Origin of the sequence: Staphylococcus arlettae, from assembly GCF_025560845.1 — a bacterium.
Taxonomy (GTDB): Bacteria; Bacillota; Bacilli; order Staphylococcales; family Staphylococcaceae; genus Staphylococcus; species Staphylococcus arlettae.
This window is the reverse complement of sequence record NZ_CP094803.1, coordinates 865,070-1,095,755: the sequence shown is the minus strand read 5'-3', so window position 1 is coordinate 1,095,755 and position 230,686 is coordinate 865,070. Positions and strand designations below refer to the sequence as shown.

Genomic DNA, 230,686 nt, shown 5'->3' with positions numbered 1-230,686 from the left:
TTTATCACCTCTTAAATAAAAAAACGCACCTGAAAAACATGAGTTTTCAGGTGCGGGATATATTTATATAACATTTGTGTAACTTAAATAATGACATACCTCTATCGTAAAATGGCATGACCAAATAAACACTATAGTAGTGTTGTGTTATATCTTCATTCTTTCTCCCATCCAGACTTTAACTGTCGGCTCTAGAATCAAACTAGATCAGCCATAAATGCTAAACATTTATGGGTCGCAGGCTTTTATACTGCCGGTTAGGAATTTCACCTTGCCCCGAAAGAATTACGTATGAAATTGTTAATGATGTTTGAGTCAAGTAACTTTATGTTAAGTTACATAAATTATAATACACTATTTATACAGTAAAAACAATCCATATTATTAAAGTCGGGTTTATTTTTTATTTTTACAAGCTATGCTTTCGATTGCTGTAGAAGCAACTTCACAACATCTACTGCTTGTTTAACTATCATATTAACGCCATTTCGTGATTGGTTAATGCCATTTGTAAGTTGGCCTAATGCAAACATATGGTGTAATGTGCCATATCTAGGACTAATTACTTGGTTAGTCTCTGGCACTATTTGAATACCACCTAAAGGATGGGCTTGTATTACTTGCCTATTTTCTAAATTTAGCACGAGTTGATCATCCCCATCTAATTCAGATAAATGTGACTTTGAGCCAGTAGCATTAATAATGACATCATAGTATTCACAATTGTTCTTGTCTTCACCATATGATATACAAAAATGTTGCCCATCATATGTAATATTTTGTAAATTAGCTTTAATCACTATGTTGTGATTCTCAATCTCAGCAATAAGTAATTCAGCTGTTCTCGGAGGCATCGGATTAGAATTTTCTTTGAGTATATGTTGATAATGATTTAAAAACTGTTCTTGATCTTGTCGATTAAAACTATTCCAAATCCAATTCATATTTTCTTTAATTCCTTCGAGTAAACTTTGTAACGTACCTAATTCCTCAGCATGCGTTAAATCAAATTGGAGTTGTTCTACGTGGGTGCGATTTTCTTTGCTCAATAGTTCAGTTAAGGAAATACCAAAATGTGCACATTCTTGTTTAAATAATGCTATCGCCTCTGTTAACGGCATATTTCCAAAATGTCGTTTTTTAATAGTATTAAAATTTTCAGGTGTAATGTATTGAAATTGCAATTCTGGCATATTGCCACGCACACGCGGTAATTTTGCACTTCTACTAGTCACTGTTAAAGGTAAATTAGGATGGTGTTCAGCTACGTAGCGTATTACATCTAAACTAGCTAAACCAGTTCCAATCACTGCAATGTTATCTGTGTCTTTCACTTCATCTAAGGTGTTATACGTTGGATACGGAGTTTGAATATAACCGCTTGTGCCTTTTAAATTATATGGATCGTGATAAGACAATGTTCCAATTGTTAAAAATACGCAATCATAAGTTCGACAACTTGTCATATCCATACTAGTACACACGCTATATGAAACTTGTGTATCTCCAATATCTGAATTAATAAATACTTCCTCAACCTTTTCTGAAATTTTATTAATATTGTCAAATTGATTTAAATAATAGTTTAAATAAGACTTCATATAATGGCCAAAAATAAATCTCGGCAAATATTCTGGATTATCAAATTTAAAAACATTTTGTTGTTGATACCAATCGAAAAATTCTCGTTGATTTTCGATATTAATAGACATTTCCTTAGCAGGTAAATTAATTAACAATTGATCACTGTCATTTTGAAATGGGACGCCCTTCCCCATATTTTTAGGTGTATCATATACATCAACGTACCAATCTTTAAACTTTTCATATTTAACCATTTCTCTTAGTACTGATACACCGGCTGTACCAGCACCAATAATTGCTACTCGCATATGACCCCTCCTGTAATTGATTACTGATAAATTTAACAATACTATATTCTATAAATAATTTCATTATACAACAATTTTTCATAGCTCTTGTTAATTATTTCTTTCAACTATGATACTCTATTTACATACAAAAAATTAATTTTAATAAAGTAATTTAAATGGGACGGTAATCAATGAAACGATTAAAGTATTTTGCAATATTAATTATATTAAGCTTTTCTATATTAGCAAGTTGTGATTTACCCGGTTTAGGTGGTGGCAATAACCAAAAAAATATCAAAATCTCTGCTTTGGCTACGAGTGAATCACAAATCATGGCATACATGTTAAAAGAACAAATTGAACATGATTCAAATGGTGAATACTCTGCTTCTATTATTAATAATTTAGGTTCAGCTACAATCCAACATAACGCAATGATCAATGATGATGCTGATATCTCTAGCACACGATATACTGGCACTGATTTAGTTGGTGTACTAGAACAGCAACCTATTAGAAACCCTCAAAAAGCAATGTCAATTACACAAACATTGTTCAATAAAAAATTTGATCAAACATTTTTTGATTCTTATGGGTTTGAAAATACTTTCGCTTTCATGGTCACTAAAGAAACAGCACAGAAATATAATTTGCGTACTGTTTCAGATCTGAAAAAGATTAAAAATAAAGTAAACGTAGGTACAGATTCAACTTGGATTAAACGTGGTGGCGATGGTTATAAACCATTTAAATCATTTTACGGTTTTGGCTTCAATAAATTAAAGCCTATGCAAATTGGTTTAGTCTATGATGCCCTTAAAAATAAAAAGTTAGATGTAGCATTAGGTTATACTACCGATGGTCGAATTTCTGCCTATGATTTAGTTGTGTTGAAAGATGACAAAAATTTCTTCCCTCCATACGATGCAAGTGCAGTTGCACCTAATGATTTTCTACAAGACAATCCGAAAATCAAAAAATCTATTGCCAAATTAAACAATAAAATTTCAACACAAGATATGCAAAAATTGAACTACCAAGCAGATGGTAAAAGTCTTGAACCTGCTGTCGTTGCCAAGAATTTTTTAGAAAAACATCATTATTTTGAAGAATAGTTATTTTGTTTTATAACATGTATAATAGGCAACGCTAGTATTTAGAGTAGGATGTGATCACATGAAGCTTATTTTCAAAGTATTTATTTCGACACTTTTATTATTATTACTTATCTCTAGAAAAAATAAAGTTTATTAACAAAAATCACGAGATCGGACATAAATCTGATTGGAAAAAGCGTCAAGTTCTATTCAAAATATATAGAATTTGATGCTTTTTTACCTTTTGAACAACAAAATATAATTTGTTCGATGATGTAACGTGCTGACACCCGATGGAATAGTAAGAAACTATATGTTTGAAACATACACCAGGCAGCCTTTGTTCAAAATAAAAGACTTAAAATATAAAGAGGGAGTGGGACAGAAATCCGATTTTGAAAAATGATTTCGTCGTCCCACCCCGTCAAGGATGACTAGCGTTGAAAAAAGCTTGGTTTGAAACGCATTTTCAATGCAGTCAGCTACTGCCAACACGAAAAAAAGGTTTCGACTAAAACATGAAGTGGGACAGAAATCTGATTTTGAAAAAAATGATTTCGTTTTCCCACCCCGGCAAGAATGACTAGCGTTGAAACAAGTTCGGTTTGAAGCGCATTTTCAATGCAGTCAGCTACTGACAATATGAAAAGAGACTGGGACGAATCAATGTTGTCCCAGTCTCCTATTATTTTGAAAACGGAGATTTATATCTCAGCTTTCTAGTTTTTATTATTGCGATTTATGTTTGTCATCATCTTTATAGACAAAATATTTGAAATACTTACCTTCAGTTTTCATATCTTTATAAAAGTTGGCCATTAAACTTGCATTACTTTCTGCCCATTTAATGTCTGTTGCATATTGATGTTTACCTGGATTTTGTGGGTTCCATCTCATACTATATAATGTATTTTGTTCTTTTTTAGATAAGAAATGATCATGGATAAATGCCGCTCCACCTTCAATGGCTTTACTTGGCGTATCCCAACCATGCTTTTTAGCGTATTTAGCGCCTGTATTAACAGGATCTTCGTCAAGTGCGCCTACACCAAAGAAATTATAGTATTTTTTGCCGTCAATTTCCACACCACTTGCTAATTCACTTTTAGCAGAGCCAGTTTCTAGCAATGCATGTGAAATTAAGTATACTTCATTTACATGTTTATGTTTTGCTGCTTTAATAAAATCGTCAGAGTGTTTTAATAAAGTAGGATTATCAATCAACATTCTCTTAATTCTATTTTCATCGATTCCTTGATAGCGATCAAGTTCTAAAAATTGATATTTTTGAGTATCGCTTTCAATTAATTTACTACTATCCATCGCAGCTTTAATTTCTCCAGATGACGCATCTCGCCAGTTTTTATTATCTTTACTAGACACTTGTTGACTAGTATAGTTATGAATTTGTTTTTTCGACGCCTTTTCTAAAGAAACTTTGAGATTTTCTACCTTTTCTACTTCTTTAACATCTTTAAAGAAGATTTGATCAGAAATCATTGAAAAGACGATACTCACAACGACAGCTAATATTACCAATAAACCAATAATTGATAATATAGAGCCTTTACTATGCTTTGTCATGTTCACACCTCTAAGGTCAAAATTATCGTATTTAATTATAAGACTTCGATAATAAAGTCTAACACTTTACTGTAAAATAGACAATTTAATACCTAAGTTGTCACAAATTCATAAAAAAAGTAATGAAATTTTAATTTCATTACTCTTGACTTCTATAATAATCCATCATAATAAAGCTAACTGCTTGAGATCTATTTTTATAATAATAGCGATTCAAATCAATCGTACCTTCAATATCTCCATCACGATATAACATTTCGTTGGTCGTATTATTTATCATTACAAAATCTGATTTATCTTTTATTATGTCTAGGTCATCATGTCTAGAGAAAAAATGCTCTAAATTTAAGTGTGCGTAATCCATTATGAAACCTCCCTATTTATACAAAAATTAAGATAAAATGTCATATCTTTGAGTTAATCATGTATTCAATCGCTATGTTGTTTATTTATTCTATCTACTACTAATATTTAACACCTATTTATCTAATTAAGCAAATGAAAATTTCTATTAATCGTAATAAAATCTCTATATCCGGAAATTCAAGTTGTAATTACAACCTTAAAGGAACTATAATGACAATTTCAATCGAATTGCAAAAGCATCAACAGTTAATACACAAACTATTAAAACGATATAAAATCACGTATAATTATGATGAATATTTTCAAATATTATTTATTCACTTATGGCAATTACTCATTAATTATAATCCTCAGCATTCCAACTCATTAGAGTCATATTTATATATCAGATTACGTTTCCATTTGATTGATCAATTTCGCTCCAAACATCTTAAATATCATTTTGTCGATATCAATCTGTGCCACTTAGAAGCTCCGAATAATTTCTCCTCTATTGAAGCCTCCATTTTGTATACACAGTTTAGCAATCAATTATCTCACAAAGAACAACAATGGTTCTTGCTATCTTTACAAGGTTATAAGCAATATGAAATTGCTAATATTATGCAACTATCATTATCTACAATTAAAAATTATAAAAAGGCTGTACAAGTGAAATATTCAAATTATTTTAAAATATGAAAGGAATACGTTCATATGCATTCTTCAGCAAATATATTATATTTACACACTCAAAAAAGTACACAAACAAAGACACTTTGTCAACATTTAAACCATTACTACATTTATCCAACCACGCCTTACAATGTAGTAAAATATTTATTAGAAATCAATAATAAATCTTTAACTGTACAACTCAAACATGCCAAAGCCATGCTTAAAATTAATAAGTTAGTACCTATCTTCATCCACGACACTTTAATTCTATTTCCACTAAAACCTAAACGCGCACCGATACAATATTATATCAATGCGCATTCGATAAGTGGAGTAAAAACAAAAGGCTCCGCTTCAATTATTCAATTTAATAACAGTCAGTTTCTGACTATTGATGAACCCTATCATCTGATTCTAAAAAAATGGCAAGAAAGTATTGTCCTTATCCATTTATTTAAACAAACTTATAATTAGCTGTCAGTTATAATTTCGAATTATGTTTATATTCCAATAACTTTTTAGTAAAGTATGCAGTAGCAACCTTAATAAAATATAAGCTCAAAATAACTAATAAAATTGAACCTATCAGTGTTAAAATAACTACCAGAGGAGATAACGACACTTCCGGTTTTATAAAATATTGGACTGCAGTCAAACTTGTAATAAAACCAAATAAAAACACACCAATTAAAATAATATAGGCAAACAAAATACCAATTAATAAAGGAAACAATGTCGTCACTGAAACGACTTTTTCTTGAAAAATAAACTCTTTTAAAAATTGGTTAGAAAACCTTACTGGGCGTTTTAAATCAACCTCTGAATCTTTTGAAGTTGCTTCCTCTAAAACTTTATGTAAAGTACGTTTTTCTTTTTTATTCAAAAACCACAGCTGTTTTTTCACTTTCTGTTGAAAAATATTCGAACTCATGTACTATACCTCGCTCTATTTCGTTCATTTCAATTTATCATTAAAGTTTATAGTAAATAACACAATGATTCAATAGTAGAACCTTTTATCTTAAAAGTACCTTATCCTTGATAACAGCTATATCATTGTCTGACATTCATTTGTTTATTTAAAAACGTTCAATTTTGACCGTGCTAGCTTGCCTGGGTTATAGTTCGAGCCTGTAGTCACTCTCACATGCTATTCCCCTGGGTGTCAACACATTACAACATCGGGCAAACTATATTTAGTCATTCAAAAAATAAAGAAAACGTCAATTTCTATATCTTTTCAATAGAAATTGACGTTTATATTAAAGTCAGAGCTATTTATATCCCGAACACAATCTATTTCATTATAAAATAGATAAGCCAGATGATTGAATATCTTTAGCGAAACCTTGAACTGTATCAACTGACAGTTCTTCGATATCTCTGCCTAAGTTAGTATTTACTTTTTTAACAACGTCTGCAGGACAAGTAATAATATCTGCACCTAATTCATCTGCTTGAATTACGTTAATTACTTCTCTACAACTTGCCCATAATAATTTAACGCCTGCTTTACTATGTGCAATTTCAACTGATTCTTTAACCATTGGTACTGGATCTACGCCAGTATCAGCGATACGTCCAGCAAATACAGAGATATATGTTGGCACACCTTCTGTTACAGCATCAGTAATTTCTTTAACTTGATCTAAAGTATAAACAGCAGTAATGTTTAAACGTACATTATCAGCTGATAATTTTTTAATTAAAGGAATTGTTGTTTCACCTTTAGTATTAACAATAGGAATTTTAACAAAAACATTGTCACCATATTGTTTTAAGATTTCAGCTTCTTTTTCCATCGTTTCTAAATCGTCACCGAATACTTCAAAAGAAATAGAAGCATCAGGAATTTCACGTACAACTTCTTCTGCGAAAGCTTTATAATCCGTTACGCCTGCTTTGGCCATTAGACTTGGGTTAGTAGTAAAACCATCAACCTCTTTATTTTTATAAGCAGCTTTCATTTGTTCAATATCTGCACCATCTGCAAACACTTCAACATTTAATTTTGTCATTACATATTCCTCCTGACTAATATAAACAATTCTCTTCGAATTGTCTTAAAGCTATTAAACCATACATTTCATTTATACCACCATTGCCATAAAATTTCTAATTTTTTGCCTATACTTTATATAATTTCATTATTTAAAACATATTAATTCCATTCTTATACCTACAATTTATAATTACTCAACTATGGTATGAGTATGTATCACAGAGAAATCACTAATACTATTAACTTTTTGTAAAAGTGTGTTATTATTATCAAATGATACGCTATAGGAGGTAAATATGGCACGCTCAAAACTTTATTTTTATTTATCTGGGCTATTAATATTAGTAAGTTTTTGTTTCAATACTTACAACCCTTTGCTAGATCAGATATTTGATTCTATGATTAAATTAATTTTTGTCTGTAGCTTTATTAATGCAATAATTTTAATTGCTGCTATCATTCTTTCAGATAAATCAATCAAGCATTCAAAAGAACGCACGGATTGGGTTAAAAAAGCAAGCAAGCTACTACCATTCATCTTATTAATCGTGATTATTATACATATTTTATCTTCACTTGCTACTTTTGGCATCATTTTTTAATTAATTATAATTGTGTAAGTAAGACTACATAAATGTATATTTCACATTAAATCAACACAAATTAAGTAACATGTATACATCCATAATAAAATGACGAAGTAAACATGTCACATCGTGAGAGCGGGTATACGAATTCCAAGTGTAATTTGTTTGGGTTCTTTCTCGCTCTATTTTTTATGTTAGGAAGGTAATATACTATGCAGTATTTATATATTTTTATAGGCGGCGCGTTTGGTGCGGCGTTACGCTATGGATTATCTTTGTTTAATAACAATTCGACAGCATTTCCTATCGGTACTTTACTAGCAAATTTAACAGGTGCTACGTTAATGGGATTATTAGGTGTACTATCGTTAAATTATTTTCGAAATAATCCACACTTAAAAAAAGCTGTTACTACTGGATTTTTAGGTGCCTTAACAACATTTTCGACCTTTCAATTTGAATTAGTTACTATGCTTAATCATCAAGCGATCGTTCATTTATTTATATACGCTATTATAAGTTATGCATTAGGCATTTTATGTTGCTACTTAGGTGTCAAAATTGGGAGTTGGTTAAATGCTTAATTTATTATGTATTATGTTTGGAGGAGGCTTGGGTGCAGTAGTTAGAGGTGCCATTACAAATTATTGTAATCGTCACTTTGTATCCCGTATACCTATTGCTACTTTATTCGTCAATCTTGTCGGGAGCTTGCTAATTGGAATTATTATGAATCAGACGTCAGATAACTTAATATTATCACTAACCACTGTTGGATTTTTGGGTGGCTTAACGACTTTTTCGACTTTGGCATCAGAACTTGTACAATTTATTGACAAAGAAAGAAATTTGTTTCATTTCACTTTATATTCTGTATTGCAATATCTTGGTGCTTTTATAGCTTGTCTTATAGGCTATACTATTAGTTAAAAAATGAAAAAATCCCTAGTGTAATTACCTACACTAGGGATTTTATTATCAGTTTATTGCCCACTAAACTCATCCGGATTAGGACCAATACGTTTATCTTCATTTAAAGCATTTAATTTTTCAATTTGAGCAGTTGTTAAACTAAAGTTAAATACATCTAAGTTTTCATCAATTCTTGATGGTGTAATTGATTTAGGGATAACAACGACATTATTTTCTATATTCCAACGAATGATGACTTGTGCAGGAGTTTTGCCTACTTCTTCTGCCACAGCTTTTACTACTTCATCATCCAAAATTTGAGCATTCATTAATGGTGACCAAGATTCAGCCACTATATTTTGAACTTCTAAATAACGGCGAAGTTCATCTTGTACTAAGTACGGGTGAAACTCAACTTGGTTAATTACAGGTTTGATAGATACTTGTGCTAATAAAGCTTCTAAATGACTAACAGTAAAGTTACTTACACCAATATTTTTAACTTTGTCATCTTTATATAAATCTTCCATACCTTGCCAAGTATCAATCATTACAGCTTCATCTAACCCTGGCCAATGCATTAAATATAAATCTAAGTAATCTAATCCAAGTTTTTTCAAACTTGTTTCGTATGCTGCTTGAACATTTTCACGACCGTAGTCAGCTAACCACAATTTAGATGTAATAAATAATTCGTTTCTTGCAATTCCAGCTTCAGCTAAGCCTTCTGCAATACCTTCTCCAACTTTTGATTCGTTATCATAAATCATTGCAGTATCGATGCTTCGATAACCATTAATGATGGCATGTTTTACAGCCTCTTTACAATCATCATTATTTTCAACACGGAATGTACCTAAACCAACTACTGGCATTTTATTACCATTATAAAATTCTACTGTTTCCAAATTAATACCCCTTCCAACTTAAGATAGTCTAATCATATAAAAATTACTAAAAATAACAAAAGATTATGCTTAAAAGTGTAAAATATACAAAAACTGAGCGTCTATTATTTTGACGCTCAGTTTTGTATATTAATTAAATGATTCAATTTTATCCATTACTTGCTGTAAATCTTCAACATTATATTGAATTCTACCGTGGAAAACAAATTTATTAAAGTACTCATCAAGTTGTTCTGGTCCAACTAATACTTTACTATTAGCAGTTTGCGCAAAGTTAGAAATAGTAACCCCACCATCATTTTTAGGATTGAAATATAAAATTGTTGTTGGTGTATATTTTAAATTCAATTCATTTTGTAAGTCACCAGCTAACTTTTCAACAGCTTCCAAATGATTAGAATAATTAACTACTGATAATGACTGTGTATCGTCATTTTGATCCAATACTAATACTTGAGGATCCTTCTTATCTAAGTCTAATGTATCAAATACTTGTGACATCATTGGCGTTTCTTCAAACTGAGCACCGCTTATACCATTATATACATGACCTTTTAATAATTGTGAATCAATAATATAAAGTCCTGTTCGTGTTAAAACTAAATGGCTAATACGTTGCAAATCACTAAACTCATTTCGAGGTAAAAAGATATTTGCCATAATATGCATGTCTTCTGGTCGAATACGTTTTTCATTCACCAAACGCTCACGAATACCAATCAACCTCATATCAGTGACATATTCACTATGATTTTTCGAGAAAAGTTTTAACGCATCAATTTCACGATTTTTGGAGTTTACAGTGTGATCGTAATCTTCCTTTTGTTTAGTTACAGTTTTCTTATTTTCAATTCTTTCTTTTTCTAATTCCTCAGCATAAGAATCCTGTAATTGCTTTTCTTTTTTTTGATAATGCTCTTCTGCTTTTTGTTGTGCTTTCTTCTTACTTTTAAGTGTAACTAAAAATAATATCAAGCAAATGACTGCTACGATCACAGCTACAATCAAACCAATTTCAATTGGTCCAAATGAATTCATAACAATTTCGCTCCTTTTTTCTTCAATACTTACATTATAATAGAAAACTGTTTATCATTCGATGGAAAACTCACATATTTTTGAAATTGTTATTATGCTTGTACCGAATCTTTCAATAAATTAACTTTATCCAGTTTTTCCCATGGTAACAATACATCTGTTCTACCAAAATGACCATAAGCTGCTGTTTGTTTATAGATTGGTTGTTTTAAATCTAACATTTTGATTATGCCTGCCGGACGTAAGTCGAAATGATTTCTTACTGCTTCAACTAATTGTGCTTCGCCTACTTTACCTGTTCCAAAAGTATCAATTGCGATAGATACAGGTTCAGCTACACCAATAGCATATGCCAATTGAACTTCACATTTGTCAGCTAATTCAGCAGCAACAATATTTTTAGCAACATATCTAGCAGCATATGCAGCAGATCTATCTACTTTGGTTGGATCCTTACCACTAAAGCATCCCCCACCATGTCGTGCATAACCACCATACGTATCAACAATAATTTTACGGCCAGTTAATCCAGCATCACCTTGTGGCCCTCCAATTACGAAACGACCTGTTGGGTTAATATAAAATTTAGTCTCTGCATCTAATAATGCTGTCGGTACAGTTGGTTCAATTACATGCTGTTTAATATCTTGTTCAATTTGTGTTAATTCAACATCTTCTGCATGTTGTGTTGATAAGACAATTGTGTCTATACGTTTTGGTTCATCTTGCTCATCATATTCCACTGTTACTTGTACTTTTCCATCTGGTCTTAAGTAATCAAGTATTTTGTCTTTTCTAACATCTGATAAGCGTTTTGCAAGTTGGTGTGATAAAAAAATTGGTAACGGCATATATGTATCCGTTTCATTCGTAGCATAACCAAACATTAAGCCTTGGTCACCTGCTCCAGTTGCTTCTATTTCTTCTTCCGAAATATCATTACGATACTCTAATGCAGTATCTACACCTTGTGCTATATCTGATGATTGTTCATCTATTGCTGTTAAAACAGCCATTGTTTGACTATCATAACCAAATTTTGCACGAGTATAGCCAATTTCTTTTATTGTTTCTCTGACAACTTTCGGAATATCGACGTAAGTAGATGTAGATATTTCTCCTGAAATAAGTGCCATTCCTGTTGTTACTGTTGTTTCACATGCCACTCTTGCATTTGGGTCATCCTTTAAAATTTCATCCAAAATTGCGTCAGAAACTTGGTCTGCAATTTTATCTGGATGTCCCTCTGTTACAGATTCTGAAGTAAAAAGTCTTCTATTGTAAGTCATAATGTGCTCCTTTAGCTTTAAATTACGAAAATTCTCTATCTGTTGAGCTTAATAAAAAAGAGCCTTCATCACTATATAAATAGAGAGAAGGCTCTGTACGTCCATTCGCTCTTATCGTTCAGACAATATAGGTCTGCAAACGGTTTGGCACCTTCCTTCAATTAAGAAGAGGTTGCTGGGCTTCATTGGGTCCATGTCCCTCCGCCACTCAGGATAAGAGAATCCGTTACTAATATAGTAACTAATCTGGCATCTTATGTCAATTTAACTTTTATTCAAATTTTATCGAAAATTGGTATGGATTAATTATGTAATTATGTTATACTCGTTAACTGTAAGGGCTTACATTAAAATAACGATGGAGGGATTAAGTATGGCGATAGACACGTATACTTACACTAATAAACTACAAAACATTTTAAGAAAAAACACTTCCTTATTTCAATTATCAACAACAGAATTAAATTATAAAATCATTGATAATAATGAAGGTGAACTAACAGAACTAGGCGCAATAAACGCAAGAACAGGTAAATATACAGGTCGATCACCAAAAGATAAATTCATCGTTTCTGAACCATCATATAAAGATGATATCGACTGGGGAGAAATCAATCAGCCCATTGATGAAACAACTTTCCTTAATTTATATGATAAAGTATTAGATTATTTAGATGAAAAAGATGAGCTATACATCTTTAATGGTTATGCAGGTAGCGATGAAGATTCACAGTTGAACTTAACGGTAATTAATGAATTAGCATGGCATAACTTATTTGCTCAAAACATGTTCATTAAACCTAGCTCAAAAGAAGAAGCAGAAGACATTAAAGCAGATTTTACAATCGTTTCTGCACCAAGGTTCAAAGCTGATCCTACCATCGATGGCACAAACTCTGAAACATTTATTATTACATCATTTAAACACAAAGTCATTTTAATCGGTGGCACTGAATATGCCGGTGAAATGAAAAAAGGTATTTTTTCTGTAATGAATTACCTATTACCAAAAAGTGACATTTTAAGTATGCACTGTTCTGCAAATGTTGGTGAAAAAGGAGATGTCGCGTTATTCTTTGGTTTATCAGGTACCGGTAAAACTACATTGTCAGCAGACCCTACAAGAAAACTTATCGGTGATGATGAGCATGGCTGGAACGAAAACGGTATTTTTAATATCGAAGGTGGTTGCTATGCTAAAGCTATCAATCTATCACAGAAAAAAGAACCACAAATATATGATGCTATAAAATATGGTACTGTATTAGAAAATGTAGTTGTTGATAATTACGGAGATGTTGATTTCGATGACAATTACTATACCGAAAATACTCGAGCTGCTTACCCTATTGATCACATAGATAATATTGTTAAACCATCAAAAGCAGCGCATCCAAATACAATTATCTTTTTGACTGCTGATGCTTTCGGTGTATTACCACCAATCGCTAAGTTAACAAAAGATCAAGCTATGTATCATTTCTTAAGTGGTTTTACAGCTAAATTAGCTGGTACAGAACGTGGTGTTACTGAACCTGAACCATCATTCTCTACATGCTTTGGTTCTCCATTCTTACCACTCAATGCTACTGTATACGCTGATATTTTAGGTGAACTTATCGACGAGCACGAAGTAGATGTGTATTTAGTTAACACTGGATGGACTGGTGGTAAATATGGTGTAGGTAGAAGAATTAGCCTAAACTATACACGCCAAATGGTAAATCAAGCTATCACAGGTCAATTGAAAGATGCTGAATTCAAGAAGGACGATACTTTCGGATTAAGTATCCCTGTTGAAGTAGATGATGTGCCACAGACAATTTTAAACCCAATTAATGCTTGGAGCGATGCTGCTGCATATAAAGAGCAAGCACAAGACTTAATTAATCGCTTTAATGAGAATTTTGAAAAATTCGGTACTGAAGCACAAGAACTCGCAATCAAAGGCGGATTTAAACAATTATAATAATATGAAAAGAGGCTGGGACATAAGTAATTTGAACTGCACCCAGTCAAGTAGACAAGTAAATAATTAAAAAATTGGTTAGTCTCGTTTTATGCGAGATTAGCCATTTTTAATGTAATTCTTTCATTATTAAAAAACTTTATATATTTATTTATAACTTGAAATGCTTCTTCTATACTTTCGAATTTAAACCGTTTAGAACCTCTATAAATCTCAGATTTAATAATTCCCCAAACACCTTCCATAGGACCATTATCAATACACTTTCCAACACGAGACATACTTTGTATCATTTTATGGTGATTTAACTTATTTTTAAATAATCGGGAAGTATACTGAAAACCACGATCGCTATGAAATATAATACCTTCGGTACTAGTTACAGTCTTGACTGCCTTATCAAATGTTTTAAATACGAGTTGATTGTTATTTGAATTTCCCAAATAATGACTTACGATTTTACCTGTTCCCAAATCATATATTGCACTAAGATATATTTTACTTCCATTTTCAAGTTGGAACTCAGTTACATCTGTTAGCAATTTTTATTAGCCTCTCTTTCTTGAAACTCACGATTTAATTCGTTTTCGGCTATCGTTTGAGGAGTACAAGGCTTATAGCGCTTGCGTTTACGGCGGATAACTGCTTTTAAATTTAGTTGATTCATTAACCGATAAACACGTTTATGATTTACTTTTTTATGCAAATATAGGCGAATATAAATATAAATTCGTCTATATCCATAAATGCCTTTATATTTTTCATAAATGTGTTTGATTTCTTTTATTAATATTTTATTTTCAAATTCTTTTTGTGTGGGCTTTCGATGTAACCATTTATAATAACTTGCGCGTGAAATATTTAAAGTTTGGCATAAATGTTTAATTGGAAATTCATTTCTTAGCGCTTCAATCGTTTCATATGCTGCGATTTTTTTGCTTGTTGATTTATCATCTCTCTTTCTATTTCTTGATATTTTTTTAAGACTTTATTTTCCATTTCTAATATTTTATTTCGATCTTTTAGTTCTTGGATTTCAGCTTCTCTCTGTTCTTCTGGTGTTAATATAGATTTAGGTTTGCCTTTGCCTCTACCGTCTTGGAGGCCATCACGGCCATGTGATTTATACTTTTGTACCCATTGGTACAACTGACCGTAACTAACATCATATTTTTTAGCACAATCTTTATAACTAATTTCATTATCTAAATAGTATTCTACAATTATAAGACGTTCTTTGAATGTTGTTGTTTTACCTTTCATCGTATACACCTCTTGTTTTGGAGAATAATTGGTATTCTCTTTTCTTCCAGTATAACGATTTACCCATTTGCGTACAGTTTCATGGGCAGGAATATTATATTTAATGGCCAATTTTTTATAAGATATATCATTATCCAAATATTCCTGAACTACATTCATTTTAAATTGAAATGAATACTTATTATTTTGTGAGTTACGTATTAAAGAATATAAGCCGTTTGTTAAATACCTATTGTACATATAACGGAGATATTCTGGAGATAGATTAACATCAACTATTTCTACAATGCTTTCGAAACTCATACCATTTTCATAATTATTAAAAACTGATTGTAATAAATCTAAGTCAATTAATTTTCTAGACATAAAAATACTCCCTTCAAAGTTTTCATTTTTTTAATGTCTACTTTGAAGGGAGCATATCAATTTGTCTCAGCCTCTTTGTAATTTATTCTATTGCATAATCATCTTGAATCGTTTGGTGTTCAACATCTGACATCCACTGTTGTATCTGATTCAAAACAGGTGACAAGGCAAACGGTCTTGGCACATGCCCTTCTTGTTGTTGGTATAAGGTGCGGTAAGTTAACGAGATATCGTTCAACGCTTGAGCTAAATAATACGCTTGATGAATACCTACTTGGTGATCTTGTGCACCATGGACTATTAATATAGGTGGGCTTGTTGGTGTAATATATTGCATGGCATCACGCAACTGGTAAGCAGCTGCTTGTTTTTTAGGGTGACCAATCATACGCCGCAACATTCCTCTCAAATCCACGCGCTCTTCATACATTAGTTTGATATCAGACACACCACCCCAAATGATAAAACTGGATACTGGTAAGTCATAGTATGTCAGGAGCCCCTGTAATCCTCCACGCGAAAATCCTATCATGTGAATTGCTGCATCTGGATATTGTGTGTGTAATAGCTTCACTAAGGTCGTCACATCTTTTAAATCTTCACCGTAGAAATCGTCTTTTCCCTCGCTACCATTATTGCCTCGATAATAAGGGCCTACTACTAACGTTTCAGCATTGGCAAATTGCAGTAATCTGCCTGTTCTCACCTTCCCTACTTGACCTTTACCACCACGTAAATAAACTACGATACGTTTAACACGCTGATACGGTAATAATAATAGCGCTTTAACTTGTAAATCATCCACTAAATATGTAATCTCATAACCACTGTGATTGCGAACATCTATAGGCATTTTCTTTGTTTTAGTAATAGCCAAGATTCATCATCCTATCTACACAACTTAATATTGCATCATCTTTTAGCAAAAAGCTTTTATCAGTGTCAGGAATTTCTTCAATTGTTGCAAATAAAACAGGTCCTGTTGTTTCTAAATAGTCCTCTTTTTCTTCGATAAAATCAACTAATACAACATAAACATCTTTATTGAAACTAGGTAAGTCACTTCGAGCAACATGGTATTGCGCTATATAATGCATTTCCTTAACTGTGGCACCTGTTTCTTCATGCAATTCCCTAATAGCAGCTTCTTGTGATGTTTCATTTACTTCCACTTTGCCCCCTGGAAACTCTATACCGCGTTTTTTATGTTGTGTAAACAACAATTTATTTGTATAAATAGGAATTGTAAGTACGTGTGTTGCATCAGCAAAATCATTTTCTTCTTTGAACTTTAATAGTACATCATTATTATCTCTATCTTTAAACTTTATACTCATCTGACACCTCTTATTTATGTTAAAATTATCATGTTTACAAATACGTTGGAGGCTATAATATGAAAAAACTGTTTTTAGGAGTTATCTATCTATATCAAAATTTTATTTCACCACTTACTCCACCAACATGCCGATTTTATCCAACTTGTTCAGCTTATACAAAAGAAGCTATAGAAGTTTATGGAGCATTCAAAGGCAGCTGGCTAGGCATTAAGAGAATTTTAAAATGTCATCCGTTACACAAAGGAGGATTCGATCCAGTTCCTCTAAAAAAGAAAAACAAAAAACATTAAAGCACTGGGGTCAATTGTGTTAAATCTATAACGGGAGGATTAAATTCCAGTCTTCCATTATTTAACAAACCTGAATCCTTCACAATATCTTGCTGAAAATAATAACCTGCTGGTGTGATGTCGCCCGGGTAAGTTGCATATTGAGCGAGCATTGCTGTAAAGTAGCGACTCAAACCATATTCATACATGCCACCGATGACCGTTTTAACATTATACTGTTCAAGTTTTTGAATAAGTGAAAGCACTCTGTCCAATCCGCCTAAACGGAATGGTTTTAAAACTACTACTTCAACATTATAATTATTTACAATATCTAAAATTGCTGTAGTTGATATAGCTTTTTCATCTATAGCTAATGGCAGATTCGGCACTTGGTTAAATGTTGTTAAATTATAAAACGGTTCTTCAATATAAAGGATATCATCAGCATACAATTGCGTTAAGCGCGCAGCATCATTTTTAGCAATACTTTCATTCCCATCTATAACGAGATTCGGCCTATGTGCCAAAGCTATTAGATGTTGTAAATCAGCTTTTATTGTATTAGACCATTTCACCTTTACTCTTTTCGGTTGTGTATCTCTAAGTTGTTGTAATCTTTCTGCAGTCAACCCACTAACGGTCGCACCGTAATCGACAGTAATATTATATAGCTTATAAAACATTTGATATGTTGCCATAATAATTGTACTACGAGTCGCTGGATACGCTTCTAGCGAAATAACCATCTGCTGGATATCTTCAAATGTTGAAAATGCTTTATACTTATTAGCCTCAAACCATTGCTGTAATTGCTGTTTTACTACCTCGATCGTTTCGTCAAAATACCAGTCTGTGTCAAACGCATTACATTCCCCAAAATAGTGTGAATTATCATCAGTAACCAATTCTAAAATAAGTGCTTGTCTTGTAGACAGTGTAATTTTCGGCGTCACAATAGGCGCTTTAAAAGGTAACTCAACAGTATATAGTTTCATATCTACTATTTTCATCATAAGTCACTCCTATTTTACAAATGTTGACGCTGTAATTTTCCAGTAGAGGTGTATGGTAACGCTGATACGCGCTTTAAATACTTTGGAACTTTATATTTTGCTAAATGATTTTGTAAATAGTCTTGTAATTGTGACTCTTTCACAGTATCTTTAGCTACATAATATAAATATGGTACTTCTCCCCAAATATCATCAAACGTACCGACACACATTGCATCTTCCACATCTTTGCATGCTTTTGCCACAGATTCAATTTCAAATGGATATATATTTTCCCCACCACTAATTATTAAATCTTTTCTCCGATCATATACCATTACAAAACCTTCATCGTCTATTTCAGCAATATCTCCAGTATTAAAATAACCTTGTTCATCAATAGCGTTCAACTCATTAGGATATAAGTACCCTTCCATAACGTTATTACCTTTGATCACTAATTCTCCATGACCTTTATTATCTGGTCGTACAATTTTCACTTGTACATTATCACTAGGTTTACCAACTGTGTCTGGACGATGCTCCAACATTGTCGGTGAAGCAGTCAAAAATTGTGAACAAGTTTCAGTCATACCAAATGAATTGTAAATTGGTAACTTATTGGACAATGCTTGGTTGATTAAAGCAGCAGATAACTTCGCACCGCCGAGTAAAATTTTTTCTATGTTATATGGCTGAGTTAACCCCGCATCCATTAACCATTTTAATGTTTGTGGTACTAATGACACATGTGTCGGTGACTCTTCAGAAATGATGTGCAATATTTGCTGTGTATTAAATTTTGGCTCTATTCTTACAGTGAATCCTGCAATTAATGCACGCAAAATCACACTAAGACCAGATATGTGATAAATAGGTAACACTGACAACCATTTTGTATTGGCATCAAAACCTAGACTTTGTTCACAACCTATAGCACTAGCATAATGATTGGCAAATGTTTGAGGTACTGCTTTTTGAGGACCCGTTGTACCAGAAGTAAACATAATTGAAGCAATACGATTAATGTCAAAAGGTGCTTCATATGATTGTTCTTCAGCACAAGTTATTAAATACGCATAAGTATAAATATCAAAGCCATCTAAAGTTAAATCTGAAGTTGTCAAAATTGCTTCGACATCGATTGAATGCATCTGATTTTGCATCTCTGTTTTTGTCAAACGTGTATTCAACATTGCAATTTCTACCCCAGCGAGCCAAGCAGCTTGAATAAGTATAATTGATTCTATACTGTTATCGATGTACATACCTACACGTTTTTGATTTAAATTATGAATACTGTAGGCAAGATGTGTTGCACGTTGATAGCAACTGTTAAAGGTTAATTTTGTCTTCCCATTGTCTATAAACACCGCATCCCCATTACGATTTGCTTGTTGTTTTAACCAAAATTCCACGTCACATTCCTCCATCTCATATTATCTATTATAACGAAAGTAGTTATTTTTTGGCACACATTTTAATTATCATTAACTGCTAATAATTTCGTCATACAAACAGCTAGGACAAATTAAACTATTTTCTCTCTTTTGCATATACCCATCATTTCGTAGTTTCTTCTTCATTCACAACACAAAAATGCACACGACTGAAATGAATCAAGTCGTGTGCACATTTTAAAACTCAGGCTAATTTTCTACACAAAATTCGCTTTTTGTTTATGTTAAATGATTGAGTGAGGCAGTTTATATGGATGCACTACCTATACTTATGTTAGTCATTACACTCTGATTGTAACTAACAAAAAGAATATTAATTAAACAAATAGTTTAGGAGAAAGCAAGTGTGTTTGAGGTAAAACACGTCTGTGGATGATGTATTAACAACAAATAAAATGTTATTAATTCTAGCTGTATGTGCCGTACCTCATTACAAATATAGTATGATATTTTGTTAATGTATAGCTTATTTTAACCATTAGTAAAAAATGCCTCTATTTAAGTAAAAAACAGTTTGTTTATAACTAATAAAAATAGGAAGAAGTAAATAATTTGCACATAATTTACCTCTTCCCATCTTATTAGGGAATATATTTTATGAAAAATTTTATGTGTTTATTTATCACACAAGTTTATTATAGCACTTCTATAATAAACTATAGTGCATTCAAAATATGTAGTAAAATTTGATAACTATATAGTAAAAATCAAAAGTGCTGTTGTTTATTAATTTGGAAATTATTTATGCTATTTCTCCAAATTCATTATTAACTAACATAAGTATATATTCACGTATATAGAATCCCCAACAATAATTATATTACTAATTAAATTTTTAATAAAAACTATCAAAGCATAAATACGAAAATTTTATCATTATTAATATTAACAAAATAATAAAGCTTAATTTTTACTTTTATTATTAGTTTTTTTACACATCCTCAAAAAATATATTATAAAAAATTTTGATTTGATATAATTTTGTTGTCTTCATTTTACTGTTTTTATGAAGACAAATGGTATATAGTACTGTGCTTTCAAAAAAAATAACTTTAGTAACTGTGTTACCGTTCATTTTCATCAATAGAATTACAAAATATAGCCTTTTGCTATTACTATTTTTCACTAGTCTCCTAGACTAGTGTTTTTATTTTACTATTCGTCTGCCATTTTTTTCTAATTCCAAAATGATAATAAAATTTATCTTTGACCTTGTTATAATATAGTTAGCTACTTCTACTAACGGAGTAGTTGTCATTTACTCTATGATATCTTATAGGGATGTTTTTATTATTCTCTTTAAACTTTTGAATATTCAATTCATATCTCCAAGCCGGCGCTAACGATCACCGTTAGCGCTTAATTAATTCCAAAAAGATTATTTTAATTTATTTATAATACTCGAAACATACAATAGTTTAATTATCATATTTTATAAAAACACGACCTTCTCACAATTGCTTTTCAACTTTAGACATATCAAATTTACTTTTAATTTTTTGACCATTATCAATAAATAATTTGCTTTTGATGGTAAATTATTTAGCAATTGTAAGTGATATGATAGGTTTGGCACAATACTATGAAGAAGGAAAGAGAGATACAATGGATTATAATTATCAAATTCACAATGCTGATATTAATATAAATGAAAGCTTTAATACAATTAGTATTTTTTTTTGTTTTAACTGGTAGTGTCACTTTATATGATAAAGCTTATTTAGGTAGTTATCATAAACATGAATTTTTTTTAATACAACCTTATTCAGCTCCAAAACTACTCATTAATTCAGGCAAAGTGATTGCCTTAAATATTAATAAGTTAAGTTTTAATCGTTTTTCATTATTCAATTGGGACAATCTAGAACTAGATCAAAGTAAAATTGATAATTTTATTAAGAAAGAGTTACTGGACACCATCATTTCAATATACGAAAAAGATTATTTTAATGCAGATATTAGTATTATTCGTTTAATTAACTTTATTAGGTTAGGTAATTATTATCGAGAACACAATTTGGAAGCATCCAATCCACTAATTAATAATGTTTTAATCTACATCAATGAACATTATAAAGAAAATCTTACATTAGCTACTATTGCTGAAAAATTTTATGTAAATTCTAGTTATTTATCTCGCGTTTTTTCTGAAACAATGAATATATCCTTAATAAAATATATTAGGAAAGTCAAAATTTATCGTTTAGCTGTAGAGATACTATCTTCTAATAACCACAAAGACATATGGAAATCATATGGTTATAAATCTTATTCAACTTACTTAAAAAACTTCCAGCGTGTTTTTTCTATTTCTCCCGAGGCGTTCATTGATAATCATAAAGGTACTACTGCTAAAAATATAGGGTTCCCTAGTGAACTTTACAGTTATTTAAAAAATCTAGCTAAACACTTTTCAAATAATTAACTACATATATAACAATAGACTGGAGCAAAATATTGTTCCAGTCTATTGCATTATTATCTTACAGAGATCTTAACCGCTTCAGCTTTTAGTTCATTTTGTTCACAACTGATGTCGCAATAACGTGTCCTGTAAAATGTTTATGACTCTATCTTGTTGTAATAACGACATATTTGAAGCAGAAGGTAAACAAATACCATGTTCAAAAATGTATCCCGCATTATCTTGCTCTAATGAAACAAAATCAAAATTTTTAAATAATGGTTGTAAATGCATAGGTTTCCAAACATGTCTTGCTTCTATATTATGTTTTTCAAACATTTGTAATAGCATTTTAACTGTAACATTGCTTTGTCGTGGATCGATTAGCAGAGCTGTTAACCAACGATTAGAAACGGTTGTTGCGATTTCTTCTTGGAAGGTTACTGCGGAAATACATTGCAATTCTTGTTGATATCGTTGAAATATCCTTCTTCGTTGTGCGACTCTTTCGTCGATGACTTCCATTTGTCCAATACCTATACCAGCACTAATATTACTCAAGCGATAATTATATCCCATTTCACTATGTTGATAATATAAAACATCCTCTTTAGCTTGTGTGGCTAAATATAAAGCATGTGCTATAGCATGTTCATTATTGGATAACAGCATACCTCCGCCACTTGTTGTTATAATTTTATTCCCATTGAAAGATAAAATACTAAAATCACCTATGTTTCCACTGTGACGATTACTATATATAGAGCCTAGTGATTCAGCTGCATCTTCAATAATTGGCACATCATAATAGTCGCATATATCTAAAATCTCATTATATTTTGCCGGCTGTCCATATAAATTCACTACGATAACAGCTTTAGGCTTTAAACCTTGACGTTCGTATTGATGAAATGCTTTTTGAAGTGCTTGAGGACACATATTCCAAGTTTCAATTTCCGAATCAATAAATACTGGCTTGGCATTTAAATATAATATAGGATTGCAAGTTGCACAAAATGTTAAAGATGGACAAAATACAAAATCATTCTGTTTTACTCCACATTCAATTAGTGCCAAATGTATCGCTGCTGTACCACTACTCACTGCTACAGCAGCATTCCTTCCAACATAATTGCGCACCTTATGTTCAAATTGATTAACGTTATCACCCAATGGTGCTATCCAATTTTGTGCAAAAGCTTTTTTTATATAATATTGCTCTCTCCCACCCATATGTGGTTGTGACAAGTAAATTCTCTCATCATTCATTTGTTATCACCTCTTTGTCGTGCAGGTGAACCTACAACCGTGAGATTACTTTGTATATCATTGATTACTGTCGAACCTGCTCCAACTGTAACTTTATTTCTAATAATGGTATTAGGTACTACTGTTGCGCTAGCTCCCAAAAGACATTCACTGCCAACATGAACATTTCCAGCTAAGGTAGCATTGGGTCCAATATGCGTAAAACTTTGAATGTTATTGTCATGTTCCACACATGCTTTAGTATTGATAATACATTGTTTAGCAATAAATGTATTTGTTTGTATAACAGCATGAGCCATTACTACGCAGCCAGCTTGTATTATTACGTTAGAGCCAATAATGGCAGTTGGGTGAATAATTGTTGCAAAGTATTGATCATCTAACCCCAGTCGATGGTACACTGCTGCTCTTTGTTGATTATCTCCAATAGCAATTACGAAATAATTATCTTTATAACGATCTATGTGTGCAATTGCATCATAAATTAAACCGTCACTTCGTATATATTCTTTTTGAACATCATCTAAATATCCCTTTATATAATAATTATTCAGAGATTTTATTACATCTGTTACTACACTGGCATGACCGCCATTACCTATAATCATTACTGGTTTCATGATGAAGACCCTTTAAATGGCTTTGTTGTTACATGGTTTTGAGCACAAATGTCTTTACGTAATAAAACTTTAATCACTGTTTTAGCAATAATATAGCAATCTAATTTCATTGATTGATGTTTGACATACCATACATCATATTTAAATTTCCGCTCCCATGATAATGAGTTTCTACCACTAATTTGAGCTAAGCCAGTTATGCCCGGCTTCACAAATAAACGTTGTTTTTGTCTGTCATTATACAGAGCTACATAGTCCATTAATAGTGGTCTAGGACCAACAATGCTAATATCTCCTTTTAACACATTTATCAGTTGTGGCAATTCATCTATGCTTGTACTACGTATAAACCTTCCTATTTTCGTCATTCTTTTTTCATCCGGTAATAAGTTATTGTGCTCATCGTACTTATTAGTCATCGTTCTAAATTTATACAATTTAAAAGGCTGTGCATCTTTTCCTGTCCGTAGTTGACAAAAAATGATTGGTCTCCCCATACTTATTTGAATTAAAATAGCCACTATTATTAACAATGGTAAAGCCATAAATAATACACATAAACTAATCACAATATCGAAGTACCTTTTTAACATGATGTGTCACTACTTTCTATAATCTTAAATATTTCTAATTGTTTTGCTACAACATCTAATTCGTTAAATTTTTTATTAACTCTTTGATAACTTGCATCTTGGAACTGTTTTAATTTATATGGATTAGTAATTAGCTCATTTATTCTTTGAGCAATCATATCACTCGACTGTGTAGGCACTAAATAACCATGTTGTCCGTCTATTATTTCTTCTCTACAACCTCTAATGTCAGTTGCAATTATTGCATTTTTCATAGCCATAGCTTCTAATATTGAGCGAGGCATCCCTTCTCTATATGATGGTAAACAAAAGATATCACTTAAATATAAATAATAATTTACATTGTGAACTAACCCGGTAAAAATAATATTATTTTCATTACGATATTTTTCTAATTGTCTAATTGTCATTTGATCACGTTCACTTTGATGTAGATCACCAATAATTATCAATTTAAGTCTATGATCATTTATTTGCCTAAAAGCAGACAATAACTCTAATATTCCTTTTTCTTTAACTAGTCTACCTATAAAAGTAATCACTATGTCAGATTGAGTGATTTTTAATTTACTTTGCAACTGGGATACGGCCGCAACATCCATTTTGTGATAATTAAACTCCTCACGTAGGTCGATACCATTACTAATATGCACATAATTGTTCTTATGCTTTTTTGATAAAAATCTGGCCTGTTTCGCAACATAGTAATCTTCTTTACTTTGAACAAACAAATAATCTGTACACCATCTGCCAATCCATTTTTCAATATTAAAATACACTTGAAATTTAAAATTTGTCATACTTTCGTGAAAATAAAAACCATGTGCTGTGTAAATTATACATGGTACTTTAGCTATTTTTGCAGCAATTCTACCTAATACTGCAACAATTGGCGTATGTACATGTACAACATCAGGCCGCAATTTTTTCATTAGCTGTATTAATTTATAGAGTGATATAAAGTTTGTCACTACATTGATATGACGTGGTAAATAAATATTATGAAAATACATATTATCTTGGAAATAGTTTTGAGGTTTTTGAGGAGTATAGCAAGCACAATGAACATCATATTGTTGCTCAATACATGTAGTATTTAGTTGCTTTAATAATTTAGTATGTGTCACTTCTAATGCTGCAATTTGTAATATTTTCACAATTACAACCTCCACAAGTATTGCGTTTTCAGTATATCTTTAACATCAAATATTGACTTGATATCGCACACAATACCTGTTGGTTTAACGAGCTCTAGATAATTAGCTTTGTTATCTATATATATATCATGTCCTACTGCAAAGACGGCAATATCAGCCGGTGTCATAACTGTTTCAGTTAACAATTCAATGTCACACAACGAAAGTGCCAAGGTTTTATCCGCCACAGGATCATGTATTTGTAATGTCATATTATAAGCTTTTAGTTCTTTAATAATTGTGAACACTTGTGAGTTTCTTAAATCTGGACAATTCTCTTTGAATGTAATACCAAATATATTAACTGTTGCACCATGAACAGGAATATTACGTTGAATCATCAATTTTACTAATTGAGCAACAATATATTTCGCCATATTCGAGTTAATACGTCGCCCCGCTAAAATAACTTCAGGATAATAGCCAATCGTCTGAGCTTTATAGGTTAAATAATAAGGATCTACACCTATACAATGTCCTCCAACGAGACCCGGAGAGAATGGTAAAAAATTCCATTTTGTTTTTGCTGCTTTTAATACTTCGACAGTATCAATATGCATTTCTTTACAAATTACGGCTAATTCATTTATTAATGCAATATTAATATCTCTTTGTGTATTTTCTATCACTTTAGCCGCTTCAGCAACTTTAATTGCTGGTGCAACATAAACACCTGCTGTTACTACTTGTTCATAAAGTTGAGCAAGTTCCTTACCAATGTCAGGATTATTTGACGACACTACTTTTTTAACGGTATCAAAAGTATGTTGTTTATCACCTGGATTAATCCTTTCCGGTGAATACCCTACATAAAAGGATTCATTATATTTTAAATTAGATTGCTGTTCTAATATAGGTATACACACTTCTTCTGTTGCACCTGGATATACCGTCGATTCATATACGATGATCATGCCAGGTTGAAGAATTTCACCAATCATTTTACTAGCATGGATTAATGGGGTTAAATCTGGTGTGTTATGATCATCTATTGGTGTAGGTACAGCTACAATTATTACATCAGCTTGTTTTAAGACATCTTTTTTAGTAGTAAAATGAATCGTTGTATCTAGTAATGCTTGTTCCGCCACTTCACAAGTTTGATCATAATTTTGTTTTAATTGTTTTATTCTGTCTTCATCAATATCAAAACCTATTACCTTAAATTTCTGTGCAAATGCAACAGCAACAGGTAATCCAACATAGCCTAAGCCAACTACTGCTATCGTTTTGTCCACGTTCAACATCCTTTACTAATATTATAATACGATAAATACCAATCAATGAATTTATTTACGCCTTCTGTAATAGTCACTGATGGTTTAAAGTTTATTTGTCGATATAAATCATCTACATTAGCAAACGTCTTCGGCACATCACCTGGTTGAAGATCTTTGAAATTTTTTATACATTTTTTTCCTAACTTAGTTTCAATAGCTTCGATAAATTCGAGTATATTAACAGGTTGATTATTACCAATATTATATATTTTATAGAGCGCAAAAGAATCACTAGGATTTGGATGGTAAGGATCCCAATTAGCATTAGGAGCAGGTTTGTGTCCTAATAAACGGTAAATGGCTTCAACAATATCAGACACATAAGTAAAATCTCGAGCCATTTTCCCATAATTATATACATCCACTTCGCCCTCTTCTAAAATACCGCGCGTAAATTTGAATAATGCCATGTCTGGCCTCCCCCATGGACCATAAACAGTAAAAAAACGGAGTCCTGTTGTCGGAATATTATATAATGCACTATAACTATGAGCCATAAGTTCATTACTTTTTTTAGTGGCCGCGTACAAACTTATCGGATGGTCAACAGGATCTGCAGTACTGAATGGCTGTGCTTTATTAGCACCATATACAGAACTCGATGAAGCATATATTAAATGCTCAACATGAAAATAGCGACAACATTCTAAAATATTCAAATAACCAACAATATTAGAATGAATGTAACTGTGTGGCACTTTAATGCTATTCCTCACACCTGCCTGTGCTGCTAAATGAATTACAACATCAGGTTTTTCTTGTAAAAATACTTTATTAACAGCTTCATAGTCTGCTATATCAATTTGATAGAAAGGAAAATTTTCTCTCCCAATATTGTCTAGGCGGGCATGTTTTAATGACACATCATAATAATTATTTAAATTGTCAATTCCTGCAATTTGAATATTCGCTTGTAGTAATTTACTAGCGACATGTGAACCAATAAAACCAGCTATGCCTGTTATTAATACTTTCATATCACCAATCCTCCAATTTCTTTTTATGTTTCATAGGTATGCCAGCTCCTAACCAACCAGATTGTAAATTTGTAGTCACAACAGTTCCAGCAGCTATTACTGATCTCTGACCAATAGTTACTTTGTATAATATTCTGACCGCACATCCAATCCATACATCATCTTCAATAACAACCTTACCTGCTATAACTTGGTTATACTTAATAGGTATAGATTGGTCTGACCAAGTATGTGTTGATGTCAATATGGAGGTATTGTGAGCAATAGATACATTATTGCCTATCTTAACACCGCCATATCCATCGATGTAACACATATCGTGAATGCTGACATTGTCGCCTATTGTGATATTTTCAATGTTTTTTAAAGTAACACGTTTACCGATATAAACGTTGTGGCCAATTGCTTTACATAAACTTCCTACAATGCAGTATCGTAATGCAATTTGCCATGTGCAATTCGTATTACTATTAAGTTCATACAATAATAAAGATAAGCGTTTAGGTAAAAGTGTTAAAATTGCTGTCATAACTTTTAATATACGTCGAATCATAGTTATCACCGCTTCCTTAATATGAACGCATAATAGCTAATAAACATCGTAAATAACATCGTTACTTTATCTCTATGTCTTAACGCAGTACCATAATTGTATGTACCTAAAGAGAAGATGATAAATACAATATAGATTGCTAATAAAACAATTAAAATATCCTTATTCCTTTCATACATATATGCTTTAAAAGCCAAATATGTGCCTAATAGTATGAATGCTATGTTAACAACACCAATAATGTCTGAAAAATTTCTAATTTCCCACGGTAGTGGTTTTACTAGAAAATAAATGATTTGCTTAGTTTTAGTCTGTATATTTTTTTCTTCATTTATATGAAGGTAATCCGCTCTAGCTTTAAAAGTTGTTGGTTCCAAGTGCTGCTCATTTTTTAAAGTTGAGGTCAGTTTTGAATCCTCATTATAAGTAATCAACACAATAAAACCTAAAATGATAGCTAACACTAAAAAAACTCTTACTATTGCTGAATGAGCTGATAAAAACATAAAATACACTGCTAATATAAGCAATAATCCTAATAAGCCAATATGAAATAAGGCACCTAAACCAATTGCGATAACGCATATAGTTAAATGCCATTTGTTATTTCGACGATGATATAACAATAATGCATAAATAAACAATAAAATAAAAAAGGTAATATAAATTTCTCTTAAAGTAATAATAGTTGAAGTAATGTGAAGTGGATATAAAATATAAATAATGGTTGAAATATTTGCTACATTGGTATTCTTAAATAAATGTACACAAATATGATATAACAGCATTACAGTAAGATTATGGACGGTTATATTTAATAAACCTGGTATCAAAATATGAGGTGTACCAAAAAGGTAAAACAGCGAAATCATTTGTGAGTAAAACGCTGAATTTTGAAAAATCTCTAAGTTCACGCTATATAAATAGTTTATATAAAAACGTTGCGCCAATTCTTCAAAACGTAAATCATCATTCCCTGACCCTGGTAATGCATAAAAATATTGATGAATAACTAATAATATGACATACATCAACCACTGGATAAGCAAGATGATAATAAATTTCCTATTATATTCCCGATAGAATAACCACAGAAATATAAGCACGTTGATACAGAGTAGCAACAATATATTGCTGTAATTTAACCACATAAAAATGATTAAACAAGCGATTGAACTAATGATGACCCCTACTTCTTTAACTGTCATATGTTACCCCTCTGTATAATCATGATAGATATTATTAATTTTGTAATACTTACCGTAATCCCAAAGATTAAAAATGCAAGTGTTGCCCCATATATTTCGAAATATGGTATTAACACTATCGATGTAATAGCAACTAAACCTACACTGAGTAGTTGAATAAATGTATTGTAAATATATTTTTGATAAGCGTTGATAAATAAATCAAATAAAATACTAGCATATACAAAAATGCTACCAACAATAACATTCATAAATTCCTTTTGTAGATGTACATATGACGAAGTAAACAGTGTTTGAAGTATAACCGATAAATTATTAGTTCCAACCAAAATTAATATTAATTGAGTGGTAAAGAGTAGTCCCAAAATTGTTAATAATACTTTCCATAAATAAGATGTGTCTGATTTTTTCTCAACAACTTTAGGTAAAAAATAATTATATATAGAAAAAAACAAAGTATTACCAGCTGAATAAATGACAAGTAAACTACTAAATATTCCGACATTTTCTATAGTCGAAACAGACTCTAATATATATTTAGGTATGTTGGTATTTAATGATGATAACGCTAGTGTAATTGATAACGGCAATCCTAATTTCAGTAATTTCAAGCTAACTGACCATGATATAGCTCTAAATAAATGTTTTATATTTAGTCGTATAAACATAATCAATATAATCACACTATATAAAAATACGGCCATTGTTAATGAATGAAAATAAACATAACAGATGATTAGTAAAATAAGTTGAATACAAGTCATTGATATTTTATAAAGGCCAATTTCCCCGTATTTTTGTAGTTTAATTAAATATGCAAAATTAATATCTAATGCAGCTTCAGCCAATTTACTAACTGCAACTACAATCAATAAAAGAAATGACGTATGTGTTAAATTCGTAAAAAAAGCTATGATAGCACTATAAAATAGTAGTGTTACGACTAGGCAATAACATCTCAACATGACCATTGTTTGTTTTTCAAGATAATTATCAGTCACTATTAATGTATTAAAGCCAAAAGACATAAACAAAATTAACGGTGCTATAACAGCGATGCCATATGTGTATACACCTAATTCTATACTCGTTCCTAGCTTTATAATTAATAAAATAATGAGCCATTGACTAACGCCAAACAAAATATTACCTAATAAATAACAAGCAAACGATTTATTCAAAATAATGTTCACTTCGCTTAGCAAAATCTATTATGTTAATTTCACCGCTTCTAATTTTAGCTAAACACGGATAGAGTTTTTCAATAGGATACACTGTAGATTTTCCTATATAAATTTGTTCATAGATTTGAGTCGGGTAAATTTCATCATCTTTTAACAATTCTTCAAACAGTTTTTCACCGGGCCTAATTCCTGAAAATTCAATGTTAATATCATTTTCTGTTTTACCACTTAATCGAATTAAGTTTTTTGCTAGTTCGACGATTTTAACTGGTTTACCCATATCCAACACAAATATTTCTCCACCTTTAGCTAATGCTCCAGCTTGTAATACTAATCTAGCTGCTTCAGGTATTGTCATAAAATAACGCGTCATATCTGGATGAGTTACAGTCACAGGTCCCCCTTCAGCTATCTGCTTTTTAAATAAGGGGATAACTGATCCTCTAGAACCCAAGACATTTCCAAATCTTACTGCTACAAATTGAGTAACATGTTGTTCATCATTGAGACTTTGAATAATCATTTCAGCTATACGCTTACTTGCTCCCATTACATTACAAGGATTTACAGCCTTATCTGTAGAAATCAAGACAAACTTCTGTACAGCATGTCGTTTAGCTAATTCCGCAACATTTTTTGTACCAATTACATTATTTTTAAATGCTTCTTCTGTATTTATTTCCATTAATGGTACATGCTTGTGTGCTGCAGCATGATAAATAGCAAAAGGTTTATATTGTTTAATAATATTGTTGATTTGCTTTCTATCTTGTACATCAGCAATTATAGGTATAATTTCAATATTGGTATATTGTTGTTTCATCAGTTCTTGATGTATTAAATATATGCTGTTTTCACCATGTCCTAAAATTAATAATTTTCGAGGTTCAAATTGACAAATTTGTCTACATATTTCAGCACCTATCGAACCACCAGCACCTGTAACAAGCACTGTTTTATCTGTAAGTCCTTGCGCGATCTGGTCCATATTTAACTCCACTGGGGAGCGCCCTAATAAATCCTCTACTTCTACACGTTTTAATTGATTCACTTCAAGTTCGCCTGTTAATACATCATTAATATTAGGCATTTTAAATAAAGAAACACCTTTGATATTACAAACTCGATTTATCTCCCTCATTTTCTTATTTTCAATTGAAGGTATTGCAATAATTATCTTTTTTATACAATATCGTTTTACAAGATCTGGTATATCCGTAGTATAACCTTGCACTTTCACTCGTTCTGTTAACACTATATTTTGCTTATTATAATCATCATCAACAGCTACTACAGGTTCCATAGCCATACTTGGACTGTTCAACATTTGCCTTATTAATAACGACGCACTTTCTCCCGCACCAACAATTAATGTTGGTTTTTTATAAACCGGTGCACCATTTACCTTCTTGCGATATATTCGCCAAAATAACCGTGACCCACCTATTAAAATAATATGTAACATCCACGTTATAAAATACAAACTATAAAAAGGTTGTGACCATGTAATTACAGAAATAATAATTAAAGTTAATAGTATAGACGTTGAAACAGATCGAACAATAAGTAGTACTTCATTAATACTCGCATATTCCCATGCCCTATGATATAAATCAAAAAAATATGCAGTTAGAAAATGACAAACCAGTAAACAGATAGATGTAATAAATAATTTATGCATAGAATTAATTTCATAAAAAGGAGTTAATATAAAGTCTCCTAAAAAGATTGAGCACGTAACAATAATAGAATCAATCATTATAAGGATGAATAATCGTTGTTTTGCATTGATGTGTGTCATTCAATTCACCTCTCTTATCTAAAATAATTTCAAGAAGCGTTTATCAATTTTTAACGGTTGTTTTTTTAATATAGATTCATCTTTAATGATGCACTGTGAGTTTTTTAGCATTTGAGTTATTTCTGAAGCATAGTGTTTTAATTTTGTATTTTGATACAACTGATTATTTTCAAACGGTCTATAACAATAATGGTGAGCGTCAGAAGCAATAAAATGTGTTAAATTATGATCAATTAATTGCAATGCAAATTTTTGTATCTTTTTTCCTAATTTTCCTAGTACAGAAGCAATAGTTAATTGGCTTAAAGCCCCATTTTTAATTAAATAATACAAAGTATCTGACTGCTTTAAAAAAACATTATTTCGTTCTGGATGCGCTATTATTGGTATAAATTGCTGAAGTTGTAATTCAAAAAATAATTGTTGTGAATAGTGAGGAATTTCATTAGACGGAAATTCAATAAGTAAGTACTTAGAATAGTTTAAACCAATAATCTGGTTATTTTTAATATCAGTTAAAATCTTATCTGAAATTCTTATTTCTTGGCCTGGATAAATTGGCAAACATATAGATATGACTTCGGGTATTTGCATCACATTATTTATTGATTCTATTACTGTTTCTATAGGGTTATTATACTTAAGGCTTAAATGGTGAGGCGTAGCTATAATACCTGTTACGCCTTGTTGTTTTGCCTGTCGTAATAATTTTAATGTACCATCAATTGATTGAGGACCATCGTCTATAGCAGGTAATATATGATTGTGCATATCAATCATCTGAATCAGTTCCATAGTAATAGTAATAACTCGATGATTTTGTCACTTTCATTTTATTTAATATGACACCTAATATTTTAGCTCCTGCAGCGTTTAGCAGTTCTTGTGCTTTTTTCACCTCATCACGATCATTTTTTTCAGTATCAATTACTAATACTGCATTTTTTGTATGTTGTACAAATAATTGAGCATCAGTAACCGTATTAACTGGTGGTGTATCAATAATGATGAAATCATAATCTTTAGATACTATGTCATAAATCTGCTTGAACTTATTAGATGCAATCAATTCTGATGGATTAGGTGGTATAGGTCCTGAAGTCAGAACACTTAAATTGTCAATATGTGTAGCTTTTATAGCATCATTAAACGTCGTTTTATTAATTATTAAATTTGATAAACCAGTCAAATTAGATAATTGAAACACATAGTGTTGCGTAGGCTTTCTCATATCACCATCTATAATTAACGTATTATACCCTGCCTGAGCATAAGAAATACCAATATTTGAAGAAACTGTGGATTTGCCTGACAATGCATGTTCCGAAGTGACAAGTATATTATTATCACTAGTATTTGCAATGGAAAACATAATATTTGATCTTATTGTTCGAAATTTCTCACTGACAATAGATTTAGGATTGTCATGTACAAACAGTGTTGATTGTTCTTTAGTATTACGTTTAAACATTAGTCTCCTCTTTTCTATTTAAAATATTGAATGCTGCCTAACACTGGTAAGTTCATCTGGTCATAAACATCTTGTTCTGACTTTATTCGTTTATCAGTTATCTCTTTAATGAAAATAATAATGCATAATATTAACAATCCACTAGCCCAACCTATAAATAAATTTAAAGGTACGTTTGGCGCAACCTGATGACCTGTTTTAGTTGCACTAGATAACAACGACACATTATCCACCTTCATGATTTTAGGAATTTCCTTTTTAAAAACATTAGCTACTGTATTTGCAAGTTGTTCTGCTACTTCTTTGTCATTATGAAAAATAGAAATATTTAAAACTTGTGTATTCGCTTGATTTGTTACATTTAAAAAGTTCTTTATTTCATCCGCTTCATACTGTCCTTTTAATTCTTTTGCAACTTTACCTAAAATTCTTGGACTTTTAACAATTTCAGAATAAGTATTGATCAATTGAATATTGCTTTGTATATCTTGAACATTTTGATGTGTATTTTCTTTTTGATTTATCAATAACTGGGTTGTTGCTACATATTTGTCTTCAATTAGAAAAAATGTAACTACTATACTTGCCACTAGAGATAATAAAGGCAAGATAATGATAAAGAGCAAATAATTTTTGAAAATTCTTGATATCTCTGTAATATTAATTGCACGCTTCATAAGTCATCCTATGTTTTAAACCTGAGTATTATTGTTTTAAAACCACTATCATTTACTTCTTATTAATCACCTTCCTTCTAATTTTGTATGGATGGCTTTATATCTTGAGTAATACAAAAGAAAAATGCCATTTAATATTTAAACATAAATAAATGTATTTATATTTAAATACAACGGCATTGTATCATTATTTTATTGTTTGAAATGCACTTCAGTAATTAAAGTAAAATTAAAAGTAAAAAATGTAAAAAATCTATAGGTTGATTAGTCTTAAAAATAATATTAGTAAGTCATGTTCCTTAGAATACTTCAAAATGATTCCCTAAATTTATAAAAAAAGACAACCGCAAACGCGATTGTCTCTAACCCTATAAGTTACTAATGGAGATAAATGGTGTTTCAACACCTATATTTATTATAGCAATATCTGTTATTTCTGTGATTGTTTATTATTTGTTGGTAAAATATGACTTTAATCTAGTAAAACATAAATCTTTTACTGATTAAATTAGAGCTTTATATCTACTTTATTGCTAACTTTGGTTTATATTTTACTAGTTATGACAAGCATAAACTTCTACCATTTCAATTTGTTAATATCTTAAATATAGTTTTTAGACACACTCTAAATAAATTTTAGTACTAACAATAAGGAGAAAATTATGTCATTTAAGAATAAACATTTATCCCCTCATATTGAAAATCAAACTATTAATCGCATGAGATTCAGTTTACTTATAATTAGACTGATGTTAGCAACTTCTTTTTTAGTCCATGGCACATTAAAATTTGTTGATTTACAAGGAACATATAACTTTTTAGGTTCTTTAGGCTTATCACCAACAATGGCCTTGTTGCTCTCATATGGTGAAGTTATCGGTGGTATAGCTTTACTTATCGGATTTTTAACGCCATATGTAAATATTTTCTATATTGGTGTCATGTTAGGCTCAATTTTCACATTAAAACTTTCACGAGGATACGTTAGTGGTTATGAATTTGAAATTATCCATATCATGATGAACATTGCTTTATTAATAGGTTATCGATGGAAAAAATGGTTCCAATTTTATTAATTTGCATATTTCAAAACTTTACCCCTTCTCGTCTGAAGTCCTTATATATTTTAAATTATTAAAAAGCGTTAAACGTATTATACGTTTAACGCCTTTTGATTATTAATTTGATTTATTTTTTCTTCTTCTTACAACCAGTAATAGTGATCCAAATAAGGCTAATACACCTGTGTAAATATAACTATTAATACCATCGTTTCCTGTTTTTGGTAACTCATTTATAGTATTGTTACTATTATTATTTAGATTTTCTGATGACATTGCTTTGCCGTCTTTACTTAATGCTTTAGGAGCAATTACTTCACTTGTTACTGTTGATGATGTTTCTTTATCATCTTTGCTTGATTCTTCTAGTGTTACTTTATTCACATCTTCAATCGCCGCTGTTGGTGTCGTTAATTTATTAATTTTGCCTGATTCTTCTGACGTCACCTCATTACCATCTTCGCTTAGTATTGTTGGTATCGTTTCTTTACTATCTTCACCTGATACTTCTGGTTTCATCACTTTACTATTTTCATTCGACGCATTTGATACTGTTATTTTATCACCTTTGCTTGATTCTTCTGGTGTCATGACTTTACCGGCTTTACTTGATGCTGTTGGTGTCGTTTCTTTACCATCTTCACCTGATACTTCCGGCTTCATTTCTTTATCGTCTTCACTTGGTGCTGTTGGTAATACATCACTATTTACATTTGGTACTTTTATACCTGTTAACTTATCTAATCTTTCTTGTAAGTTGACCTGTTTATCTTGTGGTAAGGCATTTACTTTTTCTGAGGCAACTTTTTTCGTTGCTTCAGCTTGTTGAGCTAAGTCTATTAAATCTTGATGTTCTTTTGAATTAATAACACCATCTTCGTTAGCTTTTGCTAATGCTGCTTTTGCCACCTTGTCCGCTTGTTCAGCCTCTTCTACAACTTGAGTTGCATCGGCTGTTGCTTGATCTAAGTCGTTCGCAACACCATTACTATTTTTGTCATTGATTACTGGAACATTAATTCCTGTTAATGCTTCTAATCTTTGTGGTAAGTCTCCTTTTTGACTTTCAGGTAAAGCATTTACCTTTGTCTCTGCTGTAGCTCTTGTCTCTTTTGCTTTCTTAGATGCTTCTTCTAACTCCTGATGTTCTTTTGGATTAATAGCTCCGTCTTCTACGGCTTTAGCTAACTTTTCCTTCGCCATATTATCAGCTCGTTCAGCTTCCTCAACAGCTTGCATTGCTTCAGCTTTCGCTTGATCTAAATCATCAGCGACACCATTACTATCTTTGTCATTAATTCCTGGAACATTGATTCCTGTTAATGCTTCTAATCTTTGTGGCATTTCTTCTTTTTGTTTTTCTGGTAAGGCATTTACTTTCGCCTCTGCTGTAGCTTTTGTTTCTTTTGCTTTCTTAGATGCTTCTTCTAACTCCTGATATTCTTTTGGATTAATAGCGCCATCTGCTTTGGCTTTAGTTAGTTTATCTTTCGCAACTTTGTCAGCTCGTTCAGCCTCTTCTACAACTTTCATTGCTTCGGCTTTTGCCTGATTCATGTTGTCTTGTTGTCCTGGTACTACATTACTCGTCACTGTAGGTACTACAATACCCGTTAGTTGACCTAATACTTCATTAAATTCTGCTTTCTTTTCTTTTAATTGTTTCGGTGTTTCTGGTAATTCTTCGACTAATACTTCTGCTGTCGCTTTTGTTTCTCTCGCTAGTTTAGCTAAATCTGTTAATTTGTTGACTTCTTCTTGGCTAATTTTCCCATCTGTGTTGGCTTTAACTAGTGCTTCTTTCGCTTTTGCATCAGCTTGTTTCGCAGCTTCTACTGCCTTAGTTACGTCAGCTAACGTACCATCTAACTCATCTGCCAAGCCGTTGCTGTCTTGATCATTGACATTTGGTACTTTAATACCTGTTAATTTATCTAATCTTTCTTGTAAATTGTCTTGTTTATCTTTAGGCAATTTATTTACTTTTTCTGATGCTGCCTTTTTCTTTGTTTCTGCTTGATTAGCTTCTTCAGTTAGCTCTTGATGTTCTTTTGGATTAATAGCTCCGTCTTCTACGGCTTTAGCTAACTTTTCCTTCGCCACTTTATCCGCTTTTTCGGCTTCCTCAACAGCTTTCATTGCTTCATCATTCGCTTGATCTAAGTCATCAACAACACCATTACTATCTTGGTCATTTATGTTTGGAACATCAATGCCTGTTAGTACTTCTAATCTTTGTGGTAATTCTCCCTTTTGATTTTCAGGCAATGCTTTTACCTTTACGTCAGCTGTAGCTTTTGTTTCTTTTGCTTTCTTAGATGCTTCTTCTAACTCCTGATGTTCATTCGGATTAATGACTCCATCTTCATTGGCTTTAGTTAATTTATCCTTCGCAACTTTGTCAGCTCGTTCAGCTTCTACTACTGCTTTCGTTGCTTCATCTTTTGCTTGATCTAAATCATCCGCAACACCATTGCTATCTTTGTCGTTGATTCCTGGAATATCAATGCCGGTTAACTTACTTAACCTTTGTGGTAAGTCTCCTTTTTGACTTTCAGATAAAGCATTTACCTTTGCCTCTGCTGCTGCTTTTGTCTCTTTTGCTTGTTTAGATGCTGCTACTAATTCTTGATGTTCGTTTGGATTAATAACTCCATCTTTATTGGCATTAGCTAACTTTTCTTTTGCCTCTTTGTCAGCTCGTTCAGCTTCTTCCACAGCTTTTGTTGCTTCATCTTTTGCTTGATCTAAGTCATCAGCCACACCATTACTATCTTTGTCGTTGATATTTGGGACATCAATGCCTGTTAATTTATCTAACCTTTGTGGTAAATCAACCTTTTGATTTTCGGGTAATGCTTTTACTTTATCCTCTGCTGCAACTTTAGTTTCTTTTGCTTTCTTAGACGCTGCTTCTAATTCTTGATGTTCTTTCGGATTAATAACATCATCTTCGTTAGCTTTAGTAAACGCTTCTTTGGCAACCTTGTCTGCTTGTTCAGCTTCTTCTATTGCTTTCGTTGCTTCATCTTTTGCTTTATCTATGTTATCCGCAACACCATTGCTATCTTTGTCGTTGATTCCTGGAATATCAATACCTGTTAATTTATCTAACCTTTGCGGTAAGTCTCCTTTTTGATTTTCAGATAAAGCATTTACTTTCGCCTCTGCTTCTTTTTTCTTTGTATCTGCTTGATTAGACGCAGCTTCTAATTCTTTATGTTCGTTGGGATTAATAACACCATCTTCGTTAGCTTTTGTTAACGCTTCTTTGGCAACCTTGTCTGCTTGTTCAGCTGCTTCTACAGCTTTTGTTGCTTCAGCGTTTGCTTTATCTATGTTATCCGCAATACCGTTACTGTCTTGGTCATTTATATCTGGGACAGCAATGCCTGTTAATACTTCTAATCTTTGTGGTAAGTCTCCTTTTTGACTTTCAGGCAATGCTTTTACCTTTGCCTCTGCTGCAACTTTAGTTTCTTTTGCTTTCTTAGACGCTGCTTCTAATTCTTGATGTTCTTTCGGATTAATAACATCATCTTCGTTAGCTTTAGTAAACGCTTCTTTGGCAACCTTGTCTGCTTGTTCAGCTTCTTCTATTGCTTTCGTTGCTTCATCTTTTGCTTTATCTATGTTATCCGCAACACCATTGCTATCTTTGTCGTTGATTCCTGGAATATCAATGCCTGTTAATTTATCTAACCTTTGCGGTAAATCTCCCTTTTGATTTTCAGATAAAGCATTTACCTTTGCCTCTGCTGCTGCTTTTGTCTCTTTTGCTTGTTTAGATGCTGCTACTAATTCTTGATGTTCGTTTGGATTAATAACTCCATCTTTATTGGCATTGGCTAACTTTTCTTTTGCCTCTTTGTCAGCTCGTTCAGCTTCTTCCACAGCTTTTGTTGCTTCGGATTTTGCTTGATCTAAATCATCTGAGATACCATTACTGTCTTGATCATTAATACTTGGGACTACAATACCTGTTAATTTATCTAACCTTTGTGGCAAATCTCCCTTTTGATTTTCAGATAAAGCATTTACTTTCGCTTCTGCTGCTTTTTTCTTTGTATCTGCTTGATTAGACGCTTCTTCTAATTCTTTATGTTCGTTGGGATTAATAACACCATCTTCGTTAGCTTTTGTTAATTTATCTTTCGCAGCTTGTTCTGCTTGTTCAGCTTCCACTACTGCTTTTGTTGCTTCATCTTTCGCTTGATTATCTACCGGTGGTTGCACTTGCCCCTTAGCTTCTTGTTCTTTGATTTTTTTAATATCACTGTTAACTTTTTGAGCAATAGGCTTCATATTGACAGTTTTTAATTCCAAATTAACTCCGTGCACCGGATTTGGATAGTTTGTGTCACTAATTAATTGAACACCAATTTGATCTTTTGCACTATCAATTTCAGTTGCTGATTTTAGTACTAATTTAAAAGTTGCGGAAGCTCCAGCTTTATTCTTTGGTTCTGTTGTAAAACTATAATAACCTAATTTATCACGATTTAAAGTTTTCGTTGCTTCAGCAAGTCCTTTATGTGGTATATAATCAACTAGAACTTTTTCAATTTTTGAGTTTAGTGAATCATTTACTTTTAATGAAAGTGTTTCAAATCTTTTAACCCCTGACCCAAGTTCTTTAGTCAAATCAAAACTTACAACATATTTTCCACCTCTTTTTTCAGTGCTAACATATCGTAAATCATTGGCTGTAATTTTTTTCACATTGTTGTTTGATATCTCTGTGTAAAAATTCCCTTGTCGGTTATTTATTAAATTTTTCATACTTTCCAATACTTTATTAACGTCATTAACTTGATTTTTAGCAACTTTTCGACCAATCAACTTATTATCAATACTATTTCTAAATAAATTATTCCACGTTTTTTCATTCTTTGGTAAATTTAATTTTCTTGCGATATTACGTAAATAAAATTCTCGTTCTTTTTCTGTAAGATGCTGTTTATGTTTTTCTATTATTTCAATCGCATCTCTTCTAGTAGAATTTGTTGTTATATCATTAAACCCACGCATCGAAGAAAAGTACCTTGCTTGATATGAACTACTTACTGAGCGTGGTGAAAATGTATGACTAGCTGCACGGTTTTGTAAAGGTACTACTGGTATATCCGTGTTACTTGGTGGTAGTTCAGGCAATTGTCTTTTACTTCTTTTTAGAGGTGTTGATTTAATATTGAGCTTTACTTTTTGATTAGGTGCTTCACTTATTTTTTGTGCTTCCTTCACTTCTTGTGTTACTTCTTCGATTGAATTATCGTTGTTTAGTTGTTGTTTTACTTCAGGTGTAAACTCTTGCTCATTTTTTTTACCTGACTTTTGCGTTGCTTTATTTTGTGAAGATACTTCTTTTTTGCCTTTTAACTCATCTATGTTTTGCAGTTCGTTTACTTTTTGCGTTTGCTCATTATCTGATTTTTGCACTTCTTTTTCTTCTAAAGGTGCTTTCCCTTCGTCAGTTGCTTCATCTAAGTTTTGAATTTGGTTGACCTGTGTATTTACTTCTTGCTCAAGTGCTTCATCTGCATTTTGTTCGTTACTTTTTTGTCTAGTTACTTCTTTTTTGTTTTTTGACTCATCTGTACTTTGAACTTTATTTTCTTCTGATGTTACTTCTTGCGCTTCTACTTCATCTAGCTTTTGCGTTTTTTCTTCTTGTGAACTTATTTCTTCAACGTCTGATGGTTCATCAGTTTTTTGAGAAGTATTCACTTCTGCTGTTAGTTCTTGTTCTTGTACTTCATCTGTATTTGTTACGTCATTACCTTGTGAAAGTTCTTCATTTTCTTTTGTTGTTGTTTCATTAGATTTAGGTTCTAACTCTTGTGCTTCTGCAGTACTTGGATTTAAAAATAATAATGTTCCAATTAATATTGATGCTGCGCCAACACTATATTTTCTAATAGAGTATTTCTGAACCTTTTTGTTATTATTCATTAAATAACCTCTTCTCCTTTTATATAAATATGGATTTTAAATGTATATTCATAAAGTCTCCAATAATGAAAATTTTCTTAATAACTATCTTTCTAATCACAAATTGGAAAACTTTATTATTCAAAATATTATTTCAATACAGATCATTATTAAATAGCATTTCGAATATTAGTAAAAAACATAACTTCACAAGTAAAATCTACTTAAATATTGAGAAATTTAACAATTAAAGAAAATGAAAACTAACTTGCAAATAACCTACTTTTAATTAAATGTATAAAAGGTTCAAAAATTGTACTCAATAGTTAATTGACGTAAAAAGGGAGTGGGACAGAAATCTGATTTTGAAAAAATGATTTCGTCGTCCCACCCCGGCAAGGATGACTAGTATTGAAACAAGCTTGGTTTGAAGCGCATTTTCAATGCAGTCAGCTACTGCCAATATGAAAAGAGACTAGGACGAATCAATATTGTCCCAGCTTCAATGATTTTATAAAATTGTATTTATTAATGTAAAAAAATGAAATGTTAAAATATTATAAAATTAAAAACCGCAGATAAATATCTGCGGAGAACTAAATGTTGGTATAACAAACATAGGACTATGGACTATGAGATAAGTCCTGCCCTTAAAATAACATCCATCATTTACTATATCTATGTATTCAATAGTTAAAGTAAAAATTGTATTTCCAGAAGTAAAAATTCGCTATATTTCCCGTTAAAGTGATAGATTTTATAATTTTACTAAACGTTAAATTTCCTATTTCATAGTCTTTAGATGTGCTTTAATTAAAACTTAAAATGTATAATTAAAATTAAAAACCTCCCTTATTAAAATAAGAGAGGTAAAGTAAATTATGCAATACTAAATAAACTTTAAATTATTATAATAGAAAACATAAGGTATAGGCATGAACTACCTATACCAGTATATTAAATTAGATTACAGGATTTTGTAAATGCTTTTAATTATAACAGTAAATATTATATAAATGAAAGTAAAATATTGAGTCTACAGTAATTAGTAGTATATATAAATTTGATAATTGGTACAATTTTTACTAAACGCATCGATTTTTTACTATGATTGATAAACTAGATAAATAACGCTTATTTCTTGATATAATTTAATTAGTCGCTACCAAACGACTAAAATCTTACTTACAACTATAGCAAAAGTAGTACTGCTTTACTTAGCAAGTACTACTTTTTTAATGATTAAAAATCTAATCAAACCACTACTTCCATCATAATATTTTACTTATATTAAGTTAATATTTACTATCCTATAAAAGGTAATACACAATTATATTCATACTGTTATAATGAATTTAGAGTTGCTGCAATGGTAACTTTTATGTACAAGTATAAAGCCAAACAAAGTTTAGCATTGGGCCATATGAATTGGACCGATGCTTTTTTTGATATTAAGGTTAATTTATGACATGAAGGTTTTCTTTTCAAAATAAACTTGCTTTTACATGCCACTTAGATGAACAGTATTCATAAATAAAGAGAGACAACTTCTCTCTTTATTTATGTTTGCGTATATAATATGTAAAGGTTAATTATTAATACTAGCATCGTGAAATATACCATTTTATATTTCATTAAACTTTCATGTATAATATTTAAAACCATAGCGATATGAAAAATTATTAAAAAAATACTACAATCATTAAATTTATTATATTTTATATAGATCAAAAATAATACAGAACTTAAAATTATAATTACACCAAATGTAATTCCTATTACTTTTAATGCTTTTTCAGAAACTTCTTTATTTTTCATTGTTAAAATAAATACTAATGCAAATATTACTAATATCAAAGACGATCCAAACCATGCTTTAGTTACTTCTAGTTTCATAATTACAAAATGGTTTATGGCTAATGAAATATATATTAATAGATATATTATGAACACTAGCGCGTTAATAAAGATTAAGTTAATTTTACCTTTCATTATAAAAATATCCTTCCAATTAATTTAATTTTCTCTATTAAATTAATTGTACATATTAAGCTCTGTATTTCATTTGCGTATGTCATCAAAATCTTTACTATTTTAAATTATGCTATATATAACCATTCATCGAACTCATAATACTAGTTACTTCTCTAAAAGATTCTTCAAAAGCTTTATCCATATTCTTTCTAACCCGCAACATTGTTTCTTCAAGTATCATTACCAACACCCCTTCAAAGTGAATTAATTAAATTCAATTCGATTATATACCACAACAATTGCTGTATCACTTTAAGACTAAAAAAGTTATTTATTATAAAATTAATTGTGTTATATTAAAATCATATAAACAATTTAATATATTGTTATATAAGGGATGAGACAATAATGAAATTAGCAGTGTATTCCATAAACATAATTAATTATATATTCATTTCAGCAATGTTTCTATTATCTATTACACCACCCAATTGGTATGGAGCTGACAAATTAGATGTCTTTATATCAAATAGTAGTGCGTTATTAATATTTTCTATACTTATGTTTTTTATTTCTAAAAACACTAAGACAATATGGAAAATTAGCATTTTTCTTAATTTAATCAACTTATTTATATTAACTCCACTCATAATGTTCGTGTTATTTTTTGGTATACCATTTACTTAATTACTTAGGAGGTACTAATGAAAAAATTGTTATAACTTTAATGTTAGCTGCTTTATTATTTTCTCAAATATCATTTGAAGGATTAGCTGAAACACAACAATATAAGTGATGAAGAAATTAGAGAATTAGCACAGATTAGCCATTTTCAATTCATATCTATTGTTTCTCAATCGCTATTGTTCCATCAATCATTATTTTTGAAACTCCGCCTAATTTCAATACATTTTCCTTTTTAATATAAACTCTACCATTTCTGTTTATACATTCTCCTTGAGAATTTGAAAATTCTTTTTCCTCTAATAAACCGTATAAATCATTCATTACAGCAACACAACCATTACCACTACCACAAACTGGATCTTCGTCCACACCTTCTTTCGGAGCAAATGAACGAACTTCAAAAGTCGTATCTTTATCTTCTTTGTTTTTACCGAAAATCGTTACACCAGTGGTACCTTCATAAATATATTGTTCCATCAATTTAAAATTAGGTTCAATATTTTTAACAATACTCGCATTTTTTAATTCCAAAGTTAGCCATTCAGCACCGATATTAATATTTTTAGAATGAACTACATCACTTTTTTTGATACCTAAACTATCTATTATTCCATCAAACTGTCGGTCTTGTAACTCACTAATTTTAGGCTCAGGCAAACTAAAATATGTTTTATCTTCCGTAAAATCTATTTTCACCAAACCTACTCCACATTCTTGTACGAGATAATTTTTATTTTTAGGCACTAAACCATTTTGTAAAATAGCAAAAGATGAACCTATAGTTGGGTGACCAGCAAAAGGTAACTCATTGTTGGGAGTAAAAATTCTCAATTTGTAATCTGCATTTTCATCTTCAGGTTTACAAACAAAAGTTGTTTCAGATAAATTAGTCCAACTTGCTATATCTTTCATTTGTTCTGACGTTAAATCATCAGCATCAAAAATTACTGCAACAGGATTACCTTTAAATGCTTCATTTGGAAATACATCAACTTGCTTAAAATTTAAATACTTCATAACCAAACCTCCAAAATTAAATTGAGACTAAAAAAATACATTTACTTATACTTCAATTACTTTCTTTATGTTAATTCTTATAATAATTTATTTAAATGATAACATGAAGAATAAGATAACTAACTATTAATTTCCACAGTAGTATTTAACTTATTGAACATTCATCTAATAAACCTATTAATAATATAATATTCTCGCAGTAACAGGCTTGGTTAATTGTATTACTATCAAAACAAGAAGAAACTCATTTAACAACATACAAAACAAAGGAGCAATATATGGATAATTGGATTAACTTTATTATAATGTCATTACTTATTCTTATAGCGCCTGGACCAAGTTTTTTTGCTGTTATAAAAAATAGCGCTCACGGTGGAATTAAAAGCGGTATTTTTACAACATTTGGTATAGCTAACGCTCATTTAATTTATGCTACTTTGGCAACTCTAGGTATTATATTTATATTCGTAAGTTCCCAAACCGTATTTTTAATAATTAAAATATTAGGTGCAGCGTATATTATTTTTCTTGGCCTTAAAAACATATTAAATGCCCATAAATTTGAATATAATACTATGGAAGTCACGAAAACAACAAATGCGAATTTATTCAAATCATATCAACAAGGATTTATAACTATGATTCTAAATCCAAAAGCAATTCTATTTTATATAAGTATTCTACCTCAATTTATAAATCACCAAAGTAACCAAAATGTACAAGTCGCATTACTTTCAACATTATTTATTATAACTGTAATTACATGGTTCAGTTTTTGCACTTTTGTTTTCAATTATATCAAAGCAGTTTTTGAAAAACCTAAATTTAAAATGATATTTAATTATATTGTCGGGACAACACTAATCGCTTATCAATCAAAATATTAACTACAAAGCATTAAAATTGTGATCTTACTAATTTTATTCTAATTATCTTTTTAACAATGAACTTCATAAAACTTCAACCATCTCGAAATTTATCGAAGAGTCGGCTAATAATATCATATTATGCCGACTTTTGTTCACAAGTTTACTGTAAATGTCCTTGTCTATGACTAATAAATTGTTTCCTTCCATACTATTAAATAAAGCAGCATATCAACATTTTGCTAAATGAGATATAGCGAGGAATATCGAATAAACGGAGAGTGAGGGATTGGCAAATTCATATTATTATTAAATTACATGGCTTTTATTGTCCATATTTTGCCCGCTTTAAAATTTTCTACATTAATCACTCTACTTAATTTCAATTATATCCTTCAAATTAAACTCACTTAATCCATTTCCAAAAAGTATGCGACATTGCAAATGACGTGAAAATAACACGCAAATAAAAAGACCACCTATAGCAAAGGTAGCCTATCTGTACTTATTAAAAAATCTAAATATTGTTCTATTTATAATACTTTATAAACCTCACTATATATAATATATAGGCTATAAATATAAATATATTCATTAATATTACCTGATTACTATTAATATTACCAAACTTGATACTAATCATTGTCCAAAGTGCTATTACTAAAAATAATAATAAACATACCCATATGTTAAAAACTATTTTCATAGTATCACTCCTTAAATATTAGCAGAAAGTTGCTCCTCCAGTTAATCCACCACCTACTGCCCTACCGACTGCTCCAACTACTCCCCCACCTACTGTACCTACTATTGGTAAAGTTACAGTTCCGACTCCAGCACCAGCTAATCCTAACGTAGTACCTCCTGTAACAGCTCCTCCTGCTATACCAGATATACATTTTCCAATGCCTCTATCTTGGTACATATTTTGAGCATATACACCTAAATCACCTTTATCTTCAAAATATACTAGAGAAATGTTATTACCATTTCTATCTTTTGCAATGGATGGTAATTTTTCAATATCACCCGTGTTTTCATTTCTTAAAGATGCTATACCGTTTTTATCAATGTCATAAGTAACATTTTGATTCAAATCAATTCTAGCCGTATGGTCATTTACCTTAACGATTTTGCCTGAACTATTTCCTGTGCTGTATGTCTCATTTCTTTCAGCAGCATAAGAGTAATTATCAACTAAATTAGGACTAACTGTTACTCCAGTAGTAATTGCTAATGCAATAAACCCTTTTATAAATCTTCGTTTGTAATTTAATGTTTTTGCCATTTTACTCACTCCTGATAGGTATTTGAGATATAAAAACAACTCTATAAATTTATTAAAATAAGTAGTTTAAAAACTTAATGAATTAAGCATCTCTCCAGCATTTTGGGAAACGTTTACAAAAATAATACAAGCTTATATTGTTAAAATCTATAGAAATTTATAATAAGTAAAAATATTACATATATATGTAATAGCCACTTTAAAACAAAACCCTACTTCTATTAGTAGTCAATATCTTTTTAATACTAGTGTGACGTTAAATACAAATAAAGCAGTCACAACCACTTTTAAAGAATTCTTATTGGAAAACAATACGGGGAACTAAACATTACATGCCTTACGACACACGCGTCTATGCAATTGGGTAAAGGTTTCTCTATACAATATGTTAGCAAAAGATTAGGTCATGCAGACATAACGACTACCCTATCCATATACAGTCATTTATTAGAAGAAAGTCAAAAACAAGAAGAAAATAAAACACTGGAAGTCTTACGTAGCATGTGATTCAAAGGTTTCATGTCAACAAACCTTAAATTTTGACATGAGAGTGACATTTTTTATAAAAACTAACCATAAACAAAAACACCGAAACCCTATTGTATCAAGGATTACGGTGCTTCATAAAAGCTCAAAATATGTATTGAACGGAGAGTGAGGGATTCGAACCCTCGAGACGCTTGTGGCGCCTACACACTTTCCAGGCGTGCTCCTTCGGCCAGCTCGGACAACTCTCCAAATATAAGTATAAAAAAACAGAAGCGATATTTCACTTCTGTTTGTATGACCCCGACGGGACTCGAACCCGTGTTACCGCCGTGAAAGGGCGGTGTCTTAACCGCTTGACCACGGGGCCAATGGCTCCACAGGTAGGACTCGAACCTACGACCGATCGGTTAACAGCCGATAGCTCTACCACTGAGCTACTGTGGATCAATAATTAATATGGAGCGGGTGATGGGAATCGAACCCACAACATCAGCTTGGAAGGCTGAGGTTTTGCCATTAAACTACACCCGCGTTTAACGATTATGGGGCGGTTGATGGGAATCGAACCCACGAATGTCGGAACCACAATCCGATGCGTTAACCACTTCGCCACAACCGCCAACATTAAAAGTAATGGTTCAGGACAGAATCGAACTGCCGACACATGGAGCTTCAATCCATTGCTCTACCAACTGAGCTACTGAACCATAATGGCGGTCTCGACGGGAATCGAACCCGCGATCTCCTGCGTGACAGGCAGGCGTGTTAACCGCTACACTACGAGACCATTATGTAATTGCGGGAGGCGGATTTGAACCACCGACCTTCGGGTTATGAGCCCGACGAGCTACCGAACTGCTCCATCCCGCGGTAATAATATTAATTGGCTTTTATTAGCTTACTTATCTAATATAACATTTCTTTAACTTTGTGTCAACAATTAATTAATTGTTTTTAACATTTAATTAACATGAATTTAAAATTTATATGTCAAAATTAAAAGTTATATGTGGTTTTCTTAAGTACTTAATTAGTATATTAAGTTTTGCTTATATAGTCAATAACCTTTCAAAAAAAATTGGTGTAAAAAAGGATTATAACGATAATTTTCTATTTTTAGTGTGTAATTTATGTAATAATTTTGTTATTTATTATAACTTTGTAAAATACGTGCATGTAGCTTTATAATTTTAAGTTGTAAAACGCTAGAATAAGTAGCTTTTTACTCTAGCGTTAAGTTATTGAATTTTTATAAAGTTAACTACTCATCACTGCTTGCATTTTACTTTGTAACTTAATAAACGTAGAAAAGCCATCTTCTTCTGTAAAGTGGCCACCACTTTCAGTAACTTTACATGTCCCATCTAACGTTTCAATAAGACGCTGAGTTTCTTTATACGAGACTTGTTGATCGTTTTTTGCACATAAACCATAGAACTCACATACTTTACCTTTAATAATGTCATAATTTAAAGTAAGATCTTGGATATTCAAATCTTCTGATATAGCTTGTGCATCATCTTTAAAACCAGCTATGGAGAATAACCCTTCCACTACTGGCATGTCAGCTAATTCAATATATTTTAATGCTGCTAACGTTCCAAAACCATGTGTCACAAAATATGTATCTTCTTTCTTAACTGATATTTGTCGTTTCATCTCTTCTATCCACTGTGCTAAATTGTCATTACTTTCTATAGCAATATTAAACAATGTAACGTCGTATCCTTCTAATATCAAATTGTTTTCTAACCATTCATACCAATGATTACTTGAATCACCATGTTTAGAATGTACTATTATTATATCCGTCATGATTTTACCTCCTAATCTAAAATTGAAACCGATTATACATACAATATAAATATATTAATATTACAGAACGTGGACAAACCCTTCGCAAGTTAATGCGAAGGGTTTATTTATTTTCTTTTTTTATAGTTTTTTTCAAAATTGCAGTGGTCTTTCAGACCATTACTGGGCCTTTTATTAGCCACATTGCGATTTTTTTAAGATTCATGGCAGCACAAATTAGCGTGGTATCCATGGAAACTTTGTCATGTCCTCTATATCTCGTCCATCTCATACCATGCTGTTCTTTTGCATCGCCAAATTTTCTCTCTATTGTTTGACTTCGCATTTTATATTGTTTTTTAATTGTATCCACAAACCTTAAATCTTCAACTATATCTAAATCATCTTGCCAAACATGTCTTCTAATTTGTTTTATGGCATCTTTACTTTCAGTACATTTATTTAGTAGTGGACAGTCTCGACATATTGAAGCATCTGATACATATAATCTGTGTCCTGTTGGCATTGTTCTTTTATATAGTAAAGTTTCATCATTAGGACAAATATAAGTATCATAATGTTCATCGTAGATGAAATCTTTTGTTCTGAAAAAACCAGGTTTTCCTTTAGGTCTCGTATATGGCATTGCTGGTACAATTGCTTTTTCAAGCAAAAAGTGTGCATTAAAAGGTGTTTTATAACCTGAATCAATTGCTAATGTGATAGGCAACATCTGCTTGGTTTCCAATCTTTCAATCATTGGTTTGAGTTGTGTACTGTCGTGAATATTACCAGGTGTCACGTGCTTATCAATAATATAACCATTTTTATCTACACATGCGTGTAAACTATAAGCAAATTGCTTTTCTCGTTCACCTTTAACGTAGTACCCAGCTTCTGGATCAGTCGTACTTACTTTTTTGGTTTTATATTCCTCCTTGCTTTTATTTTTTATTGGCTTTTTTCCTTGTGCTCGCCTTTGTTCATTTATTTCATTATCCAATTCTTCTTGGAAGTGAAGTGTATCTTTTTTTACAATTTTTTTGATGTATTTATTCTTATTTGCATTTGCTTTAATATGTGTAGAATCAATGAATAAAGATGAGTGATCTATTAAGTTATTTTTGATAGCTATTTCTAGTATTTTCTCAAATATTTGTTCAAATAAATCTGTATCATGAAAACGACGTGTATAGTTCTTACTAAAAGTTCCGTAATGAGGTACTTTATCTAAAAAGCTATATCCTAAATACCAACGGTAAGCTACATTTGTTTCTATTTCTTTAATTGTTTGTCTCATTGATTTAATGCCAAACAACCTTTGTATGAGTAATATTTTTACTAAAATAACAGGATCTATAGATGGTCTACCATTATCAAGGCAATATTTGTCTTCGACAAGTTCATACACAAAATTTAAATCTAATATCGCATCGACTTTACGTAATAAATGATTATTAGGGACTAATTCAGAGATAGAAATCATTTCATATTGATCTCTTTTATCAATTGATTTATTCAACATAATAAACACCACCACTGTTTAATTTACATATATTATAATGTTTTTGTGTAATATTGGCAGTAATTTATGCCGACTCCTGCGGGAATATCACTAGCCGAAGACTACAGGCTAAGGCAGTGCCCGCGGAAAGCGTGCATAAAAAAACTGCCAACAAAGTCGGAGACTTTGTCGACAGTCTGAAATATATTAATATTATACTTATTATTCAAGTTTAGCTACTTCTATAAATATAAAACTGGAACATTAATAATGTTCCAGTTAAAATCAGCTCGTTAAATATTCTCTTAAAAATCTTCATTTCACCTTTAAATTGTTCAGTTAAGGTTTTAAAAATGATTTATAGTTCTGATAAAATGTCATCTACTGCTTTTTGGGCTTGCATTACACAATCTGGAAGACCGACAGCTTCAAAAGGTGCACCCGTGATAGCTAGTTTTGGATACGTAGCACGTATATGTTCTTGTATGGTCTTAATTTGTCCGATATGACCGACATGATATTGTGGCATACTATGCGGTAATCTATTAACAATGCTAAACTCAGGATCACCTTTTATAGTCATCATATTACTTAAATCTTTACGCACAATATTCACTATCTCTTCGTCTGAATGTTCATTAACAACATTATCCCCTGGTTTCCCTACATAAGCACGTAATAATACTTTTCCTTGAGGTGTCGTAAATGGCCATTTTTTACTAGTCCAAGTACAAGCAGTAATATTTGTGTTACTTGTTCTAGCGATAACAAAACCAGTACCTTCATAAGTATTTTCAATATCCGCTTCATCAAAAGCGAGGACAACCGTTGCTACTGTCGTTGATTGCATCGTTTTAAAATAATCAAATCCAGGGTCATGGTCAAAACATTTCATAAATGCTTCGTGCGCTGTTGCTACAATAAGTCCATCATATTCTTGCACTTCATTATCTAGGTGTAAATGATAGCTTTGTTGAGATACTTCAATATCTTTTACTGGTGTATTGTATTTAAAGTTAACGCCTGCTTGACGTAGATGAGTTTCTAAAGCTTCTATAAATGAACTCAAACCATGTTGAAATTGTTTGAATTGGCCTTTAGGCGCACCAGGATATAATTTGTTCTGTTTTTGACGTTGTTCTTTCTCATAGCGCATGCCTTTAATTAAACTACCAAACTGGGCTTCTCGTTCTTTAAATTGAGGAAAGGTACTTAAAAGACTTAAATCATCTATATTTGTACCATAGATGCCACCCATTAACGGTTCAATTAAATTCTCTAATACTTCATTCCCTAACCTATATCTGAAAAATGCGCCTACTGAAATATCATTTTCAATTGGCATAGTCTTTTTAAATAAATCTAGTCCCGCTCGTAATTTACCTTTAGGTGAAATTAGTTTTGTTTTTAAAAATGGCTTGATATCAGTTGGAATTCCCATGATTGAGCCACCGGGAATTGGATACAGTTTATTTTTAGCATAGATATATGATTGACCGGTTTGATTTGTTATCAAATCATCTGCTAGACCAATATCTTCAGCTACTTCTGTCATAATTGTTTTACGACCTAAATAGGATTCTGGACCTAGTTCAATCGTATAACCATCCCGGCGATATGTTTGAATTTTTCCTCCCGGTCGATTAGTCGCTTCGTAAATTGTGACATTGACATCGGGTTGTTGCTTTTTTATAAAATATGCACTCGACAGTCCTGTAATGCCAGCACCAATAATTGCAATATTTTTAGCCAATTTGGATCACACTACCTTTAATAAAGATTTCTTATTTCGTCAACAATCGCATTTATAAATAATGGATCAGTATTAGGCATTTCTGGACGATAATATTTTGCTCCAACTTCATCACAAACTACCTTACATTCGTAATCATTATCGTATAACACTTCTAAATGCTCACAAACAAAACCAACTGGTGTATAAATGAAGTTTTTATATCCATGTTCTTGTGCAAGTTTTCTAGTTAAATCTTGCACATCAGGTCCTAACCATGGTGTTCCTGTGTTACCTTCTGATTGCCAACCTTCTGCAACGTGTATAATATTAGACTTTTCTTTTAATAATTCTGCTGTATCATGCAGTTCATCTGGATATGGGTCATTACTTTGTTCTATCATACCTTTTGGCAAACTATGTGCAGATACAACCAATACAGTATCATCATGTTCTTCCGGTGAAATTGTTGCTAATGTTTCATTAATTTTTTCAGTCCAATATTGAATGAATTTTGGTTGATGGTAATAATGTGAAACGTGTGTCAATGAGATTCCATAATCATCTGCTGCTAATTTAGCTCTTTTATTATATGACCCCACGGAGAAATTTGAAAAGTGTGGTGCTAACACTACAGTTATTGCTTCTGTAATACCATCTTTGTTCATGTCTTCAACTGCATCTTCAATAAATGGATGAATATGTTTTAAACCTATATATAATTTAAATTCTACATCACTATATGCATCATTTAAGGTACTACACAGTGCTTCAGCTTGATTTTGTGTCGTACTTGCTAAAGGTGATAAGCCTCCTATAAATTCATATCTATCTTTTAAATCTTGTAGTTCTTCTTCTGATGGACGTTTACCATGTCTAATATCTGTATAATAAGCTTCTATATCGCTTTCGCTATATGGTGTACCATATGCCATAACTAATAGTCCTACTGTTTTTTTCATTGTGTTATCATCCTTTTTATCAATCATTTCTGTGCATTTTAATAATCAATGCAAATTCAAACCCTTATCGCTTAGTGTAATTGTGCACAAATGTTGTTATTTTCTCCAATGTTTGTGGTTGTACTTCTGGGAAAACGCCGTGCCCTAAATTAAATATATGTTTACCATGTGCCATACCTTGATCTAAAATTGGTTTTAATTTTCGTTCTATGACATCCCACGGAGCTAATAATAATGAAGGATCTAAATTCCCTTGTAATGTCTTGGTGATATGCAAATCTTGAGCTTGTTGAATAGAGCAACGCCAATCTAATCCTAAAACATCAATTGGTAAACTATCCCATTGTTTGATTAAATGACTTGCACCTACACCAAATAAAATTACAGGGACATCGTATTGTTGTTTAATTCCTGTAATGAGTTTATCCATGGCAGGCTTAATATAATAAGCATAATCTTCTTCATTTAATGCTCCGCCCCATGAATCAAATACTTGGATTAATTCAGCCCCTGCTTCTACTTGTGCTGAGACATAAGTAATAGACATTTCTACTAAATGATTCATCAATGCAAACCACGTTTCTTCGTCGGAATACATCATGGCTTTAGTATTGTTATAATTTTTCGAAGGACCTCCTTCGATCATATAACTTGCCAAAGTAAATGGTGCTCCAGTAAAACCTATTAATGGCACATTTAATTTCTCTTCAGTTAGTAATTTAATAGTATCTAATACATATGGTACATCGCGCTTAGGATCTATCTTCCCTAATTTTTCAACATCTTGTAGAGATTTTATTGGATTGTGAATTACAGGTCCTATACCCGACTTGATCTCTACATCAATGCCAATTGGTTGTAAAGGGGTCATAATGTCTTTGTATAGCACGGCAGCATCTGTATTATAATTATCAACAGGTAAGTGTGTTACGTATGCACATAATTCAGGTTGGTGCGTGATTTCAAATAATGAGTACTTTTCTTTTAGTTTTCTGTATTCAGGTTGAGAGCGCCCTGCTTGTCGCATAAACCACACAGGTGTATGGTCAACTGGTTCACCTTTTATCATGTGTAGTATTGTGTTATTTTTATTAAGCACCTGCGATTCCTCCTAGATTATAATCATTCTCATCTATATTATCATACTGTACTACCCTGCGTATTTTAAAGTGCATAAATGTCATAAAAATGCCATAGAGTGTACTTTATTGCTTTCTAATCATTTGACTATTGTATTCTAATGTAAATCTATTATAATATTACCAAAGCATAATTTTTTATTACATGTTTATTTAACTAAGGGGGACCAACGATATGAAAATCTATGCATCCTATGGAACATTTGGTTATTTAAATCAAATCCGATTGAATAATCCTAATCACAACTTACTACAATTTTCGACATCAGATTCTTCAGTAATTCTAGAAGAAACAGATAATGATACTGTCTTAAAAGAACCACTGATTTATGAAGTTATAAAATCTGAAGGTGATTTAAAAGAAGATTACTTTTATTCGGTCATATTCATACCTGCATCCGAAGATCATGCCTATCAATTAGAAAAAACACTCCAAGGGGTTACGGCAGATTTCAAACAGTTTGCTGGATTTAGAGCTTATCGTTTCTTGAAACCAGATCAAGGTTTAACTTATAAAATTTACTTTGGTTTTGAATCACGTAGTGCTTATGAAGACTTTAAAGCATCTTCTGTTTTTAAAAATCACTTCGATAAGCTTGCATTAAGTCAATTCTTTGGACTAAGCGGGCAACATTCAAGTTACTTCGAAAGATTTTTATATCCAATTGATGATAATTAAATAGCAATGTTAATACACTAAAATAGGAGTGAGACAGAAATCTGATTTTAATAAAAATGATTTCATCGTTTCACTCCTGCTTGTAAAACTAGAATTGAAAGCTTGATTAACGAGCATTTTCAGTCATCTACTGACAATATAAATTGAGGCTGGGTCATATCAATTATGACCCAGCCTTTTTGTTTAATCTCGTAATAAAGCTTCTTGATATTTAAGTTTTTTTGTCACATTTCTAATTGTGATAGCACCCACTACAAAAAAGATTAAAGCGTAATAGAAAAACAATGGTTGCACACTTGTATAAGTGATAAATAATATTACACCTACAATAGTCATTAACCGATATAAAAATTGTTCGTATCCTTTAATCACTTTAGCATCAGACACTGGCCATACTTGTGGCCACAAACCATAGGCTTGTTGCGTATAAAATTGTGCCATTTGCAAAATAATAATATACATAAATAAACTTCCGATTATTAATGATATTATCATTTGGTCAAGCCATACCATTAAGACGATTGCTATCAAAATCAACCTTAAGATAATGTTAAATGCATCTTTACCTCTAACAAAACTGCGGATAAATAAATATAAATACATATTATTTTCATTAAATCGTTTCCCCTTAGGTGTAGGTAAAAGAGGATCTAAATAACTTCTTCTTACTGCAGTTGTTTTGATATGTTTTACATCTGTAAACATATTTACAAATTTATAATAGTTCATATGATGTTGTTCTTCAGCATTAATCATTCGTTCCCACGGAAACAATTGCTTTTGGTTTAAATAACGTAGCAATACAATTAACGCTATTAATATTATTACGATAGGTAGGCCAGATAAATTTTTAATTTCTAACGTTACATAATACATAGCCGTGTATAGAATAAACAATAACGTATGTACTGACCAACCTTCTAATTTATACTTGTACCATTGCCATTTTAACAGCAAACCTAACATTGGATTTATGAGTGCAACAATAGCAAATACAATATAAAAACTAAAGGTCTGATTATTCAGCACATAAAATAGTGGAAAGAATATGAGAACAATAACAATTTGCATCCCAACTCTCAACATATAACTATAAACAAGACTTTTCTTCATATAAGTACTCATATGTTGTTCAAACGGTAATAAAAAGAGTTTATCTGCTTCTTTCAGCAATGTTCTTATTGGAAACAGTGATGTAATAGCTACAATTATACTGACAATCAACGCATAATTAATATTTTTAGGCATCGTTTGTAACCATTCACCATAACCCAAAATAAAAGCACCTAATAATATAACTAAAAAGACTGAAAAATGACCGTTAAAAATAAATTTATTATAATATTGCTTTTCTTTTGTGATTGCTTGCTTTCTTCTATTAAATAAAGCTTTTGCACTTTGACTCATGATTGTTGTCCACCTTGAGTAACATGGATATAAATTTCGTCTAGTGTTTTATCTGTCATTCCAGTTTGCGACTGTAAGCTTGCTAAATCACCTATTGCTACGATTTCACCTTTATCTAGTATAATAAAACGGTCGCAGTATTTCTCTGCAGTTGCCAAAATATGGGTACTCATTAATACTGTTCTACCCTCTTCTTTCTTTTCTACCATTAAATCTAACATTGATTGTATACCTAATGGATCTAAACCAAGAAAAGGTTCGTCAATAATATATAATTCAGGATTAACGATAAAAGCGCATATTATCATGACTTTTTGTTTCATCCCTTTAGAGAAGTGACTAGGAAATATACCTAATTCTTGTTTAAGGCGAAAAGTTTGTAGTAATGGTTCTGCACGTTCCATAGCAGTCTCTCTATCTATACCATAAGCCATTGCTGTCATATAAATATGTTCTTGTAATGTTAGTTCGTCATATATGACTGGTGATTCTGGTATATAAGACAATTTTTTTCTATAATTTTCAACATCTTCATTAATATCAACATTCGAAATAGAAAGCTTACCTTGCATTGGGTTAAGTAGTCCTAACATATGCTTAATAGTCGTACTTTTCCCTGCGCCATTCAGTCCAATCAGCCCTACTATTTCTCCTGATTTCAATTCAAAATTTATATTGTTAATTACAGGTGTTTTACCATACCCACCTGTTAGATTTTCTACTTTTACTGTCATTTCGCACCTCCATAAAATACATTGTATCAAAAAAATAATTTCAGTGATAAATATATAGTTGAAATATTACGAATCATAACAAGGAATGCTATAATAGTCCATAACAATGATACAAGGAGTGTAGTTTATATGACTGAAACAATCTTTAGTAAAATCATCGCAGGTGACATCCCAAGTTTCAAAGTTTATGAAGATGACTACGTTTATGCCTTTTTAGATATTTCTCAAGTAACTAAAGGTCATACGTTATTAGTACCTAAAAAAGTATCAGCTAATATTTTCGAAACCGATGAAGAAACAATGAAACATATCGGTGCAGCTTTGCCAAAAGTAGCAAATGCTATCAAATCAGCATTTAATCCAGATGGTTTAAATATAATTCAAAATAATGGTGAATTTGCAGACCAATCTGTATTCCATCTACATTTCCATTTACTACCAAGATATGAAAATGATACTGATGGTTTCGGTTATAAATGGGAAACGCATGAAGATATAATTGACGATGCACAAAAAGAAACTATTGCTAAACAGATCGCTGCACAATTTGAATAATAATGCTTAATTATTCTTTAAAATGGGTAATAGTGTAATATTAATTATTGAGATATTTTAGAAATGAGGAGAGTATTTATGAAAGTAGCTCAAGTATTATTAGGATTAGGTGCAGGTGTTGCTACTGGTGTTGGTGTCGTGTTAATGAATCGTGAAAATAAAACACAAAACCAATTAACTGGTAATCAAGTAAAACCAACAGGCGCTGATTCTGAATTAAGTCGTGAAGTAGATTCAATCAAACAAAATATTAACGACATTACAAACTATGTCGCTCAAATCAAATCAGAAAGTACTGAATTCGGTAGTTCAATAGGTGATGAAGTTAAAGAAATGATTGGTTCGTTTAAAGCAGATATCACCCCAAATATTGAACGTATCCAATCACATGTAGAAAATCTACAAAACCGTGGAGAAGAAATAAGTAAAACATTTGAAAAAGATAAATAATCTATAGTTAAATTAATAGTATTTAATAGAGACATTGACGTTAGTTATGCGTGTAATGTCTCTATTTTTTATAAAACTATCTTGACGATTAATTCAATACGGTAGATAATACTTAGATATATTACACTTATCATTTAAAGGAGAATTGGTGTATGTTTTTATGCTCACGTCATATTGATATTAATGCACGCTTTGGTCTGCCAAGAATTGCTTTTTTAAGCTTTGTTGCAACCATTATTTCCTATTTAGTTTGTTTTGAAATTATGCATTATTTTTCAAACACTGCCTTAACAGATAGATATTTTTTGTTATTTCTTGTTATCGTTATTTTGCTTTATCCAGTGCATAAAGCTATACATTTAATTTTTCTGTTCCCTTATTATAAATCTTTTAAAAAATATAAACTCATACGCCAAAAGCGTGTACCTTTTTATAATACTTACGTAAATACACCTATCAATAAAATATACTTTTGCATTGATTTGGTTATGCCATTTATCATCATTTCGTCAATTTGCATTTATCTTTGCATACTTTTTCCATTCATAGGTCACTATTTGATGTTTTTATTAGCACTCAATATTGGTTATTCTATTATGGATTTCCTCTATTTAAAAATCATCGTATTTTCTAATGAAGGGACGCATATCGAAGAACACCAAACAGGTATAAATATTTTAAATTGGGTTGAACGCAGACAACTAAAATCCAATCGCGTATAAACGTTAACTCGAATAAAGCTATTCATATATGACAAAAGTACCTACAATCTTGTTAAAAACATCGATTGTAGGTTTTATCATTTCACAACCATTTACAGAAAAAATTTGATAATATGCTAATAGGTCTTTTGTATAGCGTAGTTACTCTATAGGCTATAACAACTAATACTATAGTCTTATATCATTAGTTTATAATTGGTCAAATCTTGAGTTTATGTTATATTTACCTTGTTATTATTACAAAAGGAGTTTCCAACATATGAAATCATTTAAGAAAGTCTTAATACCAGTCACTGCAAGTGCCCTTTTATTAAACGCATGCGGCAATAATACTACAGATTCTAAAGAAGATACGCTAATTTCTTCAAAAGCTGGAGATGTTAAAGTAGAAGATGTTATGAATAAAATGGGTGATGAACAAATTGCTAATAGTTCATTCCAAATTCTATTGAACAAATTGCTAGCTGATAAATATAAAGATAAAGTTGATACAGAAAAAATTGACAAAGAAATTGAAAAAGAACAAAAACAATACGGTGGTAAAGATCAATTTGAAAGCATGTTAAAACAACAAAGTATGACTTTAGATGATTACAAAGAGCAAAAAAAATTACAAACTTATCAAAAACAATTATTAAATGAAAAAGTTGATATATCTGATAAAGAGATTAAAGAAGATACTAAAAAAGGTTCTCATATTTTAATTAAAGTCAAAGAAAATAAAGACGATAAAGAAGGTTTATCAGATAAAAAAGCAAAAGAAAAAGCTGAAAAAATACAAAAAGAAGTAGATAAAAACCCTGATAAATTTAGTGATATTGCTAAAGAAGAATCTAAAGACACAGCTTCTGCTAAAAAAGGTGGTAGCTTAGGTTACGTCATTAAAGCACAAATGGATGACAAGTTTGAAAAAGCCTTATTTAAACTTAAAGAAGGTGAAGTATCTGATATTGTGAAAACAGATTACGGTTATCACATCATAAAAGCAGATAAAGAATCTGATTTCGATGATGAAAAAGGTAAACTTAAATCACAAATTATACAACAAAAAGTTCAAAAAGAACCTAAACTACTAACAGATGCATACAAATCATTACTTGAAGAATATAAAGTAGACTATAAAGATAGAGATATCAAAAATGCAATTGAAGATTCAATTTTAGATCCCGAGAAAATCAAGCAACAACAGCAACAACAGCAACAACAACAAGGTGCTAGCCCTGCTATGTCATCTGGACAATAGAAATAAAAACGACACGTATGAACTTTATCATACGTGTCGTTTTTTATTTAGTCTAACGCTGTAGGTTTATAAAATTGTCTGCCATCTAAGCCAAAGATACGTTCTGTAAACTGACCTTTTTCAGTTTTATTATATGCTTTTTCAAACATATTCATTTTCGCATCAATATTATCAATAAAGAATAAGATTTCAGCTTCTTTAATATGAGGTAACTTAGGTGAGCCAAATTCCATTTTTCCATGGTGGGCTAAAATCATATGTTTAAGCAACATGATTTCTTCACCTTCAATATTCAATTCTTTCGCTGCTTCTGATACTTCTTCACTTGCGATGGAAATGTGTCCTAATAAATTTCCTTCGACCGTGTATGTGGTAGCAACCGGTCCACTTAACTCTCTAACTTTTCCTAAATCATGTAAAATAATTGAACTATATAATAAGCTACGATTTAACAACGGATAAATATCACATATTGATTTGGCAACTTGTAACATTGTCAAAACGTGATAACTTAACCCACTGGCAAAGTTATGGTGGTGCGAACTAGCTGCTGGAAACGTAAAGAATGCATCTTGATACTTACGAATCAAATGACGTGTGATACGTTGCAAATTAGCATTTTCAATTTCTAACATATAGTGTGAAATTTCTTCTTGGATTTGGTCTGGTGTTAATGGTGCTCCACCTACAAAATCTTGCGTTTTCATATTATCTTCAGGAGTTGCTAATCTAAATTTATTAATTTTCATCTGCTTACGTCCACGGTAGTTTATAACATCACCAAGCACGTGAATAATTTTTTCAGGTTCTAATAATTTCATATCTTCTTTAGTAACTGTCCATAACTTAGCTTCTATATCTCCACTTTTATCTTGTAAATATAAAGTCATATAGTCTTTGCCTTGTGCTGTAACACCTTGTGTCGCTTTATGAATTAGGAAGAAATGATCTACTGAATCTCCTGCATTAAGTTTCTCAACATTTCGCATTATTTACCGCCTTCCTCAGGTTTATTTAAAGTGACGATTTGTTTTGTTGGTATAGATGAATCTCTCATACATGTGAAGTATAAAATCTGGTAATCATGTGGTAATGTTCTTAAATAATTTAACATCAATTCTTTACGTTTTTTATCAAAATGAACAAATGCATCATCAATAATAATTGGAAACGGATAATACGGTTTTAATGTCATAATCAAGCTCAAACGTAATGCAATGTATAGCAATTCTTTTGTTGATTGACTTAATTCAACAGGAAAATACATTTGACCATTGCTATGTTTAACCATTAAATCATTGTTAGCATAAGTTACTTGAACATAATTCCCACTTGTTAAATGATTAAAGATACTCGTTGCTTCATTAATAACTTGAGGCAATCTTTTATCTTTAATTTGTTGTATGTGACCGTCAACAAGTGCTTGCAGATAACTTAAACTTGCCCAATCTTTCGCTTCATCATTCAAGCGATTTTTCAATATATGATATTGATGTCGTAGATTTGCCAGTGTCGTATCTGTTTCCATATGTGTAATCTTAGAGTTTAAGTCACTAACTTCAGATTGTAGTTCAAGAAATTGATCATTATAGTCATCGACTTGTTTTGATAGAACTGAATCTTCTTGTGCAAGCTGTGCATACGTTTTACTACTTAATTTTGAATTATCATCATAGGAATAATTTTGATTTTCTAGATATTTAGATAAATCATTAAACCTGTTTAGTTGTTGATGATACTTTTGATAGCGTTCATGTTGTTGATAATACGATTCTTCATCTTCAACATTAACATGTTCAAACAATTGAGATACAACGTCTTGATTTTCTTGTAATCTTAATGACAATTGTTTGATTTCATTTTTTATTAATTTAATTTGATCACTATTACGTGTGAATTGCTCTAAATTACTTCTAGACTCATTTAACCATTGTTTAACATCATGGAAAAACGCGAGTGCATTAAATTGTGTAAACTGATTTTTAGTTACTTCTTGTGCATGATTATAAAAGTTGTCAATATCGTCTTTTAAGTTATTTCTTTGTTGAATTAATTCGTTAATATGTGTATCAAACTCTTTGGCTTTATTGATAGTACTTATAATATCTATAATTAATTCGTCTGATATTTTATCAGATAAATTTAATTCTGTCTTTGCATTAGAAATATTAGTTTCAGCATTATTAAATAATTTTTGCGCATGACTATAGCTATTATTCAAATATTGCTCTTTTTTATCTAAAGCTTCTTGTGTTTTCAGAGCATTATTCCATTGTTCTCTAATGCGATATTGTTCATCTAAATCAAAATCTAAATCATAATTTTGTTCCAAGTCAGCAACTTGTGATTCTAAATCTTCTATCTCTTTAGAGAAAGTTTCGCTGTGACCAACTTGTTTCGTTTTGACAAAGAACACGCCTACAATAAAGACCACTGTCAAGATTGCAAAGACGATAGCGAAAATAAGGTTCGCAGACATAAAAGCAAAAATCGTTAATCCCAAACCAATAATAGATAAAACGATAAGGCTCATTCTTAATAAATTTTGTTTACGTTCTTTTTCTTTTTGCTCGTTATCAAATGCTTCTTTCATTTTATGATAAAGATTATTTTTTTCTTTTAACTCAAATTGTTGACGGCTATGTTGCTTTTTCTTTTCAAATGTTTCTTCTGGAACGATATCTGCTTCTAAAGCATCTAGCTCGCCATCGTTTGTTTCATTATCAATTTTGTTTTCTTCTATATCTCGCTCTAATCGTTGTATATAGGCTGCTTGCTCTTGCTTCACCTTGATCTGTTCATTGACATGACTCTTCATAGCTTCCGAACTGTCTACGTCATGATAAATCTCTTGCCAGCCTATATGTGTTTGCAGACCAGCTTTTTCACGTTGTTTGTCTTGTATCTCTTTATCTAATGATTTAAGTTCAAATTCTTGTTGTTTTATTTTGTTCTCTTGCTGATACAACGCATTAATTGCTTCTATATCTTGTTTTTCAGCGACATTAATTCTATTATTTTCATTTTCTAATTGCGCTAATTTCTCTTCACGTAAGCTAATGTCTGTTTTTAAAGTGTCGATTTGACTTTTTGAAGTTTCATAACGATCAATACCTTGTTCTGGAAAATGTACTGGTTCAATATTGAGTGAACCTTCCAATGATTTCCATTCTTGTGTTTGTTCATGAAGTGCAAGCTCTTTTTGTTTTTCGTTATGCATTTTCGATAATTGTGCCAAATTTTGCTTCAAATTATTTAAACGTCGCTCTGCTTTGTCTTTATCATCTACATATCTTTGGTACGTTGTTAGTTTAGCTTCTTCGTCACGAATTTGAGCTTCTAACTGATTTAATTGTTCCAGTTGTTGATTAATTGTAGGATTCCGTCCAGATTTTTTATAAATTTCATCTTTACGTTCATGTAATTGCGCACGCATACTAGTAAATTCGGTAGAACCTAATGCGCCTGCTTGTAACAAATAATCTTGTAACTGAGTTTCATTCATATTTTTATGAATATCTTGCAGTCCTAAAACATCAAATGAAAATATGCCTTGATATGTACGTTTAGTAATATAATTTAAGTATTGTTTCAACCAGTCTTCGTCTTTAATAGCACCATTAGGTAAATATACTTTAACATCACCTGTAGCACTACCTTTAACTCGTTCAACTTGGATTTCTGAACCATCGTCCGTAATTAACGTTAACTTTCCACCGTATTGATTTCCCAATCTAGGTTCAAGCCTTGGCTCGTTTTCTTTTTTAGTTGGAAAGCCGAACAATATAGAATGGATAAAAGCTTGTATTGTAGATTTACCCGTTTCATTTTCTCCATATATTTCAGTAAAAGTATCATTGAATTCAATTTTACTTTCAATGAATTGACCGTAACCATAAATATCCAAAGATTTTATTTTCAATTTACTCACCTCCCATGTCTTCTTTTAACAAGTTTTCCGCATGTTGTATTAATGTTCTTCTATCAAACTCTGAAAAATTATCTAAATACTTCGATGCTTTGGGATTCAAGTATAAATCGTTCATCGCTCGTTCAAATAGATTATCATCATTTATTAAATCTTGAGAAAATTCATTCACGAGCGGGTGTCTACTTTCTACATTTGGTACGATATTTAAATCTTCTATAAACACAAAATTATGCTCATTTTTTTCATAATCACTAATCATCTCTTGGACTTGCAATTTGTCTTGTTGTGATATAGCCTGGTCAGAATTAACTAATACATCAAGTCGATAAATTGCCTTACCTTGTTCTCTAACACTTGCTTTAAAGCTTTGAATTTCTTCAAACAATCCTTGTTTAGTAGTTTTATCTGAAGTAATTTGAGCTTGTTCGAAACGAATGTGTTGTGTAGCTATAAATTGAGCTGTTAATTTTAAGTGATCTCCTTCTACTAATAGACACCCTTTTTCTCCTTGTTCTTTAAAGTGTCTACCTTGAATATTACCTGGATATTGAATTTGTGGCATTTCACTTAACGTTTGTCTCTCATGTATATGACCTAATGCCCAATAATGATACAGCTTTTTATTTAAATCTTCGAGTATAAATTCTGTATAACGGTCTTTAGCATTTGATTTACTATAAGTACCATGCAAGATTCCGATATGTATGCCTTTTTGACCTTGACTAGATGGGTATGCATCTATTTTATTTTCATAACTGGCATCATTTTGATAACTAAAACCATGTAAATAAATTTCTTCTCCGTTTTTAGTTATTGTTTGATATGTTTCAACATTCTCTGAAAATACAGAAACATTTTCTGGCCATTCAGTTCCAACTTTATTTGACAGTGGATCATGATTACCATGACAAATATATACAAATATTTGTTCTTTATTCAATCTCTCAAATTGTTCTTTTAGAAATACTTCAGCACGCAATGTTCTGTTTTGTTGATCAAACAAATCACCTGCAATAATTAAAAAATCTACTTCTTCAGTTAAGGCTAAATCGACAATTCTTGTAAAACTTTCATAAGCACTATTTTGCATATCTTCAAATATTGATTGACTTAAATAACTTCTAGATTTGAATGGACTATCTAAATGTAAGTCAGCACAATGAATAAATTTAACCATATCCAATAGATCTCCTTTGTACAAGGGTATTTTTAAAGATGACGTGATAATGATTCATGTAACATTGAAATGTTCCTATGGTGAGATTAACACGCACTTTTACATTTATATTTTATCACACTCTTTTCATTTCAGTCGACAAACAAAAAGCCACAACACAAATATTTGTGTTGTGGCTATAATCTATCCGATTAATCAAGTTGATTAGTCAGCATAAATTTCATCTAAAGGTTTTACAATGATTTGATTGATTTCTTGGAATACTTGGCTCATTTTTTGTTCAGCAGCCATTAATTCAGAAATGTTAGAATCATTTTCGATTTGTTGAGCTTGCTCTTGCGCTTTTTGTAGCTCTTCTTCACCGATTTCTTCACCTTGCATTTGTTTTTGTTGGAAACTTAATTGAGTTTCACGGAATTCTTCAAATAATTTTTTTGATTCTTCATTAGCTTTAACATTTTCATAAGCGTTTTGAATAGCTTGGTACTCATCACTTTCTCTTAAAGCTTGTTCTAGTTGGTTTGCATGATCGTATAAATTTACTGCCATAACTTATTCACTCCTTCTGTGTATGTGTGTCTTTTAACCACATCGATAATACAATAACATACTTTTATTTGTTATACAAAGATAGCAATTACACCTTGTAATGCGCCTATAATACCACCTAATAAAAATCCTAAAGACATGATTAATTTTAATTCTTTATTAGCAATATCGATAATTAATTTTTCTATATAATCTAACTCAAATGAATTTACCTGTTCTTCAACAAGACCACGTAAGTTTATTTTTTTCATAATTGGTGATAACTTTTGTGAAACATTATCAATGATTATATGCGTTAATTTAGTAGTGAATGTCGACTCTAAATAAGTAATAAAATTCGGCATTAATTGATTAAATGGTTTATTTACGTTTTTATCTATTTGCATATAACCAATAACTAAATCTTTAAATGCACCTTTTAAAGTCACAAATTGTTCTTCATTTACTACCACATGTAGTGATTTTTGTTTTAGATTGCTATATTCATCTTTAATGATTTCTTGAGCAATGCTTTTGGCTTTTGGATGACTTGTCATTCGTATTAATTCACTTTGAATACGATCTGCGATACTTTCTTTGGACATAAACATTTGTAATAAACCAATAATTTTGCCCTTTTCAGCAAAAAATGTATCTAACATTGAGGCAATGTCGTGCGTACCTTTTGCCGATCGTAAGTATGCATTTGCTCTATCAAAAAGCATTTCATGTAAATTTTCGACTTTAGCGTCTACGAGTGTTGTCATTTCAGTTGGTACTATTGATTCAATCGAATCTGTATGGTGATTGTCATAGTATGCTTGAAGTTTATCTGAAATAAAATGATCTGTTTTATCTTCAACTAATGTCGCAATTTCAATATTAAATTTCTGAGCAAATTGGTGTATTGTAGCATTGTCATGTTTTAATTTCCCAATTTGTTCTGTAATCATATCATGTATCGCTTGCTGTGATGTCGCAGTATTTAACTTTGCTTTTATTAAACTTTCTGTTAATAAGTGTTCTTCGATAACTTGTCCGATTTTTGTAGCAATTTCACCTCTACGTTTCGGAATCAGTCCCGGTGTAAATGGGACACGTTTGTTAAAGATATAATACGTTTTAAATGGATGAAATAACATTCTAACTGCAATGATATTTGTAACTCCACCTATAATTGCACCTATAATAACCATAAATAATATTATTAGCAATGCATGCATGCTGTAGCACTCCTTTAAATTGAACTTCGTCACACAAACATTATATATTGAAAAACCAGTATTTTATAATTATTGTACTTACATCATTAAATCTATATGATACTTTGAACAAATAAAAAAGACCTAATGATATAGGTCTATTCTATACAGTGATTAAATCATTAAATATCATATTATATTAATAATCCTACTATCACTTCGAATTACTTATTATACATGCATTAATTCTTCTTTTGAAATTCTACCAAAGTACGTTTCTGCTTCTCTTAATTTTGAAGTACCAAAAATTGGTTGCGTTTCTTGATTTAACACTCTGTAAATATCGCTTACTTTATTACTTTGTAATATGTAACCATTACGAGTATCTACAGTATTCCAATATATATCACTTGTAGTTGAGTGATTTGGATACGCACAATGATTTCTTGAAATAGTTTGTACCATTTCTAATGGATCACATCCGAATGTACTGTTAAGTACATCTGAATCTCTAAATAATGCACAAATCGATACACAAGTTGTCCAATTTGGTAATACTCTTTCTTTTTCTATTTGAACTAAAGTTTTCTTTGATAGTCCTATTGTTTGAGCCATAGTATCTTGTGTATACCCTGCCTCAATACGCACCATTTTGAACTTTGTTTGAATTAAATCTGTAAAACTTTGTCTATCCATTACTTTAATCTACCTTTCATAAAAGAAATATTTTATCCGGACACAAGAAATTGCAATAATACACGCTTCTTGAAACACAAATTACATCTTAATACAATTTTAACTAAAATAAAAGAGTGAAATTCATTTTTCGTAATATTTTATTATTGGCACAATTGTCAAAATAATCTAACGGTTTCCAACCATACTCGTACATTTCAGACTTGTGCAGAATCTTGTATTCGGAATCTTACATATGTAATCGCTTCTTTTTTTTAACTTTTTACTCTTTTTTACTAAAATCACTACATTATATTATAACCTACTTTTAGTTACTATTCATCGTTAATTTTAAAGTTCATTAATTTTTCATATTTGGAATAATATAATTTTACAGTTATCAGAATTTTCATTATAATCAAAGTTACTTTTAAAAATTAGGAGTGGAAAGCAATGCATGATAAATATATGTTACTCGCAACATGTAAGGATAAAGTAGGTATTACTTCTTTAATTACTAGCACCATAGCTCAATATAATTCTAATATTTTACATTTAGATCATTTTACTGAGTATGATAATAAAAATGATACTGAAGGTAATTTATACTTACGTTTTGAGTTTGAAAAGGTAGATGGTGTTAAGGCAGCATTAGAAACGGAATTAGCAAGCCACAATATTACATATGAACTATTTGATAGTTCTGTCAAAACGAAAATTGCGTTATTTGTCTCAAAAGAAGATCATGCTTTTAACGAAGTATTATTACGTGTACAACGTGAAGAAATCCCAGCCGAAATCGTTTGTGTTGTTAGTAACCATGAAAACAATCGCCATTTTGCCGAAAGTTTCAATATTCCTTTTTATTACGTACCAAGTAATGAAGAAAAACCAGTAGTTGAACAAAAAATCTTAGATATTTGTGCCAAACATGACACTGAACTTATCGTTTTAGCTAAATATATGCAAATACTATCAGATAATTTCGTTAATCATTATGAACATAAAATCATCAATATTCACCACTCGTTCTTACCTTCATTCATTGGAGCAAACCCATACAAACAAGCATGGGAACGAGGCGTCAAACTTGTAGGAGCTACGGGGCATTATGTTACGTCTGATTTAGATGAAGGACCCATCATCGATCAAGACGTTATACGTATCAACCATCGTTATAATGTCCAAGATTTACGCAAAGCAGGCCGACACGTAGAATCACAAGTACTCGCACAAGCTGTAGAATATCACGTATTGCATAAAGTAATAGTCACAGCAGGTAATAAAACTATAGTTTTTGCATAAACTTAAAGGGAGTGGGACAGAAATCTGATTTTGAAAAAATGATTTCGTCGTCCCACCCCAGCAAGGATGACTAGCGTTGAAAAAGCTTGGTTTTTGAAGCGCATTTTCAATACAGTCAGCTACTGCCAATATGCAAAGAGGCTAGGACAATATTGTCCCAGCCTTTTATTATGTTTAAACTGGTTCGTTAGCCCCAGATTGATTGCGTTGTAATTTTTTCTCTTCATTTTTTGAAATAATAAGTGCACATGTTGCATCACCAGTAATGTTTACAGATGTTCTTGTCATATCTAGTAGTCTATCTATACCAAGAATAATACCTATGGCTGCAGGATTTAATCCTATTGCATTTAGTACCATGGCAAGCATGATCAAGCCTACACCTGGCACTCCTGCCGTACCAATCGATGCCACTACTGCAATGACTACGACTGTAATTAATTGCATGAGTGATAGATCAACACCTGATATTTGCGCAATAAATATTGTAGCGACCCCTTGCATTATTGCAGTTCCATCCATGTTGATTGTTGCACCTAGAGGTTGAACAAATGACGCAATTTCTGGTCGCACCCCCATTTTCTTCGAACAGTTCATTGATACAGGTAAAGTTGCGGTTGAACTTGAAGCACTAAAGCCTAATGTAATGGCTGGTAAAAAGCCTTTATAAAATGCCAATGGGTTGGTTTTTCCTAATAATTTCAAAGCAGACCCATAGACGACAAAGAAATGAATAAACAATGCGAGTAAAACAATAAAGAAATACATCCCCAATTGTTTGATAGCACCGAACCCTGCCCCTGTAAATGCATGAGCTACCAAACCAAATGTACCAATTGGTGCAAATAGATTCATTATCATCGTTATAATATACATCAAGACTTCATTAGTTTGTTCAAAAAACTTGTGCACTATTTGTGCTTTTGAACCTATCATGATAATACCTACACCTATAAAAATAGCAAAGGTGATAATTTGTAGCATATTTCCTTCAGACATTGCCTGAAGTGGATTTTTTGGAAATAGATTTATAAGTGTCTGATCAAACGTTTGTTCTGCAGCGTTATCACTGCCTTGACTTTGTTTATCTAATGTTTTTTGATAACTAGAAACATCTTCACTTTTTAATAAATCAGAATGACCATCACCAGGTTTAAATATTAATGCAAGCGCAATACCAATACATATTGCAATAGCAGTAGTTGATAAGAAAAATCCTAGTGTTTTTAATCCAATACCCCCTAATAATTTTGGATCTCCAACACCCACTACCCCTAGCACAATTGATACAAATACTACTGGCACAACTAACATAAATATAAGATTTAAGAAAATTTGTCCAATAACATTAAAGACATATTTATCAATGCCTTCTACAAATTGTGCTTGTGCAAACATATTACAGATTGAACCTACAGCAATACCTAAAATTAAAGCAATAACAATTTTGATACTTAAGTTTTTTGTTTTCATATCCATCCCTCCTTGTTATTATTCTTTATTATATAGAAAAACAATAATATTTAAAGGAAAAATACAATTTCATAATAAAATACCATGTATATAGTAATAAACATGGTATTTTTACACTATTTTATTTTCCATGGCGTAGATTGCAGCTTGTGTTCTATCTGAAACTTGTAGCTTATTTAATATATGACTGACATGAGTTTTTATTGTTTTTTCTGAAACAAATAATGTTTCTGCAATATCTTTATTGGTCTTACCTTTAACCATTTCGGATAAGACTTCAATTTCTCGTTTTGATAATTTGTTCGTCATATGAGGTTTATTACGTACCGCTTCAATTACACTTTGAGCTTGCGGGTGTATAATTTTTTCGCCATTCAACACACTTTTAATAGTATTAATTAACTGTTCAGGTTCAACATCTTTCATTTCATAGCCATCTGCACCTTTATCAACGGCTGAAATAACATGCTCATCATCTATGTAACTCGTTAATACTAGAATTTTGATATCTGGATACTTGGTTTTCAATATTTCAGTTATTTCAATACCATTCATTTCAGGCATAACTAAATCGAGTAATACTATGTCTGGCATATTATCTTGATGCTCTGCTAAATGCGTTAAAAAGGTTTTACCATCTGAGAATCCCATTACAACTTCTAAGTCATCAACTGTTGATAATAAAAATTCTAAACCTTGTCTTACAATATGATGATCATCTACTAACATTATTCGATACATTAATAATCTTCCTCCCTTAGGCTTTAACGGGAATCAGTAACGCGATTGTCGTACCTACTCCCTCTGTTGAGTTAACTTGTAAATTTCCATCTATCATCTTCGTTCGTTGTTTCATATTATTAAGACCATGTGCATTGTCCACTGCTTTTTGACCACTATCAAAACCGTTGCCGTCATCGCTTATTTCAATAAATATATGGCTAGCTGTTTGATTTAAAGTTAAGTGTACATTTGAAGTACCTGCATGTTTACGTGTATTATTTAATGCTTCTTGCATTATTCTATATACATTTTCTTCTATTAAGCTAGGTAATTTAATTAAACCCTCAACATCGACAGTCAATGATAGATTTACCATTTCACTATATTTAGTTATCGCAGAGATTAACCCCTGTTCCAGTCCTATAGGTTTTAATTGCCAAATTAACGCTCGCATTTCATTAACTGCTTGTTGGCTCGTCTCTTCAATCACAGTGAATGCTTGTTGTGACACACTTTCTTTAGACATTACTTTTGCTGCGTGTGCAGTTAATTTTACTGAAAATAACATTTGATTCACTGAATCATGCAAATCTCTCGCCAGTCTATTTCGTTCATTTATACGTGCTGCTTCTTTTTCTTGATCGGTCAACATAATACGTTTAATCGCTGAACCGATTTGAAAAGCTACTGATTCTAGTAATTCTAAATCTTCTTCACTGTAGCGCTTTGTATGCGGTGTGGCAACATTTAACAAACCAAATTGTTCAGAACCTGAGCGAAGTGGTACGGTTGCGTGGTGTGTCACACCATCTGTTTCTTCATGATAAGCATGATTTGCCAAATTAATACGCGAACAATTTATAATATTTGAAGCTTTCGTTAGTTTTTCATTATGATATGCTTGGACACACCAACAAGTGCCATCTTTCATATATTTACAATCATGTTTTGACAGTGCTCCCGGCAAATCGACATCAGATACTAATTCATGATGTCCTTCATCATCTATAAAAAATATCCAACCTGTTGTAAATTCAGTGCCATCGATTAAAAATCTCAACGCACCTTGCATCATATTGTAAGTTTCGGTTTCTTCATTTAAATATTCGGCTATTTCTTTTAATAAAGCCAAACGGGTAGGCTTTTCCATATATTGTCCCCCCTTTTCACTTGTTGCTCACTTTATATTATACAGCTTCATTACTATAAACGAAATATAAGTAAAACTTTTAACTGCAAAGCTACTGAGACTTTAAATGCGTATAGTAACTCTATGTTTACCTAATAAATAGCAAGGACTATATTATTTTATAGGAATACACTATATTCAGATTTTTTTAGTGTAAGTGATATGGTATGATAGTTAGGAATGATTGAGGAGGATACCATGAAATTTAAAATCCCAGAAAAGTTTGATCAATATACTATTAGAGAAATTTTTCAACACTTAAACTTACCAAAAAAAGATTTACACACTTTAAATATGTCCAATGAAATTACTGTCAATGATCAGCCTGCTAAGTTAATTAATCAAGTAAATGCAGGTGATGACGTTTACCTACCAAACCCAGCAGAAGAAAGTAATTATTTACCTAGTTATCGATATGCTCAAATTTACTATGAAGATGATGATTTGGCTATTGTAATGAAGCCTAAAGGTGTTAAAACACATCCAAATGATTTAAAAGAAAGTAATACTTTAATGAATCACGTCATATATACTCTAAATAATGACTATGTTGAACCGATTCATCGTCTCGATCAAGAAACTGTAGGATTACTTATTGTTGCTAAAAATCCTTTAATGAAAAAAATTTTAGACCGCATGTTAGAAGATAATCAAATTGACCGCATTTATCGAGCTGAAGTAAAGAGTTTATTACCTATTAAGCCACAAACAATAGACATGCCTATAGGTAAAGATAAATTCCATCCAAATAGACGCCGAATCTCTCAAACAGGTCAACGTGCGATAACACACATTTTAAGTTCGCAAATGGTTGATGAAAATAGATGCCAAATTGAACTAAAATTAGACACAGGACGTACACATCAAATTCGTGTACATTTAGCTGAAATTGGCCATCCTGTTATCGGTGATCCATTGTATGGTAATTCTACTTTGCGCCAACTAAAATTACAAAGTTATAAAATTGAATTTACCCATCCGCTGACACAAAACCAAATAAGCGTATCATTAGATGATGATGTGAAACAGTAATTTCCTGAAAGTTGTCACTGTATTACATGTCAAAAAGAGGCTGGTGCATTTATACAATGTACCAGCCTCTTTATATGTTATTTATTGTTCTTTTATTTAGGCTCTACCATGTCTTCAGGTTTGATCCATTCATCAAATTGTTCTGCAGTTAAATATCCGGATTGAATTGCAGAATCTTTTAAAGTCAGTCCTTCTTTATGTGCTTTTTTAGCAATGTGTGCTGCTTTTTCATAACCAATATGTGGGTTTAATGCTGTAACTAACATTAATGATTGATTTAAATAATTATCAATATTTTCCTGAATTGGCTCAATACCTACAGCACAATTATCATTAAATGTTTGCATTCCATCTGCAAGTAAATAAATAGATTGTAATGTGTTATGCAAAATTACTGGTTTGTAGACATTTAATTCAAAATTACCTTGTGAACTTGCAAAGCCAACAGCTGCATCGTTACCCATTACTTGTGTAGCAACCATTGTTAACATTTCACATTGTGTTGGATTTACTTTTCCTGGCATAATTGAAGATCCTGGTTCATTTTCAGGAATAGCAATTTCTGCCAACCCAGCACGAGGGCCCGATGCTAACCAACGAACATCATTTGCAATTTTAGTTAAATCTCCAGCAAGAGCTTTCAATGTACCATGCAATTGTACAACTTCATCGTGCGCAGTTAACGCATGGAACTTATTGTCAGAAGATACAAATGCATAACCAGTATTTTCTGCGATAAATTTCGCCACTTTATCTCCAAACTCTGGATGAGCATTAATACCAGTACCGACTGCCGTACCACCAATAGCTAAGTTTAAGATGTGAGCTTTCGATTCAGCTAACAGTGTTTCACACTTATCTAACATATATCTCCAACCACTAATTTCTTGGCCTAAACGAATTGGTGTTGCGTCTTGTAAGTGTGTACGTCCTATTTTGATAATATCATAAAATTGCTCTTCTTTTTCTTTAAACGTATCTCTTAAATGTTGTAGTGCTGGTTCTAATTTAGTTTCAATTTCACTATATAGAGCTACATGCATAGCCGTTGGGAATGTATCATTAGAACTTTGTGATTTATTTACATCATCGTTCGGATGAATTTGTTCATTCGAATTATTGTCTTGTAAATATTGATTGGCTACGAAGCTTACAACTTCATTGACGTTCATATTACTTTGTGTACCGCTACCAGTTTGCCATACAACAAGTGGAAAATGTTCGTCTAATTCTTTGTTTAAAATACGATCACATGCATATACAATCGCATTTTTTTTATCATCTGATAGTTTACCTAATTCATGATTGGCTAATGCTGCAGCACGTTTCAATTGAGCAAACCCATATACTACTTCAATTGGCATACGCTCTTTACCGACTGGAAAATTACGTTTACTTCTTTCTGTCTGCGCACCCCAATATTTATCTGCTGGTACTTCAATTTCACCAAATGTATCGTGTTCAATTCTTACTGACATATGTATACTCCCCTTCGATATTCTTAGTTCGTTTTTAGTATAGCATTAAACAATTTATCGGGGCAATTGTATATTGTAGCGTTTTCAAAAAACTACTGTTTCATTTTAAAAAAAGAGTGAAACACCTCACCTTTTTTAATATAAAGGTGGCTATTTCACTCAATATGCTTCAATTATTGCAAATTAGAAACACCATCTATAGCATTTTAACAGATAAAAACAATTAAGCTTGTTCTTTATTTAATACTTCTTGTGCATAGTGTGCTTTGGCTGCTTGGATAATGGCCATAGCAGTCAATATAAGCAGTATTGCACCTATAATCATAGTGATAGGACTAATCGTTATTAAAGTGGCTAAAAATCCTCCTAAACTGTTATAAAAATCATTTAATGGCTTCAACAATAGTATTGAAATCACTATACAACAAACAACACTTACAATAATGCCTGTTTGGTTACTTTTGATAAATGTTTTAGGATTTACTTGATCCACCAATCCTTTAGATAAATTCATTTGCATTTTAATTATTTTAAATAAAATTGGTAAATAAACTGCTCCAATCGCCATAGGAAATCCTTTTATTGAAATCAAATTTATGATAAATGCACTAATCATAATCTTTTTCCAGTTTTTACTTAGCATTGTCTTAAATTCTCCTTAATACTTAGAATGCTCTAATCATAACATATTCAAGTAACCGATAGCGTTTCAAAATAGATAAATATATTCTAAAAAAGGACAAAACAGTAATCAAAAAGTCTATGTTTTGATTACTAATTTTGTCCATTAAAGTTCTTGTTATTGCTACTCATCTAAATCTGAACGTGTTTCAGCATCATGAGATTTATTTAATTTTTCTTCATCATTTTCTTCAGAAATCTGTTCCATCTCTTTACCTAAATCAACTACATCATCAAAACTATCTACCATCTCATTTTCAATTTCTTCATCTTGATGATTATTATGTTTTTCATTAGACACAACAATTCCCTCACTTTATAAATGATTTAAGCAAATCTAGCAGTAAAATATTGGCGTACATCTTCAGGTAAGCCTTCTGCAGCCGCTTCATCTAAAATGACATTAACCATTCTATGTGCTTTTAAGTCAGCAGGCTCGAAATTTGTTTTACCATTTTCTTCATATAATTTTTTAACTGCATCTTTTTTATCAGTACCTGTAATTACCAACAATACTTCACGAGAACTCAATAAACCTTGTCTTAAAGCAACATCTAAATTACCTGAAGCATCTAATGATACTACTTGTACAATAAGTTTTCCTTTGTTTTCTTTTGTTTTAATTTTATCTTTAATAAATGACTCTGTATCTTCACTAAATGACACATTATAAATTTGACCATTAGGTACACCAAGTGCTTCATAATAAGATTTATTGTCATCATAATCTAAAATATTAATTTGACTAAAATCAACTGCGTGTGAATCTACATTCTTCTTTAATTCGTCCAATACTGGTGCATTTTCTTTAGCTAGATGTAGTCCAGCGATAGTTGTTGGATTATTATTAAATTGTTTACGTAAAATATCAGCGACATATTCTGCCACAACGTGTTCGTTTTCTAATACTTTAAAGTTCATTGCCATTGTTATTACACTCCTCGTATTCTATTAGTACAGACATTAATATTCTTTTATAATTACCCTTGTGTTGAGAAGATTAAACGCATAATCCTTGAAGTTAATCTTCAGTATACATGCAATTTAATACTTATTACCTATATTATACAAATCTTGACAAGATTTTTCACTGATATTCAAATAAATTAAGTTAAATCAGGATAATTTTGTTGTCTTAACGCTTCATAAATTAAAATAGATGCTGTGTTAGACAAATTTAATGATCTTATATTATTATTCATCGGCATTCTTAATGCAGTATCTTTATATTTTTCTTTGACCCAGTCAGGTAACCCTGTCGTTTCTCTGCCAAAAACAAAATAATGGTCTTCTTCAGTATTTGAAAAATCAAATGTTGAATAAGTTTGTTGACCAAATTTAGTCAGTAAATAATAATGACCCTCTGTAGACTCAAAAAACGCTTCAATACTTTCATGATACGTTATATTTACGCTATCCCAGTAATCTAAACCTGCGCGTTTTAACATCTTATCATCCGTACTAAAGCCTAATGGTTTAATTAGATGTAAGTGGGTATATGTTCCTGCACAAGTACGTGCAATACTTCCAGTGTTTCCTGGGATTTCTGGTTGAAATAATACAATATGGTTTGTCATCTTAATGTTCTCTCCTCTGTTCCAATCCTTTTAACATTTCTTGTTGAACTTCTTCTATTTCAGTATCGTAATAAGCATCAATAAATGGACGCGCTTCTTCGCCAAGTATTTGACCAATAGCCCAATATGCTGTAGCTCTAATCATTGGTCTAGGATCAGTTAAAGCCACATCTTTAAGATCAGGAGTGGCTGCTTCTTCCTTAAAATGAGCTAAGGCTAAAATTGCGTTACGTTGAATAGGTTTTTTGCCACGCCATGCACCTGCTAAATGTCCATAAGTATTTTTAAACTCCTTATTAGACATTTTTAATAATGGCACTAATCTAGGTTTTAATATTTCCGGTTCTAAGACAATATCATCATGTTGTGTATTAATGCCTCTGTTTTTCGGACAAACTTGCTGACACGTATCACAGCCATATAAACGATTACCTATTTTATAACGATATTCGTCTGCCATATAGCCTTTCGTTTGAGTTAAGAAACTTATACATTTTTGACTATTTAATTGTCCATCTCCTACAAGCGCACCTGTAGGGCAACGATCAACACATATTGTACAATCTCCACAGCTATCTAACAGCGGGTCATCTGGTGCAAATGGCACACTAACAAGCATTTCTCCTAAATAGGTCCAAGTGCCTAAATCAGGATTAATGACGAAACCATTTCTACCAGTAAAGCCTAAACCTGCTCTTTCAGCTACAGCTCTATCTGATAATACGCCTGTATCAACCATCGATTTAACTTCAATATCTGCAACTTTCGAACGCAAAAATTGTTCTAATTTATCTAGTCTATTACGCATAATCGTGTGATAATCTTGCCCCCAAGATGCACGAGCAAATAGACCTCGACGATCGCCTCTTACACTTTTCGGTGCACCTTTCAACTTATTGGGATAGCCTACTGCTATTGCAATAATTGAACGTGCTGTTGGCAAAGATAGTTTGGGTTCTGTTCTTAAATTAATATCAGGTTCTTCAAATCCTGAAGCATATCCCTTACTATGATAATCTTCAAGCTTTTGTTTTAATTCATCAAATGGATCTGCAGTCGTAAAACCGATATGATCTATACCAATGGAATGTGCATAATCGATAACTTCTTGTTTCAATTGATTTATATCCATTTTTTCACCCCACTTTTAAGCATACAAGTCATAGTTTAACATAAAATACTAACGCTACGTATGTTGAATTATTGTTGTTAACTAAAAAAATTAAGCGACCAACGCATTTCATCTATCATACGTGATCACTTAATTTAATTATGCTATAACACTCTGGCTAAAAAGCTTTTCGTTCTATCATGCTGTGGTGTTTCAAATATATCTTGTGGTGAACCTGACTCAACAACATAGCCATCTGCCATAAATACCACTTTATTGCTGACGTCTTTAGCAAAATTCATCTCATGCGTAACGACTACCATTGTCATACCTTCTTTGGCTAAATTTTGCATAACTTCTAATACGTCACCAACAACTTCTGGATCTAATGCAGATGTTGGTTCGTCAAATAACAATACTTCTGGATTCATTGCTAATGCTCTGGCTATGGCAACTCTTTGTTTTTGTCCTCCAGATAGTTGTGATGGATAGGCGTCAGCTTTATCAGCTAAACCTACCTTGTCTAATAAAGTCATTGCAGTTTGTTGCAAATCACTGTTATTTCCTTTTTTTAATAGTGTCGGAGCTAATAATATGTTATCTATTACCTTTTTATGTGGAAATAAATTAAAATTTTGAAAAACCATACCCATATTTTGTCTCAATTGTTCAAGTTTGGTATCTTTTGCAGTTAAACTATTGCCATTAAATATCACTTCACCACTCGTTGGTGTTTCTAATAAATTCATGCATCGTAAAAAAGTACTTTTCCCGCTTCCTGAAGGTCCGATAATAGCAACAACTTCTCCGCGTTCAATCGATAAGTCAATACCCTTTAATACTTCATTTTGTCCAAAGGACTTAGTTAAATTTTTAATATCAATCACTGACTTTCAATCTCCCTTCAAAGAAATACATAATACGTGACAATGTAAATGTAAGAATAAAGTATAGTACTGCTGCTACTAATAGTGGCGTAAACGGATCAAAAGAAGCACCTTGTACTACTTGAGCATTAAACATAATTTCACTGACACCAATTACAGAGACAATAGATGATTCTTTAATCACTGTAACAAATTCGTTACCTAAAGCTGGTAAAATATTTTTAATGGCTTGCGGTAATATGACACTTTTCATTGTTTGACCATAAGACAAACCTAAACTTCTAGCTGCCTCCATTTGCCCTTTATCAACTGCATTAATACCTGCTCTAATAATTTCCGCAATATAAGCTGAACAATTAATAACAAGTGCTATCATACCGCAAATTAATGCAGAAATATTCCAACCTAAGACTGCTGTTGAACCAAAATAAACTAAAAAGACTTGTACTAAAAGCGGTGTACCTCTTAAAAATTCAATATAAGCCGATGCTAACCATCTCAACGGTTTAACTTTACTTAATTTAAATAATGCTAACACTGAACCTAAAATCGCACCTAAAACTACTCCTACAATAGAAATTAAGATCGTGTTTTGTATTCCTTTTAAGAAAAAGTTACCATATTTTGTAAAGAAATTACCGTCATCTTTTTTCATTGCTTCTGCTGCATTGTCTTTATAATCCGCAATTAAATTATTATCTTTCACATCTTTAATCGTCGCATTTAAATGTTTCATTAGTTCCGGTGAATTTTTGGGCACTGCAATTGCTGTATTTTTTTCCCCTTCTTCAAATTTAACTCCTTCAGCAAATTTTAAATCTGGGTTTTGCTTTAAATATGCTTCTGCCACTGGTCCTTCGATAACCATGCCACTGACCTTACCACTTTTCAAGGACATTATCACTTCCGGTACTCTCGTTAAAGACTGGATATTAGCATTGTCAATTTCATTTTTTGCTATCGTTTCTTGTTGAGTTTGTTTTTGTACGCCAATTTTTTTATTAGCAAAATCATCTAACTTTTGTAATTTATCGTCTTCTGATTTTTTAATAATCATTTTTTGCGTTACTGTCATATATGGATTGGAAAAATCAACTTCTTTTTCTCGTTCAGGTGTTGGTGTCATACCTGAGATAATAATATCAATTTTCCCTGTTTTTATTGCACCTAATAAACTATCAAATTGCATATTTACAATTTTTAATTTTAAATTATTATCTTTAGCAATCTTTTTCGCTAAATCTATATCTATACCATCATACTTACGTTTACCATCTACGTTGTGTTCAAATTCATATGGTGCATAATCGGCTGATAATCCAACACGTAATTCACCACGTTCTTTTATTTTTTCCCATTGCTCATCTTGTGCTGCATAAGTTGTTGGTTGAACATACATAAGCAATGAGCTAAACATTATGATTACTACTAATATTAATTTCCCAGATTGTGCCATTCATCAGTACCCCTTTCAATATATTTTATTATTATACACAATTACGCAATGTTATTCAATATCATTTTAAAGAATTTGCTATTATTAAGGTCTGAAATCGAATGACCAATAATATTATTGTATATTATATGTATAAAAATAAAGCAGTATTAATTCACATGCTGTGAATCAATACTGCTCATTTTTACTTTAACCTAAATAATTATTGTTTGGGTATTTCAAATTGATAAATATCATCAGAATAGCCCGCCATTAACCTTTTACATAGTCCATGAACAAAGAATGCTGCAACGAATGGAATAATAAAGTAAGCAAATACTAACAGCATAATATTCATCATTGCATCTCCTTCCATTCTATTAAAGGCATTAATAGGACCTACTAAACCAGTATAACCAAATCCTGCCGACATCGGTGTTCCTTTAATGCCCACAAAATATGTCAACAAACCACCAATAGTACCATTAATAATAAGTGGAATCATGATGATAGGATTACGTAGATAGACTGGAATCATCATTTTGGCTGCGCCAATGATTAATACTAAATTAACACCTGCTGAATTGATGCGTATGGATCCAAATAAAAACGTCACACAAGCAGCAACAATGCCCATATTAGCAGCACCACTACCTAAACCAGTTAAGCCAATTGCTGTGGCAATAGCTACTACTGAAATTGGTGTAACCATTAATAATGCATATGTAATACATATTAAGATTGACATCAATAAAGGATTAAAATCAGTAAATGAATTTACGATTTGACCTATTGTTTTTGTAACATTTGTGACATAAGGCAAAGTATATAACCCAAGTCCCCCACCAATTACTGGAATCAACACCGGTAAAATAATCATCTCTAATGAACCTAATTTATTTTGTAACAGCATATATAATGCACACGTAATTATTACTACCACGATAACGTTAATGATGTCACCGACACCACTCATATTGAAACTAGTGCCTGTTACTTTGATTACACCACTCCCGATCATTGCAGAAGTTCCAATCATTGTGGCACCTGCACCACTAAATTTAAATTGGTGTGCAGCTAACACACCTATAATAAATGGCATAAATGATTGGATAACCACGACAATTTCATAAATCGTTTGTAATGTCGGATAACCATCTTTAAAAAGCTTTAACAATTCACCCAATAACGCATTAGGTAGTAAAGCGATAACTACACCAGCACCTACAGCATTTAATATATTCATTAAAAAGATTTTAGGTGTCATACTTCCTTTACTCATATTTATTGTCCTCCAAATCACATTAAAGACTTCTTTATCTTATATACTAGTTAAAACCTTAATGTTGATTATAATTGAAAGTGACAAAAAAAGGGAGTACCTAAATACTTATTGTTTTAAATTTTTACCGTAATTAATAATAAAGTATGCAATTATCTATGCTAAAAAAGAGCAAGAAAGTAACTTGTTTTAACAAATCATTTTACTTGCTCTGTATGTGTTATTAATAGTCAACTTTTAACAAAGTATATATTAGTTAAATTTCACTAATTGTTGTTTATTAAGCATTGTTAGTTATAACAACTACTGGAATTATACTTGTACAGGAAATACATTTACTCCCAGTATTTTAAATTCTTCTGAACCTTGACGATTATCTATACGTAACGCTAATGTTTTGGCATTTTCTGGAACTGTAATATTATCTGATACAAAATTACCTTGTGCATCTTTTTGTACACTTATAATCGGTAGTTTTTCATTATTTTCGCCTTTAGTAAATCGATATTCTACTTTTGACTTATCAGCATTGTGTGCTGTAATTACTTGAATCTTGAATTGTTTGCCTGGAGCTAAATCGTTAATTGTATTTAAGTTATAGAAGAAATAACCAGACGGTGCAATTGTTAATGAGCCGTCTTTATCAAACGAATTGTTCGGTGAGCTGTTTTTCGCTTGATAAGATGAAAAATAACTATCTTTGATTGATTTCGCAAAATTTGCGATATGTTGCTGACTTGGAGGCACAACGATTAAATTATTTCTACTTGCTTCATTCGTTAATGCTTCGTGTGCAATTAGAGATATATTTTGAATTGCTACATCACTATTACCATTTCTATTGTCTAAACGTAACATGATAGCATTTGTACCTTTTGGAACCAATATATTGTTTAATTGGTATAAGCCATCCTCGACTTTTGGTATCATAAGATTTTTACTTATATATTTATTATCAGCACCTATAAATGCATACTCAAAGCGTGTTTGTTCCGCAACTGACTTAGTTTTAATTTGTAAGTTAAATTTATTACCAGTCGCTAATTTATCTGTCGCTTTTAGCTTATAGAAGAAATAGCCTTTAGGTTGGATAACTAAAGAACTATCTGCATTAAGCGAAATTTTTGGATTTGTATTTAAACTTTGTACACTACTAAAATATTTATCTTTCAATCCTTTAGCATAACTTCCAATATGTTGTTTATTAGTTGGAATGACAATAAGATTGTTGTTAAGTAACGAATTATCAATTGCTGTGTTAATTTCTCTGTTCAATTGTGATAATTGGGTAATGATTTCCTCTTGATTTGCACTTGAGTTAATCGCTTTTAGTTTTTCAGCAAAATGCTCTGTATTACCTTCATTATCTAATAAAAAACCTTGATGCTTAGTTATATGCTTGTTTAATTCCTCTTTAACAATTTGAACTGCATTATTATTGAAATTTGTAGCTACATCATTAGAGTTAAAATCAAATTTACCAAATCCAATATTGGCACCAACATCAGTTACTTTATTTTTTGAATCGCTAATCACATAACCCCATGCCATGTCATTATTATGGTCTAATACTTGTCCATGGTTAAATGTCATAACTAACTTCACACTACCACCGGAATGATATTTAACATTGTTATGATTTTGTCGTTCATCGAACCAATAGAATCCATCTTTATTTCGTACTAATTCTTCTTCATAATCTTGTCCATTCCAACGATATTGAACTTTCACAGAAGCGAGTTTAGCATTTAATGCTTCATTCGTACGTAACCCCCAATTTTCAAACCGTTCAATTCTTTTTTTATTAGTAGAAACTAGAGAAACAACTTGTTCTTTATTAATAGCTAACTTAATTTGTTGTCTGTTCAATTCATCCTTAGTAATATTTGAATCCACTGAGTAGCTATTTGTACGGTATTTATTTTGATTATCGTTACTATAATCTTTGAAGTAATTTTCACCGTTACGCATTTGAATTAATTCTTTCATATTAGTCAAAATTTTATTAATCTGACTTACTTGATTTCCTAACACTCTCGTATTTACATTATTTGAAATTTGCTCATATTTACCTTCGTACATTAAGTTCCAATCACGTTCTAAGAAACTACTAAAACGAGACACCATACGTAATAAAAATTTATGCTCTTCACTAGTCAATTTGTCTTTATGAGAGTCAATATATTTAAATACATCTACAAATTTACTTTGAGCATTAACATCAAGACTATTAATTGTTGATGTTTTAAGCTCTTTTACTGCTCTTTCTACACTTGTATTTATTTGTGCTAATGTATTGTGTACTTGTGCAAATTCTTTGACTGTAGTTATATTTCCAAGTGCCTGATTCACTTGTTGTAAATATTTCTGTTTAAGACTATCTTTATTATTAAAGTTATCTGCATTGTCCTTAATCTTTTGAATTAATTGGTTCTTTTGCAATGTCAGCAGTTTTTCATTAAACTTTTTATCAAAATTTTGCTCTGCAAAATCGAACTTTTTAAAACTAAATGTAGCACCAACTATAGTTACTTTATGATTTGAATCGGCAATAATATAGCCCCAAAGCTTATCATTTATCTTATCTATAAATTGGCCTTGTCTCAGTTTTAGTGCAAAATCCATTGCCCCACCAGCACGGTCGTATTTTGCAGGCAAGTCGATCTCCCCTCTAACCCAATAAAAGCCATTAATATCTTTATTAATTACTTTTTCAATAGTTTCATTATTCCATCTATATTTTACTTTGACTTCTTCAATTTTATTAGCTAAGTTTTCATTTAATCTTAATCCCCAAGATTCATAACGTCCAACATTATTGGGTTGTGAGATTGCAATAATATCTTTTGATAAATGAATACCAATTGTTGGATTTTGTGCATTAATATTTTGTTTTAATTTGTATTTGTGCTTTTTAATATATCTTTCAGTATCAGTGGATAATTCTGTATGAAATTCGTCATTATTTCTCTGTTCAATTAAATCATACATTGCTTTCAGTACTTTTTCATTTTTTACTTTACCTACTTCACCTATTTTACGTTCAAAAACATTTTTGGAGATATCTTTATAATTACGGTTATAGATCAATGGCCAATCGTTAGGTAAAAAAGAAGTATTACGTGATGCCATTTTTAAAAAGAATTTACGTTCTTCCTCATTAAGATACTTTTATTTTTTTCTATAATTTTTAATACACTAACATCATAAGTCGACTTATTAATCTCTTGTCTTTTAACTTTTTTGTCATTTAATGGTTGATAAACAGAAGCTACATTATTTTCTTTTGCTTGTGGAGCATGATTTGTAACATCGTTAGTTTGAGAGGTGCTATTTCGAGGTTCATTTACCACGTTTACTTGTGTAACTTGTTGTTGTTCATAAGAAACTTGATTTGGTGATGCTTCACGCTTACTAGTAGCTGATTGGGCAATGTTCCGATTGCCTGTACCCTCTTTCACGGGTTGCTGAGATGATTTTGTATCAACTGTCACGCCAGATTTCGCTTCTCTATCACCATTTTGTGAAGGTAACTTAACCGGCTGTGCATTCTCAACAGACTTTGTACTACTTTGGACAGTTTGTTTTACAGCCACTGACACATTAGTTTGTTCAGAATTGTTACTAACCTTTAATGTGTCTTGACCAGATTTTTGATTATTTTGAGTTTCACTTGCTTGTGCAGTCATGGTATGCCCTAAAAATATAAAACTTCCTACCATAATTGAGGCAAGGCCAACACTAAATTTCCTAATAGCGTATTTGTTGTATTTACTAGCTGTATATTCTTTATAGGTTTTCACTATGTTAATTCTCCTCTACGAGTAATATAAAATGTAAGAAGATAAATATTAATGGTTATATTAATTTTATACCTTTACATTCAACAATTATTATACAAAGGGTAATTTATTAGAGAAAGAAGATTAATCATTATAGTAAAATGTGAATAGTTATTAAGTAAAAATAAAACACAAAAATTAAATTTATATGTAAAACTATATGCAATTTAAATGTAAGATATTAACTATTGTCTTACACTAAGTTATAGAAATTTAAAAAATTAAATAAGCGTAACTAAATATATAAGTGGAACAAAAAAAGAAACCCCGAAGATACGGGATTTCTATACTAGGTTAATACTTTATGATGTTATTATTATACCGGTGGTCGGGATCGAACCGACACTCCTCTAAAGGAACGGGATTTTGAGTCCCGCGCGTCTGCCAATTCCGCCACACCGGCTCAATGTTATAAATAAAAAACTTCCTACCTGGAAGTAATAATTGGAGCGGAAGATAGGATTTGCACCTATACCTTGTTCCGGGAAGGAACCTGTTCTAAGAATTGAACTACTCCCGCATATACATGGAGGCGGCAACCGGATTTGAACCGGTGATAAAGGTTTTGCAGACCTCTGCCTTACCACTTGGCTATGCCGCCAATCTAACTGGGCTAGCTGGATTCGAACCAGCGCGTGACGGAGTCAAAGTCCGTTGCCTTACCGCTTGGCTATAGCCCATTAATATTAAGGGCGGCTGATGGGAATCGAACCCACGAATGTCGGAACCACAATCCGATGCGTTAACCACTTCGCCACAGCCGCCATGGCAGGGGTAGTAGGAATCGAACCCACATCAAAGGTTTTGGAGACCTCTATTCTACCGTTGAACTATACCCCTATACTATTAAATAAAAACAATGGTGGAGGGGGGCAGATTCGAACTGCCGAACCCGAAGGAGCGGATTTACAGTCCGCCGCGTTTAGCCACTTCGCTACCCCTCCATCATGTGATGCCGGCCAGAGGACTTGAACCCCCAACCTACTGATTACAAGTCAGTTGCTCTACCAGTTGAGCTAGGCCGGCTTGCATAAAAATGGTTCAGGACAGAATCGAACTGCCGACACATGGAGCTTCAATCCATTGCTCTACCAACTGAGCTACTGAACCATAATGGCGGTCTCGACGGGAATCGAACCCGCGATCTCCTGCGTGACAGGCAGGCGTGTTAACCGCTACACTACGAGACCATTATGTAATTGCGGGAGGCGGATTTGAACCACCGACCTTCGGGTTATGAGCCCGACGAGCTACCGAACTGCTCCATCCCGCGGTAATAATATTAATGGCGGAGGAAGAGGGATTCGAACCCCCGCGGGCCGTTAAGCCCCTGTCGGTTTTCAAGACCGATCCCTTCAGCCGGACTTGGGTATTCCTCCACATTAAAAATTAAAGTACATTATTATTGAATTATATTTTGAAAAAATGGCGGAGGAAGAGGGATTCGAACCCCCGCGAGCCGTTAAGCCCCTGTCGGTTTTCAAGACCGATCCCTTCAGCCGGACTTGGGTATTCCTCCTTAATTATATGGACCTTGCAGGATTCGAACCTGCGACCGAACGGTTATGAGCCGTTAGCTCTGACCAACTGAGCTAAAGGTCCTAAATATAATTCACAATAATAATAGTGGCGGTGGAGGGGATCGAACCCCCGACCTCACGGGTATGAACCGTACGCTCTAGCCAGCTGAGCTACACCGCCTTATTTATTTGTTTATATGGTGGAGACTAGCGGGATCGAACCGCTGACCTCCTGCGTGCAAAGCAGGCGCTCTCCCATCTGAGCTAAGCCCCCATATAGTATTAGTAAGTTATCGGGAAGACAGGATTCGAACCTACGACCCCTTGGTCCCAAACCAAGTGCTCTACCAAGCTGAGCTACTTCCCGTATAAATGTTAAGCGCGCCCGATAGGAGTCGAACCCATAACCTCTTGATCCGTAGTCAAACGCTCTATCCAGTTGAGCTACGGGCGCATATATAATTTAGATGGTGCCGAGGACCGGAATCGAACCGGTACGATAATCACTTATCGCAGGATTTTAAGTCCTGTGCGTCTGCCAGTTCCGCCACCCCGGCACTATCAATAAAAAATGGAGCAGAAGACGGGATTCGAACCCGCGACCCCAACCTTGGCAAGGTTGTATTCTACCGCTGAACTACTTCTGCAAATGCGGGTGAAGGGAGTCGAACCCCCACGCCGTAAGGCGCTAGATCCTAAGTCTAGTGCGTCTGCCAATTCCGCCACACCCGCGATCTAATGGTGAGCCATAGAGGATTCGAACCTCTGACCCTCTGATTAAAAGTCAGATGCTCTACCAACTGAGCTAATGGCTCTTAGATGGTGCCGGCCAGAGGACTTGAACCCCCAACCTACTGATTACAAGTCAGTTGCTCTACCAGTTGAGCTAGGCCGGCATAATGCTATCTAAAATGGTGGAGAATGACGGGTTCGAACCGCCGACCCTCTGCTTGTAAGGCAGATGCTCTCCCAGCTGAGCTAATTCTCCTTTTATAATTTGCCTGGCAACGTCCTACTCTAGCGGGATGTAAATCCAACTACCATCGGCGCTAAGGAGCTTAACTTCTGTGTTCGGCATGGGAACAGGTGTGACCTCCTTGCCATTGTCACCAGACAATGTATGTGAATGTAGTTATACATTCAAAACTAGATAGTAAGTAAAATAACTAAACCAAGTAAAACCTATTAAAATTGATTAAGTCTTCGATCGATTAGTATTCGTCAGCTCCACATATCACTATGCTTCCACCTCGAACCTATTAACCTCATCATCTTTGAGGGATCTTATAACCGAAGTTGGGAAATCTCATCTTGAGGGGGGCTTCATGCTTAGATGCTTTCAGCACTTATCCCGTCCATACATAGCTACCCAGCGATGCCGTTGGCACGACAACTGGTACACCAGAGGTATGTCCATCCCGGTCCTCTCGTACTAAGGACAGCTCCTCTCAAATTTCCTACGCCCACGACGGATAGGGACCGAACTGTCTCACGACGTTCTGAACCCAGCTCGCGTACCGCTTTAATGGGCGAACAGCCCAACCCTTGGGACCGACTACAGCCCCAGGATGCGATGAGCCGACATCGAGGTGCCAAACCTCCCCGTCGATGTGAACTCTTGGGGGAGATAAGCCTGTTATCCCCGGGGTAGCTTTTATCCGTTGAGCGATGGCCCTTCCATGCGGAACCACCGGATCACTAAGTCCGTCTTTCGACCCTGCTCGACTTGTAAGTCTCGCAGTCAAGCTCCCTTATGCCTTTACACTCTGTGAATGATTTCCAACCATTCTGAGGGAACCTTTGAGCGCCTCCGTTACTCTTTAGGAGGCGACCGCCCCAGTCAAACTGTCCATCTGACACTGTCTCCCACCATGATCAATGGTGCGGGTTAGAAATCCAACACAGCGAGGGTAGTATCCCACCAACGCCTCCACGTAAGCTAGCGCTCACGTATCTAAGGCTCCTACCTATCCTGTACAAGCTGTGCCGAATTTCAATATCAGACTACAGTAAAGCTCCACGGGGTCTTTCCGTCCTGTCGCGGGTAACCTGCATCTTCACAGGTACTATGATTTCACCGAGTCTCTCGTTGAGACAGTGCCCAAATCGTTACGCCTTTCGTGCGGGTCGGAACTTACCCGACAAGGAATTTCGCTACCTTAGGACCGTTATAGTTACGGCCGCCGTTTACTGGGGCTTCGATTCGTAGCTTCGCAGAAGCTAACCACTCCTCTTAACCTTCCAGCACCGGGCAGGCGTCAGCCCCTATACATCACCTTACGGTTTAGCAGAGACCTGTGTTTTTGATAAACAGTCGCTTGGGCCTATTCACTGCGGCTTTCCTGGGCGTGAACCCTAGAAAGCACCCCTTCTCCCGAAGTTACGGGGTCATTTTGCCGAGTTCCTTAACGAGAGTTCGCTCGCTCACCTTAGAATTCTCATCTTGACTACCTGTGTCGGTTTGCGGTACGGGCACCATAATTCTAGCTAGAGGATTTTCTTGGCAGTGTGAAATCAACGACTCGAGGAATAAATTCCTCTCCCCATCACAGCTTGACCTTATGAGTACCGGATTTGCCTAATACTCAGTCTTACTGCTTGGACGTACAATCCAATCGTACGCTTCGCCTATCCTACTGCGTCCCCCCATCGCTTAAAACGAATTGAGGTGGTACAGGAATATCAACCTGTTGTCCATCGCCTACGCCTTTCGGCCTCAGCTTAGGTCCCGACTAACCCAGAGCGGACGAGCCTTCCTCTGGAAACCTTAGTCAATCGGTGGACGGGATTCTCACCCGTCTTTCGCTACTCACACCGGCATTCTCACTTCTAAGCGCTCCACATGTCCTTGCGATCATGCTTCAACGCCCTTAGAACGCTCTCCTACCATTGTCCTACGGACAATCCACAGCTTCGGTAATATGTTTAGCCCCGGTACATTTTCGGCGCAGTGTCACTCGACTAGTGAGCTATTACGCACTCTTTAAATGATGGCTGCTTCTAAGCCAACATCCTAGTTGTCTGGGCAACGCCACATCCTTTTCCACTTAACATATATTTTGGGACCTTAGCTGGTGGTCTGGGCTGTTTCCCTTTCGAACACGGACCTTATCACCCATGTTCTGACTCCCAAGTTAAATTGATTGGCATTCGGAGTTTGTCTGAATTCGGTAACCCGAGAAGGGCCCCTCGTCCAAACAGTGCTCTACCTCCAATAATCATCACTTGAGGCTAGCCCTAAAGCTATTTCGGAGAGAACCAGCTATCTCCAGGTTCGATTGGAATTTCTCCGCTACCCACAACTCATCCGCTCACTTTTCAACGTAAGTCGGTTCGGCCCTCCATTCAGTGTTACCTGAACTTCAGCCTGGTCATGGGTAGATCACCTGGTTTCGGGTCTACGACCAAATACTCAACGCCCTATTCAGACTCGCTTTCGCTGCGGCTCCACATTTGCTGCTTAACCTTGCATCAGATCGTAACTCGCCGGTTCATTCTACAAAAGGCACGCCATCACCCATTAACGGGCTCTGACTACTTGTAAGCACACGGTTTCAAGTTCTCTTTCACTCCCCTTCCGGGGTACTTTTCACCTTTCCCTCACGGTACTGGTTCACTATCGGTCACTAGAGAGTATTTAGCCTTGGGAGATGGTCCTCCCGGATTCCGACGGAATTCCACGTGCTCCGTCGTACTCAGGATCCACTCAAGAGTGTATAAATTTTCGACTACAGGATTATTACCTTCTTTGATTTATCTTTCCAGATAATTCGTCTAATTTATACATTTGTAACTCCGTATAGAGTGTCCTACAACCCCAATAAGCAAGCTTATTGGTTTGGGCTCTTCCCGTTTCGCTCGCCGCTACTCAGGGAATCGATTTTTCTTTCTCTTCCTCCGGGTACTAAGATGTTTCAGTTCTCCGGGTATGCCTTCAGACATGATATATATTCACATGTCGATAACACGACATAACTCGTGCTGGGTTTCCCCATTCGGAAATCTCTGGATCACAGCTTACTTACAGCTCCCCAAAGCATATCGTCGTTAGTAACGTCCTTCATCGGCTTCTAGTGCCAAGGCATCCACCGTGCGCCCTTAATAACTTAATCGTTTGTTTAAATCAAACATCGTTTCATTTAAACCCAAAATGTTATTAATCTGTGAGTGTTCTTTCGAACACTAGCGATTATTTGTTTTGAATTCAAGCTTTTTCAAACTTTAATTCACTCGGTTTTGCTTGGTAAAATCTATATTTTACTTACTTATCTAGTTTTCAATGTACAATTTATTAAATAATGGTGGAGACTAGCGGGATCGAACCGCTGACCTCCTGCGTGCAAAGCAGGCGCTCTCCCATCTGAGCTAAGCCCCCATAAGGCTATATAATATAAAATTGAATGGTGGGCCTAAGTGGACTCGAACCACCGACCTCACGCTTATCAGGCGTGCGCTCTAACCAGCTGAGCTATAGGCCCATTCTAGGTGATTTGTAATGCTAAATGAGCATTCAAAACTGAATACAATATGTCAATGTTATTCCTTATTTCAACTTCGTAGAAGTTGTTCCGAATATATCCTTAGAAAGGAGGTGATCCAGCCGCACCTTCCGATACGGCTACCTTGTTACGACTTCACCCCAATCATTTGTCCCACCTTCGACGGCTAGCTCCATAAATGGTTACTCCACCGGCTTCGGGTGTTACAAACTCTCGTGGTGTGACGGGCGGTGTGTACAAGACCCGGGAACGTATTCACCGTAGCATGCTGATCTACGATTACTAGCGATTCCAGCTTCATGTAGTCGAGTTGCAGACTACAATCCGAACTGAGAACAACTTTATGGGATTTGCATGACCTCGCGGTTTAGCTGCCCTTTGTATTGTCCATTGTAGCACGTGTGTAGCCCAAATCATAAGGGGCATGATGATTTGACGTCATCCCCACCTTCCTCCGGTTTGTCACCGGCAGTCAACCTAGAGTGCCCAACTAAATGCTGGCAACTAAGTTTAAGGGTTGCGCTCGTTGCGGGACTTAACCCAACATCTCACGACACGAGCTGACGACAACCATGCACCACCTGTCACTTTGTCCCCCGAAGGGGAAAGCTCTATCTCTAGAGTGGTCAAAGGATGTCAAGATTTGGTAAGGTTCTTCGCGTTGCTTCGAATTAAACCACATGCTCCACCGCTTGTGCGGGTCCCCGTCAATTCCTTTGAGTTTCAACCTTGCGGTCGTACTCCCCAGGCGGAGTGCTTAATGCGTTAGCTGCAGCACTAAGGGGCGGAAACCCCCTAACACTTAGCACTCATCGTTTACGGCGTGGACTACCAGGGTATCTAATCCTGTTTGATCCCCACGCTTTCGCACATCAGCGTCAGTTACAGACCAGAAAGTCGCCTTCGCCACTGGTGTTCCTCCATATCTCTGCGCATTTCACCGCTACACATGGAATTCCACTTTCCTCTTCTGCACTCAAGTCTCCCAGTTTCCAATGACCCTCCACGGTTGAGCCGTGGGCTTTCACATCAGACTTAAGAAACCGCCTACGCGCGCTTTACGCCCAATAATTCCGGATAACGCCTGCCACCTACGTATTACCGCGGCTGCTGGCACGTAGTTAGCCGTGGCTTTCTGATTAGGTACCGTCAAGACGTGCACAGTTACTTACACGTTTGTTCTTCCCTAATAACAGAGTTTTACGAGCCGAAACCCTTCATCACTCACGCGGCGTTGCTCCGTCAGGCTTTCGCCCATTGCGGAAGATTCCCTACTGCTGCCTCCCGTAGGAGTCTGGACCGTGTCTCAGTTCCAGTGTGGCCGATCACCCTCTCAGGTCGGCTACGTATCGTTGCCTTGGTAAGCCGTTACCTTACCAACTAGCTAATACGGCGCGGGTCCATCTATAAGTGATAGCAAAACCATCTTTCACTTTAGAACCATGCGGTTCTAAATGTTATCCGGCATTAGCCCCGGTTTCCCGGAGTTATTCCAGTCTTATAGGTAGGTTACCCACGTGTTACTCACCCGTCCGCCGCTAACGTCAAAGGAGCAAGCTCCTTATCTGTTCGCTCGACTTGCATGTATTAGGCACGCCGCCAGCGTTCATCCTGAGCCAGGATCAAACTCTCCATAAAAAATTATGATGTTTGATTAGCTCATAAAATACTAATTTGTGTGTTATCTCTAACACGTTTAAACCAACGATCTTGTCGTTGCGTTTGGAATTAACGTTGACATATTGCGATTCAGTTTTCAATGTTCATTTATTGCGTTACAAGAATTTATTTTAACATTAAGTTTTTGTTAAGTCAACAATAAATTTATTTTTTATTTTTTAAATTTTTGTTTGTTTCTTAACTCAACATTTAATATTTTATAACGTTCAGTTCGTTTTCACAAGTACCAAATTTACACTTTGTAAATTTATTTAATGTTTTGAACTGTTCGTCGGTGCGTCTTGTTTTGACGACTTTTATATAATATCAAGATTACAATAGAACGTCAATCGATTTCCTTATTAAATTATGTTTAATATTACTATAACTATTACGTATTATTTTTAAAATGTATATATTTGTATTATTGTGTAAATTTCACAGCCTACTGTTTATTACATTTCACATCTATTGTTACTATTGTAGTATTTAGCTATAAGCAACAAAAAAAGAGAAGTGATTTTATCACCTCTCTTTTATTATTTATTTTTCTTCTTCATTTTGACATGCTTTGCATACACCATAAATTTCCATGCGATGATGCGATACATTAAATTCAGTTACGTGTTGGGCTAATTGTTCAACTTCATCTAGTTGAGGATAGTGAAAGTCCACAATCTTACCACACTTTTCGCAAATCACATGGTAATGATTATGTGTACTAAAATCAAACCTACTTGATGAATCTCCATAAGTTAATTCTTTTACTATACCGATATCTTTAAAAACACGTAAGTTATTATATATTGTAGCAACACTTATATTAGGAAAATCAGGTGAAAGTGCTTGGTATATTTCGTCGGCTGTCGGATGTGTTTCTGCTGAAATTAAAAATTTCAGTATTGCTTGTCTTTGTGGCGTAATTCTGATGCCTGCTGTTCTCAACGAAGCAATCGAATCTTCTAGCTGATGTTCGATAGTTTCCATTTCTGCACTCATTTTCCTCACCATCTTTCTATTTAATAATTATTATTACTTAATATTAATATAACTGTTAGGCACGCACAATGTCAATATTATTCCTTTATTCCTTATTAATATCCTTTTTTCAGATCTACTTGATTCTCAATTATTTTTCCATAATTGAGAAAATATTGTAAATTCTTTTTAAATATCTCTGTTATATCTTCAGCATTCTCTGTACCGTTACCAGTAATATGTGCTGTAAGTGTTACATTATCTAATTCATATAATTTATCATTTGCTGATAATGGCTCTTGCTCAAAAACGTCAAGGTAGGCATGTCTAATTAGTTTTTGCTCTAAGACATCAATTAATACCTCATGTTTTACAATTGTTCCTCGTCCAACATTCATAAACAGCGTATGGTCATTCATTATTTCAAAGTGTTCTTTTGTTAATAGATGTATTGTCTCTGAAGTTTCTGGTAGACAGTTAACGACGATGTCAGCTGTAGTTAATGCTTGTTCCAATTCCGTTATTGGATAGACATAGTCAATGTAATCTTCTGTCTTGCCTGTAGTATTAACCCCTAAAACTTTCATATCTAATGCCTGAGCTACTTTGGCTGTTTTTTGAGCAATGCTACCCGTTCCGATGAAGAGTATACTTTCTCCATTTAATCGTTTACCGGTTAACTTAGAATCGTATTTATGCTGTTGTTGATTAATATAGGAAGTTCTCATTTTTTTATAGTCTGCCAATAAGTAACCTATAATAAACTCTGACATTTGTTTAGCATGTACACCTTTACCGTTTGTCACTACTATTTCATTCTTACTTAAATAGTCTAGTGGTAATTTATTCACTCCAGTTGAGTACCATGCCAACCATTTAAGGTTTGGACATTCTTGTAAGAAAGTTTCATCCAAGCTACTATCATGACCAAATAATATATCTAATGTTTTCCTATCATTGATAGAAATTGCAGATACACCTTCTGTAAAGACAAAGTCCACGGTCGGAAAAGTATCAATAAGTACTTCTTCCATTTGCCCTAACCGCTTCAAACTCACTGCCTTCATATTGACTCACCCCAAAATTGTTTTAAGCTCTTCCATTTGTGTTTTAACTTTTACTTTTTCAATAACATCTATAATGATACCTTCTTCGTCTATTATAAATGTAGTTCTGACAATTCCCATTGATTCTTTACCAAATGAATTTTTAAGTTGATAAACACCAACGGCATTCGCAAGTTGATAATCTTCGTCTACGAGTAAATCAAAATTTAAATGATGTTTATTGATAAAATTTTGGTGTTTCTTTTTAGAATCCGCACTTATGCCGTACACTTTGACATCAAGATCATTGAAATCTTCAATATTATCTCTAAAATCACATGCTTCTGTTGTACATGTAGGCGTATTATCTCGAGGATAGAAATATAATATTGCCTTACTTCCTTTTAATGTTTCATTAGAAACGAGTTCTCCATCTTGATTTTCTAATTCAAATTGTGGAAATTGATCTCCTTTTTGTAACATAGACTCACCTATTTCTTCATATTATTAATTTTATGATACGATAATAGACGAAAATATTAAATTAAAAGAGGTTGATATTAATGAAATTCACTGAAAGTGAAAAACTTCAGCAGTTTTCTAATGATTATATTTTAGGTGGTGTTAACTCACCTTCTCGTTCTTACAAAGCTGTGGGTGGCGGTGCACCTGTAGTAATGCAAGAAGGACAAGGTGCTTATTTAATCGATGAGGACGGCAATAAATATATTGACTATTTACAAGCATATGGTCCCATTATTACTGGTCATGCGCATCCTCACATCACAAAAGCTATTCAAGAACAAGCTGCTAAAGGGGTACTATATGGTACACCAACTAGATTAGAAATTGATTTTGCAAAAAAACTACGTGAAGCTATCCCTTCTTTAGAAAAAATCCGCTTTGTGAACTCTGGAACGGAAGCTGTAATGACAACTATTCGTGTCGCACGTGCCTATACTAAGCGTAATAAAATTATTAAATTTGCTGGACAATACCATGGTCATTCAGATCTTGTGTTAGTCGCAGCTGGTAGCGGCCCTTCACAACTTGGCTCTCCAGATTCAGCTGGTGTACCAGAAAGTGTAGCAAAAGAAGTAATAACAGTACCATATAATGATCTTGATGCATATAAAGAAGCAATTGATTATTGGGGTGATGAGGTAGCATGTGTATTAGTAGAACCAATAGTCGGTAACTTCGGTATGGTCGAACCTCAACCAGGATTTTTAGAAGAAGTAAATAAAATTTCTCATGATAATGGCACACTCGTAATATATGATGAAGTTATTACCGCTTTTCGTTTCCATTACGGTGCAGCACAAGATTTATATCAAGTATATCCAGATTTAACTGCTTTTGGAAAAATTGTCGGTGGTGGCTTGCCAATCGGTGGTTATGGTGGCAGACAAGATATTATGGAACAAGTAGCGCCATTAGGTCCAGCTTACCAGGCAGGAACTATGGCCGGTAACCCTCTATCAATGAAAGCCGGTATAGCCTTATTAGAAGTTTTAGAACAAGATGGTGTTTATGATAAACTATCCCAATTAGGACAACGTCTAGAAAACGGGTTAAATGAACTTATTACTAAACATGGTATAACTGCTACGGTAAATAGAGTATATGGTGCACTAACACTCTATTTCACAGACGAAAAGGTTACCCATTACGATCAAGCCGAAAACTCAGACGGTGAAGCATTTGCACAATTTTTCAAATTGATGTTACACCAAGGCATTAATTTAGCTCCTTCTAAATTTGAAGCATGGTTCTTAACTACAGAACATACTGAAGATGATATAGATACAACGTTAAAAGCTGTCGATAATGCATTTAGTCAAATGAAATAAACTTGAATTTTCTTGCTAATCATTGTATAAATAGTGTAATTAAATATTTTTTAAAGGAGCGGTAATTCTTGAAATTAGGAGCTCGTATTATAAAAACAGGTATATCAATTATACTTGCTTTGGCTATCGCTTCTTTATTACCTGATGAAGCTGGTTTAAAAGCAGTCGCCGGTGTCAGTGCTGTAGTCGCTATGCAGCCTAGCGTATATCGCTCTATCAAAACGGTATCTGAACAAGCTATCGGTAATGTGATTGGCGCTATTTTATCCGTAGCCATGGTCACGGTATTTGGCAATAACTTTATCATTATGGGTGTAACTGTCATTTTACTTATCGCTATTTTATTTAGATTTAATTTAGCTCATGTTGCAACATTAGCAAGTGTAACCGCACTTATTATTATGGGACAGCACACTGGTGACTTCTATGTATCTGCTTTTTTCAGATTTGTTCTTGTTATGATTGGTGTACTTAGTTCTTCTTTAGTAAATTTTGTATTCTTACCACCAAAATTCGAATCAAAAATTTATTACAATGCACTAAATATTTCGACAGATATTTTTGTATGGTTAAAATTGGTCTTAAATGATACGTCTGAATATCATCACATTAAAGAAGATAGAAGCCTAATCAGTAACCGCATTAGCAAACTGGAGCAAACTTTCGGGTATTATGAAGAAGAGAAACCATTAATGAAAAAACATGCATTCGCGCAAAACCGCAAAAAAATACTCTTTAAAGAAGTAGTTCGAAGCACCAAACAAGCCTATGAAGTTTTAAAACGTATGAATCGCTATGAAAATGATCTTTATAATTTAAGTAATGATTTGCTGTTACAAATAAAGTTAGAAATAGATAGTTTAACATCATTTCATGAACAAATATTTATCAGTTTATCTAAAAAAGCACGTTATGATGCGAGTATTAGTGATACACAAATTGAAAATCCTCAAAAGAAAAACTTAATGGATGCTTTTCAAAAAGAAATCATTAAAAACCCATATCAAACTGCATATTCGTTTGCTAATATTATGCAAATTGTTTCCGCTATCGAAGAATATCGATATAGCTTAGAGCATTTAGATAGATTACGTATAAGTTTCTTTTCATATCATCGAAGTGACGATGAAATAGAGCTTATCGATGAAGACTTTGATTTATAATAAAAAGACCTCTGATAATTCAGAGGTCTCAGACTGTCGACAAAGTCTCCGACTTTGTTGGCAGTTTTTTTATGCACGCTTTCCGCGGGCACTGCCTTAGCCTGTAGTCTTCGGCTAGTGATATTCCCGCAGGAGTCGGCATAAATTACTGCCAATATTACACAAAAACATTATAATATATGTAAATTAAACAGTGGTGGTGTTTATTATGTTGAATAAATCAATTGATAAAAGAGATCAATATGAAATGATTTCTATCTCTGAATTAGTCCCTAATAATCATTTATTACGTAAAGTCGATGCGATATTAGATTTAAATTTTGTGTATGAACTTGTCGAAGACAAATATTGCCTTGATAATGGTAGACCATCTATAGATCCTGTTATTTTAGTAAAAATATTACTCATACAAAGGTTGTTTGGCATTAAATCAATGAGACAAACAATTAAAGAAATAGAAACAAATGTAGCTTACCGTTGGTATTTAGGATATAGCTTTTTAGATAAAGTACCTCATTACGGAACTTTTAGTAAGAACTATACACGTCGTTTTCATGATACAGATTTATTTGAACAAATATTTGAGAAAATACTAGAAATAGCTATCAAAAATAACTTAATAGATCACTCATCTTTATTCATTGATTCTACACATATTAAAGCAAATGCAAATAAGAATAAATACATCAAAAAAATTGTAAAAAAAGATACACTTCACTTCCAAGAAGAATTGGATAATGAAATAAATGAACAAAGGCGAGCACAAGGAAAAAAGCCAATAAAAAATAAAAGCAAGGAGGAATATAAAACCAAAAAAGTAAGTACGACTGATCCAGAAGCTGGGTACTACGTTAAAGGTGAACGAGAAAAGCAATTTGCTTATAGTTTACACGCATGTGTAGATAAAAATGGTTATATTATTGATAAGCACGTGACACCTGGTAATATTCACGACAGTACACAACTCAAACCAATGATTGAAAGATTGGAAACCAAGCAGATGTTGCCTATCACATTAGCAATTGATTCAGGTTATAAAACACCTTTTAATGCACACTTTTTGCTTGAAAAAGCAATTGTACCAGCAATGCCATATACGAGACCTAAAGGAAAACCTGGTTTTTTCAGAACAAAAGATTTCATCTACGATGAACATTATGATACTTATATTTGTCCTAATGATGAAACTTTACTATATAAAAGAACAATGCCAACAGGACACAGATTATATGTATCAGATGCTTCAATATGTCGAGACTGTCCACTACTAAATAAATGTACTGAAAGTAAAGATGCCATAAAACAAATTAGAAGACATGTTTGGCAAGATGATTTAGATATAGTTGAAGATTTAAGGTTTGTGGATACAATTAAAAAACAATATAAAATGCGAAGTCAAACAATAGAGAGAAAATTTGGCGATGCAAAAGAACAGCATGGTATGAGATGGACGAGATATAGAGGACATGACAAAGTTTCCATGGATACCACGCTAATTTGTGCTGCCATGAATCTTAAAAAAATCGCAATGTGGCTAATAAAAGGCCCAGTAATGGTCTGAAAGACCACTGCAATTTTGAAAAAAACTATAAAAAAAGAAAATAAATAAACCCTTCGCATTAACTTGCGAAGGGTTTGTCCACGTTCTGAGACCTCTGATAATTCAGAGGTCTTTTTATTATCTGTTATAAATTTTGGATACTAAATAAGTGTTCATAAGCACCTTGTTTAGCCAATAATTCTTGATGCGTACCTGTTTCAACAATATGACCATTTTGCATAACTACAATTTTATCTGCATGGGTAATAGTAGATAAGCGATGCGCTACAATAAGCGTTGTCCGATTTTCACTTAATACATTCAATGCATCTTGTATAATCGCTTCACTTTCCAAGTCTAAAGCACTAGTCGCTTCGTCTAAAATAATAATAGGTGGATTATTTAAAAAGATTCTCGCAATAGATACACGTTGTTTTTGACCACCTGAAAGTTTTACTCCTCTTTCACCAACTTCTGTATCGTAACCTTTAGGCAGATTCATTATAAAATCATGCGCGTTAGCCATTTTAGCCGCTTCAATCACATCTTCCTCAGAAGCATCAGGTTTCCCTAATAGTATATTTTCTTTAATAGTATCTGAGAATAAAATATTGTCTTGTTGCACTAATCCAATTTGATGTCTTAAGCTACCTGTTAAATAAGATTTAATATTCACACCATCAATGTCAATACTACCTGATGTTGTATCATAAAAACGTGGTATTAAATTAATCAATGTTGATTTGCCGCCACCACTCATACCTACGAAAGCGATGGTTTCACCTTGTTTGATGTCTAAGTTAATATTTTCCAACACCATAGCTTCATCATGATTATATTTGAAACTTACATTATTAAGTTGAATATTACCATGTTTAATTTCTAATGGTTGTGCACCCTTTTTATTTTTAATATCGTAATCTTCATCAATAAGTTGGAATACACGGTCCATAGATGCAAAACTTTGCGTCAATGTCGTAAATGATGATACCAATCTACGTAAAGGACCAAAAAGTTGTTCTAGGTAACCAACAAATGCTGCCAATGTTCCGACAGTAATCGAACCTGTAATTGCTAAATAAGCACCCACACCAATTACAATAAGCGGTCCAATATCAGTTACAGTATTAATAGCTGAAAAAGAATAAGCATTCCATCGTGTATGTTTAAAAGCTCGATCTAAAAAATGCACATTTCGTTTATCAAAGTTTTGAGCTTCATTATCTTCGATAGCAAAACTTTTAATAACTGGCATTCCTTGTACACGTTCATGTAAAAATCCTTGAACTTCAGCTAATGCTTGTGATCTTTTACGTGTTAATTTTCTTAAACGACCAAAGAAGTAATAGACCGTCAGAATGTAAAATGGGAAAATAACTATCGCTGCTAACGTCAATTTCACATCAAGCACAAACATAATGGATAACGCGATTAAAATCGTTATACAATCTAACCAAATATTCATTAGCCCAGTTAATATGAAATCTTTAGTTTGCTCTACGTCATTTATCACACGAGAGATAACTTGTCCTACTTGATTATTAGCATAAAATCTAGAACTCAGTGCTTGTAAGTGATCGTATAATTTTTTACGAATATCATATAAGATTTTGTTACTTGTCCATTGTGCTAAATATTGTCTTAAATATTCTATTGGTGGTCTGACAATAACAAAAATGAAAATCGCAATGCCCATTGCAATTCCAAGTCTTATAAATTTCTCATCATTGGTAATAGCATTATTGTTAATAACATCATCAATCACAAATTTAATTAACAATGGTATTAACATCGGTATACCAAATTTAATAATACCAATAAGAATAGTTGCAATGATTCGCCATTTATATGGTTTCACAAATTCTAAATATCTGCGAATCATGATGCGTTTCCCCCCTCTAGTAAAAGTAACAAACGAAACAGCCAAGTTGAATATTTCCAACTAGGCTGCCTCTAATATGTCATAAGTATAAAAGCATTGTTGTTACACCTAATATTACTTATCTATTTCAAATAATAATTAATATTATTGTACAAAGTATATGAATACTTATAACACTATAAATGATTTTCACTTTAAATACACTATTTATGCTTAATAGTTTCTTACTTTTTTGTAACGCTCTCTCCAAACTTTAATAAAGTCTGGTGCAAAAGGACCTTTCTTCTGTTCTATCCATTGTTGTAGAATATCTACATTTCTTCTTAATATCTTATCAATATCAGATGAATAGTTCATTTGGTTCATATGTTGTTCATACTCATCTTCATCTAGCAAATGATATTTACCGTTTGGATACACTTTAATATCTAAATCATAATCTATATATTTCAATGCCTCTTCATCACAAACAAATGGTGATGATAAATTACAATAATAATAAATACCATCTTCTCTAAACATACAAATAACATTAAACCAAAATTCTGAATGAAAATATACAATTGCTGGTTCACGTGTAATCCAGGTTCTCCCATCACTTTCTGTAACAAGTGTATGGTCATTCCCTCCAATAATTACATGATCCGTACCTTTTAATATAGTAGTTTCAGACCATACACGATGTATATTGCCATCGTGTTTATAACTTTGAATCTTTATAGTCTGACCTTCTTTAGGTATGGACTCTTTTACCATGCTCCACACCACCTTAACTTAATTTCACAATTCAGATTATAACATAAGTATCATTAAGTCAGCGAAATAATCGCTATTCTCTCAAAAACTGATAAATTTTAGTCATACTAACAGGAAAGTTATAATTATCTTTTTGGTTTAAATCTAGCCATTCCATATCTTCCGTTAATGTTATATCTTGTTTACGGACAATGTCTGTTGCTTCAAAAACTTTAATATCCCAAGTTAAATGTGTGAATTGATGCTTTAATTGATAACTTGATTGCTTGTAGAAATTAATATTTACGCCTATGTCACTCTCTAAACTGTGCTCATCTTCTATATCATACATCGGAAATTGCCACATATTATTTAATAAGTTTGCTTTACGTTTAGTAATTAAGTATTCGTTGAATTCATTTTTTACTAAATATACATGTTGTTTGATAACTTTCTTTTTAACTTTCGTTGTTTTAACTGGTAAATCCGCTACAGTTCCTTGTTCAAAAGCTTCGCAATGTTCTTGTACTGGACAAAATAAACATAAAGGTGCTTTAGGTGTACATATCATAGCTCCTAATTCCATCATTGCTTGGTTAAAATCACCTGCGCTTTGTTGTACGTAAGGTGCTAATTCCGCTTCATAGGCTTTTCTTGTCGTTTGTAATTTTGTATCACGTGTATCGTTATTCAATCGTGACCAAACTCTAAACACATTGCCATCCACAGTTGCGAGTGGCTGATCAAAGGCAATACTCATAACTGCTGCTTGTGTATATGGCCCAACACCTTTTAATGCTCCAAACGTTTTAGGATCCATTGGCACCTCACTATTATGATTTTGGTGTACATCTCGTATTGCGGTATGGAAATTACGCGCTCTACTATAGTAACCTAGTCCTTCCCATAATTTTAGCACTTCATCTTCATGTGCTTCGCTTAAATCACGAATTGTAGGAAAACGAGCTATAAATCTTAAATAATAATCGATTACCGTTTTAACTTGTGTTTGCTGTAGCATAACTTCGCTCAGCCAAATATAGTACGGATTTTTAGTTTCTCTCCAAGGCATAGCTCGTTGTTCTGTATCAAACCATTGCAATAGATTGTTTTTGAATCGTTTTTCGTTATACATAAAACACAACTCTTTCTCTAGTTTAAAATTAATTAAAATCAATAGTTTAGCTTTTTGTTATTCATTACGATGAATTATAATATATAATAGTAAGAAATATGTATGAAATGAGTGACTTATATGGATACAGGTACACATATCGTCATGGGGATTGGCTTAACAGCACTAGCAACTCAAGACCCAGCCATGGCAGGGTCATTTGCAGCTACTGCCACAACACTAGTCGCTGGATCCCTAATACCAGATAGCGATACCGTTTTTAAATTGAAAGATAATGCCACTTATATATCAAACCATAGAGGCATTACACATTCAATACCTTTCACTATTTTATGGCCTCTACTTATCACATTACTTGTTTTTACATTTTCTAGTAATGTTGATGCTACTCATGTTTGGTTATGGGCACAACTCGCGGTATTTTTACATGTTTTTGTAGATATTTTTAATTCATATGGTACTCAGGCACTACGGCCAATAACCAATAAATGGATTCAACTAAGCGTGATAAATACATTTGATCCAATTATATTTATCTTATGGTGTCTTGGTATCGTAGTATGGGGAATGGGAGTACATCCATATTGGGCTTTTTTCCCAATCTTTTTAATTTTGGTGATTTATTATATCATTCGTTTTAAAATGCAAAAAGCTATTAGACAAACTGCGTTACGCCAAATCAAACAAGAACACAATTTAGTAAAAGTTTTTGTGGCTCCTACAATCAGATTTATGGAGTGGCGAGTTGCTATTCAAACAGATGTGTATGATTATGTAGGAAGAAGTTATGGTAGAAACGTAGTATTTAGCGAAAAAGTAAAACGCCATTCATTACCAAGTAATAATTTAATGGATTACGTTAAACATGATAAAAATGTTAAAACTTTCCTTAATTTTTCTTCAATTTACCGCTGGGAAACTAAACATTTAGCTGATGGTAGCATGGAAATTCGATTAATAGATTTACGATATTTAAAAAATGGCCACTATTCCTTTGTTGCGATTGTCCTTCTCGATAAAGAAATGACAATTCAGCATTCTTATATAGGTTGGGTCTTTAGTGAAGATAAACTACAACGTAAATTATTTGCAAAATAAAAAGGTTATGCGTCTATATTGACGCATAGCCTTTTTAATCTGTTGATGTTTCTGAAGTCGTTACTTTGTCGTTTGAACTAACATCTTCTTTTGTTGTGTTTTGTTCAACTTTATATCGAAAATTATATTTCACATGCGCCACCTTACGCTTTAATGCATAAGCCAACACACATAATATGCCGATTACAAAGTAAAAGTAAAAATGATATGGCACATTGTTTAAACTTATTGCCCCAAACACTACAGATTGAGCCACACCTTCTACAACATAAAATACCGGGTTTAACATTAAAATATGCATTAAAATCGAAGGCTTTGTAGTCGGTATAAAAATAATTGGAACTATAAAAAATGTAATTGCAGTACAAATATAAAACAACGTATCTAATTTGAACATTAAAACAGTAATAAGTCCCATAATAATTGATATTACGCTAATTAAAATTCCTGCCATAATTACAAAATATAAAGTCGTTATAAATGAACTTTCTATATTTATTGGCGTACTAAATATAAATATAACTAGTAAAATTAATAATAATATACACCACACTATCGTATTAATAATTATTTCTACTATAGGAGAAATGTTGAACATTTTACCAGTGTAATAAACTCTAACGTAGCGTTTATAATTCAAATAAATGGCTACTCCTACATATCCAAATGTCACAAATGCAGATAGCCTAAAGAACCATCTTGCTTGTAGTAAATCCTCGGTATTATTAATGTTAAAAATTACCATTAATACTAACAATAAGAGCAAACTACATATAAAAGGAACCACTAACCATTTCCATTGTCTCTTTTGATACGAGAGTGCACTGTTGATTAAATTAGGAATTTTTTTATTATAATTTATTAATTTATCTATCATCCTTTGCACCTACAATTCAATATAAATCCATTTATTATTTGTTAAATCTGCCATAAAATATCCGTCGCCTGATTTTACGATCCATAATTTAGTATCAATATCAAATTTATCCTTTAATTTTTCTTCATTTTTTATCGGATAAACGAAACCAGTTAAATTATTATTGTCATTAAACACCATTGAAATTGGCTGAGACACTATAGGTACAACAAAACGGTTATCTTTATTATTTTCAGGCACCAATGTATCTGTGACTTTACTATGTTTTTTATGTAAGTGGCTATTAAAATATTCATAGTAATTAATATAGTTTTTTTGCATATATGGTGCTAACTCTTTCGCATCATGAGATTCAAATAAACCTGCTGGGTCAAAATATCTGACATTACCTTTTTTTAATTTGTAGTTTTTATTATCAATCACAATGCGATATGCTTTAGAACTTTCCCCTGTAATTGTCAAAAAACTATACGGCTTTAATTTAACTTCGTCTTTATGTCCAATTCCTGTTGCTGTAACTGATTGCTCTAAGACAATACCATATGCAAGTTTTTCTTCAATTGGATCCTTTTTTTGGTTTTGAATAGTTTCTTGATTAATACTTTGAGCAAATTGGAGTCTACCAACGTCATTAAACATTAATAATGCCATAAAGACAGCAGCTACAATAAAACTAATTAATAATGTCCAAAAACGAGTTATGGCTAGTGGCGGTTTAGCATGTTTATAACGTTCGACCCTTTTGAAATTATAAGTAAGTTCAGGCATCTTCGTACGATTCTTTTTCCAATCGACATCAAAATTGGCAATTTCTTCATCTGTTTGTAACGATAACCTATCTTTCTCGTGATCCCTAAATGCTGGAATAACCTGGTTTACTGATCCTTCCATGCGCAATTGTCCGTGGGAAATCCATGCAATATAATTACTAGTTTGTGCAATTTTATCGACATCATCATCAATCATAATAATAGTTTGATTATTTTTTATGTATTCATCTGTTAATGCAATGGCTTTCTCTACAAAATCATCTTTTAAATGTGTTAAAACTTGATTGAAAATAATAACATCAGCCTGCGATGTACGCGCTAAAGTAAAGAGGAGTTGTGCATATTCACCTTTAGTTAAGGTTTGAATAGTTTCTTCAGCATGTGTAGCAACACCTGCATATTGCATAATTTGATCTGCTTTATGATTGGAGATTTTATATGGGAAAAGCTGAAGTGTTTCAGCTACAAACTCTGATACTGTAATGTGCTGTAATTTACGGTCTTCAACATCTGCAAAAAAGATTGGTTTTTTACTATTAATCTTTCCTTTATCAGGTTTTATTTCACCACTTAAAATACGACCTATCAACGATTTTGATGCACCTGGCTCACCAATTATTCCTAATGCTTCACCTTGATAAATATGTAGTGAGATATTATTTAATTCAATGTCATCAGCACCATATCCAAAAGGTTTATACCACTTCTTAGACTTCTTATTTCTATAGTAATGTGTTACATTCAGTAACTTTAAAATAATTGAGCTGCCCATCTATCTTCATCCTTCTACAATTTTAATAATGCTACAGGTAATCCTTCTTCCGGTTCGCTACTATTGATTCTAAAGCCCCACGCAAAGACTCCTTTTAAACGTTCAACTTTAAAATAATTGTTGCTTCCATCGTTTAATTTATATATTTTGCCGAGTTCAATTTTAGTTCTGTCTACTAAGTAACTTTCTGCTATAATCACTTTACTTTGGTAAACATCATACTCATTGTATATACCGTTCATTTCGGCTTTTCTCATCTTTTCTTTATACCCTTGGATTTCATGACGTAACTCAGGTTCACTCATTTCACTCAATTTCTTCTGTTCCATCTGTGATACCACTCTCTTCTAGTTTACTTTTAATTTTATCATATTTATAGCCTTTTCTCATAAGAGCTTCTATAGTTTTCATAATGACTTTTTGACCATCATATTTTCTTCGATTTTTATTATAGACCTTCTCTAATTCACCTTGCAATAAATTGTCTAGCGTTTCTTCAGTTGTGTTAAAATCAAGTTCATTCAATATTGTTGAAATCGTATCGAATGTATAGCCTTTTTGTAACATCGATTGAGTTAATTTCTCTTTCTGTTTTACGATAGGTCCTTTTTTCTGGTTAATAATCTTTTGAGCCGTTTTGACAATGTTCTCTATAGGTTGTTGCTGCGTATATAAATCTGTATAGCTATCAATTATCGATGTTTCAATGCCTGCCTGATATAATTTTTGTTTATATACTTCTGGACCTTTATCAGTTGTTTGAATCATCGTATTTTTTAAGCTCTCTGCATAATCTTCATGATCAATTAAGCGTTCGTCATAACAATATGCTATAACTTGCGCTACGACGCTTTCAGCAATTTCTTGCTTTATTAAATATTGACTTACTTCTTTTTCAGTTCGTTTACGATAGGAAATATATTGAATTGCTAAATTAACACCTTGCCTGTATTGCTCATATTGTTGAATTTGTTGCATCGTAGCAGCATCAACATCATCATCCTTTTTCAAATTAAAATAGACCAACGTATTAATATCAATACCCATTTCGAAAGTATCGTCTAAAAATAAATTAAAGCGTTCTTTGTTTTTCTTTTGTACTTCTATTTTCGTAATTTTCGGCATTATTCTCACTCCACTTTCTTAGCATAACGCATATATCTTGCTTTTGGAATTATAGTGATATCAAAAAAGCGGCACAGTAATCAAATCTTTATCAATTTGACTGCTATACCGCTCAAATACAAAATCGTTTATGTTAATTTAATCAAAAGCTACTCGATTATTTGATACATTGTCATATCTATATTTTTAATGTTGTTTGTCATAGATATTCCTTTATACTCCTAATTGTTGGATAGCCTCTTGATATTGTGAATCTGTAATAAAATCTTGTTGCTTCATTTTTTCTAAGGTTACCTTCACCCTATTGGTGAAATTATCGGACATATCATTTATGTCATATACACTTGGTGCATTAATTTTACTAGCTAATATCGCACTTTGCAAAACTGATATTTGAGGCAAGTTAACGTTATTTTCATCTGTTGTAGTGCCGAAATAATGGTTAGCTGCACCTTCAATAGTATATTGATTACTACCAAAGTAAATGTTATTAACATAGAAGCTTAAAATTTCATCTTTACTATATTGTTTTTCAACACGATGTGCTACAAATAATTCTTTTATTTTCCTCGTGAGTGTTTGTTCATTATCATAGTAATAATTTTTTACTACTTGCTGTGTAATCGTACTACCGCCTTGCACATTACGATCACTAATTGTCGTGAACAATGCTCTAGAAGTACCTTTTACATCAAATCCACTATGTTTGAAAAAGCGTTCATCTTCAAGAGCCACAAATGCTCCTTTTGTATAATCAGGCATATTGTCTACTGGCACATAAGTAGATTTATCTTCAATTGCAGTTAAATCTTCGACATCTGCGCGCAAAGACAACATATACATTGCCCCTACAAACAGCCCTAATAAAATAATTAGTGTAAGCAATATCGTTGTAACTAAACTTTTGCTTTTTTTCTTTTTCTTGTTTTTTTTAATCGGTTCAAAATATGTGTTATGGTAAGGCATATTAGAAACTGGTTTATCTTTTGACTTGTTCTTAACGCGTTCGCTTCTTTTCATGCACTGACTCCTTTACTAAACTCACCTTATTATATGTGAGTTTACCAATACTTTGTAGTATTATCTACATATTCTTTGAAAAATCAGACCAAGGGTGTATAACCGAGTCATCAATCAGACGCATTGTTAACAAAAGGGAGTGGGACAGAAATCTGATTTTGAAAAATGATTTCGTCGTCCCACCCCGGCAAGGATGACTAGCGTTGAAAAAAGCTCGGTTTAAAGCGCATTTTCAATGCAGTCAGCTACTGCCCATATGAAAAGAGATTTCGAATAAAATATGGAGTGGGACAGAAATCTGATTTTGAAAAATGATTTCGTCGTCCCACCCCGGCAAGGATGACTAGCGTTGAAAAAAGCTCGGTTTAAAGCGCATTTTCAATGCAGTCAGCTACTGCCCATATGAAAAGAGATTTCGAATAAAACATGGAGTGGGACAGAAATCTGATTTTGAAAAATGATTTCGTCGTCCCACCCCGGCAAGGATGACTAGCGTTGAAACAAGCTTGGTTTGAAGCGCATTTTCAATGCAGTCAGCTACTGCCCATATGAAAAGAGACTAGGACGTATCAATATTGTCCTAGCCTCTTAAATCCATAATGAATATTTAAATTAAATTTTGTTAACGATTGTTATTTTAATTGCTCAACAATTGCTTTATTAAAGTCATCTAAGTCGTTAGGTGTACGACTTGTAACGATATTGTTATCTACAACTACTGATTCATCTACAACTTGTGCCCCAGCGTTTGAAAGATCTTTTCTCACATTTAACACTGCAGTTAACGTTCTTCCTTTTAAATCATCAGTATCTATGAGTATTTGAGGTCCATGGCAAATCGCAAATGCTGGCACGTCATTTTTCGTGAAATATTTAGCAAATGTGCCATATCTTCCTTCTTCGTCACCTCTTAAATGGTCAGGTGCAAATCCTCCAGGAATTAATAAACCATCATAGTCTTCAGGTTTAGCATCAGCAATGCTTACATCAATCGTTACTTTTTCGCCATGTTTACCTACTACTTCATGGTTAGCAACATCGCCAATTATCACTGTTTCATGGCCAGCTTCTTCGATTGCTTCTTTTGGACTTGTTAATTCAATATCTTCAAATTCATTTGCAAGTATAATTGCTACTTTTTTTGCCATTTAAAATCACCTTTCTCTTTGCCGTTATATAATATGATATAACCAAAAAAGACAATTTTTAAACATTATCGGTATTACTTCTTTACTTAGATACTGATTTAACTTTTTCTTCTAGTTGATCTAATAAACCAATCCACTCATCTATATCTTCAACTTTAACTTCGTTAGGATTTACGTGATCAATGTCATCAATAAATTGCTCTAATCTATTTTTGATTTGATTCATAGTTTGATTTTCATCCATTGAATGTTAACTCCTTTATATATGATAATTACATATTAACATGTTCTGAACTAATAATGATAGCCGATATATTATATTACAGTTTAATTTTTACAACTTTTTGACGTTATGTGGTATACAGTCGCATTGGATTTTGTTTACAATAGAACAGATAAAATGAATATGAAGGAAAGAAGGATTAGTAATGACGATACACCAAATCCGTACTAAACAGCCCATTAGCATAAACAATGACCCTTGGGAAGCCTATACAGATATCGATATGCATAATCAACTCACTTTAAGTAATATAGAGTTTACCACTACAAACCTATGTAATATGCGTTGTAGTCACTGTGCTGTTGGTTATACACTACAAACGCAAGATCCTGACCCCTTACCTATGGACATTATTTATCGTCGTTTAGATGAAATCCCACATTTAAAAACGATGTCGATTACTGGTGGAGAACCTATGTTTTCAAAAAAATCTATCAAGCAAGTAGTTAAACCTTTATTGAAATATGCCTATGATCGAGGTATATACGTACAAATGAATTCAAATCTCACCCTACCTCAAGATCGTTATTTAGACATTGCAGAATATATCGACGTGATGCATATCTCTCATAATTGGGGTACATTAGATGAATTTGCCACTGTAGGATTTGGAGCAATGGAAAAACAACCACCTTTAAAAGCCAAGCTCAAACTTTATGACCAAATGCTCAATAACGCTCAAACATTGTCGGATCAAGGCATGTTTATTTCAGCAGAAACAATGTTAAATCAAAGTACTTTACCCTATTTAACAAAGATACATAACGAAATTGTGAAAGATATGAAATGTAGTAGACATGAAATCCATCCGATGTATCCCGCGGATTTTGCCAGTGAATTAAATGTATTGTCATTACAAGAGATGAAACAAGCCATACATCAGTTATTGGATATTCGCGACGACAACATTTGGATGTTATTTGGTACATTACCTATTTATCCGTGTATTAATGATGATGACGACCAAGCTTTATTAGAGCGTTTACGCCAAAGTAAAAATGTTACTATGCGTAATGATCCAGATGGTCGTAATCGATTAAACGTAAATGTTTTTACTGGAAATGTGATTGTAACGGATTTTGGTGATGAGACAGGTACAATATCTAACATCAAACATGATAAATTGCCTACTGTCTTCGAAAAATGGTTAAATTCTCCATTAGCTCAAAGTTTAAATTGTCATTGTCCTGCATTTAAATGTTTAGGACCTAATGTTTTAGTTAAAAATATGTATTATCCAACTGCGAATTTTAAAGAAAATGAAAAGCACATGCATCAATTATATAATTAACTATAAAAAAGCCAATTCAATTGCTTGAATTGGCTTTTTATATTGTTATTACTTTAAATTTCAACTTATCTCATTATTCTATATGTTGTACTTTCTCTAAAAATTCAATTGTTTCTTTACTTTCAATTCTACGCTCTTTTCTTCTTTTAACACGAACACTAGCAGAGTCGTAAAACCATTTTTCTGTTTGTGTTTCCGGGTACACTTCTGGAATTGTTGTTGGCTTACCTTCATCATCCAAAGCAACAAAAGTTAAAAAACTTAATGCTCCTAACTGGCGCTCACCTTTTATTAAATCTTCAACAATGATTTGTACACATATTTCCATAGATGTAGAACCAGCGTGACTTACCATTGCTTCATAAGATAATATTGCGCCTGTTTTAATTGGCATTAAAAAGTCTACTGAATCCGTTGATGCTGTTACAACTTGTGCATTCGCATGTTTCATTGCAGTAATCGCAGCAATTTCATCAATATTGGCCATCAACATACCACCAAACATCGTATGATGATGGTTAGTGTCCTGCGGAAATACTTGTCGAGCTTTTACACTTCTAGCTTCAGACATTGGCTTACTTGTTCTTTTTTTCATATTCATTTCCCTTCCCCATACTCGAATTAACTATAATCCTTACTTAGCCCAATTACCTTGTTCAAAAACAAGTTCTTCTGTACCATCTTGTGTGATGCCATAGATAGTTAAATCGTCACTTCCAATCATAAAATCAACATGAATAAGTGAGTCATTCAATCCACTTGCAACTTTTTCTTCGGTAGTCATTTCTGTACCATTTTCAATATTAAAACCGTATGCTGAACCTAATGCTATATGACAAGAAGCATTTTCATCAAACAACGTATTGAAAAATACTGTATTACGATTAGAAATAGGAGAATCATCCGGTACTAATGCTACCTCACCTAAACGCTTAGCCCCATCATCAGTAGATAACAATGTTTTTAGAGCCTCTTCACCTTGTTCTGCAGAAACATCGACAACTTCTCCATCTTTAAAAGTTAACTTAAAGCCGTCTATAATATTACCATTGTGACTTAATGGTAATTTATTAGTAACATACCCATTTACACGTTCACGATGTGGCGCTGTGAACACTTCTTCAGTTGGTATATTAGCTACAAATGCTTGTCCCTTGCTTGTGTAACTAGTGGCATCCTCCCAAATATGACCTGTAGGCAAGCCGATAGTTAAATCTGTTCCTTCTGATTCATATCTTAAAGCAGAATAATTTTTATCTTGTAATCTTTGAGCATGCTTACTTAAATTAGCTACGTGTTGTTGCCAATTTTCAGTAGGATCATTACCATCAACTCTGACAATATCTAGTACTTCATCAATAAATTTATAGTATGCCTCTTCTTCAGACAATTCGGGATATACTTTTTTAGCCCATGCTTTAGATGGGTATGCAGCGACACACCACGGGAATTCATTTTTCTGGCTTGCTTCCATATATCCTTTATAGGCAAGACTATATTCTTTTTGATACGTTGCTAATTTGTCAGCTTCAATGCCATTTAATAATTCCGGATCTTGCGTTATAAGTGCTAAATTTGCAGCACCACGTTGTGCATAATCCATTCTTTTATCTACTTCATAAGATTTAACTTCATTATGTTCAAAATGTTCAGTTGTTTCATGTTCAAATTTTAAACGTGTCAAACGATCATCACTGTATTCGACTTTGACATCTGAAGCACCTCTTTTATAAGCTGCTTCAACTATGTAATGCGTTAATTCTAATGCATCAACACTAGAGCGAATATATACTGGTTGATTTTGTTGTACATTCATTCCTACATCAACTAATAGTTGAGCGTATTGTTGTAATTTATATTGTAAGTCAGACATGCTAACACTCCTTATTTACGTATTTGGCCTAATGCATCCGCAATAGCAGTCGCTTCACTTGGTGTAAATGAAGATTTCGTTGTTACATAACTATGAATTTCCTGTATTTCTTTTTCATCTGCACCTTCAAATTTAGCTGGGTCAATGACGCTTTGATTAACTAAATTTAGACGCTCTCTAATTTCTATTATCATTTGTTCATTTTTATTAGTCATTTATATCACCTCTTTATCAATTTATTTTATCAAATAATGCAATCATGTAAAATTTTTATGACGATTCACCTTTAGAAATACATCAAAAACCGGTAAAATAAGTGTATGTAGTAATTAATATGGAGGTAATCAGTTATGGTAACAGTTGCATTTGTCTGTTTAGGCAATATTTGCCGTTCTCCGATGGCAGAAGGTATTATGAAGCAACGCTTACAAGATAGAAACATCACGGGGATACGTGTAAAATCTCGTGGAACGGGTAAATGGAATTTAGGTCAACCACCACACGAAGGTACGCAACAAATATTGCAAAGTCAAAATATTCCAACTGATGGAATGATTAGTGAATTGTTTGAACCGAATGATGATTTCGACTATATTATAGCGATGGACCAAAGTAATGTCGAAAATATTAAAAAAATTAATCCATCTATCAAAGGAAAGTTGTTCAAATTACTAGAATTTAGTAGTATGGAAGAAAGTGATGTACCAGATCCTTATTACACTAATAACTTTGAAGGTGTTTTTGAAATGGTGCAATCAGCTTGTGATAACTTAATTGATTATATTGTAAAAGACGCTAACTTAAGAGAGGGGTAACACACAATGAAAAATAAATTAGTTCCAGGTATATTATTAGGTGCAGTTATTGGCGGTGCAGCTACTTTAGCTGACAAATCAACACGTGAATCATTAAAACAATCTATTCAAGATGCTAAAAATGGTAACCGTCAAAGCAAACCATCTGCAATTAGCAATATTAAAGATGAAGTTCTATATTGGAAAGATGCGATTGAAGAAATCAGACGTAATAATCCTGAATTAGAAAAATCTTTAAAAGATGCTAAAGATACATTTGTAGAAAAGAAAAATAACCGTCTTAATGGTTAAGTTTCTCTATAGCATGAGCTATGCAATGACTTGATCACGTATTTAACAAGCTCGTGCTTTAATCTTGAGCATAGAATTTATATTCAATACATTCATTAAGGCTGGAACATTTATAATGTCCCAGCCTTTTACTAAACAATTATCGCACTGTTATTATTTACATTGTCTTAAAATTTTATATGGTTAACAATTATTTTTTAATATCATAATAATGTATTTACCTATTTTAATTTATACAGTATATTATTAGTAGTCATTAAAAAGTTAAGGAGATCAGATATGTCAAAGAACAAACCTACAACTTCTAAATTTTTAAATTCTATTAAAAATAAGGAACATAATAAAAATAACAAGTCTAACAAGGTTGAAACTGATCGTACATACGTTACACCTAATGAATTTCACTCCAAAGATACTAAAAAAGACAACCAAGCATTCTTTGTCTCACGTATAAATAAGCCAGCCAAATATACAAAAGATTCGAACTTTTTGTCGTATTTAGTTTATCGAATTGGTAAAGACGATGCATCTGGTTTAGCGGCACAATTATCATATTACTTTATGCTTTCTCTTTTCCCAATGTTAATCTTTCTATTAACAATCGTACCTGTAGTTGGCGTAAAGCAAGAAACAATTCAAAATATGATAAGCCAAAACATGCCACCCGACTATGCTGAACAAGTATCTCATTTAATATCAGACATAATGGATAATGCCAGTGGCGGCTTACTATCTGTTGGTTTAATTTTATCTCTGTGGTCTGCATCTAACGGTATGACAGCATTAATGAATTCATTTAATGTTGCCTATGATGTTGAAGATAGTCGTAATTTTGTCGTTGCTAAATTATTAAGCGTCGTTTTCACATTAGCCATGATTATTATTTTACCAATTGCCATGATTTTACCAGCATTTGGCGAACAAATTGGTTCATTATTATTTGGACCTCTAGGTCTAGGAGAACAAATCAGTTGGCTCTTTAGTATTGTTCGTATTGTGTTACCATTTATTATCGTCTTATTGGCATTTATGGTGCTATATACATTAGCCCCTAATGTCAAAATTAAAATATCTTCTGTTATTCCAGGAGCTGTATTTGCGACGATTGTCTTTATAGTAGGGTCATTTTTATTCGGCTATTACGTTTCTAATTTCTCGAATTATTCTAAAACATACGGTAGTATTGCAGGGATTATCATTTTAATGCTTTGGTTATATATTACTGGTTTTATTATTATTATCGGCGCTGAAATTAATGCAATTATTCACCAACGTAAAATTATCTCAGGACCAACACCTGAAGAACGCACAATGCAAGCTATTGAACAAAATAAAGATGACGAAGCTAATTTTTCTTAAGCTATATAATAAAAAAGCAAGTCACCTCGCATTTATCTAAAATGCCGGTGACTTGCTTTTTTATTGAATTAAATTATGTTGGAATGCATAGATTACTGCTTGTGTACGGTCTTGTACTTCTAATTTACTTAATATATTACTTACGTGTGTTTTAACTGTTTTAATAGTAATGTGTGATGCGCTAGCAATTTCTTGGTTAGAATAACCTTTAGCAATTAACAATAATATTTCCATCTCTCGCTCTGTCAACATCTCATAAAGCTCAGCACGTTGTTTCATACGATTACGCATTTTCACTAATACTTCTGCTTCAAACACAGCCTCACCATGATATGTCTTACGCACCGCTTCGGCAATATCACTTGCACTTGTAGTTTTTAAAATATAGCTATCTACACCTGAATCTAACGCACGATATACTTCATTATCTTCTATATAACTTGTTAACATAACTACTTTAATTTGCGGTAAGTCTTTTTTTACTTGCGCAGTTGCATCTACCCCATCCATATCATCCATAACTAAATCCATTAATATTAAATCGGGTTGTAACTTATGTGCTAATTCAATTGCTTCATTACCTGACTTACCTTCGCCTACTACTTCTATATCTTGTTGTGTTGATAAATAACTAGAAATTCCAATACGAACCATTTCATGGTCATCTACAAATAATACTTTAATTGGCATCTATATCCTCCTTATCTAATGGTGCTTTCACTTCTATTCTAGTACCTGAATCAGGCAGCGATACAATATGGAATGTGGCACCTATTTCTAATGCACGCTCCCGCATATTTTTCAATCCATAACTTTGTTCAGCTTTATCATCTACGTTAAAACCAATACCGTTATCTTGAATACGTAATAATAAATATGCTTCTTGATTAAATAATTCAATTGTTACTTTTGTACCGTTGGAATGACGTAATGTATTGGATATCGCTTCTTGCGTAATACGAAACAAATGATCTTCAATACCTTTAGGTACAGTAAAATCTTCAATATCATGTATGACCTTCATTGGTACTTTTTTCTGTAAATCGACAACTAAATCTTTAATACCTTCGCCGAGAGACTTATCTTTTAAACCAATTGGTCTTAAATGTAGTAATAATGCTCTCATTTCTAGTTGAGAATCTTGTACCATTTTTTCTAATGTAGGGATTTGTTGATCTAACGGTGGTGTTAATTGGGATTCTTTGATAGCTGATAACATCATGCTAGCTGCAAAAAGTTGCTGACTCACTGAATCATGTAATTCCCTAGCCAATCTTTGTCGTTCATCTTCGATTATTTTTTTAACTTTGACATCGTTTAAATTATAAGATTCATTTGTTAAATTTTGGGTCTTCATTCGCAGTTTATGTACTTCTTGATTGAGTGGAACTAACGTTTGATAGAGCTCTATAGTTTCATTATAAAGTTCTATATCTTGGTCATTAATCCCTACTGTTTCTCCTTCAATTGAACGTTCAATTTGTGTTTGTAGCCAATGGTTTTGCTGGTTTATTTTATAAGCTAAAACCGATCCTACAATGATACATAATAAAATTATGAGCAAATTTAAAAATAAAAATACTGGAATACCAAATATTTGGGTATAAAACATACCTTGAAAATACATAATATTTACAAATATTTTATCTATAAAGAAAAAAGCAATTAATGTACTATATACTAATATTAGCATAGAGCCTATTGCTCTAATGTAGTGATTCATCTATAAATCACCTCAACATCTCCTATTAAACTAGATACGTATATATTTACATTGTAATTTTCTTCTTTGGTTTCTTCATTAATTTTAATGTTATTATTTTCAATTTTATATGATTTATCATTGAGATAAGCATTGCCATACAAAGCACTAAAATGGAAATTCAAATTGTAATTAAGTGGTACGATAATTTGAATGCGACCAATGAGTTGTCTTACTACAATAGTATTATTTTCTTTAATGTTGGCTGCTTTTGTCATATCAATGTGTATATCGCCAATACCATGTTGTATTTGTAAATCTTCCCATTTGTATACATACACAGGTGTACGTTGTTCACCAAACCATTTTTGTTTTATAAATTCTGGATTGTCCACTTCAGATTCAGCTGCAACAACTTTTAAAGGTTTGAATTTGTAAATAAGATACTTTACAATCAAAGCTACTAAAAAGATAAATAAAATAATGATCGTATATTTATTTGATAGCAATGTAAAAGCAATTAATAACACACCTATCCAAAAAGATAACAACCCTCTTATCTTATGGAAATATACATAGCCTACATAAACTAAGATACATCCTAATAACAACACTAATAAAAAGCCAATTTTCTCAAAAAAGATATAGTAAAAATTGGCTATAATCATCAATGCTGTAAAGATAATCAACATCTCTGTCGATATATACTTATGTGTCATGGTTCGCCACCTTTCTTTAAGCGACTAAACTTATGCGTTCGATTAAATCACATTCTGTTTCTGTGTTGATTTTTTCTTTTGCTTGTAGTGATAAATCTGTCTCAATACGTGCATAGTCAGCTTCCATTACATTTAACTTTTGTTTTATTGCTTCAATATCATCATGTTCAATTTCTTCTGCACAGTCAATATATTCTTCTTCAATCATATCGATATATTTATTTTCTAATCTTAATGCGAGACTGTCAATCATCTTACCTATGTAGTCCCTTTTTTGCACTAAATAGTTAATATAGCGTTCGATACTTTTAAGTTTTTGATCTAAATGTTCACGGTATGTGTTTAAACTAACTTCCATTGTTTGTTGACACACACGATTTAAATAAGTTGTAATATAATTCATGAAACCACCTCATCATTGATTAGATTTCATTATAAAAAATTACCGGAACCAATCCTATAGGCTCCGGAACCATATTACATTAAGACTTTAGACCGAACATTATTAATCAATTTTAGTTGTTAATAATGGGCCATCCTTCGTGACAATTACAGTATGTTCTATTTGGGCAACATAACTTTTATTTTTTGTTTCAAATGCCCATTCATTTTTGCCTTCTGTAACAAATGTTGCATTAGATGAAATGAATGGTTCAACAGCAATAACTGTGCCTTCTTTTAATAATGTTTTATCTTTTGGATCATAGTAATTCATCACGTGACTTGGTGCTTCATGTAATGATTGCCCTACGCCATGACCAGTTAAATTTTTAATAACTGTAACATCATTTTTACGTGCTGTAGCATGTACTGCCTTACCTATTTGACTTAATTTTGTTCCAGGTTTAACTTTCGTCATAGCCGCATCGAATGCTTCTAATGCCACATCACATACTTTTTGTTTCATTGGATTGTCTGCTTCACCTACTACAAATGAAATACCTGTATCTGCATAGTAACCATTTTTTAAAGCTGAAACATCAATATTTACTAAGTCTCCTTCACGAATGACACGTTTGCCAGGAATACCATGTGCGACTTCTTCATTTACGCTAATGCATGTTTGTCCTGGAAAGTTTTCGTCATGTATAGGTGCAGATAATGCTCCATGTTGTTCAAATAATTCTTTTGCGATATCATCTAATTCTTTTGTTGTAATACCAGGTACTGTTGCTTCTTGCATTTTATCTCTTATTAAAGCACAAATATACCCAATATCTTTCAAGGCTTGTAATTCTTCATTTGTTTTTACAATCATTTTATCCCGATCCTTTTTATAAAATTATATTACTTATTATTATAGCAGAAAAATTTTGATATAATAACTTACAGTATTAGAATACATACTAGTTTAACATTTTAACTTTTCAAATTACATAAACAGTTTTACACATCTGGTTATTACGATTAGGAGTTTTGAACTATGAACGATAAATGGTATAAAAATATTATTGGTGCACGTACACTTAAAACAGGACTAGCAACATTCTTAACAGCGCTCTTCTGTATGCTGCTAAATTTAAATCCTATTTTTGCTATATTGACAGCAGTCGTAACAATTGAACCTACTGCAAAAGCGTCAATAAAAAAAGGATACAAAAGACTACCTGCCACTGTTATTGGTGCACTTTTAGCTGTTATATTTACTTACCTATTCGGTGATCAATCTCCATTATCCTATGCGTTAAGTACTATGTTTACCATTTTAATTTGTACCCGCTTAAATTTACATGCAGGTACTACTGTTGCTACTTTGACAGCAGTTGCAATGATACCTGGTATACATGACGCATATATTTTTAATTTCTTTTCTAGATTACTAACTGCCTTTATTGGTTTAAGTACTGCGGCATTAGTCAATTTTATTATCTTGCCCCCAAAATATTATAATCAACTTGATCAACTAATTAAAGAGACTGAGTCTAAAATGTACAGTTTATATAGTAATCGCATGCAACAATTATTACTCAGTCAATTTAAATCCGAACAGTCAAACCAACAACTTAACCAATTATTAGATGCGAGCAAAAAAATAGAAACTTTAATTAATTATCAAAACGATGAATTAGCATATCATAAAAACGATAAGCAAGAATGGATAAAATTAAAAAAACTTCAAACTTTAGCACAAACAGATCGCCTTTTTATTTCTCATTTATCGAACATTATATATCTACCTAAACGCACAGCAATTGGCTTTGATATTGAAGAAAAATACGCAATCTTATCCATTGCAAATAGTATTAACCAAATAATAGCAACAGGTCATTTCAAAAGAGAAAAGCAAAGTGCTTCTATATTAAAAAATTCAGTTAAAGGACTGGATGAATTCGATGAACATCAACTTAAAAGTCACATCATTTACGAAATTTTATTGATTTATCGTATTTTAGATGAACGCTATGCGTAATCATAATACATATGAAAAACCACTAAGTATGCTTACTTAGACTTTCAAAACATAAACACCTCCTTCACATTAATTTGCAAAGGGGGTATTTGTTTATTTTATCTATATAGTTTTTTCATAAAAGTAGTGTCTATCAGGCGTTCATCATTTATTTTACTAACTACATTGCTAATTTTTTAAGGTTCATGGCAGGACAAATTAGTGTGTTATTTATGAAAACTTTGGAATCCATATATCGTCCATCGAGCAAACTATACTGTTCTTTTGCATCGCCCAATCTTCTCTCAAATCACTCTTTTTTATCTTTTAATTTATATATTATTATATTGGCAGTGCTTTGGGCCGACTCCTGCGGGAAGAGCACCAGCCGAAGACTACAGGATGAGGCAGTGCCCGCGGAAAGCGTGCACAAAAACTGCCAACAAAGCCATAAACTTAGTAGACAATCTAAAAACCACTAAGTAAGTAAACTTAGTGGTTTTATTAATAGCTACTTTTTATTATTTTTCACGCGCTTAACTATAACTTGTTTTGCCGCTTCTTCTACTGTATTGTCTAATTGTTTTGGTTCGAAAGTAATACCTTTTCTCTCACATGCTTTTTCTAATAAGTAATCTGTTAATTCGTGATTTTTAGGCAATATTGGTCCATGTAAATATGTACCTAATAAGTTTTTATAATGAATACCTTCTTTGCCGTCTGTATCATTATTGCCGAATCCATGTGTGACTTTACCTAAAGTGCCAAACGAATGATATGTTCGACCACCATGATTTTCAAACCCTACAATAGTACCGAATGTGTCACTCTCTATTACAATATCACCAGTTAAACGCTCTTCTTTAGATTGTGTGTAAAAATCCAAAATATTTAAACCTTCTAATTCTGTACCGTCTGGTGTTATATATTTACTACCTAAAAATTGATAACCGCCACAAATTGTTAAGCCTGGCATACCATCTTCAATAGCTTCTTTTAAAGTGTTTTTAATTTTACTTAATTCTTGGGTTGCTAGCGCTTGTTCTCTGTCGCTTCCACCACCAATGAAGAATAAATCACAATTTTCTAAAGTTACACCTTTAGTTTGGTTTATATCTTCGACATGAATTGTTATATTGCGTTGTTTTGCCCGTTGTTTTAATGCGATAATGTTGCCAATATCACTATATAAATTTAATTTATCTGGCATGAAATGATAAATGGTCAGTTCTTTCATTTAGTTTGCCTCCCCAAAAGAACGATTTAACTGATCTAACATAGGTGCTAATGAAGTATAATTTGGAATTGCTACTGTAAAACTAGCATAATTCATTGTTAGTGCTGACGCTTTGTGAATATCTTTTTCTACGATAATTGGAGCCGTTATTTCAGCTAGCTTTAATCGTAAATGTAATTCTTCTGCTCTATTCCCAGTTACAATTATTGCTTCGATAGTTTGACGTGATAACTTTTCAAAATCTGCATCATAAATCCATGATGTATCTCGACCGTCTGCTGGATTGTCATTTAAACCTAAAACATATACTTTGCTACCTTCTATTTTTTCACCTACTGACAGACTGGCATTCATACCTGCAGGGTTTTTAGCTAAGTTAATCATGGCCTCTTTTTCCCCATGTTTAAAATACTGCATGCGTCCATTTTGTGATGTATATGTTTCAAAGCCTTTACGAATAAGGTCATCTTCTAAACCTAATTCTCGTAAAACTGTGTAAGCAGCTAATGAGTTATATGCGTTAAAATCTCCTGCTATTTTCATGTTCATAGTGGTTTCATTCACTACCATATTTATAAATGGTGATAATGTAAATTCAGAAATCTCATATTTAGGTTGTTCACGCTTGAACCCACACGCACAGTGATAATGTCCAATTTGATTATAATGTATATAGTCATAATATAATAATTTTCCACAGTTTGGACAATATTTACTTTCATTCATTGTACTTTGCTCAAATTGATGGGCATTTTTTTCGATACCATAATATAAAACTGTATCGCTCGCTATTTTTAATCTACTAACAAAAGGATCGTCTGCATTTAACAATAATTTTATTCCCTTATTTTCAATTGCTTTAGCAATATTATTAACCATTATATCAATTTCACCAAAACGGTCCATTTGATCTCTGAAAAAGTTAGTAAATACCATCATTGTCGGAGTCATCTCTTTTAATACTCTTGGAATACTACCCTCGTCTATCTCAATAACAGCTATTTTTGTATTAGCCGTATTTTGTAATATGAATGCTGAAGTGATACCAGCAGCCATGTTAGCTCCTTCATTATTATGTATAATGTCAATATCATTTTTCTTTAAAGTGTGACCAATTAAATTAGATGTAGTTGTTTTCCCATTTGTACCACTAATAAATACAATTTCATCTACTTTTGAAGCTAAATTTTTCAATATATTTTTATCCACTTTTCGCGCAATTTGGCCAGGTAAGTCTGTTCCTTTCTTACCGACAGCTCTACTAGCTGACCTTGCCAATTTGGCTAATCGAGTTGCAGTCCAATGTCTCATAAGTTTCCTCCCTTAATTATTCGCTAAAATATTATAACACGATTTAAATGCTTTCCAAACCATTCTCAATTAAAAAGGTTTGACAATACACAGATTGTAACTATTATTATTTACTAAAAACAATGGTTTTGCTATACTTGTACCAATTACATCAATAGGAGGCTGTTATTTATGTTAAATAAAGAATTGTTAAATGCTTTAAATGAACAAATGAACCATGAATTTTTTGCAGCACATGCTTATATGGCAATGGCTGCATACTGTGATAAAGAGTCCTATGAAGGTTTTGCAAATTTTTATATCCAACAAGCAAAAGAAGAACGTTTCCATGGTAAGAAAATTTATGATTATATCAATGATCGTGGTGAGCATGCCGTATTTTCTGCTATATCAGCTCCTAAATCAGAATTCAAAAGTATCTTAGAAACTTTTGAAGATGGACTAACTCAAGAGCAAGATGTTACTCGTAGATTTTACAACTTATCAGATATCGCGAACAAAGATAAAGATTATGCTACTATTTCATTTTTAAACTGGTTCTTAGATGAACAAGTAGAAGAAGAATCAATGTTTGAAACTCATATTGATTACTTAAAACGCATTGGCGATGACCACAATACGTTATATCTATATGAAAAAGAGCTTGCTGCACGTTCTTTTGATGAAGAGGAATAATAAGTTTCATCTAATAAATTAATACGATACATTACCATGAGGTTGGGACGTGTGATTATTGTTTGAAGTACCTATAATGAGGACTCAGATTTTAAGCACTGCTGTCACAATCTCATGTTTATTATATAATAAATATTATCTATTGTATGTTAAAATACCTCGTGAACTATTTTTTTATAGTAATATGTCTAAAACTCATTTTCACACAGAAAGGATTTAAAGCTAATGAACGATAATGCCTTCGTAGCACTTGATTTTGAAACTGCAAATGGAAAACGTACTAGTATTTGTTCTATAGGTATGGTCAAAGTTGTGAACCATGAAATCGTAGAAACTTTTTATACGCTCGTCAATCCTCATGATTACTTTTCACAACAAAACATAGCAGTTCATGGTATACAAAGTAGTGATGTCAAATCAGCTCCAACTTTCGCAGAAGTATATCCTTATATGATGCAATTTATCAATCAATTACCAGTGGTAGCTCATAATGCTTCTTTTGATATGACTGTACTACATGAAAGTATCAAGTATATTCACTGTGATACACCAGCTATGACGTATTTTTGCTCATTGCAATTAGCACGACGTACTGTCAGTAACTCGCGTTATGGGTTAAACCATATGATGAAATTTTATAATTTAGATTTTCATGGACATCATGATGCGCTTAACGATGCTAAAGCTTGTGCTATGATTACGTTTCGCCTATTAAAACACTATGATAACTTACAAGCCATGTTAAACGTCTATGGTAAACAATTACAAGATAAGGATTAATTTAAATAATCATATATCGTCATATTTTCAAATGTCGTTTTTTCTAAATTTCCAACAGTTACTCCTACTAACCGAATCGGTACATCCGCTTCTTTTAATTCTGTAAACAAAGCATACGCAATATTGTATATATCTGTTTCAGACCTCACTGGCTCTCTCAAACTTCGTTGCTTAGAGTATGTTTCAAATTTATATGTCTTGATTTTTACGGTTACTGTTTTGGCTGACTTTTGTAATTTTGCTAATCTTTCAGCTGTTTTAGTGCTCAGTTCCCATACCTTTTGCAGTATTGCCTCATCATCATTCATATCTGTAGCAAAAGTACGTTCAGTACCTACTGATTTACGAATTCGCGTAGGCTTTACTAAATTATGATCGATACCTCGGGCTTTATTATATAAGCCGTGACCTCGCTTCCCAAACAACCGCACTAAATTATATTCACTTTGTTCATATAAATCTCGGCCACAAAAAATTTCATGGTCGTGCATTTTCTGTTTAGTTGCTTTTCCAATACCGGGAAAGTCTCCAATATCTAGCCCCATTAAAATGTCATGCACATTATGATAATCAATAATTGTTAAGCCATTAGGTTTATTCATACCACTCGCTAATTTTGCTAGAAATTTATTGTATGAAACACCTGCAGATGCTGTGAGCTGTGTTTGCTCCCATATATCACGTCTGATAAATTGTGCAATCGTTGATGCTGGTAAGTCAGGTCTCACTAAATGTGTTATATCTAAATATGCTTCATCCAATGATAGTGGCTCAACAATTTCAGTATAACTTTTAAAAATGCTCATAATAATTTTTGAGGCCGCTCTATATGCTTCAAAACGATGCGTTACATAATAACCATTGGGACATAATTTATGCGCTTGAGCCATAGGCATTGCTGAGTGAACACCATATTTCCTTGCTTCATATGAAGCCGTAGACACTACACCTCGTCCACTTGCTTTACCACCTACTATGACTGGTTTCCCTTTTAAAGATGGATTATCTCTCGTTTCAACTTGTGCAAAAAAGTAATCCATGTCAATATGAATTATTCGTCTTTCATGCATAACTTTTCCCTCCTGCACAATAATTTGTTCATCCATGTATCATCAACCAGTTAAATTATAATACAATCAAACAAAAAACACTCCAAAAGCTTGTCCTACTGACATGTTGGAGTGAATCATTTGTACTATTATTTTGTTTCTGATTGTACTTCTTGTAATGGTGATTCTGTGTAATAAATTAGACCTTCTTCAGTGTCTTCAATGTATTTCACTTTATTATTTAATACTCCCATTACAAAATATAAATCAAGAAGACAATAACCTATATGAAAACTTCCAATAAATATTAATGATGAATAAGAAAAGAATAAGAATAATATTGAAAGTACTGTTGTTATAACAACTAACGGTGTAAGTATGATTATGGCATATTGCCATTTTTTAAAGTAAACGTTAGGCATATGTGTTGATATTATGCCAAAGTGGAAGCGATGAATAGGCTTATTTCCTTTGGAAAAACCTCGGAATAACAAGTTATGAATAAATTCATGTATAACTGCTACAACTACAAATCCAATCACACCGAAAAGTATATTCAATATTAAATTTTGTTCTATGATATGCGTATACGCATAAGCAATTTTATATGAACACAAAATGGTAATCATAATAACCGCAAGTTGAAACAATGCAAAGCGCTCTAGCGCCTTTTTATTTGAAAACAAACTAACTTTAAACACTATTCACCCTCCTCACTCAATCACATTAATATTAATTTCAATTTTGATTATAAATGCCTATATTATAAAATTCAATAAAATAAATTGTCTGTAATATAGTTTTAATAAACTTTTCCATATTGAAACATTTTACACTGCATCATTCGTTAGATGTCAAGCGTTCAAAAAGCGCCACTGTTTCTACATGAGTTGTTTGTGGAAACATATCGACTGGTGTAATTTGGGTAAGATTATATTTTGTTGCAAGTATTTGTGCATCACGTTGTTGTGTAGAAGGATTACAAGATATATAGACTATTTTTTTGGGTTCTAAGGCTAATAATGTATTTAAAAATGTTTCATCACAGCCTTTTCTTGGAGGGTCTACCATCACAACATCTGGGTGTACTCCTTCTTGTTTCCATTGTAAGATAACATCTTCAGCTTTACCACAGACGAAAGTTGTATTTTCAAATTCATTAAGTTGAGCATTTTGCTTAGCATCCTCGATTGCTTCTTTGACTACTTCGACACCATAAACATGTTTTGCTTTAGGAGCCATATATAACCCGATTGTACCAATACCACAATACGTATCTAGTACTATTTCATTTCCTGCTAAATTAGCATAATCAATAGCTTTTTGATAAAGTTTTTCAGTCTGAGCAGAATTGATTTGATAAAAGGATTGATCACTGATTTTAAATGTAATTTCACTTAAAGTATCAATGATTTTATCTTCACCATATAATGTATATGACTGATCACCCATAATGACATTAGAATGTGTCGTATTAATATTTTGCTTAATACTCGTCACTTGGGGAAAGTTCTGTATTAAACGTGAAATAAGTTGTTGAGCTTGCGGGAATTGTTTTCCATTAGTGACTAAAATCACCATTAAATCGTTTGTATGATGACCAGTACGAACTACTAAATGACGCAACAAACCTTTTTTTGTTTTTTCATTATAAATACTAATATTTAATTCATTACAACATTGTTTAATAAAATTCATCATGTGTTGATGTTGTTCATCTTGTATTAGACACTCGTCCATATTAATAATATCGTGACTTCTCTGACGGTAAAAGCCCATTATTGCTTGGTCATCACTATTTTTCCCAATAGGAATTTGTGATTTATTTCTATATCGCCATGGATTAGTCATCCCAATAGTATCGCCTATAATTGTTGAGTTAAAATTAGCTTTTCTATGAAATAATGTGATAACTTGTTCTTTTTTCATCGCTAATTGTGCTTCATAACTCATATGTTGTAACTGACAGCCACCGCATTTATAGTAATACACACAAGGTGGTTCCACTCGCTCAGGGCTTGTTGTCGCTATTGTTAGTAATTTACCTATGGCAAAATTCTTTTTTACCTTGATAATTTTAAATTCAATCGTTTCATCAATTAAAGAATTAGGCACAAAAATAGGATAACGATCAATTTTTACTACACCATGTCCTTCATGTGTTAGGTCCACTACTTTTCCAGTTCTTACTTCGTTTTTTTGAATAGTATTCACAGTCATTCACTCCATACTAAAAGAGGCTAGGATGTTTTTAGATATTTACCTAACCTCTTATTATTAAACTACGTGCTCGTATATTACATTTATTATTGCTCTGTTAACTCACTGATTGTTACATCACTAGGTGTGAATACTTCGATGTGTTGCTTTAAGTTTAAAAAGTTACCAGGTAATTTGCCTCCATATTCTCCATCAACATTTAGCTGCATATCTGTATATGAAGAAATATTAATTGCTTTTGCTTTTTTATAATGAACTTTCGGATGTTTAGTATGTTCTCCTCTAGAAGCCAAAGTCATAATATGTCCTAATTCTGCTAGGTTTGCTTTCTCAACTATAATAAGTGAAAAATAGCCATCATCTAACTTAGCGTCAGGTACTAACTTTTCAAAGCCAGCCATAGAATTAGTTAACCCAAGCAAGAATAGTAAAGCTTCACCTTGGAAAACTTCATCGTCATATTGGATTCTTAAATCAACTGCCTTCATCTGAGGTAACATTTCAAAGCCTTTGATATAGTAAGCAAATGGTCCAACAATTGTTTTCAACTTACTAGGTGTCTCATAAGATACTTGTGTTAATTGGCCACCTGCAGCTAAGTTTATAAAATATCTGTTATTCATTTTTCCTATATCGACCTTAGTTATGTGATTATCGATAATAACATCAATAGCACTCATGATATCATTAGGCAAATGTAAAGCTCGTCCAAAGTCATTGACTGTCCCCATAGGTATAATACCTAATTTAGGTCTGTTGGGTTGTTCAGCAATCCCATTAACGACCTCATTTAAAGTGCCATCTCCACCTGCAGCTATTAATACATCATAATTTCCTTGCAAAGCTCTTTGGGCTTCTTCAGTTGCGTCTCCACTTTTCTCGGTAGCATAAGCGCTTGTTTCAAATCCTGCTTTTTCTAGTTTAATTAAAACGTCTGGCAATGTTCTTTTAAAAAGCTCTTTGCCTGACGTTGGATTATAAATAATTCTAGCTTTTTTTCTCATAATTTATCCCTCAACTTAGTATACTCATCTTATATATTAAAGGATTTAGAAACGAGTTGAAAGCATTTCAATTATATATTTTTGTCTCAACTCAAATTTTTCACACAATAAGTTACCTGCGAGTAATTTATTGTGCTCGCAGGTAACTGAAAATAACTATAGATTTAACTTACAATTAACGTTTATCCAATTCTTGTTTTAATAATTGATTAACTAATTGTGGGTTTGCTTGTCCTTTAGAAGCTTTCATGATTTGGCCAACTAAATATCCCATAGCTTTGCCTTTACCATTTTTATAATCTTCAACAGATTGTTCATTATTATCCAACGCTTCATTGACGAATTTTAATAATGTTGCTTCATCAGAGATTTGTACTAATCCTTTGTCTTCCATAATTTGTTTTGCATCGCCACCATTTTCTGCTAGCTCTGGGAAGACTTTTTTAGCAATCTTACTACTCATTGTGCCATCTTCTATTAAATTAATCATGCCAGCTAAGTTCTCTGGTGTTAATTGAGTGTCTTGTAATTCTACTTGATTTTTATTCAAATATTCATTTACCCCACCCATTAACCAGTTTGATGTTAATTTAATATCTGCTCCAGCTTTTACTGCACCTTCAAAGAAATCTGACATTTCTTTTGTCAGTGTTAAGACGTGGGCATCATATGCTGGTAAACCATAATCGGAAACATATTTTGCTTTACGTGCATCTGGTAATTCTGGAATAGTTTGACGTACACGTTCTTTCCACGCTTCATCAACGTATAGCGGTACGATATCTGGTTCTGGGAAGTAACGATAGTCATCTGAACCTTCTTTAACACGCATTAAAATTGTTTTGCCATTTGATTCATCAAATCTGCGTGTTTCTTGTAAGATTTCTCCACCGTTTAATAATTCTTCTTCTTGGCGTTTTTCTTCATATTCTAAACCTTTACGCACATAGTTAAAGGAGTTTAAGTTTTTTAATTCAGCTTTTGTACCGAATTCCATTTGCCCGTATGGACGTAATGATATATTAGCGTCACAACGTAATGAACCTTCTTCCATTTTACAATCAGAAACACCTGTATATTGAATAATAGAACGTAGTTTTTCTAAGTATGCATATGCTTCTTTAGGAGAACGAATATCTGGCTCTGATACAATTTCAACTAATGGTGTACCTTGTCTATTTAAATCAACAAGTGAGTAACCATCTTTATGTGAGGATTTCCCAGCATCTTCTTCCATATGCAAACGTGTAATACCAATACGTTTTGTTTCACCATCTACTTCAATATCAATATAACCATTTTCACCTATTGGTTGGTCAAATTGAGAAATTTGATATGCTTTTGGATTATCAGGATAAAAATAGTTTTTACGATCAAATTTAGATTCAGTTGCAATATCCATATTTAAAGCCATTGCAGCTCTCATAGCCCAATCGACTGCACGTTTGTTAACAACTGGTAATACACCTGGATATGCAAGGTCAATTACGTTAGTATTTGAGTTTGGTTCAGCTCCAAAATGTGCAGGGGCTGGTGAAAACATTTTTGATTCGGTTTTTAACTCAACGTGGACTTCAAGTCCGATAACAGTTTCAAAATGCATTATTTCCACTCCTTATAAGTTTTCGTATTCATCATGAAGATTAAATTTAGTTTCATATTGATAAGCGACACGATATAACGTTTTTTCATCGAACGGTTTACCAATGAATTGTAAGCCAATTGGGCGACCATTTGATTGACCACAAGGAACAGAAATACCTGGTAACCCAGCTAAGTTAACTGGTGTAGTTAATAGGTCATTTGCATACATTGTTAAAGGATCGTCAATTTCATCTCCAATGTTGAAAGCAGTTGTAGGTGTTGTTGGTCCTACTACTACATCATAATCTTCAAAGATATTATCGAAGTCGTTTTTAATTAATGTTCTAACTTTTTGTGATTTTTTATAAAATGCATCATAGTATCCAGAACTTAGAGCGAATGTTCCTAAGAAAATACGACGTTTTACTTCTTCGCCGAAGCCTTCACTTCTTGACATTTTATATAATTCTTCAAGTGAGTTTGCTTCTGGTGAATGATAACCATAACGAATACCATCAAAACGAGATAAGTTTGATGATGCTTCTGATGATGCAATTACATAATATGATGGAATACCGTATTTCGTATTTGGTAATGATACTTCTTCAACAGTGGCACCTAATGATTTTAAAGTGTCTACTGCAGTTTTAACTGATGCCTTAACTTCTTCATCAATTCCTTCACCTAAATACTCTTTAGGTAACGCAATTTTTAATCCTTGAATATCTTGACCAATAGTAGAAGTGAAATCCACATTTTCAACTGGTGCACTTGTTGAATCATTTTCATCAACACCAGCAATAGCTTCAAGAACTAATGCATTATCTTTAACGTTGCGCGTTAATGGTCCAATTTGGTCTAATGAAGAGGCAAATGCTACAAGTCCAAAACGTGATACTCTTCCATATGTAGGTTTCATCCCAACTATGCCGCAATATGCTGCAGGTTGACGAATGGAACCTCCTGTATCAGTACCTAATGTAAATGGAACTAAACCAGCTGCTACTGCTGCTGCAGAGCCACCAGAAGAACCACCAGGTACAGCTGTATGATCGAATGGGTTTACTGTTTTCTTGAAATAAGAAGTTTCTGTAGAACCACCCATTGCAAATTCATCTAAATTTACTTTCCCGACTAATACAGCATTTTCAGCTTTCAATTTATTCATCACTGTTGATTCATATATCGGTACAAAGCCTTCTAACATTTTACTAGCACATGTCGTTTCGACACCTTCAGTAATAATGTTATCTTTGATTCCCATTGGAATACCAAAAAGTTTACCTTCCATTTGATCCTTAGCTTGTAAGTCATCTAATTCTTTAGCTTTTTGTAATGCATTTTCTTTATCTAAAGCTAAAAATGATTTTATTGTAGGATCTGTTTCTTCAATTGCATCATATATATCACTTACAATTTGTGATGGTGTTACTTCTTTATTTTTAATTAAAGTTATTAGGTTTTCCACAGATTCGTAACGGATGGTCATTTTAAGCGTCCTCCTCATTCATGATAGATGGTACTTTAAATTGTCCATCTTCCGTTTCTTTTGCATTTTTTAATGCTTGCTCTTGAGGAATACCCTCTATCGCTTTGTCTTCTCTTAATACATTTTGTAAATCAAGGACATGATATGTTGGTTCAATATCGCTTGTCTTTGCAGAATCTATTTGATTGGCAAAATTTAAAATTGTTTCTAACGTTTCTTGCATTTCTGTAGTTTCTTCTTCTGAAATTTGAAGTCTAGCTAAATTTGCTATATGTTCAACTTCTTCACGTGTAACTTTAGCCATTAAATAAAAAGCCTCCTTTTACTCATTCATTACAAAATTGTACCAAAATTCGCCTTAAAAATCTAAGTATTTTAATAAATATTCAATTTATTACTAACTTCATCTCCATTATTTAGTAATTGTTACTTATTTTTACAAATAAATATTACTCTGTCCGATGTGCCTTTCATATTCAATTCAAAATAGGAGTAAGATTGAAGTCTACGCGTTCATTGTTGACTTCAATCTTACTCCCTTAAATATAAACTCACATATTTAACTTACAATTTTCTTTTGTTTACAATCATAGACATTACTATCTTCTAGAAATGATACATACTACATGCGCTTTCGTTTTTGTATGCATATTGTGAATATATGCTAATTACTATTTTTGTAAATATGAACTTGTGGTTCATCATCATCTTTAGATTTACTAATTAAAGCTTTCGAACTGTTGCCATCTTTTATATGAATTTCATATTCATCTATATCTTTGAAATATTTATCTGCTTGTTCTGTTACATATTGCGTAATACCTATTGTCTCAGCTCTACCATAATAATCTATTGGTAAATCGACAACAAGTTCTTTGATTTTTTTATTTTCAAACTTAGCTGTACCTACAGCTTGTGTGAAATTACTAAAGTATGACTGTAAATTATCATTAAATTGTTTAAAGTTCTCATTCAAATTGTCGTCTAATTCACCTGCTTCATCAGAAGGTAATAATACCGTTTCTTGGTTAATATCATTCCACTCGTTAATTTTCGTTTTACTTTTTTCTACAGTTGTCCCTGCAATGAATTCACCTGGTATGATCGCATCTTTTCCAGATTGTTTATAAATGGCAAAATGAATTGGAATATCTTTTAAATCTTTGTTTTCACGTAATCTTGTTAATATTTCACTAGCCATTTGTTTTCCTTGTTTCTTGATTTCTTTATCATCTAGATTTTTACTGAATGTTTCCCCATCTTTTTCTTTTTGATAATAGTATGTACCATTCATCGCTAAACCAATTGTCATACCTTTGATGTTTTTACCTTTTGTATCACCGCTACCATAATAATCTTGTTCTAAAATATTAGATAAATATGCTGGAGCTTGTTCTGCAATTTTCTCAGGGTCCGTCTCACCTTTATGCGATGGATTTAACCCTAAATTTTCATTAGCATTTTTTTCTTCACGTTCATCTTTATCCATTTTGTCTATTTCATCTTTAGTATATTTCGGCTGTAAGTAGGCGTTAGTAGTATCTTTATCTAGGTATTGGCCATCTTGATATAAGTAGTCATCTGTCGGAAAAACTTGTTTACTTAACTCTAATAAGCCTGTTTCGAAATCCTCACCGTTGTAACTATTCGCCATATTGTCTTGAAGCAAACCACGACCTTGACTTTCTTTAAATGGCAAAATTGTTCTATAATTATTACCTTGTACATTTTTATCTGTCGCTATTTCCTTCACAGAGCCTTTTTTATTTTCTGTTGCTTGCTCATTGGATTTATCTGACTCTTTTTTGTTTTCTTCCGAATTGCCACATGCTGATAATACGATAATTGCTGAGATGATTAGTAATAATGTCCGTTTCATGCACTATCTCCTCTAATTCATAATTTCTTTTTGTTTTGCGATAAAGTCATTTTCACTCCATACCGTAGTACCGAATTTTTCCGCTTTCGCTAATTTAGATCCTGCATCATCACCGGCAATAACGACATCTGTTTTTTTAGTTACACTGTTAGTTACTTTGGCACCTTGTAACTCTAGCCATTGTGCAGCTTCATTTCTAGTCATTTGATGTAATTTGCCAGTTAACACAATTGTCTTATCTTTAAAGTCAGGATGTCCTTCTATATTAGTTGTACGGACCCCTTTAAAATCCATATTAACATGTTTTTCTTTTAATTTATTAATGAGTGCACGAATATCTTCGTTGTCTAAATACGTTACAACAGATTGCGCTAGCTTGTGACCTACGTCATGAATTTCAATAAGTTCTTCTTCCGTAACTTCAAATAATTTATCAATCGTACCGTATTTCTCTGCAATCACTTGACTGGCTTTTACACCTAAATGTCTAATACCTAGTCCAAACAATAACTGTTCGAGTGAATTTTCTTTTGAGGCTTCAATAGCTGATAATAAGTTACTTACTTTTTTAGTCCCCATTCTCTCTAATGGCAACAAATCTTCCTCAGTTAAATAATAAATATCCGCTACATCTTTAATTTTATTATTTTCATAAAGCTGTTGAATAATTTTTGTGCCTAGACCATCAATATTCATAGCTTGGCGAGATACAAAATGTATTAGTCCTTCAACTAATTGTGCCTGACACTTAGGATTAATGCATCTTAACGCAACTTCTCCTTCAATACGAACTAATTCGTGGTTACAGCTAGGACAATGTGTCGGCATATGATATGTTTCAACACCTTCAGGACGCCTTTCAACAATACTGTATACGACCTCTGGTATAATATCGCCTGCTTTTTTGATTACTACGCTATCACCAATTCGAATATCTTTTTCATGAATTAAATCTTCGTTATGTAATGAAGCTCTTGATACTGTTGTGCCAGCGACTCTAACTGGCTCTAAAATCGCCGTTGGTGTTACTACTCCTGTACGTCCAATACTCAATTCAATATCATGTAATTGAGTAACTACTTCTTCAGCAGGAAACTTATATGCAATTGCCCACCGTGGTGATTTTTGTGTATATCCCATTTCTTCTTGTTGTTCAATATCATTCACTTTAATGACTATGCCATCTATATCGTAAGACAGTGATTCACGTTGCTCAGTCCAATAAGATATAAATTCCAATACTTCGTCAATAGTTCCAACTTTTTTACGTTTTTGATTCGTTTTAAAACCAAGTTCATCTAATTCATCTAAAGCGCCACTTTGTGTAGTTGCATCAAATTCCGTAAAATTATTTACACTATATAAAAACACACTGAGCTTTCTTTTGGCAGCTAAACGTGCATCCAATTGTCTTAGTGAGCCTGCTGCAGCATTACGAGGGTTAGCAAATGGCTGTTCCTCGTTTTGAGCCTTTTCTTCATTTAATTTTAAAAATGAGGATCTAGGCATATATGCTTCACCGCGAACTTCAAATGTAAGTGGCTTCTTGATTTTTAATGGAATGGCATGAATGGTTTTTAAATTCTCTGTAATATCTTCACCCGTTGTGCCATCGCCACGAGTTAGACCTTTTACAAATACACCATTTTCATATTTTAATGACACTGCTAACCCATCAATTTTCAATTCACACATATACTCTACTGTGCCTATTTGATCATGTATTCGCTGGTCAAATTTCCTTAAATCTTCTTCATTAAAAGCATTTCCCAAACTTAACATAGGGGTATCGTGTTTTACTTTTTCAAACGTTGATTGTGCAGTTCCTCCCACCCTAACGGTCGGAGAATCTGCAGTTTTCATTTCAGGATGTGCTACTTCTATATCAATCAACTCGTGTAATAACTTATCATATTCACTATCTGGTACTGAAGGTTGATCTTTTACATAGTATTCATAACTATATTGATTCAATAATTGTCGTAACGTTTCAACACGTTGTTCAATTTGTTGACTCATGAAGTTATTCCCCCTTCTTCTCAATAGGTGCGAATTGCGCTAATAATCTTTTAGGACCTTCGGATTTAAATATAATGTCTAATTCAACTGAACCATTTTTCTCAGTTACATTACTAACCATGCCTTCTCCCCAAGACTTATGCGTCACTTTGTCACCTACATGCCATTCATTTGTACTTACCTGTTTTTTAGAAGGACGAACACTTTTACTAAATCCTCGTTTTTCAGGTTTTTTAGTTGCAGCATTAATTTTATGACTTTGTGCAGACGTTCTTGAAGTGTTATTTAATAATTCTTCTGGGATTTCTCTTAAGAAACGAGAAGGTAAGTTTGACTGTGATCGTCCAAACAACATTCTAGACGTTGCATGGGTAATAAATAATTCTTCTTCTGCACGAGTAATCGCTACATAACAAATTCTGCGCTCTTCTTCCATTTCGTGCTCATCATCACTTTTAATTGCTCTAATGTGTGGAAAGATAGATTCTTCCATTCCCATTATAAAGACTATCGGGAATTCTAAACCTTTCGCAGAGTGCATTGTCATTAAAGTAACACCATCTTCAATTTGCGCTTCATCAATATCAGCTACTAATGATAAATCAGTTAAAAAATTAATTAACGATTGTTCTTCTAAAGGGGTATTTTTTTCATAATCTTTAGGAACTGACATAAATTCATCGATGTTTTCTAAGCGACTACGAGATTCAAGTGTTTGTTCTTTTTCTAACATCATTCTATACCCTGATTTTTGTAAAATTTCTTCTACAATTTCACTTATTTCTAAAAATTCTTGTTCTTTAATGAGGTTCTGCATTAATTCATAAAAAGTAATACATTCTTGAGTTACTTTTTTGGATAAGCCGATAAAATCGACTTCACCTAATGCATCAAACATACTAATGTCATTTTGACGTGCATAATTAGCAATTTTATCTACTGAGGATGGACCGATACCTCTTTTAGGTACATTAATAATGCGTTGTAAACTAATATCATCATTACTATTTGCTACAATTCGTAAATAACTTAATAAGTCTTTAATTTCTTTACGGTCATAGAACTTTTGACCGCCTACCATCGTATATGGAATGTTCGATTTCATAAATGTTTCTTCAAGCACACGTGATTGCGCATTTGTACGATACAATATCGCCATGTCTTTGTACTTTTTATTCTTTTTTTGCTGTTTCATTATTTCACGTACAACATATTCCGCTTCATCACGTTCAGTTGTCGCTTCATAGTATTGAATTTTTTCACCTTCAGTGTTGCCAGTCCATAGACCCTTAGGTTTACGCTCAGAGTTGTTTTTTATTACTTCATTCGCAGCTGTTAAGATGGTTTTAGTTGAACGATAATTTTGTTCTAAAAATATTGTTGTTGCTTGTGGGTAATCTTCTTCGAAAGATAGAATGTTTTGGATATCAGCACCACGCCATCCATAAATAGATTGATCTGAGTCCCCTACAACACATAAGTTTTCAAATTTACTCGCTAATTGTTGTACTAAAGTATACTGTGCTTTATTAGTATCTTGATACTCATCCACATGTATATATTGAAATTTATTTTGATAATATTCTAATACTTCTGGAACACGTTCAAACAATTTAATTGTTGTCATGATTAAGTCATCAAAATCCAACGCTTCATTACGTGACAATTGACGTTGATAACCACTGTAAACAGTTGCGACCATTTGTGAATGATAGTCTGTTGCTTCATTTTGTGCATCTTCAGGTGTTTTTAATTCGTTTTTTAAATTGCTAATAGCTCCAATAAACATGCGTGGTTCGAATTTTTTACTATCAATATTTTCTTGTTTTAACACATCTTTAATTACTGACTTTTGATCAGTAGGATCAATAATTGTAAAATTGCGTTCTATACCAAGTCTATCAATATCTCTACGTAATATACGTACACACATCGAGTGAAACGTTGACATCCATATCACTTCAGCTTGTTCCCCGACAAGTGATTCCACACGCTCTTTCATCTCTCTGGCAGCCTTATTAGTAAATGTAATTGCTAAAATGTTATACGGTGATACATCCTTCTCATCTAATAAATAAGCAATTCGGTGTGTTAACACACGTGTTTTTCCTGAACCTGCACCTGCCATGATTAATAATGGACCTTCTGTGGTTCTCACCGCTAAACTTTGTTCATCATTCATTTTCTCTACTAACGAATTCATTTATGTAACTCCTTTATTTTCACTGTTTTTAACGCTTTTTTTATGTCTTGATAGATGATGTCTCCAACTATAATTGTATCTGCATACGTTGCCATTTCAGTTGCAGTATCTAAATCAACTATCCCACCACCATAAAACAACTGAGTTTCAGTAAGCATTTCTGCGGCACTGCGTACAATCTCGACATCTCCATATTGTCCACTATATTCTAAATACATGATTGGTAATTTATACATGTTGTTAATCATTTGTGCATACGCTTCAACATCTTCAATTGTTAAATCCGTAGTTGCTTGTGTTTTTCGAGCCACTTTACTGTCTGAATTTAACACCACATATCCTTCAAAAACCATTTCATTAAAATCAATCATATGTCCATAGGTTTTTAACGCTTCATGTAATATCCCATTATGATATGTGACATCGTTACTATTTAGCACTGTCGGCACAAAATAAAAGTCAAAACCAGGCATTACACTTTCTATATTAGAAATTTCTAATACTAAAGGTAATGGGTAACGCCTAACGCGACTCATTAAATGAATAACATTATCTTCAGTAACATTATCAGTACCACCAATTATTATAGCATCTGTATTGGACTCACAAATGGACTCTAAGTCCGCATCACTTATATCTTTTGCTGGGTCTAATTTAAAAATATGTTGCCATTCTTTAATGTTATACATTGCATGTTACTCCTTCTTATAGCATACATCTGATTATAGCATTTTTATGATTTGAGTTCTAAAATTGCAACAAAAAATCACCTTAAATTTTAAGATGATTTTGTAGCTGCATTTAATAAAAAATCGTCGTTAAATGCCATATTATTTTAAATTATAATATTTTTCTAAGCTAGTCTGCTCTTCATGTATTGTATGAGCTAAACTGTCGCCCACATATCTTAAATGCCACGGTTCATATTCATAACCTGTCCAATCTTCTTCCCCTTTAGGATAACGTATAATAAATCCATATTGTTTAGCATGTTTCGCTAGCCAGCGCCCTTCTTTAGAGTGACCAAATTCTTTCTTAAAATTGGATAAAGGGGCATCTGTTCCAACATCAAAAGCAAGTCCTGTTTGATGTTCAGAATGACCAGGTTTCGCAGTATAATCATATGCTTTCTGTCGGCCATCTTGTTTAATCGCTTGCTTGATGAGTTTTTGTTGTTCTTCGTAGCTTCTAAAACCGCTTCTATATTTTAAATCAATTTCTTCTTTTTCAGCTTGTGCTAACAATTTATTTAACTGACGACGTGCATGTTTACTTTCACCTGGGTTATAAGTTTTCGGCAAACTATATTGTTCATTAACTAAAACGTGTCCATTTACTTTAGTTACTCCGTCTTCAGTTGTTAAGATTGGCAATGCATTTTCTGGCTTAACATAAGCAGTATATTGATTACTCTTATTACTACTAACAGTAATAAATAATTGCACAATAAACACTGTGAAACTAACTATCAAAATAACTAACACGAGACTAAAAGTTTTTTTCTTCACTTATTATCCCCCTTGCACGATCTAGTTCATTTATGCTTTTTATTCAGCTACAGATTATATTATGCCACTACAAAAAGAGTCAACATTTCGTTGTTGACTCTTTGAGGTTGCATTAGTAACTGTCTGTATACTATTAAAGTGACCAAACAGAAACATCTTCACATAATTCAGTTATACTAATCTGCAGTTTCAATATTCATTCTATCTAAAATCATAGTGTAGGCGTCATTGCCCCATTGTAATGATCGTTTTACTCTTGAAATTGTCGCTGTCGATGCGCCGGATTCTTGTTCAATCGTAGCATAAGTAAATCCTTGTTTAATCATTTTTGCCACTTGTAATCTTTGAGACAATGATTGCAACTCGTTAACTGTGCATAAATCATCAAAAAATTGATAACATTCTTCGCGTGTTTCAAGCGTTAATATTGCATCAAATAATTCGTCTAACGCTTGTCCTCTTAATTTTTCAATTTGCATATAAAACAACCCCTGTACATTTCAATTTAATCTCATTTTAACGTACTAACGCATTAAAATGTAGTAATTTCCCTTAAAAAATTGAAATTCTTTATAAGACGCTGTAATCACGCTATTTTAAACTAATCCTGCACGTTCAAAAATTGTATCAACTTGGTTTAAATGATGTTCCGGATTAAAACACTCATCAAGTTCTTCAGTAGATAAAAGTGACGTGATTGCATCATCTTGTTCAACTAATGTTCTAAATGGTGTTTTCGTTTCCCATGATTCCATAGCTTTAGGTTGAACTTTATCATAGGCTTCTTCACGTACCATACCTTTATTTATCAACGATAATAGCACACGTTGTGAGAAAATTAAACCGTACGTTTTATCTATATTTGCTTTCATATTATCTTCATAAATTGTCAGACGATCTACGATATTAGTAAATCTATTTAAAGCATAATCTAATGCAATCGTTACATCTGGTAACATAATACGTTCTGCAGAAGAATGTGAAATATCTCTTTCGTGCCATAATGGGATATTTTCATATGCTGTAGTAATGTAGCCTCTAATAACACGAGATAAACCTGTAATATTTTCAGAACCGATTGGGTTACGTTTGTGTGGCATTGCTGATGAACCTTTCTGACCTTTTGCAAATGCTTCTTCCACTTCACGTGTTTCAGTTTTTTGTAAATTACGAATTTCTACTGCAAATTTTTCCATTGAACTTGCTATTAATGCTAGTGTAGCAATATAATATGCATGTCTATCACGTTGTAACGTTTGTGTTGAAACTGGTGCTGCACCAATGCCAAGACGTTCACAAACATGTGCTTCAATTTCTGGTGGAATATTCGCAAAAGTACCAACTGCACCACTCATTTTACCGACTTCAATTTCTTCTCTTACACGCTTAAATCTTTCAAGATTACGTTGCATTTCTGTATACCACAATGCCATTTTCACACCGAATGTTGTCGGTTCAGCATGTACGCCGTGTGTACGACCCATCATTAAAGTATATTTATAGTCTTTTGCTTTACGTGCTAAAACTTCAATAAAACGTTCTAAATCTTGTTCGATGATATCATTTGCTTGTTTGATGACATAACTTAATGCAGTATCTACTACATCTGTAGATGTTAAACCATAGTGTACCCATTTACGTTCTTCACCAAGTGTTTCAGAAACTTGTCTTGTAAAAGCAACAACATCGTGACGTGTCTCTTGTTCTATTTCTTGTGCACGTTCGACATTTACTTGTGCATTGTCACGAATTTTTTTAACATCTTCTTCTGGTATATGACCTAGTTTACTCCAAGCTTCACAAGCTAAAATTTCAACCTCTAACCAAGCCTCATAACGATTTTGGTCTGTCCAAATATTTGACATCTCTTCTCTTGAATAACGTTCTATCATTTCATTAAACTCCTATCATCTATAAGATTTTATGTAACAAACTCCAAAACATGTACATTATCAAAATGTTTTCGTATAAAGTTCGTGTTTAGTACCTTCAACTATAGTTTAACAGAATCACCTTAAAAAGTATAAGGTTTTTAAGTGTACATTTAAAAACAAAATGGTTGAGTAGCTTTTCTATAACTTTAACTCAACCATTGCTTAATTATTCTATTTTTTTACCTACAAATTCGATGTTTTGCTTTAATACTTCTACACTGCCATCTTTATTTTCTTTGTAGACAGGTTTTTCTATACGTTTAACAGGCATATAGCCTGCTTCTCTTATACGTTGCAAACATTGTTCTATTGTTTCATGTTCTTCAACTGTAAATTTTTGTTGTTTTTTCATATACTTTCCACTTCATCTGTATCATATTGTTTAAGTTTTTTAGTTTTAAGACCTTTAGCCCAAAAACCACCGTGAATCGTTCTTGGTTCATAAGCTACAATAAAGGCTTTGTCATCAATTTGTTTAATGGTCTCTATTAACTTAAATTCAAATCTTCGCGGTGTTAAAATTTGCATAATCAGTCTATTACCATCACGACCATATGCAGTATAGTGTGTAACACCATAACCTAAATCTCTTAATTGTTTTGGTAAATCTAATTCATATGCAGATGATGTAACGTTAATAACTGTATAACCTAACGCTAATTTTTCTTCTATTTTCATACCTACAATAATACCGATAGAGAAACCAAAGGCATAAGCAACAATATTTTGTATTTGATCTAGACTAGACATCACTAGTCCTAAACCAACAACATAAACAAGTACTTCGACAAAACTTACTATTGCCGCGACATATCGATAGCCTTTTAACGTTAATATCGTTCGCATTGTTAGACATGTTACATACGCTACGTTAATTATAAATATCGCTAATACCATGAGCCACGGATTTGATGCAATAACTGACATGACTTACTCCTTCTTTCAATACTTTAAATCTAAATTAGTGTATCAGTAGCATTAAAATTTGTCACTATAAAATTGTGGGTTTTTAGGCCAACTATAACGCGTATAGGCTAATTCCCTTTTATGTGCATTGTTTATATAGTGATTTTCAATTATATTTTGGGCTTCATCTGGCACTTTTTTGTTTTCTAAATAATCATCGATGTGCTCATACGTAACACCTAATGCCGCTTCATCTGGTAATTGTGGTTTGTCGTCTTCTAAATCAGCGGTAGGGATTTTATTGTAGAGATGTTCAGGTGTATTTAAATAGACTAATAATTGCTTTCCTTGTCTTTTATTCAAACCAAATATAGGTGCTATATCTGCTGCTCCATCACCATATTTCGTATAAAAACCTGTGACATTCTCTGCAGAATGATCAGTTCCTACAACAATGCCTGATTGATTTGAAGCTATAGAAAACTGTACTTTCATTCGTTCACGTGCTTTTTCGTTTCCTTTTTGAAAATCTGTTAACTGAATGCCGGCCTCTTCTAATGACGCAATACTTTGATCAACAGCCGGTTTAATATTTACTGTTACGATTTCATCAGGTGCTATAAACTTCAAAGCATCTTCAACTTCAGCAGCATCTTGTTGTTGCCCATATGGTAATTTTACAGCTATAAATTTACATTCTCTGTTTTCATTTCTTAACTCTTCTACAGCTATTTGTACTAATTTTCCAGTTAAGGTTGAATCTTGTCCACCAGAAATCCCTAATACAAGTGATTTAATGAATCCATGTGATTGTACGTAATTTTTAATAAATTGAATGATATTTCGTGTTTCCAGTTCACTATCAATTTCTGGTTTCACTTTCATTTCGTTAACGACAATATCTTGTAAATTACTCATTTTCTTCCTCCATCTCCTTCACATGTTCTGCAACTTCAAATATACGCTTATGTTTATTTTCCCAACATGCAGTGCTTAAATCTACAGGATATTCTTGTGGATTTAAATAACGTTTATTTTCTTCCCATAAATGAGATAAACAATCTTTCAAATAGAGCTGTGCTTCTCTTTCTGTAGGTACATCATAAACCAACTTCCCGTTTTCAAAAATATCATGATGTAAATCTTTAGCAACAAAGGACTTTATAAATTTCATTTTGTACGTATGAACAGGATGGAATAATTTCAACGGTGATTCTGCATTAGGATCTTCATGAGACAAGGTAATATAATCACCTTCAGCTTTATTCGTCTTTTTATTAATAATACGGTACACATTCTTTTTACCCGGTGTGGTTACTTTTTCAGCATTATTTGATAATTTGATACGATCTACGTAATTACCATCTGCATCTTCTATAGCCACTAATTTATATACAGCACCTAAGGCAGGTTGATCATAACCAGTAATTAATTTCGTCCCTACTCCCCACGAATCAACTTTAGCACCTTGTGATTTTAAACTTGTTATCGTTTGTTCATCTAGGTCGTTAGAGACTATGATTTTAGCATCTGTAAAGCCAGCTTCATCTAACATTCTACGTGCTTCTTTTGATAAATATGCTATATCACCAGAATCCAATCGGATACCTACAAAATTAATTTGATCACCTAATTCTTTTGCAACTTTGATTGCATTTGGTACCCCTGATTTTAAAGTGTGGAACGTATCCACTAAAAATACGCAGTCTTTATGGCGTTCAGCATACTTTTTAAAAGCAATATATTCGTCTCCGTATGTTTGCACCATTGCATGTGCATGTGTTCCTGACACTGGAATATCAAATAATTTTCCTGAACGTACGTTACTTGTTGAATTAAAGCCACCAATATATGCAGCACGAGCTCCCCAAACTGCTGCATCTGCTTCCTGTGCTCTGCGCGTACCAAATTCCATTAATACATCATCATTTGCAACTTGACGAATACGACTTGCTTTAGTCGCAATTAAAGTATGGAAATTAACTATATTCAAGAGCATTGTTTCTATTAATTGCGCTTGAATCAATGGCGCTTCTACTCGCATTAATGGTTCATTACCAAAACATAATTCTCCCTCTTGCATTGAACGGATGTTACCAGTAAATTTAAGTTCTTGTAAATATGCTAAAAAATCTTCTTGGTAGCCTATAGATTTTAAGTATTCAATATCAGACTCGGAAAATTTAAAATTTTTAATATATTCTATAGCTCGTTTTAAACCATTGAATACTGCATATCCACTATTAAAAGGCATACTTCTAAAATACAAATCAAACACTGCTTTACGTTCATGAATACCATCATGCCAATATGTTTCTGCCATATTTATTTGGTATAAATCATTATGTAATGTAAGCGTATCATCCTCAAATTGCTGCACAGATTATCTCTCCAATCAACCTTTTTTCTTAGTTTATCATAAATCATTGATATATAGCATTTTTAAAATTTGTGTGTTTTATGACCATTCAATCGACAAATTAGTGACATTTTTTAATTTATCTCAATACCTTTTAGCAAAATCAATTATACTTAATTTTGAGGTGTTAAAAAATGTTAACAGAAGCCAAGAATTTTATTACTCAGATGTACTCAGAGTTAAATTATGATAATCAAAGCTTAAACGAACGTTTAACAGCAATCTCCGCAGAAATAACTGCCACAGGCTCCTATACACATACGTATGAGGAATTAAGTTACGGCGCAAAAATGGCTTGGCGTAATTCTAACCGTTGTATTGGACGTTTTTTCTGGAATACTTTGACAGTTCAAGATGCTAGAGATGTCGATGATGAAGAAACTTTTATCGCTTCTATCAATCATCATATTAATGAAGCTACAAATAACGGTAAAATCAAACCTTTTATTACAATCTATCATCCTGAGCACCCACCTAAAATTTTCAACAATCAACTTATTCGCTATGCTGGTTACGATGATTATGGTGATCCAGCAGAAAAGCAAGTGACCGCTTTAGCTCAGCAATTGGGATGGCAAGGCAATAATACAAATTTTGATGTCTTACCTCTAATTTATGCAATGCCAAATCAACCAGTAACTTATTATGAATATCCGTCTGAAATTATTAAAGAAGTTGCAATAACTCATGATCAGTATCCGAAACTCAAGTCATTAGCATTAAAATGGTATGCAGTACCTATCATTTCAAACATGGATTTGAAGATTGGTGGAATTACGTATCCAACTGCACCATTCAACGGCTGGTATATGGTTAATGAAATTGCAGTCCGTAATTTTACTGATAGTTATCGCTATAATTTATTAGAATCTGTTGCAGAAGCGCTTGAATTTGATACACTTAAAAATAATTCGTTCAATAAAGATCGTACTTTAGTCGAATTGAATCACGCAGTATATCATTCATTTAAGCAAGCTGGTGTATCTATTGTGGATCATCATACTGCTTCTAAACAATTCTCCTTGTTTGAACAAAACGAATATCAAAACAAGCGAGATGTAACTGGAAAATGGTCATGGCTAGTGCCGTCATTATCGCCTACATTAGTATCAAACTATCACCATGGCTATCCAAACATTATGAATGATCCAAATTTTCATTATAAGCAGCAAGAAAAACGGGGCTGTCCGTTCCACTAAAGTATGCATAAAGTTAAGGAGATCAAACTATGAAATTATATTATTTAGGGCCTAAAGGGACATTTTCATATTTAGCAGCTCTACAATACAAATCAGAACAAGAAATGACTTATATTCCTAAAACAAACCTCTATGAAGTTGTAAATGCTGTCTCTCTCGATAGTAATAGCGTCGCAGTAGTTCCTATTGAAAATTCAATTGAAGGTACTATTAATATAGTTGCCGATGCACTGACACAACAAAACATTTATGCCCAAGGTGAAATTCACTTAGACATTCAATTCGCATTATACGGTGACCAAGAGAGCTCTGTTACAAATATCGAAAAGGTTTATTCCATAGCGCCAGCTATTAGTCAAACGAGTCAATTTATTCAAAAACAGGGCTATCAATACGATTATGTGGATAGTACTGTCAAAAGTTTAGAAAAAATCACTCCTACCGTAGGAGCGATTGCTCCTTTAGGCAGTGGCGAAGCACATGGATATTCACCATTAATGCAAAATATCCAAGATTACCCACATAACGTTACACGCTTTTTAGTCGTAAGTAACCAAGCACAACATACAACTAATGCTTCAGATACCATATTATTAATAACTCCAAAGCATGATAAGCCTGGTTTATTAGCTAGCATCTTAAATACTTTTGCTCTATTTGACATCAACTTATCGTGGATCGAATCAAGACCTTTAAAAACACAACTAGGTATGTATCACTTCTTCGTTCAAGCTGATAGTTCGATGAATGAAAATTTAAACAAAGTGATTACCATATTAAACACTTTAGATTTCCATACTAAACTTATCGGTTCTTTCAATAAAATCAATTAAACAAAGAGTCCAGTACATAAAAAGCTCTGACTAAAAAATAAACGTCAATTTCTATTGATACGATATAGAAATTGACGTTTTATTAGTTTTATAAAATATTCACATCTATAATTCTTTATTACTATTTGTTGGTTTTCGAAGAGCCCTATTTTGACTAATAAAATATAATTTGTATCGGTTTTGTAACGTGCTGACGCCCGCAGAAAGCGTGCACAAAAAAACTGCCAACAAAGTCGGAAGCTTTATCGACAGTCTAAGAGGACAAATCCATGTTTAGGATTAATCCTCTTATTTTCTGTTGCTTAATGCTATTACTAGCTAAATATAATAATATTTCTAAACTTTTGTACTATGCATTACTATTAATCTTTTAGTGGCATTGGTTGCGTGAGATCTACACCAAGCACATATGGCATCACAAAATACACTACTAAAATAATAATTAATGCACTGATTAAATTGACCCAAAAACCTACGGATGCCATTCTTTTAATTGATATCTTTCCAGTACCAAAGACAATCGCATTCGGTGGTGTTCCTACAGGTAACATATAAGCACAGTTCGCTGCCATTGCTGCAGGTACCATTAACAATAATGGGTTAACTTCAACCGCTACCGACAACGTAGCTAATATAGGTAATATCATCGTTGCTGTTGCAGTATTAGAAGTAATTTCAGTTAAGAATAGTACAAACAATGTTATTACGATAACGATAATGAGTGGACTCACTCCTTGGATTAACTTCAACTGATCACCTAACCATGCAGCTAAACCACTTGAGGCAATACCTTTTGCGAGTGCTAAACCACCACCAAATAGTATTAATACGCCCCAAGGTAAGTCCTTTGCCACATTCCAATCAATGATACGTTTATGTTGTTCTTTATTTTTAGCAGGAATTAGGAATAATAACACCGCAATAAAAATCGCAATCGTACCATCAGCAATCTCTGAAGTTACAGACCAATTTTTTAATAAAAACTCTCTCGTAATCCATAAAAAACTCGCCAACATAAACACAATTTGCACAACTTTTTCTTCGTACTTCATTTTCCCTAGCTCATCTAACTTTTGTTTAATAATTTCATGTCCGCCAGGTAATTCTTTCATATCATGTTTGAAAGCTAAATTTTTTAAATAAAACCATGCAATAAATAATAATATAAAAACTGTTGGCACTCCAATAATCATCCATTTAGCAAAACTAATTTCTTCACCAAATGCAGATTGATACTGCCCCTTTAAAATGATTAATGGCGGTGTTCCTATAAGTGTACCTAAACCACCTATAGTACCTGCATATCCAATTGCTAATACTAAAGATTGCTCAAATTTATTTAAACTCTCTGTACTCATTTTACTACTTTTTAGTTCATGCGCTTCTTTAATAATAGCTAAACCAATTGGTATCATAATCATCACTGCTGCGGTGTTAGATACAAACATGGATAAAAAACCAGTTGCTATCATAAAACCTAATAAAATTCGTCCCGTACTTGTTCCTAGATAATTAATGATATTTAATGCTACACGAGTATGTAAATTCCAACGCTCCATAGCTATCGCCAATATAAAACCACCTAAAAACAAGAAGATAATATCATTACCATATTGTGCTGACACTTCTTCAGGTGATAAGACATGACCCAGAGGTAGTAAAATTAACGGCAACAAACTCGTTGCTGCTATTGGAATTGCTTCAGTAATCCACCATACAGCAATCCATAGCGTAATACCTAACACAAAAGTACCTTGTGTAGATAATGAGTCTGAATGGAAAAATAGTAGTGTTAGCACAAATAATAACGGCCCTACTATTAAGCCAACTAATTGCCCCGTATTATAAGACTGATTTTTATCCTTTTTTGAAAAGAACGTTAAATAATACGAGGATCTCACATTACTAGTATTATTTTGTTTCATTTTATAATCCCCCTTGTTATTATCTGAATATTCTTAATAATAACAATTGGATTGTATCACATTATAATCTACTTATATATATAAATTCTAAAAACATTTTTATAGTTTATGCTTTTACTTAATAACATTTATTGTTTTTAATTTGACCTTATCATATTGTGTTAATATTAAATGCTCAATATCCTCAAGATGTAATGATTGTGAATCATGGGTGAAGTTATTGTTAGCAATGACAACATTAGAATGTCTTATGTTATCGTAACTTCTAATATGCACTGCATCATATGCCATTAGACCTTCAAAACGATTACGATAAATGTTTAAGTTATGTCCAGCTTGTGTTTTACGCATACGTCCTTGTAAGTCTTGGGCATGTATATTGCCTTCCTTAACACCTAGATAACGAATCCCACCTGCACACTGTTGAAATAAATTATCATAAATATAAATGTTGTATGATTTTAACGGCGTTAAAGCATAATAGTGCATGTTATTGAAAGTATTTCGTCTAATATGAATATTTGTATAGTATTGGTCAAAACGACTTGCATGCGAACCAATAGCACGATTCCACGCTTTCATGCCTGGCGTGTCAGACGGACCAAAATAACAATTTTCAATAATCATATTTTGCGTCGTAGTTCCATCTGTTGCTCCAAATTTCGGAAATGCACCCTTCACTTGCATATCAATTTGCACCGCTTCAGAAAATTGGCGTTTATTTTTAGGGTCATTAAACCCTAAAAAGTTGCATTTATTAATATGCACACCATTTAAACCGCATGCATCAATACAATGCCCTCCTACCACGTCTTTAAATGTCACTTCTTCAATTAAAATTTCACGTGCGTGTCCTATACATAGCGCTGTATTATAATACGGGTACTGTATACCATTCATATCTAGGACACCACCACGAATAGTAATATGACTGTTGCCATTATATCCATAATACACTCGAGGTTTTTTCCCATTTTTAATTAAAGCATCTCTGCCACATCGTTTTAACACACATTGGTTATCCATTATAACTGTAGTATTGCCATAGATGACCAATGCTTTTCTTATATGATATTCACCTTTAGGTATGAACACTGTAGTATGGGGATATTTTTTAGCGACGTTTAATGCTTGTTGAATCGCTCGTGTGTCTTTACGTTTATTGCGTCCCACTAAGCCAAAATCTTGTGCGTTTATTTGCATAATTTTTTTCCTTTCCACTATGTACGTTGATAGTTAGTAATTAACAAAATATAAAATATTTAAACTCGATTAATTTGCTTTTTTAAGTTATGCTAACACATATACTTTTGGTATAACTTATTAATAAAGTTGGAGTGTGGAGAGATTTATGAAAAATAGTGCCTTAATTGTTGTAGATTATTCTAATGATTTTGTTGCTGACAATGGGAAACTTACATGTGGAAAACCTGGACAAAGGATTGAATCTTACATCGTACGACGTATCGATGATTACAATAGTCATAAATGCCCTATTTTTTTTATGATGGATTTGCATCACGAAGACGATTATAACCATCCAGAAAACAAACTCTTCCCCCCACATAACATATTGGGAACGTCAGGAAGACAATTATACGGTAAAGTCAATGATATATATCAAAACATTCAATACAATGATCATGTCCATTTTATTGATAAAACACGTTATGATTCTTTTTGTGGCACACCATTAGAGTTACTGTTACGCGAACGTGGTGTTAAACGTTTAGAAATCGTTGGCGTATGTACTGACATTTGTGTATTACATACTGCAATATCAGCATATAATTTAGGTTACAAAATATCAATTTCAGCACGAGGTGTTGCTTCATTCAACCAAACAGGTCATAGTTGGGCTTTAGAACATTTTAAAAATTCGTTAGGTGCTGAAGTAGAACATCAAGCATAAATCATGCTAGAATAATATTAAATATTTATTTAAGGAGAATTGAATTATGGCTAAAACTTATATTTTCGGACACAAAAATCCAGATACGGATGCAATTTCATCAGCAATCATCATGGCAGACTTTGAAAAACAAACTGGTAATACAGATGCTCAAGCCTTCCGCTTAGGCGAAGTCGGACCAGAAACACAACATGCTTTAGATTATTTCAACATTACGGCACCAGACCTTTTAAATGATGATTTAACAGATCAAAATGTAATATTGGTTGACCATAACGAATTCCAACAAAGCGCGGATTCGATAGCAAACGCTACGGTACAACATGTTATTGATCATCACAGAATTGCAAACTTCGAAACTGCTGCGCCACTTTATTATCGCGCTGAACCAGTAGGTTGTACAGCAACTATTTTATACAAAATGTATAAAGAAAGAGGTTTCGAAATCAAACCTGAAATTGCTGGTTTAATGATTTCTGCAATTATTTCAGATAGCTTACTATTCAAATCACCTACATGTACTGAAGAAGACGTTGCTGCTGCTGAAGCTTTAAAAGCAATTGCAAATGTTGATTTAGAAGTATATGGCCTTGAAATGTTAAAAGCTGGTGCATCTACAGTAGATAAAAGTGCAGTGGACTTATTATCATTAGATGCTAAATCATTCAACATGGGTGACTATGTAACTCGTATTGGACAAGTAAACACGGTTGATATTGACGAAGTTTTTGAACGTCACGATGAATTAGCTACAGCAATGTTAGCAGCAAACACAGAACAAAATTATGATTTATTTGTTTTATTAGTGACAGATATTATCAACAGTAATTCAAAAATCTTAGTTATCGGTGACAACAAAGATAAAGTTGGCGAAGCATTTAATGTACAATTAGAAAACGGTACAGCATTCTTACCAGGTGTTGTTTCTAGAAAGAAACAAGTTGTACCTCAAATTACTGAAGTATTAAGCTAATATCCTTTACTATTTAATTTTATATACATTAAACTGGAACATAAATATGTTCCAGTTTTTTCTCACATGATACTGTTATACATTTACACACTTAAAGGAGGAATTAGTTTGAATCAGTTCGACACTGTTTTCAACCAAAGTAAACAATACTTTAAGTCACATGTTACAAAAGATCTTAAATTCAGAAAAAGACAATTAAAGGCGCTTAGTAAAAGTATTAAAGCGCACGAAGATGACTTGTTACACGCTTTTCAACAAGATTTAGGAAAGAATAAAGTCGAAGCTTATGCGTCTGAAATCGGTTTTGTCCTAAAAAATTTAAAATTAGCACGAAAAGAACTTAAAAATTGGGCTAAACGTAAACAAGTAAATACTCCGCTTCACATGTTTCCAACTAAAAGCTATATAATGAAAGAACCATACGGTACGGTACTCATTATCGGACCTTTCAATTACCCATTTCAGTTATTGATAGAGCCATTGATTGGTGCTATAGCTGCTGGTAATACGGTTATTTTGAAGCCTTCAGAACTCACACCTAATGTCTCACACGTCGTCAAAAATATTATTGAATCTACATTTGATTCAGCTTACATTAGCATTATTGAAGGTGATGCAGAAGTAACAAAACAACTAGTAGCATTACATTTCGACTATATATTCTTCACTGGTAGTGAACACGTTGGTCGTTCCATTTATCAAGCGGCGAGCAAAAATTTAACACCAGTAACGTTAGAATTAGGAGGAAAATCTCCAGTTATAGTTGACGACACAGCCAATATTAAAGTTGCCAGCGAACGTATTTGTTTTGGTAAATTTATTAATGCTGGCCAAACTTGCGTTGCACCAGACTTTATTTTAGTCAATCAAAAGGTAAAAACAGATCTTATTAAAGCTATTAAAACTACAATCAAAGAGTTTTATGGTACACAAATCCAATCATCGCCTGATTTCGGTAGAATTGTTAGCGCTAAACATTTTACGCGATTACAACAATTACTTGAATCACACCAAAATGAAATTGTTTTCGGTGGTGATACCGATCAAAATGAGAACTACATTAGCCCTACTATTTTAGATAATATTACATTTGATTCTACAATTATGAAAGACGAAATTTTTGGGCCTATCTTACCTATTATTGCTTACGATGATTTTGATGAAATTATTAACACTTTACAAAGTAAACCTAAACCATTGAGTTTATATCTATTTAGTGAAGATGAAAATACTACAGAACGTATTTTAAATGAATTATCTTTCGGTGGTGGTGCCATCAATGATACTATTATGCATTTAGCCAATCCTAATTTACCATTCGGCGGTGTAGGACTTTCGGGTATTGGTCAATACCACGGTAAATACAGTTTTGATACTTTCAGTCATGCAAAATCTTATATTTTCAAAACAACTCGTTTAGAATCAAGTCTTGTCTTCCCACCTTATAAAGGTAAATTCAAATATATCAAAACATTTTTCAATAACTAACGATTAAAAAGAGGTTGGGATAATATTAATTTGTTCCAACCTCTTTTCATTTTGGCAGTAGCTGACTGCATTGAAAATGCGCTTCAAACCGAGCTTTTTTCAACGCTAGTCATCCTTGCCGGGGTGGGACAACGAAATCATTTTCTCAAAATCAGATTTCTGTCCCACTCCATATTTTATTCGAAACCTTTTTCATATGGGCAGTAGTTGACTGCATTGAAAATGCGCTTCAAACCGAGCTTTTTTCAACGCTAGTCATCCTTGCCGGGGTGAGACAACGAAATCATTTTCTCAAAATCAGATTTCTGTCCCACTCCCTTTTAGCGTTATTATTATTTTAAAAATTGAACACATACACCTTCAGGCGCCGTTGCTCTATTATCTGTTTGAGTTAATGTTCCTGTTGCTTTATCTCGTTTAAAGACAACTAATGGTGAACTGCCTTCTTGATGCGCACAAACTAAGTAGTCGTCAGATGCTACAATATTAAAGTCCCTAGGAAACTCTCCGCCACTCGGCGTAATATCTACTAATTCTAATGATGCACCATCTTCTACTATTTTAAAAATCGCTATACTATCATGACCTCTATTACTAATATATAAAAATTGTTGGTCCTGAGATAACCTAACAGCTGCTAACTTAGTATCACCATTAAATGATTCGGGAATTGTCAAATGTTTTTCTATTTCTTCGAATTTACCATCTTCATATTCTACTACGGATACTTTATTGGATAGTTCATGTACGATATAAGCATATTTACTATTATTTTGATTAAAAGTAATATGTCTAGGGCCGTCTCCCGGCTCAAATTTAGTAACAGCGTATTCTGTTAAACCATCTTGACCATAAGTATATGTCACTACATTGTCTGTTCCTAAATCCATTGCTACTACATACTTGTTATCCGGTGTGACATCTAAGAAATGAACATGAGGACCGTCTTGACGTTCATTAGAACCTACCTCATAAGTATGTTGCAATTCATGAATCAACTGCACTACTTCCCCAGTTTCAGCATTTAATTCGTATAGTCGTGCAACACCAGCACCGTAAACTGACTCAAATAAATATTGTCCATCAGGAGATACTGCTATATAACATCCTGTACCAGCTGTAGAAGCTAAACATTTATTAATTAATGTCAAACGCCCTTCTGCATCAATTTTAAGGCTTGCTACGCCACAATCATCACCTTCACGCGTAATTGCGTATAAATAAGAATTATATTGGGTAATATACGTTGACGCTTCTAGTTCGAATCCAGTTTCTACGGTATCTATGTCACCAGTAGCTTCATTCAATTCAAAACGATAAATCCCTTTGCCCTCTTTTTTAGTATATGTACCAACATATCCTACTGTTGTCATGTAAACCCCTCCATTATTGATATAGTACTAGTTTATAGAATATATACCAGAATAACAATCAATTAAATTTTGATGCATAACCATGAACTGATGTAGTCATTTGAAAAATTATATATACAAGCTTCTATATAGATGTTAATCTATATACTGTTTAGGAGGTATATTGATGTCTTATAAAAATCTTTCTTCAATATTAAAAGTTTTATCAGATCCAAGTAGATTAGAAATAATAGATTTACTTTCTTGTGGTGAGCTGTGTGCCTGTGACTTGTTAGAACACTTTCAATTTTCTCAACCAACACTAAGCCACCATATGAAGTCATTAGTAGATAATAAGTTAGTTACTACGCGAAAAGATGGTAACAAACGTATGTATCAACTTAATCACGAGATTTTAGATGATCTCAATCAAAACTTAAATACCATTACAACACCTAACACACGCTGTGTCTGTAAAAATATGAAATCAGGTGAATGCTGATGATGACGACTTTAGCAATTATAATTTTTCTTATAACTTTATTTTTTGTCATTTGGCAACCTAAAGGCCTAGATATTGGTATTACAGCTTTAATTGGAGCTGTAGTTGCTATCATTACAGGCGTGGTTAGCTTTTCCGATGTCTTAGAAGTAACCGGTATTGTCTGGAATGCTACTTTAACATTTGTTGCTGTCATTCTTATTTCATTAATATTAGATGAAATTGGATTTTTTGAATGGTCTGCGATACATATGGTCAAAGCTTCAAACGGTAATGGGTTAAAAATGTTTATTTTTATCATGCTATTAGGGTCAATTGTAGCTGCATTTTTCGCAAATGATGGCGCTGCTTTAATCTTAACGCCTATTGTATTAGCGATGGTCAGAAATTTAGGCTTTAATAAAAAAATGATATTCCCATTTATTATTGCTAGTGGATTTATTGCTGATACTACATCTCTACCCTTAATTGTCAGTAACCTAGTTAATATTGTTTCTGCTGATTACTTTGACATCGGATTTATTGAGTACTTTAATCGAATGATTATACCTAACATATTCTCTTTGATTGCTAGTATTCTCGTACTATGGCTATATTTCAGAAAATCTATACCCAAAACTTTCGAAACTGAAAATCTTATGAATCCAAATGATGCTATAAAAGATCCAAAATTATTTAAGATTTCATGGATTGTGTTAGCTATTTTACTTGTGGGTTATCTTGTTAGTGAATTTATTCATATTCCAGTATCAATTATTGCTGGTATAGTTGCTGTTATCTTTGTACTCTTAGCTCGTAAGTCTCATGCAGTTCATACGAAACAAGTGATTAAAGGGGCACCATGGAATATTGTCCTATTTTCAATTGGTATGTACCTAGTCGTGTTTGGCTTAAAAAATGTAGGTATCACTACAATTTTGGCCGATGTATTATCTAATATTTCAAGTTATGGCTTATTCAGCAGTATTATGGGCATGGGCTTTATATCAGCCTTTTTATCATCAATAATGAATAATATGCCTACAGTTTTAATAGATGCTATTGCTATCGGACAATCAAATGTAGTTGGGTCTATTAAAGAAGGTATGATTTATGCAAATGTAATAGGCTCCGATTTAGGACCGAAAATTACTCCAATCGGTTCTTTAGCAACATTATTGTGGCTACATGTTTTAACACAAAAAGGTGTAAAAATCGCATGGGGCACATACTTTAAAACTGGAATCATTATTACTATTCCGGTACTCTTTGTAACATTATTAGGTTTATTCCTAACATTAATTATATTTTAAGAAAAGAGGCTTTAATAATGCGTAAAAAAACAATTTATTTTATTTGTACTGGAAACTCTTGTCGTAGCCAAATGGCAGAAGGTTGGGGTAAGAAAATACTTGGCGAACATTGGAATGTCTATTCAGCTGGTATTGAAACACACGGTGTGAATCCTAAAGCAATTGAAGCAATGCAAGAAGTAGATATTGATATATCCAACCATACGTCAGACTCAATTGATAATAATATTCTTAAGCAATCGGATTTGGTGGTTACATTATGTAGCGATGCAGATGCTAATTGTCCTGTCCTCCCACCAAATGTAAAAAAAGAACATTGGTGTTTTGACGACCCAGCAGGAAAAGATTGGTCAGAATTTCAACGCGTCCGAGATGAAATTGGTCGCACGATACAGCAATTTCATAAAACAAACTAAACACTAAGACGACATAATTTATGTCGTCTTTTATTTAGCTAGTGACAGCTCGTTGATACTGTTACGCCAAAAACTGCATCTATACGTGCAATATTTCATTGTTAGATTATTAATAAAGCACTTCACTTATACGAACATATGTTCTATAATATTGATGAGGTGATTTTATGATTCCGGATAAATATAAAAATGAAACTGACTATCGCAAGATCCCTAGAGAATATTTAACTCAAAGCATACCTAAGGGACGCGGCATGGTAAAATGGGCACCTTTTGCCACTTTGCCCGAACAGTTCACTAGAATACAGCAGTATATTATAGACCAAAATAAAATTGACCGCCCTATATTATCAGACGACCAACTCAATAATCTCAACTTTCAATTACATCAATCTTTACACAATAATACACCTATTCATATTGAATATTATTGTGACGGCTGGTTAGAACACAAATCAATCTATATCAAAAAAATTGATATGCTACAGATGACTTTAATTGGCGAATCCAAAACAGATTCCCAAATTGTTCAATTATCATTAGTAGACATTACTAATATTCAACAAATCACTACTAATTAACAATTTAGTCCAACATGCAACTACAAATATTCATCGACATCATAGCCCCTAACTACTAAAGTAGTATGTTTTTATAGTTCGCAGATGCCTCATCTGCATCATAGCCCCTAACTACTGAAGTAGTATGTTTTTATGGTTCGCAGATGCTTCATCTGCATCATAGCCCCTAACTACTAAAGTAGTATGTTTTTATGGTTCGCAGATGCTTCATCTGCATCATAGCCCCTAACTACTGAAGTAGTATGTTTTTATGGTTCGCAGATGCTTCATCTGCATAATAGACCCTAACTACTAAAGTAGTAAGGGTCTATAAAAAAAATAGAACACTATCGTGTTCTATTGTAGTATTAATTATTTGATTCGATGTCTGATACGATTTCTTTTGTTTTGCTTTCGATGTCTTCAAAATCTTTTTTGAAGATGTATGCAAATACAACTGCACCGATTCCAGCAACTAGTGATACAGTTAAAATTGTACCAAATACAAATTTAAATAAACCTTTAATAAAATTACACATTCTGTTCACCTCAATAATTTAATAGCATGTCTATATTCAATAATAGCACACTTAAAAGCATCAATAAATATATACCTATTATTCATTTTTTTATTCCAGTAATATCACAGGAAATTTTATGATACGATATTGTAAGAAGTAAAAAGCGTTAATATAGGTAAATTACATTGACTATATTATTTATTAATAACATATCTATATTATCATAATTAAGATTAAACTGTGAAATGTTTACATGCAAGAATCACAAAAAACGACTATGATAATCATAGTCGTTACTCGATAACTCAGAAAACAATTATTAGTTTCTCCACCATGCGGACATAGCTGATTTTGCTGCTTGATAGTACTCATTCATAGTATCACCTCAATAAACTAATAAAGATTTTTCTATGTTGTATGTTTATAATAACCACTACATTATTCAATAGCAATTAATAACAAATTACAATAAAGTTACAATCATGTTATATATAATATTCATAGGAGTGTATAAAAAATGCAATTTGTCCAATCAGATATAATGACTCATCGCGGATCACATTTTGACTTAGGCGTTAAAACTGCTCAATGGATGCAACAAACACCTTTACTAAAAAATAGAGAAAAAGAATGGCGCAAACGTATGCCTCGTTTTGATATACATATTAAAGAGACTTATGATATCTTCCAAACCTATGCACCACATATTTGGGAAGAAATAAAAGGTATGCAAGAAGTTTTAAATTTACCATCTAACCAAATGGTATTGAATTTTGCTCATTATCGTTTTACGCCGTTAAAAAATAGTGGCTGTACGGTTTATTTAGGCAACGATTACATGGTACGTAATTACGATTACCACCCTGCTACTTATGATGGTAGATATTTATTATTTCAACCTACTGATGGCGGACTAGCTCAAATTGGCCCCACTTCAAGAGTTACAGGAAGAATGGATGGTATGAACGAAGCCGGATTAGTAATGGGTTATAATTTCATGCACCGTAAAAAACCCGGTGATGGTTTCGTCTGTTATATGATAGGTCGATTAATTTTGCAATACTGCAAAGATGTCGAAGATGCCATAAAATTATTGAAAACCATACCACACCGTAGTTCATTCAGTTATATCGTTATGGATAAAGCTTTAAATCATGCCACTATTGAAGTATCACCACGTTCGATTGACGTCAGATATGATAATACATGCACGAATCATTTTCAGCTCTTAACTCACGAAAATAGAAATTATACTAAAGAGTCCAAAGCACGTTTAGATCGTTTGAATCAAAGTACACAGCACCAATTAAATAAATTTGACGCTTTTGAATTATTTAATAACCCTGATTTTGATATTTACAGTAAACTATTTAATAGCTGGTCTGGAACGATACATACTAGTATGTATGAACCTCAGCAATTAGCCGCTTGGATAAGTCTAGGAGAAAAAAGCAAACCAACATACTTTGATTTTCAACAATGGCTCAATGGCACATCACTTGATGTTTCAACATTTAAAGGCTACATTGATACCGACCTTACATTTGCTACTTATTAATAACTAAAGGGACAAACACCAATAGTGATTCAACTTGGTGAAGCTTCACTATAATGGTCGTTTGTCCCTTTATTTAGTCGATATAAATATCGCCCTGATTTGTATATAATTCAATTATATTTTGCCCATTACCTACTTTATTATGTTGAAAGTAAGGATTGTTGACATGTGATTTCCCTTTTAATGGATTTAATTTTAACAGTGTATCTTGAGGTTTCTGTGCATAGGAAATATTAATATTTCCTTCGTTCGTAGAAGCTTTCACATCTGTATTGGATTTCATATCAGCTAACATAATATTACTATCCTCAGTTAATAAGATCGTATCTTTTAATAAACTACGTGTCACTTCAATTTTATTTTGCGTTTTAAGATTGCCTTGTTTAATCTTACTATCAGATATAGCTACTGATGAAAAGTCAGACTGATACGTTAAATTTTTTATTGTAGAATTTTTCACTTTAAACCCTTCACTATTACCGTGTTCAGTATATACTTTAACATCACCCAAACGCAGTTGATCTAATTGAATAAATTGCGAATGTAATTCCATATCAAGATTAGCTGAGGCTTGTTTAGGAACTGTAATATATACTGTACTATGAATATTTTTAAATGGATTAAAGTTCAAACCGTAATGATCTTCATTGTTATTTTTTTCCGTTACATTAACTTTATCAGCATGACGTTTAATATTTACATCTTTCGATCCTTTATATGTAATGTTAAACTTCTCACCTTGCCGTACTTTAACTGCTGCATTCTTCGTCGCCACATTAATATCTTCAATCTCATCATCATGGTAATTTTGTGATACTTCATTCGTTTTATTATCTTGTTGTTCAAATGAAAACCAAAATAAACAAGCTAACACGAAGCAAACGACGAATATGGTTAGACCACAAATGAACAACTTCTTCATTCTACAGCACTTCCCTTAATCGTTTTAATATTCCATCTTAAATATTTTAAAATTGCACGATAAACTAACTCAGCAAGTTTTAAAATTAATACAAACAGTACAATTCCTAAACCACTGTAGGAAAATGCAAAAAGGTAATTACTAATTGCTAAACTGATATTATGGTTAATCACACCATGAACAATTAACAATAACGGTGAAATAAACAGCATAAAAGACACGAGCAATAGTACAAACATAATACATGCTATAAACACCATAGGAATTAAAATTAAAAATAAAGAAAAGATACCCATACCTAATGAAGCAATAATTGCTCTAATTATAGTTTTAGCATTCGTTTTATATTCTGCATAACTAATTGCATTTTTAGCTTTAATTTCTTTTCCAATAACTTTAGGGGATTCAAGCTCTCCCATAATTTGATATTCATTTTTCCCATTTTTCTCTAAGTCAAAAAAGTAACTCTCATATTCAAACATGATTTTATCACGTTCTTGTCTTGGTAAACGTTCCAGTTCTTGTTCGAGCTCATTTAAAAATGTAATTTTGTCCAAAATTATCTCCGCCAATTATCATTAATTATGACTATCATCTTGCTATAGTTCTATTATTTACGGTTTTTAACTACAAACACATACTTTACTCTATACGTTTCACACTAAAAAGTTGACGAAATTCACTTTTTACACCTGTTTCAACCGTATTCATTTCATTATTTAAATATAGCATAGCTATTTTACAGTTGCATCTCTCACCTACAACTCCTATAAAAAATAATGTAAATTTAAGAGTTAATAATTTTCCCAATTATAAGTTAATTTGCTATAATTACATCAATAGATTGAAGGGGGAATACAAATGACAAGTCTAAAGACTTATTTTAACGACAGTCAGCTACTTAATGAATACATCGAAAATATGACTGTTAATAAAGATGGTGTGGAAACAATTTATAATTCTTTTTCTGTGCCAAATACAGAAAATGATAACATCGAAAAAATTAAAGCAGCTAATTATGATAAAGTACTTGTTATCACAGAGGATTGGTGTGGGGACGCTATGATGAACCTTCCAATCTTAAAACATATTAGTGAACTATTAAATTTAGAAGTTAGAGTCTTCCATCGTGATGACGATACTAATTTAATTGATCAATACTTAACAAATGGCACTGCCCGTTCTATTCCTATATTCGTCTTTTTAAATGATGAATATCAACAGGAAACTGTATGGGGACCACGTGCACGCCAAGTTCAAAAATTTGTAGATGAAGCTCGTGCCAATCTACCAGCGAAAGATGACCCAACATTTGAAGAAAAATCAAATGAAGTTCATGCGATTATCTCCAATCGTTATAAAACAGATTCACAAATGTGGAAAGCAGTGTTTGAATCTATCATTGAACAATTACGCCACAAATAATAATAAAAAGGTATATACACTTCGAGCGAAGTGCATATACCTTTTTTACTTTATATATCTTTTTTAGTTACATAGAATAAATTAACGATAAATAAAATTATGATTGAAGCTGCTGATATAAACCATTGCCAATTCGTAAAAGTAAAATCATCTGATGTAGTTTTGTTTGGTAAGTAGCTAAATGGTATATATTTTAATGAATCTTGAATATTATCACCAATTTTAGGAATCATTGGGATAAATGGTTCTGCAAATGGTACAAGGAATATTAAAATAATTCCTACAGTATAAATTAAAGCTGTCTTTGGAATAACTAATGCAAATAAATATAATAACAAACCGAAAAACAGATGGAATATAAGATAAAATACTAATAATTCCCAGCACTTTTCAGCAGTGACATTTTTACCATCTACTATATTTTGAACAATAATAACAAATGCCACTAAAAATCCTGACATAAGTAAAGCGATGATTATCATTGAACATACTTTCGCAATAAAGTATCCAACTCTATTTTTAGTTTTATTCATAAACAATTGTAACGTACCTTGAGAAATATCTCGCGTAATCGTTTTAATTACAAAAAGTAAACCTACAATTGAGAAGAACCAACTGCCGACTGCCAGTATAATATTGCCGTCTACTTTATCTAACTGCTGTACAAATAATACAGTCATTCCAGCCATTGCACCATATGTTAGAAGTAAAGCTAAATAAGTCAATGGGCTTCTAAAAATACTGTACACATCATATTTGATTAATTGAAAGCTATTCATTATTGGTCACCTCTCTGATTAATATTAAAGTAAGTATCACGTAATGAACTTTTTCGTGTTTCAATAAATTTCGGATATACTTCAATACTTGCCAAGCCTTTAAGTAAACCTTGATAACTTTGTTGTGCCCGTATAACAACTTCTTTATTCGCACGTTGTGACTCAATAATTTCATAATGTTCTTTCAAATACGTATGTGCTTGTTCAAAGTCTTCATCCTCAAATATTATAACTGTTGAGTCTGTAGGTGCACCCTCGTCCATATTAACATCCTGAACAAAATTGCCATCTCGTAAAAATACCGCTCTATCGCAAATTAATTCAATGTCTTCCAACTTATGACTAGAAATGAGAATTTTCATATCAAGCTCTTTTACAAGTTGTTTAATAGTCGTTAACACATCAATAGAACCATCTGGATCCATGCCATTTGTAGGTTCATCCAAAATTAAATACTTAGGTTTGTTCATTAATGATACAGCAATAGCTAATTTTTGCTTCATACCCATTGAGTATTTTTTTACTTTCTTTTTAATATAAGGTTCCATGCCGAAAGTTTGGATAATATGATTAGCATATTTTTTGTCAAAACCTTTTCCTAAAACTTGGGCGAATAGTTTTAAATTATATAAGCCAGATTTATTATCGTATAATTTCGGATGTTCTATTAAATAACCAATATTTTCATTATTAGCTAATTCTACTTTTCCTTGAAAGTTAATAATATTACCATTCATAACCTTCATAAGTGTTGTTTTACCTACACCATTTTTCCCGATAAGTCCCACAATACGACTATCATTAAAATCAAAGTCAATATGATCAAGTACATTGTTACTACCATACTTCTTTGTAATATCTTGTAACTGCATAAATACCTCCTATTAATTTACGAAATACGATAAATCAACAAACTAAATTTAACATAGTAAAAAAACATTTAAATAATAAAATATAACGGTAACAACCTCATTTTTATATGTACAAAATATATAGTTATTATAGTTCTAAACACAACATATTATACACAACTCAATCGGAAATTCAATCAAGGCCAAAAAAATTGCTACTAAAAATAATATAATTTACTTTTAGTAGCATGCGATTGTTATTTCTTTTTGTTTTTCAATCGATCGTTTCTTCTATTAATAAATGCACATATCATAAACAAAATTGCTGCTAGCAATAGCTTTATTCCTGAGCCTTCGTTGCCAGTAGCTTGTAAATAATATCCTACGATAAATAAAATTATCGCAATCGTCACAAATATTTTTGTTAAATGCTTCAAATTTTTTCACCTCGAACACGTTTATTCTACCAAACATCTAGTAAAATTAACAATCTTATTATTAAAGTACTTAAATAATACTGTTAATGATTATATAAATATATTCTTAAATATATTGTTTGCAGTTCATTATAAGTAATGCTAAACTATAAGTGTATCCACAGAATATACTACACAAACCCCCAGTCTGGTACCAGCAGACATGGGGGTTTTTTTGTGTAAGGCCACTACTTATCTTTCCATTTGTTTTCTAACCAAACGCGAAAAATAACAAGTAAGCTACCTGACAATAAAGTTGTTACGGCATCTTGCCACCACATAATATACTACACCTCCCACAATCAGTTTGGCATGTAGGAATTGATGGCCTATCCATATTCTAACATAAATACAGAACGTATGTTCGCTATTTTATCTGTGAATTTTAAAAATTTAAAATATAATATAAAGAACACTTTATCTTTATTTCATTTCAAGATAATATAAGAATGTACAAAGAAATGAAAAGTAAAGAGAGGTTGAATTAAATATGAACCCTTTAGCCTTAGATTTGAATGAAAAATTATCTAACGCAAAACCAGAAGTTGCTGACATGCTTTCCGATTTAGGAAAACTAATGTACTATCCAAAAGGTATACTGTCACAATCTGCTGAAGCTAAAACAACACAATATAATGCTACTATTGGTATGGCTACATATAAAGACAGTAAAATGTACGCTGATACATTAAATGAAGTATTTAATCATCTTGAACCTGATGATATCTTCCCTTATGCACCACCTCAAGGAATCGAATCATTACGTCAATTATGGACTCAAAAAATCTTAAAAGACAATCCAGACCTAGCTGAAAAAGATATTTCACGTCCAATCGTGACAAATGCATTAACACATGGTTTATCATTAGTAGGAGACTTATTTGTGAACAGTCAAGATACTATTTTATTACCTGAACACAATTGGGGAAATTATAAATTAGTCTATTCTACGCGTCATAACGCAGAAATTCAAACATATTCAATCTTTGATGAAGACGGTCATTATACAACAGAAGCACTTGTTCGCACTTTAGAAAGCTATGACAAAGATAAAGTTATCTTAATCTTAAACTACCCTAATAACCCAACTGGCTACACTCCTACAAAAGAAGAAGTCGCTCAAATTGTTGAAGCAATTAAAGGGTTAGCTGAACGTGGAACAAACGTTATAGCAGTAGTAGATGATGCATATTATGGTTTATTTTATGAAGATGTTTATACACAATCAATATTTACAGCATTAACAAACTTACACTTGAATAACTTATTACCTATCCGTTTAGATGGTGCTACAAAAGAATTTTTCGCTTGGGGCTTACGTGTAGGATTCCTCACATTTGGTATTAATGACGATGCAACTAAAAATGTGTTAGAAGCAAAGGTTAAAGGTCTTATCCGTAGTAATATTTCTAGTGGACCTCTGCCATCACAAAGTGCGATTAAATATGTCTTAGAAAACCACGAAACTTTTGATAAAGAAATTCAACATAACATGGAAACATTACAAGCACGTTATGAAGTTACTAAAGAAGTGGTTTATGCTGATAAATATACAAAATTCTGGCAACCATACGATTTCAATTCAGGTTACTTTATGGCCTTACAAGTCAAAGGTGTAGATCCTGAAGCATTAAGAATCCATTTAATTGATAATTACTCTATAGGTATTATTGCATTAAATGATACAGATATTCGTATTGCATTCAGTTGTGTAGAAAAAGATGATATTCCACACGTTTTTGATTCTATTGCGCAAGGTATTGATGATTTACAAGAATAAAAAAAGCATTTGGTGAATACACTGTTCACCAAATGCTTTTTATTTATCTATGCGTCTTTAACACTCGTGTCATTTCTTCAATTTTACCTGCATGCAGTGGAATATGTACTGCATTTAAAGTTAACAATTCGTCTAGTGTATCACAGCCCGCAATAGTTTCTGTTAATTCTTGTGATAATTGTACGTCCGTTAACGTACGAGCACGTTCTGGCAATGTTTTGATATGTGAAAAAATTTCATCTAAACTTGGAATTTCTTGGTCACCCCAATTTTCTGGGCTAGACCCATAACCAAATATACTTGAATAATAAGGAACGTCAACAACATTTTGTTCACAAAGTGATAAGGCTGATTCAAATACAGATAAAACATGACCATACTGCCAAAGTATTGTGTTTGGAAATACTTCAGCTTTATTATCAATGACTTCATCAACCCCCCACTTCTCGTAGCCTGAGAGTAAATAATTGACCCCTAAGTCAATGACATCGAATACTGTTTTATTTGTCATAGAATCCATCCTTTCTTTTATTTCTATCACAACACAAAACCATGATAAATTTGTGTCTGTGTCAATTCTACATTAATTCTCCTTTTTTTACTCTTATAAAGAATTATAATAAGCGAAAAGTTAACATTTTAAATTAATAATTATTAACAAATAACACGCTCCATATATTTAAATAATATGAAAAATAATCCCAAAGCAACGTTCAAATTAAATAAATATTGCGTATCAAAACTACATTTAAAAATCATGCTATAATCAAAAGAAAAAAGGAGCACTATATGATGAAAAAAGAAAAACAATGTCAAAGTTGCGGAATCCCTCTAGATAAAAATACGCCACAGGGTACTGAAGAAGATGGCAGTTTATCACTCAAATACTGTATACACTGTTATCAAAATGGTCAATGGACATTGGATTTAAGTTTTGATGAGATGTATGATTACAACTTGAAAAGATTTCAAGAGTCAGACATGAATAAATTTCAAAAAATGATTCTATCTAAAATGTATACAAAAAAATTCATGCGTAAGTTAGACCGTTGGAAATAACACATAATATTCTAATTTGACTCGCACCATGACTAACGACACAAAGGTCACAAAATAGTATAAAAAAGATGATTCTAACACTGATGAATCACAACAAACACCAAATGTAGAGCAACCTGTACAACAAGAATCTACCGACCAAGAAAAAATGGAATCTTATGCTAAGTTGGCAAAGAACATGGTTATACTGGCATACCTAATGATGATGCTATGAGTGATATTCCAATCGGTCAAATTGAATTACCATCAGATGAAGTAGTAAGAGAAGAAACTAAACTACAATATCATGATGTAATTGAAGCAGAAGAAACAACAGATGCAAGAATGAGGTTAAATAAATAAAATAACCCACCTAAGCAAGGTGGGCTTTTGTGTTTTCTTATATTTTTCAGTAGTACCAAGTTTAAATGATCAACATCACGTTTTACCTGTTCTCAATGTAGACATTACCGTTGGGCTTAATCTAATATCGTTTGTTTGTATTCACTTATATTATCTCAACCATTCGTACCATTTATATTTCTTATTACCTATTTCTTCATATTTACCGTTACCTATGTGTTTAATTCCTAAGTGTTTCAAATGTAAAATTCTAGCTATTCTAATGAATTCGGGTATTAAAACTATAAATGCAATTAATCCTATAATTATATAGATATTCATGTTTGCATTACCTCCCAAATTGTAATATTATAATAGTTGAAAAGGGTAGCCCGAATTAACAGGCTTTGAAAAGTGAATTACTTATCTTCTTTGTTGTTCCGCTTTCGGTCTAGGACGCCGAAATGCCACAATCTAAGTTGTTTTAAAATTCTTGGCGTTCGCATTATAGTTGCGATTGCTAGGAATTTTTCTATATCATCCACTAATAACACCCCCTTTTCAAGAGTGTTAGTAAGGTGTATCTCAACCTTACATATATAATTACACTACACAAAACGTAAGTAATTAACTACTTTATTTAATCTTTTTAATTATTTTTATCTCCACACTGCCTCAAATCCAACTTAGTTATTCTCTTGTTTTCATATAAATATAAATCTCGTGTATATCGCTCAACTTTATGAATAAATCCTAACATTGTTAAACTACTGAAAATTACAAAACCATAAAAAAGACGCTTTCCAAAAGGCTAAGTAACCTTTTGGAAAACGTCTTGCATTAATTATTTTAATATTGCTATTGCCACGCCATTAGAATAACCAAGTCATTTCTTTTATGTCTGCTGCATTTAAATTAAACATCTCTGGATAGCTCTTAATTTGTGCTTTATAATAATCCGTTTCTTGTTTATCATGTAACAAAATATCCATTCCTGAAGATGTTAACAATGAAGCATTGAAACGAATAACTAATATGTTTGAGTCTAAATACACAACTTGCCACTTACTCTTTATTAGTTTTAATACGCCTTTACAGTCCAAACAAATTGTGTACCTTTTAATTTATCATAGCCTTCAATTGATTTCATTTTATTATTTTTTCGAAATCGAACCTGATCTAACAATGTAAGGGGTTGGTTATTAACAATTGAGTACGTAATTGATGGTTCTGTTCTATCCCCTTTCAACCACAAATTGAATGTAGTCCCAATAATTTGCCAAGACCCAGTCAAATATTTTTGATAATTCATACAAAAACTCCTATTCCTTAAAACAAATTAAAGTTCCTAATTATTATGTATACACTACTATGAAATATTAGTGGTTGAAAATAGATATTTTCTTAAATGTGATATATCTATAATTTTTGATATATATACCATGAATAAAAAAATGGAAATAATACAAGAATAACAACCAACGAAATTGTTATAACCGAATTTATAACACTTAATAGGCCTAAAATAAACAAAAGTAAACCTACTATAATATAAACATATGCAGCTAATCTATGCGTCTTTTTCCACACAAATTCATTGTCTTTAGTCCATTTATTTATTATTCCTAAAGTATTATTTTTAGGGACTTTTGGCAAATAATTACCAATAACTATTAATAATAAACCTATCATTGTCGGGATAATAAAATTAACCGAGATACTAAAACCCAAAGCATTAAAAATAATAATAAGAAAGATGAAATACAAAAATGCCAGTACTAATGGATTTAATATATTATTTAAAGATTTCATATTCGAAAATTTATTCTGACTTTTGTCTGTAGCTAATTTAATATTAGTAATAATATAACAAAATAGCATTATAGCTATGCTGATAATAAAGGCAAAATATTTATTCGCGCTCCAATTGACATCCCCACTATCATTATATTGCATAGGTATTGCATCAGGTAAAAATGGTAACACAATTAACCATGTCATAATAGCGACACCAATGATCAATAAACTAAACCAAGTTTGTTGTAATAAATATTTCATAAATCTTCTCCTCACTTAATCATTTTTGAATTGTATTATCCATTTAATAACACCATCAAATACAGATAAATTCAAATGGTAAAAAATATACTTACCTTGTCTTTCTGTATAAACTAACTCATTGAATCTTAAAATTTTTAAATGTTGAGAAACGCTTGCTTGACTCATATTAAAATGGTTAGCAATATCACTTGCAGTCATTTTTTGGTCTTTCAACATTTCTAAAATTTCCCTTCTTGTTTCATCTGACAGAGCTTTAAATATATCTTTCATGAACCACACCTTTTCCTTTTCATTTAATCATTTAAGTAATTACTTAAATGTTATCTTTTATTTAATTGTTTGTCAACCAACATCATATTCAAGCATATTCTTAAGAGTTTTCAAAGGTAGTTGTAAAACTACAAAATGTTCTGTATAAAAATATCATTAGTATTATCAAATGAATATATATCTATAACGACCTTCTAATAATCACACCATAAAAAAGACGCTTTCCAAAAGGCTAAGTAACCTCTTGGAAAACGTCTTGCATTAATTATTTTATTATTGCTATGACCGATGAACAGTTGATTTACTATAAAATCAATGTTTAGTGGTCATTTTACATCATACCTGGCATGCCGCCCATACCTGGTTGTGGTTCATTATCTTCTTTTTCTGGTAGGTTAGCTACAACCGCTTCAGTTGTTAAGAACATTGCTGCAACACTTGCTGCGTGTTGTAATGATGAACGTGTTACTTTTGTAGGGTCTACAATACCAGCATCAAGCATATTTACCCATTCATTTGTAGCTGCATTAAAACCTACACCTACTTCTGCATTTTTAAGACGTTCAACGATAATTGAACCTTCTAAACCAGCATTTTCAGCAATTTGACGTACTGGAGATTCTAACGCTTTAAGTACAATATTAACACCAGTTGCTACGTCGCCTTCAGCTTCGATAGCATTTACTTTGTCGTAAATGTTCATTAATGCTGTACCACCACCAGCAACAATACCTTCTTCAACTGCTGCACGTGTTGAGTTTAATGCATCTTCAATACGTAATTTACGTTCTTTTAATTCTGTTTCACTTGCTGCACCTACTTTAATTACTGCAACGCCACCTGCTAATTTTGCTAAGCGTTCTTGTAATTTTTCTCTGTCAAAGTCAGAATCTGTTTCTTCTACTTGTGCTTTAATTTGACTAACGCGTGCATCAATACTATTTTGGTCGCCATCACCATCAACAACAGTAGTATTATCTTTTGTTACTTCTGCTTTGTTCGCAGTACCTAACATATCTAAAGATGCATCTTTTAATTCTAAGCCTAAATCATCTGTAATAACTTGTGCACCAGTTAAGATAGCTAAATCTTCTAACATTGCTTTACGACGATCACCAAAACCAGGTGCTTTCACAGCTACTGCTGTAAATGTTCCACGCATACGGTTTAAGACGATATTTGTTAATGCATCGCCTTCTACTTCATCCGCTACGATTAAAATTGGTCGATTAGATTGAACCACTTGCTCTAATAGCGGTAAAATATCTTGGAATGAAGAAATCTTTTTATCTGTAATTAAGATATAAGGTTTTTCTAGTTCTGCAACCATTTTGTCAGAATCAGTAACCATATATGGTGATTGATATCCTCTATCAAATTGCATACCTTCAACTACTTCTAATTCTGTATTGAAACCACTTGATTCTTCTATTGTAATTACACCATCATTACCAACTTTTTCCATCGCTTCAGAAATATATTTACCAATTTCTTCATCCGCTGCTGAAATAGAACCAACTTGTGCAATTTCATTTTTATTTTCAACTTTTTGTGAAATATCATGTAATGCTGTAATCGCAACATCTACAGCTTTGTCTATACCTTGTCGAATACCAACAGGGTTAGCACCACTCGTTACGTTTTTCAATCCTTCTTGAATCATTGCTTGTGCTAATACAGTTGCAGTAGTCGTACCATCACCAGCAATTTCATTTGTTTTATTTGCTACCTCTTGTACTAATTTTGCACCCATATTTTCATATGGATCTTCTAGTTCGATTTCTTTTGCAATCGTAACACCATCATTAGTAATTAAAGGTGATGTATATTCTTTATCTAAAACAACGTTACGTCCTTTTGGTCCGATTGTAACTTTAACAGCATTTGCTAATTTATCTACACCACGTAACATTGATTGACGCGCATCTTCTGAGAATCTTAAATCTTTTGCCATAATTAATTAACCTCCATGTTGTTTAATTATTTTACCGTTACTTTTATTATTGAATGACTGCTAAAATGTCATCTTCATTTAAAATTAAATATGTTTCTTCACCGTGTTTAATTTCAGTTCCAGCATATTGTTGGAAAACCACACTATCGCCTTCTTTGACCTCAGGAGCAACACGAGTACCATCATCTAACAGACGTCCTGCACCAACTGCAATTATTTTACCTTCATTTGATTTTTCTTTAGCACTATCCGTTAACACGATACCACTTTTAGTTGTTTGTTCTTGCTCTACTTTTTCAATAATTACTCGGTTACCTAATGGTTTTAACATGTATTGTTCCTCCTTAAAAATTCAAAAACTTTTAGCACTTATATATATAGAGTGCTAATACAATTTTAATAATAATCAAAGTTGGTCAATAATTCAAGCAAAAACTATCGGGGGTTTATTTTGTAGTAATCTCAGTTTTACGATAAAATAAAGTATATTATTATTTTTGGAGGTAGAAAATGTCACGTTTATGGGTGTCCATACTTACATTATTGATTTATGGACTTGCACAATTTGGTCCAGCGCTTATCTTATCAACTGGTATACTCGGTAACTTAAGCGGGGAAAATCTTAGAATTACTGGAATTGCTACTCAAGTGGTGCTATTTTTCATTGCTTTCATTATTATAGCAGTGTTACATCTTAAAATATCAAATCCCACAGAGTTAGAGCGTCAACCTAAAGAAAAAAAACGCTATATTATTTTATGGGCATTCGTCGGCTATTTTATTGTTATGATTTATCAAATCATTGCAAGTTTGATAAATATACATATTCTAGGTGCCCCTCAAAAGAGCCCTAATACAGAACGTATACTACAAATTGCCAATGCGTTTCCAATATTTATAGTTTTAATCGCTGTTATTGGCCCTATATTAGAAGAATATATATTCCGTAAAGTTATTTTCGGTGAACTGTACAATATCTTGAAAGGTAACAAGTTAGTTAAGTTTTTAATTGCTAGTATAGTCAGCTCGATATTGTTTAGTGTCGCACATGGCGATCCTTCTTTCTTCATTATTTATTTTGGTATGGGCATGATTTTTTCAGCTTTCTATGTATATACTAAACGGATTTGGGTTCCAATACTGATTCATGTATTTCAAAATGGATTTGTTGTTGTAGTACAAATTTTAATTGGTCCAGATAAAATTAAAGAACTTCAACAATCTACATCATTTATTATAAATTTCTTTATTTAAAATAAGCATCTTATCAATTACTAAGAGTAAAATAAAACCACCTCCAAGTAACTTCTCATTACAAATGAATTTATTTGGAGGTGGTTTTCTATGACTAAAGCATATTCAATTGAATACTATAATAAAGTTAAAATGTAAAAAATTAGAAGCCTAGAAAATAGTAAAAAACATTTCACTTACAATCTAGTTTTCACCACTTTACTTATATTGTTTAACCAGTGAAAACTATCTAGTGTGTTATAATTTAAATTATTAAAAAAGGTGGTCAACATTATGGAAAATGATTTAACCAATCCTATAATATCAGTATATGCATCTATGAAAATATTTCGATCACAAGCAGTACCAGGAACTTTGACTCTTTTAAGAGATAGAATTCAATTTCAAGCAACAGGAGTCATAGAAGGTTCTGAAATTAAGGATACATTTTTATTTAGCGACATTAAAAATATTAAATCAGGTATTTCTTTTAGTCCTTTTAGAATAGTTATTACTGAAAAAAGTGAGGAGATTTGGATTTTCGATCAAGTCCCTCGTCAAGATGCGAAGAAATTTGTTGACCTTTTTAATACCATAAAATGAAAAATGTTGTTCTAATACCTTGTCACGTACATTTAAACCAACCCACATCACACTTAAGTTAACTACATAATAAGAACAATCTCTAAATTAACTTAGAACTAAATAAAAAATAGGCTACTTATACCCAGATGAATTCTAGGAATGAGTAGCCTATTTTTGATAACATGCATTTATTTTTTTCTTCTATGAATGAAATAGGTAGTAACAACACCGATAAATATCACTATTATACCAGCTATTAAAGTAAATAATACACGTTCAAATTTCAAGCCTTTATCTGCTTTTTCAGCTTCTTGGCGTGTTTGAGTCGTTTCTGTATCATCACTTTCTTCATATTCATATGCACCTTGAGTCTTTTTAGTTTTTGGCGCTTTTAAATCAGGCATTGAACCGATTTCTCCTGTAATTAATGACAATACTTGATTATCTAAATTTTTATAGTAATCATCAAATTTAATAGGATTAAAATACTGAAACTTAAAATAGTTTGTACTTTTTTGTAACTCTCTTAAATAAGAATTATCGGTAAATTTCTGTTTTGAAAAAATAGCATTTATATCACTATCCGAAACATTACTGTCATCATTATTCAATGCTTTAACTTGTTTTAAAACATAAGGATTATATTTAAATGAACCCGGAGCAAGTTGACGGAAGCGATTCATCACATTACTATCGGAATCTTCATTTGAATCTTTCTGTTGATTCGCCAAATCACCAAATGTTTGTGCTGAAGCTGGCTTAGCACCTGAACTAGTAGCATTTTTATTTTGCTCATAATTATAGGATAAACTATCATTTTGATAATTTGATGGATTACTATCTCTACCACTATTAGAATTTACATCAGTTGAATTATTTATGCTGTTGCTATTTTGTTTAACCTTATTAGAAGACTGAGATAAATCACCATAATTACTATCGTCGGAAGTTGCCACTCTATTATCATTTACGTTTGATGCATTGCCTGATGTTTGTGAAGATGGACCACCAGTTGGATAAGTTGTGTTTCCACCATTCACCCCATCGTTATGGGTCGGGTTTGATTGTCCACTTCCTCCAGTTTGCGGTGGTTCTGTTTGTCCACCTCCACTTCCTGGTGCATCGTTTGGATACTCAGTTCCTGCTGTGCCTCCATCTTGCGGCGGTTCTGGCTCTACATTGTCATCGGGTTGCGTATTGTTTGACTGGTCTCCATCTGTATCACCTGTTTGCGGTGGTTCTGTTTGTCCACCTCCATTTCCTGGTGCATCGTTTGGATACTCAGTTCCTGTGGTACCTCCATCTTGTGGCGGCTGAGGCTCTACACTGTCATCGGGTTGTGTGCTTGGTTGTTCTCCCATCGTATCACCTGTTTGTGGTGGCTCTGTTTGTCCTGTCCCATCTCCTGTTGTATCGCTTGGATACTCAGTTCCTGTTGTGTCTCCATCTTGTGGCGGCTGAGGCTCTACATTGTCATCGGGTTGTGTGCTTGGTTGTTCTCCCATCGTATCACCTGTTTGTGGTAGTTCTGTTTGTCCTGTCCCATCTCCTGTTGTATCGCTTGGATACTCAGTTCCTGTTGTGCCTCCATCTTGTGGCGGCTGAGGCTCTACATTGTCATCGGGTTGTGTGCTTGGTTGTTCTCCCATCGTATCACCTGTTTGTGGTAGTTCTGTTTGTCCTGTCCCATCTCCTGTTGCATCACCCGGATATTCACTCCCTGTTGAGTCTCCAGTTTGTGATGGCTCTGTTTGGGTATTGTTATCTAGCTGTGAACTCGGTTCTTCATTGGATACATTTCCAGAAGTATCTGTTGTATTTTCACCTTCTGTTGACTTCCCATCTTGTAATGTTGTGTCATCTTGTAATGTCGATTCACTGTCATTCATACCAGTATTCTGTGTTGACTGCTCTACTGCATCATTATCAGTTGTATATTCAGTTGAAACTGGCAATTGATTCTCATCTATGTCAGACGATGATATTGGAGCTGTTCTTATATTAGGTACTTCTGAAGATCCTGTCTTACTATTGTCAGGTTGAGCTAAAGCCGTACCTTCACTATATGGTTGTGAACTATTATCATTTATTGCCTTATCCACTTGATTATTATCATTATTATTTAAAGTAATAGTATCTGATATAGCTTGCTTGTCAGTGTAATCAGTTGTGTAGCCTGTCTCGGCATTTATAGGTGATGCTACTATAAAAGGGACACTTAACGATACTACCGCACTAGAAAGTGTATATTTTAATATAGTTTTATTTTGCACTAAGGCCACCTCCTAAATTACTAAAAGTTATTATACTTAGTATATTAGAAAACTGTTTATTTTTCATTAAAATTAAGACAATGAAAAGGAATATTAATATCTTTGAAAATAAATGTAAATTATAGTTTACAAACAAAAGTATATTTATTATACTAGGTATATATTATAAATTAACTGAGAGGTGCATTAAGATCATGGGTATCTTTAAAAGTAAAAAAAGTGAATTAGAAACATTCCAACAAATATTAGAAAACAGACGTACAATTTATAGTTTAGAAAAGGAAATTTCAATTTCTGATGATAAATTAGAAGCGATTATCGAGCATGCAGTTAAACATGTTCCATCATCTTTCAATTCTCAATCTACACGTATTGTTTTATTACTAAATGACAATCACGATAAATTCTGGGATATCACGAAAGATGAATTGAAAAAAGCTATGGGTGAAGATCGTGATTTCCAACCAACATCTGATAAAATAGACAACTTCAAACATTCTTACGGTACTATTTTGTACTTTGAAGATGAAACTGTCGTTGAAGGTTTACAAAATCAAATGCCAAATTATGCTGAAAACTTTGCAATTTGGTCATCACAAACAAATGCAATGCATCAATTTGCAATTTGGACTGCTTTAAGTACTGAAGGTATTGGTGCTTCATTACAACACTATAACCCACTAGTTGACGCAGCTGTAACTGAAACATTCGACATTCCAAAAACATGGAAATTGATGGCACAAATGCCATTTGGTAATATTCGTGAAGAAGCTGGCGATAAAGCATTTAATTCAATTGAAGATAGATTTTTAATTAAAAAATAAAATTGAAATTTAACTAAAGTCAAGTACCTACATAACTTGACCTAACAAAAATGACAAGTTCTATTGCAAAAATAGTTCTTGTCATTTTTGTTTTTCTTAAATTTTGTCAGTTTTTAACGCACGATTTAAATTTAATGAACATGATTTACTAAGTCACAATCTTATTTAACTTGTATTTTACCTAGTCATAGTAAACTTTGAAATTTGTCGGAATATTTAGTACATTTAATAAAACTAGATTACTAGAGGTGAAACTATGAATATCCAAATTTTTCAATTACAAATAGAACCTGCCAATGTGTCAACCAACGAAAAAAAAATTCAACATTGGTTTGAACAAAACCTAAATAGTGAAACAGATGTCGTAGTCTTACCTGAGATGTGGAATCAAGGCTATGCATTATCACAGCTAGATATTCTTGCAGATAATGATTTACAGCGCAGCTATAACTTTATTGCTCAACTTGCAAAAATGTATCAAGTAGATATTGTCGCTGGTTCTGTAGCTAATAAAAAAGATGGCAAAATCTTTAATACAGCTTTTACTGTGTTAAAAGACCAAACCTTAATCAACAGTTACGACAAAACACACTTAGTTCCGATGTTAGATGAACCTACTTATCTAACTGCAGGTTCAACAGTGCCTGAAAATTTCCAATTATCATCAGGTGTTGCTGTTACACAAATAATTTGCTATGACTTAAGATTTCCAGAACTATTACGTTATCCTGCACGTACAGGAGCTAAAATTGCATTTTATGTAGCACAATGGCCAGCAGTACGCTTAGATCATTGGCGTGCCCTACTCCAAGCACGTGCCATTGAAAATGATATTTTTATTGTTGCTTGTAATTCTTGTGGAGACGATGGAAACACTGAATACGCAGGACATTCTATGGTTATAAGTCCTAATGGAGAAATTATTGCAGAAGCGAGTAATTTAGAAAAACGAGTAAGTGTTACATTAAATATTTCTGAAGTTAACCAGCAACGTCAAAATATCCCAGTCTTTGATAATCTTAGACTAGATTTATATAAATAAAATAAAACCGTGAGCTTGGGAGGGACTCACGGTTTTGTAACTTATTATTAAGGGAATGTTTTTACAGTTATTTCTCTATCTATTTTTGGGGATGTTATTAATTATGAAAAAATTTAGTGAATTTACCGATTATTAAAATGATAAATTGAATGATGTTTACGATAGCTTACATGTTAATACTTAAATTACCTCTGTTATAGGTAATTTATTAATGACACTAGTATAGATTGAATCAAACTCAAATTATGAATACAGTTCTAATAGGGAAAGCTTAATAATTAAGCGAATTTCAAACTGTCTTCAAAATTAGTTCACTAAACCACCAAGAGTGTTAGTGATGTCTTTTGTCACAACAACAACCTCCTTTGTTTATATTACAAAGAAATGATTACTCTCTAATATAAGTATTGTTATAACTATACGAAGAAACAATTACGTATTTAGATTTCAACATTTATTAATCTTCTGCTCATTAAGAAAAATAAATGACTAAGACACTAGTAGTCTTGCTATTGAGTACTCAAATCACTTCTTTGTGATACAAATACATTTAACCATGTTTTTTTGAAAAAATGTTTAATAATGCCCAAGTCGTTCATTTTAGTGCTTAACTGTAGTGCAAATATGTTAAAATTAAATATATAGTAAACAGCAAACAGTTAAGGACTCAAATTATACAGATAGGCAATAAGACGCCTAAAATTTAATTTAAATTGTATAATGTCAGTAAGGAGCGAAACACATGTTAAATGCAATAGAAAAACGTATTGACCATTTAGCTAAATATTTACAGCAACGTAACAATTTAGATCACATTTCTTACTTGAAAATACGTTTAGGTATGCAAGTTTTTGTGGGCAATATTTTTAAGACTGTTGTAGCTTATGGTGTTTCAATCCTGTGCCACTTATTTTTTTACACACTGACTGTTCATCTAACTTACGTAATTATTCGAACATTTGCGCATGGTGCACATGCAAAATCGTCACTACTGTGTCATGTTCAAAACTTATTATTATTTGTTTTTTTACCTTGGATTATTGTTTATACTAAAGTTGATATTGGGCTTATGTATATACTAGCAATATTAGGTTTTATAATATTAAGTATATATGCCCCTTCTGCAACTAAAAAACAACCTATTCCAAAAAGATTACACAAGAAGAAAAAAGTGAAAACTATAGTTGTAACTTTGTTATTAATTATAGGCTCATTATTGTTCAATGCACCTTATCAACAATTGATTTTATTAGGCATTATTATTATCGCTGTAACACAATTACCTATATTTTTCCCTAAGGAGGATGTTTCTACATGAACTTATTAAATTCATTTTTCAGTTTTTTCGCCAAGTTTTTCGAGTTAATCGGTACAGTCGCAGGTATCAACCCATGTAGTGGTTGGTTTGATGAACCTGAAGTACCAGAAGAATTAACAAAATTATACGAATAATATTTAGATTAGAGAGTGTGTAAAAAAATGGAATTATATAACTCAGTGATTATACCTATTTTTCAAGTGATTATATTATTTTGTGTAATAAAAATTATAAGTGATTTAAAATACAACAAATGGGATTATATTTCAATTTTTGGGATTATAATCCCTGTTTCTTCTTTATTTTATATATTTATTGGTCCTGAAACGATTCCCATTTTATTAGTTTCAACACTTATCTTGATATACATAAGAAGTAAATTTCTTGGTTTAGTTGTTGCAATTCTTAGTTTCTTATTAATGTACATTTCTAATTTCTTTACGCTTTGGATTTCTGCAATGGTAGAGAGAGTTATACATAATGAATATATTTTGTTTATTAGTTACTCATTATTTTTCACTTTAATTTCTCTGTTACTAGCATTTTTAACTAGATTTTTTGTAAAAAAATTAACTAGTTCTATCCTTTCATTGAATAAAGCGTATTTAACATTAATCGGTATCATTTTATTAAGCACATTTATTACCCTATACATGTACATGCCGAAAAACATAATTTCTTATGGTGACTTTAAATATTTAGCTGTCATCTATGTGATTTTTATTATTACGATAGCGATATTAATAGTCACAGTTTCTTTCAGCATTATACGAGAAATTCAATATAAACGTAATATGAAAGAAATAGAAAACTATTATAAATATACGCTACAAATTGAAAAAATTAATAATGAAATGCGTAAGTTCCGACATGATTATGTTAATATCTTAACTACCATGTCAGATTATATTAGGGAAAACGACATGGCAGGTTTACGCAGTTATTTTAATGATGAAATATTACCAATGCAAGATAGCATGCAAATGAACACTGTTAAGATTAATGGGACTGAAAACTTACGCGTAAGAGAAATCAAAGGCTTATTAACTACAAAGATTTTACAAGCGCAAGAAAAAAATATTAGTATCAGTATTGAAGTACCCGAGCCTATCGAAAAAATAAATATGCCTATTATAGATTTAAGTAGAGTTATAGGTATCATATTAGATAATGCAATTGAAGCATCTGAAAGTATTACGGAGGATGCATTAATACGAGTTGCTTTTATTAAAAACTCTGATATCTCAGTTACTTTTATCGTTATGAATAAGTGTGAGGATGATATCCCACGTGTACATACATTATTTCAAGAAAACTTTTCGACAAAGCGCGGTAATCGTGGTTTAGGCTTATTTACTTTAAAAGAAATCACAGACTCAAATGCCAATGTTTTATTAGACACTACAATTGAAAATGGTTACTTTGTTCAAAAAGTAGAAATACTAAATTCTCAGTCATAAGGATGTGATAACTTGAAAATTTTCATATGCGAAGATGATGTGAGGCAGCGAGACAGTATGGTGTCTATTATTGATAACTATATTATGATTGAAGAAAAGCCAATGGAAATTGCATTGGCCACTGGAGATCCTTACGCAATTTTAGAGGAAACCAAAAATCAGCAGGGCGTTGGTTGTTACTTTTTAGATATCCAGCTTGATGCAGATATCAATGGCATTAAATTAGCAAGTGAGATTCGAAAACATGACCCAGTGGGCAACATCATTTTTGTTACAAGCCATAGTGAACTTACATATTTAACATTTGTTTATAAAATAGCTGCAATGGATTTTATCTTTAAAGATGATCCTGAGGAATTAAAATCTCGCATTATCGATTGTATAGAAACGTCTGAAACACGCTTAAATCTTTTATCGAAAGACAGTAGCGTTGAAACTATAGAACTTAAACGCGGTAGTAATTCTGTATATGTACGTTACGATGATATTATGTTTTTTGAATCTTCATCAAAATCACACCGTTTAATTGCGCATTTAGACAATCGACAAATTGAATTTTATGGTAACTTAAAAGAACTCAGTCAATTAGATGAGCGGTTTTTCAGGTGTCACAATAGCTTTGTGGTTAATCGACATAATATTGAATCCATTGATTCTAAAGAACGGATCGTTTATTTCAATAATCAAGAATATTGCTATGCATCAGTTCGAAATATAAAAAAAATATAAAAAATGCTGGAACATCAATGAAGTTCCAGCATTTTTTTAATTAAAGTTGATTAAATTGCCAATAACAACTATTGAAGTCCTTTTTCCACTTCTGTTAAAGTTGGAATACTCTCAATAGCACCATATTTAGTAGTTACTTGTGCTGCTACAAAATTACTGAATTTCAAAATACTCGCTCCATGTTGTTGTAAAGTATCTGCTAGATTTTTAGCATCATATGTTAATAACTTACTAATTGCTGCACCAATAAATGCATCTCCTGCACCTGTTGTATCGATTGGTGTGACTTCAAATCCTTCATGACTTTGTACTGAACCATCTTTTAAATGTATTTCAGAACCAGCTGCACCTTTAGTATAGATAACCGCTTCTACATTACCTTGAAATAGCCACTTAAGTGCAGCTTGTTCATCAGTATATCCCGTAATAAAAGTTAACTCTTCATCTGAAATTTTTACAATGTGTGCACGTGGTATAAATTGACGAATAGCTTGTTGACATTCTTCTGCACTATCCCACAATGGCAAGCGAACATTAGGGTCAAAAACTATTGTCCCCCCTGCTTGATGAAATTGGTTAATCAATGTTTCATGTGCGATTTTCATATCACTTTGTACTAAATCAACAGAGCAAAAATGTAATATATCTTCCTCAGTTACTGTAAGATCTGTTAAATATTCAGATTTGTATAACATATCTGCTGAAGGTTTACGATAAAAAGAAAATTCTCTTTCTCCGTCTTGAGTTAAGCTCACAAATGCTAATGCTGTATTCGCTTCATCTGTTCGTCGTATAAATGAAGTCCCTACACCTATGTCATCTAATGTTTCAACAATGATATCACCAAAAGCATCATTGCCTAATTGTGTTACCATTTCAGCATGTCCGCCCAACTTCTGTACTGTACTTGCAACATTACAAGGTGCACCTCCCACTTGACGTGAAAAGGTTTCAACATCTTTTAATTTTGTATCTGTTGTGCCCGGTATAAAGTCGATTAACGCTTCTCCAATAGCATATAATTTTCTCATTGTTCCCCTACTTTCAAATCATATTTTGTAAGTTGCAGATAAACTTGACCCGATTCTGTCGATACTTTAATGCCATCTGCTTGTTCTGTTGGAAATATACGTGATGTTAATACTCGTTCACCATCATTACAAAAAATTTCAATACTAGAAGTATCTACAAAAATTTGTAGTTGACGCAAAGGCGTATCTAACGAAGTACTGCGCGTAGTACCCATAACTGGCTCTGGTAATAAACCACTGTCAGTACGATCTAAAGTAAGTTTGTGCGTTTTCGTATTATAACTGATTAAAGTACTACAATTTTTGTTTTTGCGTAATTCAAAATATATTTCTGTTGCTTCATTTTCTAAAATATCAATTATTAACTCGTATTGAGTCCCATCATATGGTTGCAATTGTCTTGTGAATTTGTTGGCATAACCTAATGCCGTTTCTTTATTAAATCTTAATTGCTGTAAAGCTTTAATTGGTCGTTGCTTAAGTTCACCTTGTTCAATTGTCAATTCACGAGGTAGTGTAAAACAATGTGCCCAACCGTCTTCATCAGTTGGATAATTGATCTCTGGTAAGCCCATCCAACCTATTAAAATACGTTGACCGTGTTCATCTATAAATGTTTGTGGTGCATAAAAATCAAATCCGTGATCTAATTCAATAAAATCACCATGATTCATCGTCATAGTAGTCAAATCTAATTGACCCATTATATAGCCTGATTGATAGATGTTGTTAAATTTTTCTCCTTGTGCTTCAATACCTTGTGGGCAAAAAAGTAACATGTCAAAACCGTCTAAATTAAAATAGTCGGGACATTCCCACATATAACCAAACTCAGTTAATTGTGTAGTTAAGTCACCTAAAAGTTCCCAATTGACGATATCATTAGATTTATAGATTAATGCTCTACCATTTAATACTTCATTTTGTGCACCTATAATCGCATAATAACTTTCATTGTGTTTAAACACTTTAGGATCTCTGAAGTGTTGAGTATAACCCTGTGGTGGCTGACTTATAACTGGTTTTGGAAATTTTGTTATAGTACCATCTTCATTCATTTTGGCAATCATTTGGCTTGAATGACGATTCCACTCATCATCACGATGGTTTCCGGTATACATGTAATAAAGTTGTTGGTTGTATTCAAAGGCACTACCACTATACACACCATGGCTATCCGCGATAGTATCTGGTTTTAATATCGGACCTTGAGGTTCAAAATGTACTAAATCTTTACTTGTAAAGTTGAACCAATATTTTAATCCATGTACAGCACCTAATGGAAACCATTGATGAGATAAGTAGTACATCCCATTAAAGTAAATTAAACCATTGGGATCATTCAATAAACCTGTTTGGGGTTGAATATGGAATATTTGTCTATATTTAGAAGCACTGACTTGCTCTTGTAATTGATGTAATTCTTCATGTGAAACATCTTCATATCGCTGATAACGGTCTTCTCGACTCCACTCACTCATTGTTAATATTCCTCCTCATCATAATACATATTCATTTTAGCACGTTTACCACCTTTTGTGGTATCGGTTCCATTTAATAACTTTATTTAAAACTAAGTTCTACATCTATAAGAATTTTTTCTTCAACTGATTGTTGTTTTATGAGTTTATCTAATTGAGACATCGCTACTTCACCAGCGGCTTCAAAATGATAAATTACAGTATTAATCACCGGTGATACTAATTGGGTCATTGGATCGCCCCCAAAACCAACTATCATACGCTGATCAAATGATAATTGATGTTCAGTGCAAAATTTATGAACTGCAAGGCCAATAGCATCTGTGGCGCCAATAATAACATCGTAAGAATGATCTTTATGTAATTCAGATTGCACGTCAATCATGGCTTCATTAAAATTAAATGATGTCGTTGTAACATCAGGCGTTACATGGTATTGCTTCAAACCATCAATTAATCCACTTTTTCTTTTTATTCCCACAGCAGTATCGTGTTCAGTAACACTAAAATACTTAATGTGACGATAACCTCGTTGACCAATTAAATCACCAACAAGATATCCTGCATGGTAATCATCGTGTACAATGCAATGGAATGATTCAAAATGTTGGCCTACAATAACGACAGGGACATTAATTTTATTAATGACCTCTAAATGTTTATCGGTTAAATCAGTAGCCATAAAGATAATGCCATCAACCTTACTGCGATAAAATGTTTCTAATGCATCGATTTCTAATGCTGGATCTAAATTAGTATAATTAAGTAATAATCTATAATTCAAACTATCACATAAATTTTTCACACCTTTAATGGTCTCATCTACTGCATATGAATTCATTCTCGGTATAATAGCACCTATCATGTTTGTTTTATGTGCTCTTAAACTTTGAGCAAATTGATTGGGTTGATAATCATATTGTCGAATAATAGCATCTAATTTCTCTTTAGTTTTTCTACTCACAGAACCATTGTTTAAATATCTAGATACTGTACTTTTAGATACACCTGCAATTTTTGCAATATCTGCTATGTTCTTCATATTTACTCACTTTCATTTATGTACTGTATTTGCACTTTAAACTATATTTTATCATATTGTAATCGCTTAAAATATAAAAATACATCGATTTATAAATAGAACAGAACCTTTAAAGTATTTATGTAGACTCTCTTCAACTTCATTACCTTGGAGAACTATTTTAAATATAATTGCTTCAAGCTAGCAATGCACTAATGCCAATAAAAAGAGAGTGGGACAGAAATTTGATTTTGAAAAAAATGATTTCGTCATCCCACCCTGGCAAGGATGACTAGCATTGAAACAAGCTTGGTTTGAAGCGCATTTTCAATGCAGTCAGCTACTGCCAATATGAAAAGAGACTAGGACGAATCAATTTTGTCCTAGTCTCTTATATTATTATGCTTTTTGAACTGTAATTGTCCAAGAAGCATCATCTAATTGTTCATAGTTTGTTACTGGATAACCTTGTTCAGCAGCCCAGTTTGGCAATGCTTCTGTTGCTTGTGTACAATCAAAATCAATTTTCAATTCATCACCAGTTGTTAATGTTTCCATTTTCTTTTGAGCTTCAATTAATGGAAATGGACAAACCATTCCTACTGTTCCAAGTTCATGTACCATAAAACAATCCTCCTTAATAATTATGTTGTTTGAGTTTGAGTCGTTACTTGAGCATTACTTTGTGTTGTTGCTCGCTGTGCTTTTTTCATTGGTCTGATAAAGATGAAATAACTCATAAACCATGCACCTAAAATCATAGAAGCTAGTGCTATCCAGCCCTTCCATGACATAGTCGCAGTTTCTACTAAGCCATTCCCTATTGAACAGCCACCGGCTACTGACGCACCAAATCCCATACAAGCGCCCCCAATGACACTATTTCTAATGGTTTTTTTATCTGGTAGTCTCCATTTAAACTCTCTTGAACCTTTAGCTGCGATATACGAACCAAAGAAAATACCTAATACTAGGAACACTCCCCAGTCTAACAGGTTTACATCACCAGTCATAAAAAATTGCACAATGTTAGCTGATGGTGTTGTTATACCTAAACCATACATACGTCCTGTAGATTCACTGACAGGCCATGCTAGCAATGCAATCAATCCGACAACAATTGCTGCAATAAATGGATGGTATTTCTTTTCAAATAGATAGTAACGTACACCTGTAAATTTTTGTTTTAATTTTGGTACTGCTACTTTTGATTTAGGTTTACGCAATGTTTTCACTACAAAAAAGATAGTAATTGCAACTAATAAAACTACCCAAACCCAAGTTGGAATACCTGTTGTTTGAGACATACTTGTACTAACCGTAGTTGGTTTGTTAATGCCATTCATTACAGGTAATAACAAACCAAATTTAGTTACTGCTGCCGTTACAGCGTATAATGCTAAGGCAATCCAACTGCCTATCAATCCTTCACCTGCACGATACCAAGTACCTGTAGCACAGCCACCTGACAATACCATGCCAATTCCAAATATAAATGAACCAATAATTGTTCCTATAATTGGATAACTTGATTCAGGTATTTGGACTACTCCTGTAGATGTCAAAATAAGTAGCCCAATACTTTGTATTGAAATAGCAATTAGTAATGCATAAAACATCTTATTACTTTTTTGTATATACATATCTCTAAAGCCACCGGCTAGACAAAAGCGTGTTCTTTGCATTACAAATCCTAATAATGCTCCTACTATTAGTCCACTAACAATTAACCAAATCACTTTATCTCCTCTTTTCCGATTAAGTCAATAAGATTAATAATATAAAATTTCACTATAAATTTCAATAGTTTGCGCAAATTGTAATAATTTTGTAACTCTAAAATATAAAGGGAGTGGGACAGAAATCTGATTTTGAAAAAAATGATTTCGTCGTCCCACCCCGGCAAGGATGACTAGCGTTGAAAAAAGCTCGGTTTGAAGCGCATTTTCAATGCAGTCAGCTACTGCCCATATGAAAAAGGTTTCGACTAAAACATGGAGTGGGACAGAAATCCGATTTTGAAAAAATGATTTCGTCGTCCCACCCTGGCAAGGATGACTAGCGTTGAAAAAAGCTTGATTTAAAGCGCATTTTCAATGCAGTCAGCTACTACCAAAATGAAAAGAGACTAGGACAATCAATATTGTCCCAGTCTCTTAAAACAGTTATTTATTACCATAATTTTTCATAAAGAATAGTAATGATTGTAGTTCAATACCTAAATCAATATGATGAACTTGCACATCATTCGGAGTGCTAACGCGATTTGGCGTGAAGTTTAAAATACCTTTAACACCTGCTTCTACAAGTTGATCAGCGACTCGTTGGGCTACTGTTTCAGGTGTCGTTAAAATCACTACATCGATAGCTTCATTTTGTAATGTCTCTTGCATCTCATCAAAATGTTTAACAACAATATTACCTACTTGTTGACCCACTATTTCATCACGAATATCAAAAGCTTCTGTAATGGTCATTTCATCATGTATAGAAAAATTATACGTCAATAACGCTTTACCTAAATTACCTACACCTACAATGGCAATTTTAATTTCATTATTTTTACTTATCTCATTTTTAAAGAAATGCAACAGGCTGTCTATATTATAACCATATCCTTTTTTACCCAATTCTCCAAAATACGAAAAGTCTCTACGAATCGTCGCTGAATCGATATTTAATCCTTCGCTAATTGTTTTAGAGTTCACCCTGTCTATACCTTTTGACTTTAATGTATTAACAAATCTATAGTATAACGGTAAACGTTTTAACGTCGCTCGAGGAATTCTATCGCTATGATTAGCCAAAACCTTGTCCCCCTAATAATACTTGGATTATATCCTTAATTTTGTATGTACAATTACTACAATATTATACATGATAAATATTTAAAAATAAACAATCCTTGTTTTCTCAATAGCCGTTATACGGTAGAATATAAAGTATTAGAGAGGTGCGAATCAAATGATATTATTACAATTAAACAATGTGTCAAAATCATTCGATGGAAAAGATATTTTCAATGATGTAAATTTCGCAGTAAAAACAGGTGAACGTATTGGTATTGTTGGACGAAATGGTGCGGGAAAATCTACATTAATGAAAATAATTGCTGGTGTTGATGGTTATGATTCTGGACATATTTCCAAAATCAAAAATTTAAAACTAGGCTATTTGACACAACAAATGACACTAGACACAAATGAGACAGTTTTTGAGGAAATGTCAAAACCATTTAAACAGGTAATGGAAATTGAACAACAAATGCAACAAGAAACGCATTGGTTGGCACAACATGCAACTGAATATGAGAGTGATGACTATAAAGCACATATTGAAAAATATGAAAATTTATCAAATAGATTTGAACAATTAGAAGGTTATCAATATGAAAGTAAAATCAAAACAGTGCTACATGGTTTACATTTTACTGATGAGGATTTTAATCGTCCTATCAATGATTTTAGTGGTGGTCAAAAAACACGTCTTTCTTTAGCTCAAATGCTTCTTGAAGATCCTGATTTATTATTACTTGATGAGCCTACTAACCATCTAGATATGGAAACAACACAATGGCTAGAAAGTTATTTGAATTATTTTAAAGGCGCCATCATTATAATTAGTCATGATCGTTACTTTTTAGATAAAATCGTAACACAAATATACGATGTAGCGTTAGGCGACGTGCAACATTACGTCGGAAATTATGGTCAATTTATCACTCAACGTGATAAATATTATGAAAAACGCATGCAAGAGTATGAAAATCAACAAGCTGAAATTAAAAAGCTCGAAACTTTTGTAGATAAAAATATTGCTCGTGCCTCTACTTCAGGAATGGCCAAAAGTCGTCGTAAAATGTTAGAAAAAATCGAACGTATTGATAAACCCTTACTTGATGCACGTAGTGCTAACATTCAATTTGATTTTGACCGTAATACAGGCAATGATGTTTTCCATATTAAGCATTTAACCATTGGCTATGAACAACCCATTACGCAACCTATTGATTTGGAAGTAACTAAAGGAGACCATGTAGCAATTATTGGTCCTAATGGTATCGGTAAATCAACATTAATTAAAACGATTGCCGAACGACAACCTGCATTAGGAGGAAAGATAACAACTGGTGCAAACCTTAAAATAGGTTACTATGATCAAAAGCAAGCTGAATTCAAATCAACTGCTACTATTCTCGACTACGTGTGGGATCAATATCCTTCTATGAATGAAAAAGATATACGAGCAGTGCTTGGGCGATTTTTATTCGTACAAGAAGATGTCAAAAAAATCATTAATGATTTATCTGGTGGAGAAAAAGCGCGTCTTCAACTTGCTCTTCTAATGTTAGAAAGAAACAATGTTTTAATACTCGACGAACCTACTAACCACTTAGATATAGATTCAAAAGAAATGTTAGAACAAGCCTTAAGTCAATTCCAAGGCACTATACTCTTTGTTTCACATGACCGTTATTTCATCAATCAACTTGCCAATAAAGTTTTGAATATTGATGAATCAGGTGGGCAATTGTATTTAGGTGACTATCAATACTTTTTAGATAAAGTTGAAGAACAACAAGCTTTAGCACAACATCAAGCAACCAATGACAGTGCTACTGAACAACACGATACTACAACAAATAACTATACGTCACAAAAAGAACAAAAAAAGTTACAACGTCAAATCACACGTCAAATTGAACAATGCGAACAAGATATTGAAACCTATGAGGCGCAAATTGACGACATTGATGTACAGTTAACACAACCAGAAGTATATAGCGATCCTGAAAAAGCAAATGCTCTTGCAATTGAAAAACAACAAACCGAACAGCAATTAGAACAGGCTTTAGAGTTATGGGAAGAATTACAAGAAAAGTGATTTGTTTCTATATCGTTTTATTTTCTGAGGAAGTAATCCACATTACTTCCTCTATTTTTTTATTCACATTTAAAACCTTATAACAAAAGCTATCCACAGAGTTATCCTAGTTATCCACAAGTAAAATGTAAATTCTACTTAGGATTATCCCATACATTTTTTAACAATGCACAGCTTTAACCACTAGTTATACACAACTTATACACTGATTGTTGATAAGTACGCACGTTCTCTATTGACAAAAACGGTCAATGCATACCTAAATTCACTATGATAAACTTCAATTAATGCATTATCATAACGCTGGAGGAGTTTCTTTATGCCATCATTTTTATGGGCCGCTTTAGCGGTTGTTTGTTTTAGTATTATCGTTATTATTATGAGTGATATCATTTACAGATATAAGCTGAAACAACAAATCTCACTATTATGGAAATTACAAAAATCTTTAGAAACATTTATTCGTCCATATCATCGATATGCATATTACTTTGAAACGTACCAAACATCACAGCTTCAAGATAGGATTATCGATGATAAAACATGGTTCGATTTAGATCTACCTAAATTATTTAAACGTATGAATTTTAATTTTACTGCTATTGGCGAAATGCGGTTGTATAGTACATTAAGAAATATGACAACTGTTGATAATGAGTCATTAATCCAATTGTTTAAGTCCAATTCATATATTAGAGAAACTGTAAGTTACCATCTTGCTTTAATTGGAAAGTCAATCTATCCTATTTACCCAGACCAATTAGCGCCGGTTAAACGTCAAACTGTCTTTATGTATTGTACTTATCTACCCTTTGTTGGTTTGTTATTACTCTTTATTGATTTTAAAATTGGCACGATTGTTACATTGATGTTTATTGTACTCAATTTTGTATTAAGTGGTTCATTACGCAAAACATTCGAACAAAATTTAAATTCTATGTATTATACAGCATCGGTAATTCAAAAAGCCTATAAACTACATAAATTAGAAGGCTTGCCACCTCTCGATGTTAACTTCAAACATTTTACAGCATCACGTAAGCTTAGTTGGTTGTTAGGCCGTGCAAATTCTAATAATGACGCATTTTCTATTATGTTATTATTTAAACTCGCCTTTATGGTGGATTATCATATTTTCCACTTAATTCAACATAGTTATAAACGATATGAAGCTGAAGTTTTAGCTTGCTATGACTATATTGCAACTTTAGATAATCATTATTCAGTCGCATTGTGGCGTGAGACATTAGATTATTATGCAACACCTGAAATTACTGATAACTTTATGATCGAGTCTAAAGATGTAACCCATCCATTACTGACCAATGCCGTACCTAATACGTTAACGATTGATTTTCAAATGCTATTAACAGGTTCCAATGCTTCTGGCAAATCAACCTATATGAAGGCAATTGCATTAAATTTAATACTTGCTCAAACAGTGCAAACCGTTACAGCTAATAAATTTAAGTACAAACCTGGTTCGGTATTTACTTCAATGGCTAACCAAGATGACGTTATTTCTGGAGAAAGTTATTTTATGACTGAATTAAAAGCAATTCGTCGTCTTTTTAATGGTCAAAATAACAATTATCGATATTATTTTATTGATGAAATTTTCAAAGGTACAAATACTTCTGAACGTATTGCCGCTTCAGAATCAGTATTACGTTATTTAAATCAACAACCTAATACTCGGATAATGGCAGCAACACATGATATTGAATTAGCGTCATTATTACAACCCGATTATAAAAATTATCATTTTAACGAAACTATTAGTGATAATGAAATACACTTTGATTTTATTATTAAGTCAGGTAAAGCTAATACTCGTAACGCGATAGAACTTTTACGTATCACCGACTTCCCTACTCCAATTTATGAACGCGCTAAAAACAACGTTGAGCATCGCTAACAACCCCAAATTAAAAGAACCGTTTCTGATAAAATAAAGATCAGAAGCGGTTCTTTTAATTTATTATTCTTCTGCACTAATCATCCAAGTGACACCAAATGGATCATTAAACATCCCATATAGTGGTGACCACTCTGTTTGTCCCAATTCCATTGTAGCCACGCAACCACCGTTAATTGCATTTTCGAAAAATGTTACTGCTTGTTGACGTTCATCTTCATTATTATAGTCAAAGGTAAATGTTACTATCGCACCACTGTTATCAATTTTTTTATTCTTCCAAGTATCACTGCAATAAAATGTTTGTCCTAAGATTTCAAAAGTTGCATGCATAGTAAAATCTCCATCAACTTGATATTCTTCTGGCATATCTTTAAACATTTCATCATCGCCACCTACACGATGAATATTAGCCGCGCCTAAATGTTGCTCATAAAAGTTCAATGCTGCTAAACTATTTTTAAAATTAAAATATTGTATTGTTTTCATTTTACATTTCCCCTTATATTATTAGTAGTATATCTAGTACTATAAATACCCAAATTTTATCTATTCATTTATAAAAAACCTTGTAAGTCATATATCAATGACATTACAAGGTTTGTTGACGCTATTCTATTGAAAACATTTCGATATCTAAACTACTATTACCATTAAGTGTCATATCAGCATATTTATTTTCAAGATATAAATAATGGCCAGCCGCACCTATCATTGCGGCATTATCTGTACATAGCTTAGCGCTTGGAATAGATAATTTAATGTCTTGTTGTTCACATTGCTCAGTCAACGCAGTTCTGAGACCTTTATTACTGGCAACGCCTCCTGCAACAATTAAATCCGAGACATTATAATCTACACATGCTTGAAGTGCTTTACCTACTAATACTTCTACAACACTATTTTGAAAACTTGTAGCAACATCGGCAATATTAATTTCTTGTTGTTTTTGACGTTGATTATGCAATTTATTAATCACTGCACTCTTCAAGCCACTAAAGCTAAAATCATAACTTTCTTTATCTAACCATACGCGTGGAAAATCATACGTATCGTTACCTGTTGCAGCCAATTTATCAACTTGCGGGCCGCCTGGATAACTTAAACCTATCGTTCGTGCTACTTTATCATAGGCTTCACCTACTGCATCATCACGTGTTTCTCCAATAATTTCAAAATTCAAATGGTCTTTCATATATATTAATTCTGTGTGGCCACCTGATACAATAAGTGCTATTAAAGGAAATTGTAATGGTTCTTCAAGATGATTGGCATAAATATGTCCTGCAATATGATGCACTGGTATCAATGGTTTGTCATATGCAAATGCTAACGCTTTTGCCGCATTGATACCTACAAGTAATGCGCCTATCAAGCCAGGTCCTTGTGTCACAGCAACTGCATGAATATCTTCCATTGTTACATCAGCGTCCTTCAATGCTTCATCAATAGTAGTAGTTATTCCTTCTACATGATGCCTGCTAGCAACTTCTGGAACAACCCCACCAAATCGTTTATGACTGTCTATTTGACTCAATACAATATTACTTAAAATAGTAGTACCATTTTGAATGACGCTAATACTTGTTTCGTCACAACTAGATTCTACTGCTAATATTAACGTTTCATTATTCATTTAAATTCACCCACATGACTAATGCATCCTCACCTTCACCATAATAATTTTTCCGCTTGCCACCGTACTGAAAACCTAATTTTTGATAAACATGCTGTGCCACTGCATTTTCGACCCTGACTTCTAAACTCAATGTGTCACATTTGTTGCGTGAAAATTGAATGACATAATTTAATAACAATTGTCCAAACCCATAACCACGATAGTCACTTGTTATGGCAATTGTTGTAATTTGTGCTTGATCTATCACAATCCAACTTCCAACATAACCTAATATATGTTGGTTGTATTCAATTACAAAATAATGAGCGAATTCATTTGCTTCAAGTTCATGATAAAAAGCATCAATCGTCCATGAGCTATCATTAAAACTATGTCGTTCAATATCGAACACTTGAGGTACGTCAGCTTTGACCATAGGTCTGATTGTTAATTCTTGTTTTGTTGGTTTAGCCAATTACGTTCAGCCTCTGATATTTTTAAGTAATTAGGTTTAAATGTATATACATCATTAGGTACGGTATCTATTAATGAATACATTGTTTTAGCTTGCGGTAAATTCGCGATAAATTCTGCATCTAGTAAATCTTGTAATTTTTCGCTATCTTCTCCGACAAAAATATATGATTGCTGCAGATCATGTAAATGGTTTAATAACGCTTCAATCGTTATATATTGATCATTCATAGCACAATGTAACTGATTATCATCATAATAGTATACTCCAGCATAAACTGCTTCGCGTCGAGCATCAAAAATAGGAACTATCAATTGATTTGTCTTTGAAACTGTTGCGGCTAAAGCTTTTAGAGATGATACTCCATAGAGCTTTATATTTAAGGCATAAGCTAATGTTTTAGCTACTGTAACACCTATACGTAATCCAGTATATGAACCTGGACCTTCAGCGACGACAATAGCATCTAAGTCTTTTTTATCTACATGTGCACTTTGTAATACTTTGATAATAGCTGGCATTAATTGCACCGAATGATTCTTTTTTTCATTAGAATTAAGTTCACTTAATACTTGATCATCTTGCATAACCGCTACAGAAAGTGGTTGATTTGAAGTATCAATCAACAGATAATTCATGTTCTACCTCCTCCTTAATTTGAATATAATGTTTTCCTGTACCAACGAGTTGAATTGTACGTTCATATTCATTGTCTACATCTATATTGATTGTTAAATGTTGTTCAGGTAAATACGGCTTTATAAACTGGCTCCACTCAATTAGTATTACTGCTTCATCTTCAAAATACTCATCGAAACCTAAGTCTTCTTCAGCGTTTTCTAGTCTATAACAATCCATATGATGAAAGTTTAAGTCCTTGCCTTTGTACGACTTGATAATATTAAAAGTCGGTGAATTAATAGTGCGTTTAACGCCTAATGCCCTACCAATAAATTGACTCAAAGTAGTTTTCCCTGCTCCTAAATCGCCATTTAACAATACAACATCTCCTGCAATGAGATGTTTAGCTACAGCATTACCAAAAGCTTCCATTGCTTCCAAATTTGTTATTTTAATCATTCACTTACACCTACTATTTGTCAGAATATAAAATACATGTTTAGCTGTATCATATCTTATATTTGCTATTTTGATAATTAACTCTTATATTCTAACAAATTTTTACTACTTTTACTTTAATGTAAACCGTTTAATTAAAAAAAGATAATTGTAAGAATTGAAAGAAAATTCAAAATAATCATTGACATCATTCCGGCGATGTAGTAAATTTAATTTATCAAATTTTTAGATAATTCAAACAACTAATATATTAACCATTCAAACGGAAAGGAGCATAATAAGATGACCTATAATACAACAGTAAATAAACCAACAACTTCAAATATTTTAGTCATTTTATTATGCTTATAGGACTGGAGCTTTAGTATCAATTTACTAAAAGTTTAAGTCCTATTTCTAGTTGAATGGGACTTGAAAGCGTCCCAATAATTTATTGGGACGCTTTTTTTATTTTCAATTTTATGGGGGAATTCACAATGAGAAGTGACATGATTAAAAAAGGAGATCACCAAGCTCCAGCACGAAGTCTTTTACATGCAACAGGTGCTTTACAACAACCAACAGATATGAACAAGCCTTTCGTGGCGATTTGTAATTCATATATCGATATTGTTCCAGGGCATGTACACCTTAGAGAACTTGGCGACATAGCCAAAGAAGCCATTAGAGAAGCCGGTGCTATACCATTTGAATTTAATACAATCGGTGTCGATGATGGTATTGCTATGGGACATATTGGAATGAGATATTCCCTACCATCACGTGAAGTCATTGCTGATGCTGCAGAAACAGTCATAAATGCACATTGGTTTGACGGCGTCTTTTACATACCAAACTGTGACAAAATCACGCCTGGTATGTTACTCGCATCAGTTAGAACGAATGTACCAGCTGTATTTTGTTCAGGTGGACCTATGAAAGCAGGTTTATCATCACAAGGTAAAGCTCTTACATTATCATCAATGTTTGAAGCGGTTGGCGCATTTAAAGATGGTTCAATTACAAAGGATGAGTTTTTAGATATGGAACAAAATGCTTGTCCTACATGCGGATCTTGTTCCGGCATGTTTACAGCAAATTCGATGAATTGCTTAATGGAAGTTCTCGGTTTAGCTCTCCCATATAACGGAACTGCATTAGCAGTAAGTGATCAACGTAAAGAAATGATTAGAGAAGCAGCATTTAAACTTGTAGACAATATAAAAAATGATATTAAACCTCGTGACATTGTTACTAAAGAAGCAATTGATGATGCTTTCGCCTTAGATATGGCAATGGGTGGTTCAACAAACACTGTACTTCACACATTAGCAATTGCTAATGAAGCAGGTATTGATTACGATTTAACACGTATTAATGAAATAGCAAAACAAACACCTTATTTATCTAAAATCGCACCAAGCTCATCTTATTCAATGCATGATGTACACGAAGCTGGTGGCGTTCCAGCCATCATCAATGAATTATTTAAAAAAGAAGGTACATTACATCCAGATCGTATTACCGTAACTGGTCAGACATTACGTGAAAATAATGAAGGAAAAGAAATAACAAACGCTGATGTTATTAGACGCTTAGACAATCCTTATGATAAACAAGGTGGTTTATCAATACTTTACGGTAACTTAGCACCAAATGGAGCAGTCATCAAAGTTGGTGGCGTCGACCCTTCTATTAAAGTATTTAAAGGGAAAGCGATTTGTTTCAATTCACATGACGAAGCTGTAGAAGCTATTGATAACCACACAGTTCGCGAAGGTCATGTCGTAGTTATAAGATATGAAGGTCCAAAAGGCGGTCCAGGAATGCCAGAAATGTTAGCACCAACCTCTTCTATAGTAGGTCGTGGATTAGGTAAAGATGTAGCACTAATTACAGATGGTCGCTTTTCAGGTGCAACACGAGGCATTGCTGTTGGTCATATTTCACCAGAAGCAGCTTCAGGTGGACCTATTGGGTTAATTAGAGATGGCGACGACATCGTTATCGATTTAACCGAAAGAACATTAGACGTCGATGTCTCAACAGAAATTTTAGAAGCACGTAAGCAAGATGTCCCACAATTCAAAGCAAAAGTAAAAACAGGTTATTTAGCACGATATACAGCTTTAGTAACTAGTGCAAATACAGGTGGCGTAATGCAAGTGCCCGAAAATCTCATTTAAGGAGTGGATGAAAATGGCTAAAAATGTTGAAACGATGTATAAAGACCAACCTGAAGCAATAGAACAATATGAACCCAATGAAGAATATGAACAAACAGAACTGGAAACAGAAACACTTGATGAAATGAAAACAGGTTCTGAACTGTTAGTTGACTCACTTGTACATGAAGATGTAGATTTTATCTTTGGTTATCCAGGTGGTGCCGTTCTACCTTTATACGACACATTTTATGATGGAAAAATCCAACATATTTTGGCACGACATGAGCAAGGTGCAACACATGCAGCTGAAGGTTATGCTCGTGTGTCCGGTAAAACTGGCGTAGTAGTAGTAACAAGTGGACCTGGAGCAACTAATGCAATTACTGGTATAGCTGATGCTTACAGTGACTCATTACCATTAGTAGTCTTTACTGGACAAGTAGCAACAGCTGGTATTGGTAAAGATGCATTCCAAGAAGCAGATTTATTATCTATGACTACACCTATAACTAAACATAACTATCAAGTAAAAAATGTTAATGATATTCCTACCATTATTCATGAAGCATTCCATATTGCTAATACAGGTAGAAAAGGACCAGTTGTTATAGACTTCCCTAAAGATATGGGTATCCTTTCTACTAATGCTCAAGTCAGCGAAAACTTAGACTTGCCAGGTTATAAGGTAGCTAATGAACCTAAATTTGATGAAATTCAAAAATTACGTGATTACCTTAAAACAGCTAAAAAACCACTAGTTTTAGGTGGTGCTGGTATTAATCATGCACAAGCTAATGACGTATTCACAGAATTTGTTAACCGACATCAGTTACCAGTCGTAACAACATTATTAGGTCTTGGTTCAATACCATATGAACACCCCCTATTTTTAGGTATGGGAGGCATGCATGGCTCATACGCCAGTAATATAGCATTAACAGAATGTGATTTATTGATAAACTTCGGTAGTCGTTTTGACGACCGACTCGCAAGTAAGCCAGATGAATTCGCACCTAATGCCAAAATCGTGCATATCGATATTGATCCATCAGAGATCAATAAAATCATTAAAACAGACTTAGGTATTGTTGCTGATTGTAAAGCAACAATCGAAGCTTTACTTGCATTTGAGAGTTATTCAATTAAACATGATGAGTGGCTTACTACATGTTCTAATAATAAGGCTCAATATCCTTTCAGCTATAAAAATGATCAAGATAATTTCTCTAAGCCACAACGTACAATTCAGTATATCGGTGAGATCACAAATGGTGATGCCATAGTAACTACAGATGTTGGTCAACATCAAATGTGGGTTGCTCAATATTATCCATTTAAAACACATGGCCAATTGGTAACGAGTGGTGGCTTAGGTACGATGGGCTTTGGCATTCCAGCTGCTATCGGGGCTAAGTTAGCTGAACCACAAAAACCAGTAGTAGCTTTTGTGGGCGATGGTGGATTCCAAATGACAAATCAAGAAATGGCCATTCTTGAAGAATATGGTCTAGATATAAAAATTGTTATTATCAATAACGGTACTTTAGGTATGGTTAAACAATGGCAAGATAAGTTCTTTAATAAACGTTTTTCTCATTCGGTATTTAATGGCCAACCTGACTTTATAAAAATGGCTGAAGCCTATAATGTTAAAGGGTTTATGATAGATGATCCTACAAAATTGGAATCTCAATTAGATGAAGCCTTTGCACATGAAGGTCCAGCATTAATTGAAGTTAGAATTTCACCTATTGAACCTGTAACACCAATGGTTCCTTCTGGTAAACCGAATCATGAAATGGAGGGCTTAGAATGAGAAGAACATTTCGCACAAGAGTAAGAGACAAAGCTGGTACATTAAACCGCTTAACTAGTATTTTTGTAAGACGTCAATTCAATATCGTCAACCTATCTGCAACACCAACCTTACAAGAAGGTATATCAGATATTACATTTGTAGCAGAAGTGCCAGACAGAGACGTTTTAAGAAACTTACTAACACAACTCGAAAAACAAATTAACATCATTAGTGTGGAAGACATTACAGATACTAACACCTACAATAGAGAATTAGTATTAGTAAAGTTACAAACCCCTTCTGATCAGTCAGAATTATACAAAGTAATTCAACCATATGATGCGCTAGTATCTATATTGAAGCAAGAAGCGGATTATACTTACCTTCAAGCTTCAGGTCCTCAATATACGATGGACAATTTATTAGATGATCTATCATCATATAGTATTGAACAGATTGCAAGAACAGGTTCAGCAGGAATCATTTAATTTTCGGAAAATTTCGAATTTATTTTAATTACACATGGAGGATTTTATTATGACAACAGTTTATTATGATCAATCAGTAACAAAAGATGCACTACAAGGTAAAAGAATTGCAGTTATCGGCTACGGTTCACAAGGTCATGCACATGCACAAAATTTAAAAGATAATGGTTATGACGTGATCATTGGAATTCGCCCAGGTAACTCATTTAATAAAGCGAAAGATGATGGTTTTGAAGTATTTCCTGTAGCTGAAGCAGCAAAACAAGCTGAAGTCATTATGATTTTATTACCTGATGAAATTCAAGGTAAAGTCTATGAGGAAGAAATCGCACCTAACTTGGAACCAAATAATGCACTAGTATTTGCACATGGCTTCAATATTCATTTTAATGTAATTCAACCACCTGCAGATGTTGACGTATTTTTAGTTGCACCTAAAGGTCCTGGTCATTTAGTACGACGTACATTTGCTGAAGGCAGTGCAGTCCCTGCCCTAATCGGAATCGAACAAGATGCTAGTGGTGAAGCTAAAGATATTGCTTTAAGTTATGCTAAAGGAATTGGCGCTACACGTGCAGGTGTATTAGAAACTACATTTAAAGAAGAAACTGAAACAGATTTATTTGGTGAACAAGCTGTACTATGTGGTGGTGTAACTAAATTAATTCAATCAGGTTTCGAAACATTAGTAGAAGCTGGTTATCAACCTGAAATTGCTTATTTCGAAGTATTACATGAAATGAAATTAATCGTTGATTTAATGTATGAAGGTGGTATGGAAAACATGCGTTATTCAATTTCCAATACAGCTGAATTTGGAGATTACGTATCTGGACCACGTGTTATTACACCAGATGTTAAAGATAATATGAAAGCAGTATTAACTGATATTCAAGCAGGAAACTTCAGTGACCGCTTCATCAAAGATAACGAAAATAACTTTAATGAATTCCATAAATTAAGAGAAGAACAACACGGTCATCAAATTGAAAAAGTTGGTAAAGATTTACGTGAAATGATGCCTTTCATTAAATCTAAAAGCATTCAAAAATAAATGACTAATTAACTTCATAGCATCTGAGATATCAATTCTTATCTCAGATGTTACGAATTAGTTAGATTAACGGGATAATATATTGTTAGGAGATGTTGAAAATGAGTAACCATATTCAAATTTTTGATACTACACTTAGAGATGGAGAACAAACGCCGGGGGTTAGTTTTTCATTCGATGAGAGGTTAAAGATAGCAAAGCAATTAGAAAAATGGGGAGTCGATATAATTGAAGCAGGGTTCCCTGCCTCAAGCACAGGTAGTTTTCAATCAGTTGAAGCAATATCTGAAGCATTATCAACTACTGCTGTATGTGGTTTAGCGCGTTGTGTAAAATCAGATATTGATGCTGTATATGAAGCAACCAAAAAAGCTGCGTTACCACGTATTCATGTATTTGTTGCAACAAGTCAAATACATTTAGAATCAAAATTAAAAATGACACAAGATGAAGTATTAGCTTCAATTAAAGAGCATGTTGCATATGCCAAAGACTTTTTCGATGTAGTTCAATTTTCACCAGAAGATGCAACACGAACAGAATTACCATTTTTAATTGATTGTGTTCAAACAGCTGTAGATGCCGGTGCTAGTGTTATTAACATTCCTGATACTGTAGGTTTTAGCTATCCATCAGAATATGGAAAAATTTTCAAAACACTTCTTGAAACAATTAAAACAGATCATGAAGTCATTTACAGTGCACATTGTCATGATGATTTAGGATTAGCCGTTGCCAACAGTATGGCTGCAATTGAAAATGGCGCCAAGCGTATCGAAGGTACTATTAATGGTATTGGAGAACGTGCAGGTAATACAGCTCTTGAAGAAGTTGCTCTTGGCCTTTACGTTCGCCAAGATCATTATAACAATCAATCCAAAATTAATTTAGCAGAGACCAAACAAACATCCGATTTGATTTCTCGTTATGCTGGTATTAGAGTTCCAAAAAATAAAGCAATTGTTGGTCAAAATGCGTTTAGTCACGAATCAGGTATCCATCAAGATGGCGTGTTAAAAAACCCTGAAACATATGAAATTATGACACCACAACTCGTTGGTGTTAAAACAACTGAATTACCACTAGGTAAATTATCTGGTAAACATGCATTTGCTGAAAAACTTGTAAACCTTGGCTACGATATCGATGTAGATGAACAAAAAATATTATTTAAGCAATTTAAAGAAATCGCTGATAAAAAGAAAGCAGTAACTGACAGAGATATTCACGCTTTAATTCAAGGTACATCACATGAACAAAGTGCTATTTATCAAGTAGAAACATTACAACTACAATTTGTTTCTAATGGTTTACAAAGCGCCGTCGTCGTCATTAAAGATAAAGATGGCAATATTTACCAAGATTCAAGTATCGGTACAGGTTCTATCTTAGCTGTTTATAATGCCGTTGATCGCATCTTCGACAGAGAAACTGAACTACTAGATTATTCTATTGATTCAGTTACTGAAGGTTCTGATGCTCAAGCTGAAGTACATGTACAATTAAAAATCGGTAATCAAATTGTATCTGGCGTTGGTATCGATCATGATATTTTATTAGCATCATGTAAATCATACGTCGAAGCACAAGCCAAATATATTGCAGATATTTCCAAGGAAGAAGGTATTCATTCATGAGTTATAAAATCATAGCATTGCCTGGTGATGGTATTGGTCCAGAAATTATGTCAGGTTCATTAGAAATCTTATCACAGTTAAGTCAACAATTTAATTTTAGTTATGAACTTGAAAGTCATGACTTTGGTGGAATTGCTATCGATAATCATGGTACACCCCTTCCAGATAATACATTATCTGCGTGCCAACAAGCTGATGCTGTATTATTAGGTGCAGTTGGTGGTCCTAAGTGGACAGATCCAGCTAATAGACCTGAACAAGGTTTATTAGGTATCCGTAAAGCATTAGGCTTATTTGCTAATATTCGCCCTACTACAGTGACAAGTGGGACTAGCCATTTATCACCACTTAAAGAAAGTAAAGTAGCAGGTACAGACTTTGTAATTGTGCGTGAATTAACTGGCGGTATTTATTTTGGCGAACCTAAACATTGGGATAACAATCAAGCCGTCGATTCACTAACATACACTAAAGCCGAAATTGTACGTATCGCTCGTGTTGGTTTTGAGTTAGCTCAAAAAAGAAACAAAAAGTTAACTTCAGTCGATAAAGAAAATGTTTTATCATCTAGTAAATTATGGCGCCAAGTCGTTAATGAAGTAGCAGCAGACTATCCTGATGTTGAAGTAAACCATTTACTCGTTGATGCTTGCGCTATGCACCTAATAGTAAATCCGTCACAATTCGATGTCATCGTTACTGAAAACTTATTTGGTGATATTTTAAGTGATGAAGCATCTGTTATTCCTGGCTCTTTAGGATTATCACCATCAGCTAGTTTTAGTGAACAAGGCACACGTCTTTATGAACCTATCCATGGTTCAGCACCTGATATTGCAGGTCAAGATAAAGCCAATCCATTCGGTATGTTACTTTCAGTAGCTATGTGTTTACGTGAAAGTTTAAAACAAGATGATGCAGCAACACACTTAGAAAATATCATTTATACTTTGATTAAAACTGGTAAAACAACAACAGACCTTGGAGGTCAGTATACTACTTCTGACATATTTAATTTTGTAAAAGAAAATCTTTAAAGGAGGAGATGTCGTATGGGTAAAACACTTTTTGATAAAGTATGGAATAAACATGTGTTAACGGGTAAAGAAGGTGAACCTCAATTATTATATATTGATTTGCATCTTATTCACGAAGTTACATCTCCTCAAGCATTTGAAGGTTTGAGGCTACAAAATAGAACACTACGTCGCCCTGATTTAACATATGCTACTTTGGATCATAACGTACCTACAATTGATATTTTTAATATTAAAGATGAGATTGCGAATAAACAAATAACTACATTGCAAAAGAATGCTAAAGAATTTGGTGTTCACATCTTTGATATGGGTTCAGATGAACAAGGTATAGTGCATATGGTAGGACCAGAAACAGGATTAACTCAACCAGGAAAAACAATTGTGTGTGGCGACTCCCACACTGCCACTCACGGCGCTTTTGGTGCCATTGCATTCGGTATTGGTACAAGTGAGGTTGAACATGTCTTTGCAACTCAAAGTTTGTGGCAAACAAAACCGAAAAATTTAAAAATTGATGTAAATGGTACATTGCCTCCTGGTGTCTATGCTAAAGATATTATTCTACATCTAATTAATCAACATGGTGTAGATTTTGGTACAGGTTACGCTTTAGAATTTACAGGTGAAGCCATTCGCGCACTCTCAATGGAAGCACGTATGACTATTTGTAATATGGCTATAGAAGCCGGTGCAAAATACGGCATGATGCAACCAGATGACACAACATTTGAATATGTTAAAGGACGCCCTTACGCAACGAATTATAAGTATGATATAGATGCATGGCGTGAACTTTATACTGATGAAGATGCTGAATTTGATAAAGTCATTGAATTAAATGTTTCTGACTTAGAGCCACAAGTTACTTGGGGTACAAGTCCTGAAATGGGTGTCAATTTTAACACACCATTCCCTGAAATAACTGATGTTAATGATGAACGTGCCTATAACTATATGGGACTTAAACCCGGCCAAAAAGCTGAAGATATTGACTTAGGATATGTCTTTTTAGGCTCATGTACCAATGCCAGACTTTCCGATTTAATTGAAGCAAGTCAAATCGTGAAAGGCAATAAAGTACATCCTAAAATTACAGCAATTGTTGTTCCAGGTTCACGTTCTGTAAAAAATGAAGCTGAAAAATTAGGCATTGATCAAATCTTTAAAGAGGCTGGTTTTGATTGGAGAGAGCCTGGTTGTTCAATGTGCTTAGGCATGAATCCTGACCAAGTTCCTAATGGTGTTCATTGTGCTTCTACAAGTAATAGAAATTTTGAAGGTCGCCAAGGTAAAGGTGCACGTACACATTTAGTATCACCAGCAATGGCCGCAGCGGCAGCAATTAATGGTAGATTTGTAGATGTAAGAAAGGTGGTTGTTTAAGATGGAAGTAAAACCAATTACAACATATAGTGGTAAAATTGTACCACTCTTTCACGATAATATAGATACAGATCAAATCATTCCAAAAGTTCATTTGAAACGTATTTCCAAAACGGGATTTGGTCCGTTTGCTTTCGATGAATGGCGTTATTTAGAAGATGGTTCAGACAATCCAGATTTTAACCCCAATAAACCAGAATATCGTGACGCTTCCATTCTGATTACTGGAGATAACTTTGGTTGTGGCTCTAGTAGAGAGCATGCAGCGTGGGCGATAAAAGATTATGGCTTTGATATTATTATTGCAGGAAGTTATAGTGATATTTTCTATATGAATTGTACAAAAAATGGTATGCTCCCTATTACGTTAGATGAAGCAGCACGTAAACATTTAGCTCAATTCCAAGAAATTACTATAGATTTACCAAACCAAACAGTTACATCACCAGAACAAACCTTCCACTTTGACATTGATTCAACATGGAAAAACAAATTGGTTAAAGGATTAGATGACATTGCAGTAACATTGCAATATGAGCAACAAATCAAATCATATGAAGAATCAAAAGCTTATTAAGCAGCTACTAATTTTAAATCAAAGGTGTGAAAATTATGACAGTAAAAACTACAGTGTTATCAAAGGATATAGATGAAGCATTTTTACAATTGAAAGATATCGCTAAAGAAACCCCTCTTCAAAAAGATCATTATTTATCTCTTAAATATGATTGTAACGTTTATTTAAAACGTGAAGATTTGCAGTGGGTACGTTCATTTAAATTGCGAGGCGCATATAATGCAATTGCTGCGTTAAGTGATCAAGAACGACAAAACGGTATAACTTGTGCTAGTGCTGGTAACCATGCACAAGGCGTAGCCTATACCGCGAGTAAATTAAATCTTAAAGCAGTTATCTTTATGCCAGTCACAACACCACTTCAAAAAATTAACCAAGTTAAATTTTTTGGTGCTTCAAATGTTGAAGTCGTATTAACTGGTGATACATTTGATGATTGTCTTAAAGAAGCTTTAACTTATACTCAAGACAACAAAATGAATTTTATTGATCCTTTTAATAATATTTACACAATTGCCGGTCAAGGCACTTTGGCAAAAGAGATTATCAATCAAGCACAACAAGATGATGTCGAATTTGATTATTTATTTGCTGCAATTGGTGGTGGCGGTTTAATTTCAGGTGTAGGCACATATTTTAAAGATCACTCACCTAATACTTCTATTGTAGGTGTAGAACCTGCTGGTGCCAGTAGTATGTATGCTTCAGTAGTATTAGAAAACCAAATTGTTACATTACCTGAAATTGACAAGTTTGTTGATGGTGCATCAGTCGCTCGTGTCGGTGAAATCACATATGACATTTCTAAAAATGTAGTCGACGATTACGTCCAAGTACATGAAGGTGCAGTATGTTCAACTATTTTAGATATGTATTCCAAACAAGCAATTATTGCTGAACCTGCTGGTGCCCTTAGTGTCACAGCATTAGAACAATATAAATCACACATTAAAGGAAAAAATGTCGTTTGTATCGTGAGTGGCGGTAATAATGATATTAATAGAATGAAAGAAATTGAAGAACGTTCTTTACTGTTCGAAGAAATGAAACATTACTTTATCCTAAATTTCCCACAACGCCCAGGAGCATTACGTGAATTTGTAAATGATGTTTTAGGAGCAAAAGATGATATTACAAAATTTGAGTATTTGAAAAAATCATCACAAAATACAGGAACAGTTATTATCGGTATTCAATTATATCATCATAGTGATCTAGAACAATTAAAAGAAAATGTAACAGAATTTGATCCATCAAACATTTATATTAATGAAAATAAAATGTTATATTCCTTACTGATATAACATTAAAAATTTCAAAATAAATATCTTTGATAAACATAGAAGAAAATGGTACTACTATTATTCAAAATAGTAGTACCATTTTCTTTTTCATATAAAGAAGTACTTTGCATGTAATACATTAGTACTTCTAAGCGGGATGTTAACCACTACCTTCGGCGCTAAGGGCTTTCGGCTTGTGACAAGCGTTCGCATCTAAAGTAGTACTTTGCATGCAATGCATTAGTACTACTTATGCAATTGCTCCAGCAATTGTACACCTTTTGTCCTGACTTGCTTACCTCTCGTAAGCGCGTTGCGTCACAAGTTTCATTCGTCAGCTTCAATCGCTTTCACTTTGCCTTGTTTCTACTTTTATAATAAAGACCTTGCGGTCTAGATAGTATATTTTTCATATAAAAAAAGAGACCTCTCGGTCTCGGCTCATCGCATCCTATAATTGCCTGGCAACGTCCTACTCTAGCGGGATGTTAACCACTACCATCGGCGCTAAGGGCTTTCGGCTTGTGGCAAGCGTTCGCATCTAAAGTAGTACTTTGCATGCAATGCATTAGTACTACTTATGCAATTGCTCCAGCAATTGTACACCTTTTGTCCTGACTTGCTTACCTCTCGTAAGCGCGTTGCGTCACAAGTTTCATTCGTCAGCTTCAATCGCTTTCACTTTGCCTTGTTTCTACTTTTATAATAAAGACCTTGCGGTCTAGATAGTATATTTTTCATATAAAAAAAGAGACCTCTCGGTCTCGGCTCATCGCATCCTATAATTGCCTGGCAACGTCCTACTCTAGCGGGATGTTAACCACTACCTTCGGCGCTAAGGGCTTTCGGCTTGTGGCAAACGTTCGCATCTATCCTCTTTCAACTTGCTCCTGACTTGCTTACCTCTCGTAAGCGCGTTGCGTCACAAGTTTCATTCGTCAGCTTCAATCGCTTTCACTTCGCCTCGTTTCTACTTTTATAATAAAGACCTTGCGGTCTAGATAGTATATTTTTCATATAAAAAAAGAGACCTCTCGGTCTCGGCTCATCGCATCCTATAATTACCTGGCAACGTCCTACTCTAGCGGGATGTAAATCCAACTACCATCGGCGCTAAGGAGCTTAACTTCTGTGTTCGGCATGGGAACAGGTGTGACCTCCTTGCCATTGTCACCAGACAATGTATGTGAATGTAGTTATACATTCAAAACTAGATAGTAAATAAAATAAGTGAACCAAGTAAAACCTATTTAAAATTGATTAAGTCTTCGATCGATTAGTATTCGTCAGCTCCACATATCACTATGCTTCCACCTCGAACCTATTAACCTCATCATCTTTGAGGGATCTTATAACCGAAGTTGGGAAATCTCATCTTGAGGGGGGCTTCATGCTTAGATGCTTTCAGCACTTATCCCGTCCATACATAGCTACCCAGCGATGCCGTTGGCACGACAACTGGTACACCAGAGGTATGTCCATCCCGGTCCTCTCGTACTAAGGACAGCTCCTCTCAAATTTCCTACGCCCACGACGGATAGGGACCGAACTGTCTCACGACGTTCTGAACCCAGCTCGCGTACCGCTTTAATGGGCGAACAGCCCAACCCTTGGGACCGACTACAGCCCCAGGATGCGATGAGCCGACATCGAGGTGCCAAACCTCCCCGTCGATGTGAACTCTTGGGGGAGATAAGCCTGTTATCCCCGGGGTAGCTTTTATCCGTTGAGCGATGGCCCTTCCATGCGGAACCACCGGATCACTAAGTCCGTCTTTCGACCCTGCTCGACTTGTAAGTCTCGCAGTCAAGCTCCCTTATGCCTTTACACTCTGTGAATGATTTCCAACCATTCTGAGGGAACCTTTGAGCGCCTCCGTTACTCTTTAGGAGGCGACCGCCCCAGTCAAACTGTCCATCTGACACTGTCTCCCACCATGATCAATGGTGCGGGTTAGAAATCCAACACAGCGAGGGTAGTATCCCACCAACGCCTCCACGTAAGCTAGCGCTCACGTATCTAAGGCTCCTACCTATCCTGTACAAGCTGTGCCGAATTTCAATATCAGACTACAGTAAAGCTCCACGGGGTCTTTCCGTCCTGTCGCGGGTAACCTGCATCTTCACAGGTACTATGATTTCACCGAGTCTCTCGTTGAGACAGTGCCCAAATCGTTACGCCTTTCGTGCGGGTCGGAACTTACCCGACAAGGAATTTCGCTACCTTAGGACCGTTATAGTTACGGCCGCCGTTTACTGGGGCTTCGATTCGTAGCTTCGCAGAAGCTAACCACTCCTCTTAACCTTCCAGCACCGGGCAGGCGTCAGCCCCTATACATCACCTTACGGTTTAGCAGAGACCTGTGTTTTTGATAAACAGTCGCTTGGGCCTATTCACTGCGGCTTTCCTGGGCGTGAACCCTAGAAAGCACCCCTTCTCCCGAAGTTACGGGGTCATTTTGCCGAGTTCCTTAACGAGAGTTCGCTCGCTCACCTTAGAATTCTCATCTTGACTACCTGTGTCGGTTTGCGGTACGGGCACCATAATTCTAGCTAGAGGATTTTCTTGGCAGTGTGAAATCAACGACTCGAGGAATAAATTCCTCTCCCCATCACAGCTTGACCTTAATGAGTACCGGATTTGCCTAATACTCAGTCTTACTGCTTGGACGTACAATCCAATCGTACGCTTCGCCTATCCTACTGCGTCCCCCCATCGCTTAAAACGAATTGAGGTGGTACAGGAATATCAACCTGTTGTCCATCGCCTACGCCTTTCGGCCTCAGCTTAGGTCCCGACTAACCCAGAGCGGACGAGCCTTCCTCTGGAAACCTTAGTCAATCGGTGGACGGGATTCTCACCCGTCTTTCGCTACTCACACCGGCATTCTCACTTCTAAGCGCTCCACATGTCCTTGCGATCATGCTTCAACGCCCTTAGAACGCTCTCCTACCATTGTCCTACGGACAATCCACAGCTTCGGTAATATGTTTAGCCCCGGTACATTTTCGGCGCAGTGTCACTCGACTAGTGAGCTATTACGCACTCTTTAAATGATGGCTGCTTCTAAGCCAACATCCTAGTTGTCTGGGCAACGCCACATCCTTTTCCACTTAACATATATTTTGGGACCTTAGCTGGTGGTCTGGGCTGTTTCCCTTTCGAACACGGACCTTATCACCCATGTTCTGACTCCCAAGTTAAATTGATTGGCATTCGGAGTTTGTCTGAATTCGGTAACCCGAGAAGGGCCCCTCGTCCAAACAGTGCTCTACCTCCAATAATCATCACTTGAGGCTAGCCCTAAAGCTATTTCGGAGAGAACCAGCTATCTCCAGGTTCGATTGGAATTTCTCCGCTACCCACAACTCATCCGCTCACTTTTCAACGTAAGTCGGTTCGGCCCTCCATTCAGTGTTACCTGAACTTCAGCCTGGTCATGGGTAGATCACCTGGTTTCGGGTCTACGACCAAATACTCAACGCCCTATTCAGACTCGCTTTCGCTGCGGCTCCACATTTGCTGCTTAACCTTGCATCAGATCGTAACTCGCCGGTTCATTCTACAAAAGGCACGCCATCACCCATTAACGGGCTCTGACTACTTGTAAGCACACGGTTTCAAGTTCTCTTTCACTCCCCTTCCGGGGTACTTTTCACCTTTCCCTCACGGTACTGGTTCACTATCGGTCACTAGAGAGTATTTAGCCTTGGGAGATGGTCCTCCCGGATTCCGACGGAATTCCACGTGCTCCGTCGTACTCAGGATCCACTCAAGAGTGTATAAATTTTCGACTACAGGATTATTACCTTCTTTGATTTATCTTTCCAGATAATTCGTCTAATTTATACATTTGTAACTCCGTATAGAGTGTCCTACAACCCCAATAAGCAAGCTTATTGGTTTGGGCTCTTCCCGTTTCGCTCGCCGCTACTCAGGGAATCGATTTTTCTTTCTCTTCCTCCGGGTACTAAGATGTTTCAGTTCTCCGGGTATGCCTTCAGACATGATATATATTCACATGTCGATAACACGACATAACTCGTGCTGGGTTTCCCCATTCGGAAATCTCTGGATCACAGCTTACTTACAGCTCCCCAAAGCATATCGTCGTTAGTAACGTCCTTCATCGGCTTCTAGTGCCAAGGCATCCACCGTGCGCCCTTAATAACTTAATCGTTTGTTTAAATCAAACATTGTTTCATTTAAACCCAAAATGTTATTAATCTGTGAGTGTTCTTTCGAACACTAGCGATTATTTGTTTTGAATTCAAGCTTTTTCAAACTTTAATTCACTCGGTTTTGCTTGGTAAAATCTATATTTTACTTACTTATCTAGTTTTCAATGTACAATTTATGTTGAATCCTCAAATTATGAGCATTCAAAACTGAATACAATATGTCAATGTTATTCCTTTTCAACTTCGTAGAAGTTGTTCCGAATATATCCTTAGAAAGGAGGTGATCCAGCCGCACCTTCCGATACGGCTACCTTGTTACGACTTCACCCCAATCATTTGTCCCACCTTCGACGGCTAGCTCCATAAATGGTTACTCCACCGGCTTCGGGTGTTACAAACTCTCGTGGTGTGACGGGCGGTGTGTACAAGACCCGGGAACGTATTCACCGTAGCATGCTGATCTACGATTACTAGCGATTCCAGCTTCATGTAGTCGAGTTGCAGACTACAATCCGAACTGAGAACAACTTTATGGGATTTGCATGACCTCGCGGTTTAGCTGCCCTTTGTATTGTCCATTGTAGCACGTGTGTAGCCCAAATCATAAGGGGCATGATGATTTGACGTCATCCCCACCTTCCTCCGGTTTGTCACCGGCAGTCAACCTAGAGTGCCCAACTAAATGCTGGCAACTAAGTTTAAGGGTTGCGCTCGTTGCGGGACTTAACCCAACATCTCACGACACGAGCTGACGACAACCATGCACCACCTGTCACTTTGTCCCCCGAAGGGGAAAGCTCTATCTCTAGAGTGGTCAAAGGATGTCAAGATTTGGTAAGGTTCTTCGCGTTGCTTCGAATTAAACCACATGCTCCACCGCTTGTGCGGGTCCCCGTCAATTCCTTTGAGTTTCAACCTTGCGGTCGTACTCCCCAGGCGGAGTGCTTAATGCGTTAGCTGCAGCACTAAGGGGCGGAAACCCCCTAACACTTAGCACTCATCGTTTACGGCGTGGACTACCAGGGTATCTAATCCTGTTTGATCCCCACGCTTTCGCACATCAGCGTCAGTTACAGACCAGAAAGTCGCCTTCGCCACTGGTGTTCCTCCATATCTCTGCGCATTTCACCGCTACACATGGAATTCCACTTTCCTCTTCTGCACTCAAGTCTCCCAGTTTCCAATGACCCTCCACGGTTGAGCCGTGGGCTTTCACATCAGACTTAAGAAACCGCCTACGCGCGCTTTACGCCCAATAATTCCGGATAACGCTTGCCACCTACGTATTACCGCGGCTGCTGGCACGTAGTTAGCCGTGGCTTTCTGATTAGGTACCGTCAAGACGTGCACAGTTACTTACACGTTTGTTCTTCCCTAATAACAGAGTTTTACGAGCCGAAACCCTTCATCACTCACGCGGCGTTGCTCCGTCAGGCTTTCGCCCATTGCGGAAGATTCCCTACTGCTGCCTCCCGTAGGAGTCTGGACCGTGTCTCAGTTCCAGTGTGGCCGATCACCCTCTCAGGTCGGCTACGTATCGTTGCCTTGGTAAGCCATTACCTTACCAACTAGCTAATACGGCGCGGGTCCATCTATAAGTGATAGCAAAACCATCTTTCACTTTAGAACCATGCGGTTCTAAATGTTATCCGGCATTAGCCCCGGTTTCCCGGAGTTATTCCAGTCTTATAGGTAGGTTACCCACGTGTTACTCACCCGTCCGCCGCTAACGTCAAAGGAGCAAGCTCCTTATCTGTTCGCTCGACTTGCATGTATTAGGCACGCCGCCAGCGTTCATCCTGAGCCAGGATCAAACTCTCCATAAAAAATTATGATGTTTGATTAGCTCATAAATACTAATTTGTGTGTTATCTCTAACACGTTTAAACCAACGATCTTGTCGTTGCGTTTGGAATTAACGTTGACATATTGCGATTCAGTTTTCAATGTTCATTTAAGATTTGATTGGAGCGGGTGATGGGAATCGAACCCACAACATCAGCTTGGAAGGCTGAGGTTTTGCCATTAAACTACACCCGCTTATTATAATTGATTTTTGGTGCGGCCGAGAGGATTTGAACCTCCACGGGATTACTCCCACTAGGCCCTCAACCTAGCGCGTCTGCCATTCCGCCACGACCGCTAGGCAAAACGGTTAGTACTTCATCAGAACATTAACTATTGTAACGTAATGTTAACGTGATGTCAACACTTTTGTTATTTGGTTTTAACATACTTAACATGTACTCAATAATTGCAGTTATTATTTTTGCAACGTTTATTATCATATACCATGATTCTTACATCGTCAATTGTTTTTAATGAATTTTTTAATTTTATAATCTAAAATAAGTTACGATTTACCTTTAAATATCAATTTTATTCAAAACATCACTTTTATATGCTAATAAAACAAATGGAGAGCTGTAACATTTGTTACAACTCTCTGTTTGTTATTTCTTTTCTATTAATGTTAATTTTTGATGGCACAGACTGCAGACCATTTTACGAGTATTAACTTTACGAATTCTCATGAACTTAGTTTTACAATTAGTGCACTCATAAATATAATTTGCACGTGATTCATAACTTTCAAGTGGTTCACAATATCTTGGTGCATTTACTTGTTTGCTTAATTTTTTGAAATCATAATCTTTATGTTTGTAACCTTTGCCTTCTAAATGTAAATGATAGTGACATAACTCGTGCTTTATAATATTCGTCAATGCCTCCATGCCATACATAGTATATTGTTTGTAATTTATTTCAATATTATGTGAATGTAACAAGTATCTTCCGCCTGTAGTTCTTAATCTGTTGTTAAAATAGGCTCGATGCTTAAAAGGCTTGTTAAAATTTTCTAAGGATACCTTTTCAACACAACTTTGTAATTCATTATTTTGCATATGGATCAACCATAGTTAATGCTACCTTGCCTTTTTGCTCATCTATATCGACAATCCATACATCTACTATATCGCCTACACTAACGATATCCATAGGATTTTTCACAAATTTCTTGGCAAGTTTTGAAATATGCACTAAGCCATCTTGTTTTACCCCGATATCAACAAATGCACCAAAATCTACTACATTACGTACTGTTCCGCTTAATTTCATACCTTCAGTTAAATCTTCTATAGATAACACATCAGATTTTAAAATAGGTGTTTCATAGTTGTCTCTTGGATCTCTATTAGGTGCAATCAATGCTGCTATAATATCTTCTAAAGTAGGTAATCCAACATTTAGTTGTTCTGCAATTTGTTGCTGGTCTATCTTTGTGAGTTTATCTTTTAGCAGTTGAGAGCCTAAATCGCTTTTAGTTAAGCCAATATCATTAAGTAAGTTATTTGTTATATCATAACTTTCAGGATGTATTGCTGTATTATCTAATGGTTCTTCACCATCAACAATACGTAAAAATCCAATACTTTGTTCAAAAGTTTTAGCTCCTAAACGTTTTACTTTAGCGATTTCTTTATAATGTTTAATTCCACCGTGTTCTTCTCTATATTGAATTAAATTATCTGCAATTGTACGTGACAACCCTGCCACATGTTGTAATAAAGAATGTGATGCAGTATTTACATCTACTCCTACTTGGTTTACAGCTGTTTCCACGACAAACGTTAATGCTTTTTCTAACTCTTTTTGGTTTACATCATGTTGGTATTGCCCCACACCAATGGATTTTGGATCTATTTTAACGAGTTCGCTCAATGGATCTTGTACTCTTCTACCAATTGACACTGCACTTCGTTCTTCTACTTGAAAATCTGGAAACTCTGCTCTTGCAATTTCAGATGCTGAATAGACAGATGCACCTGCTTCGTTAACAATGATAAATTGTACATTGAGGTTATGTTGTTGAATCATATTTGCAACAAATTGTTCTGTCTCTCTACTTGCAGTTCCATTACCAATTGCTATTAAATCTATGTTATAGTCTTTAACACATTTTAAGAAAATACTTTCTGCTTCTTTTCTTTTATTAATTGGCGGATGCGGATACATAACACTTTTAGCTATAAATGTACCGAATGGATTAATTATTGCTAACTTACATCCCGTTCTAAAAGCTGGATCCACACCTAAAATCTGTTTTCCTTTTAATGGAGGTTGTAACAATAAGTTTTTAAGATTTTCGCTAAAGACATCAATTGCATGATTTTCTGCTTTTGTAGTTAAATCACTTCGTATTTCACGCTCAATTGAAGGCATGATTAGTCGTTTCAAACTATCTTGAATTGCTATAATTATCAAATCACTATTCGGATTGTTTTCTGTTATTTCTTGTTTGCGGATAAAGTTTTCAAGTCCTGTAGAATCCATTGCTATTTTAACAGTTAAGACTTTTTCATTTTCGCCTCTATTTATCGCTAAAATTCGGTGATTAGCAATGCTCTTAATGGGCTCACTAAAATCATAATACATTTCGAAAATTGATTTTTCATCTTCAGCATTCTTTTTCTTCTGAGTGATTATTTTTCCTTGTTGATATGTATCTTTTAAAATTTTCGTTCTGTATTTTGGATTATCTGAGATTTGTTCTGCCAAAATATCTTGTGCACCTTTTATGGCTTCATCCACAGTTTGGACTTCCTCTGAGATATATGTTGGAGCAAGTTGTTGTATTGGTGTTGTATTATCACCTTTCTTGATGATATCCGCTAGCGGTTGTAATCCTTTTCTTTTAGCCTCAGTCGCTCTAGTTTTTTTCTTTTGTTTAAATGGTCGATATAGATCTTCAACACGTTGTAATTTTGTTTGTTTTAAAATATCTTGTTTTAATTCATTCGTTAATAATCCTTGCTCTTCAATATTATGAATTACTTCTTCTTTTCTTTTAAGCAAGTTAACCATATATTGATATTCATCATTAATTAATTTAATTTCAACTTCATCTAGCCCACCAGTTTGTTCTTTTCTATATCTGGCGATAAATGGTACAGTATTTTTATCTTCTAATAATTCAAGTACAGAGTTTATCTGTTTTTCAGAAAAACTATACTTCTCTCGAATTGATGTAATTAAATTTTTATTCATATTATCCTCCGTACGTTGCTATTGTAATTCATTAGTTATTTTAACATATTCTTTGTATTCTACTTTTATAATCACTACACATTAGTCTCCAATAATTATAAATGTATATAAAATAAGACAGAAACTTTGTACTCGTTTCTGTCCAATCATTATTTTTTTGCAGCTTCTTGTAATTTTTTAATTGCGGTACGTTGAAGGCGAGATACGTGCATTTGGCTTAAACCAATACGTTCTCCTGTTTCTTTCTGACTCAAACCCTCAATGAATGTACATTGAATGATTTGTCTTTCTCTTTCTGATAATATAGGTAGAATTTTTTCTAAAATCATGCGCTTTTCTGTTAAGTCATAATTATCATCTTGTTGGCCCATAATATCTAATAAAGTTACAGTTGACCCATCTTTATCCGCTTCAATAGAATGATCGACACTCAACGCATTATAACTTTGACTCATTTCCATAGCTTCTAATACGTCCTCATCGCTCACTTCTAGCCTATTGGCAATTTCAGAAATTGATGGTGAACGTTCTAACTCGTTAGTCAATTCATCACTAACCTTTTTAATACGTGGACCTATTTCTTTAATTCTTCTCGGTACATGGACACTCCATGTTTTATCACGAAGGTAGCGTTTAATTTCTCCTATAACTGTAGGAACTAAAAATGCTTCGAACTTTCTATCAAAAGATAAGTCGAATCTGTTTATCGCACCAATTAAACCAACCATACCGACCTGAACTAAATCTTCATGATGAGATTGCCCCTTTGAGTACTTATAAGCTAATGACTCAATGAGTTTACGATAATGTTGAACTAAATGATCTTGCGCATTTGTCGCTTCATTATTTTGATGTTCTTTTATCCATTTATTAATTTGTTCAGGTGATACATCATTAACTGATTTCGACTCTTTCGCCATTATTTCGCACCTGCTCTTTTTTAATATACTTTATCATACTGATCGTTACACCAGATTTTTTATCTACTGTAACTTCATCCATTAATGACTCAATTAAAAACAGACCTAATCCACCTTCTCTTAAGAAGTCAATATTTTCATTTTCTTGGTAAGGTCCTAATTGTGCTTTTGTTTCTTCGTAATCAAAGCTTTCACCTTGATCTGATATTATAATTTTAATTTTATCTTCAAAAATTTCAAAACAAAGGTTAATCATACCTACTACAGCGCCATCTTTATATGCATGTTTTACGGCGTTTGTTACTGCTTCGCTCACTGCTATTTTAGCATCTTCAATATCGTCATATGTTGCGCCAGCTCTTGAGAATACGCCAGATAAAGTTAATCTAATTAAACTCACATATTCCGCAGAGGCTGGTAAGCGCATTTCAATATAGTCCTGTTTAGTTTGCATGTTATTCAACCTCCGTTCCTTCATTAACATGCATCAAATCTTTTAACCCTGTAATATCAAAAAGACGGCTAATTCGATCAGAAGCACCTAATATATATAATTCCTTATTATTTTGATTTAATGCTTTTAATGTTCCTACAAAAAGACCTAATCCAGTTGAATCCATGTAACTCACGTTTTCTAAGTTCACGTGCACATTATGAGTGCCTTCCTGACGCATTGGTACTAGTACCTCTTCTAATTCTGGTACAGTGTATACATCAAGTTCACCGCCAACTTTTACTTCATAATATTCATCATGAGTTATCGTTTCAATGTTAAGATTCATTTTACTACACTCCTAATTATAGTCTTATTTCTTCATGCTATACCCCTAATAAACAAAAATATTCTATTAAAAAATAAACAAATTAATTTACACGTTTAATGATTAAAATCGTTAAATCATCTCTTTTTTTAGGATTTTGTATTTTCAAGATGGCTTCGTATAACAGCTGCACAATGTCTTGCGGATGCATATGTTTATACTTGTGTATCATATCAAGTAATTGGTCTTTATTTATAAATTCGCCTTCTTCATTTCGAACCTCTGTAACACCATCAGTAAATATAATTACTAAATCATCTAAAAAAATCGGTATTTCTTGTTGTTGATATCTCGTTTGTTGGCTTACACCTAACACTCTACCACGTACATCTATTTCTTCGAATGTTTGAGTTTCAGCTCTATATATATAACCAGGCTCATGTCCTGCTGAACTACAATATAATAAATGGTTCATCTCTTCATATAACCCATAAAACATAGTTACAAACATATTTTGGTTAACATTTTTTTCTACAACACGATTTAATCGCTTTAACCCATCACTTGGTAACTGTGAATGACCATATGAATCCATTCCGAATTTAATCATGCTCATTGCTAGTGCAGCCGGAATACCTTTACCAATAACATCTGCTACTGCAAAACTCATAGTACCGTCTTTGTGGTCAATCAAATTAAAATAGTCTCCACTTACTTTTTGTGCCGCAACTGAAATGACACCTATTTGGATACTATCAAACTGTGGAATATCTGTTTTTAGCATTGTTTGTTGTAACCTCGAAGCTAAATCCATTTCTTTATCATGGTATTGGAGGCGATCGACCATCTGCTGGTAATCTCTATAACTATAACCAAAACCTTTCACAATTTCTTCAAGTACCACTAAGCTTTCTAAAATTTGACTTTGTTCTAAATCAAGTAAAGTTATATAGTCTTTGTGTATTTCCACAATATGTTCTGGCAAAATATCTCGTTTAATAACTTCATCAGTAAAAGCTTCGCATTTTTTTAATAACGCATCTTTGCCAACAGAGGTCAAACTTAAATCTATCAGTGCTCTATATTGCTTTTTAAATTCTTCCACGCTGTTAAACCTCCTATATCAATACAATTACCATTTACACAGCATTGATTGAGTGCTACTTAATATTAATATATCACTTATTAATATTAATCAAAAATAGTGCTAGATGTAAACTAAAAGTTAAAAAAGCCTTAGGGTTTCCTAAAGCTTTTCGAAGTGTATTACTTATTTTACAACGTATTCGAACCCTATATTATTCTAAACGGTGTGACGTGCTAATTTAATTTAATATGTTTGTTAAACTTTTATATTATAACATCCAACTGTGCCTTTACTTATGATGCCTATTATTATGTAATCCTAAACTTATGTCAATTGCTATGTTGACTTCTTTCATTTTATCTTCTGATAAGTATGTTAACTTTTCTTTTAATCTTTTTTTATCTAACGTTCGAATCTGCTCAAGTAATATAACTGAATCCTTATCCAATTTATACTTTTTCTTTTCAATTTCAACATGTGTTGGTATTTTAGCTTTATTTATCCTACCAGTGATTGCAGCTACAATCACGGTAGGACTATATTTATTACCAGTATCATTTTGAATAATTACAACTGGTCTTACTCCCCCTTGTTCAGACCCTTGTACTGGTGATAAGTCAGCTAAGTAGACGTCTCCTCGTCTCATTAGTCATTAGTGTTACTAGCACTAATATATGATTCGTTGCAATCACAAGCTTCACATTCGAATGGAAAAGCTTCTGCTGCAAGGGAGAGATTCAAATCAGCCATTTGGGAATAGCCTTCTTTTAAAGATTGTTCTATGTTATGATTTCTACTTTGGTTAAAACTTGGCATGAATAAAACCTCCGTGTGAGTCAAGAAATAGTTTACTATGTGTATCTAATTACATTCATAATAACAAATTTTAAAATCAGTGACTATACTATTTTAATAATTCATTGTGAATTTCTAAGTCTTTAGTACCATAATAAACTCTTGGCAAACGTCTTCCGAGGTTACAAAGCACTTCATAATTTATTGAATGTTGTTGTAATGCCAAGGCTTCAGCAGCTTGTGGTGAATCTGCATGATGATCCATTAAAATGACTTTATCACCAACTTGAATATCTTCAGAGATTTTAATTATTATTTGATCCATACACACTTTGCCAATGATTTCACACTGTTGTCCATTAACATTGACATTAAATCCAGTCATTAATCGAGGAAAACCATCAGCATAACCAACTGGTAATATTGCAATTCTCGTAGGCTCTGTCGCAGTGTAAATACTACCGTAACTGACTGATTCTCCAACAGCTAGTGTTTTAGTTTGTACTACCTCTGTAACCCACTGTGCGGCAGGCTTTAAATGTACTTTGACATTTTCTTTAACATACGCCGATGGATAGTAGCCGTACAATGAGATACCAATGCGCACTGCATTGCAAAATTGACTATCTTTCATTAATGCGCCAGCTGAATTTTGCGAATGAATATAGCGCGGCTTTATGGCAGAAGATACTATTGTTTCAAAGCGCTGTTGTTGTTTGTTCATTGAATCACCAGGTTCATCAGCACAAGCAAAATGAGTGTATACACCTTCAAATATTAAATGATCATAGTCATTAATTAAGTCAATCGTTGATTGGTATTCATCTGCAGTAGTCATCCCTAATCTGCCCATACCAGTATCTATTTTAATATGTAACCATAAATCTTTAGCGTTGTTTTCTGGTATTTCACCTACAGCTGTTTGTAACCACTCTAATGATGGTACAGTCACTGCTACTCTATGTTGAATTGCTTTACTAATATGAGCAGTAGGTATTACTCCTAGTACTAATATTTGAGCGTGAACACCATGCATACGTAGTTCGATTGCTTCATCTAATGTTGCTACTGCAAAAAAATCTACACTTTGCTCTACTAATTTTTTGGCAATTGGAATACTTCCTAGTCCGTAACCATTTGCTTTAACTACAGGAATAACTGTTTTATTAGGGTGTAACTTTTTAAATACTTGATAATTCGATGCTATTTCATTTAAATCAACATTTATATAGGTCGATCTGTAATATTTATCGGTCATTAAATATTTCCTCCTATTTTCACTCACATCACCAAAAGATAATTTATTAATAATTTAATTTTATAATAAATAGTTTGCCTATCCAACGAAAAGGTATCTTAAATTGATAATTTATTGATATTCTAAGGTTACTTGACTCATTGCATAATGTTCGGTATGTGTAATACTTACATGCACATTAAAGCCATCGTAGATAATACAAGGCTTTCCTAAGTCATCATTAAAGCAATCTATGTCACTAAAGGCTATAGTTTTTCCTAAACCTGTCCCCAAGGCTTTACTAAAAGCTTCTTTACATGCAAAACGGCCTGCTAAAAATTCTATTTTTCGTTGATTATTATTAAAACTATGAAACTGTTGTTGTTCATTTGTAGATAAGATTCTGCTTAATAACTTTTCTTGTCTTTCATATAAAGTTTGAATACGTTGTATTTCAATTAAATCTATTCCAATACCATGTATCATAGTATCCACTTCTTTCATCTAATAATTTACTCACTTACAGCATCATTTCATCGGTGCTTTAATATGTTGCTTTAACAACTCTGCTTGGTCTTTTGTTATTAACATAATTTGTGCATTACCACCTGCTGTAGACAAAATAATATTAGCTAAGTGATATTTACGCATAATAATACCTTCATATGTATCAACATTTTGAATTCTAAATAATGGGATACTTTGAGTCGTTATAAACCATAATCCACTTTGAATTTTTAATTCATCATCAATGAGTTGATATTTAAAATTTTTAAAACGATATCGTGGTATGACCACACCATTAATTATAAAGTTCAAAATGCCCAAAATACATACACTAAATACTATCCAAAATATGACTGGAAAACTAAAAAAATCAAGCCATAAAACTTCGATTATTAAAAAAATTAATGCAGCAGTAATGAAAGACACTGAAAATATTAATGACTTTATACCCATGACACGCATGCTTTTTTCATCCATTCGTTTATAGTTATTCATGGCCGTCACCTCTTAAATACCAAGCTTTCAAATCTAACGCTTGTTGCTTCTCTACAAATCGTAATCCTATTTTCGTATTAGCGATTCCTTTTGCTACGATACACTTAAAGCTACGTAATTTACTTTTATCCATAAATGGATTACTAGTAAGTTCCATACCTAATATTTTATCTTTCTTTAAATAAAATTGCTTAATTCCAATTAACGAAACGTTTCTTATTACTAATTGATCATCGAAATAATATAAACCAGAGCTTTTAACTGTAATGACAGCATTTATAATTAACAATATTATAATCATACAGATAATTACCATTACCCAAATCGTCCAAAAATAACTAAGTGCCGCTCCAATAATTAATAGTATCGCCGCTTCTTTAATAAAATAACGATGGAATGCTCTGTTAGGCATAATTTTTGCTGCAGGTTTAAATTCAAATGAAGGTACTAATTCTTGTAGCATGCGATAAGCAGAATTACGTTTAATAAATGGTAGTATCAAAACATTACCATCAGCCATAGTTGTATCATCGCTTTCAACTTTTGTATCACTTGTAGTAACAAACGTTATTGATGTTACACCAAATAATTTTCTTACAAACGATTGTTTTTCTAATATAGCTTGAACCCTGTTTGTAGGTACTGTAATATTTTTCACATTAAATAAGCCATATCTAATAGTCAGCTGATCATTGTGTGCAGATAAAGTATAGTTATAGTATCTAATAAAGACAATTAATGTTCCAATCACATAACTTATGATTAGGATTATTGCTACAAGTAGTGACACTATAACAAATATAGCTTGTGAGATATTTGCTACTTTCTCTGATAGCCGCTCCCAAGGAATAACTTCTGAAAAACTACCTATTATCGGTGCTATAGTAGCCAATGCGATGCCTATTGCACCACTTGTCATAGCCATGAATAGTAATTGTTTCTTTGATAATTTAAATAAAACTTTATGTGGTGTACTAGCACTATTATAGTCTTGTCCTTCTTGTGTCACATTTTCTACGCTATCTGTCACTTCTTGCTGTTCTTCATTTTGCATTTGTTTTATCGTGTTACGAATATGCTCACTTTGTAATTTAGACACAGTATCTAATTCCACACCATCACTAGGTGTTTTGATTTGTAGTTTCACACCACCGACGATTTGATGTATAACACCTTGTGATGTATCTACGGTTTGAATACGTCTAATATTTAATTCTTTGCGTTTTTTGGTCACAATACCATAGTCCATAATGAAATGGTCATTTTCTATCCAATATTTTGTCTTATAAACTACCAAGGCGTGATATATAAAAGTTATTATGAAGATCGTTAAAATAATACCAGGATATATATATGATTTAGGATTAGCGAAATCAAAGCTATCCAAATTAAAGATAATAAAAATAAAGATTAACACAATGTTTTGCTTAATTGCTTCAATAACACCAGAAAGATACGATATTGGATGCAGTTTTTGAGGCTTATACATCAAAATCAGCCCCCTTTAATTGCTTAAGTGTGTCATTTTCAAATTGAATAGCTATGTTTTCATCTAACAGCGGACAGTCAATATTATGTCCAGCTGATACAGCAGATATTTTGCATAATCTCAATTTTTGTAATAAGGGATTACTTTTTCTTATTAAAAATTGTGTTCTTTCAATTTTGAAAACCTCATTTGCTTTAAATATAAATGCTTTATGTATTTCAATATGATTACCGTCGAATCGATAATACGTATATTGATATTTCAACCAAGGCCATATCAAATTGTAGCATGTAACAATTATAAACAATCCAATCCAAAGGTAAATAAGCCCATCTGACCAGTGCGCAAAATACCCAGTGACCCCTAACATTAGGATAATAATAAGCTGTATTACATAGTACATAGACGCCAACAAATAATAATATTGCAATGTCCTTTTCGGGCTTTTAACAAAATGTGGTGTCATAGATTATAATTCTCCTCTATCGCCAAATTTTTCATTTAGTATATCATATATGTATAGGACAATAAATTAGCTTCACAACATCACAAATCACTCTTCACCAATTATCCACTAGATCAAAATTAATTACCATTATGCGTTAAAACATATGCTCGTAACTATAAATTTCAAAAACATAAGAAAAGGTTGGAACAAATTAATGTTCCAACCTCGTAACTTAAACTCATATATGATGATTAATTTTATTTTTTATGGTCTGCGAATGTGCGACCTTTCATTGTTTTCTTATTGTCTTTACGGTCAGAAGGTCTATCCTTCTTTCCTTTTTTGTTATTGTAACCACCTTTGGCACGACGGTTTTTGTTATCAAATTTATTGCCACGTTTGTTGTTGTTATTATTTCTGCGTGGACCTTTTGATTGTCTACCTTTTCGTGCTAATGGTTTTTCAAATGTCAATTGTACTTCTACTTCATCATTTGCTTCAACAAGTTCTTGTAATAATGATGCAACTAATTCTACGTCATTGTATTCTTCAAGTAACTCAGTAGAGATACGTTGTAATCTAGGCTCATTTTCTTTAGCCATCCAGTTTTGAACTTTTTCTTTAATGTCATTTTCACGCGCTTTTAAAACTTCTTTTCTATGAGGTGGGCGTAATGCATTCATTTGACGATTGTTCGCTTGTTCAATTTGACGGATGTAATCCATTTCAATTGGATTGACGAATGTTACCGCAATACCCTCTTTACCAGCACGTCCTGTACGTCCAATTCTGTGCGTATAACTTTCTGTATCTTGAGGTATATCAAAATTGTATACGTGACTTACTCCAGAAATATCTAAACCACGCGCTGCTACATCAGTAGCTACTAAAATATCAATTTGGTCGTTTTTAAATTTCTTCAATACTTCTAAACGTTTTGCTTGTGTTATATCTCCGTGTAAACCTTCAGCTTTATACCCTTTAGTTAATAAAGCACTCGTTAACTCATCAACACGTCGTTTAGTACGTCCAAATACAATTGCTAATTCTGGTTGATGTACATCTAGGAAGTTCGTGAAAGTATCAAATTTTTCTAATTCTTTAACTATTGTATAGAATTCTTCAATTTGTGGATTTGATGTTTTATCATTCATCGTTTTAACGATTTCTGGATTATTCATAAATTGTTGTACTAATGTTTGAATTGCTTTAGGCATTGTAGCTGAGAATAACATCGTTTGACGTTGTTCTGCTGGGATTTTATCCATAATAAATCTCATATCATCAATGAATCCCATATTCATCATTTCATCAGCTTCATCTAATATCAATGTATGAATGTCAGCCGTTTTTAAAGTACGACGATTTAAATGGTCAATAACACGTCCAGGTGTACCTACCACGATTTGAGGTCCTTTTTTCAAGGCTTTAATTTGGCGATCTATTGGCATACCACCAAAAACAGTTACCACTTGTACTTTTTGATTTTTACTAAATGCTTTAAGTTGTTCTGCAACTTGCATAGCCAATTCTCTTGTTGGAGCTAAAATTAGTGCTTGTACCCCTTCACGTCCTACAACTTTTTCTATTAATGGGATACCAAATGCACCTGTTTTACCTGTACCTGTCTGTGCCTGACCTAGGACATCTTTACCAGCTAATGCAAAAGGGATGCTATCTTTTTGAATTGGTGTAGCTTCACTAAACCCCATTGCTTCTAAGGTTTCTACTGTTTTTTCTGAAACCCCTAGTTCTTTAAAATTTTGCAATATAATTCTCCTTTATTATCCTTAATTTCTATACATATATGTTCATTTAAGTTTCTTCAACTTCTTAATAGTACCACCTCAACAATATTATCGCAATAAAGCAAAATTACATAACTGCAATTAATCCGATACTTTTCAACTTTAATAAATCAAATAAATATTGCAATATATAGGCTGTAAGCGGTTAATTTGTTTTTCTACATTCATTTTTATTAGTCTAATTAATTTTTAAATTTATCAATATAGCGAATTCAAACTTCTTTTATATTTATAAATCATAAAAAAGGAGTGGAACAGAAATCTAATTTTTAAAAGATTGCGTCGTCCAACCCCGAAAATAATAACTAGAACTGAAAAAACATCATTTAAAGGACATTTTCAATTCAGTCACCTACTGACAATATAAAATGAGGCTGGGATGCATCAATATGATGTCCCAGCCTCTTCAAATGTTAAATAAGTTTATTAACAACTTCTTCCAATTGCATTCCTCTGGAACCTTTAACCAATACTTTATCTTGTGGTTCGATTTCCTTCGAAATTGTTTCGATAAGTTGTGATTTGTCGGTAAAGTGTTGGGCAATTGACACATGTTGTTGTGCTTTATTATATATATATTGTGCTTCGTGACCAAATGTATACAAAACATCTATTGCCTTTTCTGCTAAATATGTGCCTACGCTTTCATGCATTGATTGACTATTCGGTCCTAATTCCAATACATCACCTAAAATCAAAATTTTTCTACCTGACATAGCTGATAATGTATCTATAGCTGCTCTCATACTTGTTGGACTGGCATTATATGCATCATTTATAACAATGGCACCGTCTTCAGTGATATGTTGCTCCATGCGCATTCCCGTTAACTTGAGTTGTGTTAAATTACGATAGATTGTATCGTAATCTAATCCTAAGTGCTTACCAATCGCAATAGCGATGGCAGCATTTTTCATATTATGCGTCCCTAATATTGGTAAATCATATTGTTCTTCACTGTTGATGTTAAAAGAAATACCTTCAGTTTCTATATCTTGCACATTACAAACATATGTATTTCCATCTTTTATGCCAATACTAGCAAGCTGCACATCTTGTAAATTAGCTACATGTGGTGTTAATAAAGGTTCATCACCATCATAGATAAACAAACCATTTGATTGTAATCCTGTCGTAATTTCAAATTTAGCTTGTGCAATCCCTTCCCGTGATCCTAAATCTTGCATATGGGATTCCCCAATATTTGTAATTACTGCGATATCGGGTTGAGCAATGTTTGATAGAAGTTCAATTTCGTGAAACCCAGACATACCCATTTCTAAAATAGATATTTCAGTATCTTGATCTAATTGTAAAATTGTTAATGGCATGCCAATTTCATTATTATAATTACCTAGAGTTTTTTTCACTTTAAATTGAGGCTTCAGTACACTTTCAATCATATCTTTAGTCGTAGTCTTACCATTAGAACCTGTTACTGCAATCACTTGTGGATTGACATGTTTTAAATACGCTTGTGCTAATTGTTGTAAAGCTATTAATGTATCATCTACCCAAATAATTGGTCCTGTTGGAACTTCAGATAAATCACTATCTTTTTGGTAGAAACATGCACCTGCGCCATCTGCTAAAGCTTGTGATACGAATTTATGTCCATCTACATGTTCACCTTTAAAAGGCACAAATAACATATCTTGTTTAATTTGGCGAGAATCTATCTCCACACCTCTTATAATGTTATCTAAATATTGTGTGTCGATGTCACAATCAATCCAAGACTTTATTTGTTTTAACTTTACTTCAATCATTTTCAACCGCCTCAATCAATACTGTATTTATTTTTCTTCTTATCTTCATGCTTCTGTTTTGCTAATTCAATTAACTTTTTAACTAACTCTGAATAGCTTAGCCCCATGTTTTCCCATAAACTTGGATACATACTATAGGCTGTAAAACCTGGCATTGCATTTGTTTCATTAATAAAAATTTGATTATCTTCAGTTACAAAAAAGTCTGCACGGAGTAATCCAGAACAATCCGTTGCTTTAAATGCTTCTATAGCCATGTTGCGTAATGTAAGTTGCACTTCTTTATCTAAATCTGCTGGAATTTCCAAGCTGATTTTGCCATCTTTATATTTTGATTTATAATCATAAAATGCTACATCTTTAACAACTTCACCTGGCCAAGTCGTTTCAGGATAATCATTGCCCAACACCGCTACTTCAATTTCACGAGCATCGATACCTTGTTCAATGACAAGTTTACGGTCAAATTGGAATGCTTCTTCAATACCAGTTTTAAGTTCTTCTTCATTATTACATTTGCTTATACCAACACTAGAACCTAAGTTAGCTGGTTTTACAAAGACTGGGTATTCTAGTTTATCATGTACTAATTTCAAGATATTACTTTCATATTTTTGATATTCACTTCTTAAAAAGCTCACGTATGGTAATTGAGGCAAACCTCTATGTGCAAACAACTGTTTCATGACAAGTTTATCCATTGAGCTTGAAGCTGCTAATACACCATTGCCAACGTATGGTAAATCTAATACTTCAAATAAGCCTTGAATCGTACCATCTTCACCATTTGGTCCGTGTAATAATGGGAATACTGCACTATATGGCTTACTATTATTGCTTGTTGTCAGTAGCTGTGAAATTTCACCCGCTTCAACATCATTTAATCGTAATGTTTCAATATCAGAGATTTCTTTTGTGATATCTGATTTTTTCTTCCAGTCACCATCATTAGTAATATAAATAATATCTATTTTATATTCATCTTTATCAATCGCATTAATGACGTTTTGTGCTGTTAAAATCGATACATCATGCTCTGCACTTTTACCTCCATATACGATACATATATTTTCTTTAGCCATCTTTTTTGCCTCCATATACAATTCTTAAACTACATCATATCACGATTATACTAATCTTTGCATTTGTAAACTAACTTGAATTCAATTAAATTTTGCACTGAAGATTAGAAATAGCTTTTATACTTCATATTAATAATAAATTTCCCTTAACGCTAGTCTCATTCTGGCAATATAATTAAAAGTTCGGTAAAATTAATATATATTATTAATGAAAGAATATGGTTTAAAGGAGTATGCAATGCTTAGTTCACGTCGTTTAAAAGATAATCATTGGATTAGACGCGTCGACTGGATATTAGTTGGCGTTATTGTGTTATTAGCAATTATAAGTGTAAGCACTATCAATTCTGCTATGGGCGGCGGACAATATAGTACAAACTTTAGTATTAGACAAATAATGTATTACGTACTTGGTGCTATTATCGCATTTTCAATAATGCTTATCTCACCAAAAAAATTAATGAAGTATACATACTTTTTATATTTTATACTTTGTATAGGGTTATTTATATTAATTGTTATACCTGAAACCCCGTTCACGCCGATTATAAATGGTGCTAAAAGTTGGTATAAACTAGGACCTATAAGTGTACAACCTTCAGAGTTTATGAAAATTGTCTTGATTATGGCACTAGCAAAATTAGTAACAAGACATAATAAATTCACCTTTAACAAATCAGTGGAATCAGACTTCAAACTACTATTAAAAATAATTGCCATGTCTGCGTTACCAATGGCGCTAATTTTATTACAAAATGACTTAGGTACAACGCTCGTTTTATGCGCTATTATTGTTGGGGTTATTGTTGTTAGTGGCATTACATGGAAAATTATCGGTCCATTATTTATAGCAGGTATTGTTATTGGTGGTTCAATTATTTTATCAATAATTTATAAACCTTCTCTCATTGAAAATGTGTTGGGCGTTAAAACGTATCAGCTTGGACGTATCAATTCTTGGTTAGATCCTTATTCATATAGTAGTGGCGATGGCTATCATTTAACAGAATCATTAAAAGCGATAGGTTCTGGTCAATTATTTGGTAAAGGATTCAATCATGGTGAAGTTTATATTCCTGAAAATCACACTGATTTTATCTTTTCAGTTATTGGAGAAGAATTTGGCTTTATCGGATCAGTATTTGTATTGTTAGTCTTTTTAGCTTTGATGTTCCATTTCGTGCGACTTGCCACTAATGTTGAACATCCATTTAACAAAACTTTCCTTATAGGCTATACAGCATTAATTTTATTCCATGTTTTACAAAACATAGGAATGACGGTGCAATTACTTCCTATTACAGGTATTCCATTACCGTTTATTAGTTATGGCGGTAGTTCATTATGGAGCTTAATGTGTGGAATTGGAATTATTTTTTCTATATCTTATCACCAGCCTAAACAATACACTACACAGTCCGTTACATCTGAATAATTGCAATAAAAAAAGGATTTTAGCTTTACGCTAAGATCCTTTTTCTTTATTTCAAACGATTCGTTGCTTTCGCAGTGCTTGGCAA

The 230,686-nt window shown here is 33.1% G+C and carries 207 protein-coding genes, 36 tRNA genes, 6 rRNA genes, 1 pseudogene and 2 riboswitches (1 of these 252 only partly in view); of the genes and pseudogenes, 63 read left to right on the top strand and 187 right to left on the bottom strand.

Features of this window, described 5'->3' with window-relative positions:
- Positions 1-155 precede the first annotated feature (155 nt).
- Positions 156-288, bottom strand: a riboswitch (FMN riboswitch).
- 128 nt (positions 289-416) lie between these two features.
- The gene (locus MUA37_RS05355; RefSeq protein ID WP_021459818.1) at positions 417-1,892 is read right to left on the bottom strand and encodes an FAD/NAD(P)-binding protein; all 1,476 of its coding nucleotides are present in this window, start codon (positions 1,890-1,892) and stop codon (positions 417-419) included.
- A 173-nt stretch (positions 1,893-2,065) separates the two neighbouring features.
- Here MUA37_RS05355 and MUA37_RS05350 point away from each other — a divergent pair, with 173 nt between their 5' ends.
- Positions 2,066-2,989, top strand: a complete 924-nt coding sequence (locus MUA37_RS05350) for an osmoprotectant ABC transporter substrate-binding protein (protein ID WP_002510575.1) — start codon at positions 2,066-2,068, stop codon at positions 2,987-2,989.
- Between the two features lie 711 nt (positions 2,990-3,700).
- On the opposite strand, the gene MUA37_RS05345 is transcribed toward MUA37_RS05350, so the two are convergent.
- Positions 3,701-4,555, bottom strand: coding sequence for a peptidoglycan release complex glucosaminidase SagB (locus MUA37_RS05345; RefSeq protein WP_262615916.1), 855 nt, complete (start codon positions 4,553-4,555; stop codon positions 3,701-3,703).
- A 139-nt stretch (positions 4,556-4,694) separates the two neighbouring features.
- A complete protein-coding gene (locus MUA37_RS05340; RefSeq protein WP_002510573.1) occupies positions 4,695-4,919 on the bottom strand; it encodes a hypothetical protein in 225 nt (74 codons plus the stop codon).
- Between the two features lie 212 nt (positions 4,920-5,131).
- Here MUA37_RS05340 and MUA37_RS05335 point away from each other — a divergent pair, with 212 nt between their 5' ends.
- Both MUA37_RS05335 and MUA37_RS05330 read left to right on the top strand, forming a co-directional pair.
- A complete protein-coding gene (locus tag MUA37_RS05335; RefSeq protein ID WP_037580146.1) occupies positions 5,132-5,602 on the top strand; it encodes a sigma-70 family RNA polymerase sigma factor in 471 nt (156 codons plus the stop codon).
- A gap of 15 nt (positions 5,603-5,617) precedes the next feature.
- Entirely contained in the window at positions 5,618-6,052 is a 435-nt protein-coding gene (locus MUA37_RS05330) for a competence protein ComK (protein ID WP_002510571.1), read from the top strand.
- Between the two features lie 7 nt (positions 6,053-6,059).
- Here the strand turns inward: MUA37_RS05330 and MUA37_RS05325 are convergent, their stop codons facing one another.
- Together MUA37_RS05325 and MUA37_RS05320 are read right to left on the bottom strand one after the other, a co-directional pair.
- Positions 6,060-6,509: a hypothetical protein gene (locus MUA37_RS05325; RefSeq protein WP_002510570.1), complete on the bottom strand. Its 450-nt coding sequence runs from the start codon at positions 6,507-6,509 to the stop codon at positions 6,060-6,062.
- A 373-nt stretch (positions 6,510-6,882) separates the two neighbouring features.
- Complete coding sequence (locus tag MUA37_RS05320; protein WP_002510569.1) at positions 6,883-7,596, bottom strand: transaldolase; 714 nt, start codon at positions 7,594-7,596, stop codon at positions 6,883-6,885.
- Between the two features lie 280 nt (positions 7,597-7,876).
- Here MUA37_RS05320 and MUA37_RS05315 point away from each other — a divergent pair, with 280 nt between their 5' ends.
- The 3 genes from MUA37_RS05315 (at position 7,877) to MUA37_RS05305 (ending at position 9,097) form a co-directional block, all read left to right on the top strand.
- Positions 7,877-8,182, top strand: a complete 306-nt coding sequence (locus tag MUA37_RS05315; RefSeq protein ID WP_002510568.1) for a hypothetical protein — start codon at positions 7,877-7,879, stop codon at positions 8,180-8,182.
- Positions 8,183-8,379: 197 nt separating this feature from the next.
- Positions 8,380-8,751 carry a fluoride efflux transporter CrcB gene (crcB, locus tag MUA37_RS05310; RefSeq protein ID WP_002510567.1) on the top strand — a complete coding sequence of 124 codons (372 nt, stop codon included), beginning with the start codon at positions 8,380-8,382 and terminating at the stop codon, positions 8,749-8,751.
- The gene (locus MUA37_RS05305) at positions 8,744-9,097 is read left to right on the top strand and encodes a fluoride efflux transporter FluC (RefSeq protein ID WP_002510566.1); all 354 of its coding nucleotides are present in this window, start codon (positions 8,744-8,746) and stop codon (positions 9,095-9,097) included. Before crcB ends, MUA37_RS05305 begins: the two co-directional genes overlap by 8 nt.
- A gap of 53 nt (positions 9,098-9,150) precedes the next feature.
- On the opposite strand, the gene MUA37_RS05300 is transcribed toward MUA37_RS05305, so the two are convergent.
- The 3 genes from MUA37_RS05300 to metK form a co-directional block, all read right to left on the bottom strand.
- Positions 9,151-9,987: an aldo/keto reductase gene (locus MUA37_RS05300; protein ID WP_002510565.1), complete on the bottom strand. Its 837-nt coding sequence runs from the start codon at positions 9,985-9,987 to the stop codon at positions 9,151-9,153.
- A 129-nt stretch (positions 9,988-10,116) separates the two neighbouring features.
- Positions 10,117-11,025 (bottom strand): nuclease-related domain-containing protein, encoded by a 909-nt coding sequence (locus tag MUA37_RS05295; RefSeq protein ID WP_262624880.1) that lies wholly within the window; start codon positions 11,023-11,025, stop codon positions 10,117-10,119.
- Between the two features lie 92 nt (positions 11,026-11,117).
- The gene (gene metK / locus MUA37_RS05290; protein ID WP_002510563.1) at positions 11,118-12,314 is read right to left on the bottom strand and encodes a methionine adenosyltransferase; all 1,197 of its coding nucleotides are present in this window, start codon (positions 12,312-12,314) and stop codon (positions 11,118-11,120) included.
- Between the two features lie 108 nt (positions 12,315-12,422).
- A riboswitch (SAM riboswitch) is annotated at positions 12,423-12,534 on the bottom strand.
- Positions 12,535-12,687: 153 nt separating this feature from the next.
- Between metK and pckA the strand changes: the two genes are divergently transcribed.
- Positions 12,688-14,283: a phosphoenolpyruvate carboxykinase (ATP) gene (gene pckA / locus MUA37_RS05285; RefSeq protein WP_002510562.1), complete on the top strand. Its 1,596-nt coding sequence runs from the start codon at positions 12,688-12,690 to the stop codon at positions 14,281-14,283.
- 89 nt (positions 14,284-14,372) lie between these two features.
- Here the strand turns inward: pckA and MUA37_RS05280 are convergent.
- From MUA37_RS05280 to ytkD, 3 genes and pseudogenes are all read right to left on the bottom strand, one after another.
- Positions 14,373-15,938 (bottom strand): annotated as a pseudogene (locus tag MUA37_RS05280) (IS3 family transposase).
- Positions 15,939-15,994: 56 nt separating this feature from the next.
- On the bottom strand, positions 15,995-16,789 hold the full coding sequence (locus tag MUA37_RS05275) for an alpha/beta hydrolase family protein (protein WP_232197920.1): 795 nt from the start codon (positions 16,787-16,789) through the stop codon (positions 15,995-15,997).
- Complete coding sequence (gene ytkD, locus MUA37_RS05270) at positions 16,776-17,249, bottom strand: RNA deprotection pyrophosphohydrolase (RefSeq protein WP_021459079.1); 474 nt, start codon at positions 17,247-17,249, stop codon at positions 16,776-16,778. The genes MUA37_RS05275 and ytkD overlap by 14 nt, the downstream gene beginning before the upstream one ends.
- Before the next feature lie 59 nt (positions 17,250-17,308).
- Between ytkD and yidD the strand changes: the two genes are divergently transcribed.
- A complete protein-coding gene (gene yidD / locus MUA37_RS05265; RefSeq protein ID WP_021459078.1) occupies positions 17,309-17,542 on the top strand; it encodes a membrane protein insertion efficiency factor YidD in 234 nt (77 codons plus the stop codon).
- Here yidD and menC read toward each other — a convergent pair.
- Positions 17,539-18,534 carry an o-succinylbenzoate synthase gene (gene menC, locus MUA37_RS05260; RefSeq protein WP_103387794.1) on the bottom strand — a complete coding sequence of 332 codons (996 nt, stop codon included), beginning with the start codon at positions 18,532-18,534 and terminating at the stop codon, positions 17,539-17,541. The genes yidD and menC overlap by 4 nt on opposite strands.
- Positions 18,535-18,551: 17 nt before the next feature.
- Entirely contained in the window at positions 18,552-19,934 is a 1,383-nt protein-coding gene (menE, locus tag MUA37_RS05255; RefSeq protein WP_204176987.1) for an o-succinylbenzoate--CoA ligase, read from the bottom strand.
- 1,690 nt (positions 19,935-21,624) lie between these two features.
- On the opposite strand from menE, the gene MUA37_RS05250 reads away from it, so the two are divergent.
- Positions 21,625-22,401: an AraC family transcriptional regulator gene (locus MUA37_RS05250; RefSeq protein WP_262624878.1), complete on the top strand. Its 777-nt coding sequence runs from the start codon at positions 21,625-21,627 to the stop codon at positions 22,399-22,401.
- A gap of 99 nt (positions 22,402-22,500) precedes the next feature.
- On the opposite strand, the gene MUA37_RS05245 is transcribed toward MUA37_RS05250, so the two are convergent.
- From MUA37_RS05245 to MUA37_RS05185, 13 genes are read right to left on the bottom strand one after another with little or no spacing between them, the layout of a single operon-like run.
- Positions 22,501-23,649, bottom strand: coding sequence for a DegT/DnrJ/EryC1/StrS family aminotransferase (locus tag MUA37_RS05245; protein WP_142019568.1), 1,149 nt, complete (start codon positions 23,647-23,649; stop codon positions 22,501-22,503).
- Positions 23,646-24,269: an acetyltransferase gene (locus tag MUA37_RS05240; RefSeq protein WP_021459074.1), complete on the bottom strand. Its 624-nt coding sequence runs from the start codon at positions 24,267-24,269 to the stop codon at positions 23,646-23,648. Before MUA37_RS05240 ends, MUA37_RS05245 begins: the two co-directional genes overlap by 4 nt.
- Positions 24,266-24,862 carry a sugar transferase gene (locus MUA37_RS05235; protein WP_002509454.1) on the bottom strand — a complete coding sequence of 199 codons (597 nt, stop codon included), beginning with the start codon at positions 24,860-24,862 and terminating at the stop codon, positions 24,266-24,268. The genes MUA37_RS05240 and MUA37_RS05235 overlap by 4 nt, the downstream gene beginning before the upstream one ends.
- The gene (locus MUA37_RS05230; RefSeq protein ID WP_262624877.1) at positions 24,856-26,019 is read right to left on the bottom strand and encodes a glycosyltransferase family 4 protein; all 1,164 of its coding nucleotides are present in this window, start codon (positions 26,017-26,019) and stop codon (positions 24,856-24,858) included. Before MUA37_RS05230 ends, MUA37_RS05235 begins: the two co-directional genes overlap by 7 nt.
- A 2-nt stretch (positions 26,020-26,021) precedes the next feature.
- Positions 26,022-27,296, bottom strand: a complete 1,275-nt coding sequence (locus MUA37_RS05225) for a nucleotide sugar dehydrogenase (protein WP_142019565.1) — start codon at positions 27,294-27,296, stop codon at positions 26,022-26,024.
- 2 nt (positions 27,297-27,298) lie between these two features.
- Positions 27,299-28,315 carry an NAD-dependent epimerase gene (locus MUA37_RS05220; RefSeq protein ID WP_262624876.1) on the bottom strand — a complete coding sequence of 339 codons (1,017 nt, stop codon included), beginning with the start codon at positions 28,313-28,315 and terminating at the stop codon, positions 27,299-27,301.
- Position 28,316: 1 nt separating this feature from the next.
- On the bottom strand, positions 28,317-28,868 hold the full coding sequence (locus MUA37_RS05215; protein WP_142019564.1) for an acyltransferase: 552 nt from the start codon (positions 28,866-28,868) through the stop codon (positions 28,317-28,319).
- A gap of 5 nt (positions 28,869-28,873) precedes the next feature.
- Positions 28,874-30,076, bottom strand: coding sequence for a phospholipid carrier-dependent glycosyltransferase (locus MUA37_RS05210; RefSeq protein ID WP_262624875.1), 1,203 nt, complete (start codon positions 30,074-30,076; stop codon positions 28,874-28,876).
- Positions 30,073-31,257 (bottom strand): lipopolysaccharide biosynthesis protein, encoded by a 1,185-nt coding sequence (locus tag MUA37_RS05205; RefSeq protein WP_238126046.1) that lies wholly within the window; start codon positions 31,255-31,257, stop codon positions 30,073-30,075. The genes MUA37_RS05210 and MUA37_RS05205 overlap by 4 nt, the downstream gene beginning before the upstream one ends.
- On the bottom strand, positions 31,250-33,061 hold the full coding sequence (locus MUA37_RS05200) for a polysaccharide biosynthesis protein (protein ID WP_204171871.1): 1,812 nt from the start codon (positions 33,059-33,061) through the stop codon (positions 31,250-31,252). Before MUA37_RS05200 ends, MUA37_RS05205 begins: the two co-directional genes overlap by 8 nt.
- An 18-nt stretch (positions 33,062-33,079) precedes the next feature.
- Positions 33,080-33,841 (bottom strand): tyrosine-protein phosphatase, encoded by a 762-nt coding sequence (locus tag MUA37_RS05195; RefSeq protein WP_107377029.1) that lies wholly within the window; start codon positions 33,839-33,841, stop codon positions 33,080-33,082.
- The gene (locus MUA37_RS05190; RefSeq protein ID WP_142019561.1) at positions 33,834-34,532 is read right to left on the bottom strand and encodes a polysaccharide biosynthesis tyrosine autokinase; all 699 of its coding nucleotides are present in this window, start codon (positions 34,530-34,532) and stop codon (positions 33,834-33,836) included. Before MUA37_RS05190 ends, MUA37_RS05195 begins: the two co-directional genes overlap by 8 nt.
- Positions 34,533-34,546: 14 nt before the next feature.
- Positions 34,547-35,209, bottom strand: a complete 663-nt coding sequence (locus MUA37_RS05185) for a YveK family protein (protein ID WP_002509444.1) — start codon at positions 35,207-35,209, stop codon at positions 34,547-34,549.
- Positions 35,210-35,928: 719 nt separating this feature from the next.
- Here MUA37_RS05185 and MUA37_RS05180 point away from each other — a divergent pair.
- Complete coding sequence (locus MUA37_RS05180) at positions 35,929-36,285, top strand: DoxX family protein (protein ID WP_002509443.1); 357 nt, start codon at positions 35,929-35,931, stop codon at positions 36,283-36,285.
- 102 nt (positions 36,286-36,387) lie between these two features.
- Here MUA37_RS05180 and MUA37_RS05175 read toward each other — a convergent pair whose 3' ends face one another.
- From MUA37_RS05175 to MUA37_RS05165, 3 genes are all read right to left on the bottom strand, one after another.
- The gene (locus MUA37_RS05175) at positions 36,388-42,222 is read right to left on the bottom strand and encodes a GA-like domain-containing protein (protein ID WP_262624874.1); all 5,835 of its coding nucleotides are present in this window, start codon (positions 42,220-42,222) and stop codon (positions 36,388-36,390) included.
- A 1,539-nt stretch (positions 42,223-43,761) separates the two neighbouring features.
- Complete coding sequence (locus MUA37_RS05170; RefSeq protein ID WP_142019560.1) at positions 43,762-44,193, bottom strand: hypothetical protein; 432 nt, start codon at positions 44,191-44,193, stop codon at positions 43,762-43,764.
- A gap of 825 nt (positions 44,194-45,018) precedes the next feature.
- Complete coding sequence (locus tag MUA37_RS05165; RefSeq protein ID WP_002510539.1) at positions 45,019-45,879, bottom strand: PhzF family phenazine biosynthesis protein; 861 nt, start codon at positions 45,877-45,879, stop codon at positions 45,019-45,021.
- Between the two features lie 278 nt (positions 45,880-46,157).
- Between MUA37_RS05165 and MUA37_RS05160 the strand changes: the two genes are divergently transcribed.
- Positions 46,158-46,766 carry a LysE family translocator gene (locus MUA37_RS05160; protein ID WP_002510540.1) on the top strand — a complete coding sequence of 203 codons (609 nt, stop codon included), beginning with the start codon at positions 46,158-46,160 and terminating at the stop codon, positions 46,764-46,766.
- Between the two features lie 703 nt (positions 46,767-47,469).
- Here the strand turns inward: MUA37_RS05160 and MUA37_RS05155 are convergent.
- The 14 genes from MUA37_RS05155 to hemE all read right to left on the bottom strand — a co-directional run bounded on the left by MUA37_RS05155 (position 47,470) and on the right by hemE (position 55,613).
- Positions 47,470-48,033: a hypothetical protein gene (locus tag MUA37_RS05155; protein ID WP_262624873.1), complete on the bottom strand. Its 564-nt coding sequence runs from the start codon at positions 48,031-48,033 to the stop codon at positions 47,470-47,472.
- 648 nt (positions 48,034-48,681) lie between these two features.
- A tRNA-Ser gene (locus MUA37_RS05150) sits at positions 48,682-48,770 on the bottom strand.
- A 47-nt stretch (positions 48,771-48,817) separates the two neighbouring features.
- Positions 48,818-48,889, bottom strand: a tRNA-Glu gene (locus tag MUA37_RS05145).
- 2 nt (positions 48,890-48,891) lie between these two features.
- Positions 48,892-48,966: transfer RNA gene (locus tag MUA37_RS05140), tRNA-Asn, on the bottom strand.
- A gap of 13 nt (positions 48,967-48,979) precedes the next feature.
- Positions 48,980-49,053: transfer RNA gene (locus MUA37_RS05135), tRNA-Gly, on the bottom strand.
- A gap of 12 nt (positions 49,054-49,065) precedes the next feature.
- A tRNA-His gene (locus tag MUA37_RS05130) sits at positions 49,066-49,141 on the bottom strand.
- A 15-nt stretch (positions 49,142-49,156) separates the two neighbouring features.
- Positions 49,157-49,229, bottom strand: a tRNA-Phe gene (locus MUA37_RS05125).
- A 4-nt stretch (positions 49,230-49,233) separates the two neighbouring features.
- A tRNA-Asp gene (locus tag MUA37_RS05120) sits at positions 49,234-49,309 on the bottom strand.
- A 9-nt stretch (positions 49,310-49,318) separates the two neighbouring features.
- Positions 49,319-49,392, bottom strand: a tRNA-Met gene (locus MUA37_RS05115).
- Positions 49,393-49,779: 387 nt separating this feature from the next.
- On the bottom strand, positions 49,780-50,337 hold the full coding sequence (locus MUA37_RS05110) for an RBBP9/YdeN family alpha/beta hydrolase (protein WP_142019558.1): 558 nt from the start codon (positions 50,335-50,337) through the stop codon (positions 49,780-49,782).
- A gap of 151 nt (positions 50,338-50,488) precedes the next feature.
- Positions 50,489-51,841: an IS1182 family transposase gene (locus tag MUA37_RS05105; RefSeq protein ID WP_021459431.1), complete on the bottom strand. Its 1,353-nt coding sequence runs from the start codon at positions 51,839-51,841 to the stop codon at positions 50,489-50,491.
- Positions 51,842-52,178: 337 nt separating this feature from the next.
- Positions 52,179-53,573, bottom strand: a complete 1,395-nt coding sequence (gene hemY / locus MUA37_RS05100; protein WP_142019557.1) for a protoporphyrinogen oxidase — start codon at positions 53,571-53,573, stop codon at positions 52,179-52,181.
- A gap of 17 nt (positions 53,574-53,590) precedes the next feature.
- A complete protein-coding gene (gene hemH / locus MUA37_RS05095; RefSeq protein WP_262624872.1) occupies positions 53,591-54,514 on the bottom strand; it encodes a ferrochelatase in 924 nt (307 codons plus the stop codon).
- Positions 54,515-54,578: 64 nt separating this feature from the next.
- A complete protein-coding gene (gene hemE, locus MUA37_RS05090; RefSeq protein ID WP_002510546.1) occupies positions 54,579-55,613 on the bottom strand; it encodes a uroporphyrinogen decarboxylase in 1,035 nt (344 codons plus the stop codon).
- A gap of 215 nt (positions 55,614-55,828) precedes the next feature.
- Here hemE and MUA37_RS05085 point away from each other — a divergent pair, with 215 nt between their 5' ends.
- Positions 55,829-56,332, top strand: a complete 504-nt coding sequence (locus MUA37_RS05085; protein ID WP_002510547.1) for an antibiotic biosynthesis monooxygenase — start codon at positions 55,829-55,831, stop codon at positions 56,330-56,332.
- Positions 56,333-56,515: 183 nt separating this feature from the next.
- On the opposite strand, the gene ecsB is transcribed toward MUA37_RS05085, so the two are convergent.
- Both ecsB and ecsA read right to left on the bottom strand, forming a co-directional pair.
- On the bottom strand, positions 56,516-57,739 hold the full coding sequence (gene ecsB, locus MUA37_RS05080; protein WP_262624871.1) for an ABC transporter permease EcsB: 1,224 nt from the start codon (positions 57,737-57,739) through the stop codon (positions 56,516-56,518).
- On the bottom strand, positions 57,736-58,473 hold the full coding sequence (gene ecsA, locus MUA37_RS05075) for an ABC transporter ATP-binding protein EcsA (protein WP_002510549.1): 738 nt from the start codon (positions 58,471-58,473) through the stop codon (positions 57,736-57,738). Before ecsA ends, ecsB begins: the two co-directional genes overlap by 4 nt.
- Before the next feature lie 129 nt (positions 58,474-58,602).
- On the opposite strand from ecsA, the gene MUA37_RS05070 reads away from it, so the two are divergent.
- The 4 genes from MUA37_RS05070 to prsA all read left to right on the top strand — a co-directional run bounded on the left by MUA37_RS05070 (position 58,603) and on the right by prsA (position 61,443).
- The gene (locus MUA37_RS05070) at positions 58,603-59,028 is read left to right on the top strand and encodes an HIT family protein (protein WP_002510550.1); all 426 of its coding nucleotides are present in this window, start codon (positions 58,603-58,605) and stop codon (positions 59,026-59,028) included.
- A gap of 78 nt (positions 59,029-59,106) precedes the next feature.
- On the top strand, positions 59,107-59,478 hold the full coding sequence (locus tag MUA37_RS05065) for a YtxH domain-containing protein (RefSeq protein ID WP_262624870.1): 372 nt from the start codon (positions 59,107-59,109) through the stop codon (positions 59,476-59,478).
- A 152-nt stretch (positions 59,479-59,630) separates the two neighbouring features.
- The gene (locus MUA37_RS05060) at positions 59,631-60,200 is read left to right on the top strand and encodes a DUF3267 domain-containing protein (RefSeq protein WP_002510552.1); all 570 of its coding nucleotides are present in this window, start codon (positions 59,631-59,633) and stop codon (positions 60,198-60,200) included.
- Positions 60,201-60,459: 259 nt separating this feature from the next.
- Positions 60,460-61,443 (top strand): peptidylprolyl isomerase PrsA, encoded by a 984-nt coding sequence (gene prsA, locus MUA37_RS05055; RefSeq protein ID WP_262624869.1) that lies wholly within the window; start codon positions 60,460-60,462, stop codon positions 61,441-61,443.
- Between the two features lie 47 nt (positions 61,444-61,490).
- On the opposite strand, the gene yhaM is transcribed toward prsA, so the two are convergent.
- The 6 genes from yhaM to xdrA all read right to left on the bottom strand — a co-directional run bounded on the left by yhaM (position 61,491) and on the right by xdrA (position 68,977).
- Positions 61,491-62,432, bottom strand: a complete 942-nt coding sequence (yhaM, locus tag MUA37_RS05050) for a 3'-5' exoribonuclease YhaM (protein WP_002509206.1) — start codon at positions 62,430-62,432, stop codon at positions 61,491-61,493.
- Positions 62,432-65,365 (bottom strand): ATP-binding protein, encoded by a 2,934-nt coding sequence (locus tag MUA37_RS05045; RefSeq protein ID WP_262624868.1) that lies wholly within the window; start codon positions 65,363-65,365, stop codon positions 62,432-62,434. The genes yhaM and MUA37_RS05045 overlap by 1 nt, the downstream gene beginning before the upstream one ends.
- A 1-nt stretch (position 65,366) precedes the next feature.
- Positions 65,367-66,551: a metallophosphoesterase family protein gene (locus tag MUA37_RS05040; protein ID WP_002509208.1), complete on the bottom strand. Its 1,185-nt coding sequence runs from the start codon at positions 66,549-66,551 to the stop codon at positions 65,367-65,369.
- Between the two features lie 204 nt (positions 66,552-66,755).
- Positions 66,756-67,100, bottom strand: coding sequence for a YlbF/YmcA family competence regulator (locus MUA37_RS05035; protein WP_002509209.1), 345 nt, complete (start codon positions 67,098-67,100; stop codon positions 66,756-66,758).
- 71 nt (positions 67,101-67,171) lie between these two features.
- Positions 67,172-68,302, bottom strand: coding sequence for a DUF445 domain-containing protein (locus MUA37_RS05030; protein WP_262624867.1), 1,131 nt, complete (start codon positions 68,300-68,302; stop codon positions 67,172-67,174).
- A 210-nt stretch (positions 68,303-68,512) separates the two neighbouring features.
- Complete coding sequence (gene xdrA / locus MUA37_RS05025; RefSeq protein ID WP_002509211.1) at positions 68,513-68,977, bottom strand: XRE family transcriptional regulator XdrA; 465 nt, start codon at positions 68,975-68,977, stop codon at positions 68,513-68,515.
- 432 nt (positions 68,978-69,409) lie between these two features.
- Here xdrA and purU point away from each other — a divergent pair, with 432 nt between their 5' ends.
- Positions 69,410-70,261 (top strand): formyltetrahydrofolate deformylase, encoded by an 852-nt coding sequence (gene purU / locus MUA37_RS05020; protein WP_002509212.1) that lies wholly within the window; start codon positions 69,410-69,412, stop codon positions 70,259-70,261.
- Between the two features lie 174 nt (positions 70,262-70,435).
- On the opposite strand, the gene MUA37_RS05015 is transcribed toward purU, so the two are convergent.
- From MUA37_RS05015 to MUA37_RS05005, 3 genes are all read right to left on the bottom strand, one after another.
- On the bottom strand, positions 70,436-71,734 hold the full coding sequence (locus tag MUA37_RS05015; RefSeq protein ID WP_002509213.1) for a dicarboxylate/amino acid:cation symporter: 1,299 nt from the start codon (positions 71,732-71,734) through the stop codon (positions 70,436-70,438).
- Between the two features lie 111 nt (positions 71,735-71,845).
- Positions 71,846-72,475 carry a response regulator gene (locus MUA37_RS05010; RefSeq protein ID WP_002509214.1) on the bottom strand — a complete coding sequence of 210 codons (630 nt, stop codon included), beginning with the start codon at positions 72,473-72,475 and terminating at the stop codon, positions 71,846-71,848.
- 16 nt (positions 72,476-72,491) lie between these two features.
- A complete protein-coding gene (locus MUA37_RS05005; RefSeq protein ID WP_142019551.1) occupies positions 72,492-73,607 on the bottom strand; it encodes a GAF domain-containing sensor histidine kinase in 1,116 nt (371 codons plus the stop codon).
- A gap of 237 nt (positions 73,608-73,844) precedes the next feature.
- Between MUA37_RS05005 and MUA37_RS05000 the strand changes: the two genes are divergently transcribed.
- Entirely contained in the window at positions 73,845-74,678 is an 834-nt protein-coding gene (locus tag MUA37_RS05000; protein ID WP_103388781.1) for an RluA family pseudouridine synthase, read from the top strand.
- 92 nt (positions 74,679-74,770) lie between these two features.
- On the opposite strand, the gene fumC is transcribed toward MUA37_RS05000, so the two are convergent.
- From fumC to bcp, 43 genes are all read right to left on the bottom strand, one after another.
- Entirely contained in the window at positions 74,771-76,156 is a 1,386-nt protein-coding gene (gene fumC, locus MUA37_RS04995) for a class II fumarate hydratase (protein WP_135024694.1), read from the bottom strand.
- Between the two features lie 223 nt (positions 76,157-76,379).
- Positions 76,380-76,799 carry a hypothetical protein gene (locus MUA37_RS04990; RefSeq protein ID WP_002509218.1) on the bottom strand — a complete coding sequence of 140 codons (420 nt, stop codon included), beginning with the start codon at positions 76,797-76,799 and terminating at the stop codon, positions 76,380-76,382.
- A gap of 162 nt (positions 76,800-76,961) precedes the next feature.
- Positions 76,962-77,138 (bottom strand): SAS053 family DNA gyrase inhibitor, encoded by a 177-nt coding sequence (locus tag MUA37_RS04985; RefSeq protein ID WP_002509219.1) that lies wholly within the window; start codon positions 77,136-77,138, stop codon positions 76,962-76,964.
- Positions 77,139-77,164: 26 nt separating this feature from the next.
- A complete protein-coding gene (locus MUA37_RS04980) occupies positions 77,165-77,764 on the bottom strand; it encodes a sugar phosphate isomerase family (RefSeq protein WP_002509220.1) in 600 nt (199 codons plus the stop codon).
- 179 nt (positions 77,765-77,943) lie between these two features.
- Positions 77,944-78,414, bottom strand: a complete 471-nt coding sequence (gene trmL, locus MUA37_RS04975; protein WP_103388779.1) for a tRNA (uridine(34)/cytosine(34)/5-carboxymethylaminomethyluridine(34)-2'-O)-methyltransferase TrmL — start codon at positions 78,412-78,414, stop codon at positions 77,944-77,946.
- A 1-nt stretch (position 78,415) separates the two neighbouring features.
- Positions 78,416-79,546 (bottom strand): tRNA epoxyqueuosine(34) reductase QueG, encoded by a 1,131-nt coding sequence (gene queG, locus MUA37_RS04970; RefSeq protein ID WP_142019549.1) that lies wholly within the window; start codon positions 79,544-79,546, stop codon positions 78,416-78,418.
- A gap of 143 nt (positions 79,547-79,689) precedes the next feature.
- On the bottom strand, positions 79,690-80,412 hold the full coding sequence (locus tag MUA37_RS04965; protein WP_002509223.1) for an amino acid ABC transporter ATP-binding protein: 723 nt from the start codon (positions 80,410-80,412) through the stop codon (positions 79,690-79,692).
- Positions 80,405-81,829 (bottom strand): ABC transporter substrate-binding protein/permease, encoded by a 1,425-nt coding sequence (locus MUA37_RS04960; protein WP_394371095.1) that lies wholly within the window; start codon positions 81,827-81,829, stop codon positions 80,405-80,407. The genes MUA37_RS04965 and MUA37_RS04960 overlap by 8 nt, the downstream gene beginning before the upstream one ends.
- Before the next feature lie 241 nt (positions 81,830-82,070).
- Positions 82,071-83,129 carry a PTS sugar transporter subunit IIC gene (locus MUA37_RS04955; RefSeq protein WP_262615892.1) on the bottom strand — a complete coding sequence of 353 codons (1,059 nt, stop codon included), beginning with the start codon at positions 83,127-83,129 and terminating at the stop codon, positions 82,071-82,073.
- A 312-nt stretch (positions 83,130-83,441) separates the two neighbouring features.
- Positions 83,442-86,261, bottom strand: a complete 2,820-nt coding sequence (locus MUA37_RS04950) for a hypothetical protein (RefSeq protein WP_262624866.1) — start codon at positions 86,259-86,261, stop codon at positions 83,442-83,444.
- 2 nt (positions 86,262-86,263) lie between these two features.
- Positions 86,264-86,932 carry a YSIRK-type signal peptide-containing protein gene (locus MUA37_RS04945; protein ID WP_262624865.1) on the bottom strand — a complete coding sequence of 223 codons (669 nt, stop codon included), beginning with the start codon at positions 86,930-86,932 and terminating at the stop codon, positions 86,264-86,266.
- 358 nt (positions 86,933-87,290) lie between these two features.
- A tRNA-Leu gene (locus MUA37_RS04940) sits at positions 87,291-87,374 on the bottom strand.
- 42 nt (positions 87,375-87,416) lie between these two features.
- Positions 87,417-87,491: transfer RNA gene (locus MUA37_RS04935), tRNA-Gly, on the bottom strand.
- A 7-nt stretch (positions 87,492-87,498) separates the two neighbouring features.
- Positions 87,499-87,572, bottom strand: a tRNA-Cys gene (locus MUA37_RS04930).
- 7 nt (positions 87,573-87,579) lie between these two features.
- Positions 87,580-87,651, bottom strand: a tRNA-Gln gene (locus MUA37_RS04925).
- An 11-nt stretch (positions 87,652-87,662) separates the two neighbouring features.
- Positions 87,663-87,735, bottom strand: a tRNA-His gene (locus MUA37_RS04920).
- 2 nt (positions 87,736-87,737) lie between these two features.
- A tRNA-Trp gene (locus MUA37_RS04915) sits at positions 87,738-87,811 on the bottom strand.
- Between the two features lie 20 nt (positions 87,812-87,831).
- A tRNA-Tyr gene (locus tag MUA37_RS04910) sits at positions 87,832-87,915 on the bottom strand.
- Between the two features lie 9 nt (positions 87,916-87,924).
- Positions 87,925-87,997, bottom strand: a tRNA-Thr gene (locus MUA37_RS04905).
- An 11-nt stretch (positions 87,998-88,008) separates the two neighbouring features.
- A tRNA-Phe gene (locus tag MUA37_RS04900) sits at positions 88,009-88,081 on the bottom strand.
- A 4-nt stretch (positions 88,082-88,085) separates the two neighbouring features.
- Positions 88,086-88,161, bottom strand: a tRNA-Asp gene (locus tag MUA37_RS04895).
- A gap of 9 nt (positions 88,162-88,170) precedes the next feature.
- Positions 88,171-88,244 (bottom strand) — tRNA-Met (locus tag MUA37_RS04890).
- A 13-nt stretch (positions 88,245-88,257) separates the two neighbouring features.
- A tRNA-Ser gene (locus tag MUA37_RS04885) sits at positions 88,258-88,350 on the bottom strand.
- Positions 88,351-88,397: 47 nt separating this feature from the next.
- A tRNA-Ser gene (locus MUA37_RS04880) sits at positions 88,398-88,490 on the bottom strand.
- Positions 88,491-88,499: 9 nt separating this feature from the next.
- Positions 88,500-88,573 (bottom strand) — tRNA-Ile (locus MUA37_RS04875).
- A gap of 25 nt (positions 88,574-88,598) precedes the next feature.
- Positions 88,599-88,672 (bottom strand) — tRNA-Met (locus MUA37_RS04870).
- Between the two features lie 17 nt (positions 88,673-88,689).
- Positions 88,690-88,765 (bottom strand) — tRNA-Ala (locus MUA37_RS04865).
- Between the two features lie 19 nt (positions 88,766-88,784).
- A tRNA-Pro gene (locus tag MUA37_RS04860) sits at positions 88,785-88,858 on the bottom strand.
- Between the two features lie 13 nt (positions 88,859-88,871).
- A tRNA-Arg gene (locus tag MUA37_RS04855) sits at positions 88,872-88,945 on the bottom strand.
- A gap of 14 nt (positions 88,946-88,959) precedes the next feature.
- Positions 88,960-89,048: transfer RNA gene (locus tag MUA37_RS04850), tRNA-Leu, on the bottom strand.
- Between the two features lie 15 nt (positions 89,049-89,063).
- Positions 89,064-89,138, bottom strand: a tRNA-Gly gene (locus tag MUA37_RS04845).
- Between the two features lie 3 nt (positions 89,139-89,141).
- A tRNA-Leu gene (locus MUA37_RS04840) sits at positions 89,142-89,223 on the bottom strand.
- Positions 89,224-89,230: 7 nt separating this feature from the next.
- Positions 89,231-89,306, bottom strand: a tRNA-Lys gene (locus MUA37_RS04835).
- A gap of 5 nt (positions 89,307-89,311) precedes the next feature.
- Positions 89,312-89,387, bottom strand: a tRNA-Thr gene (locus MUA37_RS04830).
- A 16-nt stretch (positions 89,388-89,403) separates the two neighbouring features.
- Positions 89,404-89,479 (bottom strand) — tRNA-Val (locus MUA37_RS04825).
- Between the two features lie 11 nt (positions 89,480-89,490).
- Positions 89,491-89,605, bottom strand: a 5S ribosomal RNA gene (gene rrf, locus MUA37_RS04820).
- A gap of 77 nt (positions 89,606-89,682) precedes the next feature.
- A 23S ribosomal RNA gene (locus tag MUA37_RS04815) occupies positions 89,683-92,603 on the bottom strand.
- A gap of 187 nt (positions 92,604-92,790) precedes the next feature.
- A tRNA-Ala gene (locus MUA37_RS04810) sits at positions 92,791-92,866 on the bottom strand.
- Positions 92,867-92,892: 26 nt separating this feature from the next.
- Positions 92,893-92,969 (bottom strand) — tRNA-Ile (locus MUA37_RS04805).
- 106 nt (positions 92,970-93,075) lie between these two features.
- Positions 93,076-94,628 (bottom strand): 16S ribosomal RNA (locus MUA37_RS04800).
- Together the 16S, 23S and 5S rRNA genes with 26 tRNA genes alongside form the textbook arrangement of a ribosomal RNA operon.
- Before the next feature lie 564 nt (positions 94,629-95,192).
- Positions 95,193-95,648 carry a peroxide-responsive transcriptional repressor PerR gene (gene perR / locus MUA37_RS04795; RefSeq protein WP_002509717.1) on the bottom strand — a complete coding sequence of 152 codons (456 nt, stop codon included), beginning with the start codon at positions 95,646-95,648 and terminating at the stop codon, positions 95,193-95,195.
- Between the two features lie 95 nt (positions 95,649-95,743).
- On the bottom strand, positions 95,744-96,694 hold the full coding sequence (locus MUA37_RS04790) for a phosphoglycerate dehydrogenase (RefSeq protein ID WP_142019545.1): 951 nt from the start codon (positions 96,692-96,694) through the stop codon (positions 95,744-95,746).
- 6 nt (positions 96,695-96,700) lie between these two features.
- Positions 96,701-97,156 carry a thioredoxin-dependent thiol peroxidase gene (gene bcp, locus MUA37_RS04785; protein WP_142019544.1) on the bottom strand — a complete coding sequence of 152 codons (456 nt, stop codon included), beginning with the start codon at positions 97,154-97,156 and terminating at the stop codon, positions 96,701-96,703.
- 80 nt (positions 97,157-97,236) lie between these two features.
- On the opposite strand from bcp, the gene MUA37_RS04780 reads away from it, so the two are divergent.
- From MUA37_RS04780 to MUA37_RS04770, 3 genes are all read left to right on the top strand, one after another.
- Positions 97,237-98,526 carry a glutamate-1-semialdehyde 2,1-aminomutase gene (locus tag MUA37_RS04780; RefSeq protein ID WP_142019543.1) on the top strand — a complete coding sequence of 430 codons (1,290 nt, stop codon included), beginning with the start codon at positions 97,237-97,239 and terminating at the stop codon, positions 98,524-98,526.
- 68 nt (positions 98,527-98,594) lie between these two features.
- A complete protein-coding gene (locus MUA37_RS04775) occupies positions 98,595-99,689 on the top strand; it encodes an FUSC family protein (RefSeq protein WP_204171887.1) in 1,095 nt (364 codons plus the stop codon).
- 208 nt (positions 99,690-99,897) lie between these two features.
- Entirely contained in the window at positions 99,898-101,250 is a 1,353-nt protein-coding gene (locus tag MUA37_RS04770; protein ID WP_021459431.1) for an IS1182 family transposase, read from the top strand.
- Between the two features lie 124 nt (positions 101,251-101,374).
- Here the strand turns inward: MUA37_RS04770 and MUA37_RS04765 are convergent, their stop codons facing one another.
- The 3 genes from MUA37_RS04765 to mutY form a co-directional block, all read right to left on the bottom strand.
- The gene (locus MUA37_RS04765; RefSeq protein ID WP_002509982.1) at positions 101,375-103,111 is read right to left on the bottom strand and encodes an ABC transporter ATP-binding protein; all 1,737 of its coding nucleotides are present in this window, start codon (positions 103,109-103,111) and stop codon (positions 101,375-101,377) included.
- A gap of 213 nt (positions 103,112-103,324) precedes the next feature.
- The gene (gene ntdP / locus MUA37_RS04760; protein WP_002509981.1) at positions 103,325-103,867 is read right to left on the bottom strand and encodes a nucleoside tri-diphosphate phosphatase; all 543 of its coding nucleotides are present in this window, start codon (positions 103,865-103,867) and stop codon (positions 103,325-103,327) included.
- Between the two features lie 73 nt (positions 103,868-103,940).
- Entirely contained in the window at positions 103,941-104,981 is a 1,041-nt protein-coding gene (gene mutY / locus MUA37_RS04755; RefSeq protein WP_204171888.1) for an A/G-specific adenine glycosylase, read from the bottom strand.
- Between the two features lie 120 nt (positions 104,982-105,101).
- On the opposite strand from mutY, the gene MUA37_RS04750 reads away from it, so the two are divergent.
- A complete protein-coding gene (locus tag MUA37_RS04750; protein WP_002509979.1) occupies positions 105,102-106,079 on the top strand; it encodes a metal-dependent hydrolase in 978 nt (325 codons plus the stop codon).
- A 34-nt stretch (positions 106,080-106,113) separates the two neighbouring features.
- On the opposite strand, the gene MUA37_RS04745 is transcribed toward MUA37_RS04750, so the two are convergent.
- The 7 genes from MUA37_RS04745 to MUA37_RS04715 form a co-directional block, all read right to left on the bottom strand.
- A complete protein-coding gene (locus MUA37_RS04745) occupies positions 106,114-106,956 on the bottom strand; it encodes a sugar ABC transporter permease (protein ID WP_204171889.1) in 843 nt (280 codons plus the stop codon).
- Positions 106,957-106,965: 9 nt separating this feature from the next.
- Entirely contained in the window at positions 106,966-108,498 is a 1,533-nt protein-coding gene (locus MUA37_RS04740; protein WP_262624863.1) for an ATP-binding cassette domain-containing protein, read from the bottom strand.
- A 14-nt stretch (positions 108,499-108,512) separates the two neighbouring features.
- Entirely contained in the window at positions 108,513-108,827 is a 315-nt protein-coding gene (locus MUA37_RS04735; protein WP_002509976.1) for a YfhH family protein, read from the bottom strand.
- Entirely contained in the window at positions 108,805-109,623 is an 819-nt protein-coding gene (gene recX, locus MUA37_RS04730) for a recombination regulator RecX (RefSeq protein ID WP_002509975.1), read from the bottom strand. Before recX ends, MUA37_RS04735 begins: the two co-directional genes overlap by 23 nt.
- A gap of 213 nt (positions 109,624-109,836) precedes the next feature.
- A complete protein-coding gene (gene sgtB / locus MUA37_RS04725) occupies positions 109,837-110,643 on the bottom strand; it encodes a monofunctional peptidoglycan glycosyltransferase SgtB (RefSeq protein WP_002509974.1) in 807 nt (268 codons plus the stop codon).
- 632 nt (positions 110,644-111,275) lie between these two features.
- Positions 111,276-111,791, bottom strand: a complete 516-nt coding sequence (locus MUA37_RS04720; RefSeq protein ID WP_262624862.1) for a type 1 glutamine amidotransferase domain-containing protein — start codon at positions 111,789-111,791, stop codon at positions 111,276-111,278.
- Positions 111,792-111,873: 82 nt separating this feature from the next.
- On the bottom strand, positions 111,874-112,035 hold the full coding sequence (locus tag MUA37_RS04715) for an SE1561 family protein (protein ID WP_002509189.1): 162 nt from the start codon (positions 112,033-112,035) through the stop codon (positions 111,874-111,876).
- Positions 112,036-112,219: 184 nt separating this feature from the next.
- Between MUA37_RS04715 and yfkAB the strand changes: the two genes are divergently transcribed.
- Positions 112,220-113,365, top strand: coding sequence for a radical SAM/CxCxxxxC motif protein YfkAB (yfkAB, locus tag MUA37_RS04710; protein ID WP_002509188.1), 1,146 nt, complete (start codon positions 112,220-112,222; stop codon positions 113,363-113,365).
- 73 nt (positions 113,366-113,438) lie between these two features.
- Here the strand turns inward: yfkAB and MUA37_RS04705 are convergent, their stop codons facing one another.
- From MUA37_RS04705 to MUA37_RS04695, 3 genes are read right to left on the bottom strand one after another with little or no spacing between them, the layout of a single operon-like run.
- On the bottom strand, positions 113,439-113,960 hold the full coding sequence (locus MUA37_RS04705; protein WP_002509187.1) for an acyl-CoA thioesterase: 522 nt from the start codon (positions 113,958-113,960) through the stop codon (positions 113,439-113,441).
- Positions 113,961-113,999: 39 nt separating this feature from the next.
- The gene (locus tag MUA37_RS04700) at positions 114,000-115,238 is read right to left on the bottom strand and encodes an aminopeptidase (RefSeq protein ID WP_112369296.1); all 1,239 of its coding nucleotides are present in this window, start codon (positions 115,236-115,238) and stop codon (positions 114,000-114,002) included.
- Positions 115,239-115,249: 11 nt separating this feature from the next.
- The gene (locus tag MUA37_RS04695; RefSeq protein ID WP_142019535.1) at positions 115,250-115,453 is read right to left on the bottom strand and encodes a DUF1128 family protein; all 204 of its coding nucleotides are present in this window, start codon (positions 115,451-115,453) and stop codon (positions 115,250-115,252) included.
- A gap of 135 nt (positions 115,454-115,588) precedes the next feature.
- Between MUA37_RS04695 and MUA37_RS04690 the strand changes: the two genes are divergently transcribed.
- The 3 genes from MUA37_RS04690 (at position 115,589) to MUA37_RS04680 (ending at position 117,703) form a co-directional block, all read left to right on the top strand.
- Positions 115,589-116,053: a low molecular weight protein-tyrosine-phosphatase gene (locus MUA37_RS04690; RefSeq protein WP_002509184.1), complete on the top strand. Its 465-nt coding sequence runs from the start codon at positions 115,589-115,591 to the stop codon at positions 116,051-116,053.
- Positions 116,054-116,059: 6 nt separating this feature from the next.
- Positions 116,060-116,344 carry a hypothetical protein gene (locus MUA37_RS04685; RefSeq protein ID WP_002509183.1) on the top strand — a complete coding sequence of 95 codons (285 nt, stop codon included), beginning with the start codon at positions 116,060-116,062 and terminating at the stop codon, positions 116,342-116,344.
- A 279-nt stretch (positions 116,345-116,623) separates the two neighbouring features.
- Positions 116,624-117,703 carry a YihY/virulence factor BrkB family protein gene (locus tag MUA37_RS04680; RefSeq protein WP_142019533.1) on the top strand — a complete coding sequence of 360 codons (1,080 nt, stop codon included), beginning with the start codon at positions 116,624-116,626 and terminating at the stop codon, positions 117,701-117,703.
- Positions 117,704-117,763: 60 nt separating this feature from the next.
- Here MUA37_RS04680 and vraR read toward each other — a convergent pair whose 3' ends face one another.
- The 5 genes from vraR to map form a co-directional block, all read right to left on the bottom strand.
- On the bottom strand, positions 117,764-118,393 hold the full coding sequence (vraR, locus tag MUA37_RS04675; RefSeq protein ID WP_002509181.1) for a response regulator transcription factor VraR: 630 nt from the start codon (positions 118,391-118,393) through the stop codon (positions 117,764-117,766).
- Positions 118,383-119,426, bottom strand: coding sequence for a sensor histidine kinase VraS (gene vraS / locus MUA37_RS04670; protein ID WP_002509180.1), 1,044 nt, complete (start codon positions 119,424-119,426; stop codon positions 118,383-118,385). Before vraS ends, vraR begins: the two co-directional genes overlap by 11 nt.
- Entirely contained in the window at positions 119,423-120,124 is a 702-nt protein-coding gene (gene vraT / locus MUA37_RS04665) for a cell wall-active antibiotics response protein VraT (RefSeq protein ID WP_002509179.1), read from the bottom strand. The genes vraS and vraT overlap by 4 nt, the downstream gene beginning before the upstream one ends.
- Before the next feature lie 16 nt (positions 120,125-120,140).
- Positions 120,141-120,527, bottom strand: a complete 387-nt coding sequence (locus tag MUA37_RS04660; protein WP_002509178.1) for a hypothetical protein — start codon at positions 120,525-120,527, stop codon at positions 120,141-120,143.
- 102 nt (positions 120,528-120,629) lie between these two features.
- Positions 120,630-121,382 carry a type I methionyl aminopeptidase gene (map, locus tag MUA37_RS04655; protein WP_262624861.1) on the bottom strand — a complete coding sequence of 251 codons (753 nt, stop codon included), beginning with the start codon at positions 121,380-121,382 and terminating at the stop codon, positions 120,630-120,632.
- 165 nt (positions 121,383-121,547) lie between these two features.
- Here map and MUA37_RS04650 point away from each other — a divergent pair, with 165 nt between their 5' ends.
- Positions 121,548-122,534: an FUSC family protein gene (locus tag MUA37_RS04650; protein ID WP_135024393.1), complete on the top strand. Its 987-nt coding sequence runs from the start codon at positions 121,548-121,550 to the stop codon at positions 122,532-122,534.
- Positions 122,535-123,024: 490 nt separating this feature from the next.
- Here the strand turns inward: MUA37_RS04650 and gatD are convergent, their stop codons facing one another.
- Together gatD and murT are read right to left on the bottom strand one after the other, a co-directional pair.
- The gene (gatD, locus tag MUA37_RS04645) at positions 123,025-123,750 is read right to left on the bottom strand and encodes a lipid II isoglutaminyl synthase subunit GatD (RefSeq protein ID WP_002509175.1); all 726 of its coding nucleotides are present in this window, start codon (positions 123,748-123,750) and stop codon (positions 123,025-123,027) included.
- On the bottom strand, positions 123,751-125,061 hold the full coding sequence (gene murT, locus MUA37_RS04640) for a lipid II isoglutaminyl synthase subunit MurT (protein ID WP_262624860.1): 1,311 nt from the start codon (positions 125,059-125,061) through the stop codon (positions 123,751-123,753). It lies immediately after the preceding gene.
- A gap of 171 nt (positions 125,062-125,232) precedes the next feature.
- Here murT and ftnA point away from each other — a divergent pair, with 171 nt between their 5' ends.
- Together ftnA and MUA37_RS04630 are read left to right on the top strand one after the other, a co-directional pair.
- Positions 125,233-125,736 carry an H-type ferritin FtnA gene (gene ftnA, locus MUA37_RS04635; RefSeq protein WP_002509173.1) on the top strand — a complete coding sequence of 168 codons (504 nt, stop codon included), beginning with the start codon at positions 125,233-125,235 and terminating at the stop codon, positions 125,734-125,736.
- A gap of 225 nt (positions 125,737-125,961) precedes the next feature.
- Positions 125,962-126,516, top strand: a complete 555-nt coding sequence (locus MUA37_RS04630; protein WP_002509172.1) for a 3'-5' exonuclease — start codon at positions 125,962-125,964, stop codon at positions 126,514-126,516.
- Here MUA37_RS04630 and dinB read toward each other — a convergent pair.
- The 18 genes from dinB to MUA37_RS04540 all read right to left on the bottom strand — a co-directional run bounded on the left by dinB (position 126,513) and on the right by MUA37_RS04540 (position 146,691).
- Complete coding sequence (gene dinB, locus MUA37_RS04625; RefSeq protein WP_002509171.1) at positions 126,513-127,586, bottom strand: DNA polymerase IV; 1,074 nt, start codon at positions 127,584-127,586, stop codon at positions 126,513-126,515. The two genes, MUA37_RS04630 and dinB, sit on opposite strands and share 4 nt — an antisense overlap.
- A gap of 128 nt (positions 127,587-127,714) precedes the next feature.
- Entirely contained in the window at positions 127,715-128,266 is a 552-nt protein-coding gene (locus tag MUA37_RS04620; protein ID WP_262624859.1) for a DUF3267 domain-containing protein, read from the bottom strand.
- A gap of 139 nt (positions 128,267-128,405) precedes the next feature.
- The gene (rlmD, locus tag MUA37_RS04615; RefSeq protein ID WP_021459033.1) at positions 128,406-129,779 is read right to left on the bottom strand and encodes a 23S rRNA (uracil(1939)-C(5))-methyltransferase RlmD; all 1,374 of its coding nucleotides are present in this window, start codon (positions 129,777-129,779) and stop codon (positions 128,406-128,408) included.
- Positions 129,780-129,871: 92 nt separating this feature from the next.
- Positions 129,872-130,789, bottom strand: a complete 918-nt coding sequence (locus MUA37_RS04610) for a diacylglycerol kinase (RefSeq protein WP_002509168.1) — start codon at positions 130,787-130,789, stop codon at positions 129,872-129,874.
- A 175-nt stretch (positions 130,790-130,964) separates the two neighbouring features.
- On the bottom strand, positions 130,965-132,392 hold the full coding sequence (gene gatB, locus MUA37_RS04605) for an Asp-tRNA(Asn)/Glu-tRNA(Gln) amidotransferase subunit GatB (RefSeq protein WP_002509167.1): 1,428 nt from the start codon (positions 132,390-132,392) through the stop codon (positions 130,965-130,967).
- 12 nt (positions 132,393-132,404) lie between these two features.
- Positions 132,405-133,862, bottom strand: a complete 1,458-nt coding sequence (gene gatA / locus MUA37_RS04600) for an Asp-tRNA(Asn)/Glu-tRNA(Gln) amidotransferase subunit GatA (RefSeq protein ID WP_107373921.1) — start codon at positions 133,860-133,862, stop codon at positions 132,405-132,407.
- Position 133,863: 1 nt separating this feature from the next.
- Positions 133,864-134,166, bottom strand: coding sequence for an Asp-tRNA(Asn)/Glu-tRNA(Gln) amidotransferase subunit GatC (gene gatC, locus MUA37_RS04595; protein WP_002509165.1), 303 nt, complete (start codon positions 134,164-134,166; stop codon positions 133,864-133,866).
- A 360-nt stretch (positions 134,167-134,526) separates the two neighbouring features.
- Entirely contained in the window at positions 134,527-135,741 is a 1,215-nt protein-coding gene (locus MUA37_RS04590; RefSeq protein ID WP_262624858.1) for a CamS family sex pheromone protein, read from the bottom strand.
- Positions 135,742-135,753: 12 nt separating this feature from the next.
- Positions 135,754-137,760 carry an NAD-dependent DNA ligase LigA gene (gene ligA, locus MUA37_RS04585; RefSeq protein WP_135024403.1) on the bottom strand — a complete coding sequence of 669 codons (2,007 nt, stop codon included), beginning with the start codon at positions 137,758-137,760 and terminating at the stop codon, positions 135,754-135,756.
- Positions 137,761-137,764: 4 nt separating this feature from the next.
- On the bottom strand, positions 137,765-139,963 hold the full coding sequence (gene pcrA / locus MUA37_RS04580) for a DNA helicase PcrA (protein ID WP_142019527.1): 2,199 nt from the start codon (positions 139,961-139,963) through the stop codon (positions 137,765-137,767).
- Positions 139,960-140,652 (bottom strand): heptaprenylglyceryl phosphate synthase, encoded by a 693-nt coding sequence (gene pcrB, locus MUA37_RS04575; protein ID WP_002509161.1) that lies wholly within the window; start codon positions 140,650-140,652, stop codon positions 139,960-139,962. Before pcrB ends, pcrA begins: the two co-directional genes overlap by 4 nt.
- Before the next feature lie 141 nt (positions 140,653-140,793).
- Positions 140,794-141,471 carry a M15 family metallopeptidase gene (locus tag MUA37_RS04570; protein ID WP_107379957.1) on the bottom strand — a complete coding sequence of 226 codons (678 nt, stop codon included), beginning with the start codon at positions 141,469-141,471 and terminating at the stop codon, positions 140,794-140,796.
- 176 nt (positions 141,472-141,647) lie between these two features.
- Positions 141,648-141,950, bottom strand: coding sequence for a YerC/YecD family TrpR-related protein (locus tag MUA37_RS04565; protein WP_002509159.1), 303 nt, complete (start codon positions 141,948-141,950; stop codon positions 141,648-141,650).
- A 117-nt stretch (positions 141,951-142,067) separates the two neighbouring features.
- Positions 142,068-143,363 (bottom strand): adenylosuccinate lyase, encoded by a 1,296-nt coding sequence (gene purB / locus MUA37_RS04560; RefSeq protein WP_002509158.1) that lies wholly within the window; start codon positions 143,361-143,363, stop codon positions 142,068-142,070.
- A 208-nt stretch (positions 143,364-143,571) separates the two neighbouring features.
- Positions 143,572-143,757, bottom strand: a complete 186-nt coding sequence (locus MUA37_RS04555; protein WP_002509157.1) for an NETI motif-containing protein — start codon at positions 143,755-143,757, stop codon at positions 143,572-143,574.
- Positions 143,754-144,332 (bottom strand): DUF2179 domain-containing protein, encoded by a 579-nt coding sequence (locus MUA37_RS04550; RefSeq protein ID WP_103388393.1) that lies wholly within the window; start codon positions 144,330-144,332, stop codon positions 143,754-143,756. Before MUA37_RS04550 ends, MUA37_RS04555 begins: the two co-directional genes overlap by 4 nt.
- Before the next feature lie 51 nt (positions 144,333-144,383).
- Positions 144,384-145,229 carry an NAD(+) synthase gene (gene nadE, locus MUA37_RS04545; protein ID WP_002509155.1) on the bottom strand — a complete coding sequence of 282 codons (846 nt, stop codon included), beginning with the start codon at positions 145,227-145,229 and terminating at the stop codon, positions 144,384-144,386.
- The gene (locus MUA37_RS04540) at positions 145,222-146,691 is read right to left on the bottom strand and encodes a nicotinate phosphoribosyltransferase (RefSeq protein WP_002509154.1); all 1,470 of its coding nucleotides are present in this window, start codon (positions 146,689-146,691) and stop codon (positions 145,222-145,224) included. The genes nadE and MUA37_RS04540 overlap by 8 nt, the downstream gene beginning before the upstream one ends.
- Before the next feature lie 173 nt (positions 146,692-146,864).
- Between MUA37_RS04540 and MUA37_RS04535 the strand changes: the two genes are divergently transcribed.
- The gene (locus tag MUA37_RS04535) at positions 146,865-147,929 is read left to right on the top strand and encodes a nitric oxide synthase oxygenase (RefSeq protein ID WP_262624857.1); all 1,065 of its coding nucleotides are present in this window, start codon (positions 146,865-146,867) and stop codon (positions 147,927-147,929) included.
- Positions 147,930-147,958: 29 nt separating this feature from the next.
- Positions 147,959-148,762 carry a prephenate dehydratase gene (locus MUA37_RS04530; RefSeq protein WP_002509152.1) on the top strand — a complete coding sequence of 268 codons (804 nt, stop codon included), beginning with the start codon at positions 147,959-147,961 and terminating at the stop codon, positions 148,760-148,762.
- 362 nt (positions 148,763-149,124) lie between these two features.
- Here MUA37_RS04530 and MUA37_RS04525 read toward each other — a convergent pair whose 3' ends face one another.
- Complete coding sequence (locus MUA37_RS04525) at positions 149,125-150,687, bottom strand: SLC13 family permease (RefSeq protein WP_142019526.1); 1,563 nt, start codon at positions 150,685-150,687, stop codon at positions 149,125-149,127.
- A gap of 114 nt (positions 150,688-150,801) precedes the next feature.
- A complete protein-coding gene (locus MUA37_RS04520) occupies positions 150,802-151,890 on the bottom strand; it encodes a glycosyl hydrolase family 28-related protein (protein ID WP_112369309.1) in 1,089 nt (362 codons plus the stop codon).
- 148 nt (positions 151,891-152,038) lie between these two features.
- Here MUA37_RS04520 and MUA37_RS04515 point away from each other — a divergent pair, with 148 nt between their 5' ends.
- From MUA37_RS04515 to MUA37_RS04505, 3 genes are all read left to right on the top strand, one after another.
- Complete coding sequence (locus MUA37_RS04515) at positions 152,039-152,599, top strand: cysteine hydrolase family protein (protein WP_142019525.1); 561 nt, start codon at positions 152,039-152,041, stop codon at positions 152,597-152,599.
- Positions 152,600-152,645: 46 nt separating this feature from the next.
- Complete coding sequence (locus tag MUA37_RS04510) at positions 152,646-153,572, top strand: manganese-dependent inorganic pyrophosphatase (protein WP_002509148.1); 927 nt, start codon at positions 152,646-152,648, stop codon at positions 153,570-153,572.
- 108 nt (positions 153,573-153,680) lie between these two features.
- The gene (locus tag MUA37_RS04505; RefSeq protein WP_262624856.1) at positions 153,681-155,060 is read left to right on the top strand and encodes an aldehyde dehydrogenase; all 1,380 of its coding nucleotides are present in this window, start codon (positions 153,681-153,683) and stop codon (positions 155,058-155,060) included.
- 332 nt (positions 155,061-155,392) lie between these two features.
- Here MUA37_RS04505 and pglS read toward each other — a convergent pair whose 3' ends face one another.
- Positions 155,393-156,433 carry a 6-phosphogluconolactonase gene (gene pglS / locus MUA37_RS04500; RefSeq protein WP_262624855.1) on the bottom strand — a complete coding sequence of 347 codons (1,041 nt, stop codon included), beginning with the start codon at positions 156,431-156,433 and terminating at the stop codon, positions 155,393-155,395.
- A gap of 166 nt (positions 156,434-156,599) precedes the next feature.
- Between pglS and MUA37_RS04495 the strand changes: the two genes are divergently transcribed.
- The 4 genes from MUA37_RS04495 to MUA37_RS04480 all read left to right on the top strand — a co-directional run bounded on the left by MUA37_RS04495 (position 156,600) and on the right by MUA37_RS04480 (position 159,203).
- Entirely contained in the window at positions 156,600-156,914 is a 315-nt protein-coding gene (locus MUA37_RS04495; RefSeq protein ID WP_142019523.1) for an ArsR/SmtB family transcription factor, read from the top strand.
- Positions 156,914-158,206, top strand: coding sequence for an arsenite efflux transporter membrane subunit ArsB (gene arsB / locus MUA37_RS04490; protein ID WP_172604816.1), 1,293 nt, complete (start codon positions 156,914-156,916; stop codon positions 158,204-158,206). The genes MUA37_RS04495 and arsB overlap by 1 nt, the downstream gene beginning before the upstream one ends.
- Before the next feature lie 17 nt (positions 158,207-158,223).
- Positions 158,224-158,622, top strand: a complete 399-nt coding sequence (gene arsC / locus MUA37_RS04485; RefSeq protein WP_142019522.1) for an arsenate reductase (thioredoxin) — start codon at positions 158,224-158,226, stop codon at positions 158,620-158,622.
- A gap of 167 nt (positions 158,623-158,789) precedes the next feature.
- On the top strand, positions 158,790-159,203 hold the full coding sequence (locus MUA37_RS04480; RefSeq protein ID WP_002509142.1) for a YolD-like family protein: 414 nt from the start codon (positions 158,790-158,792) through the stop codon (positions 159,201-159,203).
- A gap of 347 nt (positions 159,204-159,550) precedes the next feature.
- Here the strand turns inward: MUA37_RS04480 and MUA37_RS04475 are convergent, their stop codons facing one another.
- A complete protein-coding gene (locus tag MUA37_RS04475; protein ID WP_002509141.1) occupies positions 159,551-159,721 on the bottom strand; it encodes a hypothetical protein in 171 nt (56 codons plus the stop codon).
- A 499-nt stretch (positions 159,722-160,220) separates the two neighbouring features.
- Here MUA37_RS04475 and MUA37_RS04470 point away from each other — a divergent pair, with 499 nt between their 5' ends.
- Positions 160,221-161,261 (top strand): C45 family autoproteolytic acyltransferase/hydrolase, encoded by a 1,041-nt coding sequence (locus MUA37_RS04470; RefSeq protein WP_262624854.1) that lies wholly within the window; start codon positions 160,221-160,223, stop codon positions 161,259-161,261.
- Positions 161,262-161,334: 73 nt separating this feature from the next.
- On the opposite strand, the gene MUA37_RS04465 is transcribed toward MUA37_RS04470, so the two are convergent.
- Both MUA37_RS04465 and MUA37_RS04460 read right to left on the bottom strand, forming a co-directional pair.
- Positions 161,335-162,183: a DUF4097 family beta strand repeat-containing protein gene (locus MUA37_RS04465; protein ID WP_002509139.1), complete on the bottom strand. Its 849-nt coding sequence runs from the start codon at positions 162,181-162,183 to the stop codon at positions 161,335-161,337.
- The gene (locus MUA37_RS04460; RefSeq protein WP_262624853.1) at positions 162,180-162,740 is read right to left on the bottom strand and encodes an HAAS signaling domain-containing protein; all 561 of its coding nucleotides are present in this window, start codon (positions 162,738-162,740) and stop codon (positions 162,180-162,182) included. The genes MUA37_RS04465 and MUA37_RS04460 overlap by 4 nt, the downstream gene beginning before the upstream one ends.
- A gap of 304 nt (positions 162,741-163,044) precedes the next feature.
- Between MUA37_RS04460 and MUA37_RS04455 the strand changes: the two genes are divergently transcribed.
- A complete protein-coding gene (locus MUA37_RS04455; RefSeq protein WP_002509137.1) occupies positions 163,045-163,608 on the top strand; it encodes a thioredoxin family protein in 564 nt (187 codons plus the stop codon).
- A 50-nt stretch (positions 163,609-163,658) separates the two neighbouring features.
- Here MUA37_RS04455 and pmtD read toward each other — a convergent pair whose 3' ends face one another.
- From pmtD to MUA37_RS04435, 4 genes are all read right to left on the bottom strand, one after another.
- Positions 163,659-164,387, bottom strand: a complete 729-nt coding sequence (gene pmtD / locus MUA37_RS04450) for a phenol-soluble modulin export ABC transporter permease subunit PmtD (protein ID WP_002509136.1) — start codon at positions 164,385-164,387, stop codon at positions 163,659-163,661.
- Positions 164,387-165,259 (bottom strand): phenol-soluble modulin export ABC transporter ATP-binding protein PmtC, encoded by an 873-nt coding sequence (pmtC, locus tag MUA37_RS04445; RefSeq protein ID WP_002509135.1) that lies wholly within the window; start codon positions 165,257-165,259, stop codon positions 164,387-164,389. Before pmtC ends, pmtD begins: the two co-directional genes overlap by 1 nt.
- Before the next feature lie 236 nt (positions 165,260-165,495).
- Positions 165,496-165,675, bottom strand: coding sequence for an SE1626 family protein (locus MUA37_RS04440; protein WP_002509134.1), 180 nt, complete (start codon positions 165,673-165,675; stop codon positions 165,496-165,498).
- 227 nt (positions 165,676-165,902) lie between these two features.
- The gene (locus tag MUA37_RS04435) at positions 165,903-165,995 is read right to left on the bottom strand and encodes a Trp-rich small protein (protein WP_002509133.1); all 93 of its coding nucleotides are present in this window, start codon (positions 165,993-165,995) and stop codon (positions 165,903-165,905) included.
- A 209-nt stretch (positions 165,996-166,204) separates the two neighbouring features.
- Between MUA37_RS04435 and MUA37_RS04430 the strand changes: the two genes are divergently transcribed.
- The gene (locus MUA37_RS04430; protein WP_002509132.1) at positions 166,205-167,494 is read left to right on the top strand and encodes an aminotransferase class I/II-fold pyridoxal phosphate-dependent enzyme; all 1,290 of its coding nucleotides are present in this window, start codon (positions 166,205-166,207) and stop codon (positions 167,492-167,494) included.
- A gap of 43 nt (positions 167,495-167,537) precedes the next feature.
- Here the strand turns inward: MUA37_RS04430 and MUA37_RS04425 are convergent, their stop codons facing one another.
- Positions 167,538-168,005 (bottom strand): bacillithiol transferase BstA, encoded by a 468-nt coding sequence (locus MUA37_RS04425; RefSeq protein ID WP_262624852.1) that lies wholly within the window; start codon positions 168,003-168,005, stop codon positions 167,538-167,540.
- Positions 168,006-168,286: 281 nt separating this feature from the next.
- Here MUA37_RS04425 and MUA37_RS04420 point away from each other — a divergent pair, with 281 nt between their 5' ends.
- Both MUA37_RS04420 and MUA37_RS04415 read left to right on the top strand, forming a co-directional pair.
- Positions 168,287-168,553, top strand: a complete 267-nt coding sequence (locus tag MUA37_RS04420) for a zinc ribbon domain-containing protein (RefSeq protein ID WP_002509130.1) — start codon at positions 168,287-168,289, stop codon at positions 168,551-168,553.
- A 210-nt stretch (positions 168,554-168,763) separates the two neighbouring features.
- Entirely contained in the window at positions 168,764-168,895 is a 132-nt protein-coding gene (locus MUA37_RS04415) for a hypothetical protein (protein ID WP_021459232.1), read from the top strand.
- A gap of 150 nt (positions 168,896-169,045) precedes the next feature.
- Here the strand turns inward: MUA37_RS04415 and MUA37_RS04410 are convergent, their stop codons facing one another.
- The 7 genes from MUA37_RS04410 to groES all read right to left on the bottom strand — a co-directional run bounded on the left by MUA37_RS04410 (position 169,046) and on the right by groES (position 173,490).
- On the bottom strand, positions 169,046-169,216 hold the full coding sequence (locus MUA37_RS04410) for a hypothetical protein (RefSeq protein WP_021459233.1): 171 nt from the start codon (positions 169,214-169,216) through the stop codon (positions 169,046-169,048).
- A gap of 530 nt (positions 169,217-169,746) precedes the next feature.
- Positions 169,747-169,929: a hypothetical protein gene (locus MUA37_RS04405; protein WP_002509129.1), complete on the bottom strand. Its 183-nt coding sequence runs from the start codon at positions 169,927-169,929 to the stop codon at positions 169,747-169,749.
- 26 nt (positions 169,930-169,955) lie between these two features.
- Positions 169,956-170,186 carry a hypothetical protein gene (locus MUA37_RS04400; protein WP_002509128.1) on the bottom strand — a complete coding sequence of 77 codons (231 nt, stop codon included), beginning with the start codon at positions 170,184-170,186 and terminating at the stop codon, positions 169,956-169,958.
- A gap of 107 nt (positions 170,187-170,293) precedes the next feature.
- Positions 170,294-170,932: an SdpI family protein gene (locus MUA37_RS04395; RefSeq protein WP_002509127.1), complete on the bottom strand. Its 639-nt coding sequence runs from the start codon at positions 170,930-170,932 to the stop codon at positions 170,294-170,296.
- Between the two features lie 15 nt (positions 170,933-170,947).
- A complete protein-coding gene (locus MUA37_RS04390; protein WP_002509126.1) occupies positions 170,948-171,205 on the bottom strand; it encodes an autorepressor SdpR family transcription factor in 258 nt (85 codons plus the stop codon).
- Between the two features lie 331 nt (positions 171,206-171,536).
- Complete coding sequence (gene groL / locus MUA37_RS04385; protein ID WP_021459238.1) at positions 171,537-173,159, bottom strand: chaperonin GroEL; 1,623 nt, start codon at positions 173,157-173,159, stop codon at positions 171,537-171,539.
- A gap of 46 nt (positions 173,160-173,205) precedes the next feature.
- Positions 173,206-173,490 carry a co-chaperone GroES gene (groES, locus tag MUA37_RS04380; protein ID WP_002509124.1) on the bottom strand — a complete coding sequence of 95 codons (285 nt, stop codon included), beginning with the start codon at positions 173,488-173,490 and terminating at the stop codon, positions 173,206-173,208.
- Between the two features lie 179 nt (positions 173,491-173,669).
- Here groES and mroQ point away from each other — a divergent pair, with 179 nt between their 5' ends.
- Together mroQ and MUA37_RS04370 are read left to right on the top strand one after the other, a co-directional pair.
- A complete protein-coding gene (mroQ, locus tag MUA37_RS04375; protein WP_002509123.1) occupies positions 173,670-174,413 on the top strand; it encodes an intramembrane glutamic endopeptidase MroQ in 744 nt (247 codons plus the stop codon).
- A 273-nt stretch (positions 174,414-174,686) separates the two neighbouring features.
- Positions 174,687-174,995 (top strand): hypothetical protein, encoded by a 309-nt coding sequence (locus MUA37_RS04370; protein WP_262624851.1) that lies wholly within the window; start codon positions 174,687-174,689, stop codon positions 174,993-174,995.
- Positions 174,996-175,165: 170 nt separating this feature from the next.
- On the opposite strand, the gene MUA37_RS04365 is transcribed toward MUA37_RS04370, so the two are convergent.
- Positions 175,166-177,250 (bottom strand): SdrH family protein, encoded by a 2,085-nt coding sequence (locus MUA37_RS04365; RefSeq protein ID WP_262624850.1) that lies wholly within the window; start codon positions 177,248-177,250, stop codon positions 175,166-175,168.
- Between the two features lie 194 nt (positions 177,251-177,444).
- Here MUA37_RS04365 and MUA37_RS04360 point away from each other — a divergent pair, with 194 nt between their 5' ends.
- The 6 genes from MUA37_RS04360 to agrA all read left to right on the top strand — a co-directional run bounded on the left by MUA37_RS04360 (position 177,445) and on the right by agrA (position 182,623).
- Positions 177,445-178,074 carry a nitroreductase family protein gene (locus MUA37_RS04360; protein ID WP_021459259.1) on the top strand — a complete coding sequence of 210 codons (630 nt, stop codon included), beginning with the start codon at positions 177,445-177,447 and terminating at the stop codon, positions 178,072-178,074.
- 256 nt (positions 178,075-178,330) lie between these two features.
- Positions 178,331-179,116, top strand: a complete 786-nt coding sequence (locus MUA37_RS04355; protein WP_002509119.1) for a carbon-nitrogen family hydrolase — start codon at positions 178,331-178,333, stop codon at positions 179,114-179,116.
- Positions 179,117-179,858: 742 nt separating this feature from the next.
- On the top strand, positions 179,859-180,434 hold the full coding sequence (locus tag MUA37_RS04350) for an accessory gene regulator AgrB (RefSeq protein WP_002509118.1): 576 nt from the start codon (positions 179,859-179,861) through the stop codon (positions 180,432-180,434).
- Positions 180,431-180,568: a cyclic lactone autoinducer peptide AgrD gene (gene agrD / locus MUA37_RS04345; protein ID WP_002509117.1), complete on the top strand. Its 138-nt coding sequence runs from the start codon at positions 180,431-180,433 to the stop codon at positions 180,566-180,568. The genes MUA37_RS04350 and agrD overlap by 4 nt, the downstream gene beginning before the upstream one ends.
- A 27-nt stretch (positions 180,569-180,595) precedes the next feature.
- Entirely contained in the window at positions 180,596-181,894 is a 1,299-nt protein-coding gene (gene agrC / locus MUA37_RS04340) for a quorum-sensing sensor histidine kinase AgrC (RefSeq protein WP_002509116.1), read from the top strand.
- A 12-nt stretch (positions 181,895-181,906) separates the two neighbouring features.
- Entirely contained in the window at positions 181,907-182,623 is a 717-nt protein-coding gene (gene agrA / locus MUA37_RS04335) for a quorum-sensing response regulator AgrA (RefSeq protein WP_142019518.1), read from the top strand.
- 68 nt (positions 182,624-182,691) lie between these two features.
- Here agrA and MUA37_RS04330 read toward each other — a convergent pair whose 3' ends face one another.
- The 6 genes from MUA37_RS04330 to MUA37_RS04305 all read right to left on the bottom strand — a co-directional run bounded on the left by MUA37_RS04330 (position 182,692) and on the right by MUA37_RS04305 (position 188,963).
- Positions 182,692-183,654 (bottom strand): carbohydrate kinase family protein, encoded by a 963-nt coding sequence (locus tag MUA37_RS04330; RefSeq protein WP_112369522.1) that lies wholly within the window; start codon positions 183,652-183,654, stop codon positions 182,692-182,694.
- Complete coding sequence (locus MUA37_RS04325) at positions 183,651-185,135, bottom strand: sucrose-6-phosphate hydrolase (RefSeq protein ID WP_238126166.1); 1,485 nt, start codon at positions 185,133-185,135, stop codon at positions 183,651-183,653. The genes MUA37_RS04330 and MUA37_RS04325 overlap by 4 nt, the downstream gene beginning before the upstream one ends.
- Before the next feature lie 82 nt (positions 185,136-185,217).
- The gene (locus MUA37_RS04320) at positions 185,218-186,177 is read right to left on the bottom strand and encodes a LacI family DNA-binding transcriptional regulator (protein ID WP_262624849.1); all 960 of its coding nucleotides are present in this window, start codon (positions 186,175-186,177) and stop codon (positions 185,218-185,220) included.
- Between the two features lie 378 nt (positions 186,178-186,555).
- On the bottom strand, positions 186,556-186,780 hold the full coding sequence (locus MUA37_RS04315) for a sulfurtransferase TusA family protein (RefSeq protein ID WP_002509111.1): 225 nt from the start codon (positions 186,778-186,780) through the stop codon (positions 186,556-186,558).
- Positions 186,781-186,800: 20 nt separating this feature from the next.
- The gene (locus MUA37_RS04310; protein ID WP_002509110.1) at positions 186,801-187,895 is read right to left on the bottom strand and encodes a YeeE/YedE family protein; all 1,095 of its coding nucleotides are present in this window, start codon (positions 187,893-187,895) and stop codon (positions 186,801-186,803) included.
- Positions 187,896-188,321: 426 nt separating this feature from the next.
- Positions 188,322-188,963, bottom strand: coding sequence for a redox-sensing transcriptional repressor Rex (locus MUA37_RS04305; RefSeq protein ID WP_021459247.1), 642 nt, complete (start codon positions 188,961-188,963; stop codon positions 188,322-188,324).
- 157 nt (positions 188,964-189,120) lie between these two features.
- On the opposite strand from MUA37_RS04305, the gene MUA37_RS04300 reads away from it, so the two are divergent.
- Positions 189,121-191,040, top strand: a complete 1,920-nt coding sequence (locus MUA37_RS04300) for an ABC-F family ATP-binding cassette domain-containing protein (RefSeq protein ID WP_002509108.1) — start codon at positions 189,121-189,123, stop codon at positions 191,038-191,040.
- Between the two features lie 319 nt (positions 191,041-191,359).
- Positions 191,360-192,958 (top strand): MutS-related protein, encoded by a 1,599-nt coding sequence (locus tag MUA37_RS04295; protein WP_002509107.1) that lies wholly within the window; start codon positions 191,360-191,362, stop codon positions 192,956-192,958.
- A 63-nt stretch (positions 192,959-193,021) separates the two neighbouring features.
- On the opposite strand, the gene MUA37_RS04290 is transcribed toward MUA37_RS04295, so the two are convergent.
- From MUA37_RS04290 to tsaE, 5 genes are all read right to left on the bottom strand, one after another.
- Positions 193,022-193,447: a VOC family protein gene (locus MUA37_RS04290; RefSeq protein WP_002509106.1), complete on the bottom strand. Its 426-nt coding sequence runs from the start codon at positions 193,445-193,447 to the stop codon at positions 193,022-193,024.
- Between the two features lie 121 nt (positions 193,448-193,568).
- The gene (gene tsaD / locus MUA37_RS04285) at positions 193,569-194,594 is read right to left on the bottom strand and encodes a tRNA (adenosine(37)-N6)-threonylcarbamoyltransferase complex transferase subunit TsaD (RefSeq protein ID WP_002509105.1); all 1,026 of its coding nucleotides are present in this window, start codon (positions 194,592-194,594) and stop codon (positions 193,569-193,571) included.
- Complete coding sequence (gene rimI / locus MUA37_RS04280; RefSeq protein WP_002509104.1) at positions 194,587-195,051, bottom strand: ribosomal protein S18-alanine N-acetyltransferase; 465 nt, start codon at positions 195,049-195,051, stop codon at positions 194,587-194,589. The genes tsaD and rimI overlap by 8 nt, the downstream gene beginning before the upstream one ends.
- A complete protein-coding gene (gene tsaB / locus MUA37_RS04275; protein ID WP_021459242.1) occupies positions 195,024-195,689 on the bottom strand; it encodes a tRNA (adenosine(37)-N6)-threonylcarbamoyltransferase complex dimerization subunit type 1 TsaB in 666 nt (221 codons plus the stop codon). Before tsaB ends, rimI begins: the two co-directional genes overlap by 28 nt.
- Positions 195,670-196,131, bottom strand: coding sequence for a tRNA (adenosine(37)-N6)-threonylcarbamoyltransferase complex ATPase subunit type 1 TsaE (tsaE, locus tag MUA37_RS04270; RefSeq protein WP_002509102.1), 462 nt, complete (start codon positions 196,129-196,131; stop codon positions 195,670-195,672). The genes tsaB and tsaE overlap by 20 nt, the downstream gene beginning before the upstream one ends.
- A 476-nt stretch (positions 196,132-196,607) precedes the next feature.
- Between tsaE and ilvD the strand changes: the two genes are divergently transcribed.
- The 9 genes from ilvD to ilvA all read left to right on the top strand — a co-directional run bounded on the left by ilvD (position 196,608) and on the right by ilvA (position 207,559).
- Positions 196,608-198,296 (top strand): dihydroxy-acid dehydratase, encoded by a 1,689-nt coding sequence (gene ilvD, locus MUA37_RS04265; protein ID WP_238126172.1) that lies wholly within the window; start codon positions 196,608-196,610, stop codon positions 198,294-198,296.
- Positions 198,297-198,330: 34 nt separating this feature from the next.
- Positions 198,331-200,094: a biosynthetic-type acetolactate synthase large subunit gene (gene ilvB / locus MUA37_RS04260; protein ID WP_002509100.1), complete on the top strand. Its 1,764-nt coding sequence runs from the start codon at positions 198,331-198,333 to the stop codon at positions 200,092-200,094.
- Complete coding sequence (ilvN, locus tag MUA37_RS04255) at positions 200,091-200,564, top strand: acetolactate synthase small subunit (RefSeq protein WP_002509099.1); 474 nt, start codon at positions 200,091-200,093, stop codon at positions 200,562-200,564. The genes ilvB and ilvN overlap by 4 nt, the downstream gene beginning before the upstream one ends.
- 49 nt (positions 200,565-200,613) lie before the next feature.
- On the top strand, positions 200,614-201,618 hold the full coding sequence (ilvC, locus tag MUA37_RS04250; RefSeq protein WP_002509098.1) for a ketol-acid reductoisomerase: 1,005 nt from the start codon (positions 200,614-200,616) through the stop codon (positions 201,616-201,618).
- Positions 201,619-201,719: 101 nt separating this feature from the next.
- The gene (locus tag MUA37_RS04245; protein WP_142019513.1) at positions 201,720-203,255 is read left to right on the top strand and encodes a 2-isopropylmalate synthase; all 1,536 of its coding nucleotides are present in this window, start codon (positions 201,720-201,722) and stop codon (positions 203,253-203,255) included.
- Positions 203,252-204,292 (top strand): 3-isopropylmalate dehydrogenase, encoded by a 1,041-nt coding sequence (gene leuB / locus MUA37_RS04240; RefSeq protein ID WP_262624848.1) that lies wholly within the window; start codon positions 203,252-203,254, stop codon positions 204,290-204,292. Before MUA37_RS04245 ends, leuB begins: the two co-directional genes overlap by 4 nt.
- 15 nt (positions 204,293-204,307) lie before the next feature.
- Entirely contained in the window at positions 204,308-205,678 is a 1,371-nt protein-coding gene (leuC, locus tag MUA37_RS04235; RefSeq protein WP_103388373.1) for a 3-isopropylmalate dehydratase large subunit, read from the top strand.
- A 1-nt stretch (position 205,679) separates the two neighbouring features.
- Positions 205,680-206,255: a 3-isopropylmalate dehydratase small subunit gene (gene leuD / locus MUA37_RS04230; protein WP_002509094.1), complete on the top strand. Its 576-nt coding sequence runs from the start codon at positions 205,680-205,682 to the stop codon at positions 206,253-206,255.
- 35 nt (positions 206,256-206,290) lie between these two features.
- On the top strand, positions 206,291-207,559 hold the full coding sequence (gene ilvA, locus MUA37_RS04225; RefSeq protein ID WP_262624847.1) for a threonine ammonia-lyase IlvA: 1,269 nt from the start codon (positions 206,291-206,293) through the stop codon (positions 207,557-207,559).
- Between the two features lie 1,042 nt (positions 207,560-208,601).
- Here the strand turns inward: ilvA and rrf (MUA37_RS04220) are convergent.
- The 21 genes from rrf (MUA37_RS04220) to MUA37_RS04120 form a co-directional block, all read right to left on the bottom strand.
- Positions 208,602-208,716: ribosomal RNA gene (gene rrf / locus MUA37_RS04220) — 5S ribosomal RNA — on the bottom strand.
- A 78-nt stretch (positions 208,717-208,794) separates the two neighbouring features.
- A 23S ribosomal RNA gene (locus tag MUA37_RS04215) occupies positions 208,795-211,716 on the bottom strand.
- Positions 211,717-211,992: 276 nt separating this feature from the next.
- Positions 211,993-213,545 (bottom strand): 16S ribosomal RNA (locus MUA37_RS04210).
- Between the two features lie 140 nt (positions 213,546-213,685).
- Positions 213,686-213,759, bottom strand: a tRNA-Gly gene (locus tag MUA37_RS04205).
- Positions 213,760-213,776: 17 nt separating this feature from the next.
- Positions 213,777-213,862 (bottom strand) — tRNA-Leu (locus MUA37_RS04200).
- 310 nt (positions 213,863-214,172) lie between these two features.
- Positions 214,173-214,625: a SprT family protein gene (locus MUA37_RS04195; RefSeq protein ID WP_142019510.1), complete on the bottom strand. Its 453-nt coding sequence runs from the start codon at positions 214,623-214,625 to the stop codon at positions 214,173-214,175.
- Positions 214,615-216,768, bottom strand: a complete 2,154-nt coding sequence (locus MUA37_RS04190) for a Tex family protein (protein ID WP_112369524.1) — start codon at positions 216,766-216,768, stop codon at positions 214,615-214,617. The genes MUA37_RS04195 and MUA37_RS04190 overlap by 11 nt, the downstream gene beginning before the upstream one ends.
- Positions 216,769-216,917: 149 nt before the next feature.
- A complete protein-coding gene (gene sigB / locus MUA37_RS04185) occupies positions 216,918-217,688 on the bottom strand; it encodes an RNA polymerase sigma factor SigB (protein WP_103387739.1) in 771 nt (256 codons plus the stop codon).
- Positions 217,663-218,142 (bottom strand): anti-sigma B factor RsbW, encoded by a 480-nt coding sequence (rsbW, locus tag MUA37_RS04180; RefSeq protein ID WP_002509020.1) that lies wholly within the window; start codon positions 218,140-218,142, stop codon positions 217,663-217,665. The genes sigB and rsbW overlap by 26 nt, the downstream gene beginning before the upstream one ends.
- 1 nt (position 218,143) lies before the next feature.
- Entirely contained in the window at positions 218,144-218,470 is a 327-nt protein-coding gene (locus tag MUA37_RS04175) for an anti-sigma factor antagonist (RefSeq protein ID WP_002509019.1), read from the bottom strand.
- An 82-nt stretch (positions 218,471-218,552) separates the two neighbouring features.
- Positions 218,553-219,554, bottom strand: coding sequence for a SpoIIE family protein phosphatase (locus MUA37_RS04170; protein ID WP_002509018.1), 1,002 nt, complete (start codon positions 219,552-219,554; stop codon positions 218,553-218,555).
- Between the two features lie 271 nt (positions 219,555-219,825).
- Positions 219,826-220,182, bottom strand: a complete 357-nt coding sequence (locus MUA37_RS04165) for a type II toxin-antitoxin system PemK/MazF family toxin (protein WP_002509017.1) — start codon at positions 220,180-220,182, stop codon at positions 219,826-219,828.
- Positions 220,182-220,352 (bottom strand): type II toxin-antitoxin system antitoxin MazE, encoded by a 171-nt coding sequence (mazE, locus tag MUA37_RS04160; protein WP_002509016.1) that lies wholly within the window; start codon positions 220,350-220,352, stop codon positions 220,182-220,184. The genes MUA37_RS04165 and mazE overlap by 1 nt, the downstream gene beginning before the upstream one ends.
- An 88-nt stretch (positions 220,353-220,440) precedes the next feature.
- On the bottom strand, positions 220,441-221,589 hold the full coding sequence (gene alr / locus MUA37_RS04155; RefSeq protein ID WP_142019508.1) for an alanine racemase: 1,149 nt from the start codon (positions 221,587-221,589) through the stop codon (positions 220,441-220,443).
- 111 nt (positions 221,590-221,700) lie between these two features.
- Positions 221,701-222,054 (bottom strand): holo-ACP synthase, encoded by a 354-nt coding sequence (acpS, locus tag MUA37_RS04150; RefSeq protein WP_002509014.1) that lies wholly within the window; start codon positions 222,052-222,054, stop codon positions 221,701-221,703.
- A gap of 42 nt (positions 222,055-222,096) precedes the next feature.
- Positions 222,097-222,570 carry a PH domain-containing protein gene (locus MUA37_RS04145; protein ID WP_021459211.1) on the bottom strand — a complete coding sequence of 158 codons (474 nt, stop codon included), beginning with the start codon at positions 222,568-222,570 and terminating at the stop codon, positions 222,097-222,099.
- Entirely contained in the window at positions 222,563-224,059 is a 1,497-nt protein-coding gene (locus MUA37_RS04140) for a PH domain-containing protein (protein ID WP_142019507.1), read from the bottom strand. Before MUA37_RS04140 ends, MUA37_RS04145 begins: the two co-directional genes overlap by 8 nt.
- A complete protein-coding gene (locus MUA37_RS04135) occupies positions 224,052-224,324 on the bottom strand; it encodes a PH domain-containing protein (protein WP_133173732.1) in 273 nt (90 codons plus the stop codon). Before MUA37_RS04135 ends, MUA37_RS04140 begins: the two co-directional genes overlap by 8 nt.
- Before the next feature lie 440 nt (positions 224,325-224,764).
- Positions 224,765-226,276, bottom strand: coding sequence for a degradosome RNA helicase CshA (gene cshA / locus MUA37_RS04130; protein ID WP_002509010.1), 1,512 nt, complete (start codon positions 226,274-226,276; stop codon positions 224,765-224,767).
- A 452-nt stretch (positions 226,277-226,728) separates the two neighbouring features.
- Positions 226,729-228,084, bottom strand: coding sequence for a UDP-N-acetylmuramoyl-tripeptide--D-alanyl-D-alanine ligase (locus MUA37_RS04125; protein ID WP_262624846.1), 1,356 nt, complete (start codon positions 228,082-228,084; stop codon positions 226,729-226,731).
- An 11-nt stretch (positions 228,085-228,095) separates the two neighbouring features.
- Positions 228,096-229,166: a D-alanine--D-alanine ligase gene (locus MUA37_RS04120; protein WP_262624845.1), complete on the bottom strand. Its 1,071-nt coding sequence runs from the start codon at positions 229,164-229,166 to the stop codon at positions 228,096-228,098.
- Positions 229,167-229,404: 238 nt separating this feature from the next.
- On the opposite strand from MUA37_RS04120, the gene rodA reads away from it, so the two are divergent.
- Positions 229,405-230,601, top strand: coding sequence for a rod shape-determining protein RodA (rodA, locus tag MUA37_RS04115; protein WP_002509007.1), 1,197 nt, complete (start codon positions 229,405-229,407; stop codon positions 230,599-230,601).
- Between the two features lie 46 nt (positions 230,602-230,647).
- Here rodA and MUA37_RS04110 read toward each other — a convergent pair whose 3' ends face one another.
- A protein-coding gene (locus tag MUA37_RS04110) for an Lmo0850 family protein (protein ID WP_002509006.1) crosses the window boundary here: on the bottom strand, positions 230,648-230,686 show its end. Its footprint extends 102 nt past the window's final position; 39 of the gene's 141 nt are visible here — the last part of the coding sequence; its start codon lies off the right edge, out of view; its stop codon occupies positions 230,648-230,650.

What these genes read in the sequence shown, in the direction of transcription:
- ilvN (WP_002509099.1), top strand. Translation starts at nt 200,091, where the DNA reads ATGAGAAGAACATTTCGCACAAGAGTAAGAGACAAAGCTGGTACATTA.
- pglS (WP_262624855.1), bottom strand. Translation starts at nt 156,433, where the DNA reads ATGACAACAGTAGGATATGTTGGTACATATACTAAAAAAGAGGGCAAA.
- MUA37_RS04315 (WP_002509111.1), bottom strand. Translation starts at nt 186,780, where the DNA reads ATGGTACATGAACTTGGAACAGTAGGAATGGTTTGTCCATTTCCATTA.
- ilvB (WP_002509100.1), top strand. Translation starts at nt 198,331, where the DNA reads ATGTATAAAGACCAACCTGAAGCAATAGAACAATATGAACCCAATGAA.
- gatB (WP_002509167.1), bottom strand. Translation starts at nt 132,392, where the DNA reads ATGCATTTTGAAACTGTTATCGGACTTGAAGTCCACGTTGAGTTAAAA.
- MUA37_RS04705 (WP_002509187.1), bottom strand. Translation starts at nt 113,960, where the DNA reads ATGAAAAAAAGAACAAGTAAGCCAATGTCTGAAGCTAGAAGTGTAAAA.
- MUA37_RS04470 (WP_262624854.1), top strand. Translation starts at nt 160,221, where the DNA reads ATGCAATTTGTCCAATCAGATATAATGACTCATCGCGGATCACATTTT.
- MUA37_RS05010 (WP_002509214.1), bottom strand. Translation starts at nt 72,475, where the DNA reads ATGTATCGAATAATGTTAGTAGATGATCATCATATTGTAAGACAAGGT.
- MUA37_RS05155 (WP_262624873.1), bottom strand. Translation starts at nt 48,033, where the DNA reads ATGGCAAAAACATTAAATTACAAACGAAGATTTATAAAAGGGTTTATT.
- MUA37_RS04415 (WP_021459232.1), top strand. Translation starts at nt 168,764, where the DNA reads ATGAGTGATATTCCAATCGGTCAAATTGAATTACCATCAGATGAAGTA.
- MUA37_RS04555 (WP_002509157.1), bottom strand. Translation starts at nt 143,757, where the DNA reads ATGAAAAAACAACAAAAATTTACAGTTGAAGAACATGAAACAATAGAA.
- tsaD (WP_002509105.1), bottom strand. Translation starts at nt 194,594, where the DNA reads ATGAATAATGAAACGTTAATATTAGCAGTAGAATCTAGTTGTGACGAA.
- MUA37_RS04455 (WP_002509137.1), top strand. Translation starts at nt 163,045, where the DNA reads ATGACAAGTCTAAAGACTTATTTTAACGACAGTCAGCTACTTAATGAA.
- sigB (WP_103387739.1), bottom strand. Translation starts at nt 217,688, where the DNA reads ATGGCGAAAGAGTCGAAATCAGTTAATGATGTATCACCTGAACAAATT.
- MUA37_RS04740 (WP_262624863.1), bottom strand. Translation starts at nt 108,498, where the DNA reads ATGGGCAGCTCAATTATTTTAAAGTTACTGAATGTAACACATTACTAT.
- MUA37_RS04715 (WP_002509189.1), bottom strand. Translation starts at nt 112,035, where the DNA reads ATGGATGAAAATCAAACTATGAATCAAATCAAAAATAGATTAGAGCAA.
- MUA37_RS05190 (WP_142019561.1), bottom strand. Translation starts at nt 34,532, where the DNA reads ATGTTTAAACGTAATACTAAAGAACAATCAACACTGTTTGTACATGAC.
- MUA37_RS04325 (WP_238126166.1), bottom strand. Translation starts at nt 185,135, where the DNA reads ATGAGTGAGTGGAGTCGAGAAGACCGTTATCAGCGATATGAAGATGTT.
- MUA37_RS05070 (WP_002510550.1), top strand. Translation starts at nt 58,603, where the DNA reads ATGACTGAAACAATCTTTAGTAAAATCATCGCAGGTGACATCCCAAGT.
- mutY (WP_204171888.1), bottom strand. Translation starts at nt 104,981, where the DNA reads ATGTATAACGAAAAACGATTCAAAAACAATCTATTGCAATGGTTTGAT.
- MUA37_RS05105 (WP_021459431.1), bottom strand. Translation starts at nt 51,841, where the DNA reads ATGTTGAATAAATCAATTGATAAAAGAGATCAATATGAAATGATTTCT.
- MUA37_RS04465 (WP_002509139.1), bottom strand. Translation starts at nt 162,183, where the DNA reads ATGAAGAAGTTGTTCATTTGTGGTCTAACCATATTCGTCGTTTGCTTC.
- MUA37_RS04300 (WP_002509108.1), top strand. Translation starts at nt 189,121, where the DNA reads ATGATATTATTACAATTAAACAATGTGTCAAAATCATTCGATGGAAAA.
- MUA37_RS05170 (WP_142019560.1), bottom strand. Translation starts at nt 44,193, where the DNA reads ATGAAAGGTAAAATTAACTTAATCTTTATTAACGCGCTAGTGTTCATA.
- yfkAB (WP_002509188.1), top strand. Translation starts at nt 112,220, where the DNA reads ATGACGATACACCAAATCCGTACTAAACAGCCCATTAGCATAAACAAT.
- MUA37_RS04495 (WP_142019523.1), top strand. Translation starts at nt 156,600, where the DNA reads ATGTCTTATAAAAATCTTTCTTCAATATTAAAAGTTTTATCAGATCCA.
- MUA37_RS05200 (WP_204171871.1), bottom strand. Translation starts at nt 33,061, where the DNA reads ATGACACACATCAATGCAAAACAACGATTATTCATCCTTATAATGATT.
- MUA37_RS04950 (WP_262624866.1), bottom strand. Translation starts at nt 86,261, where the DNA reads ATGGCATCACGTAATACTTCTTTTTTACCTAACGATTGGCCATTGATC.
- map (WP_262624861.1), bottom strand. Translation starts at nt 121,382, where the DNA reads ATGATTGTAAAAACAAATGAAGAATTACAAGCCTTGAAAGATATTGGG.
- MUA37_RS05065 (WP_262624870.1), top strand. Translation starts at nt 59,107, where the DNA reads ATGAAAGTAGCTCAAGTATTATTAGGATTAGGTGCAGGTGTTGCTACT.
- pmtD (WP_002509136.1), bottom strand. Translation starts at nt 164,387, where the DNA reads ATGAATAGCTTTCAATTAATCAAATATGATGTGTACAGTATTTTTAGA.
- xdrA (WP_002509211.1), bottom strand. Translation starts at nt 68,977, where the DNA reads ATGGATAGACAAAGTTTTACAGATTTAATTCAAACAAAGTTCAAAATG.
- yidD (WP_021459078.1), top strand. Translation starts at nt 17,309, where the DNA reads ATGAAAAAACTGTTTTTAGGAGTTATCTATCTATATCAAAATTTTATT.
- ilvA (WP_262624847.1), top strand. Translation starts at nt 206,291, where the DNA reads ATGACAGTAAAAACTACAGTGTTATCAAAGGATATAGATGAAGCATTT.
- pcrA (WP_142019527.1), bottom strand. Translation starts at nt 139,963, where the DNA reads ATGAATTCGTTAGTAGAGAAAATGAATGATGAACAAAGTTTAGCGGTG.
- MUA37_RS04350 (WP_002509118.1), top strand. Translation starts at nt 179,859, where the DNA reads ATGTTAAATGCAATAGAAAAACGTATTGACCATTTAGCTAAATATTTA.
- ecsB (WP_262624871.1), bottom strand. Translation starts at nt 57,739, where the DNA reads ATGAGTCAAAGTGCAAAAGCTTTATTTAATAGAAGAAAGCAAGCAATC.
- nadE (WP_002509155.1), bottom strand. Translation starts at nt 145,229, where the DNA reads ATGAGTAATTTACAAGATATTGTCGTTAACGAAATGAAAGTGAAACCA.
- MUA37_RS04425 (WP_262624852.1), bottom strand. Translation starts at nt 168,005, where the DNA reads ATGACAAATAAAACAGTATTCGATGTCATTGACTTAGGGGTCAATTAT.
- MUA37_RS04295 (WP_002509107.1), top strand. Translation starts at nt 191,360, where the DNA reads ATGCCATCATTTTTATGGGCCGCTTTAGCGGTTGTTTGTTTTAGTATT.
- MUA37_RS04330 (WP_112369522.1), bottom strand. Translation starts at nt 183,654, where the DNA reads ATGAGAAAATTATATGCTATTGGAGAAGCGTTAATCGACTTTATACCG.
- MUA37_RS04745 (WP_204171889.1), bottom strand. Translation starts at nt 106,956, where the DNA reads ATGATAGATAAATTAATAAATTATAATAAAAAAATTCCTAATTTAATC.
- pmtC (WP_002509135.1), bottom strand. Translation starts at nt 165,259, where the DNA reads ATGCAGTTACAAGATATTACAAAGAAGTATGGTAGTAACAATGTACTT.
- MUA37_RS04980 (WP_002509220.1), bottom strand. Translation starts at nt 77,764, where the DNA reads ATGGCAATGAACTTTAAAGTATTAGAAAACGAACACGTTGTGGCAGAA.
- rsbW (WP_002509020.1), bottom strand. Translation starts at nt 218,142, where the DNA reads ATGCAAACTAAACAGGACTATATTGAAATGCGCTTACCAGCCTCTGCG.
- MUA37_RS04685 (WP_002509183.1), top strand. Translation starts at nt 116,060, where the DNA reads ATGAAAAATAAATTAGTTCCAGGTATATTATTAGGTGCAGTTATTGGC.
- ligA (WP_135024403.1), bottom strand. Translation starts at nt 137,760, where the DNA reads ATGAGTCAACAAATTGAACAACGTGTTGAAACGTTACGACAATTATTG.
- MUA37_RS04660 (WP_002509178.1), bottom strand. Translation starts at nt 120,527, where the DNA reads ATGAATTATATTACAACTTATTTAAATCGTGTGTGTCAACAAACAATG.
- MUA37_RS05185 (WP_002509444.1), bottom strand. Translation starts at nt 35,209, where the DNA reads ATGAAGCGTGCAATTAATATTACAGAGATATCAAGAATTTTCAAAAAT.
- crcB (WP_002510567.1), top strand. Translation starts at nt 8,380, where the DNA reads ATGCAGTATTTATATATTTTTATAGGCGGCGCGTTTGGTGCGGCGTTA.
- leuB (WP_262624848.1), top strand. Translation starts at nt 203,252, where the DNA reads ATGAGTTATAAAATCATAGCATTGCCTGGTGATGGTATTGGTCCAGAA.
- MUA37_RS05195 (WP_107377029.1), bottom strand. Translation starts at nt 33,841, where the DNA reads ATGATTGATATGCACAATCATATATTACCTGCTATAGACGATGGTCCT.
- MUA37_RS05305 (WP_002510566.1), top strand. Translation starts at nt 8,744, where the DNA reads ATGCTTAATTTATTATGTATTATGTTTGGAGGAGGCTTGGGTGCAGTA.
- MUA37_RS04370 (WP_262624851.1), top strand. Translation starts at nt 174,687, where the DNA reads ATGGAAAATGATTTAACCAATCCTATAATATCAGTATATGCATCTATG.
- MUA37_RS04510 (WP_002509148.1), top strand. Translation starts at nt 152,646, where the DNA reads ATGGCTAAAACTTATATTTTCGGACACAAAAATCCAGATACGGATGCA.
- MUA37_RS05295 (WP_262624880.1), bottom strand. Translation starts at nt 11,025, where the DNA reads ATGAATTCATTTGGACCAATTGAAATTGGTTTGATTGTAGCTGTGATC.
- vraT (WP_002509179.1), bottom strand. Translation starts at nt 120,124, where the DNA reads ATGACACATAAGTATATATCGACAGAGATGTTGATTATCTTTACAGCA.
- purB (WP_002509158.1), bottom strand. Translation starts at nt 143,363, where the DNA reads ATGATAGAACGTTATTCAAGAGAAGAGATGTCAAATATTTGGACAGAC.
- groES (WP_002509124.1), bottom strand. Translation starts at nt 173,490, where the DNA reads ATGTTAAAACCATTAGGTAACCGAGTAATTATTGAAAAAGTAGAGCAA.
- trmL (WP_103388779.1), bottom strand. Translation starts at nt 78,414, where the DNA reads ATGACAAACCATATTGTATTATTTCAACCAGAAATCCCAGGAAACACT.
- MUA37_RS05250 (WP_262624878.1), top strand. Translation starts at nt 21,625, where the DNA reads ATGAAAGCTTTAATACAATTAGTATTTTTTTTTGTTTTAACTGGTAGT.
- MUA37_RS04770 (WP_021459431.1), top strand. Translation starts at nt 99,898, where the DNA reads ATGTTGAATAAATCAATTGATAAAAGAGATCAATATGAAATGATTTCT.
- MUA37_RS05220 (WP_262624876.1), bottom strand. Translation starts at nt 28,315, where the DNA reads ATGAAAGTATTAATAACAGGCATAGCTGGTTTTATTGGTTCACATGTC.
- murT (WP_262624860.1), bottom strand. Translation starts at nt 125,061, where the DNA reads ATGAGACATTGGACTGCAACTCGATTAGCCAAATTGGCAAGGTCAGCT.
- MUA37_RS05315 (WP_002510568.1), top strand. Translation starts at nt 7,877, where the DNA reads ATGGCACGCTCAAAACTTTATTTTTATTTATCTGGGCTATTAATATTA.
- MUA37_RS05325 (WP_002510570.1), bottom strand. Translation starts at nt 6,509, where the DNA reads ATGAGTTCGAATATTTTTCAACAGAAAGTGAAAAAACAGCTGTGGTTT.
- perR (WP_002509717.1), bottom strand. Translation starts at nt 95,648, where the DNA reads ATGAGTGCAGAAATGGAAACTATCGAACATCAGCTAGAAGATTCGATT.
- purU (WP_002509212.1), top strand. Translation starts at nt 69,410, where the DNA reads ATGCATGATAAATATATGTTACTCGCAACATGTAAGGATAAAGTAGGT.
- MUA37_RS05340 (WP_002510573.1), bottom strand. Translation starts at nt 4,919, where the DNA reads ATGGATTACGCACACTTAAATTTAGAGCATTTTTTCTCTAGACATGAT.
- MUA37_RS05330 (WP_002510571.1), top strand. Translation starts at nt 5,618, where the DNA reads ATGCATTCTTCAGCAAATATATTATATTTACACACTCAAAAAAGTACA.
- MUA37_RS04695 (WP_142019535.1), bottom strand. Translation starts at nt 115,453, where the DNA reads ATGACTAATAAAAATGAACAAATGATAATAGAAATTAGAGAGCGTCTA.
- MUA37_RS05335 (WP_037580146.1), top strand. Translation starts at nt 5,132, where the DNA reads ATGACAATTTCAATCGAATTGCAAAAGCATCAACAGTTAATACACAAA.
- MUA37_RS04395 (WP_002509127.1), bottom strand. Translation starts at nt 170,932, where the DNA reads ATGAAATATTTATTACAACAAACTTGGTTTAGTTTATTGATCATTGGT.
- MUA37_RS04420 (WP_002509130.1), top strand. Translation starts at nt 168,287, where the DNA reads ATGAAAAAAGAAAAACAATGTCAAAGTTGCGGAATCCCTCTAGATAAA.
- MUA37_RS05030 (WP_262624867.1), bottom strand. Translation starts at nt 68,302, where the DNA reads ATGCATGCATTGCTAATAATATTATTTATGGTTATTATAGGTGCAATT.
- MUA37_RS04765 (WP_002509982.1), bottom strand. Translation starts at nt 103,111, where the DNA reads ATGATTCGCAGATATTTAGAATTTGTGAAACCATATAAATGGCGAATC.
- MUA37_RS05040 (WP_002509208.1), bottom strand. Translation starts at nt 66,551, where the DNA reads ATGGTTAAATTTATTCATTGTGCTGACTTACATTTAGATAGTCCATTC.
- MUA37_RS04125 (WP_262624846.1), bottom strand. Translation starts at nt 228,084, where the DNA reads ATGATTGAAGTAAAGTTAAAACAAATAAAGTCTTGGATTGATTGTGAC.
- MUA37_RS04355 (WP_002509119.1), top strand. Translation starts at nt 178,331, where the DNA reads ATGAATATCCAAATTTTTCAATTACAAATAGAACCTGCCAATGTGTCA.
- MUA37_RS04700 (WP_112369296.1), bottom strand. Translation starts at nt 115,238, where the DNA reads ATGTCTGACTTACAATATAAATTACAACAATACGCTCAACTATTAGTT.
- MUA37_RS04565 (WP_002509159.1), bottom strand. Translation starts at nt 141,950, where the DNA reads ATGCAAATTGAAAAATTAAGAGGACAAGCGTTAGACGAATTATTTGAT.
- MUA37_RS04400 (WP_002509128.1), bottom strand. Translation starts at nt 170,186, where the DNA reads ATGAATTATCAAAAATATTTGACTGGGTCTTGGCAAATTATTGGGACT.
- gatD (WP_002509175.1), bottom strand. Translation starts at nt 123,750, where the DNA reads ATGAAAGAACTGACCATTTATCATTTCATGCCAGATAAATTAAATTTA.
- MUA37_RS05345 (WP_262615916.1), bottom strand. Translation starts at nt 4,555, where the DNA reads ATGACAAAGCATAGTAAAGGCTCTATATTATCAATTATTGGTTTATTG.
- MUA37_RS05180 (WP_002509443.1), top strand. Translation starts at nt 35,929, where the DNA reads ATGAGATTCAGTTTACTTATAATTAGACTGATGTTAGCAACTTCTTTT.
- MUA37_RS05160 (WP_002510540.1), top strand. Translation starts at nt 46,158, where the DNA reads ATGGATAATTGGATTAACTTTATTATAATGTCATTACTTATTCTTATA.
- MUA37_RS05165 (WP_002510539.1), bottom strand. Translation starts at nt 45,879, where the DNA reads ATGAAGTATTTAAATTTTAAGCAAGTTGATGTATTTCCAAATGAAGCA.
- vraS (WP_002509180.1), bottom strand. Translation starts at nt 119,426, where the DNA reads ATGAATCACTACATTAGAGCAATAGGCTCTATGCTAATATTAGTATAT.
- MUA37_RS04480 (WP_002509142.1), top strand. Translation starts at nt 158,790, where the DNA reads ATGATTCCGGATAAATATAAAAATGAAACTGACTATCGCAAGATCCCT.
- MUA37_RS04430 (WP_002509132.1), top strand. Translation starts at nt 166,205, where the DNA reads ATGAACCCTTTAGCCTTAGATTTGAATGAAAAATTATCTAACGCAAAA.
- acpS (WP_002509014.1), bottom strand. Translation starts at nt 222,054, where the DNA reads ATGATACATGGTATTGGAATAGATTTAATTGAAATACAACGTATTCAA.
- ntdP (WP_002509981.1), bottom strand. Translation starts at nt 103,867, where the DNA reads ATGGTAAAAGAGTCCATACCTAAAGAAGGTCAGACTATAAAGATTCAA.
- MUA37_RS04175 (WP_002509019.1), bottom strand. Translation starts at nt 218,470, where the DNA reads ATGAATCTTAACATTGAAACGATAACTCATGATGAATATTATGAAGTA.
- leuC (WP_103388373.1), top strand. Translation starts at nt 204,308, where the DNA reads ATGGGTAAAACACTTTTTGATAAAGTATGGAATAAACATGTGTTAACG.
- MUA37_RS04120 (WP_262624845.1), bottom strand. Translation starts at nt 229,166, where the DNA reads ATGGCTAAAGAAAATATATGTATCGTATATGGAGGTAAAAGTGCAGAG.
- MUA37_RS04610 (WP_002509168.1), bottom strand. Translation starts at nt 130,789, where the DNA reads ATGAGAAAAAAAGCTAGAATTATTTATAATCCAACGTCAGGCAAAGAG.
- MUA37_RS04720 (WP_262624862.1), bottom strand. Translation starts at nt 111,791, where the DNA reads ATGGCAAAAAAAGTAGCAATTATACTTGCAAATGAATTTGAAGATATT.
- MUA37_RS04410 (WP_021459233.1), bottom strand. Translation starts at nt 169,216, where the DNA reads ATGAATATCTATATAATTATAGGATTAATTGCATTTATAGTTTTAATA.
- MUA37_RS04515 (WP_142019525.1), top strand. Translation starts at nt 152,039, where the DNA reads ATGAAAAATAGTGCCTTAATTGTTGTAGATTATTCTAATGATTTTGTT.
- MUA37_RS05085 (WP_002510547.1), top strand. Translation starts at nt 55,829, where the DNA reads ATGAAAATCTATGCATCCTATGGAACATTTGGTTATTTAAATCAAATC.
- tsaB (WP_021459242.1), bottom strand. Translation starts at nt 195,689, where the DNA reads ATGAATTATCTGTTGATTGATACTTCAAATCAACCACTTTCTGTAGCG.
- rodA (WP_002509007.1), top strand. Translation starts at nt 229,405, where the DNA reads ATGCTTAGTTCACGTCGTTTAAAAGATAATCATTGGATTAGACGCGTC.
- MUA37_RS04550 (WP_103388393.1), bottom strand. Translation starts at nt 144,332, where the DNA reads ATGTCAGTTATTGCATCAAATCCGTGGCTCATGGTATTAGCGATATTT.
- MUA37_RS05110 (WP_142019558.1), bottom strand. Translation starts at nt 50,337, where the DNA reads ATGACGGATATAATAATAGTACATTCTAAACATGGTGATTCAAGTAAT.
- MUA37_RS04390 (WP_002509126.1), bottom strand. Translation starts at nt 171,205, where the DNA reads ATGAAAGATATATTTAAAGCTCTGTCAGATGAAACAAGAAGGGAAATT.
- MUA37_RS05320 (WP_002510569.1), bottom strand. Translation starts at nt 7,596, where the DNA reads ATGACAAAATTAAATGTTGAAGTGTTTGCAGATGGTGCAGATATTGAA.
- MUA37_RS05175 (WP_262624874.1), bottom strand. Translation starts at nt 42,222, where the DNA reads ATGAATAATAACAAAAAGGTTCAGAAATACTCTATTAGAAAATATAGT.
- ilvC (WP_002509098.1), top strand. Translation starts at nt 200,614, where the DNA reads ATGACAACAGTTTATTATGATCAATCAGTAACAAAAGATGCACTACAA.
- MUA37_RS05245 (WP_142019568.1), bottom strand. Translation starts at nt 23,649, where the DNA reads ATGAATGATGAGAGAATTTACTTGTCACAACCACATATGGGTGGGAGA.
- MUA37_RS04140 (WP_142019507.1), bottom strand. Translation starts at nt 224,059, where the DNA reads ATGTATAAGCCTCAAAAACTGCATCCAATATCGTATCTTTCTGGTGTT.
- pcrB (WP_002509161.1), bottom strand. Translation starts at nt 140,652, where the DNA reads ATGTATAACATTAAAGAATGGCAACATATTTTTAAATTAGACCCAGCA.
- MUA37_RS04165 (WP_002509017.1), bottom strand. Translation starts at nt 220,182, where the DNA reads ATGAGACGAGGAGACGTCTACTTAGCTGACTTATCACCAGTACAAGGG.
- MUA37_RS04520 (WP_112369309.1), bottom strand. Translation starts at nt 151,890, where the DNA reads ATGCAAATAAACGCACAAGATTTTGGCTTAGTGGGACGCAATAAACGT.
- vraR (WP_002509181.1), bottom strand. Translation starts at nt 118,393, where the DNA reads ATGCCAATTAAAGTATTATTTGTAGATGACCATGAAATGGTTCGTATT.
- MUA37_RS05355 (WP_021459818.1), bottom strand. Translation starts at nt 1,892, where the DNA reads ATGCGAGTAGCAATTATTGGTGCTGGTACAGCCGGTGTATCAGTACTA.
- gatC (WP_002509165.1), bottom strand. Translation starts at nt 134,166, where the DNA reads ATGGCTAAAGTTACACGTGAAGAAGTTGAACATATAGCAAATTTAGCT.
- MUA37_RS05235 (WP_002509454.1), bottom strand. Translation starts at nt 24,862, where the DNA reads ATGTTAAAAAGGTACTTCGATATTGTGATTAGTTTATGTGTATTATTT.
- MUA37_RS05060 (WP_002510552.1), top strand. Translation starts at nt 59,631, where the DNA reads ATGTTTTTATGCTCACGTCATATTGATATTAATGCACGCTTTGGTCTG.
- sgtB (WP_002509974.1), bottom strand. Translation starts at nt 110,643, where the DNA reads ATGAAAAGAAGCGAACGCGTTAAGAACAAGTCAAAAGATAAACCAGTT.
- MUA37_RS04195 (WP_142019510.1), bottom strand. Translation starts at nt 214,625, where the DNA reads ATGCAAAATAATGAATTACAAAGTTGTGTTGAAAAGGTATCCTTAGAA.
- MUA37_RS04955 (WP_262615892.1), bottom strand. Translation starts at nt 83,129, where the DNA reads ATGAGTAAAGGAAGTATGACACCTAAAATCTTTTTAATGAATATATTA.
- agrD (WP_002509117.1), top strand. Translation starts at nt 180,431, where the DNA reads ATGAACTTATTAAATTCATTTTTCAGTTTTTTCGCCAAGTTTTTCGAG.
- MUA37_RS05000 (WP_103388781.1), top strand. Translation starts at nt 73,845, where the DNA reads ATGAAATTTAAAATCCCAGAAAAGTTTGATCAATATACTATTAGAGAA.
- dinB (WP_002509171.1), bottom strand. Translation starts at nt 127,586, where the DNA reads ATGCATGAAAGACGAATAATTCATATTGACATGGATTACTTTTTTGCA.
- gatA (WP_107373921.1), bottom strand. Translation starts at nt 133,862, where the DNA reads ATGACCATCCGTTACGAATCTGTGGAAAACCTAATAACTTTAATTAAA.
- MUA37_RS04320 (WP_262624849.1), bottom strand. Translation starts at nt 186,177, where the DNA reads ATGAAGAACATAGCAGATATTGCAAAAATTGCAGGTGTATCTAAAAGT.
- MUA37_RS05035 (WP_002509209.1), bottom strand. Translation starts at nt 67,100, where the DNA reads ATGGCAGTAAATTTATACGATCATGCAAACCAACTAGAACAAGCTTTA.
- MUA37_RS04735 (WP_002509976.1), bottom strand. Translation starts at nt 108,827, where the DNA reads ATGGAACAGAAGAAATTGAGTGAAATGAGTGAACCTGAGTTACGTCAT.
- prsA (WP_262624869.1), top strand. Translation starts at nt 60,460, where the DNA reads ATGAAATCATTTAAGAAAGTCTTAATACCAGTCACTGCAAGTGCCCTT.
- metK (WP_002510563.1), bottom strand. Translation starts at nt 12,314, where the DNA reads ATGACTTACAATAGAAGACTTTTTACTTCAGAATCTGTAACAGAGGGA.
- MUA37_RS05015 (WP_002509213.1), bottom strand. Translation starts at nt 71,734, where the DNA reads ATGAAAACAAAAAACTTAAGTATCAAAATTGTTATTGCTTTAATTTTA.
- MUA37_RS04650 (WP_135024393.1), top strand. Translation starts at nt 121,548, where the DNA reads ATGAACGATAAATGGTATAAAAATATTATTGGTGCACGTACACTTAAA.
- hemH (WP_262624872.1), bottom strand. Translation starts at nt 54,514, where the DNA reads ATGAAAAAAACAGTAGGACTATTAGTTATGGCATATGGTACACCATAT.
- groL (WP_021459238.1), bottom strand. Translation starts at nt 173,159, where the DNA reads ATGGCAAAAGATTTAAGATTCTCAGAAGATGCGCGTCAATCAATGTTA.
- ecsA (WP_002510549.1), bottom strand. Translation starts at nt 58,473, where the DNA reads ATGACAGTAAAAGTAGAAAATCTAACAGGTGGGTATGGTAAAACACCT.
- mazE (WP_002509016.1), bottom strand. Translation starts at nt 220,352, where the DNA reads ATGCCAAGTTTTAACCAAAGTAGAAATCATAACATAGAACAATCTTTA.
- alr (WP_142019508.1), bottom strand. Translation starts at nt 221,589, where the DNA reads ATGACCGATAAATATTACAGATCGACCTATATAAATGTTGATTTAAAT.
- MUA37_RS04290 (WP_002509106.1), bottom strand. Translation starts at nt 193,447, where the DNA reads ATGAAAACAATACAATATTTTAATTTTAAAAATAGTTTAGCAGCATTG.
- MUA37_RS04435 (WP_002509133.1), bottom strand. Translation starts at nt 165,995, where the DNA reads ATGTGGTGGCAAGATGCCGTAACAACTTTATTGTCAGGTAGCTTACTT.
- MUA37_RS04245 (WP_142019513.1), top strand. Translation starts at nt 201,720, where the DNA reads ATGAGTAACCATATTCAAATTTTTGATACTACACTTAGAGATGGAGAA.
- MUA37_RS05350 (WP_002510575.1), top strand. Translation starts at nt 2,066, where the DNA reads ATGAAACGATTAAAGTATTTTGCAATATTAATTATATTAAGCTTTTCT.
- MUA37_RS04690 (WP_002509184.1), top strand. Translation starts at nt 115,589, where the DNA reads ATGGTAACAGTTGCATTTGTCTGTTTAGGCAATATTTGCCGTTCTCCG.
- MUA37_RS05005 (WP_142019551.1), bottom strand. Translation starts at nt 73,607, where the DNA reads ATGGAAAAGCCTACCCGTTTGGCTTTATTAAAAGAAATAGCCGAATAT.
- recX (WP_002509975.1), bottom strand. Translation starts at nt 109,623, where the DNA reads ATGCCGAAAATTACGAAAATAGAAGTACAAAAGAAAAACAAAGAACGC.
- MUA37_RS05210 (WP_262624875.1), bottom strand. Translation starts at nt 30,076, where the DNA reads ATGACAGTTAAAGAAGTAGGGGTCATCATTAGTTCAATCGCTTGTTTA.
- agrC (WP_002509116.1), top strand. Translation starts at nt 180,596, where the DNA reads ATGGAATTATATAACTCAGTGATTATACCTATTTTTCAAGTGATTATA.
- tsaE (WP_002509102.1), bottom strand. Translation starts at nt 196,131, where the DNA reads ATGATTAAAATAACAAATTTGGAAGCAATGGAAGCTTTTGGTAATGCT.
- yhaM (WP_002509206.1), bottom strand. Translation starts at nt 62,432, where the DNA reads ATGCGAAATGTTGAGAAACTTAATGCAGGAGATTCAGTAGATCATTTC.
- MUA37_RS04990 (WP_002509218.1), bottom strand. Translation starts at nt 76,799, where the DNA reads ATGCTAAGTAAAAACTGGAAAAAGATTATGATTAGTGCATTTATCATA.
- MUA37_RS05215 (WP_142019564.1), bottom strand. Translation starts at nt 28,868, where the DNA reads ATGATTCGACGTATATTAAAAGTTATGACAGCAATTTTAACACTTTTA.
- MUA37_RS04630 (WP_002509172.1), top strand. Translation starts at nt 125,962, where the DNA reads ATGAACGATAATGCCTTCGTAGCACTTGATTTTGAAACTGCAAATGGA.
- bcp (WP_142019544.1), bottom strand. Translation starts at nt 97,156, where the DNA reads ATGTTACAAAAAGGAGATCAATTTCCACAATTTGAATTAGAAAATCAA.
- MUA37_RS04535 (WP_262624857.1), top strand. Translation starts at nt 146,865, where the DNA reads ATGTTAACAGAAGCCAAGAATTTTATTACTCAGATGTACTCAGAGTTA.
- leuD (WP_002509094.1), top strand. Translation starts at nt 205,680, where the DNA reads ATGGAAGTAAAACCAATTACAACATATAGTGGTAAAATTGTACCACTC.
- ilvD (WP_238126172.1), top strand. Translation starts at nt 196,608, where the DNA reads ATGAGAAGTGACATGATTAAAAAAGGAGATCACCAAGCTCCAGCACGA.
- MUA37_RS05240 (WP_021459074.1), bottom strand. Translation starts at nt 24,269, where the DNA reads ATGAAACCAGTAATGATTATAGGTAATGGCGGTCATGCCAGTGTAGTA.
- MUA37_RS04530 (WP_002509152.1), top strand. Translation starts at nt 147,959, where the DNA reads ATGAAATTATATTATTTAGGGCCTAAAGGGACATTTTCATATTTAGCA.
- MUA37_RS04680 (WP_142019533.1), top strand. Translation starts at nt 116,624, where the DNA reads ATGTCAAAGAACAAACCTACAACTTCTAAATTTTTAAATTCTATTAAA.
- arsB (WP_172604816.1), top strand. Translation starts at nt 156,914, where the DNA reads ATGATGACGACTTTAGCAATTATAATTTTTCTTATAACTTTATTTTTT.
- ftnA (WP_002509173.1), top strand. Translation starts at nt 125,233, where the DNA reads ATGTTAAATAAAGAATTGTTAAATGCTTTAAATGAACAAATGAACCAT.
- pckA (WP_002510562.1), top strand. Translation starts at nt 12,688, where the DNA reads ATGGCGATAGACACGTATACTTACACTAATAAACTACAAAACATTTTA.
- MUA37_RS04360 (WP_021459259.1), top strand. Translation starts at nt 177,445, where the DNA reads ATGGGTATCTTTAAAAGTAAAAAAAGTGAATTAGAAACATTCCAACAA.
- MUA37_RS04475 (WP_002509141.1), bottom strand. Translation starts at nt 159,721, where the DNA reads ATGTGTAATTTTATTAAAGGTTTATTTAAATTTGTATTTGGTACAATT.
- MUA37_RS04525 (WP_142019526.1), bottom strand. Translation starts at nt 150,687, where the DNA reads ATGAAACAAAATAATACTAGTAATGTGAGATCCTCGTATTATTTAACG.
- mroQ (WP_002509123.1), top strand. Translation starts at nt 173,670, where the DNA reads ATGTCACGTTTATGGGTGTCCATACTTACATTATTGATTTATGGACTT.
- ytkD (WP_021459079.1), bottom strand. Translation starts at nt 17,249, where the DNA reads ATGAGTATAAAGTTTAAAGATAGAGATAATAATGATGTACTATTAAAG.
- MUA37_RS04780 (WP_142019543.1), top strand. Translation starts at nt 97,237, where the DNA reads ATGAAATTCACTGAAAGTGAAAAACTTCAGCAGTTTTCTAATGATTAT.
- fumC (WP_135024694.1), bottom strand. Translation starts at nt 76,156, where the DNA reads ATGTCAGTAAGAATTGAACACGATACATTTGGTGAAATTGAAGTACCA.
- MUA37_RS04790 (WP_142019545.1), bottom strand. Translation starts at nt 96,694, where the DNA reads ATGAAGGCAGTGAGTTTGAAGCGGTTAGGGCAAATGGAAGAAGTACTT.
- MUA37_RS04590 (WP_262624858.1), bottom strand. Translation starts at nt 135,741, where the DNA reads ATGAAACGGACATTATTACTAATCATCTCAGCAATTATCGTATTATCA.
- arsC (WP_142019522.1), top strand. Translation starts at nt 158,224, where the DNA reads ATGCGTAAAAAAACAATTTATTTTATTTGTACTGGAAACTCTTGTCGT.
- MUA37_RS04190 (WP_112369524.1), bottom strand. Translation starts at nt 216,768, where the DNA reads ATGAATAAAAATTTAATTACATCAATTCGAGAGAAGTATAGTTTTTCT.
- MUA37_RS04145 (WP_021459211.1), bottom strand. Translation starts at nt 222,570, where the DNA reads ATGAATAACTATAAACGAATGGATGAAAAAAGCATGCGTGTCATGGGT.
- menC (WP_103387794.1), bottom strand. Translation starts at nt 18,534, where the DNA reads ATGAAAATAGTAGATATGAAACTATATACTGTTGAGTTACCTTTTAAA.
- MUA37_RS04960 (WP_394371095.1), bottom strand. Translation starts at nt 81,829, where the DNA reads ATGTTTAGCTCATTGCTTATGTATGTTCAACCAACAACTTATGCAGCA.
- queG (WP_142019549.1), bottom strand. Translation starts at nt 79,546, where the DNA reads ATGGATATAAATCAATTGAAACAAGAAGTTATCGATTATGCACATTCC.
- MUA37_RS04750 (WP_002509979.1), top strand. Translation starts at nt 105,102, where the DNA reads ATGGATACAGGTACACATATCGTCATGGGGATTGGCTTAACAGCACTA.